Annotated in this window: 217 protein-coding genes, 4 tRNA genes and 4 pseudogenes (1 of these 225 running past the window's edge); 132 read left to right on the top strand and 93 right to left on the bottom strand. The window is 58.6% G+C overall.

Annotated features, from left to right (window positions below):
• Positions 1-98 precede the first annotated feature (98 nt).
• Entirely contained in the window at positions 99-1,136 is a 1,038-nt protein-coding gene (locus MUY35_RS08035; protein WP_248365608.1) for an NAD-dependent epimerase/dehydratase family protein, read from the bottom strand.
• Positions 1,137-1,206: 70 nt separating this feature from the next.
• Here MUY35_RS08035 and MUY35_RS08030 point away from each other — a divergent pair, with 70 nt between their 5' ends.
• The 3 genes from MUY35_RS08030 to MUY35_RS08020 all read left to right on the top strand — a co-directional run bounded on the left by MUY35_RS08030 (position 1,207) and on the right by MUY35_RS08020 (position 4,251).
• Entirely contained in the window at positions 1,207-1,785 is a 579-nt protein-coding gene (locus MUY35_RS08030; RefSeq protein ID WP_348984505.1) for a TetR/AcrR family transcriptional regulator, read from the top strand.
• A gap of 339 nt (positions 1,786-2,124) precedes the next feature.
• Positions 2,125-2,541 (top strand): universal stress protein, encoded by a 417-nt coding sequence (locus MUY35_RS08025; RefSeq protein WP_248365606.1) that lies wholly within the window; start codon positions 2,125-2,127, stop codon positions 2,539-2,541.
• 42 nt (positions 2,542-2,583) lie between these two features.
• Positions 2,584-4,251, top strand: a complete 1,668-nt coding sequence (locus tag MUY35_RS08020; protein WP_248365605.1) for a BCCT family transporter — start codon at positions 2,584-2,586, stop codon at positions 4,249-4,251.
• Between the two features lie 61 nt (positions 4,252-4,312).
• On the opposite strand, the gene MUY35_RS08015 is transcribed toward MUY35_RS08020, so the two are convergent.
• From MUY35_RS08015 to MUY35_RS08000, 4 genes are read right to left on the bottom strand one after another with little or no spacing between them, the layout of a single operon-like run.
• Positions 4,313-5,095 (bottom strand): arginine deiminase family protein, encoded by a 783-nt coding sequence (locus MUY35_RS08015; RefSeq protein ID WP_248365604.1) that lies wholly within the window; start codon positions 5,093-5,095, stop codon positions 4,313-4,315.
• Between the two features lie 15 nt (positions 5,096-5,110).
• Positions 5,111-6,709, bottom strand: a complete 1,599-nt coding sequence (locus tag MUY35_RS08010) for a 5-guanidino-2-oxopentanoate decarboxylase (RefSeq protein ID WP_248365603.1) — start codon at positions 6,707-6,709, stop codon at positions 5,111-5,113.
• Positions 6,706-7,893 (bottom strand): pyridoxal phosphate-dependent aminotransferase, encoded by a 1,188-nt coding sequence (locus MUY35_RS08005; protein ID WP_248365602.1) that lies wholly within the window; start codon positions 7,891-7,893, stop codon positions 6,706-6,708. Before MUY35_RS08005 ends, MUY35_RS08010 begins: the two co-directional genes overlap by 4 nt.
• Positions 7,893-8,537 (bottom strand): TetR/AcrR family transcriptional regulator, encoded by a 645-nt coding sequence (locus MUY35_RS08000; RefSeq protein WP_248365601.1) that lies wholly within the window; start codon positions 8,535-8,537, stop codon positions 7,893-7,895. The genes MUY35_RS08005 and MUY35_RS08000 overlap by 1 nt, the downstream gene beginning before the upstream one ends.
• Positions 8,538-8,621: 84 nt before the next feature.
• On the opposite strand from MUY35_RS08000, the gene MUY35_RS07995 reads away from it, so the two are divergent.
• The 4 genes from MUY35_RS07995 to MUY35_RS07980 are packed head-to-tail and all read left to right on the top strand — an operon-like array spanning position 8,622 to position 11,758.
• Entirely contained in the window at positions 8,622-9,422 is an 801-nt protein-coding gene (locus tag MUY35_RS07995; protein ID WP_248365600.1) for an ATP-binding cassette domain-containing protein, read from the top strand.
• Between the two features lie 31 nt (positions 9,423-9,453).
• Complete coding sequence (locus MUY35_RS07990) at positions 9,454-10,227, top strand: transporter substrate-binding domain-containing protein (protein ID WP_248365599.1); 774 nt, start codon at positions 9,454-9,456, stop codon at positions 10,225-10,227.
• Between the two features lie 8 nt (positions 10,228-10,235).
• Positions 10,236-10,988, top strand: a complete 753-nt coding sequence (locus tag MUY35_RS07985; RefSeq protein WP_248365598.1) for an ABC transporter permease — start codon at positions 10,236-10,238, stop codon at positions 10,986-10,988.
• Complete coding sequence (locus tag MUY35_RS07980; protein WP_248365597.1) at positions 10,985-11,758, top strand: ABC transporter permease; 774 nt, start codon at positions 10,985-10,987, stop codon at positions 11,756-11,758. Before MUY35_RS07985 ends, MUY35_RS07980 begins: the two co-directional genes overlap by 4 nt.
• Positions 11,759-11,813: 55 nt before the next feature.
• Here MUY35_RS07980 and MUY35_RS07975 read toward each other — a convergent pair whose 3' ends face one another.
• From MUY35_RS07975 to MUY35_RS07965, 3 genes are read right to left on the bottom strand one after another with little or no spacing between them, the layout of a single operon-like run.
• Positions 11,814-12,833, bottom strand: a complete 1,020-nt coding sequence (locus MUY35_RS07975) for a TRAP transporter substrate-binding protein (protein ID WP_248365596.1) — start codon at positions 12,831-12,833, stop codon at positions 11,814-11,816.
• 13 nt (positions 12,834-12,846) lie between these two features.
• Positions 12,847-14,157 (bottom strand): TRAP transporter large permease subunit, encoded by a 1,311-nt coding sequence (locus tag MUY35_RS07970; RefSeq protein WP_248365595.1) that lies wholly within the window; start codon positions 14,155-14,157, stop codon positions 12,847-12,849.
• A complete protein-coding gene (locus tag MUY35_RS07965) occupies positions 14,154-14,672 on the bottom strand; it encodes a TRAP transporter small permease subunit (protein WP_248365594.1) in 519 nt (172 codons plus the stop codon). The genes MUY35_RS07970 and MUY35_RS07965 overlap by 4 nt, the downstream gene beginning before the upstream one ends.
• 303 nt (positions 14,673-14,975) lie before the next feature.
• Between MUY35_RS07965 and MUY35_RS07960 the strand changes: the two genes are divergently transcribed.
• The 6 genes from MUY35_RS07960 (at position 14,976) to MUY35_RS07935 (ending at position 22,456) form a co-directional block, all read left to right on the top strand.
• Positions 14,976-15,674: a GntR family transcriptional regulator gene (locus tag MUY35_RS07960; protein ID WP_248365593.1), complete on the top strand. Its 699-nt coding sequence runs from the start codon at positions 14,976-14,978 to the stop codon at positions 15,672-15,674.
• Positions 15,675-15,819: 145 nt separating this feature from the next.
• A complete protein-coding gene (locus MUY35_RS07955; RefSeq protein ID WP_248365592.1) occupies positions 15,820-16,782 on the top strand; it encodes a dihydrodipicolinate synthase family protein in 963 nt (320 codons plus the stop codon).
• A gap of 92 nt (positions 16,783-16,874) precedes the next feature.
• A complete protein-coding gene (locus tag MUY35_RS07950) occupies positions 16,875-18,392 on the top strand; it encodes an aldehyde dehydrogenase (NADP(+)) (protein WP_248365591.1) in 1,518 nt (505 codons plus the stop codon).
• 316 nt (positions 18,393-18,708) lie between these two features.
• Positions 18,709-20,283 carry an inorganic phosphate transporter gene (locus MUY35_RS07945; RefSeq protein ID WP_248365590.1) on the top strand — a complete coding sequence of 525 codons (1,575 nt, stop codon included), beginning with the start codon at positions 18,709-18,711 and terminating at the stop codon, positions 20,281-20,283.
• 16 nt (positions 20,284-20,299) lie between these two features.
• Complete coding sequence (locus MUY35_RS07940; protein ID WP_248365589.1) at positions 20,300-22,132, top strand: Na/Pi symporter; 1,833 nt, start codon at positions 20,300-20,302, stop codon at positions 22,130-22,132.
• Between the two features lie 69 nt (positions 22,133-22,201).
• Entirely contained in the window at positions 22,202-22,456 is a 255-nt protein-coding gene (locus MUY35_RS07935; protein WP_248365588.1) for a hypothetical protein, read from the top strand.
• 32 nt (positions 22,457-22,488) lie between these two features.
• Here MUY35_RS07935 and MUY35_RS07930 read toward each other — a convergent pair whose 3' ends face one another.
• A complete protein-coding gene (locus tag MUY35_RS07930; RefSeq protein WP_248365587.1) occupies positions 22,489-23,391 on the bottom strand; it encodes a LysR substrate-binding domain-containing protein in 903 nt (300 codons plus the stop codon).
• A gap of 186 nt (positions 23,392-23,577) precedes the next feature.
• Between MUY35_RS07930 and ugpB the strand changes: the two genes are divergently transcribed.
• The 4 genes from ugpB to ugpC (MUY35_RS07910) are packed head-to-tail and all read left to right on the top strand — an operon-like array spanning position 23,578 to position 27,746.
• Entirely contained in the window at positions 23,578-24,891 is a 1,314-nt protein-coding gene (gene ugpB, locus MUY35_RS07925; protein ID WP_248365585.1) for a sn-glycerol-3-phosphate ABC transporter substrate-binding protein UgpB, read from the top strand.
• 57 nt (positions 24,892-24,948) lie between these two features.
• Positions 24,949-25,830 (top strand): sn-glycerol-3-phosphate ABC transporter permease UgpA, encoded by an 882-nt coding sequence (gene ugpA / locus MUY35_RS07920; protein WP_248365584.1) that lies wholly within the window; start codon positions 24,949-24,951, stop codon positions 25,828-25,830.
• Between the two features lie 20 nt (positions 25,831-25,850).
• Positions 25,851-26,687 carry a sn-glycerol-3-phosphate ABC transporter permease UgpE gene (gene ugpE, locus MUY35_RS07915; RefSeq protein WP_247038721.1) on the top strand — a complete coding sequence of 279 codons (837 nt, stop codon included), beginning with the start codon at positions 25,851-25,853 and terminating at the stop codon, positions 26,685-26,687.
• Between the two features lie 3 nt (positions 26,688-26,690).
• Entirely contained in the window at positions 26,691-27,746 is a 1,056-nt protein-coding gene (gene ugpC / locus MUY35_RS07910; RefSeq protein ID WP_248365582.1) for a sn-glycerol-3-phosphate ABC transporter ATP-binding protein UgpC, read from the top strand.
• Positions 27,747-27,752: 6 nt separating this feature from the next.
• On the opposite strand, the gene MUY35_RS07905 is transcribed toward ugpC (MUY35_RS07910), so the two are convergent.
• Both MUY35_RS07905 and MUY35_RS07900 read right to left on the bottom strand, forming a co-directional pair.
• On the bottom strand, positions 27,753-29,531 hold the full coding sequence (locus MUY35_RS07905; RefSeq protein ID WP_248365576.1) for a family 20 glycosylhydrolase: 1,779 nt from the start codon (positions 29,529-29,531) through the stop codon (positions 27,753-27,755).
• A 1-nt stretch (position 29,532) separates the two neighbouring features.
• Positions 29,533-30,288: a GntR family transcriptional regulator gene (locus tag MUY35_RS07900; protein WP_248365574.1), complete on the bottom strand. Its 756-nt coding sequence runs from the start codon at positions 30,286-30,288 to the stop codon at positions 29,533-29,535.
• A 223-nt stretch (positions 30,289-30,511) separates the two neighbouring features.
• On the opposite strand from MUY35_RS07900, the gene MUY35_RS07895 reads away from it, so the two are divergent.
• The 12 genes from MUY35_RS07895 to MUY35_RS07840 all read left to right on the top strand — a co-directional run bounded on the left by MUY35_RS07895 (position 30,512) and on the right by MUY35_RS07840 (position 44,047).
• The gene (locus tag MUY35_RS07895; RefSeq protein WP_348984504.1) at positions 30,512-31,444 is read left to right on the top strand and encodes a sugar ABC transporter permease; all 933 of its coding nucleotides are present in this window, start codon (positions 30,512-30,514) and stop codon (positions 31,442-31,444) included.
• A 1-nt stretch (position 31,445) separates the two neighbouring features.
• Positions 31,446-32,288: a carbohydrate ABC transporter permease gene (locus MUY35_RS07890; RefSeq protein WP_248365572.1), complete on the top strand. Its 843-nt coding sequence runs from the start codon at positions 31,446-31,448 to the stop codon at positions 32,286-32,288.
• 22 nt (positions 32,289-32,310) lie between these two features.
• Positions 32,311-33,516, top strand: a complete 1,206-nt coding sequence (locus MUY35_RS07885; protein WP_248365570.1) for a sugar ABC transporter substrate-binding protein — start codon at positions 32,311-32,313, stop codon at positions 33,514-33,516.
• A gap of 77 nt (positions 33,517-33,593) precedes the next feature.
• Entirely contained in the window at positions 33,594-34,694 is a 1,101-nt protein-coding gene (ugpC, locus tag MUY35_RS07880; RefSeq protein ID WP_248365561.1) for a sn-glycerol-3-phosphate ABC transporter ATP-binding protein UgpC, read from the top strand.
• A complete protein-coding gene (locus tag MUY35_RS07875; protein ID WP_248365559.1) occupies positions 34,691-35,827 on the top strand; it encodes a Gfo/Idh/MocA family oxidoreductase in 1,137 nt (378 codons plus the stop codon). The genes ugpC (MUY35_RS07880) and MUY35_RS07875 overlap by 4 nt, the downstream gene beginning before the upstream one ends.
• Entirely contained in the window at positions 35,824-36,828 is a 1,005-nt protein-coding gene (locus MUY35_RS07870; RefSeq protein WP_248365550.1) for an SIS domain-containing protein, read from the top strand. The genes MUY35_RS07875 and MUY35_RS07870 overlap by 4 nt, the downstream gene beginning before the upstream one ends.
• A complete protein-coding gene (locus MUY35_RS07865; protein ID WP_248365537.1) occupies positions 36,825-37,877 on the top strand; it encodes a tagatose-bisphosphate aldolase in 1,053 nt (350 codons plus the stop codon). The genes MUY35_RS07870 and MUY35_RS07865 overlap by 4 nt, the downstream gene beginning before the upstream one ends.
• The gene (locus MUY35_RS07860) at positions 37,874-38,785 is read left to right on the top strand and encodes an ROK family protein (protein WP_248365523.1); all 912 of its coding nucleotides are present in this window, start codon (positions 37,874-37,876) and stop codon (positions 38,783-38,785) included. The genes MUY35_RS07865 and MUY35_RS07860 overlap by 4 nt, the downstream gene beginning before the upstream one ends.
• Positions 38,778-40,019: a class II D-tagatose-bisphosphate aldolase, non-catalytic subunit gene (locus MUY35_RS07855; protein ID WP_248365520.1), complete on the top strand. Its 1,242-nt coding sequence runs from the start codon at positions 38,778-38,780 to the stop codon at positions 40,017-40,019. Before MUY35_RS07860 ends, MUY35_RS07855 begins: the two co-directional genes overlap by 8 nt.
• Positions 40,016-41,155 carry an N-acetylglucosamine-6-phosphate deacetylase gene (gene nagA, locus MUY35_RS07850; protein WP_248365517.1) on the top strand — a complete coding sequence of 380 codons (1,140 nt, stop codon included), beginning with the start codon at positions 40,016-40,018 and terminating at the stop codon, positions 41,153-41,155. Before MUY35_RS07855 ends, nagA begins: the two co-directional genes overlap by 4 nt.
• Before the next feature lie 145 nt (positions 41,156-41,300).
• Positions 41,301-41,783 carry a fasciclin domain-containing protein gene (locus MUY35_RS07845; protein ID WP_248365502.1) on the top strand — a complete coding sequence of 161 codons (483 nt, stop codon included), beginning with the start codon at positions 41,301-41,303 and terminating at the stop codon, positions 41,781-41,783.
• 380 nt (positions 41,784-42,163) lie between these two features.
• Complete coding sequence (locus MUY35_RS07840) at positions 42,164-44,047, top strand: SLC13 family permease (RefSeq protein ID WP_248365499.1); 1,884 nt, start codon at positions 42,164-42,166, stop codon at positions 44,045-44,047.
• A 4-nt stretch (positions 44,048-44,051) separates the two neighbouring features.
• Here MUY35_RS07840 and MUY35_RS07835 read toward each other — a convergent pair whose 3' ends face one another.
• The 9 genes from MUY35_RS07835 to MUY35_RS07795 all read right to left on the bottom strand — a co-directional run bounded on the left by MUY35_RS07835 (position 44,052) and on the right by MUY35_RS07795 (position 54,422).
• The gene (locus tag MUY35_RS07835; protein ID WP_248365496.1) at positions 44,052-44,837 is read right to left on the bottom strand and encodes a carnitinyl-CoA dehydratase; all 786 of its coding nucleotides are present in this window, start codon (positions 44,835-44,837) and stop codon (positions 44,052-44,054) included.
• Positions 44,838-46,868 (bottom strand): acetate--CoA ligase family protein, encoded by a 2,031-nt coding sequence (locus MUY35_RS07830; RefSeq protein WP_248365493.1) that lies wholly within the window; start codon positions 46,866-46,868, stop codon positions 44,838-44,840.
• 420 nt (positions 46,869-47,288) lie between these two features.
• Complete coding sequence (locus tag MUY35_RS07825; RefSeq protein ID WP_248365491.1) at positions 47,289-48,668, bottom strand: FGGY-family carbohydrate kinase; 1,380 nt, start codon at positions 48,666-48,668, stop codon at positions 47,289-47,291.
• Complete coding sequence (rhaM, locus tag MUY35_RS07820; RefSeq protein ID WP_248365489.1) at positions 48,665-48,979, bottom strand: L-rhamnose mutarotase; 315 nt, start codon at positions 48,977-48,979, stop codon at positions 48,665-48,667. Before rhaM ends, MUY35_RS07825 begins: the two co-directional genes overlap by 4 nt.
• Positions 48,979-49,965, bottom strand: coding sequence for an ABC transporter permease (locus MUY35_RS07815; protein ID WP_248365479.1), 987 nt, complete (start codon positions 49,963-49,965; stop codon positions 48,979-48,981). Before MUY35_RS07815 ends, rhaM begins: the two co-directional genes overlap by 1 nt.
• The gene (locus MUY35_RS07810; protein ID WP_248365470.1) at positions 49,962-50,945 is read right to left on the bottom strand and encodes an ABC transporter permease; all 984 of its coding nucleotides are present in this window, start codon (positions 50,943-50,945) and stop codon (positions 49,962-49,964) included. Before MUY35_RS07810 ends, MUY35_RS07815 begins: the two co-directional genes overlap by 4 nt.
• A gap of 11 nt (positions 50,946-50,956) precedes the next feature.
• Positions 50,957-52,450, bottom strand: coding sequence for a sugar ABC transporter ATP-binding protein (locus tag MUY35_RS07805; protein ID WP_248365708.1), 1,494 nt, complete (start codon positions 52,448-52,450; stop codon positions 50,957-50,959).
• A 131-nt stretch (positions 52,451-52,581) separates the two neighbouring features.
• On the bottom strand, positions 52,582-53,583 hold the full coding sequence (gene rhaS, locus MUY35_RS07800) for a rhamnose ABC transporter substrate-binding protein (RefSeq protein WP_248365468.1): 1,002 nt from the start codon (positions 53,581-53,583) through the stop codon (positions 52,582-52,584).
• 38 nt (positions 53,584-53,621) lie between these two features.
• Positions 53,622-54,422 carry a DeoR/GlpR family DNA-binding transcription regulator gene (locus MUY35_RS07795; RefSeq protein ID WP_248365456.1) on the bottom strand — a complete coding sequence of 267 codons (801 nt, stop codon included), beginning with the start codon at positions 54,420-54,422 and terminating at the stop codon, positions 53,622-53,624.
• A gap of 186 nt (positions 54,423-54,608) precedes the next feature.
• On the opposite strand from MUY35_RS07795, the gene MUY35_RS07790 reads away from it, so the two are divergent.
• Both MUY35_RS07790 and MUY35_RS07785 read left to right on the top strand, forming a co-directional pair.
• Entirely contained in the window at positions 54,609-56,711 is a 2,103-nt protein-coding gene (locus MUY35_RS07790) for a bifunctional rhamnulose-1-phosphate aldolase/short-chain dehydrogenase (RefSeq protein ID WP_248365453.1), read from the top strand.
• Positions 56,712-56,720: 9 nt separating this feature from the next.
• On the top strand, positions 56,721-57,959 hold the full coding sequence (locus MUY35_RS07785) for an L-rhamnose isomerase (protein ID WP_248365428.1): 1,239 nt from the start codon (positions 56,721-56,723) through the stop codon (positions 57,957-57,959).
• A gap of 78 nt (positions 57,960-58,037) precedes the next feature.
• On the opposite strand, the pseudogene MUY35_RS07780 reads toward MUY35_RS07785, so the two are convergent.
• Positions 58,038-58,227 (bottom strand): annotated as a pseudogene (locus MUY35_RS07780) (integrase); the annotation flags it as partial.
• 156 nt (positions 58,228-58,383) lie between these two features.
• Here MUY35_RS07780 and MUY35_RS07775 point away from each other — a divergent pair.
• Positions 58,384-59,220 carry an alpha/beta hydrolase family protein gene (locus tag MUY35_RS07775; protein ID WP_248365425.1) on the top strand — a complete coding sequence of 279 codons (837 nt, stop codon included), beginning with the start codon at positions 58,384-58,386 and terminating at the stop codon, positions 59,218-59,220.
• Between the two features lie 238 nt (positions 59,221-59,458).
• Here MUY35_RS07775 and MUY35_RS07770 read toward each other — a convergent pair whose 3' ends face one another.
• The 3 genes and pseudogenes from MUY35_RS07770 to MUY35_RS17110 form a co-directional block, all read right to left on the bottom strand.
• Positions 59,459-60,082, bottom strand: a complete 624-nt coding sequence (locus tag MUY35_RS07770) for an isochorismatase family protein (protein ID WP_248365422.1) — start codon at positions 60,080-60,082, stop codon at positions 59,459-59,461.
• A 212-nt stretch (positions 60,083-60,294) separates the two neighbouring features.
• Entirely contained in the window at positions 60,295-60,456 is a 162-nt protein-coding gene (locus tag MUY35_RS07765) for a hypothetical protein (protein ID WP_248365731.1), read from the bottom strand.
• Positions 60,457-60,567: 111 nt separating this feature from the next.
• Positions 60,568-60,705 (bottom strand): annotated as a pseudogene (locus tag MUY35_RS17110) (helix-turn-helix domain-containing protein); the annotation flags it as partial.
• A gap of 140 nt (positions 60,706-60,845) precedes the next feature.
• Here MUY35_RS17110 and MUY35_RS07755 point away from each other — a divergent pair.
• The 3 genes and pseudogenes from MUY35_RS07755 (at position 60,846) to MUY35_RS07745 (ending at position 61,986) form a co-directional block, all read left to right on the top strand.
• Entirely contained in the window at positions 60,846-61,157 is a 312-nt protein-coding gene (locus tag MUY35_RS07755; protein ID WP_248365420.1) for a hypothetical protein, read from the top strand.
• Positions 61,158-61,367: 210 nt separating this feature from the next.
• Positions 61,368-61,595 (top strand): annotated as a pseudogene (locus MUY35_RS07750) (hypothetical protein); the annotation flags it as partial.
• Positions 61,585-61,986, top strand: a complete 402-nt coding sequence (locus MUY35_RS07745; RefSeq protein WP_248365418.1) for a hypothetical protein — start codon at positions 61,585-61,587, stop codon at positions 61,984-61,986. The pseudogene MUY35_RS07750 and the gene MUY35_RS07745, both read left to right, overlap by 11 nt.
• Positions 61,987-62,694: 708 nt before the next feature.
• Here MUY35_RS07745 and MUY35_RS07740 read toward each other — a convergent pair.
• Genes MUY35_RS07740 through MUY35_RS07730 form a run of 3 tightly spaced genes read right to left on the bottom strand, consistent with a single transcriptional unit; the run spans position 62,695 to position 66,157 of the window.
• Complete coding sequence (locus tag MUY35_RS07740) at positions 62,695-63,855, bottom strand: acyl-CoA dehydrogenase family protein (RefSeq protein ID WP_248365416.1); 1,161 nt, start codon at positions 63,853-63,855, stop codon at positions 62,695-62,697.
• A complete protein-coding gene (locus MUY35_RS07735) occupies positions 63,855-65,249 on the bottom strand; it encodes a carnitine 3-dehydrogenase (protein WP_248365413.1) in 1,395 nt (464 codons plus the stop codon). The genes MUY35_RS07740 and MUY35_RS07735 overlap by 1 nt, the downstream gene beginning before the upstream one ends.
• Complete coding sequence (locus tag MUY35_RS07730) at positions 65,246-66,157, bottom strand: 3-keto-5-aminohexanoate cleavage protein (RefSeq protein ID WP_248365410.1); 912 nt, start codon at positions 66,155-66,157, stop codon at positions 65,246-65,248. Before MUY35_RS07730 ends, MUY35_RS07735 begins: the two co-directional genes overlap by 4 nt.
• Before the next feature lie 83 nt (positions 66,158-66,240).
• Between MUY35_RS07730 and MUY35_RS07725 the strand changes: the two genes are divergently transcribed.
• Positions 66,241-67,215, top strand: a complete 975-nt coding sequence (locus tag MUY35_RS07725) for a GlxA family transcriptional regulator (RefSeq protein ID WP_248365407.1) — start codon at positions 66,241-66,243, stop codon at positions 67,213-67,215.
• On the opposite strand, the gene MUY35_RS07720 is transcribed toward MUY35_RS07725, so the two are convergent.
• The 4 genes from MUY35_RS07720 to MUY35_RS07705 form a co-directional block, all read right to left on the bottom strand.
• Complete coding sequence (locus tag MUY35_RS07720) at positions 67,190-67,846, bottom strand: NnrU family protein (protein WP_248365405.1); 657 nt, start codon at positions 67,844-67,846, stop codon at positions 67,190-67,192. The genes MUY35_RS07725 and MUY35_RS07720 overlap by 26 nt on opposite strands.
• Positions 67,847-67,895: 49 nt before the next feature.
• Positions 67,896-68,855 (bottom strand): ROK family protein, encoded by a 960-nt coding sequence (locus MUY35_RS07715; protein WP_248365402.1) that lies wholly within the window; start codon positions 68,853-68,855, stop codon positions 67,896-67,898.
• The gene (locus tag MUY35_RS07710) at positions 68,852-70,186 is read right to left on the bottom strand and encodes a GH1 family beta-glucosidase (protein ID WP_248365388.1); all 1,335 of its coding nucleotides are present in this window, start codon (positions 70,184-70,186) and stop codon (positions 68,852-68,854) included. The genes MUY35_RS07715 and MUY35_RS07710 overlap by 4 nt, the downstream gene beginning before the upstream one ends.
• A 63-nt stretch (positions 70,187-70,249) precedes the next feature.
• A complete protein-coding gene (locus tag MUY35_RS07705; RefSeq protein ID WP_248365386.1) occupies positions 70,250-71,290 on the bottom strand; it encodes a substrate-binding domain-containing protein in 1,041 nt (346 codons plus the stop codon).
• A 308-nt stretch (positions 71,291-71,598) separates the two neighbouring features.
• Between MUY35_RS07705 and MUY35_RS07700 the strand changes: the two genes are divergently transcribed.
• The 7 genes from MUY35_RS07700 (at position 71,599) to prfB (ending at position 79,967) form a co-directional block, all read left to right on the top strand.
• Complete coding sequence (locus tag MUY35_RS07700) at positions 71,599-72,951, top strand: ABC transporter substrate-binding protein (protein ID WP_248365378.1); 1,353 nt, start codon at positions 71,599-71,601, stop codon at positions 72,949-72,951.
• An 87-nt stretch (positions 72,952-73,038) separates the two neighbouring features.
• On the top strand, positions 73,039-74,034 hold the full coding sequence (locus tag MUY35_RS07695) for a sugar ABC transporter permease (protein WP_248365375.1): 996 nt from the start codon (positions 73,039-73,041) through the stop codon (positions 74,032-74,034).
• Positions 74,031-75,167 carry a carbohydrate ABC transporter permease gene (locus MUY35_RS07690; RefSeq protein WP_248365704.1) on the top strand — a complete coding sequence of 379 codons (1,137 nt, stop codon included), beginning with the start codon at positions 74,031-74,033 and terminating at the stop codon, positions 75,165-75,167. The genes MUY35_RS07695 and MUY35_RS07690 overlap by 4 nt, the downstream gene beginning before the upstream one ends.
• Before the next feature lie 3 nt (positions 75,168-75,170).
• The gene (locus MUY35_RS07685) at positions 75,171-76,829 is read left to right on the top strand and encodes an alpha-amylase family glycosyl hydrolase (RefSeq protein ID WP_248365372.1); all 1,659 of its coding nucleotides are present in this window, start codon (positions 75,171-75,173) and stop codon (positions 76,827-76,829) included.
• Entirely contained in the window at positions 76,830-77,939 is a 1,110-nt protein-coding gene (ugpC, locus tag MUY35_RS07680) for a sn-glycerol-3-phosphate ABC transporter ATP-binding protein UgpC (protein ID WP_248365355.1), read from the top strand.
• 97 nt (positions 77,940-78,036) lie between these two features.
• Entirely contained in the window at positions 78,037-78,774 is a 738-nt protein-coding gene (locus MUY35_RS07675; RefSeq protein WP_248365352.1) for a hypothetical protein, read from the top strand.
• Between the two features lie 65 nt (positions 78,775-78,839).
• Positions 78,840-79,967 (top strand): peptide chain release factor 2, encoded by a 1,128-nt coding sequence (gene prfB / locus MUY35_RS07670; protein ID WP_248365349.1) that lies wholly within the window; start codon positions 78,840-78,842, stop codon positions 79,965-79,967.
• 109 nt (positions 79,968-80,076) lie between these two features.
• Here the strand turns inward: prfB and MUY35_RS07665 are convergent, their stop codons facing one another.
• Positions 80,077-80,550 carry a hypothetical protein gene (locus tag MUY35_RS07665; protein WP_248365336.1) on the bottom strand — a complete coding sequence of 158 codons (474 nt, stop codon included), beginning with the start codon at positions 80,548-80,550 and terminating at the stop codon, positions 80,077-80,079.
• A gap of 421 nt (positions 80,551-80,971) precedes the next feature.
• On the opposite strand from MUY35_RS07665, the gene MUY35_RS07660 reads away from it, so the two are divergent.
• Positions 80,972-81,760, top strand: a complete 789-nt coding sequence (locus tag MUY35_RS07660) for a DUF2189 domain-containing protein (protein ID WP_248365333.1) — start codon at positions 80,972-80,974, stop codon at positions 81,758-81,760.
• Between the two features lie 105 nt (positions 81,761-81,865).
• Here the strand turns inward: MUY35_RS07660 and MUY35_RS07655 are convergent, their stop codons facing one another.
• The 4 genes from MUY35_RS07655 to bcp form a co-directional block, all read right to left on the bottom strand.
• Positions 81,866-82,390: a polymer-forming cytoskeletal protein gene (locus tag MUY35_RS07655; protein ID WP_248365331.1), complete on the bottom strand. Its 525-nt coding sequence runs from the start codon at positions 82,388-82,390 to the stop codon at positions 81,866-81,868.
• Positions 82,380-83,684, bottom strand: coding sequence for a M23 family metallopeptidase (locus MUY35_RS07650; protein WP_248365323.1), 1,305 nt, complete (start codon positions 83,682-83,684; stop codon positions 82,380-82,382). The genes MUY35_RS07655 and MUY35_RS07650 overlap by 11 nt, the downstream gene beginning before the upstream one ends.
• Before the next feature lie 202 nt (positions 83,685-83,886).
• Positions 83,887-84,771, bottom strand: coding sequence for a ferritin-like domain-containing protein (locus MUY35_RS07645; protein ID WP_248365322.1), 885 nt, complete (start codon positions 84,769-84,771; stop codon positions 83,887-83,889).
• Positions 84,768-85,250 carry a thioredoxin-dependent thiol peroxidase gene (gene bcp, locus MUY35_RS07640; RefSeq protein ID WP_248365320.1) on the bottom strand — a complete coding sequence of 161 codons (483 nt, stop codon included), beginning with the start codon at positions 85,248-85,250 and terminating at the stop codon, positions 84,768-84,770. Before bcp ends, MUY35_RS07645 begins: the two co-directional genes overlap by 4 nt.
• 117 nt (positions 85,251-85,367) lie before the next feature.
• Here bcp and MUY35_RS07635 point away from each other — a divergent pair, with 117 nt between their 5' ends.
• From MUY35_RS07635 to lpdA, 5 genes are all read left to right on the top strand, one after another.
• Complete coding sequence (locus MUY35_RS07635) at positions 85,368-89,027, top strand: AsmA-like C-terminal region-containing protein (protein WP_248365319.1); 3,660 nt, start codon at positions 85,368-85,370, stop codon at positions 89,025-89,027.
• Positions 89,028-89,089: 62 nt separating this feature from the next.
• On the top strand, positions 89,090-90,142 hold the full coding sequence (gene queA / locus MUY35_RS07630) for a tRNA preQ1(34) S-adenosylmethionine ribosyltransferase-isomerase QueA (RefSeq protein ID WP_248365317.1): 1,053 nt from the start codon (positions 89,090-89,092) through the stop codon (positions 90,140-90,142).
• 113 nt (positions 90,143-90,255) lie between these two features.
• Entirely contained in the window at positions 90,256-91,506 is a 1,251-nt protein-coding gene (locus MUY35_RS07625) for an MFS transporter (protein WP_248365313.1), read from the top strand.
• A 70-nt stretch (positions 91,507-91,576) separates the two neighbouring features.
• On the top strand, positions 91,577-92,161 hold the full coding sequence (locus tag MUY35_RS07620) for a DUF924 family protein (RefSeq protein WP_248365310.1): 585 nt from the start codon (positions 91,577-91,579) through the stop codon (positions 92,159-92,161).
• 155 nt (positions 92,162-92,316) lie between these two features.
• Positions 92,317-93,711, top strand: a complete 1,395-nt coding sequence (gene lpdA / locus MUY35_RS07615; RefSeq protein ID WP_248365307.1) for a dihydrolipoyl dehydrogenase — start codon at positions 92,317-92,319, stop codon at positions 93,709-93,711.
• A gap of 74 nt (positions 93,712-93,785) precedes the next feature.
• Here the strand turns inward: lpdA and MUY35_RS07610 are convergent, their stop codons facing one another.
• Positions 93,786-94,214: an SRPBCC domain-containing protein gene (locus MUY35_RS07610; protein WP_248365305.1), complete on the bottom strand. Its 429-nt coding sequence runs from the start codon at positions 94,212-94,214 to the stop codon at positions 93,786-93,788.
• Entirely contained in the window at positions 94,207-94,548 is a 342-nt protein-coding gene (locus MUY35_RS07605) for a metalloregulator ArsR/SmtB family transcription factor (protein ID WP_248365302.1), read from the bottom strand. Before MUY35_RS07605 ends, MUY35_RS07610 begins: the two co-directional genes overlap by 8 nt.
• Positions 94,549-94,810: 262 nt before the next feature.
• Between MUY35_RS07605 and uvrA the strand changes: the two genes are divergently transcribed.
• The gene (uvrA, locus tag MUY35_RS07600; RefSeq protein WP_248365299.1) at positions 94,811-97,669 is read left to right on the top strand and encodes an excinuclease ABC subunit UvrA; all 2,859 of its coding nucleotides are present in this window, start codon (positions 94,811-94,813) and stop codon (positions 97,667-97,669) included.
• A gap of 58 nt (positions 97,670-97,727) precedes the next feature.
• On the opposite strand, the gene MUY35_RS07595 is transcribed toward uvrA, so the two are convergent.
• Together MUY35_RS07595 and mazG are read right to left on the bottom strand one after the other, a co-directional pair.
• Positions 97,728-98,744 carry a Fe(3+) ABC transporter substrate-binding protein gene (locus MUY35_RS07595; RefSeq protein WP_248365288.1) on the bottom strand — a complete coding sequence of 339 codons (1,017 nt, stop codon included), beginning with the start codon at positions 98,742-98,744 and terminating at the stop codon, positions 97,728-97,730.
• A 70-nt stretch (positions 98,745-98,814) separates the two neighbouring features.
• Positions 98,815-99,669, bottom strand: a complete 855-nt coding sequence (mazG, locus tag MUY35_RS07590) for a nucleoside triphosphate pyrophosphohydrolase (RefSeq protein WP_248365286.1) — start codon at positions 99,667-99,669, stop codon at positions 98,815-98,817.
• A 54-nt stretch (positions 99,670-99,723) separates the two neighbouring features.
• Here mazG and MUY35_RS07585 point away from each other — a divergent pair, with 54 nt between their 5' ends.
• The 3 genes from MUY35_RS07585 to MUY35_RS07575 all read left to right on the top strand — a co-directional run bounded on the left by MUY35_RS07585 (position 99,724) and on the right by MUY35_RS07575 (position 102,583).
• Positions 99,724-100,887 carry a M20 aminoacylase family protein gene (locus MUY35_RS07585; protein WP_248365283.1) on the top strand — a complete coding sequence of 388 codons (1,164 nt, stop codon included), beginning with the start codon at positions 99,724-99,726 and terminating at the stop codon, positions 100,885-100,887.
• Positions 100,888-100,977: 90 nt separating this feature from the next.
• On the top strand, positions 100,978-101,940 hold the full coding sequence (speB, locus tag MUY35_RS07580; protein WP_248365281.1) for an agmatinase: 963 nt from the start codon (positions 100,978-100,980) through the stop codon (positions 101,938-101,940).
• Between the two features lie 193 nt (positions 101,941-102,133).
• The gene (locus tag MUY35_RS07575) at positions 102,134-102,583 is read left to right on the top strand and encodes a DUF1499 domain-containing protein (RefSeq protein ID WP_248365278.1); all 450 of its coding nucleotides are present in this window, start codon (positions 102,134-102,136) and stop codon (positions 102,581-102,583) included.
• On the opposite strand, the gene MUY35_RS07570 is transcribed toward MUY35_RS07575, so the two are convergent.
• The gene (locus MUY35_RS07570; RefSeq protein ID WP_248365264.1) at positions 102,584-102,889 is read right to left on the bottom strand and encodes a hypothetical protein; all 306 of its coding nucleotides are present in this window, start codon (positions 102,887-102,889) and stop codon (positions 102,584-102,586) included. It abuts the gene before it with no gap.
• A gap of 61 nt (positions 102,890-102,950) precedes the next feature.
• On the opposite strand from MUY35_RS07570, the gene prfA reads away from it, so the two are divergent.
• The 3 genes from prfA to MUY35_RS07555 all read left to right on the top strand — a co-directional run bounded on the left by prfA (position 102,951) and on the right by MUY35_RS07555 (position 105,706).
• The gene (gene prfA / locus MUY35_RS07565) at positions 102,951-104,006 is read left to right on the top strand and encodes a peptide chain release factor 1 (protein WP_248365263.1); all 1,056 of its coding nucleotides are present in this window, start codon (positions 102,951-102,953) and stop codon (positions 104,004-104,006) included.
• On the top strand, positions 104,003-104,854 hold the full coding sequence (gene prmC / locus MUY35_RS07560) for a peptide chain release factor N(5)-glutamine methyltransferase (RefSeq protein WP_248365261.1): 852 nt from the start codon (positions 104,003-104,005) through the stop codon (positions 104,852-104,854). The genes prfA and prmC overlap by 4 nt, the downstream gene beginning before the upstream one ends.
• A 273-nt stretch (positions 104,855-105,127) precedes the next feature.
• On the top strand, positions 105,128-105,706 hold the full coding sequence (locus MUY35_RS07555) for a DUF4167 domain-containing protein (RefSeq protein ID WP_248365259.1): 579 nt from the start codon (positions 105,128-105,130) through the stop codon (positions 105,704-105,706).
• 154 nt (positions 105,707-105,860) lie between these two features.
• On the opposite strand, the gene gpt is transcribed toward MUY35_RS07555, so the two are convergent.
• Both gpt and fabI read right to left on the bottom strand, forming a co-directional pair.
• The gene (gene gpt / locus MUY35_RS07550) at positions 105,861-106,364 is read right to left on the bottom strand and encodes a xanthine phosphoribosyltransferase (protein ID WP_248365258.1); all 504 of its coding nucleotides are present in this window, start codon (positions 106,362-106,364) and stop codon (positions 105,861-105,863) included.
• A gap of 12 nt (positions 106,365-106,376) precedes the next feature.
• On the bottom strand, positions 106,377-107,195 hold the full coding sequence (gene fabI, locus MUY35_RS07545; protein WP_248365257.1) for an enoyl-ACP reductase FabI: 819 nt from the start codon (positions 107,193-107,195) through the stop codon (positions 106,377-106,379).
• A 156-nt stretch (positions 107,196-107,351) separates the two neighbouring features.
• Between fabI and pdxH the strand changes: the two genes are divergently transcribed.
• From pdxH to MUY35_RS07515, 6 genes are all read left to right on the top strand, one after another.
• Entirely contained in the window at positions 107,352-107,957 is a 606-nt protein-coding gene (gene pdxH, locus MUY35_RS07540) for a pyridoxamine 5'-phosphate oxidase (RefSeq protein WP_248365254.1), read from the top strand.
• Between the two features lie 112 nt (positions 107,958-108,069).
• The gene (locus MUY35_RS07535; protein WP_248365247.1) at positions 108,070-108,609 is read left to right on the top strand and encodes a cold shock domain-containing protein; all 540 of its coding nucleotides are present in this window, start codon (positions 108,070-108,072) and stop codon (positions 108,607-108,609) included.
• A 46-nt stretch (positions 108,610-108,655) separates the two neighbouring features.
• Entirely contained in the window at positions 108,656-109,111 is a 456-nt protein-coding gene (locus MUY35_RS07530; protein ID WP_248365244.1) for a DUF192 domain-containing protein, read from the top strand.
• Positions 109,112-109,192: 81 nt separating this feature from the next.
• Positions 109,193-109,269: transfer RNA gene (locus tag MUY35_RS07525), tRNA-Pro, on the top strand.
• Positions 109,270-110,091: 822 nt separating this feature from the next.
• A complete protein-coding gene (locus MUY35_RS07520; RefSeq protein ID WP_248365242.1) occupies positions 110,092-113,799 on the top strand; it encodes a vitamin B12-dependent ribonucleotide reductase in 3,708 nt (1,235 codons plus the stop codon).
• Between the two features lie 436 nt (positions 113,800-114,235).
• Entirely contained in the window at positions 114,236-114,523 is a 288-nt protein-coding gene (locus MUY35_RS07515; RefSeq protein WP_248365239.1) for a hypothetical protein, read from the top strand.
• 119 nt (positions 114,524-114,642) lie between these two features.
• Here MUY35_RS07515 and ilvN read toward each other — a convergent pair whose 3' ends face one another.
• The 7 genes from ilvN to MUY35_RS07480 all read right to left on the bottom strand — a co-directional run bounded on the left by ilvN (position 114,643) and on the right by MUY35_RS07480 (position 120,741).
• Positions 114,643-115,209, bottom strand: coding sequence for an acetolactate synthase small subunit (gene ilvN, locus MUY35_RS07510; RefSeq protein ID WP_248365236.1), 567 nt, complete (start codon positions 115,207-115,209; stop codon positions 114,643-114,645).
• A gap of 13 nt (positions 115,210-115,222) precedes the next feature.
• Entirely contained in the window at positions 115,223-116,977 is a 1,755-nt protein-coding gene (locus MUY35_RS07505) for an acetolactate synthase 3 large subunit (RefSeq protein ID WP_248365232.1), read from the bottom strand.
• A 386-nt stretch (positions 116,978-117,363) separates the two neighbouring features.
• Positions 117,364-118,215, bottom strand: a complete 852-nt coding sequence (locus tag MUY35_RS07500; protein WP_248365229.1) for an arginyltransferase — start codon at positions 118,213-118,215, stop codon at positions 117,364-117,366.
• 90 nt (positions 118,216-118,305) lie between these two features.
• Complete coding sequence (locus MUY35_RS07495; RefSeq protein WP_248365226.1) at positions 118,306-118,794, bottom strand: RDD family protein; 489 nt, start codon at positions 118,792-118,794, stop codon at positions 118,306-118,308.
• Positions 118,795-118,891: 97 nt separating this feature from the next.
• On the bottom strand, positions 118,892-119,431 hold the full coding sequence (locus MUY35_RS07490; protein WP_248365224.1) for a DUF2852 domain-containing protein: 540 nt from the start codon (positions 119,429-119,431) through the stop codon (positions 118,892-118,894).
• A 180-nt stretch (positions 119,432-119,611) separates the two neighbouring features.
• Positions 119,612-120,142, bottom strand: a complete 531-nt coding sequence (locus MUY35_RS07485; RefSeq protein ID WP_248365222.1) for a cytochrome b/b6 domain-containing protein — start codon at positions 120,140-120,142, stop codon at positions 119,612-119,614.
• Positions 120,143-120,267: 125 nt separating this feature from the next.
• Positions 120,268-120,741, bottom strand: a complete 474-nt coding sequence (locus tag MUY35_RS07480) for a YbaK/EbsC family protein (protein ID WP_248365220.1) — start codon at positions 120,739-120,741, stop codon at positions 120,268-120,270.
• 135 nt (positions 120,742-120,876) lie between these two features.
• Between MUY35_RS07480 and MUY35_RS07475 the strand changes: the two genes are divergently transcribed.
• Both MUY35_RS07475 and MUY35_RS07470 read left to right on the top strand, forming a co-directional pair.
• A complete protein-coding gene (locus tag MUY35_RS07475) occupies positions 120,877-123,678 on the top strand; it encodes a glutamine-synthetase adenylyltransferase (RefSeq protein ID WP_248365218.1) in 2,802 nt (933 codons plus the stop codon).
• A 31-nt stretch (positions 123,679-123,709) separates the two neighbouring features.
• Positions 123,710-123,982, top strand: coding sequence for a hypothetical protein (locus MUY35_RS07470; protein WP_248365216.1), 273 nt, complete (start codon positions 123,710-123,712; stop codon positions 123,980-123,982).
• A 345-nt stretch (positions 123,983-124,327) separates the two neighbouring features.
• On the opposite strand, the gene MUY35_RS07465 is transcribed toward MUY35_RS07470, so the two are convergent.
• From MUY35_RS07465 to cobA, 3 genes are all read right to left on the bottom strand, one after another.
• Entirely contained in the window at positions 124,328-124,705 is a 378-nt protein-coding gene (locus MUY35_RS07465) for a nuclear transport factor 2 family protein (protein WP_248365213.1), read from the bottom strand.
• 164 nt (positions 124,706-124,869) lie between these two features.
• On the bottom strand, positions 124,870-126,096 hold the full coding sequence (locus MUY35_RS07460) for an MFS transporter (protein WP_248365210.1): 1,227 nt from the start codon (positions 126,094-126,096) through the stop codon (positions 124,870-124,872).
• A gap of 122 nt (positions 126,097-126,218) precedes the next feature.
• Entirely contained in the window at positions 126,219-127,088 is an 870-nt protein-coding gene (cobA, locus tag MUY35_RS07455; protein ID WP_248365206.1) for a uroporphyrinogen-III C-methyltransferase, read from the bottom strand.
• Between the two features lie 461 nt (positions 127,089-127,549).
• Between cobA and MUY35_RS07450 the strand changes: the two genes are divergently transcribed.
• The 8 genes from MUY35_RS07450 (at position 127,550) to pgi (ending at position 135,221) form a co-directional block, all read left to right on the top strand.
• Entirely contained in the window at positions 127,550-128,281 is a 732-nt protein-coding gene (locus tag MUY35_RS07450; RefSeq protein ID WP_248365204.1) for a precorrin-6A/cobalt-precorrin-6A reductase, read from the top strand.
• Complete coding sequence (locus MUY35_RS07445) at positions 128,257-128,895, top strand: DNA-3-methyladenine glycosylase 2 family protein (RefSeq protein ID WP_248365201.1); 639 nt, start codon at positions 128,257-128,259, stop codon at positions 128,893-128,895. Before MUY35_RS07450 ends, MUY35_RS07445 begins: the two co-directional genes overlap by 25 nt.
• Entirely contained in the window at positions 128,895-129,578 is a 684-nt protein-coding gene (locus MUY35_RS07440) for an alpha/beta fold hydrolase (RefSeq protein ID WP_248365195.1), read from the top strand. Before MUY35_RS07445 ends, MUY35_RS07440 begins: the two co-directional genes overlap by 1 nt.
• 156 nt (positions 129,579-129,734) lie before the next feature.
• Positions 129,735-130,319, top strand: a complete 585-nt coding sequence (locus tag MUY35_RS07435; RefSeq protein ID WP_248365703.1) for an HNH endonuclease — start codon at positions 129,735-129,737, stop codon at positions 130,317-130,319.
• A gap of 51 nt (positions 130,320-130,370) precedes the next feature.
• The gene (locus tag MUY35_RS07430) at positions 130,371-131,321 is read left to right on the top strand and encodes an agmatinase (protein WP_248365192.1); all 951 of its coding nucleotides are present in this window, start codon (positions 130,371-130,373) and stop codon (positions 131,319-131,321) included.
• Between the two features lie 116 nt (positions 131,322-131,437).
• Positions 131,438-132,892 (top strand): glucose-6-phosphate dehydrogenase, encoded by a 1,455-nt coding sequence (gene zwf, locus MUY35_RS07425; RefSeq protein WP_248365191.1) that lies wholly within the window; start codon positions 131,438-131,440, stop codon positions 132,890-132,892.
• Positions 132,889-133,563: a 6-phosphogluconolactonase gene (gene pgl / locus MUY35_RS07420; RefSeq protein ID WP_248365188.1), complete on the top strand. Its 675-nt coding sequence runs from the start codon at positions 132,889-132,891 to the stop codon at positions 133,561-133,563. The genes zwf and pgl overlap by 4 nt, the downstream gene beginning before the upstream one ends.
• Before the next feature lie 26 nt (positions 133,564-133,589).
• Complete coding sequence (pgi, locus tag MUY35_RS07415) at positions 133,590-135,221, top strand: glucose-6-phosphate isomerase (RefSeq protein WP_248365180.1); 1,632 nt, start codon at positions 133,590-133,592, stop codon at positions 135,219-135,221.
• A gap of 44 nt (positions 135,222-135,265) precedes the next feature.
• Here the strand turns inward: pgi and MUY35_RS07410 are convergent, their stop codons facing one another.
• Together MUY35_RS07410 and MUY35_RS07405 are read right to left on the bottom strand one after the other, a co-directional pair.
• Positions 135,266-136,225, bottom strand: a complete 960-nt coding sequence (locus tag MUY35_RS07410) for an alpha/beta hydrolase (RefSeq protein WP_248365178.1) — start codon at positions 136,223-136,225, stop codon at positions 135,266-135,268.
• Between the two features lie 21 nt (positions 136,226-136,246).
• A complete protein-coding gene (locus MUY35_RS07405) occupies positions 136,247-136,537 on the bottom strand; it encodes an SCP2 sterol-binding domain-containing protein (protein ID WP_248365169.1) in 291 nt (96 codons plus the stop codon).
• Positions 136,538-136,721: 184 nt separating this feature from the next.
• Between MUY35_RS07405 and MUY35_RS07400 the strand changes: the two genes are divergently transcribed.
• The 5 genes from MUY35_RS07400 (at position 136,722) to MUY35_RS07380 (ending at position 141,924) form a co-directional block, all read left to right on the top strand.
• A complete protein-coding gene (locus tag MUY35_RS07400; protein WP_248365166.1) occupies positions 136,722-137,327 on the top strand; it encodes a tetratricopeptide repeat protein in 606 nt (201 codons plus the stop codon).
• A gap of 54 nt (positions 137,328-137,381) precedes the next feature.
• On the top strand, positions 137,382-140,294 hold the full coding sequence (locus MUY35_RS07395; RefSeq protein WP_248365163.1) for a helicase-related protein: 2,913 nt from the start codon (positions 137,382-137,384) through the stop codon (positions 140,292-140,294).
• A 57-nt stretch (positions 140,295-140,351) separates the two neighbouring features.
• On the top strand, positions 140,352-140,726 hold the full coding sequence (locus MUY35_RS07390; RefSeq protein WP_248365701.1) for an RNA-binding S4 domain-containing protein: 375 nt from the start codon (positions 140,352-140,354) through the stop codon (positions 140,724-140,726).
• A gap of 49 nt (positions 140,727-140,775) precedes the next feature.
• Complete coding sequence (gene fdxA / locus MUY35_RS07385; protein WP_248365160.1) at positions 140,776-141,111, top strand: ferredoxin FdxA; 336 nt, start codon at positions 140,776-140,778, stop codon at positions 141,109-141,111.
• Positions 141,112-141,408: 297 nt separating this feature from the next.
• On the top strand, positions 141,409-141,924 hold the full coding sequence (locus tag MUY35_RS07380; protein ID WP_248365158.1) for a CarD family transcriptional regulator: 516 nt from the start codon (positions 141,409-141,411) through the stop codon (positions 141,922-141,924).
• A 63-nt stretch (positions 141,925-141,987) separates the two neighbouring features.
• Here MUY35_RS07380 and cobS read toward each other — a convergent pair whose 3' ends face one another.
• A complete protein-coding gene (gene cobS / locus MUY35_RS07375; protein WP_248365155.1) occupies positions 141,988-142,776 on the bottom strand; it encodes an adenosylcobinamide-GDP ribazoletransferase in 789 nt (262 codons plus the stop codon).
• A gap of 80 nt (positions 142,777-142,856) precedes the next feature.
• Between cobS and cobT the strand changes: the two genes are divergently transcribed.
• The gene (gene cobT, locus MUY35_RS07370; protein WP_248365145.1) at positions 142,857-143,876 is read left to right on the top strand and encodes a nicotinate-nucleotide--dimethylbenzimidazole phosphoribosyltransferase; all 1,020 of its coding nucleotides are present in this window, start codon (positions 142,857-142,859) and stop codon (positions 143,874-143,876) included.
• Between the two features lie 26 nt (positions 143,877-143,902).
• On the opposite strand, the gene MUY35_RS07365 is transcribed toward cobT, so the two are convergent.
• Complete coding sequence (locus tag MUY35_RS07365; RefSeq protein WP_248365139.1) at positions 143,903-144,364, bottom strand: Lrp/AsnC family transcriptional regulator; 462 nt, start codon at positions 144,362-144,364, stop codon at positions 143,903-143,905.
• Between the two features lie 141 nt (positions 144,365-144,505).
• Here MUY35_RS07365 and hppD point away from each other — a divergent pair, with 141 nt between their 5' ends.
• Positions 144,506-145,603, top strand: coding sequence for a 4-hydroxyphenylpyruvate dioxygenase (gene hppD / locus MUY35_RS07360; protein WP_248365136.1), 1,098 nt, complete (start codon positions 144,506-144,508; stop codon positions 145,601-145,603).
• Between the two features lie 75 nt (positions 145,604-145,678).
• Here the strand turns inward: hppD and MUY35_RS07355 are convergent, their stop codons facing one another.
• Entirely contained in the window at positions 145,679-148,597 is a 2,919-nt protein-coding gene (locus MUY35_RS07355) for a hypothetical protein (protein WP_248365134.1), read from the bottom strand.
• A gap of 187 nt (positions 148,598-148,784) precedes the next feature.
• On the opposite strand from MUY35_RS07355, the gene MUY35_RS07350 reads away from it, so the two are divergent.
• Positions 148,785-149,486 (top strand): SIMPL domain-containing protein, encoded by a 702-nt coding sequence (locus MUY35_RS07350; RefSeq protein ID WP_248365132.1) that lies wholly within the window; start codon positions 148,785-148,787, stop codon positions 149,484-149,486.
• A gap of 41 nt (positions 149,487-149,527) precedes the next feature.
• Positions 149,528-150,100 carry a hypothetical protein gene (locus tag MUY35_RS07345; RefSeq protein WP_248365118.1) on the top strand — a complete coding sequence of 191 codons (573 nt, stop codon included), beginning with the start codon at positions 149,528-149,530 and terminating at the stop codon, positions 150,098-150,100.
• A gap of 52 nt (positions 150,101-150,152) precedes the next feature.
• On the opposite strand, the gene MUY35_RS07340 is transcribed toward MUY35_RS07345, so the two are convergent.
• Positions 150,153-151,445, bottom strand: coding sequence for an O-acetylhomoserine aminocarboxypropyltransferase/cysteine synthase family protein (locus MUY35_RS07340; RefSeq protein ID WP_248365116.1), 1,293 nt, complete (start codon positions 151,443-151,445; stop codon positions 150,153-150,155).
• 180 nt (positions 151,446-151,625) lie between these two features.
• Here MUY35_RS07340 and MUY35_RS07335 point away from each other — a divergent pair, with 180 nt between their 5' ends.
• Together MUY35_RS07335 and MUY35_RS07330 are read left to right on the top strand one after the other, a co-directional pair.
• Complete coding sequence (locus tag MUY35_RS07335) at positions 151,626-152,039, top strand: VOC family protein (RefSeq protein ID WP_248365114.1); 414 nt, start codon at positions 151,626-151,628, stop codon at positions 152,037-152,039.
• Between the two features lie 223 nt (positions 152,040-152,262).
• Complete coding sequence (locus tag MUY35_RS07330) at positions 152,263-152,469, top strand: cold-shock protein (protein ID WP_248365113.1); 207 nt, start codon at positions 152,263-152,265, stop codon at positions 152,467-152,469.
• 129 nt (positions 152,470-152,598) lie between these two features.
• Here MUY35_RS07330 and MUY35_RS07325 read toward each other — a convergent pair whose 3' ends face one another.
• Positions 152,599-153,612 (bottom strand): hypothetical protein, encoded by a 1,014-nt coding sequence (locus MUY35_RS07325; RefSeq protein ID WP_248365112.1) that lies wholly within the window; start codon positions 153,610-153,612, stop codon positions 152,599-152,601.
• Between the two features lie 167 nt (positions 153,613-153,779).
• Between MUY35_RS07325 and MUY35_RS07320 the strand changes: the two genes are divergently transcribed.
• Positions 153,780-154,193 (top strand): hypothetical protein, encoded by a 414-nt coding sequence (locus MUY35_RS07320; RefSeq protein WP_248365111.1) that lies wholly within the window; start codon positions 153,780-153,782, stop codon positions 154,191-154,193.
• A gap of 30 nt (positions 154,194-154,223) precedes the next feature.
• On the opposite strand, the gene MUY35_RS07315 is transcribed toward MUY35_RS07320, so the two are convergent.
• The 4 genes from MUY35_RS07315 to MUY35_RS07300 all read right to left on the bottom strand — a co-directional run bounded on the left by MUY35_RS07315 (position 154,224) and on the right by MUY35_RS07300 (position 156,992).
• Positions 154,224-154,718 carry a flavin reductase family protein gene (locus MUY35_RS07315; protein WP_248365110.1) on the bottom strand — a complete coding sequence of 165 codons (495 nt, stop codon included), beginning with the start codon at positions 154,716-154,718 and terminating at the stop codon, positions 154,224-154,226.
• 144 nt (positions 154,719-154,862) lie between these two features.
• Entirely contained in the window at positions 154,863-155,921 is a 1,059-nt protein-coding gene (locus MUY35_RS07310) for a YeeE/YedE family protein (protein ID WP_248365109.1), read from the bottom strand.
• A 139-nt stretch (positions 155,922-156,060) separates the two neighbouring features.
• The gene (locus tag MUY35_RS07305; protein ID WP_248365693.1) at positions 156,061-156,426 is read right to left on the bottom strand and encodes a metalloregulator ArsR/SmtB family transcription factor; all 366 of its coding nucleotides are present in this window, start codon (positions 156,424-156,426) and stop codon (positions 156,061-156,063) included.
• A 125-nt stretch (positions 156,427-156,551) separates the two neighbouring features.
• On the bottom strand, positions 156,552-156,992 hold the full coding sequence (locus MUY35_RS07300; RefSeq protein ID WP_248365108.1) for a thioredoxin fold domain-containing protein: 441 nt from the start codon (positions 156,990-156,992) through the stop codon (positions 156,552-156,554).
• A gap of 83 nt (positions 156,993-157,075) precedes the next feature.
• Between MUY35_RS07300 and MUY35_RS07295 the strand changes: the two genes are divergently transcribed.
• The 18 genes from MUY35_RS07295 (at position 157,076) to MUY35_RS07210 (ending at position 172,891) form a co-directional block, all read left to right on the top strand.
• Positions 157,076-157,813, top strand: a complete 738-nt coding sequence (locus tag MUY35_RS07295; protein WP_248365107.1) for a cytochrome c biogenesis CcdA family protein — start codon at positions 157,076-157,078, stop codon at positions 157,811-157,813.
• 188 nt (positions 157,814-158,001) lie between these two features.
• Positions 158,002-158,472, top strand: coding sequence for a sulfur oxidation c-type cytochrome SoxX (gene soxX / locus MUY35_RS07290; protein WP_248365105.1), 471 nt, complete (start codon positions 158,002-158,004; stop codon positions 158,470-158,472).
• A gap of 40 nt (positions 158,473-158,512) precedes the next feature.
• A complete protein-coding gene (soxY, locus tag MUY35_RS07285) occupies positions 158,513-158,929 on the top strand; it encodes a thiosulfate oxidation carrier protein SoxY (RefSeq protein ID WP_248365103.1) in 417 nt (138 codons plus the stop codon).
• 18 nt (positions 158,930-158,947) lie between these two features.
• The gene (gene soxZ, locus MUY35_RS07280; protein ID WP_248365102.1) at positions 158,948-159,277 is read left to right on the top strand and encodes a thiosulfate oxidation carrier complex protein SoxZ; all 330 of its coding nucleotides are present in this window, start codon (positions 158,948-158,950) and stop codon (positions 159,275-159,277) included.
• Positions 159,278-159,304: 27 nt separating this feature from the next.
• Complete coding sequence (gene soxA / locus MUY35_RS07275; RefSeq protein ID WP_248365100.1) at positions 159,305-160,156, top strand: sulfur oxidation c-type cytochrome SoxA; 852 nt, start codon at positions 159,305-159,307, stop codon at positions 160,154-160,156.
• Between the two features lie 109 nt (positions 160,157-160,265).
• Complete coding sequence (gene soxB, locus MUY35_RS07270; protein ID WP_248365079.1) at positions 160,266-161,963, top strand: thiosulfohydrolase SoxB; 1,698 nt, start codon at positions 160,266-160,268, stop codon at positions 161,961-161,963.
• Positions 161,964-162,058: 95 nt separating this feature from the next.
• Positions 162,059-163,339, top strand: coding sequence for a sulfite dehydrogenase (gene soxC / locus MUY35_RS07265; RefSeq protein WP_248365074.1), 1,281 nt, complete (start codon positions 162,059-162,061; stop codon positions 163,337-163,339).
• On the top strand, positions 163,323-164,372 hold the full coding sequence (locus MUY35_RS07260; RefSeq protein WP_248365073.1) for a c-type cytochrome: 1,050 nt from the start codon (positions 163,323-163,325) through the stop codon (positions 164,370-164,372). Before soxC ends, MUY35_RS07260 begins: the two co-directional genes overlap by 17 nt.
• Positions 164,373-164,538: 166 nt before the next feature.
• A complete protein-coding gene (locus MUY35_RS07255; RefSeq protein ID WP_248365071.1) occupies positions 164,539-165,126 on the top strand; it encodes a thioredoxin family protein in 588 nt (195 codons plus the stop codon).
• A 78-nt stretch (positions 165,127-165,204) separates the two neighbouring features.
• On the top strand, positions 165,205-165,915 hold the full coding sequence (locus MUY35_RS07250) for a c-type cytochrome (RefSeq protein ID WP_248365069.1): 711 nt from the start codon (positions 165,205-165,207) through the stop codon (positions 165,913-165,915).
• Positions 165,916-166,000: 85 nt separating this feature from the next.
• Positions 166,001-167,275, top strand: coding sequence for an NAD(P)/FAD-dependent oxidoreductase (locus MUY35_RS07245; protein ID WP_248365068.1), 1,275 nt, complete (start codon positions 166,001-166,003; stop codon positions 167,273-167,275).
• A gap of 125 nt (positions 167,276-167,400) precedes the next feature.
• Positions 167,401-167,859: a DUF302 domain-containing protein gene (locus MUY35_RS07240; RefSeq protein ID WP_248365067.1), complete on the top strand. Its 459-nt coding sequence runs from the start codon at positions 167,401-167,403 to the stop codon at positions 167,857-167,859.
• A 174-nt stretch (positions 167,860-168,033) separates the two neighbouring features.
• On the top strand, positions 168,034-168,468 hold the full coding sequence (locus MUY35_RS07235; RefSeq protein ID WP_248365066.1) for a YeeE/YedE thiosulfate transporter family protein: 435 nt from the start codon (positions 168,034-168,036) through the stop codon (positions 168,466-168,468).
• A gap of 12 nt (positions 168,469-168,480) precedes the next feature.
• Positions 168,481-168,924 (top strand): YeeE/YedE family protein, encoded by a 444-nt coding sequence (locus MUY35_RS07230; protein WP_248365061.1) that lies wholly within the window; start codon positions 168,481-168,483, stop codon positions 168,922-168,924.
• A 45-nt stretch (positions 168,925-168,969) separates the two neighbouring features.
• Complete coding sequence (locus MUY35_RS07225; protein ID WP_248365059.1) at positions 168,970-169,857, top strand: MBL fold metallo-hydrolase; 888 nt, start codon at positions 168,970-168,972, stop codon at positions 169,855-169,857.
• Positions 169,858-169,882: 25 nt separating this feature from the next.
• The gene (locus MUY35_RS07220; protein ID WP_248365057.1) at positions 169,883-170,218 is read left to right on the top strand and encodes a TIGR01244 family sulfur transferase; all 336 of its coding nucleotides are present in this window, start codon (positions 169,883-169,885) and stop codon (positions 170,216-170,218) included.
• 42 nt (positions 170,219-170,260) lie between these two features.
• Entirely contained in the window at positions 170,261-172,042 is a 1,782-nt protein-coding gene (sulP, locus tag MUY35_RS07215; RefSeq protein WP_248365055.1) for a sulfate permease, read from the top strand.
• Between the two features lie 81 nt (positions 172,043-172,123).
• Entirely contained in the window at positions 172,124-172,891 is a 768-nt protein-coding gene (locus MUY35_RS07210; RefSeq protein WP_248365053.1) for an SDR family NAD(P)-dependent oxidoreductase, read from the top strand.
• 64 nt (positions 172,892-172,955) lie between these two features.
• Here the strand turns inward: MUY35_RS07210 and MUY35_RS07205 are convergent, their stop codons facing one another.
• Positions 172,956-174,395 (bottom strand): GSCFA domain-containing protein, encoded by a 1,440-nt coding sequence (locus tag MUY35_RS07205; RefSeq protein ID WP_248365050.1) that lies wholly within the window; start codon positions 174,393-174,395, stop codon positions 172,956-172,958.
• A 221-nt stretch (positions 174,396-174,616) separates the two neighbouring features.
• Between MUY35_RS07205 and MUY35_RS07200 the strand changes: the two are divergent.
• The 3 genes and pseudogenes from MUY35_RS07200 to MUY35_RS07190 all read left to right on the top strand — a co-directional run.
• Positions 174,617-174,793, top strand: a pseudogene (locus tag MUY35_RS07200) (3-hydroxyacyl-CoA dehydrogenase); the annotation flags it as partial.
• Positions 174,794-174,862: 69 nt separating this feature from the next.
• A complete protein-coding gene (dusA, locus tag MUY35_RS07195) occupies positions 174,863-175,870 on the top strand; it encodes a tRNA dihydrouridine(20/20a) synthase DusA (protein WP_248365047.1) in 1,008 nt (335 codons plus the stop codon).
• Between the two features lie 8 nt (positions 175,871-175,878).
• Complete coding sequence (locus MUY35_RS07190; RefSeq protein WP_248365043.1) at positions 175,879-176,703, top strand: sulfite exporter TauE/SafE family protein; 825 nt, start codon at positions 175,879-175,881, stop codon at positions 176,701-176,703.
• A 3-nt stretch (positions 176,704-176,706) separates the two neighbouring features.
• Here the strand turns inward: MUY35_RS07190 and MUY35_RS07185 are convergent, their stop codons facing one another.
• From MUY35_RS07185 to MUY35_RS07150, 8 genes are all read right to left on the bottom strand, one after another.
• Complete coding sequence (locus MUY35_RS07185) at positions 176,707-177,195, bottom strand: acyl-CoA thioesterase (protein ID WP_248365041.1); 489 nt, start codon at positions 177,193-177,195, stop codon at positions 176,707-176,709.
• A 62-nt stretch (positions 177,196-177,257) separates the two neighbouring features.
• Positions 177,258-177,331, bottom strand: a tRNA-Gly gene (locus MUY35_RS07180).
• A gap of 53 nt (positions 177,332-177,384) precedes the next feature.
• Complete coding sequence (locus tag MUY35_RS07175; RefSeq protein WP_248365039.1) at positions 177,385-179,427, bottom strand: ASKHA domain-containing protein; 2,043 nt, start codon at positions 179,425-179,427, stop codon at positions 177,385-177,387.
• A 95-nt stretch (positions 179,428-179,522) separates the two neighbouring features.
• Positions 179,523-180,743, bottom strand: coding sequence for a CoA transferase (locus tag MUY35_RS07170; RefSeq protein WP_248365038.1), 1,221 nt, complete (start codon positions 180,741-180,743; stop codon positions 179,523-179,525).
• Between the two features lie 197 nt (positions 180,744-180,940).
• A complete protein-coding gene (locus tag MUY35_RS07165) occupies positions 180,941-181,249 on the bottom strand; it encodes a hypothetical protein (protein ID WP_248365037.1) in 309 nt (102 codons plus the stop codon).
• Between the two features lie 161 nt (positions 181,250-181,410).
• Complete coding sequence (locus MUY35_RS07160; protein WP_248365036.1) at positions 181,411-182,484, bottom strand: methyltetrahydrofolate cobalamin methyltransferase; 1,074 nt, start codon at positions 182,482-182,484, stop codon at positions 181,411-181,413.
• Between the two features lie 3 nt (positions 182,485-182,487).
• Positions 182,488-183,426 carry a methylenetetrahydrofolate reductase gene (locus tag MUY35_RS07155; protein ID WP_248365033.1) on the bottom strand — a complete coding sequence of 313 codons (939 nt, stop codon included), beginning with the start codon at positions 183,424-183,426 and terminating at the stop codon, positions 182,488-182,490.
• 26 nt (positions 183,427-183,452) lie between these two features.
• Positions 183,453-183,749, bottom strand: a complete 297-nt coding sequence (locus tag MUY35_RS07150) for a virulence factor (protein ID WP_248365032.1) — start codon at positions 183,747-183,749, stop codon at positions 183,453-183,455.
• A 278-nt stretch (positions 183,750-184,027) separates the two neighbouring features.
• Between MUY35_RS07150 and MUY35_RS07145 the strand changes: the two genes are divergently transcribed.
• The 3 genes from MUY35_RS07145 to betB all read left to right on the top strand — a co-directional run bounded on the left by MUY35_RS07145 (position 184,028) and on the right by betB (position 187,462).
• Entirely contained in the window at positions 184,028-185,140 is a 1,113-nt protein-coding gene (locus tag MUY35_RS07145) for a Ppx/GppA phosphatase family protein (protein WP_248365031.1), read from the top strand.
• Positions 185,140-185,871 (top strand): RlmE family RNA methyltransferase, encoded by a 732-nt coding sequence (locus MUY35_RS07140; protein WP_248365030.1) that lies wholly within the window; start codon positions 185,140-185,142, stop codon positions 185,869-185,871. The genes MUY35_RS07145 and MUY35_RS07140 overlap by 1 nt, the downstream gene beginning before the upstream one ends.
• Before the next feature lie 136 nt (positions 185,872-186,007).
• Complete coding sequence (gene betB / locus MUY35_RS07135; protein WP_248365029.1) at positions 186,008-187,462, top strand: betaine-aldehyde dehydrogenase; 1,455 nt, start codon at positions 186,008-186,010, stop codon at positions 187,460-187,462.
• Positions 187,463-187,491: 29 nt separating this feature from the next.
• On the opposite strand, the gene MUY35_RS07130 is transcribed toward betB, so the two are convergent.
• Positions 187,492-189,360, bottom strand: coding sequence for a hypothetical protein (locus MUY35_RS07130; protein ID WP_248365028.1), 1,869 nt, complete (start codon positions 189,358-189,360; stop codon positions 187,492-187,494).
• Complete coding sequence (locus tag MUY35_RS07125; protein WP_248365027.1) at positions 189,357-189,632, bottom strand: hypothetical protein; 276 nt, start codon at positions 189,630-189,632, stop codon at positions 189,357-189,359. Before MUY35_RS07125 ends, MUY35_RS07130 begins: the two co-directional genes overlap by 4 nt.
• A gap of 710 nt (positions 189,633-190,342) precedes the next feature.
• Here MUY35_RS07125 and MUY35_RS07120 point away from each other — a divergent pair.
• The 3 genes from MUY35_RS07120 to MUY35_RS07110 are packed head-to-tail and all read left to right on the top strand — an operon-like array spanning position 190,343 to position 193,972.
• Positions 190,343-191,020 (top strand): VWA domain-containing protein, encoded by a 678-nt coding sequence (locus MUY35_RS07120; protein ID WP_248365025.1) that lies wholly within the window; start codon positions 190,343-190,345, stop codon positions 191,018-191,020.
• A gap of 4 nt (positions 191,021-191,024) precedes the next feature.
• Positions 191,025-191,771 (top strand): PP2C family serine/threonine-protein phosphatase, encoded by a 747-nt coding sequence (locus MUY35_RS07115; RefSeq protein ID WP_248365024.1) that lies wholly within the window; start codon positions 191,025-191,027, stop codon positions 191,769-191,771.
• 2 nt (positions 191,772-191,773) lie between these two features.
• Entirely contained in the window at positions 191,774-193,972 is a 2,199-nt protein-coding gene (locus tag MUY35_RS07110; protein ID WP_248365023.1) for a topoisomerase DNA-binding C4 zinc finger domain-containing protein, read from the top strand.
• 49 nt (positions 193,973-194,021) lie between these two features.
• On the opposite strand, the gene MUY35_RS07105 is transcribed toward MUY35_RS07110, so the two are convergent.
• The 4 genes from MUY35_RS07105 to MUY35_RS07090 form a co-directional block, all read right to left on the bottom strand.
• Entirely contained in the window at positions 194,022-196,106 is a 2,085-nt protein-coding gene (locus tag MUY35_RS07105; RefSeq protein WP_248365022.1) for a DUF3363 domain-containing protein, read from the bottom strand.
• 411 nt (positions 196,107-196,517) lie between these two features.
• Positions 196,518-196,826: a hypothetical protein gene (locus MUY35_RS07100; RefSeq protein WP_248365021.1), complete on the bottom strand. Its 309-nt coding sequence runs from the start codon at positions 196,824-196,826 to the stop codon at positions 196,518-196,520.
• Between the two features lie 33 nt (positions 196,827-196,859).
• Positions 196,860-198,128 (bottom strand): tyrosine-type recombinase/integrase, encoded by a 1,269-nt coding sequence (locus tag MUY35_RS07095; RefSeq protein ID WP_248365692.1) that lies wholly within the window; start codon positions 198,126-198,128, stop codon positions 196,860-196,862.
• Positions 198,129-198,270: 142 nt separating this feature from the next.
• Positions 198,271-198,360 (bottom strand) — tRNA-Ser (locus MUY35_RS07090).
• Positions 198,361-198,526: 166 nt separating this feature from the next.
• On the opposite strand from MUY35_RS07090, the gene MUY35_RS07085 reads away from it, so the two are divergent.
• Both MUY35_RS07085 and MUY35_RS07080 read left to right on the top strand, forming a co-directional pair.
• Positions 198,527-199,357, top strand: a complete 831-nt coding sequence (locus MUY35_RS07085) for a hypothetical protein (RefSeq protein WP_248365020.1) — start codon at positions 198,527-198,529, stop codon at positions 199,355-199,357.
• The gene (locus MUY35_RS07080; RefSeq protein ID WP_248365019.1) at positions 199,357-200,238 is read left to right on the top strand and encodes a hypothetical protein; all 882 of its coding nucleotides are present in this window, start codon (positions 199,357-199,359) and stop codon (positions 200,236-200,238) included. The genes MUY35_RS07085 and MUY35_RS07080 overlap by 1 nt, the downstream gene beginning before the upstream one ends.
• A 24-nt stretch (positions 200,239-200,262) precedes the next feature.
• Here the strand turns inward: MUY35_RS07080 and MUY35_RS07075 are convergent, their stop codons facing one another.
• Positions 200,263-202,431 (bottom strand): sulfotransferase, encoded by a 2,169-nt coding sequence (locus tag MUY35_RS07075; RefSeq protein WP_248365017.1) that lies wholly within the window; start codon positions 202,429-202,431, stop codon positions 200,263-200,265.
• Between the two features lie 322 nt (positions 202,432-202,753).
• Between MUY35_RS07075 and MUY35_RS07070 the strand changes: the two genes are divergently transcribed.
• The 8 genes from MUY35_RS07070 to MUY35_RS07035 all read left to right on the top strand — a co-directional run bounded on the left by MUY35_RS07070 (position 202,754) and on the right by MUY35_RS07035 (position 208,918).
• Entirely contained in the window at positions 202,754-203,356 is a 603-nt protein-coding gene (locus MUY35_RS07070; protein WP_248365691.1) for a 50S ribosomal protein L21, read from the top strand.
• A 21-nt stretch (positions 203,357-203,377) separates the two neighbouring features.
• Positions 203,378-203,647, top strand: coding sequence for a 50S ribosomal protein L27 (gene rpmA, locus MUY35_RS07065; protein WP_247035667.1), 270 nt, complete (start codon positions 203,378-203,380; stop codon positions 203,645-203,647).
• A gap of 194 nt (positions 203,648-203,841) precedes the next feature.
• Positions 203,842-204,381: a GNAT family N-acetyltransferase gene (locus MUY35_RS07060; RefSeq protein WP_248365016.1), complete on the top strand. Its 540-nt coding sequence runs from the start codon at positions 203,842-203,844 to the stop codon at positions 204,379-204,381.
• Between the two features lie 9 nt (positions 204,382-204,390).
• A complete protein-coding gene (locus tag MUY35_RS07055) occupies positions 204,391-204,909 on the top strand; it encodes a GNAT family N-acetyltransferase (RefSeq protein WP_248365015.1) in 519 nt (172 codons plus the stop codon).
• Positions 204,906-205,427 (top strand): GNAT family N-acetyltransferase, encoded by a 522-nt coding sequence (locus tag MUY35_RS07050; protein ID WP_248365014.1) that lies wholly within the window; start codon positions 204,906-204,908, stop codon positions 205,425-205,427. Before MUY35_RS07055 ends, MUY35_RS07050 begins: the two co-directional genes overlap by 4 nt.
• Positions 205,428-205,512: 85 nt before the next feature.
• Positions 205,513-206,544 carry a GTPase ObgE gene (obgE, locus tag MUY35_RS07045; RefSeq protein WP_248365013.1) on the top strand — a complete coding sequence of 344 codons (1,032 nt, stop codon included), beginning with the start codon at positions 205,513-205,515 and terminating at the stop codon, positions 206,542-206,544.
• Positions 206,532-207,638, top strand: coding sequence for a glutamate 5-kinase (gene proB, locus MUY35_RS07040; RefSeq protein WP_248365012.1), 1,107 nt, complete (start codon positions 206,532-206,534; stop codon positions 207,636-207,638). The genes obgE and proB overlap by 13 nt, the downstream gene beginning before the upstream one ends.
• Positions 207,639-207,670: 32 nt before the next feature.
• Entirely contained in the window at positions 207,671-208,918 is a 1,248-nt protein-coding gene (locus MUY35_RS07035; RefSeq protein WP_248365011.1) for a glutamate-5-semialdehyde dehydrogenase, read from the top strand.
• Positions 208,919-208,924: 6 nt separating this feature from the next.
• Here MUY35_RS07035 and MUY35_RS07030 read toward each other — a convergent pair whose 3' ends face one another.
• Entirely contained in the window at positions 208,925-209,524 is a 600-nt protein-coding gene (locus MUY35_RS07030; RefSeq protein ID WP_248365010.1) for a histidine phosphotransferase family protein, read from the bottom strand.
• A 27-nt stretch (positions 209,525-209,551) separates the two neighbouring features.
• Here MUY35_RS07030 and MUY35_RS07025 point away from each other — a divergent pair, with 27 nt between their 5' ends.
• The 3 genes from MUY35_RS07025 to MUY35_RS07015 all read left to right on the top strand — a co-directional run bounded on the left by MUY35_RS07025 (position 209,552) and on the right by MUY35_RS07015 (position 211,459).
• Positions 209,552-209,743, top strand: coding sequence for a DUF3553 domain-containing protein (locus tag MUY35_RS07025; protein ID WP_248365008.1), 192 nt, complete (start codon positions 209,552-209,554; stop codon positions 209,741-209,743).
• Between the two features lie 106 nt (positions 209,744-209,849).
• Positions 209,850-210,626, top strand: coding sequence for a GNAT family N-acyltransferase (locus tag MUY35_RS07020; protein WP_248365007.1), 777 nt, complete (start codon positions 209,850-209,852; stop codon positions 210,624-210,626).
• Positions 210,623-211,459, top strand: coding sequence for a lysophospholipid acyltransferase family protein (locus MUY35_RS07015; protein WP_248365005.1), 837 nt, complete (start codon positions 210,623-210,625; stop codon positions 211,457-211,459). The genes MUY35_RS07020 and MUY35_RS07015 overlap by 4 nt, the downstream gene beginning before the upstream one ends.
• On the opposite strand, the gene MUY35_RS07010 is transcribed toward MUY35_RS07015, so the two are convergent.
• Positions 211,456-212,085, bottom strand: coding sequence for a thiamine phosphate synthase (locus MUY35_RS07010; protein ID WP_248365690.1), 630 nt, complete (start codon positions 212,083-212,085; stop codon positions 211,456-211,458). The two genes, MUY35_RS07015 and MUY35_RS07010, sit on opposite strands and share 4 nt — an antisense overlap.
• A 155-nt stretch (positions 212,086-212,240) precedes the next feature.
• Here MUY35_RS07010 and MUY35_RS07005 point away from each other — a divergent pair, with 155 nt between their 5' ends.
• Positions 212,241-212,984, top strand: a complete 744-nt coding sequence (locus MUY35_RS07005; protein ID WP_248365003.1) for an RNA methyltransferase — start codon at positions 212,241-212,243, stop codon at positions 212,982-212,984.
• Here MUY35_RS07005 and MUY35_RS07000 read toward each other — a convergent pair whose 3' ends face one another.
• Together MUY35_RS07000 and MUY35_RS06995 are read right to left on the bottom strand one after the other, a co-directional pair.
• A complete protein-coding gene (locus MUY35_RS07000) occupies positions 212,985-213,455 on the bottom strand; it encodes a disulfide bond formation protein B (RefSeq protein WP_248365689.1) in 471 nt (156 codons plus the stop codon).
• 2 nt (positions 213,456-213,457) lie between these two features.
• Positions 213,458-214,036 (bottom strand): YqaA family protein, encoded by a 579-nt coding sequence (locus tag MUY35_RS06995; protein WP_248365002.1) that lies wholly within the window; start codon positions 214,034-214,036, stop codon positions 213,458-213,460.
• Positions 214,037-214,196: 160 nt separating this feature from the next.
• Between MUY35_RS06995 and MUY35_RS06990 the strand changes: the two genes are divergently transcribed.
• The 7 genes from MUY35_RS06990 (at position 214,197) to MUY35_RS06960 (ending at position 220,759) form a co-directional block, all read left to right on the top strand.
• Complete coding sequence (locus MUY35_RS06990) at positions 214,197-215,036, top strand: neutral zinc metallopeptidase (protein WP_248365001.1); 840 nt, start codon at positions 214,197-214,199, stop codon at positions 215,034-215,036.
• Between the two features lie 345 nt (positions 215,037-215,381).
• Positions 215,382-216,419, top strand: a complete 1,038-nt coding sequence (locus MUY35_RS06985; RefSeq protein WP_248365000.1) for a TRAP transporter substrate-binding protein — start codon at positions 215,382-215,384, stop codon at positions 216,417-216,419.
• A 129-nt stretch (positions 216,420-216,548) separates the two neighbouring features.
• Positions 216,549-217,133 carry a TRAP transporter small permease gene (locus MUY35_RS06980; protein ID WP_248364999.1) on the top strand — a complete coding sequence of 195 codons (585 nt, stop codon included), beginning with the start codon at positions 216,549-216,551 and terminating at the stop codon, positions 217,131-217,133.
• Entirely contained in the window at positions 217,130-218,482 is a 1,353-nt protein-coding gene (locus MUY35_RS06975; RefSeq protein WP_248364998.1) for a TRAP transporter large permease, read from the top strand. Before MUY35_RS06980 ends, MUY35_RS06975 begins: the two co-directional genes overlap by 4 nt.
• A gap of 75 nt (positions 218,483-218,557) precedes the next feature.
• Positions 218,558-218,643 (top strand) — tRNA-Leu (locus tag MUY35_RS06970).
• A gap of 66 nt (positions 218,644-218,709) precedes the next feature.
• Positions 218,710-219,822 (top strand): cystathionine gamma-lyase, encoded by a 1,113-nt coding sequence (locus MUY35_RS06965; RefSeq protein WP_248364997.1) that lies wholly within the window; start codon positions 218,710-218,712, stop codon positions 219,820-219,822.
• 268 nt (positions 219,823-220,090) lie between these two features.
• Entirely contained in the window at positions 220,091-220,759 is a 669-nt protein-coding gene (locus MUY35_RS06960) for a Hint domain-containing protein (RefSeq protein WP_248364995.1), read from the top strand.
• 28 nt (positions 220,760-220,787) lie between these two features.
• On the opposite strand, the gene MUY35_RS06955 is transcribed toward MUY35_RS06960, so the two are convergent.
• The 9 genes from MUY35_RS06955 to MUY35_RS06915 form a co-directional block, all read right to left on the bottom strand.
• A complete protein-coding gene (locus tag MUY35_RS06955; protein WP_248364994.1) occupies positions 220,788-221,378 on the bottom strand; it encodes a nucleotidyltransferase family protein in 591 nt (196 codons plus the stop codon).
• 6 nt (positions 221,379-221,384) lie between these two features.
• Positions 221,385-222,740 (bottom strand): branched-chain amino acid ABC transporter permease, encoded by a 1,356-nt coding sequence (locus MUY35_RS06950; RefSeq protein WP_248364993.1) that lies wholly within the window; start codon positions 222,738-222,740, stop codon positions 221,385-221,387.
• Positions 222,737-223,747: a branched-chain amino acid ABC transporter permease gene (locus MUY35_RS06945; RefSeq protein ID WP_248364992.1), complete on the bottom strand. Its 1,011-nt coding sequence runs from the start codon at positions 223,745-223,747 to the stop codon at positions 222,737-222,739. Before MUY35_RS06945 ends, MUY35_RS06950 begins: the two co-directional genes overlap by 4 nt.
• Positions 223,747-224,088 (bottom strand): hypothetical protein, encoded by a 342-nt coding sequence (locus tag MUY35_RS06940; RefSeq protein ID WP_248364991.1) that lies wholly within the window; start codon positions 224,086-224,088, stop codon positions 223,747-223,749. The genes MUY35_RS06945 and MUY35_RS06940 overlap by 1 nt, the downstream gene beginning before the upstream one ends.
• 2 nt (positions 224,089-224,090) lie before the next feature.
• A complete protein-coding gene (locus MUY35_RS06935) occupies positions 224,091-224,918 on the bottom strand; it encodes an ABC transporter ATP-binding protein (protein ID WP_248364990.1) in 828 nt (275 codons plus the stop codon).
• Entirely contained in the window at positions 224,915-225,697 is a 783-nt protein-coding gene (locus tag MUY35_RS06930) for an ABC transporter ATP-binding protein (RefSeq protein WP_248364989.1), read from the bottom strand. Before MUY35_RS06930 ends, MUY35_RS06935 begins: the two co-directional genes overlap by 4 nt.
• A 92-nt stretch (positions 225,698-225,789) precedes the next feature.
• Positions 225,790-226,980: an ABC transporter substrate-binding protein gene (locus MUY35_RS06925; RefSeq protein ID WP_248364988.1), complete on the bottom strand. Its 1,191-nt coding sequence runs from the start codon at positions 226,978-226,980 to the stop codon at positions 225,790-225,792.
• 109 nt (positions 226,981-227,089) lie between these two features.
• A complete protein-coding gene (locus tag MUY35_RS06920; protein WP_248364986.1) occupies positions 227,090-227,590 on the bottom strand; it encodes a GNAT family N-acetyltransferase in 501 nt (166 codons plus the stop codon).
• On the bottom strand, positions 227,587-228,300 hold the 3' portion of the coding sequence (locus tag MUY35_RS06915; RefSeq protein ID WP_248364985.1) for a GlxA family transcriptional regulator. It continues 276 nt past the right edge of the window; only the last 714 of its 990 coding nucleotides appear in the window; the start codon falls outside the window, past its right edge; it ends in the stop codon at positions 227,587-227,589. Before MUY35_RS06915 ends, MUY35_RS06920 begins: the two co-directional genes overlap by 4 nt.

Here is a 228,300-nt window from a genome sequence, read left to right as displayed (position 1 = left end):
CGTTGCGCAGACGCACAAGAATTGACCGCAGCATTTGGCCAAGATTAAAAGCCGCGCTGACGCTCAGTCAGGCCCGGTTTTCACATCTGTGCGGTCTCTCATGATTTGGGTGCAGGGATATGACCCCACTTGGTCAGATCGGCAAGCGTGTCCCGGATGCTGTCTTGTGGGCTGCGAAACGTAATGCCCATCTCGCGCTTAATCTTGGCGTTATCAAAGCGCGGAACCCCGCCCAGATTGGTGCGCAGGTATGACCCGATGCCCTTGGGTTGGCCATAGCTGGCCAGTTTCATCAATGCGGTCCCTATGGCGCCGGTAAATGCGAGTTTGGGTAGTTTGGTGTGGCCATAGCCAGCGCTGCGCAACAACGCGACGATCTCGGTCATGTCCATATTCGCACTGGCCGCCAGATAGCGCCCCGACGGAACGTCGCCAGACAGAGCAGTGACATGCGCATCGGCCACGTCGCGGACATCCACGATGCCCCAGTTCAGTGCCATCACCACCTGATATACCCCGTTGATGACATCGACAAAGATCTGGTTAGAGGTGTTGATTGCCTTCGTATGCGCCGGACCAATCACCAAAAACGGGTTGATGACCACCAGATCAAAGGGGGGCTTTTCAGTCTCCATGAATTTCCACGCGGCCCGTTCTGCCATTGTTTTAGAATAGTAATATGGGTTGCGGGTCAGCGTGCTTTTGTCGTTCCAGTCTTCTTCCGTCAGAATACGCCCATCAGGTTCATCAGTGATTGCCGCCAATGATGAGGTCAGAATAACACGGCGCACACGGGGGGATTTGGCGGCAGCCCTCAGCATCGAGACCGTGCCCTGCACGGCTGGATCGACCAAATCGCGTTGCGCGTCATCGACGTTCATAACATAGGGGCTTGCCATGTGCATAATCACGTCAACGTCGACATGCGCCGAAAACGGGTCCGGGTCAGTCAGGTCGGCCGCGACAAGCGTCAGGTGTTTCGGCGCACCGGCCATCGCGCGCAGATGCGCGATCTTTCCGGTGTTTTCCGGATCGCGCACGGTGCCGATGACATCATGGCCGTCCGCCAGCAAACGTTCGATTGTGTGGCCTGCGATGAAGCCGCTTGCGCCGCTGACGAGCACTTTGTCGGACATGAGGAGAACTCTATTGATTCAATGCGAATTGAACGTATAAGTATCTATACGTTCAATAACTGTCAAGCCGATGCCAATGACTGATATACTCAACCTTTCGCCAGTCAAGGCGGCCCGCCGAAACAAAATTCTGAATGCGGCCCAGCATATCTTTGTGACGCAAGGCTTTCGCGGTGCCACTATGGAAGGCATTGCCGCGGCTGTTGGGATGTCGAAAGTCACGGTCTACGGCTATTTCAAGGACAAGGACGCCGTGTTTGCCGCCGTGGCGGATCGCCTTGATCGCCAGCTTGTCGAGGTGGTCAAGCTCGAGTTGCGCGATGGGCAGACTCTTAAAGAGAAGATCGCAAATGCGTTGATCGCCAAGCACCGGGTGGTTTTCGATCTGGTTAGAACATCGCCACATGCAAGTGAACTTTTTGCCGCCAAAGATCGCACCAGCCAGCAGCGTTTTCGCGATTCAGATCGTGAGATTGAGGGGCAGATTGCCGCATTGCTGGGAGCGGGGCCATTCGGAAAAAAAGAGGCATCCACCATCGCGCGGGTTTTCTTTGCAGCGAGCCAAGGTATCGCAAATCGTGCAGAGCGGTTCGATGAGATCGAGGAGGGCATCGGCTACCTGACCCAGATCATAGGCCCAAAAGGATAGGCCGCTGGTACGCGGGGGGCGTTCCATCACGTCTGTTTCATTTTTTCGCCCATATCTCGCTCGCCGCCCATCAGCAGACCCTTTGCAAATACAGCGGCAATCATGTCGCAATCCGTTCGATACAGAATTTGCACGCGAGACTTTTCGCAGGGTAAGACCTGTTCCGGCGTCGTGGGTTGATCGCCAGTGCCACGGATGCAAGACTGACGATTGTATTCTGGATGGATTTGCCCGCACCTCGCGCAGGCCGAGATTTTCCGGAATAGGATCGTCGCTTCTTATGGTGGCGCCACCCGGTAACCAGCGGCAACATCAATGTCGCCGAATAAAGGATGGGAAATGTTCAAGAAAATACTCTCGCCCGTCGATCTTGCCCATGCGGACAAGCTTGAAAAGGCGCTGGCCGTCACTGGCGAGCTGGCGCGGTCCTACGGGGCAGAGGTCTGCTTCGTTGGCGTGACGGGACCAACGCCAAGTGAACTGGCCCGCAACCCCAAAGAATATGCCAAACAGCTTGCGAAATTCGCCGCCGAACAGGGCACTAAACTTGGCGTCGCCACGTCGAGCCACATGATCGTAAGCACTGACCCGGCGGTTCAGATGAACCAAGAGCTTGAGGCTGCCGTTGACAAAATCGGAGCCGACTTGGTGGTTATGGCGACACATCCGCCGGGCGTCAGCGACTATTTTTGGTCGGGGCATGGCGCACATCTGGCCGCGCACAGCGACGCTTCGGTGATGCTGATCCGTGGTTAACCGATCTCGTCGAGACGGAAATAAAGAAGGAAAGGACGTTTGATGGCTGACCAATCAACAGACACCGACGAAGCCGCGGGCATACCGACGCCCGATGGTACTACCCACCTCATTGATACCGAATACGAGATCGGCGAGGACAACGTCGAAGGCAACGTCGGACCTTTCGGCTTTGATATCCACAACCCGGTCTTCCTGATCTCAGGTCTTTCGATTGTGGCCTTCGTTTTCTACACGCTCGCTTTGCCCGAACAGTCTAATAGTCTGTTCAGCTGGCTTTTTGGCGCAGTAACAAAGGGTTTTGATTGGTTCTTTATCAGCGCGGCAAACATCTTTGTGCTGTTTTGCCTTGTTCTGATCGTTACGCCATGGGGCAATGTGCGCCTTGGCGGCACCGAGGCCACGCCCGATTATACTTATGTCGGCTGGTTCGCCATGCTGTTCGCCGCCGGGATGGGCATCGGTCTGATGTTCTATGGCGTCTCGGAACCCATGAGCCACTTTTCGTCGTCTTTCGGCGGGACCGCGGCTGAGAATGGCATGCGAACGGATTGGGCACCGCTTGGCGGAGCCGAGGGGGATGAGGCCGCTGCCGTCCGGCTTGGCATGGCTGCGACAATCTTCCATTGGGGTCTGCACCCTTGGGCGATCTATGCCATCGTCGCGCTGTCGCTCGCGCTCTTTTCCTATAACAAGGGTCTGCCGCTGACGATCCGTTCGGCCTTCTATCCGATCTTCGGTGATGCGGTCTGGGGCTGGGTCGGGCACGTTATCGACACGCTGGCCGTCTTTGCAACGCTCTTCGGGTTGGCAACTTCGCTGGGGTTTGGCGCGACGCAGGCGAATGCAGGGCTGAACGAGTTGTTCGGCGTTCCCGTGGGCGCGACGACCGAGGTCATCCTTATCTCTGTCATCACCGCGATCGCTTTGATTTCAGTATTGCGCGGTCTGGATGGCGGCGTGAAGGTTCTGTCCGAAATCAACATGGGACTGGCATTCCTGTTGCTGATCTTCGTGCTTCTGGTCGGGCCGACGATCTATCTGGTGAAACTGTTCTTCAGCTCTTTGGCAGCCTATATCCAATATCTTCCCGCACTTTCGAACCCGATTGGGCGTGAAGACGTGAACTTCAGCCAAGGCTGGACTTCGTTTTACTGGGCTTGGTGGATCAGCTGGTCACCCTTTGTTGGGATGTTCATCGCCCGTGTCAGCCGTGGTCGGACCGTGCGTGAATTCATCATCTGTGTTCTGTTGATCCCGTCGATGGTCTGTGTGCTTTGGATGTCCGTCTTTGGCGGCACTGCATTGTACCAGGTGGTAAACGAAGGCTACACTGTGGCACAGGACGCGTCGCTTGAGCTGAAGCTGTTCAAGATGCTGGATGTCCTGCCTCTGGCAAGCATCACGTCGCTGGTTGGCATCATTCTTGTTGTGGTGTTCTTCGTGACGTCCTCAGACTCCGGGTCGCTGGTGATCGACACAATCACGGCAGGGGGCAAGATCGACGCTCCGGTGCCGCAACGGGCCTTCTGGTGCATTTTCGAAGGCGCTGTGGCCATCGTTTTGCTGCTGAGCGCGGGCGGCTTGCAGTCGCTTCAATCCATGGTGATCTCGACGGGCTTGCCCTTCACCGTGGTGTTGCTGCTGATGTGCGTCGCAATCGGCAAGGGATTGGCGTCAGAGAGGCGATCAATCAAAGACGCGGATTAAACGCGAAGGCCGCCCCTGATCGGGCGGCCTTTTTGCACAAGTACCGTTTCTGACAGGCGTCTCAGAACCGCAGCGACAGACAAGACATGCCGCCATCAAGCTTGGCGCATTCTGAATTGTTGATCTCAACCACTTCATAACCAGCCTTGGCCAGCATGTCTGCCGTACGCGGGAAGCCCGCTGGGCACAGCACAAGCTGGTTGAACCGAATGCTGTTGGCGGCGGCTTCCTCGCCGTCTGCGACGTGCAAAACGTTGTAGCCCTTGAAACAGCCTGAAGCGTCCAGCCGTTTGGTCGACAGAATGGTGTCGCCGTCCAAAAGGGAGCAGTCGGTTTTGAAATGAAGCACGCCGGGCGGGGTGAACACTTCGCGCAAGGCATGGCCCCATTCGGAAGTAATTGCGGTCAGTTCAGCGACACCCGCCGCGTCCGTTCGATCAGACCGGCCCACCAGAACCTCGCGCCCGGTTACCAGAATATCGCCACCCTCGATATGCCCCGGCCCGTTGATCTTTCGAACGTCATCGTAAACGTCGCGCAAGGTCGGTTCCATCTCGGCAACTTCCCCCATACGGCTGGGCGCGCCGGGACGCATCAGGATGGCACCTTGCGGCAGGCACAGGGCAGTATCCTCGACAAATTGCGCATCGGGATAAGCCTCAAGCGGAGGCAGTTCGATCACCTCGGCCCCCGTCTTTTTCAAGGTTGCAACATAGTGGGCGTGATCTGCCAGCATTTGGTCAAGGTCAGGTGCGCCAATATCTTCGGCGCGCAGGCCATCTGCGATGCTCGCCGCAGGACGGCGTGTTATGGCGCGGGTAAATTCAAAGGATGGGTTGGTCATCATTGTCTCATTTCTTTAAGAGGCATGCGCGACGTTGGGCGCGCGAATTTCGATCAGGGTCGGTCCGCGTTCGCAGGATGCGGCTTTCAATGTGCTGGCGATGGTTTTTGCTTCAGGTCCGCATTGCCAAAACGGCATACCGCAGGATCGGGCGACATGTTCGAAATCAGGCGGGGTCGGGTCGCAGCCGACCACTGTCACGTCGACGGCCTGCATCGACGTTGCGATTTCCTGATAGCCATGATTGTTCCAGATCACGAACGTGATCGGCAAGTTTTCGTCCACCGCGCACATCAGTTCGGGCAGGCTGAATTGCGCACCACCATCGCCTGCGATGCAGATTACCGAAGCGGAAGGATCAGCCAGTGCGGCACCAATGGCGGCCGGAATGCCATAGCCAAGCGCCCCAAATCCAGTGGCTGCGTTGAACCAGCCGCCGGGGCGGTCGTGGTCGTAATAAAGGTTGCCCGCATAGATCGGATAAGCGGAATCGCCGACGATGATTGCATTGGGTACGGCTGATCTCATGGCGCACAGTGTGTCACTGAGCGTGCGCATTTCGGGGCCGATTTCTTCAAACGCAGCGCGGCGGGTTTTGGCTGCGTGCTCAGCACCGTCTGCACAAGGCGCGTTGGTTTCAAGTTGTGCTGTCAGGGCTGTTAGCGCCTGTGTCGCATCTCCCAAAACTGGCACATCGGCTGCGTGACGCGCCAGTTGATCGGGGCAAAGGTCAATACGGATCAGCGAGCGCATTGCTGGCATTTTGCCGGTGGCGTACATGTCGTAATCTGTCTGACCAAGCTCCGTGCCGACGGCGAGAGTCACGTCTGAGGCTTCGATCAAATCTCGCACCGCCGTCAGGCTGGGGCTGGCAGGAACGCCGAGCGGGTGGTCATACAGAACGCCGCGCGCATTCACGGTTTGCACCACCGGCGCGCCCAGTTTTTCTGCGAGTTTGCGGATTTCGGTTGCAGCAAAGCGCGCGCCTCCGCCTGCCAGAATGACCGGCGTCTGGGCGTTGGCGAGCATCTCTGCAGCTCGCGCAATCTGGTCTGGGTCTACGATCGACTTGGGTTCTGGGATGGCAGGCAAGTCGGATACCGTGTGGGCCTGTCCCGCGACATCCAAAGGTATCTCGATATGTGTGGGGCCGGGTCTACCGGACTGAAACGGCGCAAAGGCGCGCTCGAGCGCGGGGGCCAGATGGTCTGCACTCTCAACACGCTCTGACACCAACGCCACCGTTCGTGCTAAGGCTTGCTGGTCGGGTAGTTCATGCAAATGTCCCAAGCTTTTGCCAAGGCTGTCCATTGCATTCACACCTGACACCACCAGCATCGGCACGCTGTCGGCGCGAGCCTGTCCCATCGCAGTCAGCGTGTTGGTCAGGCCCGGCCCGGTGATCACGAATGCCACGCCCGGTTTGCCAGACACCCGCGCATAACCGTCCGCCATAAACCCCGCGCCTTGTTCGTGCCGGGGCGTGACATGGCGAATGCCGGACGCGGCCAATCCGCGATACAGCTCGATTGTATGAACGCCCGGAATGCCGAAGACGCACTCAACCCCGCGCACGGCCAGATGTGCGACCAGCGCTTCGCCAATACTTGTCATGCTGTTTCCAGTTCCAACTGTTTGGCATGTTGGATGATCCGGTCGCAGGCGGCATCGAACTTGGCGTCGTCAACAGTAAGCGCGACCCGAACCCAGCCATCCAGCGTGGTGCCGAAAGATGCGCCCGGCATGACCGCCACGTTCCCATGTTCCAATAGGTGCAGCGCATAGTCGTGACCGCTTAATCCTGTCGACGAAATGTCGATCATGGCAAACATGCCTGCCAGCGGTTGATGGACCTTCAGATTGCTGTCTTTCGTCAGGCGGCGTTCAAGGTGCTTCGCGCGTGCCGCAAATCGCTGACGCATTCCCGGTGCGACCTCAGACCCTTCGCGAACGGCTTTTTCCGTCATGTCAGCAATGAATGGCTGGTTGCCAAACAGCATGGTTTCCGACAGGGGCAAAAGCGCTTCAGTGAACGCGGCGGGCGCAACGCACCAACCGCTTCGAAAGCCCGGTGCCGCATGGGATTTTGAGATTGACGAGACGACAATCACACGGTCCGCAAGTTTCGGTCGCGACAGCGGCGATACAAAAGTCGACCCGTCAAAAACCAAATCTTCATACACCTCGTCCGATATGATCCACAGATCATGTTCAATCGCCAGTTCTCCAATGGCGTCGATATCGGACGCGGTTAGTATGGACCCAGTGGGATTGTGTGGCGTGGTTAACAAAATCGCGGCCGTCTTGGGGGTTATGCGCGCCGCAATGTCACGTGGGCTGATGCGAAACCCATTCTCAGAGTGCAGGGGCACGGGCACCATGTCAGCGCCGCTTGCCCGGATCACACCTTCATATGTGGCATACATCGGATCACCCACCAGCATCTCGCACCCTTTTTCAGCAACGCCCATCACCACGGCAAAAAGCGCCGTCTGTGTACCGGGAAAACACATCACCTGGTCCGCACGGATATCGCGGCCTGACGATTGGGTGTAGCGCTCTGATAGTGCCGCCCTTAGTCCAGCTTCCCCGCGCCCGCTTGAATAGGTCGTGCGACCCCGCCGCATGGCATCCGCTGCGGCTTCAATTAATGGGGCAGGGGTCGCAACGTCCGGCTCACCTATCGTCACGTCGATGATGTCTCGGCCCTGCGCGACAAGCTCTTTTGCCTTGAGGTAGACTTCCCACTTCGCCCCACCCAGACCCGCTAGGCGGCGCGTGATTTCTGCATGTCTCATTACTGGCTTCCTGTATCTTGCAATTCTACACCGATGATCGCACCAACCGACTGCAATCCGATTTCGGGCAATTCACCCGGCTGAAACGCACTGGGAAGGGCGCCGCCCTCCATCCACAACCCATCAATCACCGCGTTGCAGGCAATGGCCAAGTGGCGCAGCTGCGGCGGTGTCGTGGTGATCTTTGCCTCGTTCAAGGCGTCGGCAATCAGGGCCTCCAGCCGGTCGCGAAAATCATGATAGGTCTGTTCGTGAATCTGCCGCATACGCGCGTCTTCCCGGACTTTGTTCAGAAAACTGGCCCAAAGCGAAACCGAGCCCGGATCGACAACAGGTGACGTCAGACCAGCCTCGACAAAAGCCGCCAATCGCACTTTGGCCGATGCGCCATCCGGTACGTTTGGAGCGGCTGTCAGGTTGGTCATGTGGCTCATGTGATGGGCATAGGCCGCCGAAATCAGGTCTTCCTTTGACGAAAAGTGATACCGGATCATGCCCTGCGAAACATTCGCGCGGTCGGCAATAGCGCGCACTGTCGCCCCCCTAACGCCTTGCTCGGCGATCAAGGCGAGGGTCGCCAGAACCAACGCATCCCTGCGATGTTCGGCTGGTTCGCGCCTGAATTTAGGATGGTTTTGGGTCACGGCAGGTCTCTGCTTTTTTAATTATACGCTTGCATAGTTACGGAAAGCGCGCCTTACTACAAGCGGGAAATTTGGGGGAAGTTGATGGCAGTGTCAGATTCGGCAGCCAAAGAAATTCAGGCACCAGACGAACAAAGCGAAGCCATTCGCGTGACCGATCTGCATAAGTCTTTTGGCTCACTGGAAGTGCTCAAGGGCGTTTCCCTGACCGCGCACAAGGGCGATGTCGTGGCCATCATTGGGGGCAGTGGCTCGGGTAAATCCACCTTCCTGCGATGCATCAATTTTCTGGAAACGCCCACCTCTGGCCAGATCGTGGTGAATGGCGAAGAGATTTTGATGCGCGCAGACGGCACACCCGTTAAGCGGCGCCAAATTGAACGTGTGCGCACGCGCCTTGGTATGGTGTTTCAGGCCTTTAACCTTTGGACCCACCGCACCTTGCTGGAAAATGTCATCGAAGTGCCGATCCATGTACTGAAGGTCCCTCGCGCCGAGGCGATTGAGAAGGCCAAGATCCTGCTAGATCGCGTTGGGCTTGGCGACAAGGCCGATACCTTTCCATCCTACCTCTCTGGCGGACAACAACAGCGGGCGGCGATCGCGCGGGCTTTGGCGGTTGATCCCAGCGTGATGCTGTTTGACGAGCCGACCAGCGCGCTTGACCCTGAACTTGTCGGTGAAGTCCTGACCGTTATTCGCGATCTGGCGGCCGAGGGGCGGACCATGCTGCTTGTCACGCACGAGATGAAGTTTGCCCGCGAAGTGGCGACCCATGTCGTTTATCTTTTCGAGGGATGCATAGAAGAACAAGGTCCACCTGCCGAATTGTTCGGCAATCCGAAATCTGCAAGGCTGCAACAGTTCTTACAAACAGTCGGCTAACAAAACCAAAACCAACAATGGGAGAAAACTAATGAAATTCAAGACTCTATTGGCCGCAGGGCTGACGGCGAGCGTATTGGCAGCGGGTGCTGCTTCGGCGCAAGAAGTGAAGATCGGAATCGCCGCAGAGCCTTATCCGCCCTTCGCCTCGCTTGACGCGTCCGGCAACTGGACCGGCTGGGAGGTCGAGATTATTGGCGCGATTTGTGCGGCTGCCGAACTTAACTGCGTGATCACACCCGTTGCGTGGGACGGTATCATTCCGTCGCTGACAGGTCAGCAAATTGATGCGATTATGGCGTCGATGTCGATCACCGAAGAGCGTATGGAAACGATTGATTTCAGCGATCCCTACTACAACACACCAGCCGTGATTGTGGCTGACAAGTCCATGGACATTGAGCCGACACCTGAATCATTGGCAGGTAAGATTGTGGGCATTCAAGCTTCAACGATCCACCAATCATACGCCAATGCCTATTTTGGCGACGCGGCAGAAGTTCGCGTCTACCAAACTCAGGATGAGGCGAACCAAGACCTGGTCGCAGGCCGGATTGATGCCACGCAGGCAGACAGCATTGCGATGGCCGATTTTGTCGGCTCCGATACGGGTGCCTGTTGCGAGATCAAGGGGCCGGTTGCCAATGATGAAGCCATTCTGGGCAAGGGCGTTGGCGCTGGTATCCGCAAAGGTGATGATGCGCTGCGCGAAAGTCTGAACGCTGGTATTGCCGCCATCCTCGCGGACGGCACCCACGCCGAGATCACCTCGCGCTACTTCACGACCAGCATCTATAGCGAATAAGCGTCGCTTTGGAGCTGATCCTCGAAACGCTTGGCTTGGCCAGAAGTGCAGAGCTGCTTGCGCTCAACCCTCCGGGGTGGGGCGGGAACCTTCTGCGTGGCCTTGCTAACTCACTCCAGATCGCTTTTGGCGCATTTGGCTTTGGGTTGGTGATCGGGCTTTTCGGGGCGTCTGGTAAACTTTATGGCGGGGTGGTCGTTCGTGATCTCCTCGCCATTTATACGACTGTGATCCGGGCGGTGCCCGAATTGGTGCTGATCCTGATCCTTTATTACGTTGGCACGGACCTTATCAATCAGGTGTCCCAGGCCATGGGATACGGGCGCGTCGAGATCAGCGGCGTCGTTGCAGGCATTTGGGTTTTGGGTATTGTTCAGGGGGCCTATGCAACCGAAGTGCTGCGCGGCGCAATTCAAGCGGTTCCTAAGGGCCAGATCGAAGCGGCGCGGGCTTACGGCATGCCGCCCACGATGATCATGCGCCGGGTCACAATCCCGGCGATGATGTCTTTCGCCACGCCCGGACTGGCCAACTTGTGGCTGATTGCCACGAAAGATACCGCGCTTCTTGCAATTGTCGGCTTCAGCGAGTTGACGCTGGAAACCCGCCAAGCCGCCGCCAGCACGCGCGCATATTTTACCTTCTTTCTGGCGGCAGGCGCGCTTTACATGATGGTCACGCTTTTCTCGGGCGCGATATTCGCTCGGATTGAAAAATGGGCGCGCCGCGGCCAACCCTCGCTGCGGGGGACAAGCAAATGATAGATTGGCGCAGCTTACTGCAACCACACCGGATTGTGCTGATGGCGTTGTTTGCCGGGCTGGTGATCTGGTGCGCGGTCTCCCTGCGCTGGGACTGGATCCCGGAATACACGCCACTGGCCATCGAAGGCGCGTGGCGCACGATCTGGATATTGGTTGTCACCACCGTTGCGGGGTTTCTTTTGGCGATCCCCCTTGGCCTCGCGCAAGCGGTGGGGCCGTGGTATCTGTCTGCCCCGGCCAAGACCTTTTGCACCATCATCCGTGGCACGCCGCTGCTGCTGCAAATTTGGCTGCTCTATTACGGTTTGGGATCGCTTTTCCCGCAAATCCCATGGATACGTGGAAGCGAGCTTTGGCCCTATCTGCGCCAAGCCTGGCCTTATGCGGTGCTGGCCCTGACCTTGTCTTATGCGGGCTATGAAGGCGAGGTGATGCGCGGTGCATTCTCAGGTGTAAACAAGGGCCAGCTGGAGGCGGCGAACGCATTTGGTATGCCCCGGTTTACGATGTTTCGCCGAATCTGGTTGCCGCAGGCGATCCGTAATGTGCTGCCAACTTTGGGTGGCGAAACGATCCTTCAACTGAAGGCCACGCCACTGGTTGCAACGATCACGGTGGTCGAGATTTATTCGGTCTCATCACGCGTGCGATCAGACACGTTTATCGTTTACGAGCCGCTGATATTGCTGGCGGTATTTTACATGATCATTGCGGGGATCATCACGCTGATGTTTCGCCGGTTTGAAAACCAGACTGTTCAGCGATAGCAGACTAACCCCCATCGACGGCCTCGCCCCCCAAAAAGAGACGAGGCCGCAATGATCAGTTCAGATCGGTCAGGTCCTGATATTCGCGATAGTCCGCAGCATAGGCGCGGTAGCTGTCGATCACGCGCTTGAACATCTCATCCTCTGCCGATTTCTCGGCATAGACTTCGTCCGCGGCGGCGCGCAGCGCGTCAATCACAGGGTCAGGAAACCGTTTAACGTCCACACCCTTGGCGCGGAATTCCTCAAGCACTGCGCTTTGCGCGCCTGCGGCAGCCCCCAGCGCATAAAGGTTGGCATCCGAACATGACACTTCGATCGCGGTGCGCTGGCTATCTGTCAACGCGTCCCACTTGTCTTTGTTCATATAGAATTCGATGAAGCCTGCAGGTTGGTGCCAGCCGGGGAAGTAGTAGTTCTTGGCGACCTTATCGAAGCCCAGAAGCTTGTCGACCTGCGGAAAGCTGAGCTCGGTCGCATCAAGGCGGCCTGTTTCAAGCGATGTGGAGATTTCGCCGGTTGGCAGCGACATCGCGTTTGCACCCAGCTTGGCAAGGATTTCACCGCCCAGCCCGCCGATCCGGATGTTGAGGCCCTGCAAATCTTCGGGCGCATTAATCTCTTTCGTGTACCAGCCACCGGCTTCAGACAGGATCACGCCACAGGCCATCGGCACGAGGTTATAGGGCGCGTAAATCTCTTGCCAAAGTTCAAGACCTCCTCCGTGTTGTAGCCAACTGATGTACGAAAGCGGATCGCCGCCAAACGGCACGGACCCAAACAGCGCTGCGGCTGGTTCTTTGCCACTGGCATAAGCCGCGAAGGACCAACCTGCATCAATCGCCCCGACGCTGACATTGTCGAAGATTTCGAACGGAGGCGACATCTCGCCCGCCAACAAGTAGTTGAATTCGACCTCGCCGCCGGTCAGCGCGGACACATTCGCCACAAAGCGTTTGGCCGTCGGGTCCAGCACCGGCAGCCCGCCAAAGGCGCCCTGCAGGTTGTAGGTTTCTGCCGTCGCACTTGTTGCCGCGAGAGCGGCGACTGCCGCGAGCATCAATGTCTTCTTCATGAGTTTCTCCCTTTCATGAGGTGAGTCCGGTGATCAAACCGGGGAACAGGATCAGCAGCACCAGCACCAGCACTTGTAACGCAATGAAGGGCAGGACGCCGCGATAGATTTGCGGGGTGGTCAGCGCATCGCCAGCCGCGCCGCGCAGATAGAACAGTGAAAAGCCAAAGGGCGGGGTCAGGAAGGATGTTTGCAAGTTCACGGCCACCAGAATGCCAAACCAGATCAGGAGTGTATCGCCCGACAGCCCATTGCCGAAATCCAAACCCGCCACGATGGGCGCAAAGATCGGCATCAGGATCAGGGTGATTTCCAGCCAGTCCAATACGAACCCCAACAGGAAGATCGCGGCCATCACAACCGCCAGCACGGTGTACGGCTCGGACCCGAAGGCCATGATGCCCGCTTTAACCAGATTGTCGCCGCCAATGCCTTTGAACACGGCAGAAAAACACGTCGCACCGATCATCACGAACAGGACGACGGACGTTGTAATGACGGTCCGCGTGGCGGCCTCTTTCAGCATCGCGAAGCTGAACTTGCCATACAGAAGCGTGATCAGGACTGCGCCAAATGCACCAAGGCCACTGGCTTCGGTCGGAGTGGCAATGCCTGAGACGATGGAGCCAAGCACAGAAATGACCAGCACCAGCAGCGGGCCAAGATCAAAGATCAGTTGCGGCACCGAAATGCGGTCATGTTGAACCAGCGCGGGTAAGCCACGCGCGCCCCAAATGATGAAAGCACCATAGGCCAGCACCAGCAACAAGCCCGGCCCGATTGCGCCTGCAAACATATCTGGCACGGGGGTTTGCAACTGATCGCCCAATACGATCAGCATCACCGATGGAGGGATCAGAATTGCCAGCGTGCCAGAGGCTGCGATCAGCCCGGCCGAGGTTGGTTTATCAAATCCCGCCTCTTCCAGTCGGGGCAGGGCCAGCAGGGCAAGCAAAACGACTGACGCCCCAACGATCCCCGATGACGCCGCAAGCAACACGCCGATGACGAGGACCGAGAAGCCCATGCCAGCCGCACTTCCGCCCAAAGCGCGTTGGGATGCGCGAAGCGAACGTTCCGCCGCGCCGGAGATTTCCATGATCAATCCCATCAGGATGAACATCGGCACCGCAACCAGCAGCCAGTTTGACAGGACGTTTGCATAAATCCGACTGACCAGCAGGTTAAAGAAGGCGACCGGCAGATCGGACAACAGAATGAAAATCGCCGCTGACCCGGCAAGCGCCATCCCAACACGGTATCCGGCAAAGATTGCAGTCAAGGTCAGACCGGCCATCGCCAGAGGCAGAAAACTTTCGCTCATCGGATGGATCTGATCAGGCGGAAGGTCTCGATCAGAATCGCGAGGGCCAACAGGCCCAGACCTAAGGGTAATACGGCTTTTATCAGCCAAAGGTCGTTCAAGCCGCCATTGCGCGATCCTTCGTCGGAAGACCAGGCCCGCTGCATGAAGTTCCAGGCCGCTGGTAGGCCCAACGCGAAGAACGGCACAGCAAAGACCAAATTTCCCGCCAAGTCGATGCGCGCTTTCACGCGGTCGCTGCTGCTTTGATATAGAAAATCAACCCGCACATGTTTGTTCATCAACCAGACCATCCCCGCCGGTGTCAGTCCAACAATCACCAGTAGATGCCATTGCAGATCAAGCAGCGAATTCAGCGTGATAGCCTTGCCGAGGACAGGCAAGGACGCCTCAAAAGCTGTGATCGGATTGATGTCCAGCGCGCTGAACAGAACCTGCACGACAATCCCGCACATCATCACGATCAGCGCGACAGCCAGCGCACCCATCGTCGCAGATTGCAGGCCTTTGAACATAGCGTCCCCCATTTCGCGTCACATGGAACGACATATTTTCACGTGGTGCAATCCTTCCCGATGAAATCAATGAAGCGATGTTATCCTCGACAGGATCGCGGCGATGGTAAAGCGGGGCAACAGTGTGCAGGCCTGACTTTACCAGGCCGGGATGCATGGACGTAATCTCAACTGGTGCTCTGTTGTGGTCGCCCAGTCGAAAGCGTGATAATTCGCGTTGCATGTGTTTTGTGTGAAAGCGTCCGCGATTGTCGTACCACCCAAAAGGCTCTATTATAAACTGTGTCGACAACAAGGTGCCCGATGACAAGAAAGCCCAAAGCGGTAGAGCGTAAACGAGGGTCGGGCGTTCAGATCGTCTATTCCATTTTGCGTGATGATATCCTTGATCTGACGTTGCCGCCGGGCAGCCCGATTGATGAAATTCAACTGTCAGAACGGCTTTCAATGTCGCGCACGCCGATCCGCGAAGCTTTGGTGCGACTGGCGAGCGAGGGGCTGGTGACCACACTGCCCAACAGGTCGACCGTTGTATCCAACATTGACTTCATGAACCTGCACACGTTTTTCGACGCGATGACCCTGATGTACCGGGTTACCACGCGCTTGGCCGCGCAGTGTCATACGCCAGCTGATATGGATGCCATTCGCGCCCGTCAGGTCGACTTTGCAGCGGCGGTTGAAGCGCAGGACGCCTTGGCGATGATTGCAACGAACCGCGAGTTTCACGCTGTGATCGCAAGGGCAGGGCGCAATCCTTATTACGAGGCGCTGTGCCTGCGGTTGTTGGACGAGGGGCGGCGGTTGTTGCGGATGTATTATTCGTCCTTTGATGACCAGTTGCCCAAACAATACGTTCAGGAACACGAGGATCTGATTGACGCGATTACTGCGCGCGATGTGGACCGGGCGGACGCCTTGGCGTCGGCCCATGCCGACCAGATCGTTCAGCAGATTCAAACGCTAATCGCGCGCGACAAAAGGCAGCATATATCGTTGTAATTTAAAGTGAAAAATTGGAACGCACCTTTGGAAATATTTTCTGTCGACAAATAAAATACAAAATGTATCATGCCGACAGCCCGGCATCTACTACGAACGCGAAAGCGCACAGATTGGCTGGCCGGATTTTTTGATGGGGGACACGATGACTTCGACTATCTTTTCAGGCTGCATTCCGGCTTTGATGACGCCTTGCACCGCAGACCGTAAACCCGATTTCGACGCGTTGGTCCGCATGGGCAAAGAGCTGATCGCGAAAGGAATGCGCGCTGTTGTGTATTGCGGGTCGATGGGGGACTGGCCGCTTTTGACCGATGAAGAGCGTATGCAAGGCGTCGAACATCTGGTCAACGCAGGTGTGCCTGTGATCGTCGGCACCGGTGCGGTGAACTCAAAGCTGGCAGCGGAACATGCGGCACACGCCCAAAGGGTTGGCGCGCACGGTTTGATGGTGATCCCACGGGTTCTGTCGCGCGGGCCCTCCATCACGGCACAGCGCGCGCATTTCAAAGCGGTTCTGGCGGCCGCCCCCTACCTTCCGGCGGTGATTTATAACAGCCCTTATTACGGCTTTGCGACACGCGCCGACCTGTTTTTCGACTTGCGCGCGGACCACCCCAATCTGGTAGGGTTCAAGGAATTCGGCGGTGCGGCTGATCTGCGCTATGCTGCGGAAAACATCACCAGCGGTGATGATGACGTGATCCTGATGATCGGCGTCGACACCACCGTCTTTCAGGGGTTCGTAAATTGCGGCGCAGCCGGTGCGATCACCGGCATCGGAAACGTGTTGCCGGAAGAGGTCTTGCACCTTGTCGCATTGTCTCAAGCCGCTTCAAAAGGCGACGTCGATGCACGCCGGCGCGCGCTGGAGTTGGAAGCAGCTCTTGCTGTGCTGTCCTCTTTTGATGAAGGGCCTGATCTGGTTCTCTATTATAAACATCTGATGGTCCTGAAGGGCCATGCGGAATACGCGCTGCACTTCAACGAAACCGATGCGCTGAGCGACAGCCAACGCGGCTATGTCGAGGCGCAATACGAGCTGTTTTGCACATGGTACGCAGCTTGGAGCAAGCAAGGTGGCGCCGTCGCAAAATACGCGGTTTGACGGCGAAATGAAAAAGGCCGACTGGATTCGGAGGGCTTTTCCCGCCTGATCTAGTGCCCACATTGCCGAACCCATTGAAAGGGATATGACAGATGACATTCGTTCCTCATGGTAAACACCTGATTGCTGGCGCATGGATTGCGTCGGGTGAAAAGTTTTCGTCCTCGCCGGCACATGGCCCGTCGCATGTGTTTTCTGTCGGCACCACAGATCTTGTGGACCGCGCCTGCGAGGCAGCTGAGGACGCGTTTTGGACTTACAGCAATACAACGCGCAGTGAACGGGCCGCGTTCCTGAACGCCATAGCTGACGAGATTGACGCGCGCGCAGCACAGATCACCGAAATCGGAACGCAAGAAACCGGACTTCCAGCCGCGCGCCTGGATGGCGAGCGCGGGCGCACAGTCGGACAGTTGCGCCTGTTTGCGCAGCATATTGAAAATGGGGATTATCTTGACCGTCGTCACGATGCAGCCCTTCCTGATCGACAGCCTGTGCCGCGCCCCGAGATCACCATGATGCAGCGCCCGATTGGGCCTGTGGCGGTGTTTGGTGCGTCAAACTTCCCGCTGGCATTTTCGGTCGCCGGCGGCGATACGGCGGCGGCGTTGGCGGCTGGGTGTCCCGTTGTGGTCAAGGGCCATTCCGCACATCCCGGCACGGGCGAGATCGTCGCAGAAGCCATCCACGCCGCCATCGAACGCACAGGTATGCCCAAAGGCGTGTTCTCGCTGATCCAAGGCGGCGATCGCGCCGTTGGTCAGGCCGTCGTGCAGCATCCGCTGATCAAAGCCGTCGGCTTCACCGGCAGTCTGGCTGGTGGGCGCGCGCTGTTTGATCTTTGTGCAGCCCGTTCCGAGCCCATCCCATTTTTCGGAGAGCTTGGGTCGGTGAACCCGATGTTCATGATGCCAAAGGCGGTTGCCGCGCGCGCCGACGAATTGGGGCAGGGGTGGGCCGGGTCTTTGACGATGGGGGCGGGGCAATTCTGCACCAATCCTGGAATCGCTGTGGTTATTGACGGGGGTGACGCGGATCGCTTTGTGAAAAGTGCCGCGACGGCCTTGGAAGGCATCGCCGCCCAGACCATGCTGACGGATGGCATTGCGAAAGCCTTCTGCAATGGGCGCGATCGCGTCCAAGGCGATGGGTCTGTGCGTCGGGTCTATGTGGCCGATAGTGCGGATCGCGACGCGGGCCCTGCCTTGTTTGAAACGACCGGCTCCGAGTTTCTGGCAAACCCCGCCTTGCATGAAGAGGTTTTCGGCCCATTGGGTCTGGTGGTTCGTGTGGCGTCATTGGCCGAAATGGAAACACTGGCGCGCGGGTTGCAAGGTCAACTGACCGTAACGCTGCATATGGACGATGCCGACGCTGACGCCGCGCAGACTTTATTCCCCGTGCTTGAACGCAAGGCTGGCCGCTTGTTGGCGAACGGCTTCCCGACCGGTGTCGAGGTTGTGGATTCCATGGTTCATGGTGGGCCCTATCCGGCAAGCACGAATTTCGGCGCGACAAGTGTCGGGACGCTGTCGATCCGTCGGTTCCTGCGACCTGTGGCGTATCAGAATATGCCAGCCGCGCTGTTGCCGCGCGATGCGGCGGTTTGACAGGTCTTCGATTAAGTGAAACCTGGCGGCAATGATGAATGCCGCCACGGGATCAACCACCCAAACACCGGTGCGCATTCGTAGCGGTCACAGCACACCCGGCAGGCGCGACATGAGCGGTTGCCGGGTTCTTCCCACTCTCCAGCCTCCACGCGGCGCGTTACAAATTTAGAACAGGCGGCGCAGATAAGCTGTGTCAATGATCCACCTCAGTTTCCCCTGGAATACTGCGTGCCAGTCTTGTGTATGTAGCATGGCCCCGTGACCGTCGGTCCGGTGGTCTGGATGTGGCGTATTTCGGCCGGATGGGGGTCCCATGAAAGTGAAAGAATACCTCAAGATTGAAAGTGCAGCAGACCTGAGCCGCTCGGAAGTCGGGCGATTGGGCACAGCCATTCTTTTTGTAGTGGGTGTGATAGTTTACACGGGTACGCGTTTTGCACATGTCGACCAGCTTTACCTGTTGATCGCTGCCGCAGTGATCGGGGCCTATATGGCAATGAACATTGGCGCAAATGACGTTGCCAACAATGTCGGCCCGGCGGTGGGATCATTCGCCCTGACCTTGACCGGGGCGATCGTGATTGCCGCCGTTTTCGAGGCTGCAGGTGCCATCATCGCGGGTGGGGACGTGGTCTCGACCGTGAAGAAAGGGATTATCGACCCGGCCGATGTGCCTGACCCGGATACGTTTATCTGGGTGATGATGGGCGCGTTGATCGGTGCCGCGCTTTGGTTGAACGCGGCCACATGGTTGGGCGCGCCCGTCTCGACGACCCATTCGATTGTGGGCGGTGTGATGGGGGCAGGGATCGCTGCCGTCGGCTGGGATGTCGTCAACTGGGATTCGATGGGCAAAATTGCACTGAGCTGGGTTATTTCGCCCCTGACTGGCGGCGTTGTTGCGGCCCTATTCCTTTTTTTTCTGCAAAAGACGATTTTTTTCAAAAAAGACCCCGTCGAGGCCGCGCGCAAAGTTGTTCCCTTCATGATCGGCATCATGGCATGGGCCTTTACCACCTATATCGCGCTTAAGGGCGTAAAAAGGCTGATCGAGATCGACTTTTTCAACGCCGTTCTGATTGGTCTTGTTGTGGGGCTGGCGGCAATCGTTCTGGTGCGCCCGATGATCAACAGGGCCGCGCCAAAGCTGGAAAATAACGGCAATGGGGTGAACACGCTGTTCACCGTCCCCCTGATCATCTCGGCAGCACTGCTGAGCTTTGCGCATGGCGCCAATGACGTGGCCAACGCGGTCGGGCCGCTGGCCGGGGTGGTGGACGCACTAACCAATACGCAAGGGGGGGCCTCCAAAGTCTCTATCCCATTATGGGTGATGGTGATCGGCGCGTTGGGCATCTCGGTCGGGCTTGCCTTGTTTGGCCCCAAGTTGATCCGCACCGTCGGCTCTGAAATCACCGAACTGGATCGCTCGCGTGCGTTCTGTATCGCACTGGCCGCGGCGATCACCGTGATCTTCGCCAGTCAGTTGGGCATGCCGATCAGTTCGACCCATGTGGCCTTGGGGGCCGTCTTTGGCGTGGGTTTTTTGCGAGAATTCCTTGAAAGCCGGATGAGCCAGGTCGTCGAAGACGTGTTAAATCAAAACAAAGGCGAAAAGGATTTCGCGCTGGTTGAACAGGTTTTGATGTCCTTCCTGAACGCGCCGCCCGAAGACAAGCAGCGCATTTTGGACAAGTTAAAGAAAATGGGCCCAGAGGCGGTGATTGACGCCGCCGAGCGCAAGATGCTTCAAAAGGCTTTAAAGCGTCAGTTGGTGCATCGTTCCTCGCTTCTGAAGATCGTGTCGGCGTGGATCATCACCGTTCCGGTGTCTGCCGTGTTGGCGGCGCTGTTCTATTTTGTGCTGCGCGGCATGATGCTGCCATAGGAGCCCGCATACCGTCATGATGAAAAAACTCCTTTTGCCGGTTATCCTGCTGGCCCTGAGCTTTGGCTTCTGGGCCAGCCGAGATTTCCAGGAAATTGCTGCCGGCGTCGCTATTTTTCTGTTTGGTATGTTGATGCTAGAGGACGGCTTTAAGCTGTTCAGCGGTGGATTTCTAGAAGCCGCACTGGAAAAAGCGACAGGTTCCGTCGCCAAATCAATGGGGTTTGGCATCCTTACGACCACGATTATGCAATCCAGTTCGCTGGTCTCGGTGATCACGATATCTTTCCTGTCGGCTGGGCTTATATCTCTCATAGGTGGTGTTGGGATCATTTTCGGGGCCAATATCGGCACCACCACGGGCGCATGGCTGGTCGCGGGGTTTGGTCTTAAGGTCAATATCTCGGCCTATGCACTGCCGATGTTGGCGCTGGCCATCGTGCTGGTGTTTCAGAAAAACAAGTATCTGCGCGGGTTCGGATTTGTCCTTGCCGGGCTTGGTTTTCTGTTCCTTGGCATCCACCATATGAAAGAGGGGTTTGTATCCTTCAAAGACCAGTTTGACCTGACCCGCTTCGCTTTGACGGGGTTATTGGGGCTGGTGGTCTATACGCTGGTTGGTGCGACAGCGACCGTGGTCATGCAATCCAGCCACGCCACGATGACCCTAATCATCACCGCCCTTGCGGCTGGGCAGATATCCTATGAAAACGCGTTGGCGCTGGCGATTGGCGCGAATGTCGGCACGACGATTACAGCTATTATCGGCTCGTTTACCGCCAACTATCAGGGAAAACGGCTGGCGCTGGCGCATCTGATCTTCAATCTGCTCACCGCTGGCGTCGCGCTGGTATTCATTGGGCCGATCCGCGTGACCGTCGATTTCATCTCGGCTGGGGTGGGCATACCGGACAATGATTTCACGCTTAAGCTTGCGGTATTCCACACGGTGTTTAACACGCTGGGCGTGGTGATCATGCTGCCGCTTCTTCATCGCCTGATTGCTTTTCTGGAACGCACGATCAAGCAACCCGAAGAAGATCTGAGCAAACCAAAATATCTGTCCGAGGCGGTCGATGAGTTTCCCCAAACCGTCGAGGTTGCGCTGCGACGAGAGGTCAAACATCTGTATGACAATGCGGTCGAACTGATCGTGCACGGGCTAAACCTGCATCGCACCGAGCTTTTTGAAACGAAGGACATCGCCGCAACGGTCAGGGCAAGCCGCAAGCCGGTCGAGTTTGATATCGACGAACGCTACGAGGCGCGTGTCAAAACGCTTTATTCTGCGATTGTCGAATTTGCCACCCGTGCAGGCGCAAAAGGCATGCCCGAAGATGTCATGGAAGAGATTTATTCTTTGCGCGACGTGGCCGGACGGATCGTCAGGGCCGTGAAGGCGGTGAAGCACCTGAGAGGCAACGCTACGCTTTATACCGAACGGCCACAGGGGACGATCACCGAGCTTTACAACCAACTGCGCATTGAGATTGCGCGCATCATCGTCGAAATCCGCAAACTCGATCTGACTGACCCCGAGGATCGGTCAAGCCTGTGGCTGGATCAAGAACGGGTTCAGGTGGAAAGTTCCGGGCGCGAAGCCAATGATCGGGTCGAGGCATTGATCCGAAACCGGAAACTTGATGCCGCCGTAGCTACGTCGTTTCTGAACGATTCCAACTATGCCCAATCAGCGATGCGCGACCTGCTTGGGGCGGCACGGGCCTATTACATCGAACGCGAAGACGCGATGGCCGAGGTGGAACGCATATTGGCGCTTGATGACGAGGAACTGACAGCCATTGTCATGGGCGCGTTGAATGAAAAAAAGAAGGAACAAGCGCCATGACCAACAGATCTTATCATACGGCTATTACATTCGGTCGACATATTGTGTCGTCGCAAAAAGGGGGCTGCAATGGGACTTGAAAGCGCTGTTGAGAAACTAGACAAGTATTACGGTCGGCTTGAAAAGGGTAAGGCTGAGAAGATCAAACCCTCGCATGTCGAAAAAATCATGCTGAAGCTCGAAGCCAAGGCTCAGTCGCTTCAGGCCGAGCTTGGCGAGACTGCGAAAGAAACGAAAAAGCAACGGCTTGAGCGAAAACTTGAGATGGTCAGAGAGCAGTTGGAGCGCGCCCGCTGGCTGAAAGAAACAATTCGCGAAAAATAGGGCCGCTGGTTTGTGTCAGGTCATCGCGCGCGCTAGGTAAGCCGGTAAGGTGCCAAGCTGGCCGCGAAGGCTTCCATGAATTCCAGAGAGATCATGGATGGCTGCTTCAGTGTGGGGCGCACCAGCGACAGTCGGTGCGGAATCGTGGGGGTGAACGGCCGGTGGTCAAGGCCATGGCCAACATATTTCGCGGCATCCAGCGCGCTGACGATCGAGACGCCAACGCCCTGACAGACCATTTCGCACGCCGCTGTAAACTGGCGCGATTCCACCAGTGAATTAATCGCCGTGTTTTCTTTCTGAAATGCCTCGTTCAAATCCCGAAAAAACGCGCTGTCACGGCGGGTGTGGATCAGGTTCTCGTCCGTCAAATCACGCGGGCCGATGACCTCTAACCCGGCCAGATTGTGCCCGGTCGGAAACACACAGACGGTGCGGATGTCGATATGTTCGTATTCGACCGCTGGGTGGCCTTCGAATCCGTCGGTGATGCCGAAATCATATTGCTCGCCCACCATCCATTCCAGAATGCGTTCGGGCCGGTCGGGTTCCAACGTGAGACTGACACCGGGCCGATCTCGCAGAAAAGCCGCAACGACGCCGGGCAGGTGGCTGGTGGCAAAACCGGGCAGGCAAGCAATTCGCAAATGGCCCGCTTTCTTATCTGTGATGTTCTGACTGGCCTCCGATATCTGGTGCATCATGTCTAGCACGCGACGGATATCTGGCAGCAGAAAGCGCACCTCTTGCGTGGGCACCAACCGCCCGTCGCGACGGTTGAACAGGTTAAACCCCAAGACATCGCGCAGATCGGACAGAAGGCGACTCACGGCGGGCTGGCTGACGCCCAATTCCTGCGCACCACGTGTCATGGACCCGTGATGTGTGACGGCCATAAGGGCCTCTAGCTGACGCAGTCGCAATGGGTGTGTCATGCAATCTCCCTTCTCTTACTGGCTGAGCATAGCGGTATAATGCTGTGTTATAAAACCGTTGCAGTAAATGCTCTTGCATTATGTCAAGCGGGATGTAACCCTTTTGCAAGACACGCAATATGGCCAGATGGCTTGCGTGGTTGAACCTGGGAAAATGCACCGCTTTTTGGTGCAAGGGAGGATGAAGTGAAGAAACTCGTGTTTGGCGCACTTGCTGCCGCAACCACTGCGATGTCCCCAATCGGGGCATACGCTCAAACTGAAATCCAATTCTGGCACGCCTTTACTGGCCGTTTGGGCGAGCTTGTGGCCGCACAGGTGGACCAGTTCAACGGCAGTCAAAGCGACTACACCGTCGTTGCCAGCCACAAGGGCAACTATTCGGAAACCCTGAACGCCGGGATCGCGGCGTTTCGTGCGGGCGAACAACCCCATGTTCTGATGGTGTTCGAAGTTGGCACCGCCACGATGATGGCGGCGGGCGGTGCGATCAAGCCCGTCTATGAGGTGATGGCCGAAAGCGGTGCCGCGTTCGATTCTGACGCCTACATCGGCGCTGTCAAAGGCTATTACACCACCACAGACGGCCAGATGCTGTCCTTGCCCTTCAACTCGTCCACGCCCGTTCTGTGGGTGAACCGTGACGCGATGGAGGCCGCCGGGGTGGACCCCGACACTGACCTGTCCACGTGGCAAAACGTCGATGCGGTGCTTGAGCAGTTGAAGGCTGGCGGCGAAGACTGCCCGTTGGTCACCGCATGGCAAAGCTGGATCCATCTTGAAAACTTCTCGGCCTATCATGACGTGCCATTTGCCACGCAGGACAACGGCTTTGCCGGTCTGGACACAGAGCTTGCTTTGAACGGCGAAGCGCAGGTGGCGCATCTGACAAAGATGGGCGAATGGGCCAAGGATGGCGAATTCATCTACACCGGTCGGCGTAATGAAGGCGGCGCAAACTTCCGTGCCGGCGAATGCGCGTTGTTCACCGAAAGCTCGGCCGGTTACGCGGGCATCAAGGACGAGGCCCAATTTGCCTTCGACGTGCGCCCGTTGCCTTATTGGGAAGGTGTCGGCAACGCGCCGCAAAACACCATCATCGGGGGCGCGTCCCTGTGGGTGATGCAGGGTCACGAGGCCGAGGAATACAAGGGCGTGGGTGAATTCCTGTCCTTCCTGTCTTCGACCCCGGTTCAGGCGCAATGGCATCAGGACACCGGCTATCTGCCGATCACGGTCGCCGCGGGCGACGCCACCAAAGAGGCTGGGTTCTACGAAGAAAACCCAGGCACTGATATTGCGGTGATCCAGATGACCGCCAAAGAGCCTACCGCCAATTCCAAGGGCCTTCGTCTGGGGTCGTTTGACCAGATCCGCGGCATCATCGACGAAGAGCTGGAAGGCATCTGGGCCGGTGACAAAACCGCGCAAGAGGCGATGGACAGCGCCAAGGAACGCGGCGACGCGCTTCTGCGCCGGTTCGAGCAAGCCAACAAGTAAGTCACGCATCAAGACGGCGGGCCATTTCGGCCCGCCGTTTCCATTCCGAGGGCTCACATGGAAAAACGCGTCACATTTCGCGGGTGGCTTTTGCCACTGTGTCTGATTGCGCCGCAGGTCATCATCTCGGCGGTGTTTTTCTTTTATCCGGCGGGGCAGGCGATCTGGCAGTCGCTGTTCATTCCCGACCCGTTCGGGCTGTCGATGCAATATGTGGGCTTGGGCAATTTCGAATATCTGCTGTCGGACAAGTTCTATCGCGCGTCCTTCGTGACGACGGGAGTATTCTCGATCCTCGTCACGCTTGTCTCTATGATCCCGGCGCTGTTTCTGGCGGTGATGGCGGATCGTCTGATCAAGGGGGCGGGCGTCTACCGCACGCTGCTGATCTGGCCCTATGCGGTCGCGCCTGCTGTGGCCGGGGTGCTGTGGCTGTTCATGTTCAACACCCGCGTCGGCGTGGTGTCGTGGTATCTGGGCAATCTGGGGTATGACTGGAACCACGTACTGAACGGCAACGAGGCGATGGGGCTGGTCGTTGTCGCCTCGGCATGGGGGCGGATCAGCTATAACTTCCTGTTTTTCTTTGCCGCCCTGCAAGCGGTGCCCCGTTCGGTGATCGAGGCTGCCGCGATCGACGGCGCGCGCTTCTGGCGGCGCTTCTTCACCATCGTCTTGCCACTTCTGTCGCCCACCACGTTTTTTCTGCTGGTGGTCAACGTGGTCTATTCCTTCTTTGAAACCTTCGGCGTGATCCACACCATCACCTCGGGCGGGCCGCAACAATCCACCACGATCCTTGTCTATAAGGTGTTTGCGGACGGGTTTGTCGGGCAGGATCTAGGCTCATCCTCGGCGCAGTCGGTGATCCTTCTGATCGTGGTCGGCCTGTTGACCGTCCTCCAGTTCAAGTTTGTCGAGAAAAGGGTGCATTACTGATGGCCCGCGAAATACATGGCATGGTGGAAAAACGCGGGGCAGGGCTTTGGCTGACTCATGTTTTGATGATCCTGGGCGTGTTGATCATCTTCTTCCCGATCTGGCTGGCCTTCGTGGCCTCGACCGTCACGCAGCCGGAAATCGTGCGTCCGCCGATGCCGCTTTGGCCCGGTGATCAGTTCTTTGAAAACTACAAGGCGGCGCTGTTTTCCGGCGTCAACGTGCCGGTGGCGACGATGTTGTTCAACTCGCTGGTGATGGCGATTGGGATTGCCGTGGGCAAGATCATCATCTCGCTTCTGTCCGCCTTCGCCATCGTCTATTTCCGCTTTCCGGGGCGGACGTTCTTTTTCTGGATGATCTTCCTGACCCTGATGCTGCCGGTCGAGGTGCGGATCGTGCCGACTTACGAGGTCGTCGCTGGCTTCGGGATGCTCAACAGCTATTCCGGGCTGATCTTCCCTCTGATCGCCTCGGCCACCGCGACCTTCCTGTTTCGCCAGTTTTTCCTGACCATCCCCGATGAACTGGCCGAGGCCGCGCGCGTCGATGGTGCCCGCCCGATGCGGTTCTTCTGGGACATCGTCGTCCCGATGAGCCGGACGAACGTGGCCGCCCTGTTCGTGATCCTGTTCATTTATGGTTGGAACCAATACCTCTGGCCGCTGCTGATCACCACGGACCCTGAAATGAATACCATCGTCATGGGCATCAAGCAGATGTTCCCGTCGGGCGACGATGTGGCGGATTGGCCGGTGATCATGGCGACCTCGATCCTTGCGATGATCCCGCCTGTGATCGTGGTGGTGTCGATGCAGAAACTGTTCATCCGTGGTCTAGTAGATAGCGAGAAATAATTCATGGCGACTGTCACGCTGAAAGATATCAAGAAAAGCTTTGGCCCCGTGGACGTGATCCACGGCATCAGTGCGGAAATTGAGGATGGCGAGTTCATCGTGATCGTCGGCCCATCAGGCTGTGGCAAGTCCACACTGTTGCGTATGGTGGCAGGGCTGGAAACCGTGACCTCGGGCGAGGTGCTGATCGGCGGTGAACGTGCCAACGAGAAAGAGCCGATGGACCGCGACATCGCCATGGTGTTCCAGAACTACGCGCTTTATCCGCATATGTCGGTGGCGCAGAATATGGGCTACGGGCTGAAGATCGCAGGGCTGCCCAAGGATGAGATTGCCCGCAAGGTGCGCGAGGCGGCAGAATTGTTGCAGCTTGAGGCGTTGCTGGACCGCCGCCCCAAACAACTGTCCGGCGGTCAACGCCAGCGCGTCGCCATGGGCCGCGCCATTGTGCGCGAACCGGCGGTGTTCCTGTTTGACGAACCGCTGTCGAACCTCGACGCCAAGCTGCGCGTCCAGATGCGTTTGGAGATCAAAGAGTTGCAATCCAAGCTGGGCATCACCGCGCTATACGTGACCCATGATCAGGTCGAAGCCATGACCATGGCCGACCGCATGATCGTCATGAATGGCGGCGTCGCCGAACAGATTGGCACGCCGTTAGAGGTCTATGAAACCCCGCGCACCCTGTTTGCCGCGCAATTTATCGGAAGCCCGGCGATGAACATTCTGGATGCCGAGGTGGTCGGGGGCAGTGTGCGGCTTGGCGATGCCATCGTTATCACAACCGACCATCAGGACGGCGCTGTGAAACTCGGTATCCGTCCCGAACATCTTGTGCCAGATGACAACGGCCCGCTTGAATTGGCGGTGCAACTGTCCGAGCCGTTGGGGGCCAACACATTGCTGCATGGTCATCTTGAAAGCACGGGGGTTGCGTTCACCGCGAGCCTTCCCGGCGTGCATCTGACACAAACCAAGGGGAAGGTGATGCGCCTGTCGGTTTTGCCCGACCATGCGCATCTGTTCGACTCTAAGACCCAGTTGCGGATCGTTGGGTAAGGTGCGTCAGGCCGACGGCCCAACCGGCCAGATCGTTTGATAGCAGATCGCAAGGCGGGTCAGGTCATCTGCGCTTATGTCAGCCTCCTGCCACGCCTTTACGGACACGCCCAGCATTCGAGGCATCAACATCGGCCAGATTTGTGTGTCCTCGGTGGTGAATTCGGACCAGAACGTGCCCTGCACACCGATGATCTTGTCGGCGAGCGCCGGATCAGGGACGGGATTCCAATTGATCGTATCGGCCAGCGAGATGAAGGCGGCCCAACTTGCCCCCCAATCGTCGGGATCGGCGCTATGCGCCATGTCCAGATAGATATGCTGCGCCGGTGACATCACCACGTCATAGCCCGCGCGCGCGGCGTCCAGACCCGGTCCTTGTCCGGTCCAGCTGAACAGGATGGCGTCATGCCCGATGCCACCGTTCGACCCCTGCGCGGCTTCTTCCCATGCGGCGGGACGCTGGCCGTTCTGAACGACGGTTGCGGCCAGTTTTCCTATCGTCCAGCCTTGCAGGTCATGCGTGGTTTCCAACCCCTTTTCCTTCATCAAGGCGCGCGCCTTGGGCGATCCCATCCATGTGTCCTCGGGCAGTTCATCGCAACCCAGATGCAGATGGCCGAAGGGGAACAGGTCGCCAACTTCCTTCGCAATGGCCTCTAACACCTCCCATGTCTTTGGCATGGCGGGGTTCACGCAATTGCCCTGATACCCCTGAACCGAGGTCCCGGGGCCGTTGTCCGCCGGATCACGGGTGTCGGGAAACACGTGGGTCACGGCAATCGCATGGGCCGGGGCTTCGATTTCCGGCATCACTTCGATGTTCAGCGCCGCAGCGTGGGCAATGATCGCGCGTGCGGTGTCCTTGGAATAGCTGCCACCAGCCTCAATGGCCCCTGCGAAGAGGGCGGGCAACAGGTGGCCCTCGCCACAGAATTCCGTCTTGCGCCAAAGTTCGGGAAAGCTATCGATTTGCAGGCGGAACGCCTCGTCATCCGCGAAGTGCCAGTGGAATCGGTTCAGTTTCAGAAGCGCCATCAGGTCCAGAAGATCCAGAATGGTCTGCGGTTGGTAATAGTGGCGCGCCGTGTCCAGATGCTGCCCGCGCCAGCCGAAACGGGGCGCGTCGATCAGGACACCGCAAGGCAGTGGCCCGGCTTGCATCAGGGTTAGGAGAGTGATGCCAGCGTAAAACCGTCCCCCGTAATCGCCCGCAGTGATCTGAACGCCGGTGGACGTGATTTCCAGCCGATAGGTCTCAGCCTGCATGTCAGCGGTCTTGATTGCAACAGGGAACGACCCGTCGAAGGACCAGCCCCGCCGTTGCCCAAGGTGTGCGACCGCAGTGAACGCGTCGTCACTGCATCGCACGCCGGTCACGTCAACCGTGCCGCCGCTTGGCGTCCATTTTTTCGGTTGCGGCACAAGGGGCAGGCCGTCAAAGAGGCCAAGGTCGGGCAGGGCGGGCGAAACGCAGCCCTTGGGATGATAAGGCAAGGCGATCACCTCGTCCCGCATGCGCAGATAGGGGCCAAGGGGCAACCATGCCCGGTTCGCGGCCCGGTGCCCTTGGGTGTATTCCACCACAACGTCATGCGGTTGCCCAGTTTTCAGGTCGGGCAGGGCGACCTCGGTGAAGCTGCCCATGCCGCGCAGCCGTTCGCCGCCTTCGGTGGCTGTCATCGGTGACATGCCGGAAAAGCAGAAGATCGGGGCCGAAAGGTCCCGATCCGAGGTGATGGTGCAGATCATTTTCGCACCATCCAGTCGGCAGGTATAGTCCATTTCAGTCCAACCTTAGTTCAGACACAAAGTCATATATATCAGAGCGATAGAGGCCACTTGTAAACTCAATCGGGCGACCCGTGTCCAAATAGCCCGTCCGTTCGATCTTCAGCACGGCGGCCCCTTCGGGCAAGTGAAACATCTGTGCGTCCGTTGCGGTCAGATTGGTTGCCGTGACCCGCTGAATAGCGCGGGTGGGTGCCTGACCCGTTTTGCGCAGCAGCGCGTAAAGCGACACGTCGATCTTTTCGGGATGGGGCAGGATATCACCCGGCAGGGATGAGCGTTCCAGCGCCATCGGTGTCCCGCTGGCGCTTCGCAGGCGCTCGATCCGTGCCACGCGATCATTCGAGGACAGGCCCAGCGACATCATCTCTTCGCTGGTGGGACGAAACAGTCCCAGCGACAAAGTTTCACTGGTCGAGGTCATGCCGCGCGCCTGCATGTTCTCGGTGAAAGAAACGAGCGAGGACAGCGATTGCTCCAACTTGGGCGCGGCGGCGCGCACGAACGACCCAGCGCCTTGCCGTTGTTCGATCAACCCATCCCCGACCAGCTCTGCAATTGCTTTGCGGACGGTGACACGGCTGACATCTGCGGCTTCGGCCAGATCACGTTCGGGCGGCAATTGATCATCCGGAGCCAGTTCTCCGGACTGGATGGCCGCACGTATATGTCGGTGCAATTGCAGATAGCGCGGACCACGTCCGGCTTGAAACCACTCTGAAGGGTCGAGCCAATTAATTTGCACTTGCATGAAGCATCCAATCCATTTGGTATCAAAAAGTAATACCATAGTAGTCTGACTTGCAATCCCTTAATCCCCCATCTGCTGCTTGGCAAACGCTAAGCAATTGAAAAATCGTGAAGTAATACTAGATTAGATAATTTGGTATTATAATGGTAGCTAAAAGAGGGGCGTTTTGGTATTAAATAGTATGCGCCTCGATTCGGTCGGGGCATCTGTGGGGGAAAAATTAGTGGCAGACGTGACGCAAGCAGTTGGACGGGCGATCGAAGCCAATGGTCGCAAGACCATATCCGAAAGCCTTTTCGCGTGGCTTCTTGTAGGGCCGGCGATGATGTTCATCGCCGTGATCGTTGCTTGGCCCTTGGCTGAAACAATCAGACTGTCCTTCATGGAAGCCGGGCTTGGCGGTGAGAAATTTGTCGGGTTGGCCAATTACGAAGACCTTGCCGGAAGCCGCAAATTTCACCAGACCATCGTGCGCACCTTCTATTGGATGTTCCTGTCGGTCGCTCTGAAGCTGGTGCTGGGCCTGATCGGGGCGACGCTTTTGAATGCGGCCGTGCCGGGTCGGGCGCTGTTCCGCGTGCTGGTCATGCCGCCTTGGGTGATCCCGATTGCAATCGGCTGTATCGGTTGGCTTTGGCTATATAACGGCTATTTCGGCGTGCTGTCGGGCATGATGATGCGTCTGGGGATCACGGATGTGCCGTTTGAATTCCTTGCCCAAAAGCAATCTGCCTTCTATTCCGCCATCGCCACGGATGTCTGGGTCGGCGTGCCAATGGTTACGCTGTTCTTTCTGGCCGCCATGCAGGGCGTCAGCCGCGATCTGTACGAGGCGGCGTGGGTCGACGGGGCAGGGCGCTGGTATCGCTTCCGCCGCATCACGATCCCGCAAATCATGCCAGTGATCGTGTCGATGTCGCTGCTATCCGCCATCTTCACCTTCAACAGTTTCGAGATTATCTGGATCCTGACCGAAGGTGGCCCGCGTGGGGCAACCACCACCCTGATCGTCGACACCTATAAGACCGCCATCGGCAACTACAAATTCGGAGAAGGCTCCGCCCGCGCAGTGATCATCGTGCTGCTGCTTGGTCTGTTCTCACTCGCCTATCTGTTCTTCCTGAACAAGGTGAACAAGAAATATGGAGTGAAGTAAGATGATGGATCGCTACACCAAGCTACAGATTGTCGGCATCTACGCGTGCCTTGCGATCTTCCTGACCTTCATCCTCCTGCCGTTCTTTGAGATGTTCATGGCCTCGCTGCGCCCGTTGGAGCATCTGTTTCGCAGCCCCTATCAGTTCTGGTCGGATGATTTCAGCTTTGATGCTTACAAGCAGATGTGGGTGACGGTGCCGCTGTTGGGCCGCTATATCTTCAACTCGATCTATATCTCGTTCATGGTGACGGGGCTGACGATGATCTTTGTCGTGCCTGCGGCCTATGCGTTCGCGCGGCTGCAATTTCCGTTCAAAAATGCGACGTTGGGCATTTTTCTGGGCGTCAATATGTTCACCGGTGCGGTGCTGCTGATCCCGCTTTACCGGGTGCTACGTACTTTGGGGCTGTTGAACACCTATTGGGCGATGATCGTGCCCGGTGTGGCCTTCCTGATCCCCACCGGCATCTGGCTTCTGCGCTCGTATCTTGAAAAGATCCCGCGTGAGCTTGAAGAAGCCGCCTTCGTGGACGGGGCGTCGCGCCTTTATACCCTGCGTCGTGTGGTGCTGCCGCTGGCGACACCGGGGCTGATCGTGGTCGGTGTGGCCGTCTTTATCGGTGCCTATGCGCAGCAATTCCTGTTCGCAATCACTTTCAACCAGACCCGCGAGCTGCAACCGCTGCCCGCAGGTCTTTACGAATTCATCGGCTATCAGTCGGTGACCTGGAACGAGATGATGGCCGCGGCCTTGGTGGGTGTTCTGCCAGTCATGATCATCTTCCTGTTCCTGCAAAAATACCTTGTCGCAGGCCTGACGGCCGGAGCGGTCAAGGAATAATCCAACCAAGGGAGAGACCAAAATGAATGTAACAAAACTGTCATTGGCAGCACTGCTGCTGTCAGGCTCGGCGATGACCGCCTCGGCTGATACGGCTGAACTGCACTTCATCATGTGTGGCGGCGAAGTGCGCGAAGCGGATCAAAAGACCGTGGACGAATTTATCGCCAAGCACGAAGGCGTGACTGTCAATCTGGAAGCCGTGCCGTGGGGCACCTGTCAGGACAAATCGCTGACGCTGGCCGCAGCGGGCGATCCGCCCTCGATCGCCTATATGGGGTCGCGCACCTTGCGCCAGATGGCCAACAACGACTTGATCGTTCCGGCCCAGATTTCGGCTGATACGCCTTATCAGGAAGGTGTGTTGAACACCGTCACCATCGAAGGACAGACCTGGGGTTATCCGCACGCGTTTTCGACCAAGGCGCTGTATATCAACTGCGGTATCGTCGAGCAGTCCGGTCAGGAATGCGTCGCACCCAAAACCTGGGACGAGATGTATGCAATGGCCAAAGGTGTGGTGGACAACACCGACGTGGCAGGGGTCGGCCTTGCCGGTAAAGATTTCGACAACACGATGCACCAGTTTCTGAACTATCTGTATTCGAATGGTGGCGTGGTAATCGATTCAGCCTCTGGTGAAAACAAGCTGGACAGCCAACAGACCCGCGAAACGCTGGAGTTCTATGGCAAGCTGGTGGACGTGGCGCAGGAAGGCCCGACCGCTTGGGAACGTGATCAGCTGAAAGACCTGTTCAACGACGGCAAGATCGCCATGTATGTCCAAGGCCCGTGGGGCCATGGCCAACATAACGAGGACATCAACCAGTTGGTGGCCCCGGTGCCCGCAGGCCCGTCGGGCGAAAGCGGCACGATCCTGATCACTGACAGCATTGTTGTGTTCAAAGGCACAGGTCACGAGGATCTGGCCCATGAACTGGCGCAAATGATCACCTCGGGCGACAGCCAGTATGATCTGGACAGCACATGGGGTCTGACGCCGATCCTTGACTATGCCGCTCTGGGCAAGACGGATCTGTATTATGAAACCGGCATCTGGCCGAACTTCACCGCGACGATTTCGACAGGTGGTCCCGAGCCGCTGGTCGAAGACTTCAAGTCGCTGCAATCGGTATTCACCAACATGGTGCAGGGCATCATCCTGAAAGATGACACCGTGGACAACCTGGTGACCATCGCCGGTGAAGAGCTGGACGAAGCGCTTTAAGCCAATCCTCCCTGGTTTGGGCGGCGCATGGTCGTCGCCCGGACCATCTTTGACTTGAACAAAAGGATGCCCAGACCATGGCGACACTCGATCTGAACGCGATCAGCAAATCCTTTGGCTCGGCCAAGGTGCTGCACGACATCAGCCTTGCGATTGAAGACAAGGAATTCGTTGTCTTTGTTGGCCCGTCAGGCTGCGGCAAATCCACCCTTCTGCGCATCATCGCGGGGCTCGAAGAGGCAACATCCGGCCTGATCATCATCGGCGGCGAGGATGTCAGCAATGCCCATCCCGTGGACCGCGGTATCTCGATGGTGTTTCAGTCCTATGCGCTTTATCCGCACCTGAGCGTCTATGAAAACATCGCCTTCCCGCTGCGCGTTCAAAAACTGGATGCGGCAGATATGGACAGCCGCGTGCAAAAGGCTGCCGCGATCCTGCAACTGACGGACAAGTTGCAGTTGAAGCCGGGGCAGTTGTCGGGCGGTCAGCGCCAGCGGGTCGCCATTGGCCGCTCGATTGTGCGCAACCCCAAGGTTTTCCTGTTCGATGAGCCTTTGTCGAACCTCGACGCCGCGCTGCGCGGCGATATGCGGGTGGAACTGAGCCAGTTGCACCGAGAACTGGACGCGACCATGGTTTACGTCACCCACGATCAGGTCGAGGCGATGACCATGGCCGACCGGATCGTCGTTCTAAATGGCGGCCGCGTTGAACAATTCGGAACCCCGATGGAGCTGTATCATCATCCGGCCACCAAATTCGTGGCATCTTTCATCGGCCAGCCCAATATGAACTTGATCCCGGCCAGCGTGGCAGGCGTGGACGCATCAGGCGTCATGGTTGAGCTGGATGGCGGCCACCGCATGGCGTTGCCCGTGGCCTCATCCACCGTCAGCATGGGTGACAAGGTCGAGGTCGGCATTCGGCCGGAACATGTGAACATGGGCGACAGCGGTCTGGATATTTCGGTCAATGTTCTGGAACGTCTTGGCGGCACCTCGATCACCTACGGCACCATTGGCAATGGCACGCGGTTCTGTGCGGCCTTGCCGGGTGATGCTGCGATTGAAGAGGGCAGAAATCTGACCCTGTGTGTTGCCCCCGAAAACTGCCACGTGTTTGACGCCAATGGCGACGTATTGCGCCGCCAGGCTGCACCGGAGATGGTTGCATGAAAGTCGTCACGGCCGGGGTTGGTCTGCGCGCAGGCCATGTCCTTTCGATCCTGAAAGAAACCATGCCAGAGGTCGAGTTTGTCGGGTTCTATGACCCGCAACCGGCCCATCTGGACATGATCGGCACGAATGTTCCGCGCTTTGACGATGTGGCCGGAATGCTTGCCGACACCAAACCCGACCTGTTCTTCGTCGGTTCGCCCAATGTTTTTCACCTTGAGCATATCAAACTGGGGTTGGAAGCTGGCGTGCGGATTTTCACCGAAAAGCCGGTGGTGACAACGCGGGCGGACACGTTCGAACTGGCGCGCCTTCTGGCCGAGTACGGCACGGATCAAGTGATGGTCGGGCTGGTATTGCGCTACTCGCAGCACATGGTCGATCTGCGCGCCGTGCTGGACCGGCTAGGACCGATAGCTTCGCTTGAGGCAAACGAACACATCCCGCCCTATCACGGTGCATTTTTCATGCGCGACTGGCGGCGCAAAAGCGCGCTGTCCGGCGGTTTCATGTTGGAAAAATGCTGCCACGATCTGGATATCTACAACATGGTCACCCGCTCACGGCCCATGCAGGTGGCGAGCTTTGGCGGCAAGAAATCCTTTCTTCCAGAGTTCGCCCCAACAACCAACACCGAGACCGAGATCGCGCAGCGCAAATCGAGCGTCTGGGAAAGCGCCCCGGATCCTTACAACTCGGACGGCGACATCATCGACTTTCAGGCCGCGATCCTGCGCTATGAAAGCGGTGCGTCGATGGCGTTTCACACCAATCTGAACGCGCCCGACGATCACCGGCGGTTCTGCATCTTCGGCGCGATGGGGATGGCCGAAGGTGATTTTGTGCGTGGCTATCTGAAGGCGACGGCGCGCGATGGCACGGTCATTGCCGATCACGACTATACAGCGATGGATCAAAAACATGCCTCGGCCCATTACGGTGCGGATCACATGATGGTCGCTGACATCGCGGATTTCCTGCGCGGCAAGACAGACAGCCTGCCGGTCGGGGTGGTTGACGCGCTGGAGGCCGGTCTGGTCGCCATGGCGCTGGACGAGGCACGGATCAACGGCGGTGTGGTCGATCTGCGCAGCACATGGGAAGAGTTTGACAGTTATGGACTGCGCGCATGAGCATTGAGACGAAGACCCACGGCCACCTGATGGCCAGCGAAAGCGCCGAGGCCATGGATGTGTTCTGCCGCGCCGCCACGCAATCGGTCGATGCGGGCAAGCTGGCAGAGGCGAAGGCGATCTATACCATCGCGCGTGGATCGTCGGACGCCGCCGCCAACATCCTGTCTTACGAGCTGATGCGCGAGCTGTCGGTGCCTGTCACCTCGTTGCCGCCCTCGGTGTTTTCGTTGGGCAAAGGGGTCTGCTTTGACGGGTTCGGTGCGCTTGTTATCAGCCAGTCTGGGGCCAGCGAAGATCTCGTGCGCGCCGCCAAAGGCGCTCGGGCCAACGGTGCTGGCGTGGTCGCGATCACCAATCAACCGGGCAGCGCCGTCGAGGCGGCGTCGGAAACCACCGTGTCCATCGAGGCCGGGCCGGAACTGGCCGTGCCGGCCACCAAAACGGTGATTGGGTCGATCGGTGCTGGCATGGCGCTCTTGGCCGGGATGGTGCCGGATTACAAGGCGTGGACCTCGAAATCTGTGGCCGCATTGAAAGACGTATCCACCAACCACCCATGTGCCAACGCCCTGCAAGCCGCGCTGTTGCGGGCGCGCAATGTCTATGTGATCGGGCGCGACACCGGGTATGGCGCGGCGCATGAGGTTGCGTTGAAACTCAAGGAATGCTGCTCGCTTCATGCCGAGGCGTACTCGGCTTCCGAGGTGCTGCATGGCCCGCTGCAACTGGCGACCAATCCGTTGATGGTGCTGATCCTCGACACCGGGTCAGACCACATTCAGGACAGCCTTGATCAGGCCGAGGCGCGGTTCATGGGCGTGGGCTGTGACGTCCATCGCATATCGCCTGCAGATATCGACCTGCCCGACCTGACACCCGCCGCTGCCGCTGCGGTGCTTCTGGCGGTGATGTATCCGGTCATCCTGAACACCGCGCTCGCGCTGGGGCTGGACCCCGACGCCCCCGAAACCCTTTCGAAAGTGACGCAAACGACATGACCAAATCTTTAGAAAACTGGGCGACCTGGGCTGAAATTCACCGCCAGCCCGCGATCTGGTCCGCGTGGGGTGAGGCGCTGGACGTGGACGGATTGCGGGGCTGGATCAGCAGCCTTGAGTATGACGAGGTGTGGTTCTGCGGGGCAGGCACCTCGGCCTATATCGGTGACATCATCGCGGCGGGTGTGCCGGGGGTGCGCGCTGTGCCCAGCACCGATCTTGTGGCCACGCCGAAAGCCTTTCTGAATGGTGTGAAGCCGTTGGTGGTCAGCTTTGGCCGATCCGGCAACAGCACCGAAAGCATCGGTACGCTGGACGCGCTGGATGCGCTGGCACCGGATGCGCCGAGACTGCACATTACCTGCAACAAGGATGGAGCTTTGGCCACGCGTCCGTCGCAAGGGCCGCAAAAAGTCATTGTGCTGCCTGACGCCACGCATGATGCAGGGTTTGCGATGACCAGCAGTTTTTCGACCATGCTTTTGACCGCGCTGGCGCTGTTTGACGCGCCGTGTGATGTGGCTGCGCGTATGGATGCTTTGGCGGGTCAGATGGCTGCGTTGCTGCCAAAGCTACGCGGCATGATGCGCCCTGACCGCGCGGTCTATGTCGGTTCTGGCCCTTTGGCCTTTGCGGCGCGCGAGGCGGCGCTGAAGGTGATGGAATTGTCCGCAGGCCAAATCCCGGCCCTTTGGGACAGTACGCTGGGGTTCCGCCATGGTCCGAAATCTTTCGTTACCGACGGCACAGCGATCACGGTGTTCACCAGTCCTGATGCGCCAACAAAAGACTATGACGCGGACCTAGTGGCAGAGCTTCGGGCGCAATTTCCGTCCGCGCGGGTCACCTCGGTCGGGCCGGGCGGGGATATCGACATTCCGATGCCCTTCGGCGCCACATGGGCGGTCCCGCTTTGCGTCGCGCTGGCGCAGGTGACGGGGGTTGAATGGGCGGGCGCGCTTGGGCTGAACGTGGACGATCCGTTTTCGGGGCAGGGCACGCTCAGCCGTGTTGTGTCTGGCGTAAAGCTGTATCCGGTGGCGTCATGATAGCGACCGGCATTGACCTTGGCGGCACCAAGATCGAGGTGCAATTGTTCGGCGATGACTGGGCGGTTGCCCATCGCCATCGTGTGCCGACGCCTTCTTACTACGATGAACTGGTCACGGCAATTGCCGATCAGGTTCGCTGGGCGGATGAGATTGCAGGCGGAGCCGTTCCCGTGGGCGTCGGGGCCGCCGGGCTTCTGCACCCGGTGACCGGTCTTGCCCTGACGGCGAACCTTCCTGCCTCGGGCAAGCCATTCCAGCGCGACATTGAGGTCGCGATTGGGCGTCCCATTACCTATGTCAACGATTGCCGCGCTATGGCCCTGTCCGAGGCGGTGTTTGGCGTCGGGCAGGGGCAGCGCACGGTCGTCGCCCTGATCCTTGGCACCGGCATCGGCGGCGGGATTGCTGTCGATGGCACCATCCTGCAAGGCCCGACGATGACCGGGGGCGAGTTTGGGCACACCGCAGCCCCCGCGCATCTGGTTTCCAAATACAGCCTGCCGGTCGTGACCTGTGGCTGCGGTCGTCAGGGCTGCATCGAGACTTACATAGCCGGGCCGGGGATGCGGCGTCTGGCCAAGGCGCTGACTGGCGAAGACATCGAACCACCCCAGATCGCCGCCCGTCGCACAGGCGACATGGCGCAGGTCTGGTCGGTCTGGTGCGAAATGACCGCCGAGCTTTTGCACACGCTGACCATGATGGTCGATCCCGATCTGATAGTTATGGGCGGTGGGCTGAGCCAGATTGACGGTGTGGTCGATGACCTGACTGCTGCCGCCGAGCGGGTGCAGATCGGTGATTTCGGCTCCGCGAAACTGGTTCTGGCACAGGGTGGCGACACCAGCGGTGCCCGTGGGGCTGCCTATGCGGCTTGGCAAGCGGAGGGTTCGCATAATGGCTGATGCGCTGCGTGACATCATCGCCCGCAACCGGGCGGGCAGGCGGGCGGCGATCCCGTCCGTGTGTTCGGCGCAACCGGATGTGCTGCGCGCCTCGCTGATGCGGGCGCAGGCCCTGGATCGCCCCGTGGTGATCGAGGCGACGAGCAATCAGGTCAATCAGGATGGCGGCTATACCGGGATCACCCCCGACGGGTTCATCGGTTATGTGCACGATATTGCCGACAAGGCCGGTGTGGATCGCGACCGGATCATCTTCGGCGGTGATCACCTTGGCCCACAAGCGTGGCGGTCGTTGCCCGCGGATGCCGCGATGGAGAAGGCCCGCGTTCTGGTGCGTGATTACGTCAAAGCCGGCTTTCGCAAGATCCATCTGGACTGTTCGGAAGGCTGCGCGGGCGAGGCGGCGCAGCTTGACGATGCGCAAACCGCGGCACGCTCCGCCGATCTGGCGCGGGTCTGCGTCGAGGCGTGCGACGGTGACGCGATAGGTCTGCTCTTTGTCGTCGGTACAGAAGTGCCCCCACCGGGTGGCGCACGGATGGACGAAGATGGCGACATTCCCCCGACCGATCCGGCAGCCGCAAAGGCCACGCTGGCCGCGCATGGCGACAGCTTCGGCGACATGTCCTCGATGATCGGCGGTTTGGTCGTGCAACCGGGTGTCGAGTTCAGCCCGACCGCCGTGCATCACATGCCGCTGGACCGCGATCCCGGCCTGCTGGCTGCGTTGGACGGCTGGCCCGGTGTCTGTCTGGAGGCGCATTCGACCGACTATCAACACCCCGCCGTTTTTCCGCGACTGGCGGAGCTTGGCTTTGCCTTCCAGAAAATCGGCCCGGCGCTCACCTTTGCATATCGCGAAGCACTCTATGCGCTGGACCAGATCAGCTCAGCCCCCGGCGCGCTTCAGACAGTGATGGAGCGGGTGATGACCGAAAACCCCGCCTATTGGCAGGGGCACTATCACGGGGATGCCGACGCGCTCTATCATCAGCGCCATTTCGGGCTGGCCGACCGCATCCGCTATTACTGGCCTGATCCTGCGGCACAGGCGGCCGTGGCGGTGTTGCGGGATGGGTTCGACAGCCCGATCCCGGTTGCAGAGCTGCGCAACGTGTTCAGCGACGCGGTGCTGACGCGGGCCGAGCAACTGACGGGCGATCAGGTGCAGCGACTAATAGACGCGCAAATACAGCTTGCGCTCGATCCCTATTTCTTTGATGAGGCGGCATGATGGACCACTGGATCACCCCCGAGCGCCTGTTTGATGGCCGCGATCTGCTGACCGGCAAAGCCCTGCGGATTAGGGCCGGTCGTGTCGTTGACATGGCGGACTCCCACGCCGAGGCAATCGCTGTGCCGGGCCTTTTGACGCCCGGTTTCGTGGATTTGCAGGTCAATGGCGGTGGCGGCGTCCAGTTGAACTCAACCCCCACAGCAGACGGGATGGATGTTATAGCCGACGCGCATAGGCGGTTCGGGACGGTGGCGCTTTTGCCGACGGTCATCACCGATTTGGCTGATGTGATTGATCGGGCGGCGGATGCCGCGATTGCCGCGAAAGGGCGGCCTGGCATTCTGGGACTGCATATCGAAGGGCCGCATATTTCGATGGTGCGCCGGGGCACACACTCGCCCGAATTGGTGCGACCGCTGGACGAGCGCACAATGAATACGGTCGCGCGCCTGCGCGATGCTGGCGTGGCGGTAATGATCACGCTGGCCCCGGAAGCGGCAAAGATGGACCAGATCAAGCGTTTGGCGGCCATAGGGGCGGTCGTGTCGCTGGGCCATACGGACGCCACCTCCGAAATGATGGTGGCCGCGTTCAATGCCGGGGCCAGCTGTGCTACGCATTTGTTCAACGCCATGTCGCCGATGGTCGGACGTGCCCCCGGTGCTGTGGGGGCCGTCATTAACTCGACCAGCTACAGTGGCATCATCTGCGATGGCCACCACGTCGCGGATGAGATGGTCGGGATGGCGATCCGCGCACGCCCCGTTCGGGACCGGATGTTTCTTGTGTCAGACGCGATGGCGACCGTGGGTGGGCCGACCCATTTCAGCCTTTATGGTCAGGAAATTACGCTGAAGGATGGTCGTCTGATCAACGCAGAAGGAAGCCTTGCCGGGGCGCATGTTACCCAAGCCGAAGGGGTCAAACGATTGGTCGACCATACGGGCACCTCGTTGACCGATGCACTTCGCATGGCGACCTCTGTTCCCGCTGACTGTATCGGGCAACCCGAGATTGGTAGGCTTGACGGGCGTTTGGCGGACGACCTGATCCTGCTGGACGACGACCTATTGATGATCACAGACCTTGCCGCCCATCTGGCCCAAACAGGCGGCGCGTTGGCCGCAGGTTAATCCCGCGAAAATGCGAAACAAAACCAGCTCATCGGCGGGATTGCGCACGTTTGGGAAAGAAATTTCCAAAGCAAAGTGATCCGCTTTCAAACCGCTCCCGTATCCTTACCACAACATCACAATGGTACTTAGAAAAGGATACATCATGTTTCGCAGAACCTTTCTTTCGATCACCACCGCGGCTATTCTGGCAACGCCGGCTCTGGCTGACAACCACTCCATGGACATCGTGGACACGGCCGTCGGGGCTGGTAGCTTCTCAACCCTCGTGGCCGCAGTCGAGGCCGCTGGCCTTGTTGAGACCCTTAAGGGCGAAGGACCGTTCACCGTATTCGCACCAACAGATGACGCCTTCGCTGCGTTGCCCGAAGGCACGGTTGAAACCCTTCTGATGCCTGAGAACAAGGATCAGCTGACCGCGATCCTGACCTACCACGTTGTCCCCGGCAAAGTTATGGCAGCCGACATCGCGGGTAAAAGCATGGATGTGGAAACCGTAAATGGCGGCATGGCCATGGTCGACGCGACCGACGGTGTGAAGATCGACGGCGCAAATGTCGTTCAGGCAGACATCGAGGCCTCGAACGGTGTGATCCACGTGATCGACGCGGTGATCATGCCGAAATAAGCCAATTGGCTTGTGAGAGGTGCCCGGCAGCGATCCCCTTGCTGCCGGGCTTTTTCTTCCTGTCCGACATGGAACAAGTTCGAAATAACCCGCGACTTGTTCAAGCCTGCATTCTGACTAGAAACAGGCGGAAAAAATAACGATTACAAGTGATTGCCCAACTCATCTGTGATGCCTTAGGTTCGTGTGTTGGGTCTTAGATCAGGTTGTTGAGCGCACGCGGTTGGCTTTATGTTGTCGTTGGCAGTGGCCGACCTGAACAACGCAACGGGCGGATTTCCTTAAAAACTTTGATTTGGGACGAATGTTCGCCCTAAGCTGATGTAAGGGTGATGCTTCAAGCGGATAACATCGCGGCGCATCACATATTGGGGGGCAGGATGGATCCGATAGTCTTTTCGCTGGAGATGGGCGTCGTTTGCGCCATGTTGGCCTTAACAGTTTTCCTGTTCGTGTCCGAAATTGTGCGCATTGATCTGGCGGCGATCCTGATCCTCGTGATCCTTGGGATCCTGAGCTACATCCCTGCCATGTCCAATCTGGCCGAGGTTAATCATCTTTTTGATGGCTTCGCCTCGAACGCCGTGATTTCGATTATCGCAGTGATGATCGTGGGGGCCGGGCTGGATAAGACCGGGCTGATGAACAAGGTCGCCGCGACGATCATGAAGCGTGGCGGCGCGACCGAGGCCCGCATTCAGCCCATCGTGGCAGGCACTGTTGGCATCATTTCAAGCTTCATGCAGAACGTGGGCGCGGCGGCTCTGTTCCTGCCTGTCATCAGCCGCATTTCGACGCGATCCGGTATTCCCCTGAATCGCTTGGCAATGCCGATGGGGTTCTGTGCGATCCTTGGGGGCACGATGACAATGGTCGGATCTTCGCCGCTGATCTTGCTGAACGACTTGATCCAAACCTCAAACAACAGTCTGCCGGACGACCAGAAAATGGAGCTTTTCGGCCTGTTTTCGGTCACTCCGATCGGCGCGGTGCTGATCCTGTGTGGGATTCTGTATTTCCTGCTTCTGGGCCGTTGGGTGCTGCCCGAAGGTGGATCTGCCAGCAGCACCTCGGTCGGGCAGGGCATGTCGGCCTATCTGAAGCGTGTTTATGGGATCAAAGCGAAAGTTTATGAGGTCGACGTGCCCGCCAACAGCCCGCTGGTTGGGCAAATCCTTGCGGACGTCAATCTTGAAAACAACCTTTACATCATCTCGACCTTCTACCGCGGCAAGACCTCGATGGTGCAGGTTTTGACGGCCGAAATTGCTGCGCCCTGTCGGCTGGCGATCATCGGCAAAAAAAAGGTGGTCGAGGAATTTGCCAAGAAGTATGGCCTGTCGATCTTTCCAGAGCTTGAGGTTTTCGTCGAGGAATTCGCGCCGACCAATGCCGGCATCGCAGAAATTGTTATCCCGCCCGAAAGCAAACTTGTCGGAAAATCACCCCGAGAATTGCTGTTGCGCAAGACCTATGGCCTGTCCCTGCTGGCCATCCATCGGGGCGAAGAAACGCTCAGTCATGTCGAAACCGAGGAGCATGAACCCACCGCCATTGGTCTGGTCGAATTCCAAGTGGGCGACATGCTGGTTGCACACACCCGCTGGGACAACCTGACCCAATTGAAAGACAACCGGGATTTCGTCATCATCACGTCGGATTTTCCACAAGAGGAGCTGCGCCCTCACAAGGTGGGCTGGGCGCTTTTGTTCTTCGCCATCTCAATCTCGATGATCCTGTTTACGGATATCCGGCTGTCGCTGTGCCTGCTGACCGGGGCCGTCGGGATGCTGCTGGCGCGCGTCATCTCGATCGACGAGGCATATCAGGCGGTCGGCTGGAACACCGTATTCCTATTGGCCAGTTTGATCCCATTGGGGCAGGCGGTGCAGAACACAGGCACGGCGGAATGGATCGCGCAGCAAATCCTGACCCTTCTGGATGGCTGGCCGTTGTGGGCACTGCAAACGGGGATCGCGATCCTTGCCACCGCGTTTTCGCTGGTGATGTCGAATGTGGGGGCCACCGTGCTTCTGGTGCCGCTGGCGGTGTCCATCGCGGTCGCCGCCGGGGGCGACCCGGCGCTGTTTGCTTTGACGGTGGCGATCTCCACCTCGAACTCGTTCATCATCCCGACCCATCAGGTGAATGCGCTGATCATGGGCCCGGCGGGCTACAAGGTGAAGGACTTTGTCAAAAGCGGAGGGATCATGACGGTGATTTTCCTCGTGGTGTCACTCGTCATGCTGAACGTGGTGTTCTGATCCCTCACTTGCCCTTCCACACCGGGTCGCGTTTTTCGGCAAAGGCGCGCGCACCTTCCAGCTGATCCTCGGAGCGATAAAGCTTCTCGACCGTTTCAAACTGGCTCTTAGTGATCCGATTCATCGCGTCCTGAAACTTCATATCCTCGGCCTCGCGCACAACTTCCTTGATCGCGGCGTAGACAAGGGGCGGACCCGAGGCGAGCAGGGCCGCCAGTTTGCGCGCCTCGCCCATCAGATCAGCGGCCGGGTGGATATGATTTACCATGCCCCACCGCGCGGCTTCTTCAACATCCAGCCAGCGCCCGGTGAACAGCATCTCCATCGCGATGTGATAAGGGATGCGCTTGGGCAGCTTGACGCTTGCGGCATCGGCCACGGTGCCCGAGCGGATTTCAGGCAGCGCAAAGCTGGCGTGATCGGCGGCCAAGATGATGTCGGCGGACAAAGCCAGCTCAAGCCCGCCACCACAACAAATACCGTTCACCGCGGCAATGACCGGCTTGTTCAGCCCGCGCAGCTCCTGCAAGCCGCCAAACCCGCCCAGCCCGTAATCGCCATCAACCGCGTCGCCATCCGCCGCCGCTTTCAGGTCCCAACCGGGGCAGAAGAATCTTTCGCCCGCACCGGTCACAATCGCCACGCGCAGGTCGGGGTCGTCGCGAAATTCGGTAAACACTTCGCCCATGATGCGGCTGGTGGCCAGATCAATCGCATTGGCTTTCGGGCGGTCCAGAGTGACTTCAAGCACATGGCCATTGCGGTGGGTTTTGATGGGGGTGTCGGTCATTTAGGGGTCTCCGTTGCGGATCAGGGCGTCTGCTGCCACGGCGCTATTGGGGGTCACGATAAGTGGGTTGATCTCAATTTCTTCGACAGGCATGGCCATCACATGGGCCTGCACGGCCATCACATTGTCAAGTACAGCGTCAATGTCTGCGGCGGACGCACCGCGATAGCCCGCAAGCAGCGGTGCGATCTGCAGACGCATCAGGGCTGCGTGAATGTCGGTGCGACTTGCAGGCACCAAAAGCGATTGGCTGTCATTCAGGATTTCAGTCAGAACGCCACCTGCGGCGACGGTCAGCACATAGCCATGCGCTGGGTCGCGGGTCACGCCAACCAAAAGCTCGGCGATGGCACCTGTGACCATTTCCTCGATCAAAAAACTATTGCAAGCCATCGCGTTTGCGGCGGCTTCAACGGCCTCCCTGCTCAAGAGGTTTAGTTTCACAGCCCCCATTTCGGATTTATGCGCGAGCCCTTCGCCTTTCAAAACCACAGGGAAGCCGATTTCCGCCGCCAAATGGGCAGCGTCTTTGGGGGTCTGAGCGCGATGCGACTGCGGGATACGCACGCCGCGAAGCGCCAGTGCCGCTTTCGCCTCAGCTTCGCTCAGCGTTCCACTTCCTTGCGGTCCGGTCAGGAAAAGAGGTTCCGGGGCAGGGTGGTCGTGCCCAAGCGTGGCGGCCACCTCGATCGCATCGATCGCATGATCCAATCCAGACAGTGGCACAATGCCTTTTGCGACCAGACGCAAGGCAATGTGCTCCGGCATAGTTTCGGGCAGAGAGGACACGATGCCCATCGGCACGCCGCTTACCTCGCGGGCATGCTCAACTGCGGCGATCACAAGATCCCACGCCGCCGCCGTGCAGCGGTCGTCGCGCGGAAAATCGAGAACGACGAAGCCAAAGCCCAAATCTGAGGACATCATTGCAGTGAATGCATCCGTCATCGCCTGACGATTACCCCAGATATAAGTCTGGTAATCCAATGGATTGGCAAGCGCGACCATAGGGCCAAGGGCCGCGCGCAGGCTCGTGGACTGTGTGGGTGTCAGGGGCGGGAAGGCGACATCACTATCATGCGCGGCGTCGGCCACAAGGCTGGCTTCGCCACCGGAGCAAGACATTGACGCAATCCGGTTCGACACGAGCGGACCGGCGACATGAAGAATTTTCAGCGCTTCCAAAAAGGACGGCAGCGAATGAACCTGCCCGATCCCAAGCCGCGCCAGCAAGGCGCGCGCGCCAGCGTCGCTGCCCGCAAGGGACGCGGTGTGCGAGATCGTAGCGGCCTGCGCGTGGTCGGACCGTCCAACCTTCAGCGCGACGATGGGTTTGCCAAGCGTGCGCGCCTTTGCAGCCAGCGCCTCTAACGCGCGGATATCGCCAACGCCTTCGATGTGCAGCCCCAGCGCGGTTACGCGAGGGTCATCCAGCAGGGCCGCCCCGATCTGCGCCAGACCAGTTTGGGCCTGATTACCGGCGGTTACCACATAGGCAATCGGCAACCCACGTGTCTGCATCGTCAGATTGATCGCGATGTTTGAGCTTTGGGTGATCAGCGCTACGCCCGTCTGGCAAGGCACACCGCCGTGTTGGTCAGGCCACAAAGCCGCCCGGTCGAGATAGTTCAATAACCCATAGCAATTGGGGCCGATGATCGGCATGTCGCCAGCCGCAGCAAGCAAATCCGCTTCAAGATCCGCGCCATCATCGCTTTCGGCGGCCGCCTCTGCGAAACCAGATGCAAAGCAAATGGCGCCCCCCGCATCACGGGCGGCAAGGGCGGCAATCACTTCGAGGGTGGCGTGGCGGTTGACCCCCACGAAACTGGCATCAGGCGCGTCAGGTAACGCATTAACAGACGCGAAAGCTGGCAGACCGCCAACATTATCGCGAGAGGTATGAACGGGCCAGATCGCCCCTTGAAACCCGATCTTGCGGCATTGCGCGATCACATCAGCGCACCACGTGCCGCCGCCAACAACGGCGATGGATCGGGGCCGCAAGAGACGAGAGAGATTACGAGGCATGGAAAAAACGCTCCGGCTGCGCTGTGCCAAAGTAACGGGCACTAAGTGAGGGGTGCCGCCCCTCTTGGCAGTTGGCCAATTCGCCCCGGGACATTTTGGGCCAGAAGATGCAACGAGTTGTTAGCCAAGCTCGGTCATGGAGGAGCTGCGGTACAGCATCTGTGTAGGATTCAAGAGACTTTTTCATTTTAATTACCTACGCCGAAATTGACAGAAATGACCAGCCTGGGATGAGCTGTCGTTTGTTGTGCACTGCATGAAAGGGTAAAGGGTGGCAATAGCGGACTTGTGCATCCGTAGCTAATGCTTACGCTACATCTTCTCGCACCCACAGCCAGCCTTTTTGCTGCGATGCAACCCAAGAGGCGATAGCGGAGCGGATATCCAAAGCAGCCGCTTTTCAGCGGTTGACGATCCCAATCAATGCCGCAGCTTCCGCCGCCAACGGGCCGCGTGGTCTTGAAGTGACACAGCCTTTTTTTCGGAAACAGATACGAGCCTTTGGTTAACCTGTTGAGCTGTCTCCGCATGGCCTGCGAGCAAGGCAGCTCCGGAACTGGTTCCTGTTGTGCCCGATGAGCGATACACATCCGACTTCGCTGCGACTGCCAGCATCTCCAGTAAAAGTTGGTTCTTGGCAAACGGCCCCTCGACAATGATCGCGCGATCGTGGCCAATACTGGCAAGACATTCTGCAGTCACCAACGCAAGATAGAGCGCAACCGCGGCACCGCGCGCGCCGGTTCCGATCTCAGGCTCGGTTCCTTCCCAGACAAACTGATCCCACTTGAGAGCACTGATTTCATCCGCGGATGCGGGTAACAACATGATTTGGTTTGTAAGGATCGTAACCAAATCTTCCGGCGTGGGCTCGGGATAGGAACCGCCCGTCGCGATGTCGTGGATTCTTCCCCCCATGAAACGTGCCGATGGCGCGGGCGTTCCCAAGGCCGTCACATTAATGAGCGTGTCGAGGTTGGGATCTAGCTGAACCGGTTTCCCTCCAATCGACATGGCGATGACCCAAGTGCCTGTCGAGATGACGCTGAACGGCGGTTCGTTTCCAAGCACATACGGAAGAAGCGAGGCGTTTGAATCGTGAATGCCGCAATAGACCGGCGTATCCCGCGACAATCCAGTTTCTACCGCAATTTGCGGCAGTAAAGGGCCCAATACGTCTGATGGCCTGCGAACTGGGGCGAGTTTCTCTGCAATGCCCATTTTGTCGACCAAGGATGAAAACCCGCCCTGATGCGGATTCCAAAGATCGGTGTGGCACCCCAGCGACGTGACGTCCGTGGCCGTCACTCCGGTCAGCTTGGCCCCCCAATATTGTGGATAAGTAACGATGTGGTGCGTTCTGTCCTTGAGTTGGGGGTCCATCCTGAACTGCCAGTATAACTGGGCACCGATGTTCAGCCCGCCGGCCAATCGCGGTGATCCGGTCTCGGCGAAAGGCGGGCGAATGCCATCATATTCGTTCGCGACCTCATCCGGTCCAGAGTATTCGTAGTCTAAGATTGGCGCGGCGAGTTCCCCATCTTGATCCAGCAGTGCCGCGGAAGCTCCGTGAGTGGTGATCGAGATCACATCAATCCCATGTTCGGCATGAAAATCACGCAAGCTGTTGAGCAAGAACCTCCAATGGCCGTCGACATCGAAATGCGGCCATGGCGGACCCGGCAAAACCGTGTTTGGACGCGTAACAACTACGATTTCCGCCAGATCAGCCTGATTGACCAGTGCCAGTTTGGCATTGGTTTTACCTATGTCGATGACGGCGATGTGGCGGCGCGTCATGGCAGGTGAAAAACGGTTTCAAGCGGTATCGCCACGGGTTCGTCGCTTGGATGGGTTTCCATGATGTCGGCCATATGTGCCCACCACTTCTTCATCACCGGATGTTTTGGCAGATCATCCATGCCGTGTTCATCTTCGCGCCATAAAACCCCGAATAGCGCATTCGTTTCCGCATCAAGGTGGATCGAGTAATCAGACACGCCCACCTCTTTCAGAAGCGCGGAAAGTTCGGGCCAGATTTCGTTGTGCCGTTTGATGTATTCTGCACGACAGCCGGGATTCAGCGTCATCTTGAAGGCGACTTTCTGCATCAATCTGCCCTCCACATCGACCACAAGCGAGGCAGCGCGATAACCCCGATCAGCAACGCGCCGATGACGATGGACATGACGATGCCGGGGACGTTCAAAAGCCCCAGTCCGAAAGTGACAAGCCCCATCACAAAGGCGGCGATCACGACCCCGATGATGGTCCCCGATCCGCCAAGAATGCTGACGCCACCCAAGACAACCATGGTGACGACCTCAAGTTCCCAACCTGTTGCAATCGACGGTCTGGTCGATCCAAGGCGCGCGGTCAGGCACACAGCGGCGACGCCCGACATAAGGCCGGTCAGCAAAAACAAGATAAACTTGACGCGATTTACACGAATGCCCGAGAACATCGCGCCAGTGGCGTTGTTGCCAATCGCATAGACCGCGCGACCAAAGTTGGTTTTGTGCAGTAGAACCGCATAGATCACGGCGATGATGGCAAAAAGGACGAATTCAAACGAAATCACCCACCAGACATAGCCCTGACCGAACCATGAAAAGCTGGCCGGATAGCCGCGGAAGGCTTGATCGCCAAGCACGATGAAGCTGATGCCACGAAACAGGCTCATGGTGCCGATGGTCACAACGATCGACGGCAAGCCCATACGGGTGACAAGGAGGCCGTTGAACGCACCGCAAAGCACTCCAACACCCAGGCCGATCAGCACCAGACCCGGCGTTCCGACACCCATCTGCACCGCAGCACCCATCGCCGTTGAGGCCAGCGCGATGATCGAAGCAACGGACAAATCAATCTCGCCCGAGATGATGAGCAACGCCATCGCAAAGGCGATCATTGCCTTTTCGGTGAAGTTAAAGGTCGCATCGCTTAGGTTCCACGCATTCAGGAAGTAGGGCGAGGCGAAGCTGTTGGCGACAAAGATCGCGATGGCAACCAGCAAAAGAAGGGTTTCCCAGCTTTTCAGCTTTTGCTCCATCGGAGAGCGGAGACGATCGGGGATAAGGCGTTCGGTGGTGCTCATGTTGCATGCTCCGCACGTTTCAGGATTATTCGGCCCTTTTCGCGATTGGCTTGTGCGTTCAGCGCGACGGCGATGATTATCGCGCCGCCAGAGATAGCCAGTTGCCAGAAGGGCGAGATGTCGACGACGGGCAGGGCGTTCTTGATGATGCCAAGGAACAAAGCCCCCAGCAGCGCACCGGCCACGGTGCCGATGCCCCCCATGATCGACACGCCGCCGATCACGCAGGCCGCGACCACGTCCAACTCAAACCCACCAGCGATATCAACATAGGCCACGGCAAAGCGAGACACCCAGAGATAGCCGGTAAGGCCCGCCAAAGCCCCCGAAATTGTGAAGGCCCAGAATTGGGTCTTGCCAACATTGATCCCGGCATAGGTCGCTGCATGGGGATTGCCGCCCGCTGCATAAAAAGCGCGTCCAAGTGTCGTGCGGGTCATGACAATCGTGAACAGGATCACCGCGATAATCGCCATCCAGCTCAGCACCGGCAGGCTCAGAAAGTCCGTTCGTGGCAAGGCTTTGAAAGCGGGACTCATCTCGTGGCTATTGACCCATTTGCCGTCAGACAGAAGGAAAATGGTGCCACGAAAGATCGTCATGGTGCCCAGCGTCACAACAATAGGCGGGATTTGCAGTTTCCAGACAAGAATGCCGTTGAACATTCCCAAAAGCGCGCCCAGCCCGATTGCAACGGCAAGGATCACCGCCATCGGCAAACCAGGCGCGGCGACGTTAACCATCGACACGACCATGCCAGTTAGGGCGAGGTTGGCCGCGACGCTCAGGTCGATGCATTTCGTCAGGATGACAATCATCTGACCAATCGCGAGCAAGATCAAAGGCGATGTGTCGTTGAAAACGTTTGCCAGGTTTGCAGGCCGGACAAATCCGGGAAAGCGCGTTGAGATCAGAACCAGCAGAAGGACAATCGCCCCAATCAGCAGAGCCTCGCGCGATGTTATCAGTCGTTTCAGCATGGCGTGTTCCCTCAGATACCGGCGGCGTGGCGCACAAGTGTTTCGGGTTCCAGTTCGTGATCTGCCAACTCGGCGACAATGCGCCCCTCGCGCATCACGATCACGCGGTCAGACATACCCAACACTTCGGGGATTTCTGAACTGACCATGACGATGGCCAGACCTTGCGCGGCGAGTTCTGCCATGAAGTCGTGGACGGCGGCTTTAGACCCGATGTCTACGCCCTTGGTCGGTTCATCCAAAATGATGACCTTAGGGTGTGTGGCAAGCCATTTGGCGATGACAACCTTCTGCTGGTTGCCGCCTGACAGGTTGCCGACATGTGTATCCAACGATGCCGCCCGCAGGTCGAGCCGTTCGGCATACTCGCGGGCGAGTTTGAATTCTTCAGCCAGACGCAAGAAACCGTTGTTGGAAATGCGACCCAGCGACGGGAGCGTGATGTTCTGGAAAATCGGAAGGTCAAGAACGGCCCCCTGCTTGCCGCGGTCTTCGGGCACATAGACGATGCCGTTATTAACGGCATCTGCCGGGGATTTGATCTCGACGGGCGTGCCGTCGATCTCGACCGCCCCTGCCGATGGGCGCGTGATGCCGAACAGGGATTGCATAAACTCGGACCGCCCGGCACCGACCAACCCATAGAACCCAAGAATCTCGCCCTTACGCAAGGTAAAGCTGATATCATCAAATTCGGTCGGGTGGGCGTAGCCCTGCACGGACAAAACTGCGTCCCCGACATTGGGCGTGCGTTCGGGAAAGATCTGGCTGACATCCCGACCAACCATCATCTTGACCAAATCCGCTTCGCTCACATCCGCGATGGCGCCGTCACCGATCAGCTGGCCATCGCGAAAGACGGTGTAATTGTCCGCAATCCGGAAAATCTCGTCAAACTTATGGCTGATAAACAGGATCGCTTTGCCCTGTGCTTTCAAGCTTTCGACGAGATCATAAAGCTCCTCGATTTCCTTGTGGGACAGCGCGGCGGTGGGCTCGTCCATGATAACAACACGCGCGTCGATCGAAAGCGCGCGCGCAATCGCCACCAGGTGTTTGTTGGCAATCCCGAGGTCTTTGAGCTTGTGGTCAGGGTCGATATTCGCGCCGATGCTTTCCAGAAGCGCTCGGGCCTTTTCTGTCATGGTCTTCAAATCAATGAGGCCCAGGGCGTTATGTGGGGCATGACCCAAGAATATGTTTTCAGCGACAGACAGTTCGTCAAACAGGACGGTTTCCTGATGGATCGCCGTGACGCCATTGTTGGCCGCCGCCTGTGGGACCGGGAAAGGCGTTGGTTTGCCATCGACAAGTATATTGCCGCCGTTTGGCTGATAGATGCCCGTCAGTATCTTGACCACCGTGGACTTGCCGGCACCGTTTTCGCCAATCAGCGCGGTCACTTTGCCGGGATAAAGGCTAAGCGACACCTCGGACAGGGCTTTGACACCCGGAAAGGTTTTCGTCACCTCGTGCAAAGCCAATACCGCCGGTTCACCGGGCATGTCTTTGGGCGGCGCGTTGCTGCCTGGTTGCGTGAGCATCAGAACCTCGGTGTGTTGCAGGTTGAGGTGGTCCGGCGCCACGTAGGGTGCAGCGCCAGAGATCGGTTCAGTTCAGTTGGATGTCGCTTCGTTTAGAAGATCGACTTGAACTGTTCGATATTGGATGCGTCATAGACAAACGGATCAGCCATGGCGGCCGAGTTTGTGTCGTCCAAAGTAATTGTCCCAACGCGACCAATCGAGATTTCTGCACCCGGCTCTGCAGCTGCTGCACCCGAGGCCAGCGCATGCGCGATGTAGGTTGCGGAATAGCCCAGATCGATCGGGTTCCAGATTGCAAAGGACTTGGACGCACCGCTTTCGATCGCGCCAGCCATCTCGGATGGAAGGCCAAGACCGGTCACATTAACCTCACCGATTTTGCCTGCGTCAGCCACGGCTTGCGCGGCGGCCACGATGCCCACGGATGTCGGCGCGATGATGGCGTCGAGGTCCGGGTAGGACTGCATTAGGCCAGTGGCTTCGCGATAGGATTTGTCGGCAAGGTCATCGCCATAAACCGTCGCCACCACATTGATGCCGGGATAGTCGCCCATCACCTTGGTCATCTCTTCAATCCAGATGTTCTGGTTCGTCGATGTGGTGGTTGCCGAAAGAACTGCCACATCACCGCCATCGGGCAGATGATCTGCAGCGAGTTTGATAATCATATTGCCGATCAGCGGGTTTGACGATGGGTTCAGGTGAACCTGACGCCCTTCTGGCGCCACGCCAGAATCCCACGAGATAACGGTAATGCCACGTTGCATCGCCTTCTGCAGGGTTGGGACCAACGCGTCTGTATCGTTGCTTGAGACCGCGATGGCGTCCACACCTTGTGCGATCAACGAATTGATCACCTCGATCTGCCCTTCGGCCGTGGTATCGGTTGGTCCGGTATAGATAATCCCTACGCCGCCCAGTTCTTCGGCGGCTTCCTTTGCACCCTCGGCGGCGGCTTCAAAAAATCCGATCCCCAGCGCCTTGACGACTAGTGCGATCCGCATGTCGTCCTGCGCCATGGCGGATGTGCCAAACAGGCTTGCTGCAAGGCTGAGGCCTGCGGTGAGTTTGGTAAAGTTGCGACGTTTCATTGGTTTCCTCCCTAAAGTACGTTCGCTTTGGCAGCCCCTTACGAGGCCACGACTTTCTGAGCGCCTCCAGATTGGGTGACGATCAGGGTTACTTCGGCGGCCTCAAGCATGGCGGCCGCTTTGTCTGAAATCTGGTCATCGGTGATCACGATGGTGATGCGGTTGAGCGGACACAGAACAAGGCTTGAGCGTTGTTCGAACTTCGTGCTGTCCGCCAAGACGATCAGTTCATCCGCCTGTCCGATCAGTTTTTGCTCCGCCTGGATCAGCAGCGGGTCTGCTTCCATCAACCCCAGCGGGCCAAGCCCTTGCGCCCCCATGAACATGCGCCGCGCACAGAAGTTGCGGGTCACGTCATTGTCAAAGGGCGACAGAATGATGTTCTGTTCGCGGTAGATGGTGCCGCCTGACAGCATAATTGTGTTCTTGGAATGCTTGAGCAGATGCTCTGCAATCGGGAACGAATTGGTGAAGACCTGCATGCGACGGCCAGCCAGCGGGTGGACCATCTGAAACGTCGTCGTGCCGCCGTTGATGATGATGGCGTCTCCGTCTTCGCACAGATCCACAGCGGCCGCTGCGATCGCCTGCTTTTCCTCAATCCGCAAGGTTTCGTTTACAGAAAAAGGACGCCCGGCGAGGCCAACAAACTGGGGTGGGCTGATCGCCTCTGCCCCACCACGCACGCGGCGCAGTTGTTGTGCCTGATCAAGCGTCGCGATGTCACGACGGATCGTCGCCTCTGACGCGCCGGTCAGATTGCATAGCTCACTTACCGTGACAACTGGTCGATCTTCGACGGCTGACAGGATAATCGTGTGGCGTTCTTTTTCGTGCATGTCGTCCTCCCTGATGTCACAGCCTGTCCAGATTCGAAGCATCTGTCAATCATAAACAATCATAAACAATCATTTTGCACTGCGGCATGACTGTTTATGATCGAAAATGATTGACAGTTAGCCTCTCCCCATTCACCTTAACGGGAAACTTAGTCGATGGGCGCCCTGCGCCGACAGGGAGGAAGAATGTTGAAATCATTGGAAAATCAGCTGCTTGATAGCCGTTGGGACGACAAAGCAACCAAAGGCATGAGCGAATCGGAGCTTCTGCTTTACCGCTCAAACATCCTTGGATCAGACAAACGCGTGACCAACTACGGTGGCGGCAACACATCGGCCAAAGTGATTGAGGTTGATCCCCTGTCAGGCGAAGACGTTGAAGTGCTTTGGGTGAAAGGATCGGGCGGTGATATCGGGTCCATCAAGATGGATGGATTTGCCACGCTCTATATGGACAAGTTGCAAGCGCTGAAAACCCTTTATCGCGGCGTCGAGTTCGAAGACGAGATGGTTGGCTACTTGCCCCATTGCACCTTCAAGCTGAACCCTCGTGCTGCATCCATCGACACCCCCTTACACGCTTACGTGCCGCGCAAACATGTTGATCACGTCCATGCTGATGCAATTATCGCCATTGCAGCCTCGAAGAATTCCAAAGAACTGACACAAGAGATTTTCGGCGACCGGATCGGCTGGCTGCCCTGGAAAAAGCCCGGTTATGAGTTGGGCTTGTGGCTTGAGAAGTTCTGCGTGGAAAACCCCGACGCCGATGGTGTTGTGCTGGAAAGCCACGGCTTGTTCACATGGGGCGACACGGCAAAGGAATGCTACGACCAGACCATCGACGTCATCAATGTCGCGACGAAATGGCTGGCAGAGCGTAGCGAAAATGTCGCCCCGTTTGGCGGGTCTATCCATGACAGCCTGTCATCTGAAGAACGTCGTGCGGTTGCCGCCCGCCTGATGCCTGCCATTCGCGGCTTCGTATCCGGCAACCAGCACATGGTCGGCCATTTCAACGACAGCGAAGCGGTGTTGGAGTTCGTGAACGCAAAGGACATGGAACCTCTTGCAGCATTGGGCACGTCCTGCCCCGACCACTTCTTGCGCACGAAAATTCGCCCGCTCGTAGTGCCGTTTGATCCTGCGCAACAAAACACCGACGAGGTTCTAGCCGGTCTGCCTGAACAGGTTGAGGCATACCGCAAGGATTACGCAGCCTATTATGATCGCTGTAAACACGATGACAGCCCCGTCCTGCGTGACCCGAATGCTGTCGTCTATCTTGTCCCCGGTGTCGGTATGATTACCTTCGCCAAGGACAAGGCAACAGCGCGTATATCGGGCGAATTCTATGTCAACGCGATCAATGTGATGCGCGGCGCATTTGCTGTCAGTGAGTATCAAGGTCTGCCCGAACAGGAAGCCTTCGATATCGAATACTGGTTACTGGAAGAAGCCAAATTGCAGCGCATGCCAAAACCCAAATCCCTTGCGGGGCGGGTGGCTTTGGTCACTGGCGGTGCGGGCGGAATTGGTGCCGCGACAGCCGAGCGTTACCTCGCCGATGGGGCCTGCGTTGTGCTGGCTGATATCAACGAAGACGCCTTGACGTCGACCCAAGACAATCTGACCAGCCGTTATGGCAAGGATGTGGTCCGCAGCGTTGTGATGAACGTGACCAGCGAAGAGGCCGTGGCGGCGGCGTTTGCCGATGCGTCGGTCGAATTTGGCGGGGTCGACATTCTGGTGTCCAACGCGGGCATCGCGTCGTCTGCGCCAGTAGAAGAAACCACGCTGGCGCTGTGGAACAAGAACATGGATATCTTGTCGACTGGGTATTTTCTGGTCAGCCGGGAGGCGTTCAAACTGATGCGTGTCCAAGACATGGGCGGATCGGTCGTGTTTGTCGCGTCTAAAAACGGCTTGGCAGCATCGCTGAATGCGTCTGCTTACTGCACGGCAAAAGCCTCGGAAATCCACCTAGCACGGTGCTTGGCTTTGGAAGGTGCCGAGGCCGGAATTCGCGTCAATGTTGTGAACCCTGATGCGGTGTTGCGCGGGTCGAAAATCTGGGAAGGTGACTGGCTGGAACAGCGTGCCGACACCTATGGCACCGACAAAGATGGGCTGGAAGAGATGTATCGCCAACGCTCCATGCTCAAACGCTCTGTCCTTCCGGAAGACATTGCCGAAGCCTGCTATTTCTTCGCTGCCGACACATCTGCCAAGTCGACCGGCAATATCATCAACGTAGATGCTGGCAACGTCCAAGCGTTCACGCGGTAAGGAAAAACCATGACCTACGAAACAGCAAAAGCCGCCTTTGCCGATTGGGGTGTCGATACCGAAGCCGCCTTGGAGCGAATGAAAACCATCCCGATTTCGATGCATTGCTGGCAAGGCGATGATGTGGTCGGGTTCGAGAAGAAAACGGGTGCTTCCGGTGGCGGAATTCAGGCGACCGGCAACCACCCAGGCCGCGCCCGGACACCGGACGAGTTGCGCGCAGATCTCGAGTTTGCCTATTCGATGATACCGGGCCGCCACCGCCTTAATCTGCACGCGATGTATCTGGACACAAACGCGTCGCCGGGTCGCGACGAGATCGAGTATGAGCATTTTGCCCCTTGGGTCGATTGGGCAAAGGATCAGGGCATCGGATTGGATTTCAACCCGACCTTCTTTGCCCATGCCAAGGCTGACGACAATCTGACGCTCAGCCACCCCGATCAGGGCATCCGCGACTTCTGGATCGAACACGGCAAACGGTCCCGTGACATTGCCGCTCAGATGGGGGCGGCGCTGGGATCGCCTTGTGTTAACAATATTTGGGTGCCTGATGGTTACAAAGACACGCCGATTGACCGGATGTCGGCACGCGCACGGCTTGAAGGCTCGCTGGATGAGATGTTCGCGCCAGCGCAAGACAAAGCGGCCATGCTGGACGCCGTAGAAAGCAAGCTGTTCGGCATCGGGGTCGAAGCCTGCACGGTTGGCAGTCACGAATTCTACATGGGGTATGCGATCCGCAAAGAGATATTGCTATGCCTTGATATGGGGCATTTCCACCCGACAGAGAACATCGCCGACAAGCTCAGCTCGGTCGCCTTGTCCGTGGATGACATCCTGTTGCACGTCTCGCGCCCGATGCGTTGGGATAGCGACCATGTCATCTTGCTCAGCGATGATATTTTGCAAATGGCGCAGGAACTTGTCAGCGCCGACCTGCTGGGGCGGACACATATCGGGCTCGACTTTTTTGATGCGACCATCAGCCGGACAGCGGCTTGGGTGATCGGGACGCGAAATATGCAAAAAGCGTTGCTGCGGGCGTTGCTGTTGCCGCTGGATCAATTGAAAGCTGCAGAAAACGCGCTCGATTTCACCACACGGCTCACGGTTACTGAGGAGTTCAAGGATATGCCGTTTGCCGCAGTTTGGGGGGAATTCTCAGCGCGCGAAAATGCTCCAACTGGCCGAAGCCTGATTGAAGAACTTGACCGCTATCAGAGCAGTGTTTCTTTCCGAGATTGAGGTGCGGCGGCGGAGTTGACGACCTGAGAAACGCCACATCCCGACTGCTCTATCGCAACTGAAGCGAATAACTGTGCCGCGCAGAGTCCGCGATTTGCGGTAGATTTCAGCAGCCATTGTCCGGGCGCAGGGAGCGCGTGCCATATCCGCTCGGCTCTAAGCCAATTACCGTGACCCAGCCCCGCACCAATCGTCCATACTGGCGCGTTGAGATGTGCGGGCGGTCATGAAATCGGCCTGGAAACAAGAAGCTGCAACCAACGATGTCCTGAAGGCACTTGTTTTTCCCGGTCTTGCCAAGCCGACCTAACCCGTCTCGACCCTTTCAGGCATCACGGCCTTTGCGTGCAGGACGGAAATGATGTCGACTCAGATCGAATTCCTGCCGTAACATCCGATTGTTTCTTGTCAAAAAGAGCTCCCAATGGCCACGACACTTCGTACGATCAGCGAGCGGATGATTGGGTATAGATTTCAGCGGGCAAAACTGCCTGCATTGGTCCGACCTCTTTTTGCATCGGCGTTTCTGTTATTGGTCGCTCACGCGGCCTTGGCCGACAGGACTTTTGTTCTTGTCCACGGCGCTTTTGTTGGAGGGTGGTATTGGGACCCGGTCGCAAACGGCCTACGGCAGAAGGGGCATCGCGTTTTCGCTGTTGATCTCACAGGACATGGGACCAAGGCTGACGAGAACGGACCAGATGTCACAATCGATCAGCACATCAGGGATGTGGTCGAGGCGATTGAGGATTCTGGCGAACCTGTCATTCTCGTCTCTCACAGCTATGGCGGACGCCCAGCAACGGGAGCTTGGGACGTTGCGAGAGATCAGATAGCCGCCGTGATTTTCGTTGAAGCCGTTGCGCCCTATGGATCCGGCCAGTTCGCGCTGCCCGATGAGCGGAGCCAGCGGGCGGAACTGGTGAAGAACAATCCGGTTGCGATCGAAACGGGCCTTCTTCAACCCGGACCGCAATTGCAGCTACGCTACCCCAAACATACGATCGTCCCACAATCCATTCGCGCGCTCTACTCTGCGGTTCCGCTTGCCTTGGGACCCTTGCCTGACACGCCCGGCGCGTATGTAGTGGGCTCTCATTGCCAAGCACCTATCTTCCGGCAATACGCGCGCAAGGTGGCGCAGGAACGTACCTGGACCATTTGGGAGATCGAAAGCGGCCACGATGTGGTCGGCGACGCCAGCGAAATACTGACCCGGTTGCTCGATAAACTCGCGCAAGAGTTGCCGACTGCGAAATGACGCGAAACGTCACGTGCGAGCATTTTGGTTGTTGGCTTCGACATCCACTTTGACCCGCCGTGGGGTCGCGTGGCTATCTGTAGTGCCGCGCGATCGATCAAAGGCCGCTTCGACGGACCGCGTCGCAGCATAACAATGGCTTGATGAATGGCAGGTCTGGGCCGCTCTCGATGGTTCCCCTAGTTTCACACAACGCAGATGCTGCGCCGCAACCGAGGGCGGCAGAGGGCTCAGAGTGTCACTTGAACGTCGGGAAAATGCTTTCGAGTTCGGAGGAGACCGCAATGTTTGCGTATTTCTGGCCCATATCAAAAAGATTTGCATCATGTGGTCCTAGCGCCCGATCACCGACGCAGTCCGACAATACCAGTGGGCGGAAATTCAGGCTCGTCGCATCCACGACAGATGCACGAACACAGCCGCTGGTCGTCGCCCCGGCAAAAACCAGAGTGTCCACCTGCCGATACTTTAAGATTGAGGCCAGCGCGGTATCGAAGAACGCCGAAGCCTGCGTTTTCTTAATGACGATTTCACCCACCTGAGGGGCGAGGAAATCTGCAACATGACTGCTGATAGATGCTTCTGTAAGCTCCTTTAATCTTGGCGCTTTCTCGCACCAAACGCCGCAATCAGATTCATCCTCTGCATATACAATACGCGTGAAAACAACCGGTAGCTTTGCCTTTCGAAAAAGCTCCAAAACAGGTTGGGTGTTATGGGCCGCCTCCAATACGTTGCCACCTCCAAACATTTCCGGATCTAGAAAACCGTTAACGAAATCAACGATCAACAATGCCGGAGATCGGCCAATTGAAATCGGTTGGCCGAGGTTTTGCCGTTTGTAGATGTCAGTGTCGCCCATGGGTTTCCATCCCAGTGTCATTGCGGCTCGTCAGTCAGGCGCTTAGCACTTTGGCTTGCATGACAATTACCACACATGGTTGGTTTTTTGAATGGTGGCTTCGTCCGCGGTTTGTGGCTGCTGTCAGCGTGAGCAGCAGCGGCGACAAGCCTTGGACTTAGCCGAGGTTCGAGATTGAAGAACCAACGTCTGGCTGGTGTCTGGGTCCGGATTTACTGAGAGACTAAGGACTGTAGATTGAAAACAGACACCAAAGCCTGATAGGCACGCTGGATGTTCGGTGTGCTGCGCGCAACATCTGACGAAAGCGCGATCATTGGGCATTGGCTTTCAATATCGCCAAGGTGCTTTTCGGACAAATAGCTATCAAACATGTGTTGCGCCATCTCAGGCGAAGGGTTTGTCGGATCTATCCCTGCCTCTTCCCGCCAAACAGAGCCGCGCCCCATCAAAAAGCTTTCAACGGCAACGCAGTACAAAGCCCCTTTGTTTTTGAAGTGTTTGTAAAATCCGCCGCGGGCCATGCCCGCTTTTGCCATCACCATTTCAATCGTTACCTTTTTGAACCCATGAACATTAAAAAGGATCCTTGCGACCTCTACGATCCTATTCTTGGACCTCAAGGTATGTTCTTTGCTGTATGGTACGATGCGCGTCGATTGGTTCTACGTATCATAGCAGAGCCGTGAAGATGTTCTTGAGCATAAATAGATGCGTGTCAGGGTGCAAAGAACAACGGCGTTTCCGCAAAGGAGAAACACCAATGGCGAAGTTCATGTTTGCATTTCACGGCGGCGCGATGCCGGAAAGCCAAGAAGAAGGCGCAATAAACATGGCGAAGTGGGGGACTTGGGTGGAAGGGCTTGGTGCATCAATCGCTGTCCCAGGCAGTGTCGTTGGTGGGGCAAGCACGGTTAGCGCATCGGGCGTCGCAGATGGCGGCGGATCAGACCCGTTGTCAGGCTACATGGTGGTTGTTGAGGCCGACCAAGTCGCGGCTTTAGACATAGCAAAAAACAGTCCTATCGTTGAGAATGATGGCTGGGTCGAGGTCGCCCAACTTATGGAGATGTAGCAATGACAGCAGACCAAAGCACCGGGCAGTGTCTTTGTGGAAAAATCCAAGTTGAGGTGATTGGCACCCCCGCGTTTTCGGTCTTGTGCTACTGTCAGGACTGTCAGCGTATTTCTGGCGGCGGTCTACTTGCCGCAGGTTGCGTTTCAACAATCCAGCGTTAGTTTGACCGGCGTATTGGTGTCGTAACGTTGGGTATCTGACGCGGGAAATGAGTTACGGCTTTGCTATTGCCCCGACTGCGGTTCGCCGATTTACAAAGCCACATCAAAAATGCGCGATACCCTGTTTGTTGCGGTAGGCATTCTTAGCAACCAAGCTTTGTTTTCAGAGCCTCATCAGGCGTTTGCCGAAAACTGCCAGCTGTGGGATCGAAACGGAACGTCGCAGACCAGCGATGCCATTGATGGAAAAGCAAAGGAAATCGATGGGAAGTAATCACGCAAAAGGCTCAACTCCGATCCTGTTGTGGATCGTGGGCATCGTCGCAATCGTTTGGAACGGCCTTGGTTGCGTGAATTTGTTTCAACAGATGAGCCCAGAAGGCCTTGCCACTTTGCCACCGGACTATCAGGCGTTCGTCGAAGCGCGGCCAACATGGACGCTGATCGCGTTCGCTGTCTCGGTCATTGCAGGTTTGTCCGGAGCCGGGCTTCTGCTGATGCGGTCGGACAAGTCGGTTTCAGCATTCGTGCTGTCTGGAGTTGGGGCTTTGGTTGCAACTATTCCGACACTCGGCGCGGGTATGGCCTCTGTCCTTGTGGGCAGCGCCTTATTCATTGTGTTGGCAGCGTTTTTCGCATGGTATGCGCTGCGAAAGCTCGGCTGAGGTTCCGACAAAGCGGCCGAGCCAAACAATCCTGAGGGGACCCAATTCCCAAGATCTGACTTTTGCGGCATCGCAACAAATGATTAATATGGGCTCTTGCCCGAATTCGCCGCGGAGAGACGAACGGAAGCTTTTCAATGATCGCCCGCAAGGCTTTCTGTCTAGGCCGTTAACACTTGTGGATAAGACCTATACACGGATTCCAGCAACCAGAGAGCTTGTTAAGACTACAGTTTTTCGGATAGCTGTAGTTGCCGCCACGCTGAACGACATTGCGTACCGTACCCCCCCCCTCGGGATTTGCGTTTCCCGCGCCAGACGCCGGAGTTGCAATTCATAGGTGCCACTCCTGCAAGTGCCACTGTTTTTGCGGCATTAGTGGTGCCAAATTCACTCAATTCAGCAATCAATATCGCAGCACCAATGAATGCAATACCCGGAATAGATGTTAGAAATTCAAAGCGGCGGCGAAGCTCGTCGCCCTGGTGAACTGAATTGCGAATGTCTTTTTCAAGAGCCGGTTGGTGGCGTTGGCACATTTTGATGTGGGTGCATATCTGACGTGCGATAGCTGAAACGCTGGTTTCCTTGGGTCCGGCCGCACCATTTCAGCAAAGAGCGCAAATGTTTTGACACGCAGGGGGGGATGCAGGTGATCTTCCTGCGTTTCTTCCGGCCCTAAATATCCTCGCCGAAGGTATGATACCTTTACGCTCCCAATGGCCTGAACAGATCGCGGCTGATGATGTGGCGCTGGATTTCGGATGTACCGTCCCAGATGCGCTCGACACGCGCGTCGCGCCAGAACCGTTCAATCGGGAAGTCGTTCATCAGGCCCATACCGCCGAATATCTGCAGCGTGGTGTCGGTGACGCGGGCCAGCATTTCCGAGGCATAGAGCTTTGCCGACGCGATTTCGCGGTTGGCGGGCAGGTTTTGGTCCAGCCGCCACGCACCGGCAAGGGTCAGCCAGTCGGCTGCGTCAATCTCGGTGATCATGTCGGCGATCTGAAAGCTGACGCCCTGAAATTTTGCGATGGGTTGGCCGAATTGCTTGCGTTCGGCTGCATAATTCAGGGCCATGTCAAAGCAGCGTCGCGCACGCCCGACGCAGAAGGCGGCCACCGTCAAGCGGGTCGCATAGAGCCATTCGTTCATCACTGCGAAGCCGCCATCGACTTCGCCCAGCACCTGTGCGTCGGGCAGGCGGCAATTGTCGAAATCGAGGATACAGTTCTTATAGCCCTTGTGGCTGACGGATGCATAGCCGTCGCGCACGGCAAAGCCCGGTGTGCCGCGGTCGACAAGGAAACAGGTGATGCGTTTCTTCGGTCCGCGCGGGGTTTCGTCTACGCCAGTGGCCACGAAAACAATAAAGAAATCCGCATGTTCCGCACCAGAGATGAAGTGTTTGGAGCCGTTCAGAACCCAATCGCCACCATCGCGAACAGCTGAACATTTCATGCCCCGCACGTCGGATCCCGCGTCGGGTTCGGTCATGGCAAGCGCGTCCATCTTCTCGCCCCGCACGGCGGGCAGCAGGTAGCGGTCACGCTGATCGCCGGTGCAGGCCATCAGAATGTTCTGAGGCCGCCCGAAGAAATGCGTCAGCGCCATCGACCCGCGGCCCAACTCGCGTTCGACCAGCGTGAAATCGAGGTGCGACAGGCCCGCGCCGCCGACCTCTTCGGGGAAGTTGCAGGCATAGAATCCGAGGTCGATGACCTTCTGCTTGATCTCTTGCCCCAACTCGTGCGGTACCTGCCCGGTGCGTTCGACCATGTCCTCGTGGGGGTAGATCTCGTTCTCGACAAAGCTGCGCACCGTCGAGACGATCATGTCCTGTTCTTCTGACAATCCGAAATGCATCAGGTGGCTCCTTTGGCATGCAGGGCGGCGAGTGCTTCGACGCGCGCTTCGACATCGGCGCGGGGCGGGCAGGATTTGCGGGTGGTCAGGTCCACATGCAGCAGGAATTGATCGCAGGTTGCCAGCAGCCCGCCATTCTTCGCGCGCCGCATCTCGTGCCACAGGCGCAGCTTTTTGCCTTCGCCAAGGGTCACGGTAGTGTCGACATAGACCGCTTCGCCCGCATGGCATTCGTCGATGTATCTGATGTTGGTTTCAGCGGTGAAATAGCTGAGGCCCGACGCGATATAATCCGCATCCGCGCCAACATGCGCCATCAATCGGTCGGCCGCATCCGAGAACACCTGACCATAGCGCCCTTCGTTCATGTGGCCGTTATAGTCCGTCCAGTCCACAGGCACGTCACGGGTGACGGTGCGCAGGGGAACGGTGTCGGTCATGGCAGGCCACAGGTCCGCCTCGTGCTCGCGGATCACGCGGCCCGCGCCGGACCCCGGCCCGCGGGCCTTCAAAGCGCGCAGCATCGAGACGAGGTTGTCATCACGCAGCCGCTCCAATTCGCGGATCGACATATGGCCGGATTGCGCGTCCGACTGGCCTGCGATCAGGTCAACCAGTTCATCGGTGAATTCCGGCACGTCCATCAGCTTGGTCCAAGGCCACGTCAGGCAGGGGCCGAACTGGGCCATGAAATGTTTCATGCCAGCCTCGCCGCCCGCGACGCGGTAGGTTTCAAACAATCCCATCTGCGCCCAGCGAAGGCCGAAGCCCATGCGGATCGCGTCGTCGATTTCCTCGGTCGTTGCGATGCCGTCCTTGACCAGCCAGAGCGCCTCGCGCCAGACGGCCTCAAGGAAGCGGTCGGCAATATGGGCGTCAATTTCCTTGCGGACTTTCAGGGGGAACATGCCGATGGACTGAAGGATGTCGGCGGCACGGGTGCAGGTGCCTTCATCGCCCACAAGCTCGATCAACGGCAGAAGATAGACCGGGTTGAACGGGTGCGCGACAATCGCACGCGCGCCTTTTTCGTTCAGTTCCGACGGTTTGAAGCCCGATGTTGATGAGCCGATGATCGCCGTTTCCGGCGCGAGACGCATCAGGTCTGCAAAGACTTTGTGCTTTAGGTCCAGCCGCTCCGGCACGCTTTCCTGCACCCAATCGGCACCTGCGACGGCTTGGGCCAGATCGTCGTGATAGGTCAATTTGCCCTCTGCAGGCAGCGCGGTTTCGTAGAGGCCCGGCAGCGCGCGGCGGGCGTTGGTCAGAACCTCGCCGATCTTGCGTTCAGCCTCGGGGTCGGGGTCGAACACGGCGACGTCCCACCCGTTCAGAAGGAACCGCGCGGCCCAGCCGCCGCCGATGACGCCGCCGCCGATGATCGCCGCCTTCATTTCGGGGCTCTTTTCACAAGGCCCAGCTTTTCGCGCACGTCCTCGGGACCAATCACGCGGGCGCCCATGCCTTCGATGATGCCACGCGCGCGGGTCACAAGCTGTTCGTTGGTCGCAAGCTCGCCTTTGCCAAGCCACAGGTTATCCTCAAGCCCGACGCGCACGTTGCCGCCCGCCAGCACGGCCGCCGCGACATAGGCCATCTGGTTACGCCCCAGCCCGAAGGCCGAGAAGGTCCAGTCGTCGGGCACATTGTTGACCATCGCCATGAAGGTGTTCAGGTCGTCCGGCGCGCCCCACGGCACACCCATGCACAGCTGCACAAGGGCGGGGCTGTCAAGCACGCCTTCTTTCACCAGTTCCTTGGCGAACCACAGATGGCCTGTGTCGAAGGCTTCGATCTCGGGTTTCACGCCAAGATCGGTCATCATCTGACCCATGGCACGCAACATGCCGGGGGTGTTGGTCATGACGTAATCGGCCTCGGCGAAGTTCATGGTGCCGCAATCCAGCGTGCAGATCTCGGGCAGGCACTCGGCCACGTGGGCGACCCGTTCGGCGGCGCCGATCATGTCGGTGCCGGCTTCGTTCACCGGCATGGGCGCGTGGGTCGGGCCGAAAGTGATGTCGCCGCCCATGCCCGCGGTCAGGTTCAGGACCACGTCGACATCGGCGTCGCGAATACGCTCGGTCACTTCGCGGTAGAGTTTCAGGTCGCGCGACGGCGTGCCCGTCTCGGGGTCGCGCACATGGCAATGCACGATGGCAGCGCCTGCTTTCGCGGCGGCAATCGCGCTGTCAGCGATCTGCTTGGGGCTGCGCGGCACATGAGGGGACCGGTCCTGCGTGCTGCCTGACCCGGTCACGGCGCAGGTGATGAAAACATTGGTGTTCATGGTCAGGGGCATGGGATCCTCCATCTGGATGTGCCGAATGGTCCCACCATGATGGGCGGGATTGACGGGCGTGATATGCAGATTTATGCAAAACTATGCAGAATTGGTCGAAATCCAGCACGAAGACACGCAAGATCGGCTTTCTGCTGTATGATCGCTTTTCCAACATGGCGCTGGCGAACCTGTTAGAGCCGTTGCGGGCGACCAATACGCTGGTGGGCCACTCGGCCTTTGAATGGCAAATATGCACGCCTGATGATTGGGTGGTTCATTCCTCCAGCGGGTTGCCAATTATGCCAACGGCGCGGCTGTCGGATATCGGGCAGGGCGATTTCCTTTTTGCGATTTGCAGCTATGATCACCAGACCCATGCGACCCCTGCCAATGCGAAGATTTTGCGAGCCTTGGCCGGACGGTTCCAAACCATGGTGGGCGTTGATACGGGGGGGTGGGTGTTGGCGGCTGCAGGGCTTTTGGACGGCTGTCGCGCGACCATTCATTTCGATCTTCTGGACGCCTTTGGCGAACGGTTCCCATCCATAGAGGTCGAACGCGCCCGCTGGGTGCGCGACGGCAATCGCATCACATGCAGCGGCGGGATGGCGGCATATGATCTGACCTGCGAGTTGATCGGCGAAGATCACGGCGCGGCCTTGTTGCTGGAACTCACCCAGATGTTCATGTCCGAAAGCGTCACCGCGCCCCACGCTTTGGCGCGCGTGCGCGGTGATCGTCGCGTCGAGGCCTGCCTGCGCGAGATGGAGGCCAACATCGAAACGCCGCTTCCCATTCCCGAGCTTGCCCGCCGGTCCGGTTGTCGCCAACGCGATCTGGAGCAACGGTTTGAACGTCATTTCGGCGCGTCGCCGCAGAAGGTCTATCGTCGCTTGCGCCTGAATTCGGCCAGACGGATGTTAGAAGCGGGCGGGCTGTCTATCGCCGAAGTTGCGCTGCGCGCAGGATACGCTGACGCCAGTGCGTTCAGTCGCGCCTTTCGGGTCGAATTTGGTCTGTCGCCACGGGTCGTCGCGCGTGGGGCGGCGATCACAGCAGGGGCTCAACCCCGATGATCGGGCCGTGCAGGGCGAGCAGTAGGGCATAAACACCAATCGCAATTGCGACGCGGATAACCCCGCCGCGCGTCACCACGATTTCGCGGCGTGTGTTGGAAAGCGCGGCCCATCGATCCGCGCCCAAAATGCGCTTTTGCCGCCGGTCGATGATGCGCATTCCCAGCAGGGCAAAGCCTGCAAACACCACAAACAAGATCACATGGGCCAGATTTCCATTGGGGACCATGTGCCCGAAAGCCCACAGGAACAGCGCCACCAGAAGCGGATGTCGCAGCCAGCCGATCAGGCCGGGACGGTCGGGGTCGAAGCGGTCATTCTGTGCCCCGCCGAAGGACAACGGGTTTGGCCGACCGATGGCCAACGCGGCAATCAAGCAGACCAGAAACATCACGGTTAGCGTCACATGGTTTTGCCACGGCGCCCAATCCCACAGCCCCACGAACGGTGCGCGCCCTGCCGCGATGATCACCCAAGCCAGCACAGCAATCGACAGCAGTGAATAGCTCAACGTAAACCCGCGCGCGCCAAGCTTTGCCACAAGGCGGGATTTCACCGCTGGACGCACTGGGATGGAATGCGTCAGAAAGAACACCACGAACGCCAACACATATTCGACCCAGCCCGACATGAGAGCCTCCTGCCTAGATAAGCGCCTTTCGTCAGCGCGAAATTGATTGTTATTGATTGTCTGAACGCGCCAGGAAATGGGCGCAACCCGAAAGCGCGGCGTAGTCATCTTCGACCAGCCGGATTGAGAAGGCATTGAGGAAGTTGCTGAACCGCCCCTTATCTGTCAGGGCCGCGTCAAACCCGCAGCGGTCAAACCAAGGCGCGATGGCGCGCGACATGCCGCCGACCAGATAGATGCCGCCAAACGGCAAAAGCGTCAGGGCAAGGTCACCGACCACGCCTCCCAAGGCCGCGGTGAACGCGCCGATGGCCTTGATTGCGGTCGGGTCATCTGCTTGGGCAGCGGCGAAAACCTCGGCGGTGCTGGCGGTTTTGTTTTGGCCTGCCTTGACCGATGCCCAAGCGTAGCATCGCTCAAGCCCGCGACCCGACAAGACATCTTCGACCGCGACATGTCCGAGTTTTGCATCAAGGAATTGCGACAGGTCCCACTGTTCCTCGCCACGTGCGGCAAAGGTCAGGTGCCCGGCTTCTGACGGGGGCACGAACCGCCCCTTGGCCGTCTGAAACACCGGGGCGCAGTTGAAGCCAGTGCCGACGCCGATGACCAGCATGGCGGCGTTCGGATTTTCGTCGTCACCCTGTTTCAGTGTCACCAGATCGGCGTCAGCGATGTGCCCCAGCGCGTGGCCTTGCGCTTGAAGGTCGTTCAATACCGCGCTGCGACCTGCGCCGGAGACGTTCGCCAAGGTCGCCTTGTCGATCTCCCAATTCAGGTTGGTCAGTCGGCCTGCGCCGTCCTTGACCGGCCCTGCAATGGCGACGGCAGCGCGGTCGCAAGTGGGCTTGCCTTGACCTTGCAGATAACTCGCCAAAAGCTCCGCAAGACTGGCGTGATCTGTGTTGCGGTGTTTGACGATGCTGTCGGCCAGAAGCTCTTTACCGTTGGCCAGGGCGACACGGGTGTTTGTGCCACCGACATCGGCAACAAGCGAATAGGGGGTCATGGGCGCGACAAGGCCTTTCTGAGGGAGTGATAGGACGCTTTTGGCGTGCGCTTCAGTGTTTCAAAATCAACATGGACCAGCCCGAAACGCGGCGCATAGCCCAAAGCCCATTCATAATTGTCCAACAGCGACCACGTAAAGTAGCCTTTTACCGGAAGGCCCTTTTTTACGGCCGCTTTGACCACATCGAGGTGGTCGGCCAGATACGCTGTTCGGTCGGGGTCATGGGTCGGGTCGCTGTCGCGCTCGACCAGTCCGGCCATGCCGTTTTCGGTCACATAGATCGGCATGTCGCCCGTATAGTCCGTCGCCACCATGTCAAGGAAATGGACCAGCCCGTCGGGAAAAACCTCCCACCCCATCGCGGTTTTGGGCAGGGGGCCTTCATGCTCGCGCGTGGCGGGCCATGGGGCAGGCACCCGATCAGCGGGGCCATAAATCTTGCGGGTGTAATAGTTGACGCCGATCCAGTCGATGGGTGCGGTTATGGTCGCAAAATCGTCCTGCCAGCCTTGCGGTAGGTGCGGCTCGATCCCTTCCAGAACCTCGTCGGGATAGACGCCTTTGGTAATGCCCGAGATGAAGAACCGGTTGTAAATCGCGTCCTGCACACGGGCGGCACGCAGGGCGTCCGGCGTGTCATCGATGGGGGCGGCATATTCCATATTGCACACGGCCCCAAGGTTGGACATGTCCAGCCCCCGCATCACTTCGGTCGCGCGACCGTGTGCCAGCAACACGTGATGCATTGCGCGGGCGGTGGCGCGGATGTCGCGCAGGCCGGGGGCGTGGTGGCCCTCAAAATGGCTTAACCACGCGACGCACCATGGCTCGTTGATTGGCGCGGCGGACCACAGGCGGTCGCCGATGCGGCCCATGATCACCTCGGTAAAATCAGCAAACCAGCTTGCGACGTCGCGATTGCGCCAGCCACCCAGATCGGCCAAGGGCGAGGGCAGTTCCCAGTGATAAAGCGTCGCAGCGGGTTTGATCCCGCGTTCCAGCATCCCGTCCACAAGCCGGTCGTAGAAATCGAGGCCGTCGCTGTTGGGCGGGCCGCGCCCGTCCGGCAGCACGCGCGCCCACGAGGTTGAGAAACGATAGACGTCAAAACCCGCGTCGCGCACGAGGTCCAGATCTTCCGCCCATCGGTCCAGATGCCCGCAGGCAATCGCGCCGTTTTCTGCCCCCGCCACATTGCCCGGTGTGGCGGCAAAATCATCCCAATGCGTGCGCCCGGCACCACCCTTCGCGTGACCTTCGATTTGATAGGCGGAAGTGGCGGTCCCAAACAGAAAATCGTCAGGAAATTCAGTGCGATGTGGCAGCATCGTAAACTCCTTCTCTCACAAGGGTTTCGTGATCTTGCTGACCCGCCCAAGGTGGCGCCACTGTCAGCCCGTTTCGACTTTCAGCCGGGCTGCGGGCCCGGTCGATTGGCCCAGTGTCAAGTCCGCCTCAAGCAGGATTTCGTGTGCGGTGTCGCGCCCCTGCATGATGTCGATCAGCATCTGGGCCGCCTTGCGCCCCGCATCGCGAACCGAGGATCGCGTGGCGGTATAAACTGGGATATCCGCGCCGTTTCGGAAATAGCTCAGGTCATCGTCATGGGTGATCAAAGACACGTCGCGGCTCATGGTCAGGCCCAATTCTTCGATCCCGCGTCGCACACCCATTGCGGTGATCATTGAACTGACGAGAAACGCCGTTGGGGGATTGGGGCCAGCTAGCAGGGACCGGGTCAAGTCGTGGCCCTGCGCCTCAGTCATTTCGCCTGCGAACATAAGAGCAGGGTCGGGGGGTATGGCGCGTGCTTTCAGGGCCGCCTCATAACCTGCGCGGCGACGAATGGCGAAATCCATGTGCTCGAGCCCGTTCACCAAGACAATGCGCGCGTGCCCCAAATCCAGTAGGAAATCGGTGGCCCGCTGAAAGGCGCTTTTGTTGTTGACGTCAACCCACGCATAGGGCGCTTGGGCATCCGAACTGCGCCCATGCACAACAAACGGCAGACCCAGCGCGTTTAGCAATGGAATGCGCGGATCATTCAGGGTGGGGGCGTGCAGGATGATGCCGTCCACATTCCGTTTGGTCAGAAAACTGCGATAGGCTGCGTCTTCGTCATCATCTGGAACGACGGATAGCAGCATGTCATACCCGTTGCGGGAATAAACCTCGCCTGCGCCCGCGATGAAGTCGCCAAACACCGGGTTGACCATTTCGTGTTTCGAACTGATCGGGATCACGTGGCCGATGGCCATCGCGCGGCCTGTGGCAAGCGCTCTGGCCCGTGTGTTGGGGGCATAGCCGTGTTCGCGGGCGGCCGCTGCGACCCTCTTTCGCGTCGCTTCCGACACTTCGGGATAGCCGTTCAGCGCGCGGCTGACGGTGGTCTGGGACAGGCCCAGCAAACCCGAGAGTTCTTTCAGTGTCATAGCGTCGGCACCGGCTTTCAAAGCGGTTTGAATAGCTTTGACGTTACCCACCACGAAGGCCTGCGTCAAAGGAAGTTTTATATTTAACATTGAAAATAAAGTATTTTGGTGATTTTTACGTTTGCGCTAACGTGATGATTGACAGGTTGATATTTCTGCGCAACCTTGGGCTATTCACAGCGCTTTGGATGATTTGGCGAATCTGCCATTCTTGGCCGCTTTGGGAATGTCATCCGGCGCATAGGTGCCGGGGTCGGGCAGCCGACCGAAATACCTAATGGGTCCGAAAGGGCCGTAGGGAGGAAAGAATGAAAAACGTATTTTACGCAAGCGCGGCGGCGCTGGCGCTGATGGCTGGTATGGCGCAGGCTGATGGCCATCTGAAATTTGCACCGGGCGAAGGCGCGTTTAGCTGGGACAGCTATGAGGCGCTGAAAGAGATGGACCTGTCGGGCGAAAAGATCTCGATCCTTGGTCCGTGGCTCGGCCCGGACAAGGAACTGGTGGAAAGCGTGATCGCCTATTTCGAAGACGCCACGGGCGCTGACGTCGAATATGCCGGGTCCGATAGCTTCGAGCAGCAGATCGTTATCGACACCGAAGCTGGCAGCCCGCCCAATATCGCCATCTTCCCGCAACCGGGTCTGGCGGCTGATCTGGCAGGCAAGGGGCTTTTGTCGCCGTTACCTGAAGGAATGGCGGACTGGGTGCGCGACAATTATGCTGCGGGCCAAAGCTGGGTCGATCTTGGCACATATGCTGGGAAAGACGGCACAGATGCGCTTTACGGCTTCTTTTACAAGGTCGATGTAAAGTCGCTGGTCTGGTATGTGCCCGAAAACTTCGAAGATGCGGGCTATGAAGTGCCGCAGTCGATGGAAGAGCTAAAAGCGCTGACCGACCAGATCGTGGCTGACGGCGAGGTGCCGTGGTGTATCGGTCTGGGATCGGGCGGGGCAACAGGCTGGCCTGCGACGGATTGGGTCGAGGATATGATGCTGCGCATCAACACGCCTGAAGACTACGACGCATGGACCAAGAACGAACTGCCCTTCGACGATCCGAAAGTGATTGCCGCGATCGAGGAATTCGGCGCATTCGCCCGCAATGATGCCTATGTCTCGGGCGGCGCGGGCGCTGTTGCCACGACCGACTTTCGTGACAGCCCGCAAGGCCTGTTTGCATCGCCACCGCAATGCTACATGCACCGTCAGGCCAGTTTCATCCCGACCTTCTTTCCGGAAGGCACCGAAGTTGGCGTGGATGCGGATTTCTTCTATTTCCCGGCCTACGCCGACAAGGATCTTGGCAAGCCGGTTCTGGGGGCGGGTACGGTTTGGGGCGTGACCAGCGATTCCAAAGGAACGCAGGCTTTCATGGAATTCCTGAAATCCCCCATCGCGCATGAAGTCTGGATGGCACAAAAGGGTTTCCTTACCCCACATAAGGGCGTGAACACCGACGTCTATACCGACCCGACGGTCGCCAAGATGAACGACATTTTGTTGAGCGCAGACACGTTCCGGTTTGACGGTTCGGACCTGATGCCGGGTGCCGTTGGCGCAGGTGTCTTCTGGACGGGTATGGTCGATTACGCCGGAGGAAAAGACGCTAGCGAAGTGGCCGCGTCAATCCAGTCGACGTGGGAGTCGATCAAGTAAGTCTGAAATAATAACAATAGGTTCCGGCGGTCAGTTGTTGCCGGAACCAGCCACTCAAATCGCCGCGCAGCGGTGACAGGGGGAGCCATGGACCAGCTATTATTTGCGGTCTCGACGATCATCGTGGGCGTCTTCGGCTGTGTTGCCTATTTCTATTTCTCAAACATTCTGCTTGATCGGATTTATCCTGCAAGCGGGCCCAATGCCGGGGCTAACATCAACAAATCGACGGCGATCCGGCCTTGGTTATTTGTTCTGCCGGCCTTGTTGGTTCTGACCATGTATCTGGTCTATCCGGTGGTTTCGACCTTCTTTCTGTCCATGCGTGATACGCGTGGCGCATTCATTGGGGTCGATAATTACACATGGCTGGCGGGCGACGAGAAGTTTCGCGAAAGCCTTGGCAACAACCTTCTGTGGCTGGTCATTGTGCCTGCAGCCTCGACCTTCTTTGGGCTTGTCGCTGCCGGACTGACCGACCGCATCAAATGGGGGTCTATCGCGCAAAGCCTGATCTTCATGCCGATGGCGATCAGCTTTGTGGGCGCTTCGGTGATTTGGAAGTTCATCTATGACTATCGCGGTGAAAATCAGGGTGAGCAGATCGGCCTGCTGAACGCGATTGTCGAAGCGATGGGCGGCACCGCGCAGACGTGGATCACGCTGCCCTTCTGGAACAATATTTTCCTGATGGTGATCCTGATCTGGATTCAAACCGGCTTTGCGATGGTGATCCTGTCGGCCGCCCTGAAAGGCATCAGCGAAGAAACGATTGAGGCGGCCTATCTTGACGGTGCCACGGCGCTGCAAATCTTCTTCAAGATCAAAATTCCGCAAATCTGGGGCACCATTGCGGTGGTCTGGACGACCATTACCGTCACCGTTCTGAAGGTGTTCGACATCGTCTTCGCCATGACCAACGGGCAGTGGGGATCACAAGTTTTGGCCAACCTCATGTATGACTGGATGTTCCGTGGATCGCCTGATTTCGGACGCGGATCGGCCATCGTGATGGTGATCATGCTGTTGGTGACACCAGTGATGATCTGGAACATCTCAAACGCTCATAAGGAGAACCGCTGATGGAAATGGCTGGCACTAAATCCCGCCTGACTTGGGCGGTCAACCTTGCGGTTGGGTTCCTGGTTCTGCTGTGGATCATCCCGACCTTCGGCCTTCTGGTCAGTTCATTTCGGGATCGTGACGCGATTTCGACCTCGGGCTGGTGGACCGCCTTGTCGGCATCCGAACGCAACGTGATCGTGCGCGCAGATGCCCCTGACAACGCCGCACCTGATGGGGCGGGCTGGGTTCTGTCGGGCAGTGTATTTGAAGGCGGGTCCGGCAACGTCACCGCTTTCGGCATCGCCTCTCGCGCGCCCGAAGCCTTCGCACCCGGCGAGGTTGCGACCCATCCGAAGGGCCATCAAATCACCGTTGAGGCCAACGGGGATTACCGCATTGCCTACAGCGAGCAGCCATCGGGCAGCCGTGGCCAACGCCTGTTTGTGCGCGCCGAAACCCCGCCCGGCTTCACGCTGGACAACTACCGAGAGGTGCTGTTTGCCGAAGGTATGGGCAAAGCGCTGTTGAACACGCTAACGGTCACCATTCCGGCCACAATCATCCCGATCCTAGTGGCAGCCTTCGCCGCCTACGCGCTGGCGTGGATGGAGATGCCAGGCCGCGCCTTGTTGATCGCGGGCATTGTGGGCCTGTTGGTTGTGCCGCTTCAGGTCGCGTTCATCCCGCTTTTGAAACTTCATAATAATATCGGGATCGGCAAGGGATATATCGGGATTTGGCTGGCCCATACGGGCTTCGGGCTTCCGCTCGCGGTGTTTCTGCTCAGAAACTATATGGCTGGTCTGCCCGGCGAGATCATTGAAAGCGCCCGCGTTGATGGTGCATCAGACTTCGCGATCTTCCGCAAGATCATCCTGCCGCTCAGCTTCCCAGCACTGGCATCCTTTGCAATCTTCCAATTCCTATGGGTCTGGAATGATCTGCTTGTCGCCAAGGTGTTTCTGGGCACCGGTGAGGATCAGGTCGTGATGACGGGTCGCATTGTTGACCTTCTGGGATCACGCGGTGGAGATTGGGAAATCCTTGCAGCCTCGGCTTTCGTGTCGATCGCAGTGCCGATTGCCGTCTTCTTTTCACTCCAACGCTATCTTGTGCGCGGTCTGCTGGCCGGCTCGGTCAAAGGGGGCTGAGACATGAATGCTTCGGTCAATAAAAGCGAACTGACGCATCTTGCCAAACAGGCGGACTGGTGGCGCGGCGCGGTGATCTATCAGATCTATCCGCGCAGTTTTCAGGACGACAATGGTGACGGAATTGGCGATTTGCGCGGCATTACCCGTCGTCTGCCTTATGTCGCCACCCTTGGGGTGGGTGCGATCTGGATTTCGCCGTTCTTCACCTCGCCGATGAAAGATTTTGGCTATGACGTGTCCGATTATTGCGATGTGGACCCGATGTTCGGCACGCTCGCGGATTTTGACGCACTGGTGCAAACGGCGCATGGGCTGGGCCTGAAGGTGATGATCGACCTCGTGCTGAGCCACAGTTCGGACCAGCACCCGTGGTTTGTCGAAAGCCGCGCGGATCGTGAAAACGACAAGGCGAACTGGTATGTTTGGGCCGACGCAAAACCCGACGGCACGCCGCCGACCAACTGGCTGTCGATCTTTGGCGGATCGGCCTGGTCGTGGGATGCGCGCCGGTGCCAATATTACCTGCACAACTTTCTTGTGTCCCAACCAGACCTGAATTTCCACGAACCTGCCGTGCAAGAGGCACTGCTGGACGTGGCCCGGTTCTGGCTTGATCAAGGCGTCGATGGCTTCCGTTTAGACACAATCAACTTCTACACCCACGACGCCCAGCTTCGTGACAACCCTCCACTGCCGCCCGAGGACCGCAATGCCTCAATCGCGCCAGCGGTGAACCCGTATAACCACCAAGAACACCTCTATGACAAGAACCGCCCCGAAACGCTGGACTTCATACGCAAGCTACGCGCAGTAATGGAGCCGTCTAACAGCGCCCTGCTGGGCGAGGTCGGTGATGCGCAGCGCGGGTTGGAAATACTGGGTGAATACACTGCCGGCGATGATCTGGCCCATATGTGCTATGCGTTCGAGCTTCTATCAGGCGACCAACCCGACGCTGCCCGCGTGGCCGAGGTGATGGACCATGTCGCCCGCGTCGCCCAAGATGGCTGGGCCTGTTGGGCCTATTCCAACCACGATGTGGTGCGCCACGCGACGCGCTGGAACCTGTCCGAAGACGCCCAACGGCTGTTTGCCACGCTTCTGATGTGCTTGCGCGGCTCGGCTTGTATCTATCAGGGTGAGGAGCTTGGGCTGACCGAAGCAGAGGTTGCCTTTGACGACCTGCAAGACCCTTACGGCATCGAATTCTGGCCGGAGTTCAAAGGCCGCGATGGCTGTCGCACGCCAATGGTGTGGGAGGCCTCGAACAGCAATGGCGGCTTTACCAGTGCCGCAAAGCCATGGTTGCCCGTGGCAGCCGAGCATCTGAGCCATGAGGTCGAACGATCCGAGCAAGACACGGGATCGCTGCTTCACCATTACCGACAGGTGATAGCGCTGCGGCGCGCCCATCCGGCGCTTGCCAAAGGCTCGATAGAGGATGTCAGGGCGGATGGTCAGGTGTTGCGGTTTTTCAGAAACCTGGACGATGAAAAGTTGCTGTGCGCCTTCAATATCGGGGCCACAGAACAAGACCTCGTGTTGCCTGCCGGGGCATGGACATCGGTGGATACGGACCAGACGACTATTGCAGACGGACAAAAGATCAAGCTGCCGGGCTGGCACACACTTGTGATGAAACCCGAGGGGGACATATAAATGGCCGATCTAAAGCTGACGGATGTGGTGAAAAACTACGGCAATGTGAATGTGCTGGGTGACATCAACCTGGACATCACGACAGGCGAGCTGATTGTCTTTGTCGGTCCATCGGGGTGTGGGAAGTCAACGCTTCTCAGGATGATCGCGGGGCTTGAGAAGATCACCGACGGCACGCTGGAAATCGACGGCGTGGTGGTAAACGACGTGCCGCCCAGCCAGCGCGGTATCGCGATGGTGTTCCAGTCCTACGCGCTTTATCCGCATATGACGGTGCGCGACAACATGGCCTTCGCCCTGAACATCGCCAAGAAACCCAAGGCCGAGATCGACGCCGCCGTGGACAAGGCGGCCAAGGCGTTGCAACTGGATCCCTATCTGGATCGTCTGCCCAAGGCGTTGTCGGGCGGCCAGCGGCAACGGGTGGCGATCGGGCGGGCCATTGTGCGCGACCCCAAGGTTTACCTGTTCGATGAACCACTTTCGAACCTTGATGCGGCCCTGCGCGTCGCGACCCGGATCGAGATTTCGCAGCTGAAAGAGGCGATGCCGGACAGCACGATGATCTATGTCACGCATGATCAGGTTGAGGCGATGACGCTGGCCGACCGGATTGTGGTGCTGGCCAACAAGGGCATTGCGCAGGTGGGCAGTCCGCTGGACCTGTACGAACGGCCCCGCACCGAGTTTGTGGCCCAGTTCATCGGCTCGCCCGCCATGAACCTTCTGCCGGGCAAGATCACCGGCACTGGCGCACAAACCGAGGTGACGCTGGACGCAGGTGGTGTGGCGCGCACGGACATTGCCACCACCGACGCCGACATGGGCAAAATTGTGAACCTTGGCGTGCGGCCCGAGGATTTTGTGCAAACCGATGGCGGCGCGATCTTCACCGGCACGGTCGAGATCGTCGAAGCCCTGGGCGAGGTCACTCTGCTCTACATCCCCTCGAAGATGTCGGTGGGCGAGGGGGCGGACAGCGCCAACCAGACCCACCTGATCGCCAAGGTGCCCGGTATCCATGATGACCTGAAAAACAAGTTGGTAAAGCTGACCGCGGACCCGTCCAAGCTACAGATATTCCACAATGGCGTGACGATGCGGGGCTGAGTGACCCACGGCAATCATCTATTGCGCTGATCTACCATTGATTGATCAATATCACCCGGCCTAGGCTAACAGCACGAGGTTTGTTCGAGGTGATTTGATGAAACCGATATTGGCCGTGATCGGTGCGGTGGGTCTGTATGGCGGATCAATCATCGCCGCGCTTGCCGAAACCGACAAGAACGCCTGCTATGGCGAAACGCTGGATGTGATTCTTCAGGTCTATGAGCCCACCGATGACGAAGACGGCGAAGTGCAGTTTGCTTTGCCCAACCCCGCGTCCTGGAATGCTGAACGAAGGGCGCGCGAGGGCGGAGGGTGGCTGAGAGATCTTGAGTGCTTAGAGGAACCGATCTTAATTACCGAGGTCTATGGTTCAGCCATGCGTGGTAAATTTCAGGCCGCTATTGGATGGAAGCCGGGCGATTTGGAGAAAGTCGGCATGCTTGCACTGACCGGCGGCTATTACGGCGAGCTTGTTGAGGCTGGTGAAAAGCGGAATCGTGACCGCTTCGAAGGCCAATGGCAAGATATTCCATTTGGGTTTTCAAGGCTTGACACTGACGCTCGTCCGCTGGTTGAGGAGTATTTTGGGCGCAAGTTTACCGGCGGGCTGATCCGGTTTCCCGACAACTATCAATCCCCATTGGGCTTACCGCTTGAGACAAGCTGTTCTGGGTTTGGCTCCTGCCAAATTCGCTATCGAGCCTATAGCGGCATGTTACTCCACTACAGATTTGGATCATCTCTCGACTACGAGAAGCGCTGGATTCCTCAGGATCAAGCGGTGCGCAAGCTGATTGAAAGCTGGATGGTGAACCCAACACCCAACCACTGATCACCTTGCCCATCCGCGCCCCTGTTGATATTGCGGGGGCAGGTTTTCGGACAAGGGACACACCCATGCGGGCAGAGGCTCAGAACAACGTTGATGCAATCGAAAAATCACTGGCGCTTTTGCGTCAGCGGATCGGTTGGGACACGGCGGAACATCGCCTTGAGGAATTCAACGCGATGACCGAAGATCCGGACCTGTGGAACGATCCCGAGCGCGCGCAAAAGCTGATGCGCGAGCGTCAGGGCCTATTGGATTCCGTAAACAATTACAAAGCGATGGCGCAGGACCTTCAGGACAATATCGACCTGATCGAATTGGGCGAGATGGAAGATGATACAGAGGTTGTCGCGGAAGCGGAAGCCTCGCTCGGGAAGCTGGCCAAAAAGGCGGCAGCGGCTGAGTTAGAAGCGTTGCTTGACGGGGAAGCCGACGCCAACGACACGTTTCTTGAGATCAATTCGGGCGCCGGTGGCACCGAAAGCTGCGACTGGGCGTCAATGCTGGCGCGCATGTATGTCCGGTGGGCGGAAAAGCAGGGCTATAAGGTCGAACTGCAATCGGAAAGTGCGGGCGAAGAAGCGGGCATCAAATCCGCCGCCTATAAGATTTCCGGCCATAACGCTTACGGCTGGTTAAAGTCGGAAAGTGGTGTGCATCGTCTTGTGCGCATATCGCCGTATGACAGCGCCGCCAAACGACACACGTCCTTCAGCTCGGTTTGGGTCTATCCGGTGGTCGATGACAATATCGAGATCGAGGTGAACCCATCCGACATCCGCATCGACACGTATCGGTCCTCAGGCGCGGGCGGCCAGCATGTGAACACGACGGACTCGGCTGTGCGGATCACGCATGTTCCAACCGGAATTGTCACAACAAGTTCTGTGAAGTCTCAGCACCAGAACCGCGATATCGCGATGAAAGCCCTCAAATCGCGGCTCTATCAAATGGAGCTGGATAAGCGGAACGAAGCCATCAACGTGGCCCATGAAAACAAGGGTGACGCGGGGTGGGGTAACCAGATCCGATCATACGTGCTGCAACCTTACCAGATGGTGAAAGACCTGCGCACGGGGCACGAAACCTCTGACACCAAAGGCGTGCTGGACGGCGATCTGGACGCCTTCATGGCAGCCGTACTGGCGCAGGACGTGGCTGGCAAATCGCGGGCCGAGGCAAACCTGGACGAGTGATCGGAAGGGAATGATTGCCGGGTGGCGGTGTGGAGGTCTGTTTTGCGGACGAATCTGACACACTCGGTCCAGTTCGGTTCGATGTTCGAGAAAGAATTGTGGTTTGTCACTAAAGTAGAAGCTGAAGTCGCAAAGACCCCCACAAGACATGCCAGAAAAAGTAGAAAACAAGCCGAAGCGCGAACATCGCCGTGAAACCATAGTGCCAGAAAATCCAGATTTGTGCGGCACTGATTAGGCTGACATTTCCTAGTACCAACCAAGCTTGCAGTCCCGCGTCGAATGAAAAGAACGCCTGAAGAGACGGCTCCACCAGGACTACCGGAATAAACATCCATACTGAAACTTTACTACGTGAGGTTGCGGCAGCCAGCACAGCCAGTGGCACCAAATGTAGGGCAACTTCAGCGACGAGAGCGATTGCCGGATAAAACAGAAAAGATTTTGGCGGCAAGACATTGATATCGTGCGGGAAAGGTATTGCAATGTCGATAAGGACCGGTGGAACAGCGAGTGCCGCACCCAATCCAGCAAGTGCGATAACATCGGCCCGTCGGAACGTCGAAAGCGCTGCCACATCCATAAGGCGTCTTTGTACAAAAAGGAGAAGAGGGTATCCAATTATCGCCGCACAGATCGTTGTCAGCGGCAACGGTAGCCTGCCAAGCGCGGGCAACGGGCCCCCATCGTGCCAGGTCGCAAAAGCCATGGCACAGGCTGACGATGTTATTGAGCTGCCTATGTAGCCAGTGTTTAGCTGCTTGATGTCCCGCGAATTTGCCATGCCTTCAATTTGGCAGCGTCAGTCCAACATCCGTTGATCTGGGTCAAAAGACGGTTCAAGTGTCGTGGAATATTCTGGGCATTCCGGGCTCATAGCCGCCCTCGGCACCTCCATTCCCCGCTCCTTCCTTCATATTCACATGTTCATGAGCTTGACGGGCCGCACGACAGCCGCGACACTCACCCTACGCGCGATATGTTGACACGTGCCGGGAGGACATATGACAGAAACAACCACCTTGGAGGCATCCGCGCCGCCAAACATCGAACCCATCGGGTTCGGCGATATCATCACCGCCTTGAAAGCCGGGGTCAGGGATTTTACGCGCGCGCCCGCGTTCGGGCTGTTTTTTGCGGCTTTCTATGTGATCATGGGAAACCTGATCTATCTGCAACTGGATGTTCTGGAACAAAGCTACTGGATCATTCCCATTGGGCTTGGTTTCCCGTTGCTCGCGCCGTTTCTGGCGGTCGGCCTTTACGAAGTCAGTCGTCGGCTGGAGCTGGGAGAGCCGCTTGATTGGGCACAGATACTGGGCGTCGTTTTCAACCAGAAAGATCGACAGTTTCCGTCCATTGCGATGGTGATCATCATGATCTTCATGTTCTGGGTGTTTGTGGCCCATCTGGTGTTTGCGATATTTATGGGTCTTGAGCCGCTGACCAACATCACGTCGAACTGGCAAGATGCGCTGCTCAATCGCAATGGCATCACAATGCTGGTGGTCGGTACCGGCGTTGGCGCGGTTCTGTCTTTCTGCCTGTTTTCGCTGACGGTCACCAGCTTGCCGTTGCTTCTGGATCGGGAACTCGATTTTATCACGGCGATGATCTATTCGTTTCAATCCGTCTTGCAAAACCTTGCGCCGATGATCGGCTGGGGCCTTCTGATCTCGGTCCTGATGCTGATCGGGATGCTGCCGTTCTTCCTTGGGCTGTTTGTCGTGCTGCCGGTGCTGGGCCATGCGACATGGCATCTTTACCGTCGGGTGATGAGCTTTGACGAATGAGCGGGCAGGGGCAGGCCTTCACACTACGCATCCAAACCCGCACATCGCACAAATAACAAAGGCCGCCCACTGGGCGGCCTTTTCAGTTCCACACGGGGAACAAAGTCAGCTTTTGTCGGTCTTCGGTGCAGCAGGTGCCGCGCTAGCCTGTGTGGTCGACTTGGAGCCGCCAAGCGGGTCATCCTGACGTTGGACCGAGCCTTCGAAATGCGCACCGCTTTCGATGGCGATGGTCTTATGGATGATGTCGCCTTCGACGCGCGCCGACGATGTCAGGCGCACTTTCAATCCGCGCAGGCGGCCTATGATACGGCCATTGATGACCACGTCATCGCCAACCACTTCGCCCCGGACCGTGGCACCTTCGCCGATGGTCAGCTGGTGGGCGCGAATGTCGCCTTCCACGGTGCCTTCCACAAGGATGTCGCCTGTCGACTTGATGTCACCGGTAATCACGATGTCAGATGACAGCATGGATGCGGGCGGCTTTACCTTGGGGGCAGCCGAAGACGACGGCGCGGGCGGAATAGCCGGGGCAGAGGATTTGGACTTGTCAGCCGTCGCCTCGGTTGTGGTTTCCTTGTCACCGGATTTTGGGCCCGGTTCGTTGATCCTGCTTTTAGAGAACATCTTTTGCTGCCTTGATATAGACCATCGGGTTGATGGGCTTGCCACCGACGCGCACTTCATAGTGAAGATGCGGTCCGGTTGAACGCCCGGAGTTTCCAATATCACCAATTCTCTCTCCGCGCGAGACCCTTTGTCCTTTTCGCACGTTCATGCGCGAAAGATGGGCATATCGCGTTTCAATACCGAACTCGTGTTTGATCTTGATAAGCCGTCCATAGCCCGAACTCCAAGCCGCGCTAACCACCACACCGTCGGCGGGGGCATAGACTGGTGTGCCGATTGGCGCGGCGAAATCAGTGCCGTTGTGCATACGACCCCAGCGTGACCCAAAGCCCGAGGTGAAGCGGAACCCAGATTTCACGGGCATCCCGAACGGCATCTTTTGCGCCGCGATGCGATACAGGTTCATCTTGTCCAGCTCGCTCAGGATATTATTGGCGCGTTCGGCGTCGGGATCGGGACCTTGTCCGCGTGTCGACAGAATCATGGGGGTAAGGGGACCACCTTGACCGGAATATCCCCGGCGCACCTGATCAAGGATGTGATCAACTGACATACCGGATTTCGCAAACATCTTATCAAGTGGTTCCAGCGAGATCGTCACGGCGTCCTCTAGCTGGCGGAATATCTGGTCGTTGCGTTCATCACGCAAACGCGCTTCATACAACATGTCTTGCGCGAAGCGTTCGGCCTCGTCCGCGTTATGGGCTACAAGATCACGTTCGGCGGCTGTGCGGGTCAGTTCGGTTGTCAGAAAGGCAAGCGTTGCATTGGTCTGCACCGGGGCCGTCCCGTTTGCACTGGTCGAGTTTTCTTCCTGCGCGGCGGCCAGCATGGTTTCCAAGCTGTCTTTGGCCTTGTCGCGTTCGCCCATTGTGCGGCGCAGGGTGGCTTGAATGACCCCGATGCCGGTCTCAAATTCCTTGCGGCGCTCTTCCGAGGACAGCAATTCGCTCTGCATTTCGGAAATTTCGGCCAATGCGAGGTTAAAGCGTTCTTGCGCGGCGGCTGCTTCTGTGGCGCGTGCGTCGCGTTCTTCCGACAACGTTTGCAGACGCTGTTCATACAGCAGCTTTTCGCGTTGCGCCTGATCGCGCAAATTTCCCGAGCCGATGGAATCCATCAAAAGCACGGCGGTGGCGATGATCGACCAAGCAAAAAACGCAGCGGAACCGGTCCAGCCGACGGCTTGTGTCAGGGGGGATAGCCGGATGAATCGGGTGCTATTTTCGGAACGTAAGAAAAGGCGCTGTTCCGGGAACACGCTTTCAAGCAGGTGATTAACCTTATTCATCAAGCTATTATGCAAGTCCGCAGCCCCGAATTTATCCCTTTGATCCCTTATCCGTAGGAAATCCAGCTTCTTATGGCGACCCCGACAGACCCGAGGTGATTAACGTGGCGAACACATTCACGCAAGGAATTTTGAATTTCCATAACAATTGCCGTGGTTTCAAGCGAGATATCGCCGATCACGCGCGCGTTAAAATGCGGCCTTAGCTGGGGGTGCCGCGTGTTTGGGCAGGCGTTTTTTCGGTCAGTGGCCAATAGAAATCGGGTGGCAACCCGGCTTCGGCACGTTTTTCTTCGTTGAAGGGCGGCTTCAAAGTGCTGTGAAAATAGGTGCGCACAAGGTCGTGAAACGTCTCTTTCGGGTCCAGTTCGTGGCGCCCGCACAGAAAGTGGAACCATTTCGAGCCATAGGCGACATGCCCGACCTCTTCACCGTAGATCACTTCCAGCGCGGCGACTGTGTCGTCCAGCTTGGCATTGCGGAACACCTCGATCATACCCGGCGTCACGTCCAGCCCGCGCGCCTCTAGCACCATCGGGACAACGGCAAGCCGCCCCATCAAGTCGCAAGCGGTATCTTCGGCGGCACGCCACATTCCGGCATGGGCGGCCAGCGCGCCATAATGACTGCCCAATGTTGCAAGGCAATCGCTGATAAGATTGAAATGCTTGGCCTCTTCATCGGCCGCTTTCACCCAGTCGTCATAGAAACCCAGCGGCATCGGTGTGTCAGTGAAGCGCGCAATGATGTCCCAGTGCAGGTCCACCGCGTTCAGCTCAATATGTGCCACGGCGTGCAGAAGCGCGATCTGGCCGTCGCGGCTGCCGGGGCGGCGGCGCGGCACATCGCGGGGGTCTTTCAGTTCAGGCTTGTCGGGCCGCGCTGGGAAATCGGGCGGTGTGGTCGTGCCAATGATCCTTTCACGGTCAGATAGCGGACTGGTGATGATACCGGCCGCGCGGGCGGCAAACCATTCGCCAGCGTAGGTTCGCGCCAGTGCGGTCTTGGTGTGCCCGTCGGGGGTGCGCAAAACCGCATCGGCCATTTCGGCCAATGGGCGCGACAGGGGGAGGTCCGCGTCACTCATCCGCTGACCAAATCGCGCGTTGCGGCCAGCACCTCGTCCGCGTGGCCTTTCACCTTCACTTTATTCCAGACCTGCGCGATTTTGCCATCGGGTCCGATCAGGAAGGTCGTGCGCGTGATGCCCATGTAGGTGCGGCCATAGTTCTTCTTTTCGCCCCATGTGCCGTAGCGTTCGCAAACGTCCCCATCAGCGTCCGACAGCAGCGGCACGCTTAAATCTTCCTTGGTGCGGAAGTTTTCATGCCGTTTCAGGCTGTCTTTTGACACCCCGAAAACATGCGCGCCAAGGGTGCGGAATTCCGCCAATAAGGCCGAGAAATCCAGCGCCTCGGTGGTGCAGCCGGGCGTGCTGTCTTTGGGGTAAAAGTAAAGCACAACCGGTGCGGGCGCGAGGTGCGACAATGTCACCGGTTCACCGCCGTCCTGCGGCAGGGTGAAATCCGGCGCAATATCGCCTGTCTTCAGCATGTTATCCGTCATTGTCTTGGCAATCTCCGTGCTGAGTCACTAATGTTCTGCGAGCTTTCCTTCTATGCCGTTTCGCGTCAGGATGAAAGGTACGAGGTATCGCTGCCAAGCGGCGTTTGGGCAATCAGTATGGACAAAGACGACAAGCCGACAGCAAAGGAAGATGTCGAGAGCGTGGCCTCTGGCTCTGCTGTTGATACGTCGTCTGTTGAAAAAGACCCGCCAAACTTGGATGGCGTGGCATCACTGCAGGATGAAGATGTGGTTGAGCCCGCTGGAGAAGCCGATGCAGGTGACGCCGACAAAAAAACAGATGAAGATTCCGACGAAACTGGCGTCGATGATGATCCGAACGATGCCGAGGAGCAGGACGCCCCGGCCTTAGAGGGAGCGCTTGTCGCACCCACTCGGTTCGCGCGCTGGCGGGGCGCAAAAGCGTCGCGCCAATCTGAGGAGATCCCGCCCGAGGCACGCGCGCGCCGCCGCAAACGCCTGAAATGGCATTTCGGAATCTGGTCCTTCGTGATGGTTTCCCTCGCGGCGGTATTCCTTGCGCTATTATCAATGTCCGTAACGGGTCATGTTTTTGTCCTGCCGGAATGGGCGACCGAGCGGATCGAGACGAAGATCAACAACCAGACCAACCGCGTGAAACTATCACTGTCACAGGTTGAGCTGGGCGTGACCCGGCTGGGTCTGCCACGTCTGCGCTTGGTCGATTTGGGCGTGCGCGATGAAACCGGGCTTGAAATTGGGCGACTGAACGCGGTCGAAGGATCGCTTTTGCTTGGGCCAGTTCTGTCTGGCCGGATCGAGCCTGCTACCCTGTCCCTCAGGGGCGCGCAGATCACCATTCGACGCAGCCGCGACGGGTCGTTTGATTTGAGCCTCGGGCAGGGGATCGGGGCCAGCGGCGACCTGTCCTCGGTTCTTGATCGTATCGACACGGTGTTTATGACCGGGATTCTGTCAAACACCGACCGCATCACAGCGACGAACCTGACAATCACGTTAGAGGACGCGCGGTCTGGGCGCCTATGGCAGGTTACCGATGGCAAACTTAACGTGACGCAGACCGCGAGGGCGGTCGATATGACGCTGTCCTTCGATGTCTTTAACCAGACCGAGGAATTGGCCGAAACGGTGCTGGGCTTTCGGTCAATAAAAGGCAGTTCGGCTGCGCGCCTGACCGCCACATTCAAGAATGCCCTTGCGCGCGACATCGCCGCGCAAACGCCGCTCTTGACCTTTCTGGGGCTGGTTGATGCTCCGATTTCCGGCGCACTGCGCACGGTGATCGACGAAACAGGCGTGGTGTCTGCCTTGGCGGGCACGTTGGAATTTGGCGCGGGCAGTCTGTCGCCTGATCCTGCTGCCAAACCCGTGAAATTCACCGGCGGTAAGGTCTATCTTGACTATGATCCCGAACGCGAGCGGATGAATTTCACCGAAATGTCGTTGCAATCGGATTGGGGTGAACTTCAGGCCGATGGGCATTCTTATCTGCGTGGCTGGTCGGGCGGGTGGCCGACTGAATTGTTGGGACAACTTAATCTTTCACACGCGCGGATCAGCCCGCCGGAGATGTTCGAAGGCCCGTTGACACTGGGGCAGGGGTCGGCGGATTTCCGGCTGAGCCTTGATCCCTTCCGGGTGGATGTGGGGCAGTTTGCCGTCACGCATGACGGCGCGCTGGCGACGGGGTCAGCCCGGATCGGGATCGGGTCCGAAGGTTGGTCAGTTGCGGTCGACGCCACCGCAGCGCGCATTAGCCCTGCGCAGGTCACCGCCTTCTGGCCGCTGGGCGGCGCACAGCGCACCCGCATCTGGGCGCGCGACAATGTCACCAACGGACATTTTACCGATGTGTCCGTGGCGTGGCGCAAAGAAGAAGGCTTGCCCGCCCACACCGCGCTCAGCGCCGCGTTTCAGGGCGTAAGCGTGCGTGCGGTCAAGGAAATGGTGCCCATTGAAAATGCCACGGGACAGTTCAGTATTGATGGGCGGCGCTTGGTTGTGACAGCCGATCAGGGCGTTCTGCGCCCGTTAGACCGCGAAGATACCGTTGCAGGCGTGCTTGACGCGTCGGGCACCAGTTTCGTGATTCCGCAAATGGCGCGCCGTCCTGCTGACCCGTCAGCACCTCGCCCTCCGGTTCCGGCTTGGGTGGATCTGTCTGTTTCCGGCCCGATGAAAGCCGCGTTGCATTTGCTGGATGACAAGCCGTTTCGGGTTTTTCGCGCAAACCCTGATGGTGCCATCGGCCCCGACATGGCCGGCGGGCGGGTCGAGTTGGGTGGACGGATCGACATTGCGATGCAACCAAAAGTGCCACGCAGCGCCATCAACTACGAGTTGGCGGGCACGCTTAACGACGTCAGCAGCGATCAGATTGTTGCTGGGCGACTGCTCAAACTGCCGCGCACTGATCTGGCCGTCTCCAAGAAAGGCATAAGCATCAGCGGGCAAGGCAGCCTGTCCGGTGTCCCGGTTTCTGGCCGCTGGGTACAGGCGTTTGACGCGGGCAAATCAACTGGCAGTTCGACCGTATCGGGCGAAATGACGCTGGATCAGGCTTTTCTGGATGCGTTCTCGATCAAGTTGCCCAAGGGCAGCGTGACAGGGGCGGCCAAGGGGCAATACGAGATCACGTTGAAACGCGGCGAAGCGCCCCGTATCACGCTGGACGCCCCGCTTGTTGGCCTTGGGTTGAACATTGCCCCGCTTGGCTGGTCGAAGACGCAAAATGGCAAAGGCTCGCTGACCTTGCAGGGGAAACTAGGCAAAGCGCCGGTGATCGAGGATCTGACCCTGCGTGCTGCGGGGCTTGAGGCCAAGGGCAGCGTCATCATGGCTGAAGGCGGCGGGTTGGTGGCCGCGCAGTTTGATCGGGTGACGCTGGGCGGATGGCTGGACGCACCAGTCACGTTGACCGGGCGCGGGGCCGGGCAGCCGGTTGCTGTGACCGTGAAGGGCGGTACGGTTGACATGCGCAAAGCCACGCTGGGGTCAAGCAAGCGCGGCGGTGGGGGAGGGCAGCCCGTACCGGTCTCGCTTTTGCTGGACAGGCTCATCATCTCGAAGGGGATCGCCGTGCACGGGTTCGAAGGGGATTTCACCCAAACCGACGGAGGTTTGAATGGCACGTTTCGCGGGCGCATCGGTGGGGGCCCCGAAATCCGAGGCACCGCCGCACCCCAGCCCAACGGCACCGCGTTTCGTCTGACCAGCAAAGACGCGGGCGGCGTTCTGCGCGCGGCAGGCGTTCTGAAATCTGCCCGCAAAGGGGATATGGAGCTGATCCTTGCCCCCGGCGGCAGCAAGGGCGTATATGATGGCGATCTGAAGATCAAAAACATCGACGTGCACGACGCGCCAGCGATGGCCGAACTTCTGTCAGCCATTTCAGTAGTCGGTTTGTTGCAACAACTGGGGGGGAAAGGCATTCCCTTCACCGATGTCGACACCCGGTTCCGACTGGACCCGGACAAGGTCACCATCTACGAAGGCGCTGCGACAGGCCATTCCATGGGCATCTCGATGGATGGATATTACTTCCTGGGGTCCGGTCAGATGGACATGCAGGGGGTAATCTCGCCCTTCTATCTGGTGAATTCTGCCGGGCGAATATTCGCGCGCAAGGGCGAAGGGTTGGTCGGGTTTAACTACACCCTGAAAGGGACGGCGTCTGACCCGCAGGTCGGCGTTAATCCGTTGTCGCTGTTCACGCCGGGTTTCTTTCGCGACATCTTCCGCCGCAATCCGCCGCCGCGACCGCAGCCGGAGTAAGACACAAGGCGGTCGACAGTAAAGCGTTGACGGGGGTCGGGAAGGCCCCTAAACGCGCCGCCATGAAGCTGAGTGATTTTGACTTTGACCTGCCCGACGACCTGATCGCGACGCGCCCTGCGCGCCCGCGCACGTCCAGCCGTCTTTTGGTGGCCACGCCCGATCAGATCACCGACGCGCAGGTCAGCGACCTGACCCAGTGGCTCAGGCCCGGTGATCGGCTGGTGTTGAACGACACCAAGGTCATCCCCGGTCGGTTGTTCGGCACCCGCACCCGCGCGGGTCAAGCGCCCGGCGAAGGGGTCGCTAAGATCGAGGTGACGCTGTTGTCGCCGGACGGGGCCGGGCAGTGGCACGTCATGGCCAAACCACTGCGCAAGCTGCGCGACGGCGATGTTGTCACCTTCTCTGACGACCTGTCGGCCACTTTCATCGGGCGTGACGGCGAACATGCCGTGATCCGGTTTAATCTGGACGGTGACGCATTCGATGCCGCGCTGATAGACGCCGGAAAAATGCCGTTGCCGCCCTATATCGCTGCCAAACGCGCGGCCGATGCGCGTGACGACGTTGATTATCAGACCGTGTTTGCCCGCCATTCCGGGGCGGTGGCCGCGCCGACGGCCTCGCTTCATTTCGATGATGATCTGCTTGACCAGATCAAGGCGACGGACGTCGGGCTAACCCATGTGACCCTGCATGTTGGGGCAGGCACCTTTCTGCCGGTTAAGGTCGACGACATCACGCAGCACAAAATGCACGCCGAATGGGGGCAGGTCAGCGCGCAGGCGGCGGGTGAGATCGAAGCCACGAAAGCTGCGGGCGGGCGCATCATCCCGGTGGGCACCACCGCGCTTCGGTTGATCGAAAGTGCGGCCACCGCGCCCGGAAAGATCGCCCCGTGGCAGGGCGAGACCGACATTTTCATCACGCCCGGTTTTCAGTTCAAGATCACCGATGGTCTGATGACCAATTTCCACCTGCCTAAATCGACATTAATGATGCTGGTCTCGGCCCTGATGGGCACGGATCGAGTGCGCGCGATCTATGATCATGCCATCGCGCAGCGCTATCGCTTTTTTTCATATGGTGACAGTTCGTTATTGCTGCCGTAAGGGCATGGCCACGGAGACTCCCAGCCGGTGACAGACCTTCACATGTCGTGAAACGTCGTTCTCCGGGTGTAGGGCTTTGTTAGTCTGAACTCTGACGCAAACAGGAGAATCCCATGCTTCAGGTCTTATCGAGCTCGTGGGCTCTGCTTCTTGGCATGATGTTGCTGATGGTGGGCAACGGCGTGCAAGGGACGCTTCTGGGCATCCGGGGCGGGATCGAAGGGTTTTCCACCTTCGAGCTTTCGCTGGTGATGTCGGGCTATTTCGCGGGCTTCCTGTTTGGCTCGCGCATGGCACCGATCATGATCCGTCGCGTCGGCCATGTGCGGGTGTTTGCGGCCCTTGGGTCGTTCATCTCGGCGGTGCTGATCCTGTATCCCACGTTCACCGATCCGTGGGCGTGGACCGCGCTGCGTGTGATCATCGGGTTTTGCTTTTCCGGTGTGTATGTCACCGCTGAAAGCTGGCTGAACAACGCGGCTGACAACGAAAACCGCGGCAAGGCGCTGTCGCTTTACATGTTCGTGCAGATGGTCGGCATCATCGCCGCGCAAGGCCTTTTGGTGATTGGAGACCCCGGCGGGTTTATCCTGTTCATCCTGCCCTCGGTGCTGGTGTCCATCGCTTTTGCGCCGATCCTTCTGTCGGTCAACCCGACGCCCGCCTTTGAAAGCATCAAGGGTTTGAGCCTGCGCGAGCTGTTCGAAATCTCCCCGATGGGCTGTGTTGGCTTCATGCTGTTGGGCGGCGTCTTTGCCGCCCAGTTCGGTATGGCGTCCGTCTTTGGTCAGCAGATCGGGCTGTCGGTCGGGCAAATCTCGGCCTTTGTGTCGGCACTGTTTATCGGCGGCCTTGTGCTGCAATATCCGATCGGCTGGATTTCTGACCGGATGGACCGACGCCTTTTGATCCTGATCGTGACCGCTATTGCCATGGTGGCCGCGCTTCTTCCGGTCGTTTTCGGCGTGCGTTATGAAATCCTGCTGGTGGCCTCGTTCCTGTTGGGCGGGATGACCAACCCGCTCTATGCGCTGTTGCTGGCCTATGTGAATGATTATCTGGAGCCTGAAGACATGCCCGCCGCCTCGGCCGGGCTGATCTTCATCAACGGTTTGGGCGCAATCGCAGGCCCCGTTGTGACCGGTTGGGTCATGGGGGTCATGGGGCCGCTCGGGTTCTTTGGCTATATGGCGCTTTTGCTGTTTGGTTTTCTGGCCTACGGGCTGTGGCGCACAACGCGACGGACTGGACCTGCGCCCAAGGATACAGGTGCGTATATGACCATGTCTCCGGCTGCATCGCCCGTAGCTGCGGATATGGCACAGGAAGTCTGGGCCGATGAGGCGCAAGACGACGACAACTAACGCGATAAATGCGGTACCTTGCACTGTAACCCTCACCCGTTAGGGTGGGGGATGCAGGAGGGCCACACAAATGACTGAGCCGAGAGACATCATCGCCTTCTGGATCGACGAGGTTGGGCCGAAGGGGTGGTACGAAGCCTCGGACGCGCTGGACGAAGAAATTCGTGCGCGGTTCATGGCAGATTGGCAAGCTGCGCACGACGGCGCGCGTGATCATTGGAAAACCAGTGCAGACGGAGCGTTGGGCTTTTTGATCCTGACCGACCAGTTCCCGCGCAATATGTTTCGCGGCGACGCGCGATCCTTCGCGACCGACCCCGCGGCGCGGGCCTGCGCTGACTATGCGATAGAGCATGGGCTGGATATGCAGATCGCACTGCCCGACCGACAGTTCTTTTACATGCCCTTCATGCACAGCGAAGCAATGGAAGATCAGGACCGTTGCATCGCGCTGATGGCAGAGCGCATGGCTGAAACGCCTGGGCAGGGTGACACGCTTCATGCGCGCGTTCATCGCGAGATCATCAATCGCTTCGGGCGCTTTCCTTACCGCAATGACGCTCTGGGGCGCGACACAACACCGGAAGAGCGTGCGTTCATTGACGACGGCGGATATACCGAACTGCGCAAAAGGTTCGAGGCCGAGGGCAGGTAGCCGCATTAGTTGCGTGCGCCCGCCACATATGGTCCTTTGAGGGCTTCAGACCTGCAAGGGTTTCGCTTAACGACTAGCGGGTCTTCCCCTACGTCATTGATCTGCGAAAAAATATAGTTTAATGGCAAACTATCTTTGAAGTGAGGAGATACCCCATGGCGGGCAAGGCTTTTGATACAATCGTTGTCGGTGCTGGTCCCGGCGGATATGTGGCAGCAATCCGCGCCGCGCAGCTTGGTCAAAACGTGGCCATCATCGAACGCGAAAACCTTGGTGGTATCTGCCTGAACTGGGGCTGTATCCCGACCAAGGCGCTGCTGCGATCCGCCGAGGTTTTCCATCTGATGCACCGCGCGAAAGAGTTCGGCCTGTCCGCAGGCAAGGTCGATTACGATCTGCCTGCCATAGTCAAACGCTCGCGCGGGGTGGCCGCTCAGCTGTCCGGCGGCATCGGCCACCTGATGAAAAAGAACAAGGTCACCGTGTTCATGGGCGACGCAACCATCCCCGCCAAAGGCAAGGTGTCGGTTAAGTCGGACAAAGGCAGCGAAGAGTTGACCGCCAAGAACATCGTGGTGGCCACCGGCGCGCGCGCGCGCGAATTGCCGGGGCTTGAGGCCGACGGCGATCTGGTCTGGACCTATCGCCACGCCCTCAACCCGCCGCGCATGCCCAAAAAGCTGCTGGTCATCGGATCAGGTGCCATTGGCATCGAATTTGCCAGCTTCTTCAACACGTTGGGTGCGGATACGACCGTCGTTGAAGTCATGGACCGCGTGTTGCCGGTGGAAGACGCCGAGATTTCCGCCTTCGCCAAGAAGTCCTTCGTGAAGCAAGGTATGACGATCATGGAAAAGGCCATGGTCAAGCAGTTGGACCGCGCCAAAGGCAAGGTCACAGCCCATATTGAGGTCGGCGGCAAGGTCGAGAAGCTTGAGTTTGACACCGTGATCTCCGCTGTCGGCATCGTCGGCAATGTGGAGGGGCTGGGGCTGGAAGAATTGGGCGTGAAGATCGACCGCACCCATGTTGTCACGGATGCGCATTGCCGCACGGGTGTCGATGGCCTGTATGCAATTGGCGACATCGCTGGCGCACCGTGGCTTGCCCACAAAGCCAGCCATGAAGGCGTGATGGTCGCGGAGTTGATCGCCGGTCTGCACGCACATCCCGTGAAGCCCGAAAGCATCCCCGGCTGCACCTATTGCCACCCACAAGTCGCCAGCGTCGGCCTGTCTGAAGCGAAAGCGAAAGAGCAGGGATACGACATCAAAGTTGGCCGTTTCCCCTTCATTGGCAACGGCAAAGCCATCGCCATGGGCGACCCCGAGGGGATGGTCAAAACCATCTTTGACGCCAAGACTGGCGAGCTTCTGGGCGCGCATATGATCGGCCCCGAAGTGACCGAAATGATCCAAGGCTACGTGGTGGGCAGAACGCTTGAGACCACGGAAGAAGAGCTGATGCACACGGTCTTCCCACACCCGACGATCTCGGAAAGTATGCACGAGGCTGTGCTGGACGCATACGATCGCGTCATTCATATGTAAGATACGGAAAAGGCCGGACTAAATGCCCGGTCTTTTTTGGTGCGCGCGGATGGCCACACGGGGCTGACCCCTGTTTAGGCCAGAACCTCATCCAGCTTGGCCAAGATTGCCGTCCAGCCTCCAGTATGGTTGTCTCGGCTTTCCTCTGACGGAAAGCGGACGTGCTTTAAGCGCAAGTCTGTCCCGCCGTCTTTTGGTTTAAGATCCAGTGTCACGACCGAGTTTTCGGACGTGCTTGCATGTGATTCCCAAGTGAATTGCAGCTTTTTGGCGCGATCTATGATCCGATATTCACCCTCATGGGGCAGATCGCCCGCGTCGGGCACCCGCATTATGATCTTGAAACGCCCGCCAACTTTGGCGTCAGCGCTGGCCTCGGGCACCGTAACCCCTGCACCGGCGATCATGAATTTTGACAGCATCTTTGGGTCAAGCCACGCGTCGAACACGCGTTCGGGCGGGTAGGGGATGTGGCGGGTGATTTCCAGGGATAGATCAGTCATTTTCGTCCTCCTTCAAGGCAGCTTCGAGGGCATCCAGCCGCAGCGCCCAGATCGAACGCAATTCGGCAAACCATTGATCGATTTCGGAAAGGGGGGCCATTTGCACCTCGATCAGATGCTCGCGCCATTCAGTACGCCGCGTTGCCAACCCGGCCGCTTCAAGCACTTTGATATGCTTTGAAACCGCGTTCAGGCTCATGTCGAAATGGCGCGCAATATCTGTGACCCTTAACGGCCCTTCCTGAGCCAACAGGGTCAATATGGCACGCCGTGTCGGATCAGCCGTGGCTTTCAATACCACGCTTAGGTGGCCAGTGTCCTTTCGTTCAACCATAAGGGTGAATAACTTACCCAATCCCATCAGTCAACCCAAAAGATGAATGATAGCCCAAGCAAGATAGCGCCAACACGTGACTTGCGCTCTGATGTTGGGGATCGCAAGCAATGAACACGCGATGCACGTCTTAAAATTCAAAAAGTAAATATTAGGTGGATCGAATGGTGACGTGATATCAAGTTCACCTTACGTTCTTACTTTTGGCTTGTGTGATCCAACCCGGTCGCCTATCCGTAAACCAACGTGAACAGGGGGCATCATGGCCGAACTGAAAGAAATTCAGGTTCGCGGCGCGCGCGAGCATAACTTGAAATCCATTGACGTGGACATTCCGCGCGATCGGCTGGTGGTGATCACCGGGCTGTCCGGGTCGGGCAAGTCGTCGCTGGCGTTTGACACGATCTATGCGGAAGGTCAGCGGCGCTATGTCGAAAGCCTGTCCGCCTATGCGCGCCAGTTCCTTGATATGATGCAAAAGCCGGATGTGGATCACATTGCGGGACTTTCGCCTGCGATTTCGATTGAGCAAAAGACGACCTCGAAGAACCCGCGTTCAACCGTCGGCACTGTGACCGAGATTTATGACTATCTGCGTCTGCTGTTTGCCCGTGCCGGAACGCCGTTTTCACCTGCCACTGGATTGCCGATTGAGGCCCAGCAAGTGCAAGACATGGTCGACCGCGTGATGAACATGGAGGAGGGCACCCGTGCTTATCTTCTCGCCCCCATCGTGCGGGACCGAAAAGGCGAATATCGCAAGGAATTTCAAGAGCTTCAGAAGAAGGGATTCCAGCGCGTTAAGGTAAACGGAGAGTTGCACGAGCTTGATAGTCCCCCCACGTTGGACAAGAAGTATCGGCACAATATCGACGTGGTCGTGGACCGCGTTGTGGTGCGCGAGGGCATGGATCAGCGGCTGGCCGACAGCTTCCGCACCGCGCTGGATTTGGCCGATGGAATCGCACTGTTGGAAACCGCCCCGACCGAGGGTGAGCCAGAGATTTTCACCTTCTCGGAAAACTTCGCTTGTCCCGTGTCAGGCTTCACAATTCCTGAAATCGAGCCGCGCCTGTTTTCGTTCAACGCACCGTTCGGGGCGTGTCCGGTCTGCGACGGGCTGGGCAAAGAACTGTTCTTTGACGAACGCCTCGTCGTACCGGATGCCACGCTGCAAATATATGACGGCGCACTGGCCCCGTGGCGCAAGGGCAAGTCGCCCTACTTCCTGCAAACCATCGAAAGCATCGCGCGCCATTACGAGTTCGACAAGAGCACACCGTGGAAAGATCTTCCCGAACATGTGCAGCAGGTGTTCCTGTATGGCTCGGGCGAGGAAGAGATCAAGTTCCGCTTCGATGAAGGCGGGCGCGTCTATGAGGTGACCCGTCCTTTCGAAGGCGTCATTCCCAACATGGAACGCCGCTATCGCGAGACGGATTCGAACTGGATTCGCGAAGAATTTGAACGCTACCAGAACAATCGCCCTTGCGGGGCCTGTGGCGGCTTCCGCCTGCGCGACGAAGCGTTGGCGGTGAAGATCGGCGGGCTGCATGTGGGGCAGGTGGTTCAGATGTCGATCCGCGAGGCGCTGGACTGGATCGAGGATGCGCCAAACCACCTGACCGTCCAGAAGAACGAGATTGCCCGTGCGATCCTGAAAGAAATTCGCGAACGTCTTGGGTTCCTGAACAATGTGGGGCTGGAATATCTGACACTCAGCCGCAACTCCGGCACGCTGTCGGGGGGCGAAAGCCAGCGTATTCGTTTGGCCAGCCAGATCGGGTCGGGCCTGACGGGGGTGCTTTACGTGCTGGATGAACCCTCGATCGGGTTGCACCAGCGCGACAATGGGCGGCTTCTGACCACGCTGAAAAACCTGCGCGATCAGGGCAATAGCGTGATCGTGGTTGAACATGACGAAGAAGCCATTCGTGAGGCGGATTACGTGTTCGACATGGGCCCCGGCGCGGGTGTCCATGGCGGTGAGGTGATCGCCCACGGCACACCTGACGACATTGCGGCCTGCGACGCCTCGATCACCGGGCAGTATCTGACCGGCAAGCGCGAAATCGCGGTTCCGACGCGTCGGCGCAAGGGCAATGGAAAGTCGGTGAAGGTGGTGAAGGCCACTGGCAACAACCTGCAAAACGTGACCGCCACATTCCCGCTGGGCCAGTTTGTCTGCGTGACCGGTGTGTCGGGTGGGGGCAAATCGACGTTGACGATTGAAACGCTGTTCAAGACCGCCTCAATGCGTCTGAACGGTGCGCGCCAGACACCTGCGCCCTGCGAAACCATCAAGGGGTTGGAGCATCTGGACAAGGTGATCGACATCGACCAGCGCCCCATCGGGCGCACGCCGCGGTCCAACCCCGCGACCTATACCGGCGCGTTCACCCCGATCCGTGACTGGTTCGCGGGCCTGCCGGAATCCAAGACCCGCGGCTACAAGCCCGGACGCTTCAGTTTCAACGTGAAAGGCGGGCGGTGTGAGGCCTGTCAGGGCGACGGTGTCATCAAGATCGAAATGCACTTCCTGCCCGATGTTTATGTCACTTGCGAGACCTGCAACGGTGCGCGCTACAATCGCGAGACGCTGGAAATTAAGTTCAAAGGCAAAAGCATCGCCGACGTTCTTGATATGACGGTTGAGGATGCGCAGACCTTCTTTCAGGCCGTCCCGACCATCCGCGAAAAGATGGATGCGCTGATGCGTGTCGGGCTTGGCTATATCAAGGTGGGCCAGCAAGCGACGACGCTGTCCGGCGGCGAAGCGCAGCGGGTGAAGCTATCGAAAGAGCTGTCCAAACGCTCCACCGGGCGCACGCTTTATATCTTGGACGAACCGACCACGGGCCTGCATTTCGAGGATGTCAGGAAGCTGCTTGAGGTGCTGCACGAGTTGGTTGATCAGGGTAATACCGTGGTCGTGATCGAGCACAATCTGGATGTGGTGAAAACGGCCGACCACCTGATTGATATCGGTCCCGAGGGCGGCGACGGGGGCGGGTTGATCGTGGCGACTGGCACACCGGAAAAGGTGGCGCAGGTCGCTGAAAGCTACACGGGTCATTATCTGGCGCAGATGCTGACGCCGATGCGTAAAGCGGGCGAGTGACAAACAAAAAGCCCGGCAAATATGCCGGGCTTTTCAGTCTTACTTCCAACTCAGCGTCTTAACCGTCGAAATCGGCTTCCTGCATCAATTTCAGGGCGTCGGCGCGGTGTCCGGCCACTTCCATCAGATTCAATCCATCCGGCGTGAAGCTGCCCCAGTTTTGCACGATCTCGTCGGCTGCGACATCAGGTGCAATCGGGTATTCGAAGTTCTGTGCGGCGTAAATCTGCTGCGCTTTCGGTGATGCGAGGAATTCCATCAGCTTGATGGCGGTTTCCTTGTTGGGCGCGTGTTTGGTCAGCGCCATGCCCGATACGTTCACATGGGTGCCCGATCCCTCGAAGACCGGGAAGACGACATTGACGCTGTCGGCCCATTCCTTTTGTTCGGGGTCTGACAGCATCTTACCCATGTAATAAGTGTTGCCGATCGAAATGTCGCATTCGCCAGCCCAGATCGCCTTGACCTGCGCGCGGTCATTGCCTTGCGGTTTGCGGGCCAGATTGGCCTTCACGCCTTCGATCCAGGCGCGGGTGGCTTCTTCGCCGTTATGGGTCAGGTGTGCGGCGACAAGGCCCAATGTATAGGCGTGGGTGCCTGACCGCGTGCAGATACGACCTTTCCATTTCGGGTCGGCCAGATCTTCGTAGGTGGTGACTTCACCGTCAGCGACGCGGTCTTTCGAGGCATAGACGATCCGCGCGCGCGAGGTCAGGCCGAACCATTCATTGCCCGGATCGCGATAGGCGGCGGGAATGTTGGCCGTCAGGGTTTCGTTTTCGACCGGCTGGGTCAGGTCGGCTTCGACCACGGCGGCCAGACGGGCGAAATCGACGGTCATGATCAGGTCAGCCGGGCTGCGCTTGCCTTCGGCTTGCAAGCGTTCGATCACGCCGTTCTTCAGGAAGGCCACATTGACCGGAATGCCGGTTTCTTCCGTGAAGGCATCCATCAGCGGCTGGACCAGCTCGGGCTGACGGTAGGAATAGACGTTGACCTCGTCCGCGCTGGCAAGGGCGGGGGTCAGGGCTGTGGCCGCGGTCAGGGCCATGGCGAGTGTGCGGACAGTTTTCATCGCGCGATCTCCTTGTTTCGATGACGCTGCTTAAATCCGAGTCTTTTGCTGGGGTCAATACCTGATTAATTTAATCGGGAATATTTTTTGCGGCCCGCTCAGCAACCTTCTCGGCGTCCCACAACGCATCCATTTCTTCCAGCGACGCATTGTCAGGCGCGCGCCCGTCTGCGGCCAGTCGGCGTTCAATCCCCTGGAAACGGCGTTCAAACTTGGCGTTCGTATGGCGCAGCGCCTCTTCCGGCTCGACATTCAGGTGGCGGGCCAGATTGGCGACGACGAACAGAAGGTCGCCCAGTTCTTCGCGCACCTCGTCTTGGCTGAGGCTGTCGCGCGCTTCGGTCAATTCGCGCGCTTCTTCGGAAATCTTGTCCAGCACCGGGCCAATGTCAGGCCAGTCAAATCCCACCCGCGCGGCGCGTTTTTGCAACTTCACCGCCCGAAGCAGGGCGGGCAGGCCGATGGCGACCCCGTCCAACACCCCTTGTTGTGCCTTCTCGGCGCGTTCTGCCGCTTTGATCGTTTCCCAGTCGCGGGTCTGCTGATCGGCGGACTTGTCGCGGGACTCGCTGCCGAACACATGCGGGTGGCGGGCGACCATCTTGTCGGACATGGTGTCGGCGACGTCGTCAAAGCTGAACAGCCCGGCCTCTTCCGCCATTTGCGCATGAAAGACCGACTGAAACAGCAAATCACCTAATTCGCCTTTTAGTTCGTCCCATGCTTCACGTTCGATCGCATCCGCGACTTCATAGGCTTCTTCGATCGTATAAGGCGCGATGGTGGCGAAGCTCTGTTCAATATCCCATGGACAGCCAGCCTTGGGATCACGCAGGCGGCGCATGATCTCGCGCAGGCGATCCATGCCCCCTTGTGGGTCATGGACCAGAACGTCGGAGGGGGAAAGGTCTTGGTTTTTGCTCATTGCGTGGGCGTCCAAATCAGGATTGTCTTGTCTCACCCTTGATAGGAGGAAGTGATGGCGATCATCAACCGCATTGGCGAATTTGCCGAGGATATGAAAACGTGGCGACGCTGGATACACGCCCATCCAGAGCTGGGGTTGGAGTGCCACGGCACTGCCGCTTATGTGGTCGACAAGCTGCGCACCTTCGGGGTGGACGAAATTCACGAAAAAATTGGCGTCTCGGGCGTGGTGGCGATCATCAACGGGCAGGGCGACGGGCCGACCATTGGCCTGCGCGCCGATATGGATGCACTGCCGATGGACGAGGCGACGGGGCTTGGCTATGCCTCGACCGTGCCGGGGCGGATGCATGCCTGCGGCCATGACGGACACACGACGATGTTGCTGGGAGCGGCGCGCTATCTGGCTGAGACTCGTAATTTCAAGGGTCGCGTCGCGCTGATTTTCCAGCCGGCCGAGGAAAATGAAGGCGGCGCGAAATATATGTGCGACGAAGGCATGATGGATCGCTTCGAGATTGCTGAGGTCTATGCCCTGCACAACATGCCGGGGCATGAATTGGGCATGTTTTACACCACGCCGGGGCCGATCATGGCGGCGGTAGACACTTTGACCGTGAAGGTAACCGGGCGCGGTGGCCATGCTGCCTATCCGCAGGATTCAGTCGATCCGATTATCGCGGTTGTTACGATGGTGCAGGCGCTGCAGTCCATCGTCAGCCGCAATCTGTCGCCGATGGACAATCTGGTGATCTCGGTCACGATGATCGGCGGCGGCACGGCGGACAACATCATTCCCGAGGATGCGTGGTTCGGTGCCACAATCCGGTCGTTCACGCCAGAGGTGCGCGAGATGGCGCAAAGACGCATCTGCGAGCTGATCGAAGGGCAGGCGGCCAGTTTTGGGGTCAGCGCCGATATCGACTATGAACTTGGCTATCCGCCCACAGTGAACGACGCCGCATCGGTTAAAAAAGCCGTCGCGGTCGCCAAAGAGGTTAGTGGCGAGGACCGCGTGCGCCCCGATCAGGGTCGCGAGATGGGGGCCGAGGATTTCGCCTATATGCTGGAAGAACGTCCGGGCGCGTATCTGTTCCTTGGGCAGGGCAAGGATCGTGCCGGAGTGCATCATCCCGCCTATGATTTCAACGACGAGGCCGCGCCTTATGGGGCCAGCTTCTTTGCTCGTCTGGTGGAGCGTCTGAGCCCAGTCTAGGGCGCGCTTGTTACCCTCTCTAATTTGATCAAATTATCTGGTCAGCCGCACCGGGCTGTGATAAATCGACGTGAAACAGAGGAGGCGATCATGGCTTTGGAAGATGCAAAAACGCAGGTGGACAGTGCGATAACACGGGACGGCTTCAAAGGGCTGGCGTTTGAAAACACCTTTGGCGGGGTGCCGTCCTTTTTGCGCCGCACCTATACCAAGGATCTGACCGGCGTCGATATTGCTGTCACCGGCATTCCGTTTGACCAAGCCGTCACCAACCGGCCCGGCACCCGCCTTGGCCCGCGCGCCATCCGCGAGGCGTCCAGCCTGCAAGCACCCGATCAGGCCTATGGTTGGGATTTCGATGTGATGAGCGAATTTGCCATTGCCGATTATGGCGATCTGGCCTTTGACTACGCACATGTCGACCAGTTCCCGGCGGCGCTTGAAGCACATGTCACCGGCATTCTGGATCAGGGGGCCGCGTGTTTGGCGCTTGGCGGCGATCACTACATCACCTTCCCGATCCTGCGTGCGCATGTGAAAAAGCACGGACCCCTCAGCCTTTTGCAATTTGACGCCCACACCGACACATGGCCCGATGACGACATGACGCGCGTGGATCACGGGACGATGTTTTATAAGGCCGTGAAAGAGGGGCTGATTGACCCGGCGCGGTCCGTTCAAGTCGGCATCCGCACCCATAATGCGGACACGTTGGGTGTGAACATCATTGATGCGCGCGAGGTGCATGAAACTGGACCGGATGCGGTGGTCAAAAAGATCAAGTCGATCCTTGGCGATCACAAGACCTATCTGACCTTCGATATCGACGGGCTTGATCCGGCCTTTGCACCGGGCACCGGCACGCCGGTTTGGGGTGGCCTGACCTCGGCACAAGTTGCGATCATCCTGCGCGACTTAGCGGGTATCAATCTTGTCGGTGGCGACGTTGTTGAGGTTTCACCGCCGTTCGACGCCTCCGGGGCCACTGCGATCGCGGGCGCTCATGTTGCGATGGAAATTATTAATCTGTGGGCCTTTACGCGGCGAGGTTAATGTTGTTGACGCAGGATGCAGCGCCTGATTGGATTTGACCTGCGAAGAACACCCGGTTTGCAAGACCGGCTGACCACAGGCGCACGCCGCAATCGCCTTGCAGGATTGGGCTTGCAGGGCTTGCGCCGCTCCTCTATCGCTACCAACAGTTGATTGATCCCAATCCGCGGGGGCGGAGGGTCAGGGGGCGTGTGTGAATTATCTTGTTGCTGCAATTCTGGGTGTATTATTTTTGGCGGTTTTAGGACTTGGCTGGGTGCGTCTTTCCCCTTTGCCGGCCGATCGCTTTTCGATGCGTTCCGGACCACAAGAACCCGGCACCCACAAATTACCGGGCGGCGTGAAATACGTGATCCCGCTGCGCATCCTGCCGGAAGGCGCGTTGGACCATCTGGCATGGATCGCATCGGAATCGCCGCGCAGTCGGATAAGGTATCAGGAAGACGACTTGTTCGCCGTTGTGACCCGATCACGCCGACTAGGATTTCCCGATATTACCGTGGCCTGGGTGGCAGATGGTTTGCTGCATATTCATGCCCATTTGGTCTATGGAAAATATGATATGGGCGCGAACGAACAGCGTGTTGAGGCGTGGCTCGACACGCTCAGACATCTTGATGACGACATGGAAGATGAATTCTGATTATAGCGGCGTCAACACGTCCGGGACAGCGCTGGCGGGAAAATCTGCTTCGCTCCGCACTTGTGCGGATACGCAGCTTTTGCCTGTTTCGCGCCACATCGGGACATTCAAGCTCATCTCGCAGCGTGCCATGAAGGCGCGACCATCGACGAACAGGCAAATACTCTCGCCCAACTCGATCCGGCTGCCTGATTTGTCTGTGCAATAACAGTCAATGACTTTGCCACCCGGCGCGGCAACATCGGCCAGAACCGGGGACGCGAGCCATCCGCCCGCAACGATCACAAGGGGCAAAATCCTGAACATGGCTTAGTTTAGCACATCTGCGCCTCTTGACCAAACCTTTGGGATGGGGGACACCGCGAAGATGGTTCCTATGGAAAAACTCTCAGCGATCACGGAACGGTTCGAGTTTCTGGAAGCGCGCATGGCTCAAGGCCTGTCTGGCGACGAAATCGCCCAGGTCGGGCGTGAGTATTCCGAACTGAAACCGGTGGTCGAAGAAATCGCCGCCTATCGCCAGCTTCTTGACGCCATCGCGGACGCCGAAGCGATGATGGACGACCCCGACATGCGCGAATTGGCCGAAGAAGAGCTGCCCATCCTGAAAGAGCGCCTGCCTGATGTTGAACAGGCCATGCGCCTTGTCCTGTTGCCCAAGGACGCTGCGGACGCACGCCCTGCGATGATCGAAATCCGCCCCGGCACAGGCGGGGACGAAGCGTCACTGTTCGCCGCCGACCTTCTGCGGATGTATCAGCGCTATGCTGAGGCGCGTGGCTGGAAGTTCGAGATTATGGAGCAAAGTCTGACCGAATTGGGCGGCGTCAAAGAGGTCGTGGCCCATGTGAAGGGCGAAGGCGTGTTCGCGCGTTTGAAATACGAAAGCGGCGTGCACCGCGTGCAGCGTGTGCCTGAAACCGAAAGCGGTGGGCGTATTCATACCTCGGCGGCGACCGTCGCGGTGCTGCCTGAGGCCGAGGATGTGGATATTCATATTGATCCCAATGACTTGCGGATCGACACGATGCGCGCGTCTGGGTCGGGCGGCCAGCACGTGAACACCACCGACAGCGCGGTGCGGATAACCCACTTGCCGACCGGCATCATGGTCACCAGCTCGGAAAAAAGCCAGCACCGCAACCGTGATATCGCGATGCAGGTTCTGAAAACCCGGCTGTTTGATCTGGAACGCCAGCGCGCCGACGACGCGCGCGCCGCCAACAGAAAGGCGCAGGTCGGGTCAGGGGACCGGTCCGAGCGCATTCGCACCTATAATTTCCCGCAAGGCCGGATGACGGACCACCGGATCAACCTGACGCTTTATAAGCTGGATCAGATTATCGCAGGAGATCTGGACGAGGTGATCGAGGCCCTGATCGCCGAAGATCAGGCCGCCCAGCTGGCCGAAATGAACGGATGACCACCGGGTCGGACCTATTGGTGGCGGCCACGCAGACCTTGCGTGCGGCGGGCGTGGACGATCCCGCCCGCGACGCACGGGTTTTGCTGGCCCATGTGCTGGGCATTGATCGCAGTCGCCTGACGCTGGTTCTGCCCGACGAGGTTGAGGATCATGCCGCCGCCGCGTTTGGCCGCGTCATTGAGGCGCGCGCCGCCCGCCAGCCCGTCGCCCAGATCACCGGCACGCGGGCGTTCTATGGGCGCGATTTTATCGTGACACGCGACGTGCTGGACCCGCGCCCTGACACCGAACTTTTGGTGGACACCGCGCTGGAAACACCCTTTGAAACGGTTTTGGACCTTGGTACAGGATCGGGCTGTATCCTTCTGACATTGCTGGCAGAAAATCAACTGGCAGACGGGCAGGGGGTGGATGTGTCCGCTGCCGCTTTGGTGGTCGCCAAGCGCAACGCGCGAAGCTTAGGCGTCGCGGATCGGGCGCGGCTTACCGAAGGATCGTGGTTCGACGCGGTCAAGAAAGGCGCACAGTTTGATCTAATCGTCTCAAACCCGCCCTATATTTCGGCTGAGGAAATGACCACGCTCGTACCAGAAGTGGCGTCGTGGGAGCCGCGTCTGGCGCTGACACCGGGCGGGGATGGGCTGGCGGCATATCGCGCGATCACCTCGACCGCGCCGCGCCATCTTGTGCCCCGAGGGCACTTGATGGTCGAGATCGGCGCCGGCCAAGCACCAGCCGTCAAAAACCTGTTTGAGGCGGCAGATTTTACCGCGATCCGGGTTCTGAAAGACCTGTCTGGGCATGATCGTGTTGTCGTTGGCCAGTGGGTCGGTGATCAGCCTTAAGACAGCGACTAATACCTTGGATTGGCGGGGATACGCCACACAAACCTGCCAGAATCCGGCAAATTTCGCCGTTTCGGGTGGTTTTTTCCAGATAAGTCTTGTGTTTCGATGGTCCGCGTGACAATCAGGTTTTAGCAGTGTTGCAGTCCTTGCGACAGCCGCTGCTGGTAAGCCCTACAATTCGAACGATATGGCGCAGATTGCTGCCTTGTTCGAAAACACAGCGCGGCCATTGTACCGCGCGCTTGAAACCAAAGCTGGAAAAACAAGCTTATGAGATCGCCGAAATCACGTTCGCGTAATAATAAGTCGAACCGAAACCGGAACAATCCGGGAAATATCATTAACCGCGTCTATGACAGCTCGGGCCCCGAGGGGAAAGTGCGTGGCACACCGCAGCAGATTATCGACAAATACACCCAACTGGCGCGTGACGCGTTTCTGTCGAACGACCGGGTTGCGGGCGAGAATTTCCAGCAACACGCAGAACATTATGTCCGCCTTCTGGGCGAGGCGCAGCGCGAGATGGACGCCCGTCGCCAACAGTCCGAACAGCAAAATCGCGAACGTCAGCAGCGCGAAAAAGAAGAACGTGAGGCGCGCGCCGAACGCAAACAATCCCATGACGTCCCGGGTGACGGCGACCAGCCCGACATCGCGCCCCAGCCGGACGTGGTTTCCGACAGTTCGGAAAGCGGTTTGGTCGAAACACCTGAAAGCAAGCCCAAGAAAGCGCCCGCGCGGGCACGCAAGCCTCGCAAACCGGCGAAGGCTGACGCGCCAGCCGCTGAACAGGTCGACGATCCGTCCGCAGATCGCAGTGCGCCCGACGCACCCGAGGCCGCTGAATAACAACGCGACCTGAATGAGAATTTCGGCCCGGTTCTTGAGGAAAGAGCCGGGCTTTTTCTATCTTGCGTCTATGGCTAATGCGCACCAATGGCCCGCCAAAAGAAAAGCCCCGCAACTGGGCGGGGCGTTCTTTGCGTGGTCCGAGTGGGTGGGCTTAATCGGTGCCGCGATAGGGTTCGACATACTGCAGCGCCATGTCCCATGGAAAGAAGATCCAGGTGTCTTGGCTGACCTCTGTGATGAAGGTATTCACCATCGGACGCCCTTTGGGCTTGGCGTAAACGGTGGCGAAATGCGCCTTGGGATACATCTTGCGCACCAGTTCCAGCGTTCTGCCACTGTCGACCAGATCGTCGACAATCAGGATGCCCTCGCCGTCGCCCATCATCTCTGCATCTGGGGCTTTCAGCACTTCGGCTTCGCCCTGCGACTGGTGGTGATAGGATTTCACCGACACCGTGTCGACGGTGCGGATGTCCAGCTCGCGCGCGACAATCATCGCAGGCGCCATGCCGCCGCGGGTGATCGCGACCACGGCGCGCCAGCCACCATCATCGGGGCCTTGGCCGTCCAGACGCCAGGCAAGCGCCCGGCTGTCGCGGTGAATTTGATCCCAGCTGATGTGAAAGCCTTTTTCGTGGGGCAGGCGGTCGCTCATTTCAGGTGCTCCTTATTTGCGACCAGTGGCCACGTCGATATCTGGGGCGTCAACCGCCTTCATTCCGACGACGTGATAGCCGCTGTCGACATGGTGGGTTTCACCCGTCACGCCAGACCCGAGGTCAGACAACAGATACAGGGCCGAGTTGCCAACGTCCTGAATGGTCACATTGCGGCGCAGCGGCGAATTCAGTTCGTTCCATTTCAGAATGTAGCGGAAATCACCAATCCCAGACGCCGCCAGCGTCTTGATTGGCCCCGCCGAGATCGAATTGACGCGAATACCGTCTTTGCCCAGATCTTCGGCCATATAACGGACCGATGCCTCAAGTGCGGCCTTAGCGACGCCCATGACGTTGTAATGCGGCATAACCTGTTCGGCACCGTAATAGGTCAGCGTCAGAAGCGCTCCCCCATCCGGCATCATCGCGGCGGCCCGGCGCGCCACGGCGGTAAAGCTGTAGACCGAGATATCCATGGTCACGCGGAAATTCTCTGGGCTGGTGTCGACATAGCGGCCGCGAAGTTCGTTTTTATCAGAAAAACCAATAGCATGGACGACGAAGTCCAACTTGCCCCATTTCTGTTCAAGAGTCGCAAACAGCGTGTCGATCGATGCCTGATCCGCCACATCACATTCCACGACAACATCCGAGCCAAGTTGTGCGGCCAGCGGATCAACCCGCTTTTTCAGCGCCTCACCCTGATAGGAAAATGCAAGCTCGGCACCAGCGTCGGCACAGGCTTTCGCGATCCCCCAAGCGATAGACTTGTCATTGGCAAGCCCCATAATCAGGCCGCGTTTGCCCTTCATTAATTCGGTCGACATTCTGGTTCCCCGTCCCGAGATACTGCGATATGCCCGTTTATGCGATCGGTCGTGCATCTTCAAGTCTGTGCACCGGGTTCTGCAATGGAACTGTAACAGAGTTGGCACGGAACCGCGCACGCCATAGGATTGGAATGCAACGAAAAGGAGGCCTCGATGATGGAACGTGGCGGGATATTTGCCGGTGACGACCCCTTCGTTATAGCGCGCAATTGGCTGGCCGAGGCTGAGACGAGCGAGCCCAATGACCCCGACGCCATCGCGCTGTCCACGGTCGATGCCGATGGCCTGCCGAACGCCCGTATGGTGCTTTTGAAAGACATCGAAGATGATGCGTTCGTTTTTTACACAAATTACGGCTCTGCCAAGGCGCAGGAGTTGGACCACGCGGGTAAAGCCGCCTTTGTCATGCATTGGAAAAGCCTGCGCCGACAAATTCGCGTGCGCGGCGCCATTGAACGCGAAGAGGGGCCGCAGGCAGACGCTTACTACGCATCAAGGTCGTTAAAAAGCAGACTCGGGGCCTGGGCGTCGCACCAGAGCCAGCCGCTAGCGTCGCGCGCGACACTGTTGGCAGAGGTGGCAAAAGTGACCGCCACACATGGCACAAACCCGACCCGACCGCCGTTTTGGGGCGGCTACCGCATCCATCCAACTGAAATCGAGTTCTGGGCTGACGGTGCTTTTCGCCTGCATGACCGGTTCAGGTGGACCCGATCGAAAAAAAGTGACTCTTGGTCAGTCACTCGTTTGAACCCTTAAATTAAAGGGGTAAACCGGTGATACATAAGCAGTATTGTATGTGTTTAGGGCTTGCACCCACAATTCAAACTCCGCAATAGTGGATTGGGGATGCGAAATTTTGAGGATGACAATGGCGCAAGATACTGACGTGCATGATCCAATCGTGCTGCGTGGCCAAGTCAAGTGGTTCGATCCAAGTAAGGGGTTTGGGTTCGTGATTGCAGACGAAGGTGGGGCAGATATTCTGCTTCATGCCAACGTGCTGCGCAATTTTGGCCAAAGCTCGGTTGCTGATGGATCGTTGATTGAGATTACCGTGCAATCGACCGAACGTGGCCGTCAGGCTGTGAGCGTGTTGTCGATTGAGCCACCTGAGGGGAACGGCGAACACCAGCTTGAAGAATTTTCCGAAGGTCTCGTGGATCCCGACAGTGTCGGCCCGCTTGAGCCCGCGCGCGTCAAGTGGTTTGACAAGGCCAAGGGGTTTGGTTTTGCGAATGTATTCGGGCGCTCGGAAGATGTGTTCATCCATGTCGAGGTTCTGCGCCGCTCGGGTCTGGCTGATTTGCAGCCGGGCGAGGCGATTGGCCTGCGATCTGCAGCCGGCAAACGTGGCTGCATGGCGGTCAGTGTGTCGTCATGGGACACAGCCGTCGACGTCGAAGACTAAGGTGGCTGGCGCGATGGGTATCGTGGCAAAATTAGGGGCGTCCACCATGGGCGCTCTTTTGCTGTCCGGCATGGCGTGGGCTGGCGATTGCGCGCCTGACCGTGTCGACCTGCGCGGCGATTGGGGTCAGGCCCGCTTTACTGTCGAGCTTGCGGATGATCCGCGCGAACGGGCGCGGGGTCTGATGGACCGTGAAAACATGCCCAGCACCCACGGGATGTTATTCCTTTTCGAACAGCCGCAAGAGGTCAGCTTTTGGATGAAGAACACGCTGATCGCTTTGGACATGCTGTTCCTGAACGCTGACGGGACAGTGGCCCGCATCCACCCAAATGCTGTCCCGCTGGACCTAACACCGATCCCCGGCGGGTCCGACATCCTTGCGGTGTTGGAAGTGAATGGCGGCATCGCCGCGCGTTTTGGCATCACGCAGGGCAGCGTTCTGCGTCATCCGTCTTTGGATCAGACCATTGCGGCATGGCCCTGTGCGGCGCAGGACTAAGCTTGCCTGCGGCACCTAGATTGCGCGCGCGGTCAATTTGCTCTTTTCATCACCCATAACCACGGTTAAGGAGAGGGCGTTCGGGGCGTAGCGCAGCCTGGTAGCGCGACGGTTTTGGGTACCGTAGGTCGCAAGTTCGAATCTTGCCGTCCCGACCATTTCTTCTCAAACCTTGATTTTGGCGATGATCGCCAGTCTGCCCGCTCACGCGGTCGGCCACAATATCTTGTGGTCGTAAACCACGACATCGCGTTGGCGCGGGCGTTGCAGGTGATGGTTTGGGAGAGGGGCTGGCGCACAATCGGGATCGGTGCGTTAAGTTTTGGTCTGACAGACGCACCCGGCACAAATCGCGACCTGATTCTTTTTCGAACACCGCTGATCGACAAAATCTGCCGCCACGGTGGCACCGGAATGTCACACTTGGCGTTTCAGCCCCTTGTTTTTCAGGCAGATTGCCCTCCATGCGGTTTTTATGGCGAATTTCGGCTGTTTACGTTGTTGCAACACGCGCCCGCGTTGACTGGCAATTCTTGCCCTGCGGTTGCGAATTGAGGTGATGCTTTTTCTTTTCGGCGTAAGTCCGCCGATTACTTAAGGAAATATGAAAGCGTCCTCAGAGGGCCGGTTGGCAGGAATCAGTTTGTTAACGTCCCGCTGGCTCAATCACCATTTCAGGTCAACGCAAAAGAGTTGTGGATAGGCCAGAAGTTTTTGTTGACCTGCTAGGGGTCCCTACGCCAAGTTGTGGGCGCTGGTCATCAAGCCACAACATATAGTGGCGGCAGGTTATAGCGGGACAGTGAAACACATATGACACGACCTGACGGGTCGACCTCATCCGGAGCGGCTAATACTGTTCTTCGGGCCGGGAAACGTTTGCCTTGTTTCGCTTCTTCGTGATCAGCGCCAATTTTAGAGGGGTGGATGTGCGCCAAGACGCACCCCACCGCAGCGTAACGAAGGACCGACGGGGCACCATGAAAATTGAACGCAAATTTACCAAAGCCGGGGCAGACGCTTATTCCGAGCTGGATTTCATCACAACATCTTCGGAAATCCGCAACCCGGACGGCACGATTGTGTTCAAACTGGACGATTGCGAAGTCCCGTCTGCCTGGAGCCAAGTCGCCTCGGACGTGATCGCGCAGAAATATTTCCGCAAAGCCGGTGTGCCTGCTGCCCTGAAGCGCGTGAAAGAAAAGGGTGTTCCTGAATTCCTGTGGCGCTCGGTTCCCGACGACAAGGCGCTGGCAGACCTTCCCAAAGAAGACCGCTTCGGCGGCGAGACCTCGGCCAAGCAGGTGTTTGACCGTTTGGCAGGGGCATGGACCTATTGGGGTTGGAAGGGTGGCTACTTCACCACCGAGGCTGACGCCAAAGCGTATTTCGACGAAATGCGCCATATGCTGGCCAGCCAGCGCGCGGCCCCGAACTCGCCCCAGTGGTTCAACACCGGCCTGCATTGGGCTTACGGCATCGATGGCCCAGCACAAGGCCACTATTACGTCGATCACAAGACCCGCAAGCTGACCAAATCCAAGTCCAGCTATGAGCATCCGCAGCCGCACGCCTGCTTCATCCAGTCAATCGGTGACGATCTGGTGGGCGACGGCGGTATCATGGACCTGTGGGTGCGCGAAGCCCGCCTGTTCAAATACGGCTCGGGCACGGGCACCAACTTTTCATCCCTGCGCGCGGCCAACGAACCTCTGTCGGGCGGCGGCAAATCCTCGGGCCTGATGGGCTTTTTGAAAATCGGTGACCGTGCTGCTGGCGCGATCAAGTCGGGCGGCACCACGCGCCGTGCGGCCAAGATGGTGATCGTGGACAGCGACCACCCGGACATCGAGGAATACATCAACTGGAAGGTCAAGGAAGAGCAGAAAGTGGCCTCGCTGGTAGCGGGTTCGAAGATGCACGAAGAGCATCTGAACCACATCTTTGCAGCCATCGGGTCGTGGGACGGGGCCGAGGAAGACGCCTATGATCCCAAGGTGAACGAGACCCTGAAAGACGTCATTCGGGCTGCGAAAAAGGTCGCTATTCCAGAAGTTTACGTTAAGCGCGTGCTGGATTACGCCAAGCAGGGTTATGGCTCGATCGAGTTCCCGACCTATGACACCGACTGGGACAGCGAAGCCTACGCAACTGTATCGGGCCAGAACTCGAACAACTCGGTGCGCGTCACCGACGCTTATCTGAAAGCTGTTGAGGCCGACGCCGACTGGGAACTGATCCGCCGCACCGATGGCTCGGTCGCCAAGACCATCAAGGCGCGCGATCTGTGGGACCAGATCGGTCACGCGGCATGGGCCTGTGCTGATCCCGGCATCCAGTATCACGACACGGTCAATGCGTGGCACACATGCCCGGAAGATGGCGCGATCCGCGGCTCGAACCCGTGCTCGGAATATATGTTTCTGGACGACACCGCCTGTAACCTCGCCTCGATGAACCTGCTGACCTTCCTGAAGGACGGCGTGTTCCAGGCCGAAGACTACATGCACGCGACCCGCCTGTGGACGATCACGCTGGAAATCTCGGTGATGATGGCGCAGTTCCCGTCGAAAGAGATCGCTGAGCGCAGCTATGTCTTCCGCACGTTGGGTCTGGGCTATGCCAATATCGGCGGTCTGCTGATGAACATGGGCTTTGGTTACGACTCGCCCGAGGGCCGCGCGATGTGTGGGGCGCTGACCGCGATCCTGTCGGGCGTGTCCTATGCGACCTCTGCCGAAATGGCGAGCGAGTTGGGCGCGTTTGAAGGGTTCGAGCGCAACAAGGACCACATGCTGCGCGTCATCCGCAACCACCGCACCGCCGCTTACGGCGCGAAAGACGGCTATGAGGACCTGGCGATCAAGCCTTTGCCGCTGGACCAGAAAAACTGCCCCGATGCCAAGCTTGTCGATCTGGCCATGGGTGCTTGGGACGAAGCGCTGGCGCTGGGTGAAAAGCACGGCTACCGCAACGCGCAAGTGTCTGTGATTGCGCCGACCGGCACCATTGGTCTGGTGATGGATTGTGACACCACAGGGATCGAGCCTGACTTCGCATTGGTGAAGTTCAAGAAATTGGCGGGTGGCGGTTATTTCAAGATCATCAACCGCTCGGTTCCCGCAGCGCTTGAAAAGCTTGGCTATGCCTCGTCCGAGATTGAAGAGATCATCAGCTACGCCGTGGGGCACGGCACCATCGGCAACGCGCCGGGGATCAACCACACGACCCTGATCGGGCACGGCTTCGGCCAAAACGAGATCGACAAGATCGAAGCCGCACTGCCGTCCGCCTTCGACATCCGTTTCGTGTTCAACCAGTGGACGCTGGGCGAAGAGTTCTGCACCAACGTGCTGGGCATCCCGACCGAGAAGCTGAACAACCCCGATTTCAGTCTGCTCAGCCACCTTGGTTTTACCCGCAAGGACATCGACGCGGCCAACGACCATGTGTGCGGCACGATGACGTTGGAAGGCGCGCCACACCTGAAGGAAGAGCATTACAGCGTGTTCGATTGCGCCAACCCGTGCGGCAAAAAAGGCAAGCGTTTCCTGAATGTTGACAGCCATATCTATATGATGGCGGCGGCGCAGAGCTTCATTTCCGGCGCGATTTCGAAGACCATCAACATGGCAAATGACGCGACGATTGAAGACTGCCAGAAGGCGTATGCGCTGAGCTGGTCGTTGGGGATCAAGGCGAACGCGCTCTATCGCGATGGCTCGAAACTCAGCCAGCCGCTGGCTGCCGCGCTCGTCGAAGATGACGAAGAGGCCGAAGAGATCCTCGCATCGGGTTCGACCCACGACAAAGCCGTGACACTGGCCGAGAAGATCATTGAGAAAATCGTGATCAAGGAGGTTGCGCGCGGCCGTGAAAAGCTGCCCGAACGTCGCAAGGGCTACACCCAGAAAGCCATCGTTGGCGGGCACAAGGTTTACCTGCGCACCGGCGAATACGAGGACGGCAATCTGGGCGAGATCTTCATCGACATGCACAAGGAAGGGGCCGGCTTCCGCGCGATGATGAACAACTTCGCCATCGCCGTGTCGGTCGGCCTGCAATACGGCGTGCCGTTGGAGGAATTCGTCGACGCCTTCACCTTCACCAAGTTTGAACCGGCTGGGATGGTGCAGGGCAACGATTCAATCAAGAACGCGACCTCGATCCTTGATTATATCTTCCGCGAACTGGCCGTGTCCTATCTGGACCGCACCGATCTGGCGCATGTGAAGCCAGAAGGCGCGGCCTTCGACGATCTGGGCCGTGGTCAGGAAGAAGGCGTCGCCAACGTTCAGGAAATGACGGAAACCGCCGCCACCAAGTCCTTGGAAGTGTTGAAGCAAATCAGCTCGACCGGGTATCTGCGCAAACGTATGCCGCAAGAGCTGATGGTGCTTCAGGGCGGGGCCAATATGGGTGCCACGGTGTTGTCCGGGACCGATCCGGTCGGCGTGCTGAATACGCTGGTGCCGGAAACGACGGGCGTAAAAACGACCGTGACCGAAACACTGGTCAGCGAGACGGCGATTTCGGCCGGGACGATCAACAAGATCGACGCGCGCACCAAAGCCAAGATGCAAGGCTATGAGGGCGATCCTTGCGGCGAATGCGGCAACTACACCTTGGTGCGCAACGGGACCTGTATGAAGTGCAACACTTGTGGGTCGACCACGGGCTGTAGCTAAGACGTTGCGCCGGTTGCGCCCGTACTCCAAGGGGTGCGACCGGTGAAAAACAGGGCAGGGCGGATTTACCGCCAGCCCAAACAGACACGGGGCGGGTGCGCTCGCCCCCTGACGCGGATAGGGCCGCAGGCAACAACAAAGCGGGCAGTAACAATCACGAGCCTTATCAGCGAAACTGGGGCGCCCTTGGGTGCCCCATTCTTTTTTGGGGCGCTGTCTCTGACAGGCGTTTTGCGTCGCGCGAACAGGCGGCTGATTCTCTGGCTTGGTATGGCTGAGTTTACCCAGCGGCACCAATAGACGCGAAAACGCGAAATTAAATCGCATGGCGCTCAAAAATTATATCGGGTTTGGCGGCTTTCTCCGTATAGGCGGAAATTTGCCCTGTTTTTGCCGCATCCAGGTGGTAAAACATCTACTAGAAGTGGAGACGTAGATGTTGGGAATAATCCTATGGTACAACGCCGAAAAGAGCGTTGGCTTGATCTGGTGCGAAGATCAGGGGCCGCTGGCTTACATCGGTCCTGACGTCAGCAAGCCGGAAGGTGTGGACGATCTGAAGCGCGGATCGCAAATCTGGTTCGAGTACGACGAGACCAACGGATTTCGTACGGTGCGCCGGATCGAAGCTGTGTCGGTCGTGATGTGCGGAACAGACCCGGCCAAGGTTCTGGCAAAGTATGATCCACCATCCACACGATCGGTGCTGCGGGTTGTGGCCTGACGCGGTCGCTGGGCCGCAGGGTCGGCCGGGCAACGACTAACGTTATTCATCCTTTTACGGCAATAGAACACGCCCGCCATGTGATCATGACGGGCGCATATACGGTAGGTTAAGGGTTTTCAGCCCTTCGCGCCGCGTGACAGGGCTGCAACGCCGGTTCGTGCCACCTCGATCAGGCCAAGCGGACGCATGAGTTCAGCGAACGCTGAAATTTTCTCTGTCGTTCCAGTGATTTCGAAGACGAAGCTGTCAAGCGTCGAGTCGACCACGTTGGCACGGAAAATGTCGGCAAGGCGCAGGGCTTCGACCCGCTTGTCGCCAGCACCCTCCACTTTGAACAACGCCAGTTCGCGTTCTACCGCCGGGCCTTCGACCGTCAGGTCGTGCACGTCATGCACTGGCACGATGCGGCCAAGCTGCGCCTTGATCTGTTCGATGACGGCGGGCGTTCCGGTGGTGACGATGGTGATCCGCGACAGATGGCCCAGATGGTCGACCTCGGCCACGGTCAGGCTTTCGATGTTATAGCCACGACCCGCGAAAAGGCCGATTACACGGGCCAGCACACCAGCTTCGTTGTCGACGATGATCGCCAGCGTATGACGCTCGATTACATCCGAATTGGGGTCGCGCAGGTCATAGGCCGATTTGCGTGACGAGCCTTTTTTGATCTTGAGTGCAGACATTTCCAGACCCTCCTTAAACCAGCGTCGCGCCTGAGGAACCGATGACGCCTTGCGTCTCGGCTTCACCCAGGAGCATTTTGTTATGCGGCTCGCCCGATGGGATCATCGGGAAGCAGTTGGCGTGTTTTTCCACCAGCACGTCCAGAATGAACGGGCCGTCATAATCCAGCATTTCCTGAATGGCGTCATCCAGTTCGGCGGGGTCGGAGACTTGCCGACCCTTACAGCCAAAGGCCTCGGCCAGTTTGACGAAATCAGGCAGGCTTTCCGACCAGCTTTGCGAATAGCGTTCACCGTGCAACAACTCTTGCCATTGGCGCACCATGCCCAAGCGTTCGTTATTCAGGATGAACTGCTTGATAGGCGCGCGGAATTGAACGGCGGTGCCCATTTCCTGCATGTTCATCAGCCAGCTTGCGTCGCCCGCCACGTTGATCACCAGCGCATCGGGATGCGCGATCTGCGCGCCAAGCGAGGCGGGCAGGCCATACCCCATCGTGCCCAGACCCCCAGAGGTCAGCCAGCGGTTGGGGTCGTTGAAGCCCAAGAACTGTGCGGCCCACATCTGGTGCTGACCCACTTCGGTGGCAACATAACGGTCCTTGTCCTTGGTCAGCGCCTCAAGACGTTCCATCGCATATTGCGGCTGGATTACTTTGTCGTTGCCTTGATAGGACAGGCAGTCGCGCGCCCTCCAATCCTGAATTGTGGCGGTCCAGTTGGTCAGCGCATCGGCGTTGGTCTTGCGTCCGCGTGCTTTCCAGATTTTCAGCATGTCTTCAAGCACATGGCCAACGTCGCCGATGATCGGGATCTCAACATGGATGACCTTGTTGATCGAACTGGGATCAATATCGATATGCGCCTTTTTCGAACCGGGGCTGAATGCATCCATCCGTCCGGTGATCCGGTCGTCAAACCGCGCGCCGACGCAGATCATCAAATCGCAGTCATGCATCGCCATATTGGCTTCATAAAGCCCGTGCATCCCCAACATACCCAGCCAATGTTCACTCGTGGCCGGGTAGGCGCCCAAACCCATGAGGGTCGAGGTGATTGGGAAGCCAGTGGCATCCACAAGCTCGCGCAACAACTGGCAGGCTTCGGGGCCGGAGTTGATCACGCCACCCCCGGTGTAGAAGATCGGGCGCTTGGCGGTTTCCATTGCGGCCACCAGTTCGGTAATCGCATCTGTGTCGCCACGCACTTGGGGGGTGTAGTGGCTGGTGTCAGCTTTCGCAGGCGGGGTGTATTGACCCGTCGCGAATTGCACGTCTTTCGGGATGTCGACCAGCGTCGGCCCCGGACGACCCGCGGTCGAGACGTGAAAGGCCTGATGGATCACATCCGACAATTTGTCAGTCTCTTTCACGAGCCAATTGTGTTTGGTGCAGGGGCGCGTGATGCCCACCGTGTCGGCTTCCTGAAACCCGTCCGTGCCGATCATGAAGGTCGGCACCTGTCCGGTCAGCACGACGATCGGGATCGAATCCAGTAGCGCATCGGTCAGACCGGTCACCGCGTTGGTTGCACCGGGGCCAGAAGTCACCAGCACAACGCCGGGCTTGCCGGTAGAGCGGGCGTAACCTTCGGCGGCGTGCACAGCCCCTTGTTCATGACGCACCAGAATGTGGCGAATGTCATTTTGTTGAAAAATCTCATCGTAGATCGGTAGGACAGCACCCCCCGGATAGCCAAAGACTGTGTCGACACCCTGATCCTTCAGGGCCTGCACCACCATTTTCGCTCCGGTCATCTGACGTGTCATCACTCTCTCCGTTCCACGTGCGTTATTCACAAAAAAGCCCCCGATTTTCGGGGGCGCATGGGGATCCAATATGGTTCCGTTACCGGCCCATGCGCCATTTTCTTACAAGTACGAGGACGCTGCCCATTGCAACATTTCCTTTGTCTTGCCCACCCGTGTAAAGCGTGGGGCTTCCTGCTTACGTGGGCGCGACATTATGAGCGGGGCGAGGGGGCGTCAACCGCGAAATGGGCGAATAAAGTGTCGCAGGTGCGAATATTTTGTAATTTTTGGACTGTTTGATGATGGCTTGGCGTAATTATCGCAAATCTACGACCGGTTTTTGCATCTCCGGGGCCAAATGCCGAAGACCGCCCTTGATACCTATAACGGGTGACGGCGCAGCCTTAGCTGCTGTCGGAGCGCACAGTATCGGGCAATGTGATCCCGGCCACCTGTTCAGCAATCGGATCGGTCGAGAGGGGGTGCAGTTCGGAAGAATAATCCTCGTCCCCCCGCAGCGGTGTCCATTCGCCCTTGCGATAGATTTCAAGGGCTGAGAATTTGGACTTGTAATCCATCTTCGGACTGCCCGGCACCCAATAGCCCAGATAGACATAATCAAGCCCTGCTTCGCGGGCGATCTGGATGTGGTCCAATATCATATGCGTGCCAAGCGAGGTCTTGTTGCGGTCCGGATCATAGAAGGAATAGACCATCGACAACCCGTCATCCAACACGTCTGTCAGGCAGACCGCGCGCAAAGGGCCGATGGGCTCGTCGCCCGGCTCTTGCCCCGCGCCACGTTCAGAATATTCGATGACGCGGCTTTTGATCGGCGTTTCCTCAATCATTGCGGCGAATTCAAACACATCCATATCGGCCATGCCGCCGTCGGCGTGGCGGGTGTCAAGATAGCGGCGGAAAAGGTCATACTGATCTTCGCTGGCCCATGGGGCACGTGCACGGCGTTCCAGATCATCGTTGCGCTTCATGGCGCGGCGCTGGCCCTTGGTTGGCTGGAAGTCAGCCACACGGATGCGGGCCGACAGGCAAGCCGAGCAATCCGCACAGGACGGGCGATACAACACGTTCTGTGATCGGCGAAAGCCTTGCTTTGACAGGGTATCATTCAGGGTGTCGGCATGTTCGCCCTGCAGGGCGGTGAACAACTTCCGCTCCATCCGGCCATCCAGGTAGGGACACTCCTGCGGCGCGGTAACGTAAAACTGTGGTGCAAGCGGTAATGTATGGCGCATGACGCTTTCGAAACTGTACTGGTACTGGAAAGTTAGCGCGGACGACCAGATCGGGCAAGTCCCTGACAGCCGCAAGGTAAATGTACGCGTCTAGCGACCAGCGGCGCGGTTCACGGCGGCGGTGCCTAGCACCATATCCACCAGACCTTGCCCGCGCGGTGTAGTGAACATCATCACGATCGAGATCACTTGCAGCACAAATGTCGACATCGACACGAAATAGCCCAACGTGTGAAGGGCGGCGGTTGATCGGTCGAAGCGTTCGCCGCGGTGGTTGCGCAGCTCAATTGCGGCCAGGCGCATGCCTAGGGTTGCGGATTGGCTGGTCAGTGTGGTGACGCGATAGACGAAGCTGACAGCTAGATAGATCAGGCCCCATAAGAAGAACCCGATGCCAAAGGTCAGAAGGCTGACCAGAACGCAAAGGGCGAAGATCAGAACCACGTCAATCAACCAGGCCAGCAGCCGTTTGAATACCACGTCCTGGTAAAACTCGGCCTGCGTTTCGGGATCGGGCAAGCCCCAATAGGGGCTGCGGCCCTGGGTGTCGCCTTGGAACGCGTGTGGGAAATCAGACATGCATCGGTCCTGTGTTCTTGTGGTGTCAGGCAAAAGGCCCGGCCCATTTGTTTGGGCCGGGCGGGGGCTGACACCTATGAAGGTGTCAGCGATAGGTTTACGACTTTTTCTTCTTCTTGTCGCGGGCCGGTTCGTCCAGCACTTCAATGTCGTCTACATCATCGCCCATGTCATCTGCGGCGTAGTCGTCATCATAGGCCTGATCACGAGCCGTCTGTGCGGCGCTGACGCGTTCGTCCATAAACTGGTCGAACTCGGACTTGTCCTTGGCGGCGCGCAGGCGTTCCAAGAAGGCTTCAAATGCTTCCTGTTCGCTCATCAAACGGCGCAGTGTTTCGGCCTTATAGGCGTCAAATGCGGTGTTGCCCGAGGTCGAGAACCCATGGCGACGAGCGTAACGTGCGTCTTTCCATGCGGTTGTTTCGGTCGAACGGCGGCGGCTGCAAGATTTCGAGAACATGCGTTTGCTCCAGATCATATAGGCAAGAAGGGCCAGCCCAACGGGCCAGAAGAAGATGAAGCCGATGACCATGGCCGCGATCCAAGCGCCTTTGCCGCGCTCGTCCAGCCATGCCTCGCTTCGCGAAAACCAGCCGCGCGGTGCGGCGGGGAAGTCGGTTTGTGCGGCGGTGTTCATGGTAGGTCTCCGTTGGTTGGTGTTTAATGTGAATGTCTTTCACATGATTAAGATGTGGGTATTTCTGCCCTCGCATCAAGTGTTAATGTGAAAGTTTTTTACATTAATTTCATAAACCCTTGCCATTGAACAAAAAAAGCCGCCCCGAAAGGCGGCCTTTTGTTGGCTGTGATGGGCGGGTTAGTGTCGATTCCCGAACCACATACGGCTGATCAGACCATCTTTCAGGGCAAACTGATGATACAGCCAGCCCGCGATATGTGCCAAAATAGTCAATGCAAGCAGCTTTGAGATAATCCCATGCGCCACGCGCGGGGCCAGATCGTCGAAGGTTTCGGGCAGCGGCGCACCCGATCCGCCAAACACGATGTCAGGCAGGCCTGCGGTCAGGGAAATGCCGACGCCGCTCGCCACCATCAGCAAGACAAGCGTATAAAGCGCCCAATGCGCGGCGCGCCCGCCCATGTTCAACAAGGCATTGCCTGTGTCCGCTTTCGGGGGGTGTTGGGTTTTCAGCCGCGTGACCAAACGTGCCAGCATCAAGACACCAATAACCAGACCAACGGTCATGTGCGCGCGCAGGCTGAACATTTTGTCAGGGCTGTCATTGGGCAAGGCGGCCAGCACTTGCCCACCCATGATCAAAGCGCCAATGACCATTGCGGCAAGGATCCAGTGAAGGGCAACTAGGGCGGGGTGATAACGGGTCATGAGACCTCCTGTCTATGCGAGTCACGGCATAATAGTTGCACTTGCAAGATTGGTAAGAAAACCTTGCAAGTGCAAGCTATGGGGCGAATGTCGCGAACGCAAGTGCAGATTTCCGCCGCGATGCGTCAAACGGCCACGAAGTCTGCGCTGTGCGCCGCGCTTGCTTTGATTAACTCGGCCGGAGGAGCACCAAACACGTGGCGCGGCGTGCCCGCTGCCGCCCAGACGGTGTCGAAGGTCAACAGGTGGGGGTCATAGAACGCGCGCACCGGACGGGTCAGCCCCACAGGCGACACGCCCCCGATGGCAAAGCCGGTTTCCGCGCGGATCAGTTTCGCGTCCGCCTTGCCCAATGGCTCGCCCGCCAATGTCGACGCCTTCTGCGCATCAACCTGATTGCCACCAGCAGTTAGAAACAGGACTACATGCCCGCTGCGTTTGCCGCGAAAGATGATCGACTTGGCGATCTGGTCAATCTCGCACCCAATGGCGCGGGCCGCGTCTGCGGCGGTGCGTGTGCCCGCGGCCATCTCGTGAATCTGGGTGTCGATCCCAAGGGCGATCAGGGCGGACTGCACGCGTTTCAGGCTTTTCGACACATCGCGGTCCTTTTCCATATTCGCGTTGAGGCCACGTTATCTAAACCGCCGCCGTGCGCAAGCCACGCCGATCCCAATTGCCACGGGATGCAGTCGCCAGTTGACCCGCCCCTGCCAGAGGGGCAATTTGCGGCCATGAGCCATAAGCCCTTTGCCACCCGCATCACCCGTTGTCCTATTCCCTTTGAGGCCGAACCCGCGGCCGAGATTGAAGCGCTGTTCGCGGATCTGTCGCCTGAACTGCGCGAGGTGCTGGCCGGGACGGCAGGCTGCGCGCCTTATCTGAAAGGGCTGATGGAAAAGCAGGCGGACTGGTTGCGCACAGCGTTGGCCGGTGCGCCCGAGGATGCGATTGCCGCCACTTTGGCCGCAATCTCGCCCGACGCAGATAGCGACAGCGCGCTGCGTGCAACACTGCGCATTGCCAAGCAGCGTGTCGCTTTGCTGGCGGGTCTTGCCGATCTGGCAGGGGTCTATGCGCTGGAACAGGTCACCGGTGACCTGACGGATCTGGCCGACCGGGCAACCAACACCGCAATGCAATTTCAGGTGGGGCATGAAATCCGGCGCGGCAAGCTGCCCGGCATGACGGAAGACGACATTGAGACCACCGGCGGTCTGGCCGCGCTGGCGATGGGCAAGATGGGCGCGCATGAGCTGAATTATAGCTCGGATATCGACCTGATCATGCTGTTTGACGACAGCAGGTTCGAAGGCGCCGATTTTCACGACGCCCGCGCCAGCCACGTCCGCGCGACCCGGAAGATGAGCGCGATGCTGTCCGAATTGACAGCCGATGGCTACGTGTTCCGCACGGACTTGCGCTTGCGCCCCGATCCGGCTGTGACACCGGTCTGTGTCTCGATGTCGGCGGCTGAACGGTATTACGAAAGCCTTGGCCGCACGTGGGAACGCGCCGCCCATATCAAAGCGCGCCCCTGTGGCGGTGACCTTGCGGCGGGGGAGGCCTATCTGACCCGGCTTAGACCGTTCATCTGGCGCAAACATCTGGATTTCGCCGCCATTCAGGATGCTCATGATATGCGCTTGCGGATTCGCGAACACAAAGGGCTGCACGGCGATATCACCTTGCCGGGCCACGATATGAAGCTGGGTCGCGGCGGCATTCGCGAGATCGAATTTTTCACCCAGACGCGTCAGATTATCGCCGGGGGCCGGGACGAAGGGCTGAGAATGCGCGGCACGGTGGAGGGGCTGGCGGGGCTGGCTTCCAAGGGCTGGGTGCCCGCCGATGTCGCCCAGATCCTGACCGGTCATTATCGCTTCCACCGCGCGGTCGAACATCGCGTCCAGATGATGCGCGACGCGCAGACGCACGAGTTGCCGTCCACGAACACAGGTTTTGACCGGCTGGCGCGGATGATGGGGGAAGGGGACACGGATGCTCTGAAATCCCGCATCCATGACGCCTTGTCCGAAGTGCACGCGGTCACCGAAGAATTCTTTGCGCCGGACGGCTCCGCTGCCGACACCCGCGAACTAAGTGAAACAGAAGCCGAGATCGTGCGCCGCTGGAAAACCTATCCCTGCCTGCGGTCCGCCCGCGCGGTCGAGATTTTCAACCGACTAAAGCCTGACCTGCTGGCCCGACTGGCGGATGCACCCCGCCCGCATGATGCGCTGATCCAGTTCGATGGCTTTCTGTCGCGCCTGCCGTCGGGGGTTCAGTTATTCTCGCTCTTTGAAGCGAACCCGACGCTTGTCGACCTGATCGTTGATATTGCCGCGACAGCCCCCGCGCTCGCGGCGTATTTGGGGCATAACGCGCAGGTTCTGGACGCGGTGATCGGCGGCGGGTTTTTCGAGGACTGGCCGGGGCTGGACGCGTTGCACGCGCAACTCGTCGCCCGACTGGAAAGTTTGACGGATTACGAAGCGCGACTGGATGGCACCCGGCGCTGGATGAAAGAATGGCATTTTCGCATCGGCGTGCATTTGCTGCGCGGCCTGATCCCGGCGCGCGAAGCAGGAACCCAATATACCGATCTTGCCGACGCGGTGATCCGCGCGATTTGGCCTGTCGTGGTCGAAAACTTTGCCGTCAAGCATGGCGACCCACCGGGGGCAGGGGCCGCAATCATCGGCATGGGGTCACTGGGTGCGCGCAGCCTGACCGCAACCTCGGACCTTGATCTGATCATGATCTATGACCCAAAGGGCGAGGACATGTCTGATGGCCGTCGACCCTTGGCGACCCGCACATATTATGCCCGCCTGACACAAGCCTTCCTGACTGCGCTGTCCGCCCCAATGGCTGAAGGGCGGCTTTACGAGGTCGACATGCGCCTGCGCCCGTCGGGTCGGCAGGGTCCGGTTGCCACCTCAATCGACAGCTTCCGCGCCTATCAGAAGGACGAGGCGTGGACATGGGAACATCTGGCCCTGACCCGTGCCCGCGTGATCACCGGCCCGGACAGCGTGGCCAAGGCTTACGAGGCCGCGCGCGCCGAAGTGATGGCATTCGACCGTGATCCGGCGAAGGTCGTGGCGGACGTCATCGACATGCGCCACCGAATTGCCGAGGCGAAAACTGGCGGCGGTGCGTTGGATGCGAAACTGGGGGTGGGGCATTTGCAAGACGTCGAGCTGGTCGCCCAAGCCGCCGCGCTGCTGTCGCATGACACCGCGCGTGATCCTGCATCTCAGATCGCCCAAGGTGTCGCTTCGGGTTGGTTTTCTGACGCGCAGGGGCGGGCCATGGCGGAAAGTCATGATCTGATGTGGCGACTGCAAGCGGCCTCAAAGCTGTTGTCGGATGGACCATTGGACCTTGACGCGCTGGGGAAGGGCGGGCAGGACTTGTTATTGCGCGAAACCGGTGCCGAAAGTGAGACGGCGCTGGTTAAGGATTTAGAGAACAAGGCACGGGCCGCTGCCCAAGCCATAGACGAGGTGCTGGCGTCGCCACCGGGTTAAACCCGGCCCCGCCGGATACCAGGGAGGCGTCATGACTGACCTCATCAAAGCCATCGACCCGCGTGGTCTGATCTTTGAAAGCTATCGGATCGAAGGGATCAGAATTGAAGAATGCCGGTCCATTTTTCTGGATTGGGCGCTGTTTGATGACCACGAGATAGCGCAAGCAGACCGCATTACAGCGTTGTTGGCCCATTACGGTGCGCAGGCGCCGGAACACCCGATGACCGCTGTGATGAAGTCGGCGTTGGAGGAGGCCGCGACGCCCAAGCGGCGCGGCGGGCGGAAAGGTCGATTGGGGTGAACCGTGCGTGAGTGAGGCGGAGCAGCCTGCGCTAGGTTACAACCACAGACCGGAATCGGGACTTAGCAACCGTTCGCTGCACGGCCCAAGAACGGTCGTCGAGCGGAGAAATATTTTGCTGGGTGGGAGGCGGTCGAACGCGCCAACGAAGTTGTCAAGCGCTCGAATGCGAAGGCTCCCTGAATGCGATCCGGGGGGTTGGTGCATAGGATCAAGGGCTACACGTTAAACGCTGGAATCGCTGCGCCGGGACCGGCTTTGCCTTGCTTCATCCCCATGCGAAATGGGCGCTTCTTGCGAGAAAGGCTATCAGTCGACCACTGACAGTACCGCCTGACACGCCGCCTACTTCGGCAACATGAAGAACTCTTCGCGGACGATCTTGCCCTCCTCGACCGAATAAACCGCGATCTCGCGCAGGTTCATCAGCCGACCAGTGTCTTTCTGCGTCACCTCGGCCTCGAAGCGCACTACAAACCGGTTGGGCGGATGGACATATGGCCCGTCTGCGTCGAGCTTGTGGATGGTGTGCGTTGCTGCCCAACTCTCTCTTTTAGCTTTGATCGCGCCCCGGCCCTTGGCGATCCGCTCATCCCGCCCGGGTGGCACAACCGCCTCCACCGACTCAGCGTTTTCGGCATAGATGTCGTCGACATGCACAATGCCGCGACGGTTCCGCATCGCCTGAACGAATTCCCGTCCGAGTTTGACTAAATCTTCCATACGTGCCTCCTCTTGCTGTCACCAACCGTGGCACGATTTTGCGACGCGAAACTTGACAGGGATCAATGTGCATGCGGCAATCTGCTTGATCAGCCTAGCCGACATCCGCCTCAGTGGGTGCAAAGGTCAATAGGGGCTTAAACCGGCCAATCCACTCTGCCCAGTCAAGCCAAATCATCCTGCGGGCGCAGCATCAACCAGATCAGCGACGCTCCTGCCAGCGCCAAGAACGGCACCATGGCGATGTTGACGGCGTTCCAGCCCTCGACCGTTGAGCCGCCCGAGCAATTCATCAACCCGCCAGAGGCCAGCGAGGCCACGGTGACGCAGCCAAACACGATCATGTCGTTCATGCCCTGTACGCGGCCGCGTTCCTCAGGGGCGTGGGCGCCGGCCAGCATTGTTGTCGCGCCGATGAACCCGAAATTCCAGCCGACACCAAGAAGGATCAAGGCGATGAAGAAGTTCTCAAGCTCGACACCTTGCAGCGCGACGACGCCTGCCAGCCCAAGGATCGCCAGACCGGTCGCGATGACTTTGCGGGTGCCGAAGCGGGCGATCAGGTGGCCGGTGAAAAAGCTGGGCACGAACATTGCCAGCACGTGGGCGGTGACCACGTTCCCTGCCATGTCGGTTTCAAACCCACAGCCGACAACCGCCAGCGGGGTTGAGGTCATGACAAGGTTCATGAGCGCGTACGAGACCATGCCGCAGATGATCGCCACTGCGATCACCGGGTCGCGCAAAAGCTCGCGGCGCGTGCGACCATTGGGATCGTCCGCGTGCGGTTTAGGCGGCTTGGGAATATCCAGCCCCAAAAACAGGAACGAGCCCACGATGTTGATCGCGATGATCGTCAGATAGGCCCCCAGAAAGGGCACGACCATGGCGTCATTGGTGGCATTAAACAGTTGAGGTCCAATGACTGCAGACGCCAGTCCTCCCGCCATCACATAAGAAATCGCCTTGGGTCGGAATTCCACGGACGCGGTATCGGCGGCCGCAAAGCGGAAAAACCCTTGCGAGGATTGATACAGCCCCATCAGGAACGACCCCAACAGGAAGATGCCGAAATCTGCTTGGGTCAGGGCATAAGCGCTGATCGCCGCGCCAACGGACCCTCCCAGCGTGCCGAGCCAGAAGCCAACCCGGCGGCCATAGGTCTGCATGACCCAGCTGACCGGATTGGCAAAGAACATCGAGCCTCCGACCATCAGAGAAATCGGCAATGTCGCCCAGCAGGGGTTTGAGGCGAGCGATTGGCCGGCCAGACCGGCCATGGTGAAAATCATCGGCATCTGCGCGCCCAGAAAGGCTTGCGCCAGCACAAGGATGGTCACATTGCGCTTGGCGCGGGCATGGTCGGCTGGGGCTAGGGTCGCGTCACTCATGCGCATATCCGTATATGTGGGGTGCGGATTTGACCAGATGGAAAAACCAGCGGCGACGCGGCAATTGACCGCTATGGCTTAGGCGTGGGTCGAACAGGTCGGTGCTGCGCTCAGGGCTGTCCTTAACGATCCTCGGCCGGGCGTCCACGGCCCAGCGGGTCGGTGTTGCGCAGGGGCAGTCCCGCCGCCAGCGCCTGCCAGTCCAACGCTTGACGCATCAGAACGGCAAGGCCCACGCATATGATCGCAGGCGCGCTGATCCCGTCGCGCGCAGCGTCCTCGACGCATGTACCAAGGGTGGTCTCCAGCACTTTCTGATCCGGCGTTGTGGCGTTTGCGGTGATGGCGACGGGTTCGTCAGCCGGGCGACCAGCGGCGATCAGGGCGGTGCGGATGCGGTCCAGATGCTTCATGCCCATATAGATAACGATCACTTGCGATCCGCGCGCAATCGCCTCCCAATCGAGCGCGCCGGGTGCGTTGCCCGACTGGTCATGCCCGGTCACGAAGGTCACGGATTGGTTCACGTCGCGATGGGTCACCGGAATGCCCGCATAGGCCAGACCGCCGATCCCTGCCGAAATCCCGGGAATGATGCGGATCGGCACGCCATGCTGGACAAGGGTTTGGCCTTCCTCGCCACCGCGCCCGAAAACGAATGGGTCGCCGCCCTTCAGCCGCAGTACTTTTTTACCGTCGCGCGCCAGATCAACAAGGTGCAATGAGATATCGTGCTGTTTGGCGGAGGGCTTCCCACCCCGCTTGCCAGCATAGATCACCTCTGCATCGGGGCGTGCCCAGGACAAGATTTCCGGCGCGACCAGCGCGTCATGCACGATCACCTCTGCCTGCGACAGGGCATTAACCGCGTGGATCGTCAAAAGCCCCGGATCACCGGGACCAGCCCCACAAAGCCATACCCAGCCGGGTTGCATTTGCGGCCAGTCAGTCCCCGGCAAGGCGGGGGGCGTATAGGTGTGTGAGTCGCTCATTGGTCATTTATGCACCGGGGCGCGGGGGACGAACAGCGTCCTTGCGGCTTTCAATGGGGATTGGTGGTGCGGCGAAGGGCGCGTTTGCAACGGCGTGGGCATAGTGGGCAAGCCCGGCCTTACCGATCCTGCCCGCAGAACCCGCCGTCGAACCCTGCGCAGGCGCTTTCTAGCCGACAGGAAGGTGCAATGCTTGATAAAGGGGATTTTGTTGGGGGAATGTTCAACTATCGCGCGCGCAGCCCGATTGGAACGGACCATTGGCGGAGGCACTGCTGAATTGACGGAAGGCGCAAACATCCCGCAGTCTGATCGCGGCCTGACAGGTTTCGAAACGTCCGCCAAGTTGTTTGTTGATAATGAAGGTCACGTATGAATATTGTTCTGCAAGTATTAGATACGAATAGGAAAAAGATGCCAGATTTGATCGGTCGAAAAGGCGCGGTGATCGCGCGGCCATCGTGAAGACTCTTTTGCTGGCCGGAACGGAGGAAGCGCGCGCGCTGGCGGATCTGCTGGCCGCTGACGGTATGGATGCGGTTGCATCAATGGCTGGTGTCACGCACGAACAAAGATTGTTTCCGATCCATACCCGCAGGGGTGGTTTTGGCGGCGAGGACGCTCAGGAACGCTTTATGCGGGACGGCGGGTTTACAGCCGTGATCGACGCAACGCACCCATTTGCGACAAAGATTTCCAGCAGAAGCCTGACCATCGCACAACGCATGGGGTTGCCTTATCTTCGCCTGCTACGACCCGCTTGGAAGGCCCAAGACGGTGACCTGTGGCACAGCGTTGAGACACAAAAACAGGTTGCAAAGCTGGTTCCGAAGGCTGCGCGGGTGTTTCTGGCCACGGATGCGCACTCCATTGACAGCTGGGCGGAGTTTGCAAAGGGCAGAACGCTGTTTTGCCGACGCGCGGACCGAACGGATGACCCGTTTCCCTTTGAAGGAAGTTGGATCATAGGGCAGCCTCCCTTCGTGTTGGCCTATGAAATGCGTTTGCTGAAAACTTATGCGGTAGAATGGGTTGTAGCGAGAAATTCAGGTGGTCCAACACGTGCAAAGCTTGATGCTGCCCGCGCCATGGGGATTCCGGTTGCCTTGCTTGATCGCCCGGCGCTGCCGGATTGCGATCATGCGCAAACCGTGCAGGAGGCCTTTTCTTGGCTGACCTCAAAGAGCGCCTGATCCACGGGCCAGACTGCCTGCGTGAAGGTGCGGATTGGCTTTGCAGGACGGAGCCGAGATTTCAAACGGTATTGGATCAGATTGACGACATCCCATTGCGGCTGCGCGACGATGGGTTTGAGGCGCTGATGTTTGCCATTGTCGGCCAGCAGGTTTCCACCGCGTCCGCTGCTGCAACCTGGTCGCGCGTTGAAGCGGCCGGGATGGTCACGCCAGACGCGGTGACCAATGCAACCCGCGACGATCTGACCGCATTGGGCCTGTCGCGACCCAAAATCCGGTATGCCTACGCGCTGGCCGGGGCAGGGTTGGACTACCACGCGCTACGATCCGCGCCCGCCGATCAGGTGATCGCGACCCTGACGGCCGTGCCCGGCATCGGCCAGTGGAGCGCCGAGATTTACGCTTTATTCGCATTGGCCCACGCCGATATCTTTCCGGCCGGCGATCTGGCCCTGCAAGAGGCAGCAAAACTGCTGTTTGACTTGCCCGACCGCCCCAAGGACAAAGCGATGCGCGCCCTTGCCGCGAACTGGTCGCCATGGAGGGGCGTTGCAGCCCGCCTTCTGTGGGCCTATTACCGGGTGGAAAAGCAACGCGAAGGGATCCGCTGATGAACCGAATACTGGATGTGAAACGCCGCGAGGCTGCCTCGGGCACGACCAAATCGGTCGTTGTGTTTCTGCACGGCTACGGCGCGGATGGTGCAGATCTTCTGGGCCTGTCCGACCCTTTGGCCGAACATCTGCCAGACACCACATTCATCGCGCCTGATGCGCCCGAAAAATGCGCGGGCAACCCGATGGGCTTTCAGTGGTTTCCGATCCCGTGGCTGGACGGGTCGTCAGAAGAAGACAGCATGAATGGGGCCAACCAAGCTGCACAAGACATCGATGCCTTTCTGGATCAGGTGCTTGAGGATGAAGGGATAAGCCCCGAACAACTCATCGTTTTTGGCTTTTCGCAAGGCACAATGATGGCGCTGCGTGTGTTGCCGCGCCGGGATGCGCCGATTGCGGGCCTTGTCGCGTTTTCAGGTCGGATGCTCGAGCCTGACCAGTTCCCCGATCACGTGAAATCCAAGCCGCCGGTGCTTCTGGTTCACGGCGATCAGGATGACATGGTGCCACCCGGCCATTTCTCGGAAAGTGGCGAGATCCTGCAGGCGGCAGGTTTTGAAACCTATGGCTTTATCATGAAGGGCACCGGTCACGGCATCGGGATGGACGGGCTGTCCGTCGCGCTGAGCTTTATTCAGGATAAGCTTGGGATTAAGCCCGCCGCGCAGCCAAAGTAACCCCCTGACATTTTCTCGATCTAGCTGTGATGAGCCCCCAGATCATGGGGCTTGTCAGGTTGGCTCACCTATATATAGTCGAGCCAAGAGCATGGGGCGGGTGTCCTCGCCCCGATACGCTGATGCATGGTATGTTTGGGCAAGGATTGACGCGTGATGGACGGAGACTTCAGGACAGAATTTGTGCGCGAGGGGGGCGGCGTGAAGAACCACGCGGCACTTGTGCTCAATGCGGATTACCGACCGTTGTCCTATTATCCCTTATCATTGTGGCCGTGGCAGGAAGCCGTGAAAGCGGCGGTGTTGGATCGGGTCAACATACTGGCCGAATATGACGAGGTTGTGCGAAGCCCGTCGCTGGAACTGCGCATCCCTTCGGTTGTCGTTCTGAAGGACTATGTGAAACCGCAAAAGCGTGTTGCTTTCACGCGCTTTAACCTGTTCCTGAGGGACGAGTTCTGTTGCCAATATTGCGGCGCAAGGGGCGACCTGACCTTTGATCACGTGGTGCCACGCGCAGCAGGCGGCGTCACCAGCTGGGAAAATGTCGTGGCCGCGTGTCAAAGGTGCAATCTGCGCAAGGGCTCTAAACCTTTGCGGCATTCGGGGCTCAATTTGCGTCGCCCCCCACGCCAGCCCGCCGCGTCCGAGCTGCGCAATGTCGGGCGTAAATTCCCGCCGGGCCACTTGCACGACAGCTGGATGGACTTCCTTTACTGGGATGCTGAATTGGACGCGTGACGGGCGGCCAAACAGGCGATAGCGTACCCTTACGAAAAAGGGAGCTTTGCCATGTCTGATCCATTCTTCACACCCATCTCTGGCTTCGATCTACCGCGCTTTGCGGGCGTGGCCACTTTCATGCGCTTGCCGCATGTAGATTTTGACCACCCGCGCTTTGGCGAGGTCGAGATCGGCTTGATCGGCGCGCCGTGGGATGGGGGCACCACCAATCGCCCCGGACCGCGTCATGGCCCGCGTCAGTTGCGCGACATGTCCACCATGATCCGCGCGCAGAACGGGGCCACTGGCATACGTCCGTTTGAAGCCGCGAAATGCGCGGATTTAGGCGATGTGGCCCCGAACCCCGCAGATCTGATGGACAGCTTGCAGCGGATGGAGCGTTTTTACGACCGGGTGAAAGCGGCGGGCATCCGCCCCTTGACCGGCGGTGGCGATCACTTATGCACCCTGCCGATCCTGCGTGCGTTGGCGAAGGACGCACCCGTGGGCATGGTGCATTTTGACAGTCACACCGACCTTTATCATTCGTATTTTGACGGCACGATGTATACGCACGGCACCCCTTTCCGACGCGCCGTGGAGGAGGGGCTATTAGACCCTTTACGCGTTGTGATGATCGGCATTCGCGGCACCGCCTACGATAATGAGGACCGCGATTTCGCTGAAAGCGTCGGTATTCGCGTCATTCCGATCGAGGAATTTCACAAACGCGGTGTTGATGACGTCATGGCCGAGGCGCGCGAGATTGCGGGGACGGGCGACACCTATGTTAGCTATGATATCGACTTTGTTGACCCCGCCTTTGCCCCCGGCACCGGGACACCTGAAATCGGTGGCCCGAACTCGTTTCAGGCGGTCGAAGTCGTGCGCGGCCTAAAAGGCGTCAACATCGTCGGCGCCGATCTTGTCGAAGTCTCGCCCCCGTTCGATGCGGCAGGTGGGACGGCCTATCTGGGCGCGTCGATCATGTTTGAACTTCTGTGCGTCATGACGAACTAAAGCGCGCTTCCCCCCCTTTGACTTGTGGTCCAATCAATGAATGCTAGACTTCAAGCGCGCATGCAGGTAGAAGCCGTGACAAAACCCGTTAGCGCTAACGGCAACTGGAGAAACTCATGGTCTCACGCGTCATTCCTGTCGAACCTTTCGATCTGGTGATTTTTGGGGGTACGGGCGATCTTGCCCGACGCAAAATCCTGCCCGGTCTGTATCGTCGTTTCCTAGATGGGCAAATGCCCGAGGATGCGCGCGTTATCGGTGCTGCCCGTGGCGATATGAACACTGATGGCTACCGCGCCTTTGTAGAATCCGCTGTGCGCGAGTTCGTATCAAAAAAATGGTGTGATCCCAAAGTCTTGAAGATGTTTCTTGAGCGGATTAGCTTTGTTCAGCTTGACGTTATGGGCGGTCAGGGATGGGTTGATCTGAAGGCAATCGCGAAGCAAGATCGCGTCCAAGCATTCTATTTCTCAGTTGGCCCCGGGTTGTTTGGGCCGATCGCCGAACGTCTACATACGCATGGAATTGCCGGCCCTAACGCACGTATCGTGGTGGAAAAGCCGTTTGGCCATGATGAGGCGTCAGCGCGGGAATTGAACGAAACTCTGGCACAGCACTTTGACGAACATCAGATTTATCGAATTGACCATTATCTGGGCAAGGAAACGGTGCAGAACCTTATGGCGCTGCGCTTTGGGAACATGCTGTTTGAACCGCTTTGGAACGCGCAATATGTAGATCATATCCAGATCACCGTGGCCGAAACGGTTGGGGTCGAAGGGCGCAGCAGCTATTACGACAAGTCCGGCGCGATGCGCGATATGGTGCAAAACCACCTGATGCAGCTTCTGTGCCTGACCGCGATGGAGCCTCCCTCGAAGTTCGAGCCAAACGCGGTGCGCGATGAGAAGCTCAAGATCATCCGCGCGCTTGATCCGGTGGCCTCGGAAGACATCGTGCGCGGCCAGTATCGTGGCAATGGCGACGTCGCGTCATACCTTGATGATGCCGAGGCCGACGCCAGCACCACAGAAAGTTTTGTGGCGATGAAGCTGCACGTGTCGAACTGGCGATGGAACGGCACGCCGTTTTACCTGCGCACCGGCAAACGTATGCGGGGTCGTATGTCCGAAATCGTCGTGCGTTTCAAAGAGCCACCGCATTCGATTTTTGAAGAAGACACCGGCCAGACTGCCAACGAGCTGTCGATCCGTCTGCAACCCAATGAAGGCATGGACCTGAAGGTCACCATCAAAGAGCCGGGGCCGGGCGGGATGCGTCTGATCGACGTGCCGTTGGACATGACGTTCGCCGATGCGCTGGGGGAAGAAGCCGCCGATGCGCCCGACGCCTACGAACGCCTGATCATGGATGTTATCCGGGGCAACCAGACGCTTTTCATGCGTGGGGACGAGGTTGAAGCCGCCTGGGCCTGGACCGATCCGATCATCGAAGGGTGGGAAGGTCGCGGCGACAAGCCCAAGCTTTACGACCCGTTCTCGACGGGACCGGAAGAGGCGCTTATGCTGCTGCATAAGGATGGGCGTCGCTGGAGGGAGATCCGCGAATGAAACTGGTCGAATACGCTGATCGCGACATGATGATGTTGGATCTGGCAGACAAGATCGCGTCGGAACTGTCGGCCATGCTGGAGCATGAAGACCGCGCCTCTTTGGCTGTGCCCGGGGGCACCTCGCCGGGGCCGGTGTTTGATGCGCTGTCGGCTGTCGATCTGGACTGGGCGCGCGTTGACGTGATGTTGACCGATGAACGCTGGGTGACTGAAGACAGCCCCCGATCAAACACCGCGCTGTTGAAAAAACGCCTGATGGTCGACAAGGCCGCCGCCGCGTGTCTGATCCCGCTTTATGGTGGAACTGACACGCCCGAGGAGTGTTTGGACGCCCTTGCCGGTGCGGTTCAGGCGGCCATGCCCTTGTCTGTCGTGTTGTTGGGCATGGGCGAAGACATGCATACGGCAAGCCTTTTTCCCGGCGCAGATCGCCTGACTGAAGGCCTGTCATCGCACGCGCCCGCGCTGCTGCCTATGCGCGCGCCGGGGGCGGATGAGCCAAGGATCACGCTGACCGCACCGGTTTTGAATGGCGCAATGTCAAAGCATTTGCTGATCATGGGCGAAGGCAAACGGGCCGCACTAGCGGCGGCGATCAGGGCGGATGACGCGTTTGATGCGCCCGTCAAAGCCGTGCTGCCGGATATGACGGTTCATTGGGCCGCATGAACGGATCAACCTAGTCGGGGAATACAATGAATTTCAGTGATTTGAAAGCCTATCGCACGGCAACTGAGACGCGCTGCATCTCGGACCTGTTCGCTGATGAAGATCGCGCACGGGCGTTTTCAACCCAAGCGCTGGGTCTGGTGTTCGATTGGTCGAAAACGGCGCTGGACGAGGATGGCGTGGCCCTTCTGATGGATATTGCAGAAGAGGCACAGGTCGCGTCGCGTCGCGCAGACATGTTTTCCGGCAAAAAGATCAACGTCACCGAGGACCGCGCGGTGCTGCATGTTGCGCTCAGGGCCGGGGGCGACACCCGGATTGAGGTCGATGGCGTCGATGTGATCCCCGAGGTGCACGAGACCCTTGCGCGTATGCGTGATTTTGCATCGCGTCTGCGATCGGGACAAATCCGGGCACCGGGGGGCGGACGGTTCCGCGACGTGGTGAATATCGGGATCGGCGGGTCGGACCTTGGGCCCGCGATGACGGCGCTTGCGTTGTCGCCCTATCATGACGGGCCGAGGGTTCATTTCGTGTCGAATGTCGATGGGGCGCAGATCGCGGATGTTCTGGCTGGCTTGAACCCGGCCGAGACGCTGGTGATCGTTGCCTCAAAAACCTTCACGACCATCGAGACAATGACCAACGCCACCACCGCGCGCGACTGGTTGGCGCGCGAGGTTGGGCAAGCGGCTGTGGGGCTGCATTTTGCCGCCTTGTCGTCCAACACGGATAACACCGCCAAATGGGGTATCGCTGACGAACGGGTCTTTGGGTTCGAAGATTGGGTCGGCGGGCGCTATTCGATGTGGGGGCCGATTGGATTGTCATTGATGATCGCCATTGGCCCGGACCGGTTCGACCAGATGTTGGCCGGTGCGCGCGCCATGGACGACCATTTCTGCCGTGCTCAGGGGCGCGATAACATGCCGTTGATGTTGGCGCTTGTCGGGATCTGGCACCGTCAGGTTTGCGGCTATCCCACCCGCGCCGTTTTGCCGTATGAACAACGGCTTGCGCGCCTTCCAGCCTATCTTCAACAGCTTGAGATGGAAAGCAACGGCAAACGCGTTGCGCTGGATGGCAGCCCGCTGGACGAGGTCTCCGGCCCGGTGGTTTGGGGCGAACCCGGCACCAACGGGCAGCATGCGTTCTATCAGTTGATCCATCAGGGCACCGACATTATTCCGTGCGAATTCATGGTGGGAGCGGCTGGTCATGAACCCGAGCTTGACCATCAACACCGGCTTTTGATGGCCAATTGTCTGGCGCAGTCTCAGGCGCTGATGCAGGGCCGCTCGCTCGATGTGGCGCGCCAGATGATGGCTGCAAAAGATTTTGAGGGCGACGAGTTGGAAAGGCAAGCCGCCCACCGGGTGTTTCCCGGTAACCGGCCTTCAACCACGCTGGTCTATCCCAAGCTGACGCCCGAAGTGTTGGGCCAGATCATCGCGCTTTATGAACATCGCGTGTTTGTTGAAGGGGTCATCTTTGGCATCAATTCGTTTGATCAATGGGGTGTTGAGCTTGGCAAGGAACTGGCCGTGGCGTTGGAACCGGTGGTGTCTGGTGCTGCGGACGGGGCTGATCTTGACGGATCGACCCGCGCTTTGGTCGCGCATCTGCAAGCCATGAAGAAAAGCCGGACGGTCACCTAGAACATCTGACAAAGCGGTCTGGACCTGCTGTGGGGCCAACTGCTTCAGGCGGCCGACGGTGTTTTGCGCCCTGTGGCCAACTGTTCGATTGAGGCATAGACCTGACCGCGCACAACCGGGTCTTCCATCAGAACCTCATGTTCGCGCCCGTCGACGATATTTAGCTGACCATTGGGCCACCGAGCCATCAGGTCGTGGATCGGGCCGGGCTCAACAATCCGCTCGTTGCTGCCCAACCATGTGATTGCGGGCACATTGGGGGCTGACATGCAAGCCAGATCGCGCATCTCGGTCAGTGCGGCGAACAGCCAACCAGCCGAGGGCCCGCCCAAGGTCAGTTCGGGATGCGCTTTGGCTTGGTCCTGCATCATCGCCCACATATCTGTATCTGTGGTCAACATGTTGTCGGCAAACCCTTCCGCCAATACATAGGTCTGCCGTGCCGTGCCGGGAGACAGGGTCAGTTTCCACGGTGTTTTATGCAACGCCCATGAAAAACCCCAGGCGACGGGGCGCAAGGATTTCGCCAACACGATGCCCCACATCGGTGCGCTGAAACAGACCCCAGTTACATCCAGCCCGTTGTGAAGCGCGCGAAGCCCAATGCAGCCGCCCATCGAATGGGCCAGCATCGTGAACGGGCGGGGCAGGTCGAGGTCGCCCGCCAAACCCATCATTTCGGCCAGATCAAGTTGGTATTCGTCAAAATGACCCACATGTCCCAAGACGCGATCTTCATCGGGTCGGTCGGCCAACCCCTGACCACGCCAATCAATCGTCAGCGTATCAAATCCACGCGCTGCAAGTTCGGCGGCGGTGATGCCGTATTTCTCAACATATTCGGTGCGACCGGGCAACAGCAGGGCGGTGCCGCGCTTGGGCGATCCGTCCTGACGCGGCCAATGGGCCAAACGCACCCGCACGCCATCTGATGCCATGCGCCAAAACGCCCGCCCACCGGGCGGACCTTTTGCAATGTCGTTGAACAGGGGGGCGTCTGACATGGTGTTGTTCGTAGCTCAGCGTTAACCCAGCGCCGCGCCAAGTTGCATCGCCAGACCCATATTGCCGTCAACCGACAGTTTGCCAGTCATGAAGGCGGTGGTCGGGTTCACAGCGCCTGACAGCATGTCCTGAAAGACATCGGCATCTGCCGTCAGGGTCACATCGGCCTCTTCATCACCAGCACGCGCGCCGTCGCCATCGACCATGATCGCGCCTTCGCCGTTAAGCACAAATTTCGCTGTGCCGCCGTCAAAGCCACCTTCGATTTTTTCGTTCAGAGCGGTCACTGCCGCATTGATCACGTCACTCACGTGCTATCCTCCGTTTGCTGCCCGGTCTGGGCGTCATTATCACGGGGATGCTAACGCAGTGTTGAAGCGGGCGTAAATCGCTTTTCGTTGAAGTGACGCATGGGAACACGAACAAGGCGCGGTAATTCGCCGGATACACGGGTTTGTGTTTGTTTCATTCGTGATCTTGCGCGTAGCATACGATATGTCGCGACTGTTCCTCATCCCCGCTTTGGTTTTACACATGACCGTTGCCATGCCGGGCGCAGTGGCCGCGCAGGTCAATTCGCAATCGGGCGAGCCATCGCAAAACACCACATCCGCACCAGTTGCGCCGTCAGGCGATCTGGATCATCTGTTCACTTTGCTGGCCGAGGCGGATGACAGCAATTGGCAGGCGCTTGAGGATGAAATCTGGGATCTCTGGTCACGGTCTGGCTCGGACACGTTTGATATGTTGCTTGAGCGTGGGCGCAAGGCCATGGACGCCGGAGATTTCGAGGCGGCGATCGAACATCTGACCGCGCTGACAGATCACGCGCCCGATTTTGCCGAAGGATGGAATGCGCGTGCGACAGCATTTTTCCTGTCGGGACGGCTGGGGTTGTCAGTCAACGACATCGCCCGCGTGCTAACCCTAGAGCCGCGCCATTTCGGGGCCTTGTCGGGTCTGGGCATCATTTTGGAAGAGCTTGGCGACCAAAAAGGAGCGCTGGACGCCTATCGCCATGCGCTTGCTATACATCCCCGAAGTCCCCGCGTAAAAGAAGCCGTCCAGCGCCTTGAAACCGTCGAGGGGCGGGATATCTGACCAAGAAGTTTGCGCGTAGGCGCGCCTACGGGTTACCGACGAGAAGGGCAGAACATGGTCTCGGACAGCGCGCGGGGTGGCCCGCGGATCACTGCCGTGCTTGGCCCGACCAACACCGGCAAAACCCACTATGCTTTAGATCGGATGCTGGGCTATCGCAGCGGCGTCATCGGCCTGCCGCTGCGCCTTCTGGCACGCGAGGTGTATGACAAGCTGGTGGCCCTTCGTGGTCCCAATGCGGTCGCGCTGGTCACCGGCGAAGAACGCATCGTGCCCGAACGCGCGCAATACTGGGTTGCCACGGTCGAGGCGATGCCGCTGGGCGTCGGGGCGGAATTTGTCGCCATCGACGAAATCCAGCTTTGTGCAGACCCGGAACGCGGCCATGTGTTCACCGACCGCCTGCTGCACATGCGCGGCACGCAGGAAACGCTGTTCATGGGGTCCGACACGATGCGCAGCGCCATTGCGGGTTTGGTGCCCGAGGTGCAGTTCCTCAATCGCGAGCGGTTCTCGGAACTGGTGCATTCCGGCTCGAAGAAACTCAGCCGCATGCCGGGGCGCTCGGCGATCGTGGGGTTCTCGGTCGATAACCTCTACGCCATCGCTGAACTGATGCGCCGCCAAAAAGGGGGCGTGGCTGTCGTCATGGGCGCGCTGTCGCCCCGCACGCGCAACGCACAGGTCGAGATGTATCAGAACGGCGAGGTCGACTACCTGATCGCCACGGATGCCATCGGGATGGGTCTGAACCTTGATATCGATCATGTGGCGTTTTCGGCCCTGTCCAAGTTTGACGGCCACCGGATGCGGCAATTGGCGCCGAATGAGCTGGCGCAGATCGCCGGACGGGCAGGGCGCTATATGAAACATGGCTCGTTCGGAGTGACGGGCGAGGCCGCGCCGCTGTCCGATGAGATGGCCGACGCCATCACCTCGCATTCCTTCACACCGATCCGCAAGCTGTGTTGGCGCAACGGCGATCTGGTTTTTGGCAATGTGCAGGCACTTATCCGCTCACTCGAATTGCCCACCACCAATAGCTGGCTGACAAGGGCGCGGGACGCGGACGATGTGGTTGCCCTGAAGATGCTAGCCGAGGACGCCGAGGTCGCCGCGCGGGCCACCGATGGGCGCTCTGTCGGGCTTTTGTGGGACACCTGCCGCCTGCCTGATTTTCGTGGCATCAGCCATGCAGAACACGCCGGTCTGATCACCAGCCTTTTTTGCGACATACACCAACATGGGCGCGTGCGCGAAGACTGGTTTGCCCGGCAAGTGAAACGGATTGACCGCACCGAAGGCGATATCGACACGCTTTCCAAACGGTTGGCATATATTCGCACATGGACATATGTTGCACAACGACGCGATTGGCTGGATGATGTTGCCCATTGGCGCGGCGAAGCGCGTGCTGTAGAAGATCGCCTGTCGGATGCGTTACACAACGCTTTGACCAAAAGATTTGTTGACCGGCGGACATCTGTCTTGTTGCGGCGGTTGAAACAGAAGGAGAGCCTCGTGGCTGACGTGAATGACAAAGGTGAAGTGACGGTCGAAGGCCAATTTGTTGGTCGACTGGAGGGGTTCCAGTTTAGTCAGGACACCGCCCAAAGCCCGGAAGAGGCGAAAACCCTCCGCGCGGCCAGCATGAAGGCGCTCGCGCCCGAATTCCACCTGCGTGCGGACCGTTTCTATAACGCGCCCGATACCGAGCTTGATTTCACCGAGCAGGGTGGCCTGATGTGGGGCGAGTTGGCGGTTGGTAAGCTGGTCAAGGGCGACGAGATGTTGAAGCCGCGTGTGCAAGCCTTCGTCGATGACGAGGCTGGCACTGATGTGTCCGAGAAGGTCGCACGCCGGTTGCAGCATTTCATTGACCGCAAGGTACAGGCGCTGTTCGAGCCGCTGACCACCATCGAGAGGGACGAGACGCTGACCGGCCTGGCCCGTGGCTTTGGCTTCCGCATGATCGAGGCACTCGGGATCATTCCCCGCGATCAGGTGGCGCAAGAGGTCAAGGATCTGGATCAGGACGCCCGCGCGGCATTGCGCAAGCATGGCGTCCGGTTCGGCCAGTTCACGATTTTCATGCCCTTGTTGCTGAAACCCGCGCCGACGCGTCTGCGTCTGGTGCTGGACAGCCTGTTCAAAGGATTGTCCGAGTTTCCGGAATCACCCCCTCCCGGCTTGGTGACAATTCCCGCCATCGACGGCATCGACCCCAACGCCTACCTGCTGGCGGGTTATCGCCCGGCAGGCGCACGCGCGATCCGGATCGACATGCTGGAACGTCTGGCTGACCAATTGCGCGCTGAAGACAGCCGTGGCGGCTTTGAGACGAAAGCCGACATGTTGTCGATCACCGGCATGACGCTGGAGCAGTTTGCCGATCTGATGCAAGGGCTCGGGTATAAGGCCGAGAAGGCTGAGCGCGTGAAGGTGAAAGCGCCCACAGAAGGGGTTGCTGACGTGAAGGCTGCCGGTGATCCGCCTGCCGAAACGCCCAGCGAGACGCCGACTGAAATGCCCGTCGAAGCTCCCGCTGAAGTACCCGTTGAGGCACCCACCGAAACACCAGTTGAAGCCCCAACCGAAGCGCCCATTGAGACGCCGACAGAAGTGCCCACAGAAGACGCCGCGCCAGAAACTGCTCCCGACGCGGGAGTGGCCGAGGGGCCCGAGATGGAGGTGTTTTATACCTTCAAATGGGGTGGTTTTGCGCGCGCACGTGGTGGCAAACCGCAGGGCGACCGTGCCCAAGGTGACCGTCCGCGTGGCAAACAAGGCGGCAAGCCAAGTGGTAAACCCGGCGGTAAGCCAGGCGGCAAGCCGGGCCGTGGTGGTCCGCGCAAAGGGCCGCAGGACAACAAGCCCAAAAGCTATCAGTCTGGTCCGCGCAAAGAAAAAGCCATCGACCCTGACAACCCTTTCGCAGCCCTTTTGGCGCTGAAGGAAAAGAACTGATTGGTGAAGGCCGACAACTCAGGGGGCGGTGATGCCGCCCCTTCGAACGGTCCGAAGATGCGGGCCGACAAGTGGCTTTGGCACGCGCGGTTTTTCAAGACGCGGGGGTTGGCGACCAAGCTGATCTCGGCGGGTCATCTGCGGGTGAACAGCGACAAGGTGTCAAAACCGTCTTTCAATGTTGGGGCTGGCGATGTGCTGACCTTCCCGCAAGGCCGCGAGGTGCGGGTAATCCGCATTCAAACTCTGTCCACACGGCGCGGCCCGGCCACCGAGGCGCAGGCGCTGTATGACGACCTTGATCCGCCAGATACTCGTAAGAACGCCGTTCCGGATCCTGTGGCGTCCGGGTCAAAACATGACCGCAAAGGGCGCCCGACCAAGAAAGATCGTCGCAGCTTGGACCTTTCGCGCAAGCGATACCTTGAATGATCGCGCTGGCTGCAATATTGGGGTCGGTAAGCCAAAGTGAGGTGTCATCATGACCTATGTCGTCTTAGACAATTGTATTGCCTGCAAATACACCGACTGTGTCGAAGTTTGCCCCGTAGATTGTTTCTACGAAGGCGAGAATATGCTGGTGATTCATCCTGATGAATGCATTGACTGCGGCGTGTGCGAACCCGAATGTCCGGCCGATGCTATCCGCGCCGACACCGAACCGGGCACCGAAAGCTGGGTCGAGTTTAATCGCAAATACTCGGAACTTTGGCCGGTCATTATCGAGCGTAAAGACCCCATGCCCGACGCAGAAGAGCGTGACGGGGAAGAGGGTAAGATGCAGAAATACTTCTCGGAAGCGCCTGCAGAACAGTGATTCGAAAAACCCGCAAAACCGTCTGAATTCATGTGTTATTTGACCGCCGGTCAGTACGCTAAGATACGGAATTAAAAGAGAAAATGATGCTCGCCGCGCCGCAGCGCTTTCGCGGGGTCTTTTTTTATGCTATGGTAGGTTCGAATTTGTTGGGGCAAGCATCACCAAAAACGGTGGAACGGACCGAAAGATGACAGTCAGCCGACGGGTATGTTCGTACCCTTCGGTTTTTTGTCGCGCGGTCAAAATTGCGCAGTCCAACAATAGAATTTAACAGTTACGCGAAGGATGCGTCGTATGAGCAAGAAAAAGCTGGATTTCCGCCCGAATGAGTTTGTGGTCTATCCCGCCCATGGGGTGGGCAAAATCGTTTCGATTGAAGAGCAGGAAGTCGCCGGCATATCGCTAGAGCTGTTCGTCATTGCGTTCGAAAAAGACAAGATGACTTTGCGGGTTCCGACACACAAGGCTACCGAAGTTGGAATGCGTAACCTGGCCAGCCCGGATGAAGTGGCCGACGCGATGAAAACCATGAAGGGCAAGGCGCGGGTTAAACGCGCTATGTGGTCGCGCCGTGCGCAGGAATACGAGCAAAAGATCAACTCGGGCGATCTGATCGCCATTGCCGAGGTTGTGCGCGACCTGCACCGCACCGATGACCAGCGCGAGCAAAGCTATTCCGAACGTCAGCTTTATGAAGCCGCGTTGGAACGCCTGACCCGTGAGGTCGCGGCTGTTGGTGGTGGCGATGAGTTGGCCGCGCAGAAGAAAATCAGCGACGTGCTGCAATCGCGCGCGCCTGCTGCTGCGTAGGTCAAACGCGAGACGAAATTTAACTGCCGCCCGGATCAGACGGGCGGCAGTTTTCGTTTGTGCCTAGCTCAGTTGGACTGCGAAGACGGCGAGCGCCGCGATTTCGGCCACCTGTTGGCTGGCACCCAGAATATCTCCGGTTTGCCCTCCGATTTTTTGGCGTGCAATGCCTGCAAGGATCAATACGGCCAGTCCCACCCACAATAGCAGCGCGAAAATCGCATAGGGTGTCAGGATCAACCCAAACAGTCCCGCAATAGCGAGCGCCAGCCAAGCCGTGTTGGCGGGGACGCGGCCTACGGATTTTGACAAACCGTTGTCGCGGGCATTCGACATGACGGCCATCAAAGCTGCCATCGGTGCGCGGCTGACAACGCCCGTCACCAAAAGCGCCCAAAACGCGCCCTCTGCGGGCAGGATCGCCGCAAGTGCCGTGGCGCGCAGCAGCAACGACAGAACCAGTGCGATCACGCCATAGGCGCCGATGTGGCTGTCTTTCATGATCTCCAGCCGGTGCGTGCGGGTGATGCCACCCCACAACCCATCGACTGTGTCGGCCAGCCCGTCCTCGTGCATCGCGCCGGTTATCATGACCTGTGCCGCCAGAGCCAACCCTGCCGCCCAAAAGGCAGGAACACCGCATCCCAGAGCAATAAAACCGAAGACTGCGGCCACAGCTGCGGGGATCAGCCCCACCAAGGGCCACGCCCATGCAGACCGTGCGCCGCGACGTAATGCCTGATCGGTGTCCAGCCGGATTGGCAGCCGCGTCAGAAGCCCGATGGCCGCCGAAATGTCTGTGGCTTTTGCCAATGCAACGTCGCCTGCGGTCGGAGTGTCATCTTTGGTCATGTTTGGTCTTTTGCGGTCTGGTTGTGTCCCGTGACCATGGGTAAAGAGGGTGACAACGGGAATCAATCGGGAACGACACCATGACGACCATGCCCTTTACGACCCTTGCTGAGTTCACAGCACTGCTGGCAGCGGCGCCCGGTCCCGACAACACGGCGCGCGCGGCAGCAGAGGCACGCAATGGTCAGCTGACCAAACCCCCCGGCGCGTTGGGGCGGCTTGAGGATCTGGCGATCTGGTATGGCAGTTGGCGCGGTACCGGGCGGCCAGCGATCACGGCACCTCAGGTCATTATTTTTGCGGGAAATCACGGCGTGACCGCGCAAGGCGTTTCGGCTTTTCCGGCCGAAGTTACCGAACAGATGGTTTTGAACTTTCAGCGTGGTGGGGCGGCGATCAATCAACTGTCCAAGACCTTCGGGGCCAAGATGGATGTGCACGCTTTGTCACTGGACACGCCGACGGCTGATTTCACCCAAGGCCCCGCGATGAGCGAGGCCGAGGTGGTCGAGGCGCTGCTGACAGGATGGAACGCTGTAGACGCTGACACGGACCTGCTGGTTGCGGGTGAGATGGGCATTGGCAACACGACCTGCGCCGCCGCCATCGCGCACGCTCTTCTTGGCGGCGAGCCTGGCGATTGGGTCGGTCGTGGCACTGGCGTGGATGATGCGGGCCTTGCGTTGAAAGCGCGCGTGGTGGCCGCTGGTCTGGCACAGAATCCATCTGCCAAACGCAATGGGGCCGAGGCGCTGCGTTGTCTTGGTGGGCGTGAACTGGCCGCGGTCGCAGGCGCGATGGCGCGCGCACGGGTTGACCGTATTCCGGTGATCATCGACGGGTTCATCTGCTCTGCTGTTGCCGCGTGCCTGCAAGAGATTTCCCCAGTCGCGTTGGACCACGCGGTCGCGGGCCACAAGTCGGCCGAAGCGGGACATGGCCGCGTGCTGGAGGCATTGGGGAAAGACCCCATTTTGTCACTGGGTATGCGCTTGGGCGAAGGGTCGGGTGCGGCGCTGGCCATTGGGGTGTTGCAAGGGGCGGTGGCGTGTCATTCCGGCATGGCAACCTTTGGCGAGGCCGGCGTGTCTGATGCCTGACCCCTATGTGGGCAAATCAAACTGACCTAACCATGATCCGTCGGCAGGGGCGCATCTTGTTTGACCTGATCCAGAACAATCTGGCTTTGCACGCGCGCGACGGATGGATGGGGCAGCAATACTTCGTGTATGAGCACGTTCAGCGCGGCAAGGTCACTGCAATAGACCCGCATCAGGTAATCTGAATTGCCCGTGAGGGTCCAGACCGAGGTGATTTCACCGCGCAGTTTGACCAGCCGCAGGAACGCACGCGCGGATTCCGGCGACTGGCTTTCCATCTCCACCTGCACGAAGGCCTGCACCTGAAGGCCGAGGCGGGCCGGGTCCAGACGTGCGGCATAGGCGTGGATATATCCCTGATCCTCAAGCCGCTGACGTCTGCGTCCCGCTTGGCTGGCGGACAGGTTTAGATGCTCGCCCAATTCCTGTGCGGTCATCTGTGCGTTCTGCTGCAAGGCTTTCAGTAATTTCCGGTCTATCTCGTCCATATGCGTCGATCCTGCGCTCCTGCCAAAAATGCGCGCAAAACGCGCAAAAATATCGAGATACGATGCGATAAATGCGCAGAATGTTCAATCGAAATGCAGGATACTCGTTACATAACACGTGAACAAACAGGAGTGAGCAAGATGGGTCCGTTTCCACATGATGCCCCGCGCGCAGAGATCAGCGAAAAGAACCCCGCAGGAACCGATGGGTTTGAGTTTGTCGAATTTGCCCATCCCGAACCGCAGGAACTGCGCGATCTTTTTGCCAAGATGGGGTTTGAGCATACCGCCAACCACAAGTCGCGCAAGATCGAGCTGTGGCAGCAAGGTGATGTCAGCTATCTGATCAATATCGAACCGGGTAGCCACGCCGCGAAATTCATTGCTGAACACGGCCCCTGCGCGCCTTCGATGGGATGGCGGGTGGTGGATGCCCAACACGCGTTTGACCATGCCGTGAAGAAGGGTGCCAAGCCCTATGAAGGCGACGGCAAGTCAATGGATGTGCCAGCGATCTATGGGATTGGTGATTCACTGATCTATTTCATTGACCAGTATTTCGACACCAGCGCCTATAACGCAGAATTTGACTGGATATCGGACGCGCACCCGAAAGGTGTGGGGTTTTACTACCTCGATCACCTGACGCACAACGTGTTCAAAGGGAACATGGATGTCTGGTTCAGTTTCTACCGCGACCTGTTCAACTTCGAAGAAATTCGCTTCTTTGACATTCAAGGCAAGCATAGCGGGCTGTTCAGCCGTGCGCTGACTTCGGCCTGTGGCAAGATCCGTATCCCGATCAACGAAGATCGCGGTGAGAAAGGCCAGATCGTTGCTTATCTTGAGAAATACAAAGGCGAAGGCATTCAGCACATCGCGGTTGGCACTGAAAACATCTATGATTCGGTGGATGAAATTGCCCGCCGTGGCCTGAAGTTTATGCCGGGCCCGAACGAGACCTATTATGATCTGTCTTATGATCGCGTCAAAGGCCACGAAGAACCCAAAGACGAGATGATGAAGCACGGCATTCTGATCGACGGCGAGGGCGTGGTCGGCGGGGGCGAAACCCGTATTCTGCTGCAAATCTTCTCAAAAACCGTGATCGGGCCGATCTTCTTCGAATTCATCCAACGCAAAGGCGATGACGGCTTTGGCGAAGGCAACTTCAAAGCACTGTTTGAATCCATCGAACGCGAGCAAATCGAAAAAGGAGAGTTAGGCGACGTCGCCTGACCTCAGACAGCCGCCGCCGTTGTGGGTAGTCAGACAACGAAATGCCCGGTAGTCAGACTGCCGGGCATTTTTTGTTCAGCTAAACGGAAGGACTTCCAACGTGATTGTGCGCGAGCCCTTCTTGTAAACCAGCGCTGAGGCCGAGATTGACAAGACCTTGCCGCCATCCAGCCGGCTTCCGGCGCCCACTTTCACATAACGACCTGACTTCAACCGCACCAGCGCACGGCGGGATGAAGCAGAGCCGTAAATACCGATCAGGCTGACTTTGCGCAGATTGATCGCATTTTTGATGGTTGCCTGTTTCGCGACCGATGTGCGGGTCGGAATGCGAGGCACCACGCTTTGTTGAGGCGATGCAGCAGCGACGGCCACAGACCCATCAGATGCATCGGCGTTGGATGTATTGGCGCGGGCCACAATCTTGTTGAAGCCAGACGGGCGGTGGCGCGGTTCGATCGAGGTTGCGATGGCTTGCCTGGTTGGGGCGATGATGCCTGCCGTCGAGGGGTTGCCTGCGATGTCATTGTCCGATGGTGCCTCGGCTGCTTGCAGGGCGGCGGTGATCGCAGCGGCCTGTGCTGCGGCGCGCGGTGTGGTCGGGCGCACGCGCGGGCGAAGGGCGGCCAGTTCTATGCGCGTGCGCCCGCCAAGTTCCAGCCGCTCATTGCCCTCAATCAGCCCTTCGGGTCGGGCGCGGGGACGAACAAGGGGCAGGGTGGGTGCGGGGGCGACACTATCGTCGACCGCGACTTCAGGAAAACTAACACCGGGACGTAGTGCAGGAACGACCGCTGGTCGGCCCGAAAAGACCGTGATCCCTTCGGGCGACAATGCGCCATCGGGCGTCGCGATAACCAGCCCATCGCTGTCCAGCGCAAATGTTGTGCCAAGCGGAGGTGGCGGGGCCGTGTTGACTGCGGCGGCGGCACTGGCTGCAATCTTGGGATCAGGCAGGGCGACCGCATCCTGTGCGCCTGCGGCCGGGTCGATAGAGGCAATATACAGATCATCCAGATCACTGGATTCGGGGTCGGGCAGCGGCTCGGGGGCGCGCTGCCAGATGCCAGTCGCCGCATAGCGTGCTTGCGCCGCCTCCGGGGTCAGCGGATCGCGCGCGCCGATGCGCGCATCTGTCAGATCGGCCTCATCCTCCAGCCCCGCGTTGACATCGTCCAGTTCACCTTCTTGCGCGTTTGCATCGGGGTCGGTTGAAATGGCGGCTTCGAACTGATCTTCACGCTCGGGAAACAGCCAGGCGGTGCTGTCGGTCAGAAAAAACATTGACCAGATCGCGACGATCGCCATCAAAAGCAATAGGCCAAGCACCAGAAACAGCCCTAGGAATTTGGGTTTTCCGCCCACATGTTGGGTCTGACGCGCGCCGAAAACGGTCATCGTTTCTGCTTCGCGCGCGCGCGGTGACCGTTGCGCCTTTGGTGGCTGTTCGCCTCCGGCCAGATGCGGCGGTGGCGGCGCGACGGCGGTAACCAAGACGCCATCATCGCCACCAGTTTGCCGTTTGCCAAGATTTGGAATGTTGACTTTCGGCCGTCCTGCACTGGGCTGGTCCGCCTTGTCGCGGCGACGGTCTTCAATCTTCTTCGCGGCTTTGCGCCCGATTTTGTTGGCAGCATCGGCGGCAGTGGCCAACCCGGCTGCGCCTTTTCGGGCAACCGCTGACAGCTTTTCGCTGCTGCTGACGTCCGTGGGTGCGGCGCTGGCTTTGGTTGTTTGAGCGGCGGGCTTCAGTGCCGGGTCGTCACCGAAAGCGATCGGGGCTGTGACAGGCACATGCACGGGTTTGGCGTCCGGCGCGTCCGGGCGGCTTTTCCCATCTGGGGCGTCGCGGTCGACACCGAACGAAAGGCGCGGCTTGACGTCAATTTCATCAGCGATTTCGTTAGCGGTTTCGACCGATTCAGTCTCCGTGCTGCCCGGCATCGGTGAAGGATCATCAACACGCCGGGACGAAAAGGTTGGTGCGTCAGATGTGGGTCTTGGCGCCGAAACAGGCGGCATGGGCGGTGGCGGCGGCACGATGCCCGAAATTATGGTGTCTTGCGGGGCAGGTGACGCCGATACCGGTTTCGGGTCATCCGGTTTGGCGGGCGGCTGATCAGCCACGGGTGCAGGTGGTGCAGGGCTCGGGGTAGGTTTCGGGTCTGGCTTTGCCTCAACCTTGGTCTCTGGCAAGCGGACGGGTGTCGGCCGCGACTTGGGTTCAGCAGCGCGCGCAGCAAGAGGCTTAGCAGGAGGTTCGGCGCGCAGGTCAGGCGTCAGGACAGCAGGCGGATCTTCCCTTTCTGCCACTGGCGCGTCCGGCGTGGGCGGGAAAGGCGCAAGCTCGGGCAGGGCGGGGGCATCTGTGCCGCTTTCTTCCGTTTGCTGCGCGGGCGGCGCCGCTTCGGATGGGCCCGGTTTCGTCCGTTTTTTGTCGGGGATCGAGCCCAAAAGATCTGGCACAGGTGTGTGGTCGCGTTCGACCGTTGCGCCATCTGTCACAGTGTTGCTTTTGACCGTGCCAAAGAACGCCTCGCCTGAGAAACTGCCTGAGGGGCGGGCCACGAAGCTGATCGGGTTCAGGCTGTGGTCGTTGGCAAATGCCTCGGCTTCGTCCAGAGTTTCACGGGCGACCACCGCGACATGAACCATGCCGTCATCCGTTGGGTCGGCACGCCAGTCAAAGACCAGATCGTCCACGTCGTAAGGTGTTAACCCCTCAAGCCCTTCGCGGATACGTTCCATGCGCGTCACATCATCGGGGCCGGGCGCGATCATGCTGGTAAACAGAAGTTGCGACTTGGGGACGATCAGCTTGCACGAAAACCCGCCGCTTTCCAGATCAGCGGCTTTGCGGCGCAACAGGTCCAGCCCGCTTGCCTGTTCGGGGTGATCAACAGACACCTCACCAACCAACGCCCATCCGCCCTTGCCGCGATGGACAAGGCCGATACCGTCATGGCTGAGATCAAGCGCAAAATTCGGCTTCATACCGTCTGTCGTCCTGTAATGACCCCTCCCGGAAATTGCCGGGACCCCTAAGCGTGCAAATTCAGCCCACCGACTGGACGCACCTATTTGAAACTACAGCAGGTTTTCGCTTATGAAAAGGGGGCGTCGGGATAGGTCCTTGCACCCGGCAAGGATCGGCGCAAAGTGGCCAAAACAGGAGACTAACATGCGGAAAACGATTGCGATTTTAGGATTGATGATGGCGGTCGCGTCCCCCGTCTGGGCTGATGGTGACGCAGACGCGCGTCTGACCGTCACTGGTCATGGTATAGCTGAGGTGGAACCCGACATGGCGCGGATCAGCCTTGGCGTGATTAAAGAGGCGGTCGAGGCAGGCGATGCGCTGGATGAGGTCGCCAATGTGGCGCAGGCTGTTTTTGCCCGTCTAAGCGAGGTCGGGATCGAGGCGCGCGATATGCAAAGCTCGCAAGTCAACCTATCGCCAAAATATGACTACAACCGCAATTCGGACGGGCCCGCAAAATTGACGGGCTTTGTCGCCAACACCATGGTGTCCGTGCGGGTGCGCGACCTGACCAAGTTGGGGCAGATCATGTCGGCGGTCACAGCAGACGGCGCCAATCAGCTGAACGGGTTGCAGTTTGACCTGCAAGACCGCCGCCCGACCGAAGACGCGGCGCGGACCAATGCCGTGAAGGACGCGATGGCACGCGCGAAAGTCTTGGCGGATGCTGCGGGTGTCGCGCTGGGGTCTGTCGTTTCGATCCACGAGGGGGGTGGCAGGCTGCCAACACCAGTCTATGGCCGCATGGCGATGGAGGCCGCGCAGTCGGATATGCCGATTGCGGCGGGCGAGCTTGAGATCGGATCGAGCGTGACCATGGTGTTTGAGTTGGAGGAGAAATAGGGTAAGGGGTTGCCAACGCTCAGGATAAACAGGACCGGTACATGTCGGATCAACCACTCCTTACATCACCAATGGAGAAGAAAGTCGCGAAGTATTGGCTCTTCGCCAGTGTCTTGTTTCTTCCGCCCCATTTCTTCGGATTTTCGTTTATCCGATTGTTTGATCTGATTCCCGCTGATGTCTTGTCCGAGATCAAGCAGAACCCGGATGGGATGACGGTGGCATTTTTTTACAGGACTCTAGCAGTTTATGAAGTCGCTGTAGCAATCCTGATCTTGTCTGTCGTTTCCTTGATCTTCTCGGGTATTGCGATTGTGCGCGAGGTGTTGATCACCGTCCTGCCGGTGAAGTGGAGCCGTGGGGGCGGAGCGTTTCTCCAATTTGGTTTGGTGTTTTTTGCCGTAGGGTCGTTTAGCTTCGCAAAAGATATCATCACGGTTAACGAAGCCCTACTGCTGAAAACCGGTGGTCCTTGGGGTGCGGCCGTTCTTGCTTATATTGTAATCATTGGCGGTATTTTCGCCAGCGCGTTAAATCTGCTTAAGCCAGAGCATGTGAGACGGCATATGGAACATTATGAAGAACGGCGATACGGAAAGACACCCAAGACATGACAAAAGGCCGCTGAAACAGCGGCCTTTCTCGTTTGCTATTGCTCGGTCCGACTTAGGCCGTGGCCTTCGCCAGTGCCTGATCCAGATCGGCGATGATGTCAGCGGCATCCTCGGTCCCGATTGAGATGCGCACCACGTTCGGCGCAGCCCCTGCTGCCTCCAACTGCTCTGGCGACAATTGCCGGTGGGTGGTCGAGGCTGAGTGGATGATCAGCGACCGCGTGTCGCCAAGGTTCGCCACGTGGCTGAACAGTTCCAGACTGTCCACCAGCTTGACGCAGGCGTCATAACCGCCCTTGACCGCGACGGTGAACAACGCCCCTGCGCCTTTCGGGCAGACGGTCGCGATGCGGTGCTTATAGGGCGAGCTGTCCAGACCTGCATAGGTCACGGCATCGACGCGCGGGTCCGACTCAAGCCAATTGGCAACCTCAACGGCGTTGGCGACGTGCTTTTGCATGCGCAGCGACAGGGTTTCGATCCCCATCAGCGTATAATGCGCCGCTTGTGGGTTCATGGTCATGCCCAGATCGCGCAACCCGATGGCGATAGAATGGAAGGTGAAGGCCATCGGGCCAAGGGCTTCGGCAAAGACCAGACCGTGATAGGCGGGCTCTGGCTGGCTGAGTGACGGGAACTTGTCCGATGCCATCCAGTCGAACTTGCCCGAGTCCACCACACAGCCGCCCATGACGGTGCCGTTGCCGGTCAGGTATTTGGTGGTCGAATGCACGACCAGCGTCGCGCCCAGCGAAATCGGGTTGCACAGGTAAGGCGTGGCCGAGGTGTTGTCGACGATCAGCGGCACGCCCGCCTTGTCCGAAATCGCGGCAATCGCCGGAATGTCGGTGATATAGCCGCCGGGGTTTGCGATGGATTCGCAGAACACCGCGCGGGTGTTGTCGTCGATGGCAGCGGCCACGGCGGCCTCGTCATCGAAATCGACGAATCTGGCTTCCCAACCGAAGCGTTTGATTGTCTGGCTGAACTGCGTGACGGTGCCGCCATAAAGCCGCGTCGACGCGACCAGGTTCTTGCCCGGACCCATCAAGGGAAACAGCGCCATGATTTGCGCCGCGTGACCGGATGAGCAGCAGACAGCACCCGCGCCACCTTCCAGCGCCGCGATGCGGTTTTGCAGGGCGGCAATCGTCGGGTTGGTCAGGCGGGAATAGATGTAGCCCACCTCTTCCAGATTAAACAGCCGCGCGGCGTGTTCGGCGTCTTTGAATACGTAGGCGGTGGTCTGGTAAATCGGCACCTGACGGGCACCGGTGGCCGGATCAGGCTCGGTGCCTGCGTGGATTTGCAGCGTGTCAAAAGCCAATTGGCGGTCGTCGGACATGAAAGTCTCCCTCGTTTTTGTTGCGCGCAGGCTAGGGGAAAGGGCGCGGGGCTTCAACGGGTCTTGCTGATTGAACTGACCAAGGTCGCGGACATTGGAACCGCATTTACGGCGACGCTTTCGGTTGGTCCTTTTTTCGCCCGCTGCTATGGTTTTCAGAACCTTGTTCCGGAGCGCGCCATGCTGACCCCTTTTCACCTTGCCATCAATGTCACCGATCTGGACGCCGCGCGCAGCTTTTACGGCGACCTGCTGGGGTGTAAGGAGGGGCGATCCACAGACAGTTGGGTCGATTTCAGCTTTTTTGGCCACCAGCTTAGCCTGCATCTGGGCACACCATTTGAGACGGCAGACACCGGTAAGGTCGGCGCGCATATGGTGGCGATGCCCCATTTCGGCGTGGTGCTTGGCTATGACAACTGGCGCGCATTGGCCGACACGTTGGACGCGCACGGAACCGACTGGGTCATCCCGCCCACCGTCCGTTTCGAAGGTGAACCGGGTGAACAATGGACGATGTTTTTTCGTGACCCATCCGGAAATCCGATCGAAGTGAAGGGGTTTCGCGACCTGGATCGCGTATTCACAGAATAGATATGGGCCATACTGCGCAGGTTATTGCGCATTTGGCGCGCAAATCTCCACCGATAATCGACCCTGTAAGAAAAGCACTTGTAATTTCGTTGAAGGACCGCCATGTAATGCCTGCGACGTTACCACTATCGACTACACTGCTCCTAAAGGCTCAGTCTCTCGATCTTGTACTGACTTTGCCGACCTGCCGCATATCGTGGGCAGACTAACTAGGAGAAAAACGATGGCTAATGGAACCGTCAAATGGTTTAACGCAACTAAAGGCTTCGGCTTTATTGCACCCGAAAATGGCGGCAAAGACGTGTTTGTACACATCTCTGCTGTTGAACGTGCTGGCCTGACCGGTCTGGCAGACGACCAGAAAGTGACTTTCGACATCGAGCCCGGCCGTGACGGCCGCGAAAGCGCGTCGAACATCGCTCTGGCGTAAGGTTTTACGACCTATAAGGTTGAAGTTCTCTTCAATCTTTGAAGGCGCATCGGCAACGATGCGCCTTTTTTCATGTGCAGATCAGGGATGTTCGGGGAATTGACGTCTCAGCGCCCAGCCCATACCTGATTAACGCATCCAGAACCCTTCGCGTTTGATCATGTTGCGGATCTTCTGTTCGCGCCGGGGCAGGGCAGAACGATCAAACAGCGCGCGCACCTTCTGGCCGCGCCCCTGAAAGATCATCCGTTTCATCGGATCGTATTCTTTCAGGACTTTCTTGATCTTGTTGGGGGCGGCGGCGGTTTCGATCACCTCGATCACATGGTCGTCTTCGCGGGCATATGCCAGCGGCAGGATGCGCCAATGGCACGTCACATCCCCATCCAGCCCATCAAGCTCCGGCCCCGGTCGGCCGCCACCAAAGCTTGCAATCACAAGCGGCAGGGCGATCTGGTCCAGCCACGGGAATAGCTCCTGACAGACCAGCGCGTCGGGCCGGTCATCGCGGATCGCCAACGCATAGTCGAGGAACCTTTGCCCAAACGCGCGCGGACAGGCACCAAAGAACCAGCCCGCATTGAAATACATGTAACGCTGCCAGTATTCGTCAGGTTGGCTCAGATCCAGCGACGCCTCATAATCGAGGTCAAACTTGTCATAAAGCGATTTCCATGTCGCGCCATATCCGGGGCCGTAAAGCTCTACCTTGGGCCACGTTCCTTCGCGTTTCATCGACGCCGATGGGCGGCCAAAGTCAAACGCCACCTCGGACAATTTGCCGGTGATCACGGTGTCGGTGTCGAAAAAGACAAATGGCTCGCCTTCGGGCAGCACCAGCAGCGCCTCGATCTTGTTGCCATTGGGGTAGTCATGGCCGAAATGATGGTTTTCGAACGGCACGATCTCGGCTCCAAGTGCTTCAAGCGCCTCGCGGATATGCGGTTTGATGCCCGGATCGTTCGGCCAGCGGTCAGATGGCTGCGGTTCGGCAACCAACAAGCGTCCGCCGAAACCGGGATCGGACTGGCGCAAGGTGGCGGCAAACAGCAGTGCTTCATAGGATAACCTGCCAGCTTGACCAATGATGACGATATTGAAATCAGGGCGTGATTTCGCCGATTTCCGGGGGGGTTTGACCATCAGTGCTTTGCCTGCTCTTCTTATTTCAGGCAGTATAGTCAGGAAGCAGGCGAGTCTGAAAGCGTTTCAAGCGCTGTCATGTCGCGTGATAAGGTGTATCATGTCCACGGATCGGCGCAGCTTGTTGTAATGAATGGGTTATCAGGTTTGGTTTGAAGGAGCTGAGTATGGCTAGAACAGCGATCGCAACGATCTTGATGATGGGTTTCGGCGCACCCGCACTGGCGCAGAATTTCACAACGGCCGATGAAGTGCGCCCCATTCTGGACGCCACAAAGGGCAGCTGGGTCGCGGTGCGTGAATATGATGGCAAAGACCTTCTGTATTTTACCCACTTGCTGGCGTGGCGCTGCGGTCTGGACCAGATCCTCTATTCTCTGAATGGGCAGCCGGAAAGGGCCTTCAACGCCGAACCTTGTTACGAGGACGAGCCGCAACCAAACGCCATCAAGGTCGCAGACAAACCGCCATATCTGGAGTTCGATCTGAAATCGATTGACTTGGTTACAGTGCGACTGGTGTTTGATGACGGGGCAGAGTCCATGAAAAGCTATGAGCGTGCCGAGATCATGACACCCTGATCTGACAGGTTTGTGGCCTTTGGCCGCAGCTCAGACCAACCCGCCGAAACCACCAAACCGACCTGCGTGAAACGTCAACGGCTGGCCTTCATTGGTTGTGACCCGGTGCACCCGCCCCAGAACAATAGAATGATCACCGCCGTCGACCACATTTTCGCGCGTGCAGTCAAATCGCGCCATGCAGTGTTCGATCACCGGCACGCCGTGATAATCCACACGATGGTCCAGGTCAGAAAAATCCTCGCCCTGGCGGGCGAACCGTCGGGCAACTTCCACTTGATCGTCACAAAGTAGATGCACGGCGAAATGTTCGGCCGCAACAAAGGCGTCGTGGCGGGCCGATACCTTGGCAGGGCACCATAAAATCAAAGGCGGATCCAGCGAAACCGAGGTGAAGCTGTTCACCGTCATGGCCAGTGGTCCGCGTGGTGTTGAGGTGGTCACAAGGGTCACACCGGTTGTGAACAGACCAAGGGCTGCGCGAAATGCGCCTGCGTGGTCCGGGCTTGGCGTGAAGTTGGTCATGACCCTGCGGTTCCCTGTCATCCTGTGTCGCCGATTGCTGGCAACCGGGTCGTTTCAGGGGCGGACCCTAACTTGCGGACAGATGAGTGAAAAGAGCGAATGACGGCGCGCGCGATCCCCCGGCCGTTTTTCTATGCCCACGTGCTATTCGGCAATTGCAAAGCCCGCAATCAATTGGCGCAGACCAAGTGCTGTGCCCGCAATGATCGCAAGAAATGTCACGGGCGCGCCATAGTACAGGATCGCGAAGGCGGAAAGACCTTGGCCAATGGAACAGCCTAACGCGATTACGGCACCCAGCCCCATGATCGCAGCCCCCCCCATCTGGCGCTTCAACTCGCGGGGATCTTCGCAGGCTTCCCACCGGAAATGACCCTTGAACAGACTGCCGATGAAGGCCCCTGCTAAAACGCCAACCACGCTGCCTACGCCGAAGTTCATCTCGGACCCAGAAGAGGTCATCAGATAGATCAGCGTGTCACCCAGCGGTGCGGAAAAGGTGTGGCTTTCCACGGGGATGGCCGAAAACCCGTTGGCAAAGACCCACGCCGTGCCGCCCCAGCCGATCACGATGGCGAGCCCGGCAATGGCGGCCCAGAAGGCGGTGGCCGGGGCTTGGCGCATTTCTTTGCTGGTGAACATGGCAAGGGTCAGGGCCGCGCCGATCCCCACCCCGATGGTGGGCGCAGATAGCCCCAGCATCGCGCCCAGCTTGATGGAAATCGAGGGCAGGGCGGTCGGGTCAGCAACAGTCTGCGGGAAGGCCAATACACGCAGTTGGGCAAGTGGACCAGAAATGGCGACGTAAGCCGCAAGCCCCATAACCATGACAATAACGAAGGCACGAAGATCACCGCCGCCCAGCCGCGCCAACGCGCCAAAGCCGCAATTGCCAGAAAGTGCCATGCCATATCCAAACAGCAACCCGCCAACGACCGAGGCCACCGGGTTCCAGCCAAGTCGCAGATAGACCGCTTCTTGCGCGGGCAACAGACCTGCGCCGATCAACAGATGCGTGCCAATGATTGCCACTCCGATGGCAATGCCCCACATCCGCATCCTGAGGGACGAGCCCGCATACAGCGCGTCTTCGATCGCGCCCAATGTGCAAAACCGGCCAAGGCGCGCGGATAATCCCAGCAGCACGCCGCCGACAAGGCCGATCAAAGCGGCCAGATTGGCGTCACTGATCCAGTCGAACATGGGTGAATGCTCCTGTATCTTGGCCCGGCACCAGGGGCGTGCCAGCCTATTGGTCAGCGGCGGAGGTCGTGCGCATCTCGTCCCGGCGTCGACGATGCTGCGTGCAAAGCGTCCATGTCACGACATTGAGATTTGCTGCTTACTCAGCCGCTTTTTGTGTATCCGCAGGCTCGCCGACGGAACAAAACAGCTCGTAAATCACTTCAAGGATGCGCCGGGGGCGTTCATCGGTCAAAGAGTAATAGATGGTTTTGCCTTCGCGACGCGGGGTCACAAGGCCTTCCAGACGCAGTCGCGCCAGTTGTTGCGACACGGCGGCCTGACGGGCGCGCAAAAGGCGCTCCAGCTCGGTCACGGATTTCTCGCCGGTGACAAGGTGGCACAGGATCATCAATCGCCCTTCGTGGCTGATCGCCTTCAGAAGGGTCGAGGCGTCGCAGGCGCTAGTCATCATCTTGTCCAGCTCGTCGCTCGTCATGTCCTCGCGGATGACAGGCAATGCCATAATCGGGTCCTCTTCTTTCATAATGCTGTTCGCCTGTCTTATAGATGCGTCGCGTTTTTTGCAATCTAGACGCTTGAACAGTTGATCAATCGTGTTTCGGCGGGCACATGGCCCAACCGGGTGGATTAGTTTGTGGCCTGATCCGGGGCAGGGAAGGCGGCGGGCTTGGTGATATCGGTCGTGGTTGGTGTTTGGTAGCTTGTCTTTTCGATCAACATCTTCTCAAGCAGGCTCCAGAAGAAGTCTTCGCCGGGATAGCCTTGCAAGCGGGCGACCTCGGCCCCGTCTTCGATCAACAGGAAGGTCGGGGTGAAGGTGACAGGGTGATCCAGTGCGAAGCCCAATTCTGCCGGATCACTGTTGCGGCGGACGTCATGCAACTGCACCTTGCGCAGCGGTGCAAACTGGCCTTCCGGGGTCTTGGGATAGATCGCGCCCAACTCGCGTTCCCACTTGGCGCACCACGGGCAGCCGGGTTCTTCGACCATCACCAGTTCGGTGGCCGATGCAGAGACTGCAAAGAGGCCCAGAAGGAAAGTCGCCAAGGCGGTGCGTATACGCGACATGATTTCGGCCCGGTTCGGGAAAAGGTTGACGTTGTTTCAATACAACAACTAATTTGAATATGTACTGATTTCAAGGAAAGCCGATGCTCGACATCTCTTTTGCAGGCGCAGCGCTCGCTGGGCTGTTGTCTTTTTTCACGCCCTGCATCCTGCCGATGGTGCCATTTTACCTGTGCTATATGGCAGGAATTTCGATGAACGAGCTGACGGGCGAGGGCAAGATCAGCCAAGGTGCACAGCGGCGTCTTGTGGTGTCGGCCATCGCCTTTGCCTTTGGTGTGACGACGATTTTCATCCTGCTAGGGCTAGGGGCGACCGCGCTGGGGTCTGTGTTTGCGCGCTACAAAGAGATGCTGAGCTATATCGGCGCGGCTGTTCTTTTGGCCTTCGGGCTACACTTTCTTGGCATTGTGAAAATCCCGTTTCTGTATCGCGAGGCGCGACTGGAAAGTAAGGCCGCCCCCAGCACAATCATCGGTGCGTATCTGATGGGTCTGGCGTTTGGCTTTGGCTGGACGCCCTGCGTGGGTCCGGCCTTGTCGGCGATTCTGATGATTGCATCCGGCATGGGGGATCTGTGGCGTGGCGCGCTTTTGTTGGCGGTCTATGGGTTGGCGATGACCACGCCTTTCGTGATTGCGGCGCTGTTTGCACGACCCTTTCTGGCATGGGCAGGGCGCAACCGAAAATACCTTCCTTGGGTCGAGAAGACCATGGGGGTGATGTTGATTGTCTTTGCGCTTTTGATCGTCACCAACAGCGTCAATGCGATCGGACAATTCATGCTCGACTGGATGCCGTGGTTTGGAAATATCGGTTAAAAAACAGGCTTTTTTGTCATATCCTTAACAGCTTATTATGGCAGGTTCCGCACCCCTTTGCGCAACAAACAAACCGATTCCCTTCGCCGCACCTGCGAATAATTCAAAAATTAGAATTTGATGTTGCGGAAAATACTTCGCATGTTAGGTTACACGAAGTTGTGCATACAACGGTTATGGGAGGTATCATGAAGCGGACAACGATCACGCTTGTCGCCCTGCTTGCTGGGCTTGGAATGGCAAACGCCGAAACGGTGGCGCCTGCAGATGTCATGTTTGAAGAAGGGGCGGTTGCCCAGTCTTTGACAGGTGTCGCTGGCAACCCGATGGAAGGCGCAAAAATTGTATCGACAAAATCACAGGGCAATTGCGTTGCCTGCCACGAACTGACCGATCTGGCCGACGTGCCATTTCACGGAGAAGTGGGCCCGCTGCTGGATGGCGCCGGGGACCGCTGGAGCGAGGCGGAACTGCGCGGCATCATAGCAAATGCCAAGATGACTTTTGAAGAGTCGATGATGCCGTCTTTTTACAAAACCGACGGTTTTATACGTCTGGGCAACGCCTATACCGGCAAGGCCCATGAAGGCGATGTTGACCCCCTGCTGACAGCACAGCAGATCGAAGATGTTGTCGCCTATCTGATGACGCTGAAATAAGCGCCCGGATTGGCACGAAACCTATCTACAGGAGACACAGATGAAATTCACACGACGTGAAGCTCTGGCACTCGGTCTCGGCGCAACCGCCGTCGCCATGTTGCCAATGCGCGCGGCCGCCGCCGCGGACGAGGCGATTGCCGCCTTTACCGGTGGGGCAGACGCGGGCGAGGGCGGGATCACACTGACGGCCCCGGAAATCGCCGAAAATGGCAATACCGTCCCGGTATCCGTTGACGCACCCGGCGCGGTTTCGATCCTGTTGCTTGCAACGGGCAACCCGACACCCGGCGTGGCACAGTTTAACTTCGGCGAAGCGGCTGGCAGTCAAGCGGCCTCGACCCGGATGCGACTGGCAGGCACACAGGATGTGGTCGCCATTGCGAAAATGGCCGATGGCAGCTTTGTGAAAGCGACATCGACCGTAAAAGTCACCATCGGCGGCTGCGGCGGCTAATCAGAGGAGCTTGAAGACATGGCAAAAGGTGTAAAACCCCGCGTGAAGGTCCCCAAGTCGGCAAGTGCTGGCGAAGTGGTGACCCTGAAAACCCTGATCAGCCACAAGATGGAATCGGGCCAGCGCAAAGACGGCGACGGCAACCTGATTCCGCGCTCGATCATCAACCGCTTCACCTGCGAACTGAACGGCAAGATGGTGATTGATGTGACGCTTGAGCCGGCGATCTCGACCAACCCTTATCTGGAATTCGACGCCAAAGTCGATGAGGCGGGAGAGTTTAAGTTCACCTGGTATGACGATGACGGGTCGGTCTACGAAGAAGCGAAGCCGATCGCAGTCAGCTAAGCCTGGCGCAAGGGAGGAATAAATATAATGAAAAAAATTCACGGCATAGCAGCATTGGTCGCTGCCTCGTTCACCGGGGCAGCGGTCGCCACAGCCGATGAAAACGCTGAGCTTATCATCAATGGTGATATCGAAATCGTTACCAAAACCGCCGCGCCCGCACATCTGTCGGACGCACTGGACGAAGTTATGTCTGGCTGGCGTTTCCGGTCCGATCAGACGCAAACCATGCAGATGGATGATTTTGATAATCCCGGCATGTTGGGTGTTGAAAAAGGTCTGGATATTTGGGCTGCAGTTGACGGATCTGAGGGCAAGTCCTGTGCAGATTGTCACGGCGAGGCGGAAGAAATGGCAGGCGTCAAAGCCGTCTATCCCAAATGGAACGAAGAGGCTGGCGAGGTGCGCACCTTGCAGATGCAGGTGAACGACTGTCGCGAAAACCGCATGGGGGCTGAGCCTTGGGGCTATGACAAAGCGGCCGCCGTGGACATTGAGGCGCTTCTGGCGTCTGTGTCGCGGGGCATGCCTGTCAACGTCGCCATTGACGGCCCGGCGCAATCCACATGGGAGCAGGGTAAGGAAATTTACTATACCCGCTATGGTCAGCTGGAGTTGAGCTGTGCGAACTGCCATGAGCAGAACTACGGCAACATGATCCGCGCTGACCATCTGAGCCAAGGCCAGATCAACGGGTTTCCGACCTATCGCTTGAAAAACACCAAGTTGAACGGTGCGCATTCGCGCTTCAAGGGGTGCATTCGTGACACCCGCGCGGCAACCTTCAGCCCCGGCTCGGCCGAATTCGTGGCGCTTGAGCTTTATGTCGCCTCGCGCGGCAACGGTCTGTCGGTCGAAGGTCCGTCTGTCCGCAACTAAATCTTTCGCCCCGTCCAGATTATCTGGGCGGGGCTTCTTTATGTAAACATATTCAAACCACCGCATGAATACCGCGCGCTAAGGCGCTGATGAAAAAGGGAAACCGCACATGATCTCTCGCCGTGATTTTCTTCAGGTCTCGATGGCAGCGTCGGCCTTGTATGGCGCATCAGGCTTCGGCAATTGGGCGCGTTTGGCCGCCCAGCAGGCGCTGACCCAAGACGATCTTCTGAAGTTTGACACGTTTGGCAATGTCAGCCTGATCCACATTACCGACATTCACGCGCAGTTGAAGCCGATCTATTTCCGCGAGCCCGAGATCAATCTGGGCGTGGGCGCTGCCAAAGGGCAGATGCCGCATGTGACCGGCGCAGATTTCCGCAAGGCTTACGGGATCGAGGATGGATCGCCGTCTGCTTACGCCTTGACCTATAACGACTTTTCCGCGCTGGCGCAGACCTATGGCCGCGTTGGCGGGATGGACCGTGTGGCGACCGTGGTGAACGCCATTCGCGCAGAACGTCCCGATGCGCTGCTGCTGGATGGCGGCGACACGTGGCATGGGTCATACACCTGTCACCACACGCAGGGCCAAGACGTGGTTAATGTGATGAACGCGCTGAAACCCGACGCGATGACGTTCCACTGGGAATTCACGCTGGGATCGGACCGGGTGAACGAGATCGTCGAAGGTTTGCCCTTCGCAGCCCTCGGTCAAAACATCTTTGACGCCGAGTGGGACGAGCCCGCCGAGCTGTTCAAGCCTTACAAATTCTTCGAGCGTGGCGGCGTGAAAGTCGCCGTGATCGGGCAGGCGTTCCCCTATATGCCGATCGCCAACCCCGGCTGGATGTTCCCGGAATACTCATTTGGGATCAGGGACGAAAACATGCAGGCGATGGTGGACGAGGTCCGCGCGGCGGGGGCAGAACTGGTCGTTTGCCTGTCGCATAACGGTTTTGACGTCGACAAGAAAATGGCAAGCAAGGTCAAGGGGATCGACGTGATCCTGTCGGGTCACACCCACGATGCGCTGCCTGAACCGGTGCAGGTCGAACAGACCTTCATCATCGCCTCGGGATCGAACTCGAAATTTGTCAGCCGCGTCGATCTGGATGTGCGCGATGGCAAGATGATGGGCATCCGTCACAAGCTGATCCCGATCTTCGCCGACGTGATCACGCCGGACGCGACCATCACCCAACTGATCGACGAGCAACGCGCGCCTTACAAGGCCGAGTTGGAAGAGGTGATCGGCACCACCGACACGCTTCTGTATCGTCGCGGCAATTTCAACGGCTCGTGGGACGACCTGATTTGCGACGCGCTGATCAACGAACGCGAGGCCGACATTGCCATGTCGCCCGGTGTGCGTTGGGGGCCGAGCATTCTGCCGGGGCAAGAGATCACGCGGGAAGATATCTGGAACGTGACCTCGATGTCCTATGGCAAGGCTTACCGCTCAGAAATGACCGGTGAATTCATCCACACGATCCTTGAGGATGTGGCCGACAACCTGTTCAACCCCGATCCCTATTACCAGCAGGGCGGCGACATGGTGCGGATCGGTGGCATGGGCTACCGCATCGACATCACCAAGCCGCAGGGCGACCGGATCACCGAGATGACTTTGCTGAAAACCGGCGAGGCGATTGACCCGGCCAAGACCTATGTGGTCGCTGGTTGGGCCTCGGTGAACGAGGCCACGGAAGGTCCGCAGATTTGGGATGTGGTCGAAAGCCACATCAAGAAACAAGGCACTATCAAACTGGACCCGAACAACTCGGTCACAGTGGTCGGCGCCTGATCTATCACGGCTCTGGGTTACACGGCTCCGGGCCATTTTTACAAGCCTATTCATGCATATAGGCGAATGTTGAGATGTTAGAGGAGAGATGCCAAATGAGTGACAGCTCTACGAAATCGGGCGCATCCCGCCGCGCGTTCCTGAAAGGGGCCGCGGCAACAGGGGCCGCGCTTGGAGCCGCAGGGGCCGCACGGGCCGAAGGTGATCCGCTGATCACCGAGGTGCAGGACTGGGCGAGCGGTTTTGGCGACGGTGTTGATGCAACGCCCTATGGCCTGCCGATTGAGTTCGAAGATGACGTGGTGCGGCGCACTGTGGAATGGCTGACGGCGGACACGATCAGCTCGATCAACTTCACGCCCATTCACGCGCTGGACGGCACGATCACCCCGCAGGGCTGTGCGTTTGAACGTCACCACTCAGGCGCGATCACGCTGAAGAAGGAAGACTATCGTCTGATGATCAACGGGCTGGTCGATACGCCCTTGGTGTTCAGCTATGCCGATCTTGAGCGTTTCCCGCGCGTTACGCGCACATTCTTTCTGGAATGTGCCGCCAACACGGGCATGGAATGGGCAGGCGCTCAGTTGAATGGCGCGCAATACACCCACGGCATGATCCACAATATGGAATATACCGGTGTGACTTTGCGCACCTTGTTGGAAGAGGCCGGACTGGACGCGGCTGGCGATCTGGCAGGCAAGTGGGTTTATGTCGAGGGGGCGGATGCCTCGTCGAACGGCCGCTCGATCCCGATTGAGAAGGCGCTGGACGATTGCCTGGTCGCCTTCAAAGCCAATGGCGAAGCGCTGCGGATGGAGCATGGTTATCCTGTGCGCCTTGTCGTGCCCGGTTGGGAAGGCAATATGTGGGTCAAATGGCTGCGCCGGATTGAGGTGATGGACAAGCCGGTGGAAAGCCGGGAAGAGACGTCGAAATACACCGACACGCTGGAAGACGGCACATCGCGCAAGTGGACATGGACGATGGACGCCAAGTCGATCATCACCAGCCCCAGCCCGCAAATGCCGATCACGCACGGTAAAGGCCCGCTGGTTATCACCGGGCTTGCATGGTCAGGCAACGGCGCGATCACGGCTGTCGATGTATCGCTGGACGGCGGTGTCACGTGGCAAGAGGCGCGGCTGGCCGAACCCGGCAAGCCGATGGCGCTGAGCCGCTTCTATCTGGATATCGACTGGGACGGGTCCGAGATGTTCCTGCAGTCGCGCGCTATGGATGACAGCGGCTATGTGCAACCCACCAAGACGCAACTGCGCGAGGTGCGCGGGTTGAACTCGATCTATCACAACAACGGCATTCAGACCTGGCACGTCAATGCAAACGGGGAGGCGAACAATGTCGAAGTTTCCTAAATTCCTGATGGCGACCGCCATTGCCACCCTGACTGCCGCGCCTGCGATGGCGGAAAAGCTTGGCCTTGGTCGCGCGGCCACCGATGCCGAAGTGGCGGCGTGGGATCTGGACGTGTTCCCCGACGGGTCGAACCTGCCGGAAGGCTCGGGTGATGTGCTGACTGGCGAGACGGTCTTTTCGGAGAACTGCGCATCGTGCCACGGCGAATTTGCCGAAGGAGTGGACAACTGGCCGAAACTGGCGGGCGGCGAGGACAGTCTGGCGGATGAAGATCCGTTGAAGACGGTGGGGTCTTACTGGCCTTACCTTTCGACCACGTTTGACTATGTGCGCCGTTCAATGCCGTTTGGATCGGCGCAAACGCTGTCGGACGACGATGTCTATGCGATCGTGGCGTATATCCTCTATTCGAATTATCTGGTCGAAGAAGATTTCACCCTGTCGAAAGAGACGTTTACCGACGTGGTCATGCCCAATGCGGACGGGTTCATCATCGATGACCGGCCCGAGACCGAGTATGGCACATTCACCGAACGCTGCATGAGCGATTGCAAATCCGGCCCGGTCGAAATCACGCGCAACGTCGTCTTCAAAGGCGACCCGAATGCGGGCGCTGATGCGGGCGAGGTGGAAACCACAGCCCCTGCCGCAACGGACGAGGCCGCAGCCCCTGCCGCCGAAGAGGCAGCACCCATGGCTGTCGCCTTTGATGCCGATCTTGCCGCCGATGGCGAGAGGGTCTTCAAGAAATGCAAAGCCTGCCACAAGGTGGGTGAGGGCGCGAAAAACGGCGTTGGACCCATCTTGAACGGTGTCTGGGGTCGAACCGCTGGCACCATCGAAGGTTTTAAATACTCCAAACCCATGATGGCGGCCGGCGAAGGCGGGTTGGTGTGGGACACGGAAAGCCTGTCGGGCTATCTGGCCAACCCGCGCAATTATCTGAAGGGTAACAAGATGACCTTCGCTGGCTTGAAAAAGGATGCGGATATCGAGGCCGTCCTCGAATTTCTGAAGTCACACAGCCAGTAAGCTGATCAGGCTGCAAGTAGAAGGCGCCGCCGGGACACCAGCGGCGCCTTTTCTGTGCGCGCTATTTGGTAAGTGGGCGTGATCGTGCTAGAATTTTCGAAGGTTTCCAGTCTGCCTGGCGGTCTTTCTAACCCGTCAGTCCAACACAAACTCGCGGGAGGGTCCGATGCGCTTTCTAACAGTAATCCTTGGTGTTCTTGCCTTCACAATGGCGACCAGTGCAACAGCCGCTGAATTGGGCGATGACGGCTTGCACAAGCAGCCATGGTTCACCGACAGTTTTCTTGAAATGTCCGATGATTTGGCCGAAGCCGGGGCGGATGGCAAAGACCTTCTGATCCTGATCGAACAGCAGGGCTGTCCCTATTGTCGCGAACTGCACGAGGTCAACTTTGCCCGTGAGCAAATTGTGTCCCACCTGAATGATAATTTCATGGTCGTGCAGCTGAACCTGTTTGGTGCGCGCGAGGTGGTGGATTTCGACGGCGAGGCCTTGGAAGAACGTGATCTGGCGGTGAAATGGGGCGTCAACTTCACGCCGACCGTGGTGATTTTTCCCGCCGATGCCCCCGATACCAGCACCGCCCGCACAGCCGAAGCCTTCCGCATGCCGGGCTATTTCAAGCCGTTTCATTTCCTGAAATCGCTCGAATACGTCTCGACCGATGCCTATCAGGATCAGGTGTTCCAGCGTTACCTTCAGGATGTGTTCCAGCAGATGGACGAGAAGGGCGAAACGCCTGACGTGTGGTGATCGAAAATTCCAGCCAAATGCACGCATCATGATATGAATATTATTGAGTGCGTCAGGTTAACACGTTACGCTTTTTGCATGCGTTGGATTCGACACATTACGACCTGCTTTGCCGCCTTGGCCGTCACAGCGACACCGAGTTTTGCCAACGAGATCGGGGATGCCGACAAGGGCGAGGCCGTGTTTCGCGAATGCTCAAGTTGCCATTCCGTTGGGCAAGGGGCGAAAAACCGGGTCGGGCCGCATCTGAACAGTCTTTTCGGCCGTCGCGCGGCCGCGATTGAGGGGTTCAACTACTCCAACGGGCTGACGCGCATGGGCAAAGACGGGCTGGTCTGGGACTTTGATCTGCTGGATCGCTATGTCGAAAACCCCAAAGCCTTCGCGTCGGACACGCGGATGGCGTATAAGGGGTTGAAAGACGCGCAGCAACGCACTGATTTGCTTGCATTTTTGCGCAGGTATTCCGATGATCCAAGCAACATTCCGGAAGCCGCGCCGACGGCTGCGGGCACCGATCATTCGGTCGACCCCGCCATCCTCGCCATTCAGGGCGACCCGGAATATGGCGAATACCTGTCGTCGGAATGTGTGTCGTGCCATCAGCTGGATGGTGATTATGACGGTATTCCGGGCATTATCGGCTGGCCGGTCGAAGATTTCGTGGTCGCCATGCACGCCTACAAGGACAAGTTCCGGCCCCATCCCGTGATGCAAATGATGGCGGGTCGCCTGTCCAATGACGAGATTGCCGCCCTGGCCGCCTATTTCGAGGCCGCAGGATCATAGCAGGACAAAAAAGGGGCTGGCCGAGACGGGCCGGCCCAACGCGAACGGTGCGCGCGGACCTCGCACCAAACCGGGAGGAATTCGTATGAAACTGAACAGACGTCTATTCATGGGTGGGGCTGCGGCGGGGGCGGCTGTCGCGACGTTGTCGGCACCAATGGCGCATGCCTCGACCGACGGCAAACCTAGGGTGGTTGTTATCGGCGGCGGGGCTGGCGGGGCAACCGCCGCGCGTTACATCGCCAAGGACAGCAACGGCGAGATCGATGTGACACTGGTTGAGCCGACGCGCAGCTATTACACCTGTTTCTTCTCGAACCTCTACATGGCGGGCTTCCGCGAGCTTGGGTCGATTGCGCACAGCTATGGCAAGCTGGCGTCCGAGTTCGGGGTCAACGTGGTGCATGACTGGGCGGTCGGGATTGACCGCGAGGCGCGCACGGTCACGCTGGCCGGTGGGGCGACGTTGCCCTATGACCGCCTGATCCTGTCGCCCGGCATTGATTTTGTCGATGGCGCGGTCGAGGGCTGGGATGTCACCCAGCAAAACAAGATGCCCCACGCCTATAAGGCCGGGTCGCAATCCGAGCTTTTGAAGGCGCAGATCGAGGCGATGCCCGAAGGCGGCACGTTTGCAATGGTCGCCCCACCCAACCCGTTCCGCTGCCCGCCGGGGCCGTATGAGCGGATCTCGATGGTGGCGCATATTCTGAAGGAAAAGAACCCGACCGCGAAGATCATCATCGCCGACCCGAAAGAGAAGTTTTCGAAAATGGCTTTGTTTCAGGAAGGTTGGGGTCGGCACTATGACGGCATGATTGACTGGATCGGGCCGGATTTCGGGGGCGGCAACGTCTCGGTCAATCCGGACACGATGACGCTGACCATTGATGGCGAGGAAACCAAGGTCGATGTCTGCAACGTGATCCCCGCCATGAAGGCCGGGCGTATTTGCGAGATTGCAGGCATCACGGATGGCAATTGGGCACCGGTGAACCCACACACCATGCAAAGCCGTGTGGATGAAAACATTCATGTGCTGGGCGACGCCAGCCATCAGGGCGACATGCCCAAGTCCGGCTTCGCCGCCAACAGTCAGGCCAAGGTGGCCGCGATGGCGGTGCGGTCCGCACTGACGGGATCAAAGCTGTTCCCGGCCAAGTTCACCAACACCTGTTGGTCGCTGATCGACGCAGACGATGGCGTCAAGGTGGGCGCAAGTTACGAGGCGACGGATGAAAAGATCGCCAAGGTGGATGGGTTCATCAGCCAGACCGGCGAAGATGCCACATTGCGCAAAGCCACCTATGAGGAAAGTATTGGCTGGTATGCCGGAATTACCTCGGACATGTTCGGCTGAGTTTGTTGCAAACATTCGTCAGAAAGAATATGTTTTGAACAATGGCGGGGGCGGGCAATCTGCCCCCGGTGCAATCAAAGGTCAGGGCAGGGGCCTTGCCCGCGAAACGTCAAGGAGAGCCTCTTATGAAAAGTCTGCTGACCCTCATCCTGTCCGCTGCCCTATTGGCCGCGCCAGCTTTAGCTGACAACCACACCATGCAGGAAACTGACAATGCCATAACCTATGCGTTTGACGGCGCGTTTGATGACGCGACCTTCGCGGTGGAATCCGCCATCGTCGGCAAGGGACTGGTCATCGACTATGTCAGCCATACCGGTGCGATGCTGGAGCGCACGAAGGCTGATGTCGGTTCGGATGTGACCATCTATGATGGGGCGGACATATTCCTGTTCTGCTCAGCACAAATCAGCCGCGAGGTGATGGAGCCCGACCCGATGAACATCGCCTTCTGTCCTTACGGTATCTTTGTAACCGATAAGGAAGGCGAGGTTCGCGTCGGGTATCGCAAATATCCTGACGGCGACATGCAGAAAGTTCAGGCGCTTCTGGACGAGATCGTGCAAGAGGCCGTTGCGAACTGAAAACAGCCGAAACCCTTGTAAAATCATGCCCCGCGTGCCCGAATGGCAGGCGGGGTTTTTTCGTTACGTGACGGCAGGAAGAAAAAACATTCAAAAAAACGAATGTAAAGCTTGTAGCCGCGCGTGACCCACCCTAATTTAGCAATGCGAACGAAAAACTTGGTGAGGCAGGACATGATCGAAACCGAATTCACACCTCTGGCATCCACACTTGGGGGCGCGCTGATTGGCTTGGCCTCGGTGCTTCTAATGTGGCTGCGCGGTAACGTGTTTGGCGCAACGGGTATTTTGGCCGGTTTTTTGCAACCCAGCAGCTCGACCGACTGGTCGTGGCGCGCCGCCTTACTGGCCGGCATGTTGACTGGCCCGCTTGTCTATCTGTCCCTTACCGGGGGCTTTCCTGAAATTCAGGTGCCTGTCTCGACCTTGTCGATGATTGTGGGTGGCCTGATTGTTGGGGTCGGCGTCACATATGGCTCTGGCTGCACCTCGGGGCACGGGGTTTGCGGCATGGCCCGCTTTTCGCCGCGCTCGATCGTGGCGACGCTGACTTTCATGGCGGGCACCGCGCTGATGGTCTTTCTGACCCGTCACGTCATTGGCCTGTAAGGGGAACGACAGATGAAACTTTTCCTGACATATGTTGTTGGCTTGGTCTTCGGTCTTGGGATTTCAATCTCGGGCATGGCAAATCCTGCTAAGGTCTTGAACTTCTTTGATTTTGCCGGGACGTGGGACCCAAGCCTTGCCTTTGTGATGGGGGCGGCCCTTCTGGTTGCAGCACCAGGTTATGTGCTTGTTTTCAAACGCGAGAAGCCGGTTTTCGCTGAAAACTTTAAGCTGCCCGGCACCCGGCTGATCGACCGCAAACTAGTGCTGGGGTCGTTCACCTTCGGGATTGGCTGGGGCCTGGCAGGGTTCTGCCCCGGTGCCGCATTGCCGGTGATTTCGACCGGCAACCCATCGGTTCTGATCTTCACCGCGTCTATGGTTGCAGGCCTGTTTCTGGCCCGCTGGGTGATCGCAAACACCGCGCGCCGCCGCGACCTCGCGCAAGCAAACTAATCATTGGGCGCCGAGCGCGCCCGCGCAGACTGGAAAGGACATGTCATGAGCGACTATCCCGTCAACACCGCCCTCAAACCAGAGGTAAAAGCCTTCTTTGAGGAGGATTCCAACACCATTTCATATGTGGTGAAAGATCCCGACTCGAACGCGTGCGCGGTGATCGACAGCGTGATGGACATCGACTATGCCGCTGGCCGTATCACGCATGATCATGCCGATGAGATTATCGCCTATATCAAGGCCGAGGGACTTGATCTGGAATGGCTGATCGAAACCCATGTTCACGCCGACCACCTGTCTGCCGCGCCCTATATCCAGCAGCAGTTGGGCGGCAAGATCGGTATTGGAAGCCAGATCACCGTGGTGCAGGAAGTTTTCGGCAAGGTCTTTAACGAAGGCACCGAGTTCCAGCGCGACGGCAGCCAATTCGACCGGCTGTTTGAAGATGGCGACACCTACAAGATCGGCACGATGGACGCTTTCGTGATGCACACGCCCGGCCACACCCCCGCTTGCATGGTGCATGTGATCGGCAATGCAGCCTTCGTGGGCGATACGCTGTTCATGCCCGATGGTGGATCAGCGCGGGCCGACTTCCCCGGCGGGGACGCGGGCGAGCTTTATGACTCGATCCAGAAGGTGCTGGCACTGCCCGATAAAACGCGGCTATTCATGTGCCACGATTATGGCCCCAATGGGCGCGACATTCAGTGGGAAACCACAGTGGCGGATGAAAAAGCGCACAACATCCATGTGGGTGGTGGCAAAACCAAAGAGGAATTCGTGAAGTTTCGCACCGAACGCGACGCCCAGTTGGACATGCCCCGCCTGATCATCCCTTCGCTTCAGGTCAACATGCGCGCAGGCGACATGCCGCCCGCGGATGAGGATGGCAAAACATTCCTCAAAGTGCCCGTGAACACGCTTTGAGCCGATGCTTAGAAAGGCAGAACAGATGCAAATGAAGAAACTGGATGACCGGGTCACGGTTGCCCCGCAGATCACCGTGGGCGACATCCCGGCCATTAAGGCGGCGGGTTTCACTGTGGTCATGTGCAACCGCCCTGACGGGGAAGAGGTGGGCCAGCCAACTTGGGCCGAAATCAGTGCCGCTGCCGAGGCCGCAGGGCTTGCCACATCATTCCTCCCAATGTCGAACCGGGAAGATGCGTTTGCCGTCATGGACGAGTTTCGCCGCGTTGTGGACGAAGCGCCGGGTCCGGTCTTTGCCTATTGCCGGTCGGGCGCGCGCTGCGAAATCCTGTGGATGACCGCACAAGCCAACGCGTAAGCTTCAGGGGCTAACCCGCGCAATCAACTTAGGAAAACGCTCATGAAACCCGAGCTGACACCGGCGGCGCGCGGCGCGGCCCTCAGGCGCTATGTGCCCATTCTGGATTGGGGTGCGCGGTACGACAACGCTGCACTGACCTCGGATCTGGTGGCGGCGGTGATCGTGACGATCATGCTGATCCCGCAATCGCTTGCCTATGCGCTGCTGGCGGGTTTGCCGGCCGAGATGGGGCTTTACGCTTCAATCCTGCCGCTGGTGGCCTATGCGATCTTCGGCACCTCGCGCGCCTTGGCGGTGGGTCCGGTGGCGGTGGTCAGCCTGATGACGGCGGCCGCTGTGGGCAATCTTGGGTTGGACAACCCTGCCGAATACGCCGCCGCCGCGATCACGCTGGCGTTTCTGTCTGGCCTGATCCTGTTGGTGATGGGCGTGTTTCGGCTGGGATTCCTCGCGAATTTCCTGAGCCATCCTGTGATCGCAGGCTTCATCACGGCCTCCGGGCTTTTGATTGCCACCAGCCAGTTGAAACATATCCTCGGGGTTGAGGCGCATGGGCATTCTTTGTTTGAGCTTCTCGGCTCGCTTCTGTCGCATGTCAGCCAAACCAACTTCATTACATTTGCCATCGGGGCGGCGTCTGTCGTGTTTCTGTTTTGGGTGCGCAAAGGTTTGAAACCATTGCTGCTGTCGCTGGGCCTTGGCCCGCGACTGGCGGAAGTTTTGGCAAAGGCCGGACCTGTCGGTGCAGTGGCCGTGACGACGCTGCTCAGCTGGGGGTTTGACCTGCAATCAAAGGGGGTGGCCATTGTTGGCGACGTGCCACAAGGCCTGCCGCCGCTGACACTCCCCAGCTTTGATGCCGACCTTTGGACCAGCTTGTTTGGCTCGGCGCTGCTGATCTCGATCATCGGGTTTGTCGAAAGCATCTCGGTTGCGCAGACGCTGGCTGCCAAGAAGCGTCAGCGCATCGTGCCGGATCAGGAACTCGTGGGGCTGGGGGCGTCGAACATCGCAGCGGCCATGTCGGGCGGCTATCCCGTGACAGGCGGGTTTGCGCGGTCGGTCGTCAATTTCGACGCAGGCGCGGAAACCCCGGCGGCCGGTGGGTTCACCGCGATCGGCATCGCCGGGGCTGCGCTGTTCCTGACGCCGCTTCTGTTCTTCCTGCCCAAGGCCACGCTGGCCGCGACCATCATTGTCGCCGTGCTGAGCCTTGTGGATTTTCACATCCTGCGCGCCACATGGGCCTATCACCGCGCGGATTTCACCGCCGTTCTGGCAACCATCCTGCTGACCCTCAGCTTTGGAGTGGAAATTGGCGTGTCGGCAGGCGTGATCCTGTCCATCGTGCTGTATCTTTACAAAACCTCGCGGCCTCATATTGCCGAGGTCGGGCTGGTCCCCGGCACCCAGCATTTCCGTAACATCAAACGCCACAAGGTTCTGACCCACCCGGAACTGGTGACGCTGCGCCTGGACGAGAACCTCTATTTCGCCAACGCGCGGTTTATCGAGGATTACCTGCTGGCCCGCGTCGCGAAGGGCGGCATCAAGCATGTGGTGCTGATGTGTTCGGCAGTGAACGAGATCGACCTGTCCGCGCTGGAAACGCTGGAAGAACTGAACCGGCAGTTGGGCGACGCTGGCATCACGCTCAGCTTGTCAGAGGTTAAAGGCCCGGTGATGGATCGTTTGAAACGCATAGATTTCCTCGAGCATCTGACCGGTTGCGTGTATCTGACCCAGTTTGCCGCCATGCAGGCGTTGGGGCCTGTGAACGGGGCTGTGCCGATCAGGACGGGGCAGGGCGACGCTGCGTAACATAGGGGCACCTTCCGGAGTTTATTGAACGCTTGTGCAATTCTTGCTATGTCGCAGCAGACCATAAGCGGAGGGCTTGCTATGCAAATCACTGAAAACACCGTTGCTATCGTCACCGGGGGCGCGTCCGGGTTGGGCGGCGCTGTTGCACAAGCGCTGGCCGCAGCCGGGGCGAAGGTTGGCATCTTTGACCTGAACGAAGGCGCCGGGCAGGTGATGGCCGACAAGATTGGCGGCACCTTTACGAAAGTGGACGTGTCCGACCCTGCGTCGGTCGCCGAAGGGTTCAAAACCCTGCGCGCGGCCCATGGTCAGGAGCATGTCCTGGTCAATTGTGCGGGTATTGCACCCGCCTCGAAAACGCAGTCCAAGGGCGAACCCCACGACCCTGCCATCTTTGCCAAGACCATCGGCGTGAACCTGATCGGCACCTTTAACTGCGCCAGCCAAGCGGCGGCGGGCATGTCGCAAACCGACCCGGTGACCGATGACGGCGAACGTGGCGTGATCGTCAACACAGCCTCAATCGCGGCGTTTGATGGGCAAGTTGGCCAGCTGGCTTATGCAGCGTCAAAAGGTGGCGTGGTGGGCATGACACTGCCCATGGCGCGCGACCTGATGCGCGACGGCATCCGCGTGATGACCATCGCGCCGGGCATCTTCAAAACCCCGATGGTCGCGGGACTGCCGCAAGAGGTGCAGGACAGCCTTGGCGCACAGGTGCCGTTCCCCTCGCGCCTAGGTGACCCGGCAGAATACGCCGCCACCGTGCGCCATATCGTCGAGAACTCCATGCTGAACGGTGAGGTGATCCGGCTGGACGGCGCCATCCGTATGGCGCCGCGTTAAGCAGTCATACTCGGTCGCCAGTCGGTGTTGTCCAGTAAGGCCAAGCGTAAAAAAACGTCCGGGCTTAAGGCCTAATCAGACGTTTGGCCCAATTGGCTACGCGCGAACGCCTGATGGTATTGTTAAGTGGCGTCAGTGACGACAAGTAATTCGAGATATCTAGACGATTTGGATTAAGCGCCAATGCCTTTTCCAAATTTGGCACGGCGCCCTTTTGGTTGCCCGCGTTGACCATGCAGCGTGCAATCGCGAAGTAGAGTTCGGGGTTTTCGCGACCCGATGCAATCTCATTTTCGGCAATTGCCAGCGCTTCTGTATGTTTACCCGCCAAAATCAGCATGTTGGTTTGCCGCGCTTTCAGATGCAGTTTTTGATTTGGACGTTTTTCGACTTCGGCAGCTTTGGCAAAAGATGCGGCGCTTTCAAGGTAGTTAGAGTCGCTTTTCTCTTGTTGGGCTTTCAGGACAATAGCATTAACTTCTGCTTTCGCGTCCCAACTGTCCTGCATACGCCCTTGAAATTCGGCGATTTGATCTTCGCTGACATCCAAATAGCTTCTGGCAAGCGAAATGACGATACCTGATACAGCTTCGTCGGACGCGTGGCGCAGGTCTTCTGCGTATGTGGACCAGTTTTTTGTCAGCACGATCTTTTCATAACTGGGAAAATAGCCAACCGTGTCCGACCCGTTGGATACTGCACCAGCGACCGCGCGCAAAACTGACTTAGAATAGCTGTTCGCGATGATAACGTCCTCGTTGGTGAACGTCGATGCAAGCGATACGGGTGAGACAGTAATCAGCACTTTTGCATTCGGGTTGACCTGCTCAATCAAGTTAATTGAGCGCTGAACCAGATCGAGCGATTTTTCATAATCAATGACTTCAAAATCAATGTCGTTTTGATATCTCTTTAGAAAGCTCGGTCGAATTGCAGGGCATTCCTGAATGTAGCGCTTCCGTTCGCGGTCATACCAGCATTCAATCAATCCGAGTGTGATGACCAAGTAATTTGAACTGAACGCTTTGCTGAATACATCAAATACTTCCTGACGGCGTTGGACTGCGCGCTCAAACGAAACCGGAACATATCCGCTTAGCCAGCCATCAATCCACTGGTCGTCGCCGACCTCATAGAGCATTTCAGTGCAATCTGACGCTGCCATAACGCCGTCGCGCGTTAGAATACGGGCCGTCCACTCGATTTCCTGAAAAATGGCGGGCGGCGTGTATTTATTCAAAATGCCTTGTGGCCGGGCGCTCCATTCATGTTTCGGAACACCAAATGACAACATTGGAATGTCATATCCAAGTTTTGACAAAACCTCTTCCATGTTCCGTGCAAAACAGCTTCCGATTGTGAAAACCGTTTCACCCTGCGCGATCTTGAATTTCGGGAGAATTTCAGGGTCGCATTTTTCATATAGTCGGCTCTGCACGTTTTGCCATTTTCCCAAAGCACCGTTCTGTTTCAGGGTGCGCAGTGCCTGTTTCGTGGAAACCATGGAATTTCTTTCGATTGCTGTTTCAATGGAAGGGGAATTGTCGCGCGTATCTATGCGAAGATTAGGTGTAAGTGCAACCCGTTTAAGTGGATATGCACAGGGTCAGAACGCCACATTGAGCGTCGCGGTGAGCGGCCGGACAGCGTGACCCGTACATTGTCGGGTAGGGGTCCGCTTAGGGTCGTTTTCGTACCAACGCTCTGGGCGGTCGAATGGCCCTGCTGGTCGCGGGTCTGCCGCAAGAGGTGCAGGACAGCCTTGGCGCACAAGTCCCGTTTCCCTCGCGCCTAGGTGACCCGGCAGAATACGCTGCCACCGTGCGCCATATCGTCGAGAACTCCATGCTGAACGGTGAGGTCATCCGGCTGGACGGTGCCATCCGTATGGCGCCGCGTTAAGAATGCCGCCGCTGCGCCCCGGCGTCTAACCGCTGGCATTGTGCCGGGCATTCCCCTATGTAGCCCGCGATGAGCTACAACATCGACATACGAAAAGCCGCGCGCCTGTCCGTCGCACCCATGATGGATTGGTCTGACCGTCACTGCCGGTATTTCCATCGGTTGATGACCCGTCATGCGCTGCTTTATTCCGAGATGGTGACCGCGCCCGCCTTGGTGCGGGGCGGAGCCGTGCATCTTTTGGATTACAATGTCGAAGAACATCCCGTGGCCGTGCAACTTGGTGGGTCCGACCCGAAGGAATTGGCGGCTGCGACAAAGATTTGCGTCGCGCGCGGATATGACGAAGTGAACCTGAATGTCGGCTGCCCCTCGGATCGCGTTCAATCCGGCACGTTCGGGGCGGTGTTGATGCGCGATGCGCCGCTTGTGGCCGAGTGTATGAAGGCGATGAAGGACGCCGCCCAAGATATTGAGGTAACGGTAAAATGTCGGATTGGGGTTGATGAGCAATGTGCCGATAAAGTTCTGCCTGCGTTCATCGAAACCGTCGCCGCCGCTGGCGTCAGGCGCTTCACAATTCACGCCCGCAAAGCGTGGCTACAGGGGCTAAGCCCCAAGGAAAATCGCGATATTCCGCCGCTCGATTATCCCTTGGTACATCGGATAAAAAAGGCGTTCCCGCATCTTCATCTGTCGGTCAATGGCGGCATCACCACGTTGGATCAGGCCCGCGCACATCTGGAAATCATGGATGGGGTGATGGTTGGGCGGGCTGCTTATCACGATCCGGCGGCGGTGCTTTTGGGGGCCGATCAGGCAATCTTTGGCGACACGCGCCCTGCGCGCACCGCCCACGAGGTTGTCGAGGCGATGTATCCCTATATCGAAGCACAACTTGCCTGCGGCACACGCCTGCATTCGATCACCCGCCACATGTTGGGCATATTCACCGGTCGCCCCGGCGCACGAAAATGGCGGCGCATCCTCTCGGAAGGGGCCACGCGTGACGGCGCGGGGGTTGCGTTGGTGGCCGAGGCCCTGTCACATGTCCCCGAACACGTTCCCGCAAGCTGAGGCCATCCATGCCAGACCTTTCCCTTCTTATGCCGATGGCCGGGCTTTTGCTGGTCATCGGCGCTTTCGCTGGCGTTCTGGCGGGCCTTCTTGGCGTGGGCGGAGGCATCGTGCTGGTGCCTGCATTTTTCTACACGTTCACGGCGTTGGGATACGCGTCTGACCAGTTGATGCAGATCTGTCTGGCCACATCACTGGCAACGATCATCGTAACCTCAATCCGCTCGGTCATGGCGCATAACCGCAAGGGCGCGGTGGAATGGGACATCCTGAAAACATGGGCGCCGGGCATTGCGGTGGGGGCGGTGATCGGTGTGCTGGTTGCCTCGGGCCTGCGGTCGACTGTTTTACAGGCGATCTTTGGCGGGCTGGGGTTGGTGATCGGGGCGTATCTGGGCCTTGGCCGCGCCAATTGGCGGTTGGCCGAGGTGATGCCGACGGGATTGCGTCGCGCGTTTTTCTCTCCTGCGCTTGGATTTTTGTCGGTGCTGATGGGGATCGGCGGCGGCAGCTTTGGTGTGCCGCTGATGACGCTACACGGTCGTCCGATCCACAATGCGGTGGCGACAGCCGCGGGCTTCGGTGTGTTGATCGCGGTGCCGTCCGTGCTTGGGTTCCTGCTTGTGTCGATAGCCCCTGAGGTCCGTCCGCCGTTCACTGTCGGAGCGGTCAACCTGCCAGCCTTCGCGCTGGTCGTGGCAATGACGATGATCACCACACCTTACGGCGTCAAAGTTGCCCATGCGATGGACCCGAAACCGCTGAAACGAGTGTTTGCGGTGTTCCTGACGCTGGTGGCGCTGAACATGCTGCGCAAGGCTTTGTTGGGGTGAGCGTTACGCCGGACCTTCGGCGCCCTCGGCCCGGAAAGCTGCGATGGTGTCAGCACGCAGAGGGCGCTTGGTCACACCGTCCTGTTCCAGCGTCACAATCACGCTTTCAGACCCGCACATCAGTTCGCCGTCCACATAGGTGCCGTATTCCATCACGAACGAGCTGTTGCGAAAACTCTTGGTGCGGGCCGTGATGACATAGTTGTCGCCCAGATGCAGCGGCTTGAAATAGCGTGCATAATTTGTCGCCAGCACGACCTGCGGGTCGCCCTCATCATAGCTGGTCACATGAACATGGGCGAAATAAGGGATGCGGATCGATTCAAACCACCGGAAATAGGCGACGTTGTTGACGTGGTTCAGCGCATCAAGTTCGTGAAACCTGACCCGGTCGGCCAAACCGTAGTTCCAGCCGCCGGGCACTCCCACGCTTTGCAGTTGCGCGGCGTTCAGGGGGGTGACCAACGGGATATGGGCGAATGGGTCGGACATGAGTGGCCTCTGGCGTTTGCGCCAGCTGCGCTGGTATAGGCACCCGGCAAAGTCAGGAATACTGGAGCGGGTGAAGGGAATCGAACCCTCGTCGTCAGCTTGGGAAGCTGCTGCTCTACCATTGAGCTACACCCGCGATGCGCTTTGGTTATGACACCGGTGATGGGGCGTCAAGTGGAACGGCGATGATCACCCGCGCCGCCGTCTGCGCCGCCGTCCGCCATCTTCGCCGTCGCCGCCACCGGTGTTGAAGCTGGGTTCGGGAAGCTGAACAATAGTTCGCAGGATGGTGAATGGCTCAACCGCGTTGGGCATGGCCGAGGCATTGACGAAATGCTCCTGAAAGCGTGGCTCGACAGCGGTTTCGATCTTTAGGATATTGCGCACGGTTTCTTCGATTTCGGCGCGTGCGGAACGGTTCAGAAGCGCGATACGCGCCCCGGTGCCAGCAGCGTTACCAGCCGACGTCACCTTTTCCAGCGGGCAATCGGGGATCATCCCGAGCACCATCGCGTGTTTGGACGAGATATGCGCGCCGAACGCCCCCGCCAGAACCACGCGGTCCACGTCATCAACGCCGCGCTTGTCCATCAACAGGCGCGCGCCGGAATACAGGGCGGCCTTGGCCATCTGGATGGCGCGAATGTCGCCGTTGGTGACCGCAATCGGTCCCTGATCGTCGTCTCCATCCCACAGGCGATACGAATAGGTGCGCCCGTCGGCAAAGCAACGGTCGGTGCCCGTTTGCTCGGGCGATCCGATCAACCCGCCTGCATCGACAAGCCCGGCCATGCGCATTTCGGCAATTACCTCGATAATGCCGGAGCCACAAATGCCGGTGACACCTGTGGTCGCAATGGCGGCGTCAAAGCCTTCTTCGGTAGACCACAGGTCCGATCCGATCACCTTGAAACGGGGGTCTTTGGTGATTGGGTCGATCTCGACCCGTTCAATCGCGCCGGGCGCGGCCCGTTGACCCGCGCTGATCTGCGCGCCTTCGAAGGCGGGGCCGGTGGGCGAGGAACACGCCATCACGCCGGTTTTGTCGCCCAGCAGGATCTCGGCATTGGTGCCGACATCGACCACCAACACAAGGTCGTCGGACTTGTCGGGCGCTTCAGACAGCGCCACGGCGGCCGCATCCGCACCCACATGACCCGCAATACAAGGCAGCAGATAGACCCTTGCCGAATGGTGGATCGATAGGTCCAGATCATCCGCCCGCAGGCGAAGCGCATTGGACGTCGCAAGCGCAAACGGGGCCTGGCCAAGTTCGAACGGATCAATCCCCAAAAGCAAATGATGCATGACCGGATTGCAGACCACGACCACATCCATGATCAGGCCCTTGTCGATCTCGGCGTCCGAGGCGATTTGGGTGAACAGCGCGTTCAGCCCCTCGCGCACCGCATCCGTCATTTCCTGCGCGCCCGAGGGGTTCATCATCGAATAGCTCACCCGGCTCATCAGGTCTTCGCCGAACCGGATTTGCGGGTTCATCAAACCGGACGAGGCGACAACTTCACCCGTCGCCAGATCGCACAGATGTGCGGCGATGGTGGTCGAGCCAAGGTCTATTGCGACCCCATAGATTGCGCCGTCGAAATAACCGGGCCACAGATGCATGATCCGGGGCGGGTTTTCATCATCGCCCAAGTGCACCGCGACGGTGACCTTCCAGTCGCCTTTGCGCAGGACCGGCTGCATGGATTGCAGGATGTGCAGATCGGCCTTCACATCTTCCAGTTCCCATTGGTCTTTCAGGGCTTGAACTAGACGCTCCAGATCGCCCGATGGTTCGTGCATATCGGGTTCTTCCACCGCGACATAAAACAGCTTTACCAATGGATCGAGCGTGATGTCGCGCGCCTCGGCCCGTTTGCGCACCACTTGCTTGTGCACCTGGCTTTCGGGCGGCACGTCGATGACCACATCGCCCTGCACGGTGGCCTGACAGCCCAGACGGCGCCCCTTGGGCAGACCGCGAATGTCGTCATAGCGCTGCTCGACTTTGTTCCACTCGGACAATGCATCCTCGGCCACGGTGACGCCGTGTTTCGAAAACTCGCCATAGCTGGGGGTGATCTGGCATTTCGAACAAATCCCGCGTCCGCCGCAGACGCTATCCAGATCGACGCCAAGCTGACGAGCAGCGGTCAAAATGGGGGTGCCCACAGCAAACCGGCCCCGTTTGCCGGACGGGGTGAATATGACCAAAGGATCCTGTGACATGCGCGCGTCTTCCTTGCTGAATTTTGCCCAATCTACGAAAGGCACAGTCAGGCGCAATGCCTGCCTGCGTCATCTTCGGGCGCAAAACGTCTTTTTTAAGCAGAACGGGCAGAAACGGGCGGTGATTGCACGTTGTCCGGCTGGTTTTCAGGTCGCGTTTTGCTGTCCTGCTGTTCAAGCCAAGCTAAAATCTGATCGCGATCTCCATCCAGCAGAGGCGCGGGGCCGGGCGACACCATATCCTCCAGACCGGTCATCTTGATCGGATTGCCCGCTGCAAGGAACGGTGTCTTGCCATCGGGGGCGGGCATGTCCACGACCATGTTGCGGGCCAGGATTTGCGGATCCCGCATCGCCTCGGCCACGTTTTGGATCGGGGCGCAGGGGATACCAGCCTCGGTGAACAGCTTGATCCAATGCGCGCGCGGATGGGCAAGTGTCACCGTCTCGATCTTGCGGCGCAGCAGCATGACGTTCTCGCACCGGGCTAGGTTGGTCGCGAACTGGGGCCATTTCGCCCATTTTGGCTTGCCGATTACCCCGCAAAACTTTGCAAACAACGTGTCGTTGCCGCAGGCGATGACCAGCAGACCATCGGCGGTGTGAAACGCTTCGAACGGCGCGATCGAGGGGTGGCGCGCGCCAGACGGGCCGGGGGGAACACCAGTTTCACTGGTGATTGCAACGGCGTGTTCCAAAATGGCAAGCTGGCTGTCCAGCATCGCAACATCGACCTGCTGCCCGCGCCCGGTGCGTTGGCGTTGATATAGCGCCGCCAGAAGCCCGTGGCCCAGAAACATGCCCGCCACGATATCACCGACCGAGGCACCAACCCGCACGGGATCGCGGTTCTTTTCGCCGGTTATCGACATGACGCCACCACGCGCCTGCACAACCATGTCATAAGCCGGGCGTTGCGAGTCGGGGCCGGTATGCCCAAAGCCGGATACCGCGCCATAGATCAGATGCGGATATTCCTCGCTGAGGCTGTCCCAGCCATAGCCCAAACGTTCCATCACGCCGGGGCGGAAGTTTTCCATCACTACATCTACGTGACTTAAAAGCCGTTCAAAAACAGCGCGATCCGCGTCGTCTTTCAAGTCCAGGGCGATGGATTGCTTGTTACGGTTAATGGTGGCGAAGTAAGCGCTGTGCCCATCGCGAAACGGTGGAAAATGACGGGTGTCATCCCCGGTGCCGGGCTGTTCGACCTTGATGACCTTCGCACCCAGATCAGACAGGATCATCGAGCAATAGGGGCCAGCCAATACATGGGTCAGATCGAGGATGGTGATGTCTTCAAGCGGCGCGCTCATCGGCCTGTCCTTTCCTGTTTGCACAGGCTCTGCGTAGAGGTCGCATTTCGCGATGACTTTGAGGTGAGTCAATTACAGCATTTAACCAAGGGGAAGGAGGAGGATTTCTGCACCTCCTTTACCGCATTCAGTGCTGCACCGTTCGACAGCCGCTAGAAACAGACATTAAAGAACGTACGTAATGGGTTGATAAATCATTATAACAGAACTTCAGTTTCAACAAACTGATAGTGTTTGATGGACCGTGATTCAACCAGTTCGGCCTCCATCGGGTCGACATGAGGGCTGGTAATATCGTCGCCGACAAAGGCTTTTAGCGCCTCGATATCCTCCCATACCATGACGAAACTGAACTCTCTGGGTGTGTCAGCAAGCGGTGCGCCTGGGATCACATGGACAAGTCCTTTCGTCCTTTTCATCAATGGAATTGCGGTGTCGTGGAAAAACTTGCTGAACGCCTCTTCCTTTCCGGGCCGTGTAACAACCTGAAATATCCTCACAATCATGGATTCACCCTCCTTTGGTGTGACGCCTGAATGCAGGACCCGCTCAATCCAGTAAGCTTAGCAGATAACACCAACCGGGTCAGCAGCGCCCAACGACTTCTCCAGCAAAAAAAGCCCGCGCATGGCGAGCTTTTTTGTCTGTGATTGGAGGTGAGGAGAGGTTAACCCCGGCGACGACGTCCGCCACGACGACCGCCAGCTGCGCCTGCGGCGCCTGCATTGACCGAGTTGAACTTGATCCACTCGGCCCCGCCGTCATCGTTGTTGGTCAGGAAGTTGGCGGCGCGGATTGCTTCCATTTCCTTGCCAGCCTTCGGTAGGGTCGAACCAAGACCAAACAATTGGCAGAAGGTTTCGTCATCCATGTCGGCCGGGATTGCGATACCTTTGGCTTCCACTTCAGCTTTCTTTTCAGCCAGTTTCTTGGGGCCGACGGGCAGGGCGACCGGGTTCATGATCGCAGACGTCATGCCCGCACCCATCGCCATCGGCAAGAACGCGTTATTGATGCCGTGGCGGTTCGGCAGGCCGAACGAGATGTTGGACGCTCCGCAGGTCGTATTCACACCCAATTCTTCGCGCAAGCGACGCACAAGGGCGAAGACCTGAAGGCCAGCCGTGCCCATCGCACCGATTGGCATGACCAGCGGGTCCACCACGATGTCATGCGCCGGGATGCCAAAATCTGCAGCACGCTCAACGATTTTCTTGGCCACCGCAAAGCGCACATCCGGGTCTTCGGAAATTCCCGTGTCGTCGTTCGAGATTGCAACAACCGGCACGTTGTATTTCTTGACCAGCGGTAGAACCAATTCCAGCCGCTCTTCTTCACCGGTGACCGAGTTCAGAAGGGGGCGGCCATTGGCGGCTTTCAACCCAGCCTCAAGCGCGCCGGGAACCGAGCTGTCGATACACAGCGGGCAATCGGTCACGGCCTGCACGGTTTCAACCAGTTGGCGCATCAGGTCCGGTTCAACGAAGTTGTTATCCGCATAGCGCGGGTCTTCGGCCATCTTGTTGGAAAACACCGCGCCCGAGTTGATGTCCAGCACCGTTGCACCCGCCGCAACCTGTGCCAATGCGTCGCTTTGAACGCGGCTGAAATCGCCCGCTTCCAGTTCTGCGTTCAGAACTTTGCGCCCGGTCGGGTTGATGCGTTCGCCAATCACGCAGAACGGTTGGTCAAAGCCGATAATGGCAGTTTTCGTTTGCGATTCAACGATGGTACGGGTCATTCTTTATCCTTTGGTCACATTGACTGGGGCGGTGTTTTCCCCGCCATTTTCGATGGCCCAGTTGGCATTGGTCTTGATCCCGCCCAGCGGGAAAAAATGCACCTGAGTGATGTTGAAGTCGGGATTGGCCGCCTTGTGGTTGGCCAGTTCGTTCAGAACGTCTGTCGGCTCATAGGGCAGAAGCAGTTTGGTCACATCCATCGCGCGCTTTTGCAGTACTTTCAACGAGGGACCGACACCGCAGGCGATGGCGAACTTGATCAGCGTTTGCAATTTGGCAGGGCCCGCGATGCCGATATGGATCGGTAGGTCGACACCGGCTTCCTTCAGCCCGTCGGCCCATTTGATGATCGGCTTGGCTTCGAAGGCGAACTGTGTGGCCAAGGCCATCTTGGCGTCGGTGCGCTCCGAGAATTTCTGTTTCCAAAGAACGGCTTCCATGACGTTCTTGCGCGATCCGTCCGGGTCGATATCGCGGTTGCCTTCCGGGTGACCGGCGACGTTCAACTGGGTGAAGCCTGCCTTGTCGAACAGGCCGGTTTCAAGCAACTGCATCGAGCTGTCGAAATCGCCATGCGGCTTTTCCACGCCACCGGCCAGCAGCAGGGCTTGCTTCACATTCGCTTCACCCTGATAGCGGGCGATCCAGTCGGCCAGCGTGGCTTCATCCTTGATGATGCGCGCGGGGAAGTGCGGCATGACCTCGAAGCCTTCGGCGTTGATGCGTTTGGCGGTGGCGACCATCTCGTCAATCGGGGTGCCGTCGATATGGGCGATATAGACGCGCGTGCCGTCGGGCAGCAGGTCGCGGAAATCCTCGACCTTCTCGGCGGTGCGGGGCATCACCTCAATCGAATAGCCCTTCAGGAAGTCCTGAAGTGCGGGGGACGTGGGCGTGGCCTGACCTTCGGTCGGCTTTCTGCGGAAGTTCAACAGCGCCATGGCTGCCTCCTTTATGCGGGACAGGCTTACGCCCATCCGTCGTTGCCAATCAGAGCGATCAGGCGCTCTTTGTCATATTCTGCGTCGATCCGGGCCGCTTCAGCCGCCGCGATCTCTTGCGGGTCTCCGTCCACGGAATAGGGGGCGGCCTTGCGCCATTCCGCCAGATAGGCATCGCTGTCTTTCGCGTTCACCTTCATGGCGGCCCGGTCGATGGCTTGTTCGAACCGCTCAGGCAGGGGGGCTTTGGACCCACGACGCCCTTTGCCGACGATGATCTGGGCGGGAATGTCCCTCCAGTAAACGATGGTCACGTCTGGCATGCGATTCTTCCTCCTCCGCTTTGCTGTTTCTACGCGGGGGTTGGGGTTTCCCTGCGTCGTTTTTCGACACCACGCATGTCACAAGCGACGCGCACCGATCTGATTGGCGTTTGTGGGATACGCGAAAAGCACGGGCGGGGCCACGGGTGCGAAACTGAAAACTTCTCAAGATGATTATGTGCGACAATGAGTTTCTGCGTTCAAGATGCAGTGAAGGGATTGTCAGCGACCCTGTGCGGCCCTATCTTTGAGCTAACTTGAAATGGAGGGCGTGACCTATGGCGCCCAAGCGTCCCAATGGTGCGGGCGCGTTCCCAATAGCGGTCGATACCCCCGCGCCGTCACCCGTGGACCCAGCAGGCCTGTATGCGGCGCTGGACCTCGGAACAAACAGTTGTCGTATGCTGGTTGCCCAACCGAAGGGAAGCCAGTTTCATGTCGTGGACAGCTTTTCGAAATCAGTTCAGTTGGGCAATGGGCTAGAAGCCTCGGGCCGGCTAAGTCGGTCGTCAATGTCACGCACAGTCCAAGCGCTACGGATTTGCCGTAAAAAGCTGATCAAGCACGACGTGCAGCGGATGCGCCTTGTGGCGACGGAAGCCTGTCGGCGTGCGTCTAACGGCAAGAGCTTCATGGCCTATATCCGGCGTGAAACCGGCTTGGACCTTGAGATCATCAAGCCCGAAGAAGAAGCGCGCCTTGCCGTCGTGTCCTGTGCGCCGCTTGTGTCCACCAAGACCGAACAGCTTTTGGTCGTCGATATTGGCGGCGGTTCGACCGAGCTTGTGTGGCTTGATCTGTCCAAGGTGCCGCCGTTGGAGCGCCCGCGATCCATCATGCGGATGGGGCGCGGCTTTATCGGTGGGGTCAGCGATTTTCCCGCCGCCAGCGTGGTGGATTGGATTTCGGTGCCTTTGGGCGTCGCCACCCTGCGTGAGATGTTTGATGACGTAGAGGATGACGCGGGCCGCTATGCGCTGATGTCCGTGCATTTTGAAGAACAACTGGCAGGCTTCAGCCCGTTCCACCATGAACCGCCCCGTGAAGGGTTTCAGATCATCGGCACATCCGGCACCGTGACGACCGTGGCGGCAACTCATCTGGGCCTGCGCCGCTATGACCGCACCAAGGTGGATGGGCTGCGCATGACCTCGGACCAGATCGAGCGGGTGATTCAGGGCTATCTGGCGCTTGGCCCGCAGGGGCGGCGGATGAATTCGCATATCGGGCGCGATCGGCAATCTCTGATCATGTCTGGCGCTGCGATCTTACAAGCATTATTGCGCGTCTGGCCGACGGATCGGCTCAGCGTGGCGGATCGCGGCCTGCGCGAGGGCATCCTTTATTCGCAGATGTCTGCGGACGGTGTTTTGGAAGGCGGACCATTCTGATGACAGAAACAGGTGGGAAAAAAGGCGGCCGGGCGCGCAAAAGCTCGGGCCGGGGGCTTCGGGATTTGACCGTGAAGGTGAAAACCGCGCGGGGTCGGACCAACAGTTCGACCCGCTGGCTGCAACGGCAGCTAAACGACCCTTATGTGACGCGCGCCAAGGCTGAGGGCTATCGCGGACGTGCCGCGTTCAAGATCATGGATCTGGACGACAAGTATCGCTTTCTGGTGAACGGTGCACGCGTGGTCGATCTGGGCTGCGCGCCCGGTGGCTGGGCGCAAGTCGCCGTGCCGCGCATCAACGCGCTTGGTGAAAAAAGCGGCAAGAAGGTCGGCACCTTTCTGGGCATCGATTTGCAAGAGGTTGAACCGCTGGCCGGGGCTACATTCCACCAACTCGATTTCATGGAAGACGACGCCGACGTGAAGGTGAAAGAGCTTTTGGGTGGCGAGGCGGATGTGGTCATGTCCGACATGGCGGCTTCCAGTTCCGGCCACAAGCAGACCGACCATTTGCGCATCATCTCGTTGTGCGAAGCGGCGGCGTATTTCGCGTTCGATGTGCTGGAACAAGGCGGCACCTTCGTTGCCAAGGTCTTGGCAGGTGGCGCGGAAGGTGAGTTGCAGAAGCTTCTGAAGCTGAAGTTTGAAAAGGTGGTGAATGTGAAGCCACCTTCAAGCCGGTCAGACAGTTCCGAGAAATTCGTGGTCGCAACCGGCTTCAAGGGCTAGGCGACCACGGGGCAGGGTGCCGCCTTTCGGATGGCCCTTTGCGGCCCATCCTGCGACACTGCGCGAAATTCCACGAACGCGCGCGATTCCCGGCGGGCCATCCCCCCGGCACCGCGCTTTGCAGAAAGGCCACGGCATGAGAGCGCAACCCAAAGCAAGCCATTTCATCGGCGGCGAATATGTCGAGGACACGGACGGCACGCAGATCGACGTGGTTTTTCCCGCAACCGGCGAGGTGATCGCCAAGCTTCATTCGGCGACCCCCGCGATCATCGACAAGGCGCTGGATGCGGCGGAGTCGGCGCAGGCCGATTGGGCTGCGATGACTGGCACCGAACGGGGCCGTATCCTACGCCGCGCCGCGGATATCATGCGCGAACGCAACCATGATCTATCGGTTCTGGAAACACTCGACACCGGCAAACCCTATCAGGAAACCAGCGTGGCCGACGCGACATCCGGCGCGGATGCGTTGGAGTATTTCGGCGGGCTGGCCGGCAGCCTGACGGGCGAGCATATTCCAATGGCAAATGGCGATTTCGTCTATACGCGGCGCGAGGCGCTTGGCGTTTGCGTCGGCATTGGCGCTTGGAATTATCCCACCCAGATCGCGTGCTGGAAAGCTGCACCCGCGCTGGCCTGTGGCAACACGTCCGTGTTCAAACCGTCTGAAATGACGCCGCTCTCGGCGCTCAAAGTGGCCGAGATCCTGATGGAAGCCGGCGCACCTGCGGGCATTTTCAATGTTGTGCAAGGCTATGGTGAAGTTGGTGCCGCCCTCGTGACTGACCCGCGCGTGGCCAAGGTGTCGCTGACCGGGTCCGTGCCGACGGGCAAGAAGGTCTATGCCGCCGCCGCCGCAGAAATGAAGCACGTCACGATGGAGCTTGGCGGCAAGTCCCCGATGATCGTCTTTGATGATGCGAATGTGGAAAACGCGGTGTCGGGGGCCATTTTGGGCAACTTCTATTCCTCCGGGCAGGTCTGTTCCAACGGCACGCGGGTGTTCGTGCAGAAAGGCATCAAAGAGGCTTTCTTGAAACGTCTGGCTGAACGGCTGGACGGGGCGGTCATTGGCGACCCACTTGACCCCAACACCAGTTTCGGCCCGATGGTCAGCCAGGGGCAGCTGAACATCGTCATGACCTATGTCGAGAAGGGCAAAGAGGAAGGCGCGCGGCTGGTCTATGGTGGCGAACGGATCAGCGGCGATGGCTTTTACATGAAGCCCACCGTCTTCGCCGACGTGACCGACGACATGACCATCGCACGTGAAGAGATTTTCGGCCCCGTCATGTCCGTGCTCGATTTCGACACCGAGGAGGAAGTCATGGCGCGCGCCAATGACACCGAATTCGGTCTGGCCGCCGGTGTCTTCACCAACGACCTGACCCGCGCGCACCGTGTTGTGGCCGGGTTTGAGGCAGGCACCTGCTACATAAACACTTACAACGACGCCCCGGTTGAGGCACCGTTTGGCGGTACCAAAGCCTCGGGTGTTGGACGCGAGAACGCGAAAGCGGCCATTGAGCATTATTCGGAATTGAAAACCGTTTACGTCCGGTTGAGCGATCTGGAAGCGCCGTTCTAATGCCCAGCTAAAAAGCTGCTCGCCAGTCCTTAGTTCCGGCTGGCGAACAGATTCGGGTCAGAGAAGGGGACGTAATACCCGGTCGCCGAGATTAGCGCGGTCTTACCCTCCCATTCCCCGTCCGGCAGGTCGAACTGCACCTCGACGCGCTCGCCGTAACCCAGAACGAGGTTCTGACCATCGGTGGCCGCCAGCTCCTCGGGCCAGATTGCGGGGTAGGCGGACTCTTCGCCCATCTCATCACGCAGGATCAGGGTGATCTGGTCGAGATGGGCCAGTTCATGTTCCTTTTCGCGGATCTCAAGGCGTCCTTCGAAATGGCTCAGTTCCAGCCGGTCTGTCCGTTTTTTGTCGGGTGAAGTCGCGCCAAGCAAGAAATGGTCTTCCTCGACCCAGATGTCGCCATCCTGACGGTGGGTGTAGATATACGGGCAACTGCCGATCCCACCACCGGCAAACAGGATGAAGTTGTTCGGGTCATGCTGGCGGAAATCGTAGGTCGTGCCGTCCACCTCGACCGCTTGGATGGACCATGCGGGACCGTATTCAAACCGTTCCACCAGTTTGGGAATGCGCCCCTTGGGCATGTCGCCAGCGGGTAGCGCAAAAAGTGCGTTCGTTGTCTCGTAAGGGTGCACGAACACGATCTGTTGCGCAGCACTGGCGATTGCCTCGTCACGGATCGCCTCGCCCGCGTCGAAATTGTCGCGATATCCTGAAACAATCCAGTCGTAATACTCAGGCAGCAACGGCATCTCGATGCGCACGGGAATGACCAGTTTTTCCCCCGGTGCCAACACGCCCGGTGGCCACAACCGTTTCTCGACTGGCCGTGCTGCCGCAAGCAGCGCTTGCGTTTCGTCATGCAGTCGCAAGGTCATCGCGTCTGTTTCGGCAATGCTGAACGCGCCTACATCCATGGGTTGGTCGCCGACATTTTCGAGCACCGCCACCAGCAAATCGGCGCTGCGGGTGTTGGCGGTGAAGGACCATCCGTAATGTGCGCCGGGCTCGCCTTTGACCAGCGCGTAATTCTCGGGCAACCCGTTGCGCGCGACATAGCGAAGGGCGTCGAGCGTACGATGCTCGATCCGATGCCCGGCGGAATAGCCCGCACCGGAATTGGCAAACAAGCCGCGCTCGGCGCGCTGAGCAAGCTCACCGGCGCTTCGTGCGTCGTTGGAAATATCAAGTGCGCGGCCCAGATAGGCGTCATAGCGTGCCTCGTAGTCGTCCAGATCCGCGAGCGTCAGTGACCGCCAAAGCGTTGGCGCGGTCATCTTTGACCCCGGCTCGATCCAGCTTGCGGGGCCGGAGGACGTGCCCCAATAGGCATGATAACCTGCGGGCACGGCATAACGCTGGAATAGGGATTGGGCGGCATCCAGATCGGGCACGAATAGCTCGCCCGGTCCAAAGACCCGCCAGCCGTCAGCCGGGTTTAGGTCGGGCATGGCACCGGCATCGGTATCAAAGACGGTGATGCCAGCATCGACCTGCTGGGCATAGTCCGCAAGGCTCATGCTAAATTCACCGCCTTCGAAACCAACCTTGCCTGACAGCTCGCTGCCGCCGATCTCCTGGCCGAATTTATCGGTTATGTTTCGGATTTCCTGATGGATCGCGTTGTTGACGATGGCTTGTTGGCCGCCGAGGTATTTTTCCCAGTCCGGCGACAGTTTTCCATTGATCAAAAAGCTTTGCCCAATGCCGCCCAGCCGATAATACACCACGCGGAATTTTGGTTTCCTGTCACTATCGCGATAGCAAACAACAGTGACGTCGCCGCCCACGTTTTGGATAACCGGGCTGCAATCACCGTAAGTGGTCACATCCTGCGCAGCGGCGGCAAAGGGCAGGGCGCTTAGCGCAGCAATCCGTGAGACCGCCCCGATCATTGGCCGCCTGTGATGGTTACGTCGCCGTCAGTGTTTTGAACCACCGGGCTGTTGTCGCCGGTTGTCGTCACACCGTCGCCTGTTGCGTTTTGCTGCTTTGGTGGTGAGCCGGTATCGCTGGCAAACAGGCCGGCCTTGTCAGCCGCTGCAAGCAGCGTCGCAACGGCGGTTACGACCGCTGCAATACCTGTAAGCACGCCTGGAAAGGTCTTCCAGAACGATTTTTCTTCAGGCTTTTTCTCACCTTCGGGTTTTGGTTGTTGGTCAGCCATCGAAGTTGGATTGCGTAAATCCGTTGCCTCAAATTAGAGGGAAACCGGGTTTCAGACAACTATAAGTTCGTTGGGCTGGACTGTACGTTGTGGGGCACGAAATTTTGTGCAAGCCCACAGTCTCGGCGATGCGGACCACAACCATCGCCCCAATCTGCGCGCAGCCGATGCTGGTTTCGCAAGTAGCGCGCCCGGAGATGCGTATTGACGCAAAGTTGGTGCTGCACTCATCAGGCCAGGGACATCGGCGTGGTTAGGCAAAATAGGACGTGGACAACGGCAAGTGGCGGAGAGACAGTCCGAAAGCTGTTGTTTAACAATGCCTTAAGTCTTTGAAGTTGCAAGACTCGATGGTTTTGTGCGTTGCACTTTGTGCAGCAAAATGTGCAGCAAAAATTTCGTTAGCCGTGACCAGACTGAGCGGGTCTTGTTGTGCCGGGCACGGCTTTTCCGGCGTCAACTCTTCGGTGATATGCCTGAGATGCGCCGATGTTGACCAATACCTCGCGCCCGATGTTTGCGCTCTGCGGGCCAATGCGGGTTCTCGAGGACGGCGTTGAGTGAGGCCAAGTGACGAACGCTCCACCCTCTTCACGAGCCAGAGCCTCCGGTAGTCTCGTCTCTGTACGTTCCACTGTGGACATTTGGGCTAAGCCTCAGCACTATCGAAAAAAACTTCCACATGAGAAATGCGTTTCGGGGTGACAAACATGGACGAATTTGAACAACAGCCATTTAGCGATGCAGAGTTTGCAGAAAACCCAGAACAGCGCTGCCCAGTAGTTCTTTTATTGGATACGTCGTATTCAATGAGCGGCGCGCCGATTGCGCAATTAAATGAAGGACTGGCAACGCTTCGCCAAGAGTTGATGAATGACCCAATGGCTGCAAAACGGGTCGAATTGGCGATGGTCACCTTTGGACCAGTCGAGATAAAATCCGACTTTGCCACAGTGGATCATTTCTACCCTGAAACTCTTGAGGCGAACAACGCGACACCGATGGGCGAAGCAATCGTTACCAGCCTAGACATGTTGCGCCAGCGCAAAGATCGGTACCGTGAAAATGGGGTGAAATATTACCGCCCTTGGGTCTTCCTGATTACTGACGGTGGACCCACCGACAGTTGGAGTGAAGCGAAAACCCGCGTGCATGAAGGCGAAGAGAAAAAGGAGTTCATGTTCTATGCTGTTGGCGTTGACCAAGCTGACATGAACGTGTTGTCGCAAATTTCCACACGGCAACCGCTCAAACTCAAGGGATTGGCCTTCAAGGAACTTTTTCAATGGCTGTCCAGTTCGCTTAGCGCGGTCTCACAGTCCAACCCCGGTGATGCTATCAACCTTGAGAACCCCACCGCCCCGGATGGTTGGGCCGTAGCAGGGTAACGGGGTGGCATGGCGTTGGGCGGCAGCGTCCGAAATTGGCACCTCGCACATTCAAAACGACGGCAGACTTGAAGATGCCTACGCCGTTTCGTGCATGGCAAATGACTGCATTTTCGCAGTTGTGTCAGATGGTGCGGGCAGCGCGAAATTTGGAGTCCATGGTGCTTGGCTTGTTTGTCGCACTCTGACGGTGCGTTTCCGCGAGTGGTTGAGGGACAATTCGGAATTACCAAACGACGAATTGTTAGTTGATTGGATTGATGATTTGCGGGATCGGATTGCAGCAATCGCAAATCAACGCGAAAGTACACCCCGACAATTTGCGGCGACTTTGGCGGCTGCATTAATAACGCCAGATGAAGTGCTGACTCTGCATGTTGGCGATAGCGCCATTGTTGGACGACGGGGCACCGATTGGGAGGTGCTTTGTTGGCCCGAAAATGGCGAATATGCGTCCACCACCTATTTTGTTACTGACGACCCGGAACCGCGCTTGAACATCGCCCGCCAGCCAAGGGAACACGATGCATTTGCATTGTTTTCAGACGGCGTGGGCGATTTGGCGTTGTCACACTCAGAACAGGCCGCACATCAAAGGTTCTTTGTGCCGATGATGCGCCCGGTTGACGCAGCGACGGAAGACGGACGCCTGCCCAACCTTTCGTCCAAGCTGAGGGGCTATCTTGCTGGCGCAGCCGTCTGTGAGCGCACTGACGACGACAAAACGCTTGTCCTCATTTCCGGGGGCTGATCGTGCAGGAAATCGTTATCGGGAATAGTCGATTTTCAGTTGCTGAGTTGATTGGCAAGGGCGGCGAAGGTGAGGTCTACGCGATCAAGGGTCGGTCTGGGCAGGCCGTCAAAATCTACAACGCCGGTTTGCGTTCAAAGCGTGAAGACAAAGTGCGTGCGATGGTTGGCGAAGGCCTTGCCATAAAGACTGACCTTGTGGCCTATCCTGGTGAAATCGTCACTGACAACCAGGGCAACTTCCTTGGATTTGTTATGCGACTTGTGTCGGGCTACCGCCCGCTGCACGAGCTTTACAGTCCTAAATCCCGCCAACGCTACTTCCCGAAAGCCGACTACCGGTTCATTGTCCATACTGCACTGAATGTGGCCCGCGCCGTGGGGAAGGTCCATCAAACAGGCTGTGTCATTGGCGACTTGAACCATTCCGGTGTTCTGGTGGCGCAAGATGCGACTGTTGCCCTAATCGACGCTGATAGCTTTCAGTTTCGCTTGAATGGAAAGTCCTATCCCTGCGTCGTCGGCGTGCCGGAATTTACGCCGCCCGAACTTCACGGAAAAAACCTCGCATCTGTAGAGCGTACGATTGAGCACGACAACTTCGGGCTTGCCGTTGCGATCTTTCACCTGTTGTTCATGGGCCGTCACCCATATGCGGGGCGTTATAGCGGTCCAGATATTTCCATGGGCGATGCAATAGCACAAAACCGCTTCGCGTTTTCGCTGACACGCCAGTCCGCTACGCGGACAACACCACCCCCCGGCGCACTGACACTCGATCTATTTCCCGACGCCGCTGTGACTGCGTTTGAACAAGCTTTCGGATTGAACGCTGGCGTGCGTCCTAGCGCGTTGGATTGGGTTGGTGCCCTGACGAAGTTGGAACGCTCACTGAATCACTGTAGCAGGGTCAAGACGCACTATTTCCCAAGCAATGCCAAGGGGTGCGTATGGTGCGCACTGACGGCCAATAGCGGCTTTGACATGTTCCCGGACCTGTCAGCCGTCACGCCGAATATTCCAACTGATACACGCGGGACAGAACAAGCAATCCGCGAAATACTCGCCTTCCGCTTCCCAACGGTTGCTGACCTGCTGCCGCAGGCACCTGCCCCGCGTGGGGCAAGTGCCGCTCTCAGTGAGGCCAAGAGTGGCAAGCGCGGGCGTGCTTTCTTGGGTCTGCTCATGATGGGCGGCGCTGTTGCCGGGTTCATCGTCGCTATTCCCGCATGGTTTGTATGGGTCGGGCTGGCGATTTGGGGGTGGGTTACGTTCTCAGACCGTGAAGTTGAACCCGGCCCCTTCCAGAAAGCCTTCAAGGACGCAGATGAAAAGGTGCAGCGCGAGTTGGAATCATTCGTTCGCCGGAATGGTCTGACGGAGGTTGTGAAGGTGCGCGGCGATCTGGACGCCACAATCGCCGCCTACAAAGGGCATGACGAGGCGCTGACGCGCGAGTTGATGATATTGAAATCCAACCGGGAGTCGCGTCAGCGACAGGCCTACCTTGACGGTTTCTCAATCCGTCGCGCCAACATTTCCGGGATTGGGCCTTCCAAGACAGCGACGCTGATTTCGTTCGGGATCGAAACCGCTGCCGATGTGAGTCGATCATCCGTGCTGAGAGTACCGGGTTTTGGTGACGTCATGACTGGCAAGCTGGTGGAGTGGCGGCGTAGGCACGAATCCCGGTTCAAGTATGACCGAACAGCCAACGCTCAGGACGTCACTGACGAAAGAGCATTGCGTGGGCGTTTCGCGGCTGAGAAACTCAAATTGGAGTCCAGTATCCGCAATGGGCTGGGAACACTTCGCAATGCTAAGGCGCGGCTTGATGCGTTGCCAGCAAAAGCACGTAGTGACAGTGCGCTTTTGGTGGCGCTGGGAACCCGTGCACAGGCCGAACAAGACTTGAATATCCTGGGGGCTTCCGTTCCGACTTCAACAGTGGCGCTGACAGTGACGCCGCCACCCCAGCCCGTGCGACAATCACCAAGAGCGCCAACGCCCAATACTCCACCGACGGCACCACGCGTAGCAAATGCCGGAGGCACACCTGATTGCCCCTACTGCGGAAGGTCCATGGTCCTGCGTAGGGCACGGAGGGGCAAAAACGCCGGGAATCAGTTCTGGGGTTGTTTAGGCTATCCACATTGCAAAGGCACCCGAAACCTGGTCGGAAAATCGAGCTACAACCCATAGGCCACTTAGGCGATCTTTGCGACATAATGGCCGATGCCACGTGTATTGCCTACAACCCCAGCCCTCGCTGCCTTCCGAACGTCCAGTCTATCCCGCCGCCGGACATGCCAACCCCGGACACTTGCAGCCCGATGCGCCGCTCCAATGTGGTGTTCCACGGCACGAGGCTGAACCCTAAGCCGTCGTCGATCATCGCGAAGCGTCCGCTGGCCAGTTGCGTGCTGCCGGTGAGTTGGCCTGCAAACTGGCTGCCGGGTGTCACGGGCTTCCATTTTCTTCCTTGTTCCGCAGCCATCGCGCGCCCGACGCGTTCGACCTCACGCGCCTCGAGGCGCTGGATGAGGTCTCGCGGCGCGCGTATGCGACCATTGCCGAGATCGACTGCATCTCCGCGCGTCACCAGCACGCGCTTGCGTTGGTCCATCGCCCGGCCTGCCTCTGCACCGAAGCCCGTTTCTCTGACCGCGCCCCGCCTCTGCGCGGTCAATTCCCTATCGAGCCAGGTCGCGCCATCGTGGGTTACTTGCCGGTCCAGACTGATTGGCGAGAGCAGGGTCATACGCGGGCCATGGCCGTGGCGTTTGCGATCATGTGCAAGCCCCTGTCTGGGCAGGTCCGTCGGCACTTTCCAGTGATCGTCACTTCTCCGCTCGACGATCCCCGCTCGCCGCAGGGCTTCGAGCCGCCGCACATGGGCCGCGACAAATCGGGCCGGATTGGGGCTGATCTCTTGTTCCCGGGCCATCTCGATGTGCCGCGACGGTTTATAGGTGCCGTCGCTTTTTGTGGCCGCGAGTATGTTCCGGTCAGCCGCTCTTGGCTCCGTTGGCGGCGGTGTTGCCGACACGATCATGCCGCGTCCGATCCCCTCGCAATGATCGGCACGCAGCTCGATCTGGTGCACGCGGCCATCGGTCCCGTCGATGACCAGCTGCATCCGGTCGCCAGACCCGTCGCCCGCGAGTTCCTTGGCAAGAACGCGGCCAGCGATCTGCTGCTGCAGTCCGTCTCGGTGCATCGTGAGCTGTGCCGCCCCGCGCTGCGCCGCCAGATCGTTGGCATCCAACGCGCGATACATCGATTTGATGATATCGCCGCGCTCCCCCATCGCACGCAGCGTAGGTTCCGTGCTGTCGTCCAGATGCCAGACACCCGGCGCGCTCTGTTCAGCAAGACCGAGTTTTTCCAGATACTGCGCCCTGCCGATCAACAGCGCGCGATTCCGCTTCATCGTCTCCAGCATGTCCTTGTCCGGTCGCAGATCAGCAAATTCGTTGTTCGCCCTCTGCTCGGCCATCAGCATCCGGTCGAGCCGGGTAAAGCGCTCGGCGTGCACTTCGCGGCGCAGCTGGTCGGTCACCTCGAGGTCGGTCTGGTGTCCAAGTTCCAGTGTCACGATGTCGGTCGCCCGTTCGCGGACCCCATGCGCGATGTAATCTCCTGCGATGTTCAGAATCTTGCCGTCATCGGTGATCCCCCGGACCAGAATGTGGGTGTGCGGATGCCCGGTGTTGTAGTGATCGACCGCGACCCAATCGAGCCGAGTTTGAAGATCGGCTTCCATCTGCGCCATGATATCTCGGGTCGTCTGGCGCATGTCGGCAAGCTCGACACCGTCTTCTGCGGAGACGATGAATCGGAACTGATGGCGGTCCTCACGGCCCCGGTCGAGGAAGTCCCGACCGTCGGCTGTGTCTTGATCCGCCGAATAGACCTGACCCTTTTCGCCGTCCAGCGTGACACCGTCACGCTCCAGATACCGCAGATGCGCATCGACCGCCTTTGCACTGACAAATGACCGCCCGCGCGACGCACCGCGCTGCGGATTCAGCTTCACGATCCGCGCTTTCACGGTCACCCGACGGGCGCGGGTTCGGGTCCCGTCAGCGCTTCGGGACCAAGGACTCCGGCCTTTCAACTGCGCCGCCACCTTGGCACCCCGGCCACGGGCGTTGAACCGTCCGCTTGCCTTCCTCTTCCCGGCCAGCCTGTTCGGGTCACCGCCCGCCCGGCGGATTGCTCGATGCACGTCGGCCAGGAAGCCTCGTGCCGGGCGCTGCACGCGTGGGGCGCTCTGGGCGCGGTCCCGGACCTTACCGGGACGGATGCGGAGGTCGTTCTCATCTCGGGTCATGGGACCACGATCGACGCCCATTCTGGGTCAATCAAGCAGCGTTTGAGGGGCGTCGAAGCCTGGCGTGCAAAGAGAGGCTGTAGCGGGTTCCAGCGCGAACACACCGCGCGGCGTGCCACGTCTAACTATTGATATCATTGAGAAAAACGGAAAACCCTGCCGCACGGCACGGTGCGGCCCATCGGATATCACGCCGAAAAACAATGTGCAGACAACAGCTTAGGGCCACAGGCCCGGGCAGCGAGGAACTCGCTTTATCTTGCCATCCCCTTCCGTAGCTCCCGTCGGCCCTCCCAAAAAGCCCAATGCGTGATGTTCATCATGCCGCCAACGTGCCTGCGCAGCCAACCGGACCGGGATGATTCGAAGCTCGGCAATATCGCTCTGAGGCATGGCGGTCGCCGGTCGAATTCATCGCGAGACGCCGATGCGCCGGACAATCCAACTGTCCGTTTTGTACGCTGTGGCAAGCCGTTTTGCGCGGACGGTCTGCGTGATCTGCACAAGCCGAACGCATGGCTCCATGCTATCTTGCATGACACCTTTGACTGGCCCTTCCCAGCAGCAGCCCCGTCCGTCCCGGACGGTCGATGCCGCGCGGATCGAGGCGGCGCTCATGAAGGTGTCGAAGCTCGTTGTCCAGGACGCAGCGTTTACACCGATCTTCGAGCGTCTTGAGGCGGAACTGGCCGCAGCCGTGAAGGAAGAGACGCGGCTCACACAAGTGCAGCGCCGGGCGCATGCCTTGCTGGGTCAGAAGGCGATCCGGGCGACAAGCTCGGCGACATGTTCCAGTGACGCGCCCTTGCCATACCGCTCACGATCAAGCCGGTGACCGAAAAGGTCGCGGCGAATGCGATCATCGATCCCGGCGGCCAGCATGCGGTCTTCAAAGGAATGTCGCAACGAGTAGAAGGAGTGGCGCGGCGTCTCCAACATCCCTTTGCCTCGGAGGAATTTGTTCACAGTCGCGCTCAATGTGGCGCTGTCACGGTAGCGCGGAAACCCCTCGGGGAATTCCTTGAAGGCCTCCAGCGATACGCCCGTCAGCGGGATCATGCGGCGGGCGTACTGGCTCTTCAACTGACGGCCTGTCGGTTCAATCGAGATGTGCGGCACGTTATGGTCGAGCCGGATCGTGTCCGCCGTCAGCGCTGTCCCCTCGGACGGGCGAAAGCCTGTGTTCACCATCCCCAACAGCAGGCCGCGCGCTTCGCCGTTCAACCCTTCCAGCGCGCCGGGTGCCAACAGCCTCGTTCTGATCCAGTCTTCGCTGAAGGGCGGGCGGGTCCTTGCCTCGCCCTCCTTGAAGGACAGCTCGCCAAGCGGCAGCGACAACCCAAGCCGCTTCATCGTGTTCACCGTCTTGAGCACGTCGCCCAGATGGATCAGGTCCTTGTTCGCGGAATTCGCCGTCACTTCACCTGCCTCGATCCGGTCGAGCCAGTGCTGGCGGAAGTCGAGCATGTCGTCGCGGGTGATGTTCGCGATCTCCTTGTCACCGACGACCGCAACGAAATTCTTGATGGCTTTGTTCCGGGGGGCTTCCCAACGGCGCAATTGGTCTTCGCTTTTGCCGAAGGTCTTCTCACGCGCAAGCGTCCAGTAGAGCTCGAGCGCCTTGGTGACCGTTATGCGGGGTTCGGGGATGGTGCCGAGAAGGGCTGCAGCCTCGACCCTATCCGGTTGGTTCGCAGGCGCAGGGATGGCCTCAACGCGCTCCAAAACGTCGCCGACCGGAAGTTCCGCCACAGAACTTGCGTCCAGATACCGAAAGCCGCGAACTCGGGCCAGCTCCCGCGCGGCCTCATAGCGGGCCTCCGCGTCGCGGCTATCCCCAGCCAACCGCGCCTCCCATGCCTCAATCATCTGGCTCCACGCGCGATCCGCCTTGCTCCTGGCAACCATCTCGGAGTCCGTATGCAGGCTGATCCAGACCGTTTCGCGTAGCTCAACCCCTCCATACCGGCGCGGAACGCGGCGGCGGAGATGGTAGAGACGGCCTCTCTTTGCAATGCTAATGACGGAAAACCTCCGCGTTTGTGCAGCAAATTGTGTAGCAAAATGTGCAGCAAATCAAGCGGACCGGGAACCGCCATAAGCGCGAAAACGCCGAAATTCGCACTATTATCAGCGCGTTACGAAACAGCGATCTTGGGGTAAATGGCGGAGAGACAGGGATTCGAACCCTGGGTAGGCTTGCACCCACAACGGTTTTCGAGACCGCCCCGTTCGACCACTCCGGCACCTCTCCGCGGGGGTCTTGCGGCGGGGGATAAATCGCCCGCGCGCCATGTGCAAGCCATTTTTTGCACAATTCACCGCCGACCTGCGGTTTCGTGATCGGGCAGACCTTGGCACTTGGTGTGTGCGGGGCTAGTCTGCGGGGGAATTGACCAGCCGAAGGGGCCGTAAGTCCGATGAAACTCAACAGATTGGTGCCGGTGTTTGCCTTTGTTTTCATGGTGCTGGGGGCGGTGCCAGTGGCGCAGGCCGCCGAAGAACAAGACATCCGCGAATTCTTGGAGGTTACGGGCTTTGACGTGGCGATTGCCTCGATCCAGCAAGGGGCCATGGCCGGGCCTGCCCTAACGGGCGAAGATCCCGATATGTTTGGTCGTCAGTGGGTCAAACTGGCGGAGGAGGTTTTCAACCCCGATGAGATGATCTCAGAGGCGGTCGAGATGATTGGCGCCGTTATGCCGGATGAGCTGCTGAATCACGGCGCGGATTTCTACAGCAGCACTCTGGGCCAACGGTTGGTTGAGGTCGAAAACGAAAGCCATATGGCCGATGACACAGAAAAATACGCCGAGGGTGAACGACTGACGGGTGAGTTGCTGGACCAAAACAGCATCCGGCTTGAGTTGTTTCGCGAAATGGGCAAAGCTATTGGGTCGACCGAAACGGCTATCAAATCCATCGTGGAAATCCAAGTCCGCTATCTGATGGCGGCGGTGGCGGCCGGGGTCAGCGACTTTGATATTTCCGAGGAAGACCTGCGTCTGATGCTGTTGGAACAGGCGGGCGAGATGCGACAAAATATCGAAGTAAATAGCCTTGTGGCAAACGCCTATGCCTATCGTGATCTGTCCGACGAAGAACTGATCGACTATCTGGCCGCGTTGCAAGACCCGAAAATGGGGCAGGTCTATGAGATTCTAAACGCCGTTCAATACCAGATCATGGCGGAACGGTATGAAACGCTGGCCAGCCGTCTGGCCGATCTGCGTCCAGAGCAGGAGCTGTGATGAAACCCGGACTGCGGCAAACCCTTTGCGTTGCAGCGGCGCTGTCAGCCCTCTTGGTGCTTTCTGTGCCATCTGTGTCCTATGCGGCCAGCCGTGATGCAGGAGCGGCTGCGCAGACCGAGACACAAGCTTATGACGAACTTTGGTCGCTTCTGCGGCTAGATGATCTTGTCGAGATCATGCGCGAGGAAGGTGCCAGTATGGCGCTGGAGGCCGATGTTGATCTTCTGGGCCATCCCGGTGGTGATCCGTGGCGCAAGCGGGTGCAGGCGATCTATGATTCCGACCGTCTGCAGGTCGAAGCCGAACAGGCGATGGAGGCGTCGCTGGATGCCGCCCACTTAGATGCGCTCTGCGACTTCTATAAATCCGAGGACATCCAGAACGTTGTCGAGCTAGAGATCACAGCGCGCCGGGCGTTTATGGAAGGCGATGTCGAAACCCGCGCGCGCAGTGCCTGGCTTAGCGGTCGCGCCCTGACGCCGCACGAGGACGTAATCGTGCATTTTGTCGAGGTTAACGACCTTGTCGAACGCAATGTCATGGGCGCGCTCAATTCAAATTATGCCTTCTTGCGCGCGTTGACGGATGCCCATCCGGTGCCCGGTGAGAAACTGACCGAGCAGGAAATCCTGTTCGAAGTGTGGTCGCAAGAGGTCGAAATCCGACGCGACACATCCGAATGGCTGTTTGCCTTCCTGTCGACCGCCTATGACCCCGTGTCAGCAGAGGTGCTGGAGGCTTACGTTGCATTTTCGGAAACCGAAGCGGGGCACGCGCTGAACCACGCGATGTTTGAAGCGCTGGATCAGGTTTATGTGCGCCTATCCGCCGACCTTGGTCGCGCGGTGGGAGAGATCGGGGCGCAGCAGGACCTTTAGTCGAAGGACGGGCAGGGGGGGCGCTCAGTCCTCTGGCACGCCGTCCAGCCCCTTCAACCCGTCGACCATTTCGCTCAGATGCGCCTCGTAATTGCGCCATTTTCCGATGGACGAGTTGTAAAGCGGCTGGCGCACCTGCGCCAGTGACAGGGTTTTCACATTCCGGTCGGTCTTGTGAAAATCAAGGCAGGCGTCTTCCCACTCCAACCCGCAGAACTCCAGCAGCTTGCGCACTTCTTGTTCTGGGTTGGCCACCAGCGTTTCATACTCGATCTCGTAAATACGGTCGGGGGCCATGTCGCGCCAAAGTGCCAAATATTTGGTGAAGAGCCGGTAGGTTTCGACAAGGTCAGCTTGTGCATAAGAATAAAGGTGCAATCCGGTTACGAACCGATTTTTGAAGATCGACCACAGATTGTCACGCGGGTCGCGGCGCAATGCGACGATCTTGGCATTGGGCAGTGACAGCCACGCCAAAGGCGCAATCTGATAGGTCGAGATTGTCTTGTCGGTGATCCGCTTCGCCCCCGGCACGCGAATGTCGATGGCCGCCTGATAGTCACGCCCTAACGTTTCTAGCTGCGTCGGGGTCATGTCCGCAATGGTGCCACCGTCGCGGTCGGTCTTCGCCACCGCCTGAAACGCCATCGGGTGCAGGATGCCTAGCTCGTCGCCGCCGGTGACGGTCGAATGGCTGGCAAGAATTTGTTCCACCAACGTGGTGCCAGACCGCGGCAGGCCGGTGATGAAAATGGTCTGGTTGTCTTGATAGCCGACCTTGCCGATCCGGTCCGCGTCGAACCCGTCGAGAAACGCTGTCAGGCGATCAAAATCGCGTTGCGCCTTGGTTTGGTCATGGGGGTGAAGCTTGGCCATGATCTGGTTTGCGCGCGACAGGTAGTGCCAGGCTTTCTCATAGTCGCCCGCATCCTCCATCACTTTCAAAAGCCCATAGCCGAGATCCATGCGCCCATCCTCGGGCAAATCATCGCGCGCCCACAGGGCTTCCATTTCGGCGACTAGGGGGTCATCGGCTGCCAGCTTCTTGCCTTGCGCAATCATCCGGTAAACAGCGCCAGAACGCACACCCCGTTCCACGGCCGCGCGCAGCACCGCGTCGGCTGCGTCCATCGCCCCTTCTTGTTGCAAGAGATTGGCGGCAATGGTGATAACGCGCAGGCTGTCAGGGTCGGCCTTGAGGGCGGCGTCGATCCGTTCGCGGGCAGCTTCTGCGTCGCCCGCAAGTTTACGCGCCACCGCCCCAAGCGCGAGTGTTTCCCCGGTGGGCGGGACAAGACGTTCCAGATGATCCAGATCGGCAATGGCCTGCACGGCGTTTTCCAGCGTCACATGGGCCTGTGCGCGGGTCAAAAGGGCAAGCCGGTTGTCAGGGTCTTGTTTCAGCAGCAGATCCAGACATTCCAACGCTTCGCGTGGCGCGCCCAGATCGTGATAGAGCTTGCCCAGATTGCCCAATACGATTGGGTTATGTGGGATCAGGCGGCGGGCTTGCAGCAGAACCTCTTTTGCCTCGTGCCGCCGTCCGGTCGCCAAGAGGAGTTGGCCCAGTTGCGCGGCGGCTTCGCCATAATCGGGGTCGATCTTTAGGGCGGCGCCAAAGGCGGCCTCGGCCTCGTCCAAGCGGCCCAGACTGGCAAGGGCGGCACCGTGGATGGTCGACAGGATTTCGCTTTTGCCGTGTGTCGCGATCAGTTGATGCGCCTGCGCTTCGGCCTCGGCCATCTGGCCTGCGTTGATACGCGCGACAAGCGCATTAATCTCGGCCGCTGAAACCTTTGAGGACACGCGCGCGGTGCTGGTCTGGGTCGCGTCCATGGCTTTGGCGATGGCCTTACGATCCCGCTGGCCCAGATTGGCGGTTTTCAATTGCGCCTTTGCGTCCTTCCGGGCCTGATCATTCCCATAGGCGGCGACGGCAGTGGCATATGCCTGCCATACCTTCACCTCAGCCGGGGCGAGTTTGACGGCGCGGGCCAGTAGTTGGCTTGCGTCTTTCGGGCGACCCGCCTGCAGATGAATTTGGGCCATGTGAAACGGTATCTCGGCCCGTTTGGGGGCCAGCTTTGATAATTGTGCGAAAAGATCCAATGCCTCGCGCGACTTGCCCGCGCGCGCCAGCCCCAAGGCGCGGTTGAACATGGCCGGGATTTGGTTGGAATTCAGCGGCAGCATCACGGGGCTCCTTGCGGTAAGTTTTTCGCGTCGCAGGCCGAGGCGCGCACGCTGGACATTTCCTTTCTTGGCCTAATATGTCATGACAAGGCCTGCAAGGGTTGTTGACGCGGGTGTCCGAGGGGCAGAATTATCCACGGATATCGTCTTGACTTACTGGCGAATTCGCCCGATAAGCCGCCACTCCTACCGGGAAATTCCCGTGTGGGAGCTTTAACTTTGCCCATCGGGGCGCGCAGTTCGAGGCAAGTGAAGGGATCACCCCTTCGTCAAACACCGGTTCATCCGGGGCCATAGGACGCGGAATATGAAGGAAGATCAAATGTTTGCGGTTATGAAAACCGGCGGCAAGCAGTATAAGGTCCAAGCTGGGGACGTTCTGCGTGTCGAAAAGCTGGCAGCTGATGCTGGCGAAACAGTCCAGTTCAACGAGATTCTGATGGTTGGTGCAACCGTCGGCACCCCCACCGTTGCCGGTGCTGGTGTGCAGGCCGAAATCATCGACCAGATCAAAGGCGAAAAAGTCATTCACTTTGTGAAGCGTCGCCGGAAGCACAGCTCGAAGCGCACCAAGGGCCACCGTCAGCAACTGACGCTCTTGCGCGTGACCGACATCCTTGAAAAGGGTGCCGACAAGTCGGGCGTGAAAGCTGCCATCGGTGCAGGTTCGGTTTCGGGTGGTGCAGTTCATGCTGCCGCTCCGGCCAAGAAAGCCGCGCCGAAGAAAGCTGCGAAGGCTGAAGCACCGGCTGCGGCCGCTGCGGATGATCTGACCGCAATCACAGGTGTCGGCCCGGCCGCCGCCAAGAAGCTGGCCGAAGCTGGCATCACCACCTTCGCCCAACTTGCGGCCGTTGACGTTGACAGCTTTGAAGCCGTCAAAGTTAAACCCGAGTGGGTTGAGCAGGCCAAAACACTGGCCTAATCAGAGCTAAGGAGAGATAGCATGGCACATAAAAAAGCAGGCGGTTCATCCCGTAACGGCCGCGACTCAGCCGGTCGTCGCCTTGGCGTCAAGAAATTCGGTGGTCAGATTGTGATCCCGGGCAACATCATCGTGCGTCAGCGCGGGACCAAAATGTGGCCGGGCGCCAATGTCGGCATGGGCAAAGATCACACGATCTTTGCGACTGTCGAAGGTCACGTCCAATTCCATAAAGGCCTGAAAGGCCGCACCTTTATTTCGGTTCTCCCAGTGGCGGAGGCCGCTGAATAAGCCGAACCTGACAAGGTTGTGAAAAACCAGGGGCCGGCTGTGATAGCCGGCCCCTTTTCTTTTCGTACCAAGCACATATTTGCTGTTCATCGGGATTTCACAATTTGGTCTTATTCCCCACCATATCCTGCGATATGTCCGGGGAAAGACTGATTGACCCGGTGCATTCTGCGCTTTTCAGAGGAGGGGAAGCCATGAAGCATATCGAGATCACACGCCAACCGCTTATAGACGCGGAGCGCTTTGTTCTTCGGCCCGTCCGACGTTCGGATGTTGGGGTGCTTTCCATGTATACCGCCGATGAACGCGTTGCGGCAGGCACGCGATCAATCCCGCATCCTTTGCCGCCCGGCACGACCGAGGCGTTCATCGATCGCGCATTGCAAAATGAACGGATCGAAGATGTTTGGGTGATGGACGCGGCCCAAGCCGAAGGGCGCGAAGTTCTGGGTGTCATCAGCTTGAGCCACTTGGATCGTGCCCAGTCGCAGCTTGGGTATTGGGTCGCGCCGGGGTTCTGGAACTCCGGCATCGCATCTGAGGCCGTGCAAGCGCTTGTCGCAGCCAACCCGCAAGAAAACACGACCATCTTTGCCGAGGTGTTCCAGGATAATGCGGCCTCGGCCCGTGTTCTAACCCATGCGGGGTTTGAATATATTGGCGATGCGGAAAGCCATTGTGTGGCGCGAAATGCCAATGTGCCAACTTGGACCTACATTCGGAAGATGGCGTAACGTCTTGCCATGTCACGTGAAATCAAGATCAACACGGAGCGGTTTACGCTTCGTCCGCTAACTGCTGCGGACGGGGAACATGTGGTGCGCCTGCTGGATGATTACGAGGTGGCGCGCTGGCTGACGGTTGTTCCCCATCCTTACACGTTGACAGATTTCAACGGGTTCCTCGCGCATCTTGCCGACACCTCGCCGCTGGGTGGATTGGCAATTGAAGAGGCGGGTCAGGTGCTGGGTGTGGTCGGTCTGGACCCGACGCTTGGCTATTGGCTGGGTCGTGCCCATCAAGGGCGCGGGGTGATGGGCGAAGCCGCGTTGGCGCTGGTCAACTGGGCCTTTCAGCAGCAGGATATCGACCAAATCGGGTCCGGGTATTTCGAAGGAAACGTGGCGTCCAAGTCTGTGCTGCACAGGCTAGGATTTCGTGACACGGGTGTCGTCGAAGATGTTAATTGCGTCTCGCAAGGTATTGAAGTCAAACTTGTTAAGGCTGAATTGACCCGTGATATGTGGGCGGCATCTCGATGATGACGCGGCTTGTCACCGACCGGTTGATGATGCGTCGCGCGCAACCCACGGACCTTGACGGGTTCCACGCCGTCGTCTCTGATTTCGAGGTGGTGCGGATGACGTCAAGTTGGCCGTGGCCCGCCGATCGCGCCTACACCAAAACACGGTGCGTTCCGATCAACGCGTCAAATGGCATGGCGGGGCCGGTGTTTTGCAAAGGCGAAATCGTCGGGATCATGGGCGCACTGTCGATATATGATGACGGGCCTGAACTAGGCTATATGTTCGCGCGCGCCCATTGGGGCCAAGGGTTTGCGACCGAAATGGCGCGTGCGCTGCTGGACCATGTCTGGGCGCAATATGACTGGGACGTGATTAAAGCCTCGGCATATGACGACAATCCCGCATCGGTGCGGGTTCTTGATAAGCTGGGCTTTCACGAGGTCGAGCCAACGATAGGCACATGCAAAGCGCGCGGCGGTGATTTTCCGCTTCGTTGCTTCCAATTGCCACGACCGCCACTTACGCGGACTTGATAACGCCCCAAACGGCCCTCAACTCTTGAGCCTCGGCTCATTTCCCTCTATCGCCAGTGTCACAACAAGAAAAGGCGCGTGCCCCATGAAGTTTCTCGATCTCGCAAAGGTCTATATCCGCTCGGGCTCCGGCGGCGGCGGCTGCGTGTCGTTTCGGCGCGAGAAATACATCGAATATGGTGGCCCTGATGGGGGTGATGGTGGACGCGGCGGCGATGTGATCGTCGAAGTGGTCGATGGTCTGAACACGCTGATCGATTTCCGCTATCAACAGCACTTCTTCGCGGGCAACGGACGCCCCGGCATGGGCAAACAACGCACCGGCCCGGATGGTGACGACATCGTGTTGCGCGTGCCCGTCGGGACCGAGATCTTGGACGAAGACCAAGAAACCGTGATCGCCGATATGACCGAAGTCGGGCAGCGCTTCGTGCTGGCCAAGGGGGGCAATGGCGGCTTTGGCAACCTGCATTTCACCAGCTCGACCAACCGCGCACCACGCCGCGCCAATCCGGGGCAGGAGGGTGTCGAACGCACCATCTGGCTGCGCCTGAAGCTGATCGCCGATGTGGGCCTGTTGGGTCTGCCGAACGCGGGCAAATCGACCTTTCTGGCGGCCACATCGAACGCGCGACCGAAGATTGCGGATTATCCGTTTACCACGCTGCACCCCAATCTGGGTGTGGTTGGCGTGGACAACGCCGAATTTGTCGTCGCGGATATTCCGGGTCTGATCGAAGGGGCAAGCGAGGGGCGAGGCCTAGGCGATCTGTTCCTTGGTCACGTCGAACGCTGCTCGGTCCTGTTGCATCTTGTGGATGGCACGTCCGAGGATGTTGTCGAAGATTGGCAGACCATCCTCACCGAGATCGAAGCCTATGGCGACATTTTGGGCGGCAAGCCGCGCGTGACAGTCCTGAACAAGATTGACGCGCTGGACGATGAAGAACGGGAAGAAAAACGCAAAGCACTTGAGGCCGTTGCCGGGCCTGTCATGCTGATGTCCGGCGTCGCCCAGCAAGGCACCGTCGAGGTTCTGCGCGCGCTTCGCAAAGAGATCTCCGAGGACCGCATCCGCCAGAAACCCGTAGAGGAGGAAGAGACGTGGCGGCCCTGACAGACGCCAAACGAATCGTCGTCAAGATCGGCTCGGCGCTTTTGGTCGACGCCAAAACGGGCGCGTTGAAGTCTGATTGGTTGCAGTCTCTGGCCACTGATGTGGCGGCGCTGAAGGCGCGCGGGGCGGATGTTGTGCTGGTCTCGTCCGGGTCCATCGCATTGGGGCGCGGCGTGCTGGGCTTGCCGGCTGGCACCTTGTCTCTGGAGCAATCACAAGCGGCTGCCGCAGTCGGGCAAATCCGGCTGGCGCGCGCCTATGAAGAGGCTTTGGCCCCCTTGGGCGCGACCACCGCACAGGTGCTTGTGACGCTGGAAGACAGCGCGGATCGCCGTCGTTACCTGAACACCCGCGCGACGTTGGAGACGCTGTTGTCACTGGGCGTGGTGCCCATCGTCAACGAAAACGACACGGTCGCGACCGACGAAATCCGCTTTGGCGACAATGACCGGCTTGCCGCTCAGGTCGCCGTCACGGTCGGCGCGGACCATCTGGTGCTTCTGTCCGACGTGGACGGATTTTATTCCGGCAACCCAAAGGATGATCCCTCGGCCACGCGTTATGACGTGATTGACACCATCACGTCCGAGATTGAGGCGATGGCGGGTGATGCCGGAACGGGACTGTCCAAAGGCGGCATGAAAACCAAGGTGATGGCGGCGAAAACCGCGACGGGCGCGGGGTGCGATATGACGATCACGCTGGGGTCACGTATGTCCCCGCTGACCGCTTTAGCTGGGGGGGCGGCGTCCACCTTGTTCACCGCCCGCACTGACCCGAAAGCGGCGCGCAAACACTGGATTGCTTCGATGAAATCACGCGGGGCGGTGGTGGTTGATACGGGTGCCGTGGCGGCGCTCAAGTCCGGGAAATCGCTGTTGCCCGCAGGTGTGGCCCAAGTGCGCGGAAGCTTCCAACGCGGGGACCCGGTCGAAATTCACAGCACCGATGGCACCCATCTGGGCGCAGGGCTGAGCCGCTATACCGCCGAAGAAGCGCGCGCCATTCAGGGCAAGCGATCCGACCAGATCGAGGCCATTCTGGGCTATCCGGGCCGTGCAGCCCTGATCCATCGCGACGACATGGCGCTGTAGCGGCCAAAAGCATGAATATTGGAGACAGACCAATGAGCGAAGACATCAAGGCCATGATGACAAAGATCGGACGCCGCGCGCGTGATGCGGCCAAGGTGCTTGCCTTCGCGCCTGCCGAGGCCAAAGAAAAAGCACTGCTGGCGGCGGCGGATGCCTGTTGGGACCGGCGGGCCGAGATCATCGCGGCCAATGAAGAAGACATGGCCTTTGGCCGCGACAAAGGACTGTCGCCTGCGATGATGGACCGTCTGATGTTGGACGAGGATCGCATCAAAGGGATGTGTGACGGCCTTCGCGCCGTGGCGGGGCAGGCCGATCCGGTGGGCGAAGTTCTGGAAGAATGGGATCGTCCCTCGGGCCTGCGCATCAAGCGTGTGCGCACACCGTTGGGCGTCATTGGCGTGATCTATGAAAGCCGCCCGAACGTGACGGCGGATGCGGGGGCGCTTTGCTTGAAAGCGGGCAATGCCGTGATCCTGCGCGGCGGGTCGGAAAGCTTCCATTCTGCGGGTCTGATCCACGCGTGTTTGCAGGACGGGCTGCGGGCCGCCGATCTTCCCGAAGATGCCATCCAGCGTGTGCCGACCCGTGACCGGGCGGCAGTCAGCCAGATGCTGACCATGACGGACTATATCGACGTGATCGTGCCGCGCGGTGGCAAAGGTCTTGTTGGCTTGGTGCAGCGCGAGGCCCGTGTGCCGGTCTTTGCTCATCTGGAAGGCATCGTGCATGTCTATATCGACAAGGACGCCGACCCCGACAAAACCGCGCGTGTGGTGATGAATGCCAAGACACGACGGACTGGGATTTGTGGCGCGGCAGAGTGTTTGCTGATCCACAAGGACGCGGTTGCGCTTGGTCAAAAGGTGCTGGACGATTTGATGGCGGCCGGGGTCGAGGTTCACGCGGGCGCGGGGCTGACCGGCACGCTTGCCGCGACCGAGGACGATTGGGGCAAGGAGTTTCTGGACAGCATCATTGCCGCCAAAATCGTCGCGGATGTGGACGGCGCGATAGAGCATATCAACCGCTATTCCTCGTCCCATACCGACGCGATCCTGACCGAGAATGACGCCACAGCGGCGCGGTTCTTCACCCGGCTCGACAGTGCGATCCTGATGCGAAATGCCTCGACCCAGTTTGCGGATGGGGGCGAATTTGGCATGGGCGCCGAGATCGGCATCGCGACCGGCAAGATGCATGCGCGCGGACCGGTTGGGGCGGCACAGCTGACATCGTTCAAGTACCTGGTTGAAGGCGACGGGACGGTCCGGGCTTAAGGCGACCTAGAACTCGACGCTGATCGAATGATCCGCGATCGTCACACCGGCCGTGCGACCCTGCCGGGCAAGCTCTGGGGCGACGAGCGCGAAATGCACCTGTGCGGGTGGCACATCCGTGCCGGGTTGCGGCGTCGACAACATCGCCCAAAGGTCAGGCTCGATTTTTAGCTTGTTCGCTTCGCCGCGGATTTGCCAATGGTTGCCGTCGCTGACGACACTAATCTGGCCGCCCCATGGCATCGCCGTTTCAAAACATTGCAGCAGCAAGAAAGCCAGCTTGACGGCTGCGCGCGGTTGATCCCCGTTCGGCTGCCAGTCAATCTCGATCTTTCGACCATCCACGCCGGGGGCCAAAGTAGCGCGAATCTCGCTTTCGGCGATCATCTGGTTGTCAGGCGCGGCCCCGAACGCAACGCGGAAATACCGGATGCGCAGGTTTGCGTTTGTCACGCTTTCCGCGATCAAGGCCATTTCCGGACTATCGGCCATGCCTGATAGCTGCAAAAGCTCAACGCCATTGCCGATGGCCCCCAAAGGGCTGATAAGGTCATGGCAGATACGAGATCCGATCAGTGCCGTCAGGTCGCGGTCTTGTTTTGTCATGGGGTGTGCCTTGAAAGGGAAAACGGGATGAGTTTAGGAGCGTTGCTGGAACCGGGCATGTTGGTGCGTCACCCCCAACAGCCGGATTGGGGGTTGGGGCAGGTACAGTCAAATATCGGCGGCAAAGTCACGGTGAATTTCGAACATGCCGGCAAGCAGGTGATTATGTCCGATCGAATTGATCTCATGCCAGTCTTCGAGCCTCCGAAAGCAACGTGAAGTAAATTAACCTACTCAAACACAACCCTAGATGGTATTCGGCCCAGTTGCAAACCCGGACCTGTCGCCATAGAAGCCCAGCAAGGTTAGCAAAACGTTAAAACCGATGCCCCAGCCTGATTTTGTCCTTCGCCTGGCCCAAGACGAGGCCGATCTGATCGCGGCGCAGCGCCTGCGATATGACGTTTTTGTGGACGAACTTGGCGGTAGCGGCGATTTGGTGGATCACGATGCGCGCCTGGAACGCGATGCGTTTGATCCCTATTTCGATCATCTGATCCTGTTTGATCGCGCTCGACCTGGGACACCTGCTGTAGGGGTTTATCGTCTGTTGCGCGGCGCACGCCTGTCTGACACACCCGGCGCGTTGAACCGGTTCTATTCTGAGGACGAATATGACCTGAGCGTTCTAAAGAACTCTGGCCGCAACCTTCTTGAATTGGGCCGATCCTGCCTGCACCCCGACTATCGCGGTGGTAGCGCCATGGTGGTGTTGTGGGGCGGGTTGGCAGACTACGTAGCGGAGCACAAGATCGAGGTGCTTTTCGGCGTCGCCTCGTTTCACGGCACCGATATCGACCTGCTCAAGGCCCCGCTGTCACTGCTGCATCACCGACATCTGGCGCCGGAAGGCCTGCGCGTGAGGGCACAGCCCGCGCAGTTTCAAACCATGAACCTGATGGCAGAGGACCAGATCGACCGGCCCGCCGCCATGCGCGCGGTGCCGTCATTGATCAAAGCATATCTTAGGCTGGGTGGTTTCGTGGGCGAGGGCGCGTATATTGACCATGATTTCAACACCACGGATGTATGCCTGATCATGGACACCGAACAGATGAGCGCGAAGCACACGGCATTCTACACCGGAAAGCCCCGCCCATGACCGCCCTGTGGCATGGCGAGCCAGAGCCGCACAGCTTCCATCCGACCGGCGCGGATTGGCTGCGCATTGTCGCGCGCGGCGTTCCCTTGGCGCTGCTTGTTTTTGGCGGGCTTGTGGTGCTGTTGCTTGTCCGGCTGATAGAGCGTCCCTTTTGCGGCATCAAACGCCCGGTCACGCCCCATATCACGCAATTCGTTTGCCGGATGGCGTTCGTGATCCTTGGCATCCCGTTCAAACCCATCGGAACGCCGATGCGCGAAAAGGGGGCTGTCGTGGCCAATCATGCGGGGTGGTTGGACATCTTCACGCTGAATGCCAAGAAACGCGTCTATTTCGTTTCGAAATCCGAGGTGGCGAACTGGCCGGGGATCGGCTGGCTGGCGCGCGCGACGGGCACAGTTTTCATCAACCGCGACCGGCGCGAGGCGACCCGCCAGATCGAGGTCTTTCGCGAACGTTTATCGGCGGGTCACAAGTTGCTGTTCTTTCCCGAAGGAACATCCAGCGACTCACGCCGCGTTTTGCCATTTAAACCAACGCTTTTTGCGGCATTCTTCACGCCGAAATTGCGTGATTTCATGTGGGTGCAGCCCGTGACTGTGCGCTATATCGCGCCCGACACGGAAGACCCGCGCTTTTATGGCTGGTGGGGCGACATGGATTTCGCGCCGCATCTGGTGCAAACCCTTGCCGCGCGCAAACAGGGCCGGGTCGAGCTGGTCTATCACACACCGGTCAAAGTGTCGAACTTTGCCAGCCGCAAGGACCTGGCCGCCTATTGCGAGACTGTGGTGCGGGGTGGGCTGGGCGATTTGAACGTCGAGGCGTCTTAACGGGTCATCGCCCCCAGCAAGCGGGCCAGCGTTGCCGAAGGATCATCGGTGCGCCAGATCTCTTCCCCGATGGCGAAGAAATCGGTGAACGGGGTCAAGGTGCGAATGATGTCTTCGGTCAGCGCACCTTCGGCCACCACCGGCACCTCGATCATTTTTGACCACCAGTCGAACAAATCAGCCTCGGCTTGGGTGCCGTCGCCTAGCCCTGTCGATCCCGCCGGACCAAAACTGACGTAATCCGCGCCCGCTTCGCCCGCTGTCATGCCGTCATGGCGCGAGGCGTTGCAAAACGCACCGACAATGGCGTCATTGCCCAGATCATCGCGGGTCTTGCGCACCCGACGCGCGCCGTCGCCTAGATGCACACCGTCCAAGCCCAGACGTTCAACCATCAAAGCGTGCTCGGCGATCACAATCGGCACGTCGCGGGCATGGGCAACCTCGCGGCACGTGTCGGCGGCGCGCATGATGCGGTCTTCGTCCTTTGTTGCCAGCGACAGGCGCAGGCAGGCCGTGTCGTGAGCATCCAGCACGCGGGCCAACTGGTCGGGAAACAGCGACAGTTCTAATTCGGGCGGTGTCACCAGATAAAGCTGGGGAAGTTCCATGTCGGTATCGGCCATCTTGCGGTCCTTTTCGTCTGGTGCTTGCAGCTTCATAGACGGCTCTTGCGCCAATGCAAGTGATTCAGACCAGCGCGCCACGCACGCTTGCTCTGGGCCGAATGCCAGCGTATCACGCGGCCAACCAAAAGGAAGGATCGGCGGTGGCGGATCAAATGACGGACAATCTGGGACCTCAGCCTGAAATCGTGCTGGTGCGTCCGCAGATGGGCGAAAACATCGGGGCGGCCGCGCGCGCGATGCTGAATTTCGGGCTGGAACGGATGCGGATCATCGCGCCCCGCGATGGCTGGCCGAACCCATCGGCGGTGGCCATGGCGTCTGGGGCAGGGCGGGTGCTGGACGCTGCCGGGGTCTATGACACGCTCGCAGACGGGATCGGTGATTGCGATTACGTCTATGCCACCACCGCGCGCACGCGGGATCTGGCGAAACCGATCCTCAGCCCCGAACGTGCGATGGCCGAGGCGCGCGCAATGCGGGCGGCGGGCAAGAAAGTCGCGATCCTGTTTGGGCCAGAGCGGACAGGGCTTGAGAATGATGAGGTCGCGCGGGCCAACGCGACAATCTCGGTCCCGGTGAACCCGGAATTTGCGTCACTGAACCTTGCGCAATGTGTGCTGCTGACGGCTTACGAGTGGCGACGACAGACCACCGAGGTTCAGCATGAGGTGATGGAGTGGGCCGGGTCCGAGCGCGCGCAGGCGATCGAGGTCGAAAAACTGGCCGAGCATTACGAGGCGCGGCTGGACGAGGCTGGGTTCTTTTACCCGCCGACCAAAGCCCCCGTGATGAAAACTGCGCTGCGCAATATGTGGAGCCGCATGCCGATGACACGCGCGGATGTGCAGATTTTCCACGGTATTTTGCGCCAGCTTCTGCGCGGCAAACAGGACTGATCAACCCTTTCGAGTGGCTGCCACAACCCAGATGACGGCCAGACCCAGCGATCCGACCGCGTTCAGGTTGGCCATGGTGACGCCAAACATCTCCCACGGGATTTCATCGCAGCGGATCAGCGGGGCGTCGTTGATTTGCGCCAGAAGATCGTCGACCGACAGGTCCGCGACACCGCCGCCGGTGCAGGAACTCGGACCGTCCCACAGTTTGCGTTCAACGCCGGAATGGAAAAAGCCGATTGCGGATGTCGTCGCAGCCGCCAATGCGCCCATCCATGCCAGCACTTTCTGACGCAAACCCAACGCGACACCGCCAATCAGGACGGCGGCGGCATGGGGCCAGCGCTGCCACAGGCACATCTCGCACGGCGCATAGCCCAGCGCCTGAAAGACAAATGCGCCAGCAAGCATCAGCGCGGACGACGCAGCGGCAATGGCGATCCATTGGTTTGCGGTGAGGCGGTCAAGCATGCTCATAGGTATTTCACCATATAGAAGCCGCCGAGCAGGATTACGACGAACAGGATGAACATCAAGCCAAGGCGACGTTCGATAAAGTCGCGGATTGGTGCGCCGAACTTCCACAACAGGGCGGCAACGACGAAGAAACGAAGGCCACGCGCGATCACGCTGGCCACCATGAAGACACCAAAGTTCAGGCCCGTGGACCCCGACAGGATGGTGATGACCTTATAGGGGAAGGGGGTCACGCCGGCAATCAGCACCGCCCAGGCACCCCACTTGTTATAAGTGTCGGCGAAATGGCCGAACTCGTCGGTCTTGCCGTAGAACTCCAACACAGGTTGGCCGACGCTTTCGAACAGACCCCAACCGATGAAATAGCCAAAAGCCCCGCCGATGACAGACGCGACCAGCGCGACCGTGGCGATAACGAAGGCGCGCGACGGGCGGGCAATGATCATCGGGATCATCAAGACATCCGGCGGGATCGGAAAGACCGAGCTCTCCATAAACGCCACCAACGCCAACGCCCAAAGCGCGTGGCGGGTGTCAGCCAACCCCATGGTCCAATCGTAAAGACGCCTGATCATCTGCGTGCCTCTTGTTTTTTCCTCACGAACCATGCGGGCCCTGCCGCGTCAAGAGTGAGCTGCAAGATCATGGCTTGATGCGTGGGGGTTGGCCGTTAAACTGCACAGGTCTGGATGACACGGGATGGCCCCGTGCAAATTACGAGTGCTGGAGAACAAGATGAAGTGGCAGGGACGGCGGGGAAGTCGCAATATCGAGGACCGTCGGCGCGCGGGTGGTGCTGCGCAAGTGGGCGGCTTGGGCTTGCTGGCCGTGTTGGCAATCGGGTATTTCCTTGGGGTCGATGTGACGCCTTTCTTGCAGGGCGGTGGGACCATTGGCGGCGGCGGTGGGGGCGAAATCACCGAAGCCGACCAACAAGCGGGCGAGTTTGTGTCGGTCACGCTGGCTGATACCGAAGAGGTCTGGGACGATCTTTTCCGAACGCAAGTGGGGCAGGCCTACAACCCGGTGACGCTTGTCTTGTATAAAGGCGTGACACAAAGCCCTTGCGGGGGCGCCTCGGGGGCGACCGGCCCGTTCTATTGCCCCGGCGATAACAAAGTGTATTTGGACACGAGCTTCTTCACCACATTGTCACGCCAGCTTGGCGCAAGTGGCGATTTTGCTGCGGCCTATGTGGTGGCCCACGAGGTCGCGCACCATGTGCAGGACGAACTTGGCATTTTGGGGCAGGCAAATGCGATCCGCGCGCAGGTTGGCGAAGAAGAAAGTAATGCGATTTCGGTGCGCATAGAGCTTCAGGCCGATTGCTATTCCGGTATCTGGGCGCGTGAAGTGCAATCGCGCTTTGGCACGCTGGAGCGGGGCGATATTGGCGAAGCGATGAATGCCGCGCGCCAGATCGGTGACGACACACTTCAACGCAATTCGGGCCGCGTGCCAATGCCGCACACCTTCACCCATGGCTCATCCGAGCAGCGTCAAAACTGGTTTGTGCGCGGATATGAAAGTGGCGATATGCGCGTCTGCGACACGTTTTCTGCCCAACAGCTATAAACCTCTGATTGTCGGATGGGGTATCACGGATGTCATCGGGCATGGCTCGGGGCGTCTGATTCTCTCGATTTCCGGTTTCAAACCGGCGCACGCCAAATTCTCCAGGGTCCCGATTGCGGGTTATTTCACAGGTTAAATGGCGGAAAAAAGCAATAAATATGAGATTGTTGCGTTGGAAACGAATTTTGTTTAGGAATATTTCAACGACAGGACTGCAAGCAAAGCCGACCGTTTGGTCGAAAAAACTTGCGTGACTCTGACGAGCCTGTTTTTATCTGTCTACGCGCAGGGTGGAGGAGCTGCCCCGTGTTGGATCAGATGCTGTTCGCGCTGGGAGGAAGCGAAATGAAATTTACAATGAAAACTGCTTTTGTGGGGGCTGTCGCCTTGGGGCTGACAGCCGGAGCCAGCTTTGCGCAAGAGGTCACCCTTCGGTGCCAACATTTCCTGCCGCCGAAAGGCTCAACCCCGCTGTATTTCATGACGCCCTGGGCGGAAAAGGTCGAAAAAGAATCGGGCGGTCGGATCAAGGTCGAATTGTATCCGGCGATGCAGTTGGGCGGTAAGCCGCAAGCGTTGTACGACCAGATCCGCGACGGCGTGATCGACTGTGGTTGGGCGCTGCCGGCCTATACGCCGGGTCGCTTCCCTGAAGCTGAAGCGTTCGAACTGCCCTTCATGACAGGCCGCAATGCCGAAGCCTCTTCGAAAGCCGCGTGGGAGTTTACCCAGAAATACATGCAGGAACGGATGGCAGATGTTCACCTTCTGGCGGTCCATGTGCACGGCCCCGGTGTGATCCACAAGAAGGGCGAGCCCGTGATGGCTTTGGCTGATTTCGACGGATTGAAATTGCGCGGACCGTCCCGTCAGGCCAACGCCCTTTTTGAAACACTGGGCGCAACACCGGTCGGTATGCCCTTGCCGACCTTCCCCGAAGCCCTGTCGAAAGGCGTGGTCGAAGGCGGCGTCATTCCGTGGGAAATCGTGCCGCCGCTGAAGGTGCATGAACTGGCCGACAGCCACACCGAAATCTCGGGCGACCGGTCGCTTTACAACACGTTCTTCATCTGGGCGATGAACAATGACACCTACAACAATTTGCCCGATGACCTGAAAGCCGTCATCGACGCCAATTCGGGGCTTGAAACCTCGGGCTGGGCGGGTGCGTCGTTCGACAAGGGCGATGTGATCGGACGCGAGATCGTGGCCGGCACCGATAACAAGATCCACGAGCTTGATCCGGCGTTGGTTGATGAAATCAAGGTGATCGGCGAGGCGCAGACCGTGGCTTGGGCGGCTGATATGACCTCGAAGGGTCTTGACGGTGAAGGCATGGTTGCCGACGCCAAGGCGCTGGTTGCGAAATACGCTGACAACTGATCGGGTTGCGATGATCGCTTCGGGCAGCCCCGGCTGGCCCGAAGCGATTTTGCGCCCGTTTGCCTGACGCACTCAGACGTGCGGGTCGGGCTTCACACTCACATTTACCAAATTGGCAGGGGACACGCGGTGGCAGTCGCAAAATCAGCACAAGTCCGCATCGGTCGACTGATGGAGGTCAGCAGCCGTTGGATGGCGTATTCAGGCGGGGCCATTCTGGTTGGGATCGCGCTGACGACGGTCCTTTCGATTGTCGGTCGATCACTGTCCGGCTTCGGGTTAAGCCCGATCAAAGGCGACTATGAAATCGTCGAAATGGGTTGCGCGGTGGCTGTGTTTGCCTTCATGCCGTGGTGCCAGCTGAAACGTGGTCATGTGACGGTGGACATCTTTATTTCCAAACTGTCGGACCGCATGCAGGCCGTTCTGGGTCTGATCGGGGATGTGTTTCTGACCGGCGCGGCGTTCATCATCCTGTGGCGGCTCTGGCTGGGATTTGGCGAAAAATTCCCGTTCGGCTCGGACGGGTTGCGCAGCGTGTTTGGCATGGGGTCCAAACCTTTCTTTCCTGAAAGCACCTATGAGCTTGAGATCCCGCTGTGGATCCCGTTCGGCTTGTGCGTGATTGGCGCTGCTTTCTTTCTGATCGTGGCAGCCTTTACGGTCTGGCGGTCCTTCAACTGGGTTCTTGATGGCAAGGAGCAACGGGTATGACCGGCATTGAACTGGCGCTGGTCGCCTTTGCCCTGATGTTGCTGGCCATCTTCCTGCGCCTGCCCATTGGGTTGGCGATGGGGCTGACCGGATTTTTCGGCATCTGGTATATGATGGGCAAACCCGCAGTCACGTTGAGCCAGCTTAAGACGTTGTCTTATGACACGTTCTCCAGCTATTCGCTGTCGATTGTGCCGCTGTTTTTGCTGATGGGGCAGTTTGCCACCAAGTCAGGTATGTCTGGGGCCTTGTTCGAGGCCGCGTCCGACTGGTTGGGGCACCGCAAGGGTGGTGTCGCGATGGCCGCCGTCGGCGCCTGCGCGGGCTTTGGCGCGGTCTGTGGATCGTCGCTGGCGACGGCCTCGACCATGGGGCAGGTGGCCTTGCCGGAAATGCGCAAACGCGGCTATTCCGACGCTTTGTCCACCGGTGTTCTGGCCGCGGGTGGGACGCTGGGCATCCTGATCCCGCCTTCGGTCATTTTGGTGATCTATGCGATCCTGACCGAACAAAACATTGTTAAAATGTTCATCGCAGCCCTTATCCCCGGCATTCTGGCCGCCCTTGGCTATATGCTGACCGTGGCGGTCATGGTGCGCATCAATCCCGACAGCGCGACGACCGCCGAACGGGTGTCTTATGCGCACCGGTTCAGGACGCTTCTTTCCATCTGGCCGGTGGTGGTCATTTTCGGGCTGGTGATGGGCGGCATCGCGGGGGACTGGAACTGGTCCAAAGTTGGCGTTCAGGCGTTGTTTACCCCGACCGAAGGCGCCGCAGTGGGCGCTGTCGCAACCGGCCTTTATGGCATCATGACGGGCGGGCTGAACTGGAAAGGCTTTCTGGACAGCATCCTGTCGACCGCGCAGTCCACGGCGATGATCTTCTTCATCGTGCTGGGCGCGCAGATTTTCAACTCGTTCCTGGCTTTCACACAAGCGCCGCAAATGCTTGCCGAGTGGGTTACTGCGCAGGGCTATGCGCCGCTGATGGTGCTGGCTTTGATGCTGGTCGCCTATCTGATCTTCGGCTGTGTCATGGACAGCCTGTCGATGATCCTGCTGACCATTCCGATCTTCTATCCGATCATCGAGGTGCTCGATTTCGGCCTGACCCCCGAAGAGGCAGGCATCTGGTTCGGCATCCTTGCCCTGATCGTGGTCGAGGTCGGATTGATCACGCCACCGGTGGGCATGAACCTGTTCATCATCAACTCGATGGCGCGCGATATTCCGATGTCGGCGACCTATCGCGGGGTGGCTCCGTTCGTCCTGTCAGACCTGATCCGCGTCGTGGTTCTGGTTGCCTTTCCGGGGATTACGCTTTGGCTGGTCGGGGTCATGTTCTAGAACATGCAAATTCGTGCGGGGCAGGGCAAAAACTTCGTTGACCTTGCCCCGGCGCTTGGGTAATTCCAACCCAGTGCCCAAGTGGCGGAATGGTAGACGCAGGGGATTCAAAATCCCCCGCCTTCACGGGCGTGAGAGTTCGAATCTCTCCTTGGGCACCACTCCGATTTTCGATAAGACAGATGCCACCGCTGGCGAATTGCGCGCGGCGTGGGGCGGGGGCTAGTATGACGGACAAACATTCCCAGAAAATTGCAGCCGATCTGTTGCACCTTAGGGGGCAGGGCTTGTCGAAGGGCGATCCGGTGGCGCTGCCGTTGGTATCCAGCTCGATGTTTCATTTGCCGGGTGATCCTGACGGGGCGGCGACCTATGGGCGGGTGGACAACCCAACGTGGGAGGCTGTGGAACATACGCTTGCGGTTCTGGAAGACGCGCCCTGCGTCGCGTTTCCATCTGGCATGGCGGCGATTTCGGCTGCGTTGTTTGCCACGCTGAAGGCCGGTCAAACCCTTCTGATTCCGTCGGACGGTTATTACGTCACGCGGCTTTTATCTGTCCGATTTCTGGCGCAGCTCGGTGTGACCGTCATTGAACGTCCAACCCGAAGTTACGCTGATGGCGGCTTTGACGGCATTGATGTGATGTTCGTCGAAACCCCATCCAATCCCGGACTGGACCTGTGCGACATAGCCGCGATCGCGCAGGCCGTACATCAGGCCGGTGGCAAAGTGATTGTCGACAACACAACCATGACCCCTTTCGGACAACGCCCGCTGGACCTTGGGGCGGATATCGTTGTCGCGTCAGACACCAAGGCGCCGGGAGGGCATTCCGATCTGCTGATGGGGCATGTGGCCACGCGCGATAATACGCTGCGTGACGCCGTGTTGGATTGGCGCAAAATGTCGGGCGCCATCCCGTCGCCGCATGCCGCATGGCTTTTGCATCGCGGGCTGGAAACGCTAGAGGTTCGGTTTGGACGGATGTGCGACACCGCTGGCGCGATCGCGCAAGTCCTGGCAGATCATCCGGTAATCAACGACATTCGTTATCCCGGTCTGCCCGACGACCCATCACACACGCTAGCCAAGCGCCAGATGACGTCTTTCGGGTTTCTGATCGGCTTGACGCTGGCGGACAAGGACGCTGCCGAGAAGTTCATAACGTCCTGCCGTTTTCTGCGACCCGCCACCTCTTTTGGTGGCGTCCACAGTTCTGCTGAACGGCGCGCACGGTGGGGGGATGATGTGCCAGATGGGTTTGTGCGCCTGTCCGTCGGTTGTGAGCCGTCGGTTGAGTTGCTGGACGACCTTCTGCAGTCATTAAGCACTTTGTAACTTTTTTGCGCGTCATCCCGGCCTCGGACACGGTTGGAATCACGTAATACCGTCGTGCACGGCGATGCTTTGGTTAACACCACATGAAAATTCCACCGTAAGGCGAAGGATCGGCGGAAATGTGACAATATTTGCCCGAAATACGCGGAAAAATGGAAAGTGCACGGGAATTCAAAGCTTTCCTTCATAATTTCGGCGCAAATTGTTAGTAAGTGGTAACCGCCGGAGAGTGTTTTCAGGTTTTTGTTTAGGGGTATTTGAGTTGAGCTTGCGTGACATCAGAGTGCAGGAAACAATCCCGCTCCATTGGACGGGCTTTTCATCTACATCGCCAGTCAATGATCCGATGCGTGGACGTCATTCGCGCAATGGGATCGCGCTGTCCGGTTTGTCCGCCAACACGCGGGTCGAAACGCTTCGCGGCCCAGTCGCGGCACGTGATTTGCAAATCGGCGATCAGGTCAAAGTTCATAGCGGAGGTTTTGCCACACTGCGCTGGGTTGGCACATCGCGCCCGTTGGATGACGCCGGGCTGCCGATGCGTCGCCTGTCCGCGGATGGCGCCGACACAACGACCGTTCTGACTGCTGATCATTTGGTTCTGGTTTCACACCCGAAAATCGAACTTCTGTTCGGCGTGAACGAGGTTCTTTGCCCGGCAAAGTACCTCGCAACGACGGGAATGTTCCTGCCAGATTCCAGCGTGAATCCGGCTTTCGTGCATCTTCTGTTTGACACTTATGAGCTGGTTCAATGTGGCGATGATTGGGTTGAAAGCCTGATGCCGAACATTGACCGGATCCGGGCCGAGGAACAGGATACTGCAACGGAAATCCTGACCCTTCTGCCCAAACTGGCCAGCCATCAAGGTCTTGCATCCTACGTTTGCACCCAACCAGTTCTGGATGAGCGCGAGGCGACAGTGCTGTTTGGATAAACCGCGCCGCCCCCGGGTTCCCCGATCGCTAATGCTGGTTCGACCAGATTTTCCACTCAGCCAATGTGTCTACATCGGAAATGGCATTCTTGTTGGGCAGTGGCACCAAATGATCCGTCAGGCCCTTTAATGCGATCTGTGCCCCGCAATCTCCGACCAGCCCATCAAACCGCGCGAAAAATCGCGATGGGACCAGCACCGGATGACCGGGGACGCGGTCCGCTGTTGCCCCGCGCACGACCCGATCTGGATCGAAGGCGGCACAGACGCGGCTAAGATCGTCGGATGAGATAGCGGGCATATCCGCCAACATGATCACAATACCGTCCAGGCCCGATGGCAGTTGGCGCACGGCCTCGGACAGGCTGTGACCCAGGCCTTGCGCGGCATTCGGGCAGGGCAGCGGTGTGGCGGCCGATGCCTGAACGACGCGCAACCGATCCGGTCTATCGGTCGGCAGCGCCACAAAGACGCGATGCCCTGCGGCCATTGCGGTCGCAATCCGGTCTTGCAACATCGTCTGCCCATCTGGTCCGCGCAGCAACAGCTTGTCGCGCCCCATCCGCCGCGATTGGCCCGCGGCCATGATAAGTATCGCAAGGGTTGGGGCCGCGGTCATGGTCAGCTATTTCTCGGGGATCAGGCCTCGCGGGCTGAAGCGCAGCACCACAAGCAGCAGAACGCCCATCGAGAACAGACGCATATGCGCCGCCGAGTCCAGTAGATGTGACTTCAACGCCGAGCCGTCCGCCATGCCCGAAGTGACAAGCGACATGAACCAATAGCCAATCGGCTCAACCTGAATCCAGAGGAACCAGATCAGGAACGCGCCCAGCACCGAGCCTAGGTTGTTACCCGACCCGCCAACGATCACCATCACCCAGATCAGGAACGTATAGCGCAGTGGTTGATAGGTGCCCGGCGTCAATTGCCCGTCAAGCGTGGTCATCATCGCACCGGCCAGACCACACAGCGCAGACCCCAGCACAAAAATTTGTAGGTGGCGTCGGGTGACGTCCTTGCCCATTGCCCGGGCCGCGACCTCGTTGTCACGAATGGCGCGCATCATCCGACCCCAGGGCGAATTCAGCGACAGTTGCGCAAGGATAATCAGCACGACGAGAACAACAGTAAACAGCGCAGAATAGGATAGCTTTACCGCAATGGTCGATGCCGTGGTCACGTTCATGCCCCATGCGTCCGCCTTGGCCACGAACTCGGCGCTATTTTGCAGGTCGACCTCGTAAGGAACGGGGCGGGGCAGGCCGATTACGTTTTTCACGCCGCGTGCCATCCAGTCTTCGTTCTTAAGCACGGCCAGAATGATTTCGGCGATCCCAAGCGTGGCAATCGCCAGATAGTCCGACCGCAATCCAAGTGCGGTTTTGCCGACAAGCCATGCCGCCCCTGCGGCCAGCAAGCCGCCAACTGGCCAAGCCAATATGGTCATATAACCATGCGCGCGGTAATTGTCCGGCCCACCGGGGTTCAACCCACCAAGATAACCGGTTTGTGCGGGGTTCACGGCCTCGACACCGACAACGCCGGCGTCAAAGACCCAGCGATAAACGACAAATCCCACAATCAGGGTTGCCAGCATGACCAAGCCCCGGCGGCGTCCGGGTGTCATGTGCTTGTATTGCCAGACCATCAGCATGATGGTGCCCGCGCCAAGAATCAGACCAGAGATGATTTTAAAGCCGCCCGCGCTCCACACGCCGGGGGTAGGGGGCATGGCGACCAGCACCGTCGCCAGACCGCCCAAAGCCACGAACCCCATGATCCCAACGTTAAAAAGACCGGCGTAACCCCATTGCAGGTTGACGCCCAAGGCCATGATTGCGGAAATCAGCGCCATGTTCAGAATGGTTAGCGATGCATTCCAACTGCCCGCGAATATCCACCAATCGGTTGTGCCTTGCAGGATGAACAAGAGCGCGACCAGCGCAAACATAAGGGGTGTGCGTAAGGACTGGCTCATACTGATTGCCCCTTGAAAAGACCCGTAGGTTTGAACAGCAGAACCACGATCAGAATGACAAAACTGACCGCAAATTTATAGTCGGTGGACAAAAGCTGTACGAGGCTCGATGGCTCCAGGCTTTCTGGCAGCAGATAGGTCGCGACCTTCTTCCACGCATAGGTCACCGTCACCTCGGAAAAAGCGATGACGAAGCCGCCCGCAATGGCGCCCAAGGGGTTGCCTAGCCCGCCAACGATGGCCGAGGCGAAGATTGGTAGCAGAAGCTGGAAATAGGTGAATGGTTTGAAGCTTTTGTCCAACCCATACAGCACACCCGCGATGGTGATCAGGCCGGCGACGATGATCCAGGTGATCATCACCACACGCTCGGGATTGATGCCAGACAGAAGCGCCAGATCCTCGTTATCGGAAAAGGCGCGCATCGATTTGCCTGTGCGGGTCTTGTTCAGGAACCAGAACAAGGCGGCCACGACGATGACGGCGGTCACGATGGTCAGCCCTTGGCTGGTTTTGAAGGCCAGACCTTCGTCCAACCCAGACCATTCTTTGAAGTCGCGCGCGTTGATGATGAACCGCGCACCGTCGGCAAAGCGTTGATCGTCTGGCCCGATGATGAAGCGCACAACGCCGTTCATGATGAACATCACACCCATCGAGGCCATGACAAAGATGATTGGCTTGGCTTTGACCCGTCGATAGAAACGATACACCACACGGTCGGTGGCAAGCAGCATCAAGGCTGTCCCGACGATCCCGAACGGCAACGCCAACAAGGCTGTGGGAAGGGGATCGATCGAGACACCCATGGACTGAAACCACCACGTGATCAGGATCGTCACCATCGCCCCAAAGGCCATGCTGTCGCCATGTGCAAAGTTTGAGAACCGTAAGATCCCATAGATCAGCGTGACCCCCAACGCGCCCAGCGCCAATTGACTGCCATAGGCCATTGCGGGGATCAGGACGAAATTGGATAGCGCCACGATGGCGTTTAGAAAATCCATCAGAACTCTCCCTCACAGGTGCCCATATAGGTGATCGAGGTGGGGCCGTCGTTGGAATGTGCGGTGAAGCGCGCCACGTCACCGTTGCGCGACAGCAGGTATTCAGCGCCTTCACCAGTGGCGAACACGGTGGTCACCCGACCCTCGGATTTCACGCCGATCACGATAAGATCACCAAAGTCGGTGACGAGTTTTGCATCATCAAGCATCGTGGTCAGCGAAAAGCTCGTATCCTGACAAGGTTCGCTTTCGTAACACTCGGTGGTGAATGTGCAATCCTGCGCCACGGCGGGCAGGGCGGCCAGACTGACAACGGCTGCGGGTAGGGCGTAGCGATACATCCTCAGCCCCCCAAAAACGATTTGCGGACTTCGGCATCGGCCAGAAGCTCTTTGCCCGTCCCGGTATGTGCGTTGGCACCTTGCACCAGCACATAGCCTTTGTCTGCGATTTCAAGCGCTTGTCGGGCATTCTGTTCAACCATCAGGATCGAGATGCCTGTGCGCGCCACTTCGATGATCCGGTCAAACAACTCGTCCATCACGATGGGGCTGACGCCGGCGGTTGGTTCGTCCAGCATCAGAACTTTCGGCTTGGTCATCAATGCGCGCCCCACAGCCACCTGTTGGCGTTGGCCACCAGACAATTCACCCGCGGCTTGGTTGCGTTTTTCATGCAAGATCGGGAACAGTTCAAAGACCTGCGCCATGGTGCCGGAGATGTCGTCTTCGCGGATGAACGCGCCCATTTCCAGGTTTTCCTTAACCGTCATCGAGGTGAAGATGTTCTGGTTTTGAGGCACAAACCCCATGCCCTTGCGCACCCGTACTTGGGGGCTAAGGTCGGTGATATCCTCGCCATCCAGCCGGACCGAGCCCTGACGCAGATTGAGCATCCCGAACACGGCCTTCATGGCGGTGGATTTGCCCGCGCCGTTGGGGCCGACGATCACCGCAATCTGGCCTTTGTCGACGGCGATGGTGCAGTCATGCAGGATGTCTGGGCCAGTCTTCCCATATCCACCGGTCATGCTGTCGCCGATCAGAAAGGCATCGCCCGTGTGCATTTTATGCTTGGTGCCGGTGGCCGGAATCATCGTGCCCTGACCCTTGGGGTTGACGATCGAAGCGTCTTTGTTGCCGCGCTCGGACTGATAGGGGTTCTGGCTCATGCGCCCACCATCTCTTTGTTTTTCAGACCTGTGCCCAGATAGGCCTCGATCACGTGTTCGTTGGCCTTGATCTCGGCCAGCGTGCCTTCGGCCAGCACTTTGCCCTCGGCCATACAGATCACCGGGTCGCAGAGGCGCTCGATGAAATCCATATCGTGTTCGATCACCACGAACGTATAGCCACGTTCTTGGTTCAGACGTTTGATGGCGTCGGCGATGGTATAAAGCAGGGTGCGGTTTACGCCTGCGCCCACTTCGTCCAGAAAAACGATCTTGGCGTCGACCATCATGGTGCGGCCAAGCTCCAACAGCTTTTTCTGACCGCCCGAAATTTCGCCCGCGCGCAGGTCAGCGATGTGTGAAATGGTCAGGAATTCAAGCACTTCATCGGCTTTCGCGCGCAACGCGCGTTCTTCGTTGGCAATCCGCTTGCGGCCAAACCATGTATCCCAAAGGTTTTCACCGGTTTGTCCGCCGGGCACCATCATCAGGTTCTCGCGGCAAGTCATTGACCCAAATTCATGCGCGATCTGGAAGGTGCGCAGAAGGCCTTTGTGAAACAGCTCATGCGGGGGCAGGCCGGTGATGTCTTCGCCCGCCATGGTGATGCGGCCCGATGTCGGCTGCAACACGCCGGCAATCACGTTGAACAACGTCGTCTTGCCCGCGCCATTGGGGCCAATCAGCCCAGTGATCGAGCGTTCCTCGATCCGCATTGTCGCGCCATCCACCGCGTGAAAGCCGCCGAAATGCTTGTGAACGTCTTCGATGACGATCATATGCGCCCCCTCTCGCAACCTTAAGTTGGCTGCTTAACTTACGGAAACAGCCCGGAAAAATCCGGGCTGTTTCTTAATCTGTCAGATGTTGATCAGCGGTATTGAACCGTAACCATCTTGCCGCCTTCGATCTTGATCTGGCGATAAGACCCAGCCGCTTCGCCGCCGTCCACGAATTCAACTGCCGTTGCGCCGACATAGTCAATTTCGCCGCCGTCTGCGAGGATCTGAAGACCTTTCGCAAGCTCGCCGGGGAAGATCTGTTCGCCCGGTGCGTTGGCAACCATTTCAACCTTCGAGGCATAGTCGCCCGGTTCAGCCGAACCTGCCGCCTGCATCGCCAGCAACAAAAGCGCCGCCGCATCATAGCTTTCGCCAGTGAAAGGCGAGGTTACATCGAACTTGTCACCGACCATTTCCACGAATGCTGCGTTGCCGGGGCTGTCAGAGCCCGGAACCTGACCCGATGAGCCTTCGATTTCTTCGCCGAAATTGGCTTCGAGGTTCGACCCGATCATCCCGTCGGGGAAGTGGAACGTATCAAATGCGCCAGTGTCCAGCGCGCCGCGCACGATGCCCGCGCCGCCTTGGTCAACATAACCCGCCACAACCAGAACGTCGCCACCAGCAGAGGCCAGCGCGCCGACTTCAGCGGTATAGTCCGCTTTGCCGTCTTCATGGGCTGTCACGATGGTCACGGTGCCACCAGCAGCTTCGAACGCGGCTTTGAACGCGTCTGCCATGCCTTTGCCGTAGTCGTTGTTGGTGTAGGTTACAGCCACCGACTCGGCACCATTTTCGCGCAAAATTTCCGCCATGATGGCCGACTGGCGGGCATCCGACGGTGCGGTGCGGAAAAACAGACCGTTGTCTTCGGCGGTCGACAGGCCTGGCGATGTTGCCGATGGCGAAATCATCACGATGCCGTTGGGCAGGGCCACATTGGCCAGAACTGCGCCGGTCACGCCTGAACAGTCAGGGCCCATCAGACCTTTGACACCGTCGCTGGTGATCAGCTTTTCAGCCGCCGCGGTGGCCGCAGCGCTGTCGACACAGGTCGAATCAGCGCGCACACTTTCGACTTTCATGCCACCCAGCAGCAGGCCAGAGGCTGAAACCTCCTCCATCGCCAATTCGGCACCATCGGCCATATGCGGCGTCAGGCTTTCAATCGGGCCGGTATAGCCAAGAATTGTGCCGATTTTGATGGTTTCATGGTTGTCAGCATAGGCCGCGCCACCAACAAGTGCTGTGGCGGCTGTCGCCATTAGAAACTTTTTCATTCTTTCTCTCCCAGTTGGAAAATATCCCGTGCTGAGCCTAGGCAAGGCGCACAGAAAAGAAAAGACCGAAGCGATAGGCGGCGCAAAAAAGACCTGCAATCCGGACGGGTTATCGCTTGGGACGGGGCAGAACATAGTAGGCGCTGTCACACCATTCATCATAAATAAAGAGCGTGCGCGTCGCGGTTTTGCTCAATACGAACCCCAGACGGTTCAGCAATTTAACCGATCCAGAGTTGCGCGGGTCAATCTCGGCGGTGATTTCGGTCACATCGGAATGTTTGGTCCACGCGGCGTCGATAACGGCTTGAAGGGCTTCTTGGGCCAGACCTTTGCCCCAATGGTCGGGATGCAGGATGTACCCGACCTCCGCCATCCGCCACAGACCGGCTTTGCCGATCACCTTGCCGTCCAGCTCGATCACGAGTTCTAGCCCGGTTTCGGAATGCGAGGCGATCATCCCGTCCAGCGTGCCTTGCGTTTGCGCCAGATCCGTGTGGGTTTCGTGGCTCCAGAACCGCATGGCTGAGGGGTGGGAAAACACGTCGTGCAAATCGGCAAGGTCTTCGGGAACGGCTGGCCGCAATCGCAATCTTGCTGTCTGGATCAAAGCGTCGCCTTTGCCGCGTGGCTGCCGCGTTCCCGATAGGGCGTGGTGTCATAATGCGACCGATAGCATTTTGAGAAATGCGACGGGCTGGAAAAGCCACAGGCCAACGCCACGTTGATCACGCTCATATCTGTCTGCATCAGTAGATTGCGCGCTTTTTGCAGGCGCAACTCCATATAATACCGCTTGGGCGAGCGGTTCAGATAGCGCCGGAACAGGCGTTCGAGCTGTCGCGTTGACATACCGACATCGGCGGCAAGGATAGACGGCGAAATCGGCTCTTCGATATTGGCCTCCATCTTTTGGATGACGTCGCTGAGCTTTGGGTGGCGCACACCGATCCGGGTTGGCACAGACAAGCGCTGCGTGTCGCTTTCTGTTCGGATCGAGGTATAGATCTGTTGATCGGCGACGATGTTGGCGATGTCTTCGCCATGGTCATCGGCAATCAGCTTTAACATCAGATCAATTGACGACGTGCCCCCGGCGGCTGTCATGATGTTCCCATCAATGACGAAGATGCGTTTTGTCAGTTCAACTTCGTCAAACGCCTCGGTGAAGCTGTCGTGGTTTTCCCAGTGGATGGTCGCCCGTTTGTCATTCAACAGCCCCGCCTTGGCGATGACATGCGCAGCTGTGCACAGCCCGGCCACCTGCACGCCGCGGCGCGCCTCGCGTCTGAGCCAGTTCAGCAATTTCGGCGAACAATG

Source organism: Aliiroseovarius sp. S1339, from assembly GCF_023195695.1.
Classification (GTDB): Bacteria; Pseudomonadota; Alphaproteobacteria; order Rhodobacterales; family Rhodobacteraceae; genus Aliiroseovarius.
The sequence above is the reverse complement of the archived record's forward strand: the minus strand, read 5'-3'. Positions and strand labels throughout refer to the sequence as shown.

Bases quoted from the DNA above. Each gene is read 5' to 3' on its own strand.
- ilvN (WP_248365236.1), bottom strand. From the start codon at position 115,209: ATGTCTGCACTCAAGATCAAAAAAGGCTCGTCACGCAAATCGGCCTAT.
- MUY35_RS07165 (WP_248365037.1), bottom strand. From the start codon at position 181,249: ATGATTGTGAGGATATTTCAGGTTGTTACACGGCCCGGAAAGGAAGAG.
- MUY35_RS07840 (WP_248365499.1), top strand. From the start codon at position 42,164: ATGGATCCGATAGTCTTTTCGCTGGAGATGGGCGTCGTTTGCGCCATG.
- MUY35_RS07025 (WP_248365008.1), top strand. From the start codon at position 209,552: ATGAGTTTAGGAGCGTTGCTGGAACCGGGCATGTTGGTGCGTCACCCC.
- MUY35_RS07975 (WP_248365596.1), bottom strand. From the start codon at position 12,833: ATGAAGAAGACATTGATGCTCGCGGCAGTCGCCGCTCTCGCGGCAACA.
- MUY35_RS07715 (WP_248365402.1), bottom strand. From the start codon at position 68,855: ATGACCCCCTATTCGCTTGTTGCCGATGTCGGTGGCACAAACACCCGT.
- ugpE (WP_247038721.1), top strand. From the start codon at position 25,851: ATGGTGGAAAAACGCGGGGCAGGGCTTTGGCTGACTCATGTTTTGATG.
- MUY35_RS07230 (WP_248365061.1), top strand. From the start codon at position 168,481: ATGAAACTTTTCCTGACATATGTTGTTGGCTTGGTCTTCGGTCTTGGG.
- MUY35_RS07235 (WP_248365066.1), top strand. From the start codon at position 168,034: ATGATCGAAACCGAATTCACACCTCTGGCATCCACACTTGGGGGCGCG.
- MUY35_RS07020 (WP_248365007.1), top strand. From the start codon at position 209,850: ATGCCCCAGCCTGATTTTGTCCTTCGCCTGGCCCAAGACGAGGCCGAT.
- MUY35_RS07610 (WP_248365305.1), bottom strand. From the start codon at position 94,214: ATGACTGATCTATCCCTGGAAATCACCCGCCACATCCCCTACCCGCCC.
- MUY35_RS07055 (WP_248365015.1), top strand. From the start codon at position 204,391: ATGTCACGTGAAATCAAGATCAACACGGAGCGGTTTACGCTTCGTCCG.
- MUY35_RS07170 (WP_248365038.1), bottom strand. From the start codon at position 180,743: ATGAGCGCGCCGCTTGAAGACATCACCATCCTCGATCTGACCCATGTA.
- MUY35_RS07570 (WP_248365264.1), bottom strand. From the start codon at position 102,889: ATGTTCAGGATTTTGCCCCTTGTGATCGTTGCGGGCGGATGGCTCGCG.
- MUY35_RS07175 (WP_248365039.1), bottom strand. From the start codon at position 179,427: ATGTCACAGGATCCTTTGGTCATATTCACCCCGTCCGGCAAACGGGGC.
- MUY35_RS07485 (WP_248365222.1), bottom strand. From the start codon at position 120,142: ATGACCCGTTATCACCCCGCCCTAGTTGCCCTTCACTGGATCCTTGCC.
- MUY35_RS06985 (WP_248365000.1), top strand. From the start codon at position 215,382: ATGAAATTTACAATGAAAACTGCTTTTGTGGGGGCTGTCGCCTTGGGG.
- nagA (WP_248365517.1), top strand. From the start codon at position 40,016: ATGATGGACCACTGGATCACCCCCGAGCGCCTGTTTGATGGCCGCGAT.
- ugpC (WP_248365561.1), top strand. From the start codon at position 33,594: ATGGCGACACTCGATCTGAACGCGATCAGCAAATCCTTTGGCTCGGCC.
- MUY35_RS07185 (WP_248365041.1), bottom strand. From the start codon at position 177,195: ATGTCCGACCCATTCGCCCATATCCCGTTGGTCACCCCCCTGAACGCC.
- MUY35_RS07875 (WP_248365559.1), top strand. From the start codon at position 34,691: ATGAAAGTCGTCACGGCCGGGGTTGGTCTGCGCGCAGGCCATGTCCTT.
- cobT (WP_248365145.1), top strand. From the start codon at position 142,857: ATGACGACCATGCCCTTTACGACCCTTGCTGAGTTCACAGCACTGCTG.
- MUY35_RS07870 (WP_248365550.1), top strand. From the start codon at position 35,824: ATGAGCATTGAGACGAAGACCCACGGCCACCTGATGGCCAGCGAAAGC.
- MUY35_RS07315 (WP_248365110.1), bottom strand. From the start codon at position 154,718: ATGACCAACTTCACGCCAAGCCCGGACCACGCAGGCGCATTTCGCGCA.
- MUY35_RS07160 (WP_248365036.1), bottom strand. From the start codon at position 182,484: ATGACCCGTACCATCGTTGAATCGCAAACGAAAACTGCCATTATCGGC.
- MUY35_RS07010 (WP_248365690.1), bottom strand. From the start codon at position 212,085: ATGGCCGATACCGACATGGAACTTCCCCAGCTTTATCTGGTGACACCG.
- MUY35_RS07500 (WP_248365229.1), bottom strand. From the start codon at position 118,215: ATGCGCCATACATTACCGCTTGCACCACAGTTTTACGTTACCGCGCCG.
- MUY35_RS07130 (WP_248365028.1), bottom strand. From the start codon at position 189,360: ATGATCGGGGCGGTCTCACGGATTGCTGCGCTAAGCGCCCTGCCCTTT.
- MUY35_RS07795 (WP_248365456.1), bottom strand. From the start codon at position 54,422: ATGCACGAAAAAGAACGCCACACGATTATCCTGTCAGCCGTCGAAGAT.
- MUY35_RS07210 (WP_248365053.1), top strand. From the start codon at position 172,124: ATGCAAATCACTGAAAACACCGTTGCTATCGTCACCGGGGGCGCGTCC.
- MUY35_RS07660 (WP_248365333.1), top strand. From the start codon at position 80,972: ATGACAGAAACAACCACCTTGGAGGCATCCGCGCCGCCAAACATCGAA.
- soxC (WP_248365074.1), top strand. From the start codon at position 162,059: ATGAGTGACAGCTCTACGAAATCGGGCGCATCCCGCCGCGCGTTCCTG.
- MUY35_RS07705 (WP_248365386.1), bottom strand. From the start codon at position 71,290: ATGACACTGAAAGAACTCTCGGGTTTGCTGGGCCTGTCCCAGACCACC.
- MUY35_RS07530 (WP_248365244.1), top strand. From the start codon at position 108,656: ATGGGCGCTCTTTTGCTGTCCGGCATGGCGTGGGCTGGCGATTGCGCG.
- MUY35_RS07250 (WP_248365069.1), top strand. From the start codon at position 165,205: ATGCGTTGGATTCGACACATTACGACCTGCTTTGCCGCCTTGGCCGTC.
- MUY35_RS07295 (WP_248365107.1), top strand. From the start codon at position 157,076: ATGCTCGACATCTCTTTTGCAGGCGCAGCGCTCGCTGGGCTGTTGTCT.
- MUY35_RS08020 (WP_248365605.1), top strand. From the start codon at position 2,584: ATGGCTGACCAATCAACAGACACCGACGAAGCCGCGGGCATACCGACG.
- MUY35_RS07060 (WP_248365016.1), top strand. From the start codon at position 203,842: ATGAAGCATATCGAGATCACACGCCAACCGCTTATAGACGCGGAGCGC.
- bcp (WP_248365320.1), bottom strand. From the start codon at position 85,250: ATGACGGATAACATGCTGAAGACAGGCGATATTGCGCCGGATTTCACC.
- soxB (WP_248365079.1), top strand. From the start codon at position 160,266: ATGATCTCTCGCCGTGATTTTCTTCAGGTCTCGATGGCAGCGTCGGCC.
- MUY35_RS07930 (WP_248365587.1), bottom strand. From the start codon at position 23,391: ATGACACACCCATTGCGACTGCGTCAGCTAGAGGCCCTTATGGCCGTC.
- soxA (WP_248365100.1), top strand. From the start codon at position 159,305: ATGAAAAAAATTCACGGCATAGCAGCATTGGTCGCTGCCTCGTTCACC.
- MUY35_RS07890 (WP_248365572.1), top strand. From the start codon at position 31,446: ATGATGGATCGCTACACCAAGCTACAGATTGTCGGCATCTACGCGTGC.
- MUY35_RS08030 (WP_348984505.1), top strand. From the start codon at position 1,207: ATGCCAATGACTGATATACTCAACCTTTCGCCAGTCAAGGCGGCCCGC.
- MUY35_RS07940 (WP_248365589.1), top strand. From the start codon at position 20,300: ATGATGAAAAAACTCCTTTTGCCGGTTATCCTGCTGGCCCTGAGCTTT.
- MUY35_RS07555 (WP_248365259.1), top strand. From the start codon at position 105,128: ATGAGATCGCCGAAATCACGTTCGCGTAATAATAAGTCGAACCGAAAC.
- MUY35_RS08005 (WP_248365602.1), bottom strand. From the start codon at position 7,893: ATGAGACATGCAGAAATCACGCGCCGCCTAGCGGGTCTGGGTGGGGCG.
- MUY35_RS07995 (WP_248365600.1), top strand. From the start codon at position 8,622: ATGGCAGTGTCAGATTCGGCAGCCAAAGAAATTCAGGCACCAGACGAA.
- MUY35_RS07475 (WP_248365218.1), top strand. From the start codon at position 120,877: ATGAGCCATAAGCCCTTTGCCACCCGCATCACCCGTTGTCCTATTCCC.
- MUY35_RS07490 (WP_248365224.1), bottom strand. From the start codon at position 119,431: ATGAACACCGCCGCACAAACCGACTTCCCCGCCGCACCGCGCGGCTGG.
- MUY35_RS07440 (WP_248365195.1), top strand. From the start codon at position 128,895: ATGAACCGAATACTGGATGTGAAACGCCGCGAGGCTGCCTCGGGCACG.
- MUY35_RS07105 (WP_248365022.1), bottom strand. From the start codon at position 196,106: ATGACCCGAGATGAGAACGACCTCCGCATCCGTCCCGGTAAGGTCCGG.
- MUY35_RS07955 (WP_248365592.1), top strand. From the start codon at position 15,820: ATGACTTCGACTATCTTTTCAGGCTGCATTCCGGCTTTGATGACGCCT.
- MUY35_RS07255 (WP_248365071.1), top strand. From the start codon at position 164,539: ATGCGCTTTCTAACAGTAATCCTTGGTGTTCTTGCCTTCACAATGGCG.
- MUY35_RS07825 (WP_248365491.1), bottom strand. From the start codon at position 48,668: ATGACGCGCCGCCACATCGCCGTCATCGACATAGGTAAAACCAATGCC.
- MUY35_RS07665 (WP_248365336.1), bottom strand. From the start codon at position 80,550: ATGGATGTGGCAGCGCTTTCGACGTTCCGACGGGCCGATGTTATCGCA.
- MUY35_RS07125 (WP_248365027.1), bottom strand. From the start codon at position 189,632: ATGGCTGACCAACAACCAAAACCCGAAGGTGAGAAAAAGCCTGAAGAA.
- MUY35_RS06990 (WP_248365001.1), top strand. From the start codon at position 214,197: ATGAAGTGGCAGGGACGGCGGGGAAGTCGCAATATCGAGGACCGTCGG.
- zwf (WP_248365191.1), top strand. From the start codon at position 131,438: ATGGTCTCACGCGTCATTCCTGTCGAACCTTTCGATCTGGTGATTTTT.
- MUY35_RS07380 (WP_248365158.1), top strand. From the start codon at position 141,409: ATGAGCAAGAAAAAGCTGGATTTCCGCCCGAATGAGTTTGTGGTCTAT.
- MUY35_RS07120 (WP_248365025.1), top strand. From the start codon at position 190,343: ATGGACGAATTTGAACAACAGCCATTTAGCGATGCAGAGTTTGCAGAA.
- MUY35_RS07835 (WP_248365496.1), bottom strand. From the start codon at position 44,837: ATGACCGACACCCCCATCAAAACCCACCGCAATGGCCATGTGCTTGAA.
- MUY35_RS07015 (WP_248365005.1), top strand. From the start codon at position 210,623: ATGACCGCCCTGTGGCATGGCGAGCCAGAGCCGCACAGCTTCCATCCG.
- MUY35_RS08010 (WP_248365603.1), bottom strand. From the start codon at position 6,709: ATGACAAGTATTGGCGAAGCGCTGGTCGCACATCTGGCCGTGCGCGGG.
- MUY35_RS07675 (WP_248365352.1), top strand. From the start codon at position 78,037: ATGAAACCGATATTGGCCGTGATCGGTGCGGTGGGTCTGTATGGCGGA.
- MUY35_RS07935 (WP_248365588.1), top strand. From the start codon at position 22,202: ATGGGACTTGAAAGCGCTGTTGAGAAACTAGACAAGTATTACGGTCGG.
- MUY35_RS07520 (WP_248365242.1), top strand. From the start codon at position 110,092: ATGAAAATTGAACGCAAATTTACCAAAGCCGGGGCAGACGCTTATTCC.
- MUY35_RS07965 (WP_248365594.1), bottom strand. From the start codon at position 14,672: ATGTTCAAAGGCCTGCAATCTGCGACGATGGGTGCGCTGGCTGTCGCG.
- MUY35_RS07070 (WP_248365691.1), top strand. From the start codon at position 202,754: ATGTTTGCGGTTATGAAAACCGGCGGCAAGCAGTATAAGGTCCAAGCT.
- MUY35_RS07435 (WP_248365703.1), top strand. From the start codon at position 129,735: ATGGACGGAGACTTCAGGACAGAATTTGTGCGCGAGGGGGGCGGCGTG.
- MUY35_RS07990 (WP_248365599.1), top strand. From the start codon at position 9,454: ATGAAATTCAAGACTCTATTGGCCGCAGGGCTGACGGCGAGCGTATTG.
- MUY35_RS07300 (WP_248365108.1), bottom strand. From the start codon at position 156,992: ATGTCGCGTATACGCACCGCCTTGGCGACTTTCCTTCTGGGCCTCTTT.
- MUY35_RS07855 (WP_248365520.1), top strand. From the start codon at position 38,778: ATGGCTGATGCGCTGCGTGACATCATCGCCCGCAACCGGGCGGGCAGG.
- MUY35_RS07225 (WP_248365059.1), top strand. From the start codon at position 168,970: ATGAGCGACTATCCCGTCAACACCGCCCTCAAACCAGAGGTAAAAGCC.
- MUY35_RS06950 (WP_248364993.1), bottom strand. From the start codon at position 222,740: ATGAGCCAGTCCTTACGCACACCCCTTATGTTTGCGCTGGTCGCGCTC.
- MUY35_RS07945 (WP_248365590.1), top strand. From the start codon at position 18,709: ATGAAAGTGAAAGAATACCTCAAGATTGAAAGTGCAGCAGACCTGAGC.
- MUY35_RS07735 (WP_248365413.1), bottom strand. From the start codon at position 65,249: ATGAAGGCGGCGATCATCGGCGGCGGCGTCATCGGCGGCGGCTGGGCC.
- lpdA (WP_248365307.1), top strand. From the start codon at position 92,317: ATGGCGGGCAAGGCTTTTGATACAATCGTTGTCGGTGCTGGTCCCGGC.
- MUY35_RS07725 (WP_248365407.1), top strand. From the start codon at position 66,241: ATGCAGAATTGGTCGAAATCCAGCACGAAGACACGCAAGATCGGCTTT.
- MUY35_RS07515 (WP_248365239.1), top strand. From the start codon at position 114,236: ATGTTGGGAATAATCCTATGGTACAACGCCGAAAAGAGCGTTGGCTTG.
- speB (WP_248365281.1), top strand. From the start codon at position 100,978: ATGGCTTTGGAAGATGCAAAAACGCAGGTGGACAGTGCGATAACACGG.
- MUY35_RS07245 (WP_248365068.1), top strand. From the start codon at position 166,001: ATGAAACTGAACAGACGTCTATTCATGGGTGGGGCTGCGGCGGGGGCG.
- mazG (WP_248365286.1), bottom strand. From the start codon at position 99,669: ATGAGCAAAAACCAAGACCTTTCCCCCTCCGACGTTCTGGTCCATGAC.
- MUY35_RS07755 (WP_248365420.1), top strand. From the start codon at position 60,846: ATGGCGAAGTTCATGTTTGCATTTCACGGCGGCGCGATGCCGGAAAGC.
- pgl (WP_248365188.1), top strand. From the start codon at position 132,889: ATGAAACTGGTCGAATACGCTGATCGCGACATGATGATGTTGGATCTG.
- sulP (WP_248365055.1), top strand. From the start codon at position 170,261: ATGAAACCCGAGCTGACACCGGCGGCGCGCGGCGCGGCCCTCAGGCGC.
- MUY35_RS07465 (WP_248365213.1), bottom strand. From the start codon at position 124,705: ATGGAAGATTTAGTCAAACTCGGACGGGAATTCGTTCAGGCGATGCGG.
- MUY35_RS07685 (WP_248365372.1), top strand. From the start codon at position 75,171: ATGAATGCTTCGGTCAATAAAAGCGAACTGACGCATCTTGCCAAACAG.
- MUY35_RS07885 (WP_248365570.1), top strand. From the start codon at position 32,311: ATGAATGTAACAAAACTGTCATTGGCAGCACTGCTGCTGTCAGGCTCG.
- MUY35_RS06930 (WP_248364989.1), bottom strand. From the start codon at position 225,697: ATGATCGTCATCGAAGACGTTCACAAGCATTTCGGCGGCTTTCACGCG.
- MUY35_RS07730 (WP_248365410.1), bottom strand. From the start codon at position 66,157: ATGCCCCTGACCATGAACACCAATGTTTTCATCACCTGCGCCGTGACC.
- MUY35_RS07150 (WP_248365032.1), bottom strand. From the start codon at position 183,749: ATGCCAGACGTGACCATCGTTTACTGGAGGGACATTCCCGCCCAGATC.
- MUY35_RS07140 (WP_248365030.1), top strand. From the start codon at position 185,140: ATGACAGAAACAGGTGGGAAAAAAGGCGGCCGGGCGCGCAAAAGCTCG.
- MUY35_RS07815 (WP_248365479.1), bottom strand. From the start codon at position 49,965: ATGAGCACCACCGAACGCCTTATCCCCGATCGTCTCCGCTCTCCGATG.
- MUY35_RS06945 (WP_248364992.1), bottom strand. From the start codon at position 223,747: ATGGATTTTCTAAACGCCATCGTGGCGCTATCCAATTTCGTCCTGATC.
- MUY35_RS07785 (WP_248365428.1), top strand. From the start codon at position 56,721: ATGACCTACGAAACAGCAAAAGCCGCCTTTGCCGATTGGGGTGTCGAT.
- MUY35_RS07790 (WP_248365453.1), top strand. From the start codon at position 54,609: ATGTTGAAATCATTGGAAAATCAGCTGCTTGATAGCCGTTGGGACGAC.
- MUY35_RS07980 (WP_248365597.1), top strand. From the start codon at position 10,985: ATGATAGATTGGCGCAGCTTACTGCAACCACACCGGATTGTGCTGATG.
- MUY35_RS07865 (WP_248365537.1), top strand. From the start codon at position 36,825: ATGACCAAATCTTTAGAAAACTGGGCGACCTGGGCTGAAATTCACCGC.
- MUY35_RS07585 (WP_248365283.1), top strand. From the start codon at position 99,724: ATGGCGATCATCAACCGCATTGGCGAATTTGCCGAGGATATGAAAACG.
- MUY35_RS07145 (WP_248365031.1), top strand. From the start codon at position 184,028: ATGGCGCCCAAGCGTCCCAATGGTGCGGGCGCGTTCCCAATAGCGGTC.
- ugpC (WP_248365355.1), top strand. From the start codon at position 76,830: ATGGCCGATCTAAAGCTGACGGATGTGGTGAAAAACTACGGCAATGTG.
- MUY35_RS06965 (WP_248364997.1), top strand. From the start codon at position 218,710: ATGACGGACAAACATTCCCAGAAAATTGCAGCCGATCTGTTGCACCTT.
- rhaS (WP_248365468.1), bottom strand. From the start codon at position 53,583: ATGAAACGTCGCAACTTTACCAAACTCACCGCAGGCCTCAGCCTTGCA.
- MUY35_RS07030 (WP_248365010.1), bottom strand. From the start codon at position 209,524: ATGACAAAACAAGACCGCGACCTGACGGCACTGATCGGATCTCGTATC.
- MUY35_RS07220 (WP_248365057.1), top strand. From the start codon at position 169,883: ATGCAAATGAAGAAACTGGATGACCGGGTCACGGTTGCCCCGCAGATC.
- MUY35_RS07635 (WP_248365319.1), top strand. From the start codon at position 85,368: ATGGACAAAGACGACAAGCCGACAGCAAAGGAAGATGTCGAGAGCGTG.
- MUY35_RS07625 (WP_248365313.1), top strand. From the start codon at position 90,256: ATGCTTCAGGTCTTATCGAGCTCGTGGGCTCTGCTTCTTGGCATGATG.
- MUY35_RS07330 (WP_248365113.1), top strand. From the start codon at position 152,263: ATGGCTAATGGAACCGTCAAATGGTTTAACGCAACTAAAGGCTTCGGC.
- MUY35_RS07410 (WP_248365178.1), bottom strand. From the start codon at position 136,225: ATGTCAGACGCCCCCCTGTTCAACGACATTGCAAAAGGTCCGCCCGGT.
- MUY35_RS07720 (WP_248365405.1), bottom strand. From the start codon at position 67,846: ATGTCGGGCTGGGTCGAATATGTGTTGGCGTTCGTGGTGTTCTTTCTG.
- MUY35_RS07860 (WP_248365523.1), top strand. From the start codon at position 37,874: ATGATAGCGACCGGCATTGACCTTGGCGGCACCAAGATCGAGGTGCAA.
- MUY35_RS08015 (WP_248365604.1), bottom strand. From the start codon at position 5,095: ATGACCAACCCATCCTTTGAATTTACCCGCGCCATAACACGCCGTCCT.
- MUY35_RS07365 (WP_248365139.1), bottom strand. From the start codon at position 144,364: ATGGACGAGATAGACCGGAAATTACTGAAAGCCTTGCAGCAGAACGCA.
- MUY35_RS07240 (WP_248365067.1), top strand. From the start codon at position 167,401: ATGAAAAGTCTGCTGACCCTCATCCTGTCCGCTGCCCTATTGGCCGCG.
- MUY35_RS07595 (WP_248365288.1), bottom strand. From the start codon at position 98,744: ATGAAAACTGTCCGCACACTCGCCATGGCCCTGACCGCGGCCACAGCC.
- MUY35_RS07700 (WP_248365378.1), top strand. From the start codon at position 71,599: ATGAAAAACGTATTTTACGCAAGCGCGGCGGCGCTGGCGCTGATGGCT.
- obgE (WP_248365013.1), top strand. From the start codon at position 205,513: ATGAAGTTTCTCGATCTCGCAAAGGTCTATATCCGCTCGGGCTCCGGC.
- ugpC (WP_248365582.1), top strand. From the start codon at position 26,691: ATGGCGACTGTCACGCTGAAAGATATCAAGAAAAGCTTTGGCCCCGTG.
- dusA (WP_248365047.1), top strand. From the start codon at position 174,863: ATGAGCTACAACATCGACATACGAAAAGCCGCGCGCCTGTCCGTCGCA.
- MUY35_RS07080 (WP_248365019.1), top strand. From the start codon at position 199,357: ATGAAACCCGGACTGCGGCAAACCCTTTGCGTTGCAGCGGCGCTGTCA.
- MUY35_RS07770 (WP_248365422.1), bottom strand. From the start codon at position 60,082: ATGGGCGACACTGACATCTACAAACGGCAAAACCTCGGCCAACCGATT.
- MUY35_RS06975 (WP_248364998.1), top strand. From the start codon at position 217,130: ATGACCGGCATTGAACTGGCGCTGGTCGCCTTTGCCCTGATGTTGCTG.
- cobA (WP_248365206.1), bottom strand. From the start codon at position 127,088: ATGAGCGACTCACACACCTATACGCCCCCCGCCTTGCCGGGGACTGAC.
- prfB (WP_248365349.1), top strand. From the start codon at position 78,840: ATGCGGGCAGAGGCTCAGAACAACGTTGATGCAATCGAAAAATCACTG.
- ugpA (WP_248365584.1), top strand. From the start codon at position 24,949: ATGGAAAAACGCGTCACATTTCGCGGGTGGCTTTTGCCACTGTGTCTG.
- MUY35_RS07620 (WP_248365310.1), top strand. From the start codon at position 91,577: ATGACTGAGCCGAGAGACATCATCGCCTTCTGGATCGACGAGGTTGGG.
- MUY35_RS07395 (WP_248365163.1), top strand. From the start codon at position 137,382: ATGGTCTCGGACAGCGCGCGGGGTGGCCCGCGGATCACTGCCGTGCTT.
- MUY35_RS07830 (WP_248365493.1), bottom strand. From the start codon at position 46,868: ATGCCTCGTAATCTCTCTCGTCTCTTGCGGCCCCGATCCATCGCCGTT.
- MUY35_RS07495 (WP_248365226.1), bottom strand. From the start codon at position 118,794: ATGTCTGATTTCCCACACGCGTTCCAAGGCGACACCCAGGGCCGCAGC.
- MUY35_RS06940 (WP_248364991.1), bottom strand. From the start codon at position 224,088: ATGTATCGCTACGCCCTACCCGCAGCCGTTGTCAGTCTGGCCGCCCTG.
- MUY35_RS07430 (WP_248365192.1), top strand. From the start codon at position 130,371: ATGTCTGATCCATTCTTCACACCCATCTCTGGCTTCGATCTACCGCGC.
- MUY35_RS06955 (WP_248364994.1), bottom strand. From the start codon at position 221,378: ATGACCGCGGCCCCAACCCTTGCGATACTTATCATGGCCGCGGGCCAA.
- hppD (WP_248365136.1), top strand. From the start codon at position 144,506: ATGGGTCCGTTTCCACATGATGCCCCGCGCGCAGAGATCAGCGAAAAG.
- MUY35_RS07305 (WP_248365693.1), bottom strand. From the start codon at position 156,426: ATGGCATTGCCTGTCATCCGCGAGGACATGACGAGCGACGAGCTGGAC.
- MUY35_RS06995 (WP_248365002.1), bottom strand. From the start codon at position 214,036: ATGATCAGGCGTCTTTACGATTGGACCATGGGGTTGGCTGACACCCGC.
- MUY35_RS07505 (WP_248365232.1), bottom strand. From the start codon at position 116,977: ATGACACGTCAGATGACCGGAGCGAAAATGGTGGTGCAGGCCCTGAAG.
- soxX (WP_248365105.1), top strand. From the start codon at position 158,002: ATGAAGCGGACAACGATCACGCTTGTCGCCCTGCTTGCTGGGCTTGGA.
- MUY35_RS07470 (WP_248365216.1), top strand. From the start codon at position 123,710: ATGACTGACCTCATCAAAGCCATCGACCCGCGTGGTCTGATCTTTGAA.
- MUY35_RS07845 (WP_248365502.1), top strand. From the start codon at position 41,301: ATGTTTCGCAGAACCTTTCTTTCGATCACCACCGCGGCTATTCTGGCA.
- MUY35_RS07325 (WP_248365112.1), bottom strand. From the start codon at position 153,612: ATGGTCAAACCCCCCCGGAAATCGGCGAAATCACGCCCTGATTTCAAT.
- prmC (WP_248365261.1), top strand. From the start codon at position 104,003: ATGACCACCGGGTCGGACCTATTGGTGGCGGCCACGCAGACCTTGCGT.
- MUY35_RS07050 (WP_248365014.1), top strand. From the start codon at position 204,906: ATGATGACGCGGCTTGTCACCGACCGGTTGATGATGCGTCGCGCGCAA.
- MUY35_RS07710 (WP_248365388.1), bottom strand. From the start codon at position 70,186: ATGCTGCCACATCGCACTGAATTTCCTGACGATTTTCTGTTTGGGACC.
- MUY35_RS08025 (WP_248365606.1), top strand. From the start codon at position 2,125: ATGTTCAAGAAAATACTCTCGCCCGTCGATCTTGCCCATGCGGACAAG.
- cobS (WP_248365155.1), bottom strand. From the start codon at position 142,776: ATGACCAAAGATGACACTCCGACCGCAGGCGACGTTGCATTGGCAAAA.
- pgi (WP_248365180.1), top strand. From the start codon at position 133,590: ATGAATTTCAGTGATTTGAAAGCCTATCGCACGGCAACTGAGACGCGC.
- MUY35_RS07205 (WP_248365050.1), bottom strand. From the start codon at position 174,395: ATGGTTTCCACGAAACAGGCACTGCGCACCCTGAAACAGAACGGTGCT.
- soxY (WP_248365103.1), top strand. From the start codon at position 158,513: ATGAAATTCACACGACGTGAAGCTCTGGCACTCGGTCTCGGCGCAACC.
- MUY35_RS07775 (WP_248365425.1), top strand. From the start codon at position 58,384: ATGGCCACGACACTTCGTACGATCAGCGAGCGGATGATTGGGTATAGA.
- MUY35_RS07155 (WP_248365033.1), bottom strand. From the start codon at position 183,426: ATGGCGCTGTTGAACTTCCGCAGAAAGCCGACCGAAGGTCAGGCCACG.
- pdxH (WP_248365254.1), top strand. From the start codon at position 107,352: ATGATGGAACGTGGCGGGATATTTGCCGGTGACGACCCCTTCGTTATA.
- MUY35_RS06935 (WP_248364990.1), bottom strand. From the start codon at position 224,918: ATGAGCCAGAACCCCTATCAGTCCGAGCGCGGCAACAAAGACGCTTCG.
- MUY35_RS07190 (WP_248365043.1), top strand. From the start codon at position 175,879: ATGCCAGACCTTTCCCTTCTTATGCCGATGGCCGGGCTTTTGCTGGTC.
- MUY35_RS07655 (WP_248365331.1), bottom strand. From the start codon at position 82,390: ATGTTCTCTAAAAGCAGGATCAACGAACCGGGCCCAAAATCCGGTGAC.
- MUY35_RS07740 (WP_248365416.1), bottom strand. From the start codon at position 63,855: ATGCATTTCGGATTGTCAGAAGAACAGGACATGATCGTCTCGACGGTG.
- fabI (WP_248365257.1), bottom strand. From the start codon at position 107,195: ATGTCGACCGAATTAATGAAGGGCAAACGCGGCCTGATTATGGGGCTT.
- prfA (WP_248365263.1), top strand. From the start codon at position 102,951: ATGGTTCCTATGGAAAAACTCTCAGCGATCACGGAACGGTTCGAGTTT.
- MUY35_RS07335 (WP_248365114.1), top strand. From the start codon at position 151,626: ATGCTGACCCCTTTTCACCTTGCCATCAATGTCACCGATCTGGACGCC.
- MUY35_RS07810 (WP_248365470.1), bottom strand. From the start codon at position 50,945: ATGCTGAAACGACTGATAACATCGCGCGAGGCTCTGCTGATTGGGGCG.
- MUY35_RS07355 (WP_248365134.1), bottom strand. From the start codon at position 148,597: ATGAAGCCGAATTTTGCGCTTGATCTCAGCCATGACGGTATCGGCCTT.
- MUY35_RS07400 (WP_248365166.1), top strand. From the start codon at position 136,722: ATGTCGCGACTGTTCCTCATCCCCGCTTTGGTTTTACACATGACCGTT.
- MUY35_RS07905 (WP_248365576.1), bottom strand. From the start codon at position 29,531: ATGGACTATACCTGCCGACTGGATGGTGCGAAAATGATCTGCACCATC.
- MUY35_RS06925 (WP_248364988.1), bottom strand. From the start codon at position 226,980: ATGAAAAAGTTTCTAATGGCGACAGCCGCCACAGCACTTGTTGGTGGC.
- MUY35_RS07035 (WP_248365011.1), top strand. From the start codon at position 207,671: ATGAGCGAAGACATCAAGGCCATGATGACAAAGATCGGACGCCGCGCG.
- MUY35_RS07960 (WP_248365593.1), top strand. From the start codon at position 14,976: ATGACAAGAAAGCCCAAAGCGGTAGAGCGTAAACGAGGGTCGGGCGTT.
- MUY35_RS07350 (WP_248365132.1), top strand. From the start codon at position 148,785: ATGCGGAAAACGATTGCGATTTTAGGATTGATGATGGCGGTCGCGTCC.
- MUY35_RS07970 (WP_248365595.1), bottom strand. From the start codon at position 14,157: ATGAGCGAAAGTTTTCTGCCTCTGGCGATGGCCGGTCTGACCTTGACT.
- MUY35_RS07950 (WP_248365591.1), top strand. From the start codon at position 16,875: ATGACATTCGTTCCTCATGGTAAACACCTGATTGCTGGCGCATGGATT.
- soxZ (WP_248365102.1), top strand. From the start codon at position 158,948: ATGGCAAAAGGTGTAAAACCCCGCGTGAAGGTCCCCAAGTCGGCAAGT.
- rhaM (WP_248365489.1), bottom strand. From the start codon at position 48,979: ATGCAGAAAGTCGCCTTCAAGATGACGCTGAATCCCGGCTGTCGTGCA.
- MUY35_RS08035 (WP_248365608.1), bottom strand. From the start codon at position 1,136: ATGTCCGACAAAGTGCTCGTCAGCGGCGCAAGCGGCTTCATCGCAGGC.
- MUY35_RS07310 (WP_248365109.1), bottom strand. From the start codon at position 155,921: ATGTTCGACTGGATCAGTGACGCCAATCTGGCCGCTTTGATCGGCCTT.
- MUY35_RS07535 (WP_248365247.1), top strand. From the start codon at position 108,070: ATGGCGCAAGATACTGACGTGCATGATCCAATCGTGCTGCGTGGCCAA.
- MUY35_RS07005 (WP_248365003.1), top strand. From the start codon at position 212,241: ATGACGGACAATCTGGGACCTCAGCCTGAAATCGTGCTGGTGCGTCCG.
- MUY35_RS07645 (WP_248365322.1), bottom strand. From the start codon at position 84,771: ATGAGTGACGCGGACCTCCCCCTGTCGCGCCCATTGGCCGAAATGGCC.
- MUY35_RS07345 (WP_248365118.1), top strand. From the start codon at position 149,528: ATGTCGGATCAACCACTCCTTACATCACCAATGGAGAAGAAAGTCGCG.
- uvrA (WP_248365299.1), top strand. From the start codon at position 94,811: ATGGCCGAACTGAAAGAAATTCAGGTTCGCGGCGCGCGCGAGCATAAC.
- MUY35_RS07605 (WP_248365302.1), bottom strand. From the start codon at position 94,548: ATGGTTGAACGAAAGGACACTGGCCACCTAAGCGTGGTATTGAAAGCC.
- MUY35_RS07340 (WP_248365116.1), bottom strand. From the start codon at position 151,445: ATGTCCGACGACCGCCAATTGGCTTTTGACACGCTGCAAATCCACGCA.
- MUY35_RS07650 (WP_248365323.1), bottom strand. From the start codon at position 83,684: ATGAATAAGGTTAATCACCTGCTTGAAAGCGTGTTCCCGGAACAGCGC.
- MUY35_RS07745 (WP_248365418.1), top strand. From the start codon at position 61,585: ATGGGAAGTAATCACGCAAAAGGCTCAACTCCGATCCTGTTGTGGATC.
- MUY35_RS07320 (WP_248365111.1), top strand. From the start codon at position 153,780: ATGGCTAGAACAGCGATCGCAACGATCTTGATGATGGGTTTCGGCGCA.
- rpmA (WP_247035667.1), top strand. From the start codon at position 203,378: ATGGCACATAAAAAAGCAGGCGGTTCATCCCGTAACGGCCGCGACTCA.
- MUY35_RS07765 (WP_248365731.1), bottom strand. From the start codon at position 60,456: ATGTTTGATAGCTATTTGTCCGAAAAGCACCTTGGCGATATTGAAAGC.
- MUY35_RS07460 (WP_248365210.1), bottom strand. From the start codon at position 126,096: ATGAGTGACGCGACCCTAGCCCCAGCCGACCATGCCCGCGCCAAGCGC.
- gpt (WP_248365258.1), bottom strand. From the start codon at position 106,364: ATGAGCGACCGCCTGCCCCACGAAAAAGGCTTTCACATCAGCTGGGAT.
- queA (WP_248365317.1), top strand. From the start codon at position 89,090: ATGAAGCTGAGTGATTTTGACTTTGACCTGCCCGACGACCTGATCGCG.
- MUY35_RS07075 (WP_248365017.1), bottom strand. From the start codon at position 202,431: ATGCTGCCGCTGAATTCCAACCAAATCCCGGCCATGTTCAACCGCGCC.
- fdxA (WP_248365160.1), top strand. From the start codon at position 140,776: ATGACCTATGTCGTCTTAGACAATTGTATTGCCTGCAAATACACCGAC.
- MUY35_RS07085 (WP_248365020.1), top strand. From the start codon at position 198,527: ATGAAACTCAACAGATTGGTGCCGGTGTTTGCCTTTGTTTTCATGGTG.
- betB (WP_248365029.1), top strand. From the start codon at position 186,008: ATGAGAGCGCAACCCAAAGCAAGCCATTTCATCGGCGGCGAATATGTC.
- MUY35_RS07000 (WP_248365689.1), bottom strand. From the start codon at position 213,455: ATGCTTGACCGCCTCACCGCAAACCAATGGATCGCCATTGCCGCTGCG.
- MUY35_RS07695 (WP_248365375.1), top strand. From the start codon at position 73,039: ATGGACCAGCTATTATTTGCGGTCTCGACGATCATCGTGGGCGTCTTC.
- MUY35_RS07900 (WP_248365574.1), bottom strand. From the start codon at position 30,288: ATGCAAGTGCAAATTAATTGGCTCGACCCTTCAGAGTGGTTTCAAGCC.
- MUY35_RS07390 (WP_248365701.1), top strand. From the start codon at position 140,352: ATGCGGGCCGACAAGTGGCTTTGGCACGCGCGGTTTTTCAAGACGCGG.
- MUY35_RS07805 (WP_248365708.1), bottom strand. From the start codon at position 52,450: ATGCCCGGTGAACCGGCGGTATTGGCTTTGCACGAGGTGACGAAAACC.
- MUY35_RS07260 (WP_248365073.1), top strand. From the start codon at position 163,323: ATGTCGAAGTTTCCTAAATTCCTGATGGCGACCGCCATTGCCACCCTG.